Origin of the sequence: Paraburkholderia kirstenboschensis, from assembly GCF_032806925.1 — a bacterium.
GTDB lineage: Bacteria > Pseudomonadota > Gammaproteobacteria > Burkholderiales > Burkholderiaceae > Paraburkholderia > Paraburkholderia kirstenboschensis.
In genome coordinates this window covers 2767400-2998085 of sequence record NZ_CP136512.1, presented here as the reverse complement: position 1 = coordinate 2998085, position 230686 = coordinate 2767400, and the positions used below count along the sequence as shown (strand labels likewise).

The 230686-nt window shown below is 61.3% G+C and carries 200 protein-coding genes, 7 pseudogenes and 1 riboswitch (2 of these 208 cut by a window edge); of the genes and pseudogenes, 122 read left to right on the top strand and 85 right to left on the bottom strand.

Annotated features, from left to right (window positions below; genetic code table 11):
- Positions 1 to 250 carry the 5' portion of a LuxR C-terminal-related transcriptional regulator gene (locus RW095_RS22405; protein ID WP_317018439.1) on the bottom strand. It extends 2450 nt beyond the left edge of the window, so 250 of the gene's 2700 nt are visible here — the first part of the coding sequence; the start codon lies at positions 248 to 250; the stop codon falls past the left edge of the window.
- Between the two features lie 311 nt (positions 251 to 561).
- Here RW095_RS22405 and RW095_RS22400 point away from each other — a divergent pair, with 311 nt between their 5' ends.
- The 7 genes and pseudogenes from RW095_RS22400 (at position 562) to RW095_RS22370 (ending at position 7839) form a co-directional block, all read left to right on the top strand.
- A complete protein-coding gene (locus tag RW095_RS22400; RefSeq protein WP_317018438.1) occupies positions 562 to 1605 on the top strand; it encodes a DUF1254 domain-containing protein in 1044 nt (347 codons plus the stop codon).
- Between the two features lie 80 nt (positions 1606 to 1685).
- Complete coding sequence (locus RW095_RS22395; protein WP_317018436.1) at positions 1686 to 3128, top strand: DUF1214 domain-containing protein; 1443 nt, start codon at positions 1686 to 1688, stop codon at positions 3126 to 3128.
- Between the two features lie 358 nt (positions 3129 to 3486).
- A pseudogene (locus tag RW095_RS22390) lies at positions 3487 to 3633 on the top strand (SDR family NAD(P)-dependent oxidoreductase); the annotation flags it as partial.
- A gap of 188 nt (positions 3634 to 3821) precedes the next feature.
- Positions 3822 to 5003 (top strand): lipid-transfer protein, encoded by a 1182-nt coding sequence (locus RW095_RS22385; protein WP_317018434.1) that lies wholly within the window; start codon positions 3822 to 3824, stop codon positions 5001 to 5003.
- Between the two features lie 13 nt (positions 5004 to 5016).
- Positions 5017 to 6216, top strand: a complete 1200-nt coding sequence (locus tag RW095_RS22380; protein ID WP_317018433.1) for an acyl-CoA dehydrogenase family protein — start codon at positions 5017 to 5019, stop codon at positions 6214 to 6216.
- Between the two features lie 14 nt (positions 6217 to 6230).
- Positions 6231 to 7394, top strand: a complete 1164-nt coding sequence (locus RW095_RS22375; protein WP_317018431.1) for an acyl-CoA dehydrogenase family protein — start codon at positions 6231 to 6233, stop codon at positions 7392 to 7394.
- Positions 7381 to 7839 carry a MaoC family dehydratase gene (locus RW095_RS22370; RefSeq protein WP_317018430.1) on the top strand — a complete coding sequence of 153 codons (459 nt, stop codon included), beginning with the start codon at positions 7381 to 7383 and terminating at the stop codon, positions 7837 to 7839. Before RW095_RS22375 ends, RW095_RS22370 begins: the two co-directional genes overlap by 14 nt.
- Before the next feature lie 29 nt (positions 7840 to 7868).
- Here RW095_RS22370 and RW095_RS22365 read toward each other — a convergent pair whose 3' ends face one another.
- Positions 7869 to 10547 carry a LuxR C-terminal-related transcriptional regulator gene (locus tag RW095_RS22365; RefSeq protein ID WP_317018429.1) on the bottom strand — a complete coding sequence of 893 codons (2679 nt, stop codon included), beginning with the start codon at positions 10545 to 10547 and terminating at the stop codon, positions 7869 to 7871.
- 250 nt (positions 10548 to 10797) lie between these two features.
- On the opposite strand from RW095_RS22365, the gene RW095_RS22360 reads away from it, so the two are divergent.
- Positions 10798 to 12216, top strand: coding sequence for an MFS transporter (locus RW095_RS22360; RefSeq protein ID WP_317018427.1), 1419 nt, complete (start codon positions 10798 to 10800; stop codon positions 12214 to 12216).
- A gap of 66 nt (positions 12217 to 12282) precedes the next feature.
- Here the strand turns inward: RW095_RS22360 and ampC are convergent, their stop codons facing one another.
- The 4 genes from ampC to betI form a co-directional block, all read right to left on the bottom strand.
- A complete protein-coding gene (ampC, locus tag RW095_RS22355) occupies positions 12283 to 13455 on the bottom strand; it encodes a class C beta-lactamase (RefSeq protein WP_317018426.1) in 1173 nt (390 codons plus the stop codon).
- Between the two features lie 157 nt (positions 13456 to 13612).
- Complete coding sequence (gene betA / locus RW095_RS22350) at positions 13613 to 15298, bottom strand: choline dehydrogenase (RefSeq protein ID WP_317018425.1); 1686 nt, start codon at positions 15296 to 15298, stop codon at positions 13613 to 13615.
- Positions 15299 to 15309: 11 nt separating this feature from the next.
- A complete protein-coding gene (gene betB, locus RW095_RS22345; RefSeq protein WP_317018423.1) occupies positions 15310 to 16779 on the bottom strand; it encodes a betaine-aldehyde dehydrogenase in 1470 nt (489 codons plus the stop codon).
- Positions 16780 to 16830: 51 nt separating this feature from the next.
- Positions 16831 to 17418 carry a transcriptional regulator BetI gene (gene betI / locus RW095_RS22340; RefSeq protein WP_317018421.1) on the bottom strand — a complete coding sequence of 196 codons (588 nt, stop codon included), beginning with the start codon at positions 17416 to 17418 and terminating at the stop codon, positions 16831 to 16833.
- Between the two features lie 241 nt (positions 17419 to 17659).
- Here betI and fdhA point away from each other — a divergent pair, with 241 nt between their 5' ends.
- Positions 17660 to 18859 (top strand): formaldehyde dehydrogenase, glutathione-independent, encoded by a 1200-nt coding sequence (gene fdhA, locus RW095_RS22335; protein ID WP_317018420.1) that lies wholly within the window; start codon positions 17660 to 17662, stop codon positions 18857 to 18859.
- A gap of 97 nt (positions 18860 to 18956) precedes the next feature.
- Here fdhA and RW095_RS22330 read toward each other — a convergent pair whose 3' ends face one another.
- Entirely contained in the window at positions 18957 to 19952 is a 996-nt protein-coding gene (locus RW095_RS22330) for a GlxA family transcriptional regulator (RefSeq protein WP_317018419.1), read from the bottom strand.
- 532 nt (positions 19953 to 20484) lie between these two features.
- Between RW095_RS22330 and RW095_RS22325 the strand changes: the two genes are divergently transcribed.
- The 10 genes from RW095_RS22325 (at position 20485) to RW095_RS22280 (ending at position 32990) form a co-directional block, all read left to right on the top strand.
- Positions 20485 to 21759: a serine hydroxymethyltransferase gene (locus RW095_RS22325; protein ID WP_317018418.1), complete on the top strand. Its 1275-nt coding sequence runs from the start codon at positions 20485 to 20487 to the stop codon at positions 21757 to 21759.
- A gap of 18 nt (positions 21760 to 21777) precedes the next feature.
- Positions 21778 to 22749, top strand: a complete 972-nt coding sequence (locus RW095_RS22320) for a dipeptidase (RefSeq protein WP_317018416.1) — start codon at positions 21778 to 21780, stop codon at positions 22747 to 22749.
- A gap of 53 nt (positions 22750 to 22802) precedes the next feature.
- A complete protein-coding gene (locus RW095_RS22315) occupies positions 22803 to 23339 on the top strand; it encodes a DUF5943 domain-containing protein (RefSeq protein WP_317018415.1) in 537 nt (178 codons plus the stop codon).
- Between the two features lie 34 nt (positions 23340 to 23373).
- On the top strand, positions 23374 to 25437 hold the full coding sequence (locus RW095_RS22310) for an NADH:flavin oxidoreductase (RefSeq protein WP_317018413.1): 2064 nt from the start codon (positions 23374 to 23376) through the stop codon (positions 25435 to 25437).
- 2 nt (positions 25438 to 25439) lie between these two features.
- A complete protein-coding gene (locus tag RW095_RS22305; protein WP_317018411.1) occupies positions 25440 to 27353 on the top strand; it encodes a (Fe-S)-binding protein in 1914 nt (637 codons plus the stop codon).
- A gap of 4 nt (positions 27354 to 27357) precedes the next feature.
- The gene (locus RW095_RS22300; RefSeq protein ID WP_317018410.1) at positions 27358 to 28527 is read left to right on the top strand and encodes an electron transfer flavoprotein subunit alpha/FixB family protein; all 1170 of its coding nucleotides are present in this window, start codon (positions 27358 to 27360) and stop codon (positions 28525 to 28527) included.
- Positions 28524 to 29300 carry an electron transfer flavoprotein subunit beta/FixA family protein gene (locus RW095_RS22295; RefSeq protein ID WP_317018408.1) on the top strand — a complete coding sequence of 259 codons (777 nt, stop codon included), beginning with the start codon at positions 28524 to 28526 and terminating at the stop codon, positions 29298 to 29300. Before RW095_RS22300 ends, RW095_RS22295 begins: the two co-directional genes overlap by 4 nt.
- Positions 29301 to 29373: 73 nt before the next feature.
- Positions 29374 to 30678 carry an aromatic ring-hydroxylating oxygenase subunit alpha gene (locus RW095_RS22290; protein WP_317018407.1) on the top strand — a complete coding sequence of 435 codons (1305 nt, stop codon included), beginning with the start codon at positions 29374 to 29376 and terminating at the stop codon, positions 30676 to 30678.
- Positions 30679 to 30711: 33 nt separating this feature from the next.
- Positions 30712 to 31965, top strand: coding sequence for a hybrid-cluster NAD(P)-dependent oxidoreductase (locus RW095_RS22285; protein WP_317018405.1), 1254 nt, complete (start codon positions 30712 to 30714; stop codon positions 31963 to 31965).
- A 167-nt stretch (positions 31966 to 32132) separates the two neighbouring features.
- Positions 32133 to 32990: a glycine betaine ABC transporter substrate-binding protein gene (locus tag RW095_RS22280; protein ID WP_317018403.1), complete on the top strand. Its 858-nt coding sequence runs from the start codon at positions 32133 to 32135 to the stop codon at positions 32988 to 32990.
- A 70-nt stretch (positions 32991 to 33060) separates the two neighbouring features.
- On the opposite strand, the gene purU is transcribed toward RW095_RS22280, so the two are convergent.
- Entirely contained in the window at positions 33061 to 33936 is an 876-nt protein-coding gene (purU, locus tag RW095_RS22275) for a formyltetrahydrofolate deformylase (protein WP_317018402.1), read from the bottom strand.
- Positions 33937 to 34061: 125 nt separating this feature from the next.
- Entirely contained in the window at positions 34062 to 34976 is a 915-nt protein-coding gene (locus tag RW095_RS22270) for a choline sulfate utilization transcriptional regulator (protein WP_317018400.1), read from the bottom strand.
- 833 nt (positions 34977 to 35809) lie between these two features.
- Here RW095_RS22270 and RW095_RS22265 point away from each other — a divergent pair.
- On the top strand, positions 35810 to 36124 hold the full coding sequence (locus tag RW095_RS22265) for a hypothetical protein (protein ID WP_317018399.1): 315 nt from the start codon (positions 35810 to 35812) through the stop codon (positions 36122 to 36124).
- Between the two features lie 52 nt (positions 36125 to 36176).
- Here the strand turns inward: RW095_RS22265 and RW095_RS22260 are convergent, their stop codons facing one another.
- Positions 36177 to 36866 (bottom strand): hypothetical protein, encoded by a 690-nt coding sequence (locus RW095_RS22260; RefSeq protein WP_317018397.1) that lies wholly within the window; start codon positions 36864 to 36866, stop codon positions 36177 to 36179.
- An 858-nt stretch (positions 36867 to 37724) separates the two neighbouring features.
- Between RW095_RS22260 and RW095_RS22255 the strand changes: the two genes are divergently transcribed.
- From RW095_RS22255 to RW095_RS22230, 6 genes are all read left to right on the top strand, one after another.
- Positions 37725 to 38201: a hypothetical protein gene (locus tag RW095_RS22255; RefSeq protein WP_317018396.1), complete on the top strand. Its 477-nt coding sequence runs from the start codon at positions 37725 to 37727 to the stop codon at positions 38199 to 38201.
- Between the two features lie 2 nt (positions 38202 to 38203).
- Positions 38204 to 38812, top strand: coding sequence for an HK97 family phage prohead protease (locus tag RW095_RS22250; RefSeq protein ID WP_317018395.1), 609 nt, complete (start codon positions 38204 to 38206; stop codon positions 38810 to 38812).
- Between the two features lie 15 nt (positions 38813 to 38827).
- Entirely contained in the window at positions 38828 to 39004 is a 177-nt protein-coding gene (locus tag RW095_RS22245) for a hypothetical protein (protein WP_317018393.1), read from the top strand.
- The gene (locus RW095_RS22240) at positions 38997 to 39185 is read left to right on the top strand and encodes a hypothetical protein (RefSeq protein WP_317018392.1); all 189 of its coding nucleotides are present in this window, start codon (positions 38997 to 38999) and stop codon (positions 39183 to 39185) included. The genes RW095_RS22245 and RW095_RS22240 overlap by 8 nt, the downstream gene beginning before the upstream one ends.
- A gap of 2200 nt (positions 39186 to 41385) precedes the next feature.
- On the top strand, positions 41386 to 41760 hold the full coding sequence (locus RW095_RS22235) for an HNH endonuclease (RefSeq protein WP_317019930.1): 375 nt from the start codon (positions 41386 to 41388) through the stop codon (positions 41758 to 41760).
- Positions 41761 to 41887: 127 nt separating this feature from the next.
- Positions 41888 to 42685 carry a hypothetical protein gene (locus RW095_RS22230; RefSeq protein WP_317018390.1) on the top strand — a complete coding sequence of 266 codons (798 nt, stop codon included), beginning with the start codon at positions 41888 to 41890 and terminating at the stop codon, positions 42683 to 42685.
- On the opposite strand, the gene RW095_RS22225 is transcribed toward RW095_RS22230, so the two are convergent.
- A complete protein-coding gene (locus tag RW095_RS22225; protein ID WP_317018389.1) occupies positions 42672 to 43223 on the bottom strand; it encodes a hypothetical protein in 552 nt (183 codons plus the stop codon). The two genes, RW095_RS22230 and RW095_RS22225, sit on opposite strands and share 14 nt — an antisense overlap.
- A 530-nt stretch (positions 43224 to 43753) precedes the next feature.
- On the opposite strand from RW095_RS22225, the gene RW095_RS22220 reads away from it, so the two are divergent.
- Positions 43754 to 44161 (top strand): surface-adhesin E family protein, encoded by a 408-nt coding sequence (locus RW095_RS22220; protein WP_317018387.1) that lies wholly within the window; start codon positions 43754 to 43756, stop codon positions 44159 to 44161.
- 1273 nt (positions 44162 to 45434) lie between these two features.
- On the opposite strand, the gene RW095_RS22215 is transcribed toward RW095_RS22220, so the two are convergent.
- Both RW095_RS22215 and RW095_RS22210 read right to left on the bottom strand, forming a co-directional pair.
- A complete protein-coding gene (locus tag RW095_RS22215; RefSeq protein ID WP_317018386.1) occupies positions 45435 to 46823 on the bottom strand; it encodes a site-specific integrase in 1389 nt (462 codons plus the stop codon).
- Between the two features lie 135 nt (positions 46824 to 46958).
- On the bottom strand, positions 46959 to 47084 hold the full coding sequence (locus tag RW095_RS22210; RefSeq protein ID WP_317018384.1) for a hypothetical protein: 126 nt from the start codon (positions 47082 to 47084) through the stop codon (positions 46959 to 46961).
- A 10-nt stretch (positions 47085 to 47094) separates the two neighbouring features.
- On the opposite strand from RW095_RS22210, the gene betC reads away from it, so the two are divergent.
- The 14 genes from betC to RW095_RS22140 all read left to right on the top strand — a co-directional run bounded on the left by betC (position 47095) and on the right by RW095_RS22140 (position 67890).
- Complete coding sequence (gene betC / locus RW095_RS22205) at positions 47095 to 48633, top strand: choline-sulfatase (protein ID WP_317018383.1); 1539 nt, start codon at positions 47095 to 47097, stop codon at positions 48631 to 48633.
- Between the two features lie 46 nt (positions 48634 to 48679).
- Positions 48680 to 49633 (top strand): choline ABC transporter substrate-binding protein, encoded by a 954-nt coding sequence (locus RW095_RS22200; protein ID WP_317018382.1) that lies wholly within the window; start codon positions 48680 to 48682, stop codon positions 49631 to 49633.
- A 288-nt stretch (positions 49634 to 49921) separates the two neighbouring features.
- Positions 49922 to 51070 (top strand): porin, encoded by a 1149-nt coding sequence (locus tag RW095_RS22195; protein ID WP_317018381.1) that lies wholly within the window; start codon positions 49922 to 49924, stop codon positions 51068 to 51070.
- A 257-nt stretch (positions 51071 to 51327) separates the two neighbouring features.
- The gene (locus RW095_RS22190) at positions 51328 to 52245 is read left to right on the top strand and encodes a LysR substrate-binding domain-containing protein (protein WP_317018380.1); all 918 of its coding nucleotides are present in this window, start codon (positions 51328 to 51330) and stop codon (positions 52243 to 52245) included.
- Positions 52246 to 52355: 110 nt separating this feature from the next.
- Positions 52356 to 53102, top strand: a complete 747-nt coding sequence (locus RW095_RS22185; RefSeq protein ID WP_317018378.1) for a GntR family transcriptional regulator — start codon at positions 52356 to 52358, stop codon at positions 53100 to 53102.
- A gap of 125 nt (positions 53103 to 53227) precedes the next feature.
- Complete coding sequence (locus tag RW095_RS22180; protein ID WP_317018377.1) at positions 53228 to 54838, top strand: gamma-glutamyltransferase family protein; 1611 nt, start codon at positions 53228 to 53230, stop codon at positions 54836 to 54838.
- Between the two features lie 112 nt (positions 54839 to 54950).
- The gene (gene oxlT, locus RW095_RS22175; RefSeq protein WP_317018376.1) at positions 54951 to 56255 is read left to right on the top strand and encodes an oxalate/formate MFS antiporter; all 1305 of its coding nucleotides are present in this window, start codon (positions 54951 to 54953) and stop codon (positions 56253 to 56255) included.
- A gap of 52 nt (positions 56256 to 56307) precedes the next feature.
- Positions 56308 to 57084: an ABC transporter ATP-binding protein gene (locus tag RW095_RS22170; protein ID WP_128584464.1), complete on the top strand. Its 777-nt coding sequence runs from the start codon at positions 56308 to 56310 to the stop codon at positions 57082 to 57084.
- Positions 57081 to 57935, top strand: a complete 855-nt coding sequence (locus tag RW095_RS22165; protein WP_317018374.1) for an ABC transporter permease — start codon at positions 57081 to 57083, stop codon at positions 57933 to 57935. Before RW095_RS22170 ends, RW095_RS22165 begins: the two co-directional genes overlap by 4 nt.
- A gap of 40 nt (positions 57936 to 57975) precedes the next feature.
- Positions 57976 to 58956, top strand: a complete 981-nt coding sequence (locus RW095_RS22160; protein WP_317018372.1) for an ABC transporter substrate-binding protein — start codon at positions 57976 to 57978, stop codon at positions 58954 to 58956.
- 19 nt (positions 58957 to 58975) lie between these two features.
- Positions 58976 to 60325 carry an amidase gene (locus tag RW095_RS22155; RefSeq protein WP_317018371.1) on the top strand — a complete coding sequence of 450 codons (1350 nt, stop codon included), beginning with the start codon at positions 58976 to 58978 and terminating at the stop codon, positions 60323 to 60325.
- A 102-nt stretch (positions 60326 to 60427) separates the two neighbouring features.
- The gene (locus RW095_RS22150) at positions 60428 to 63097 is read left to right on the top strand and encodes an excinuclease ABC subunit UvrA (protein ID WP_317018370.1); all 2670 of its coding nucleotides are present in this window, start codon (positions 60428 to 60430) and stop codon (positions 63095 to 63097) included.
- A gap of 462 nt (positions 63098 to 63559) precedes the next feature.
- Entirely contained in the window at positions 63560 to 64870 is a 1311-nt protein-coding gene (gene clcA / locus RW095_RS22145) for a H(+)/Cl(-) exchange transporter ClcA (RefSeq protein ID WP_317018369.1), read from the top strand.
- 221 nt (positions 64871 to 65091) lie between these two features.
- Positions 65092 to 67890 (top strand): MGH1-like glycoside hydrolase domain-containing protein, encoded by a 2799-nt coding sequence (locus tag RW095_RS22140; protein ID WP_317018368.1) that lies wholly within the window; start codon positions 65092 to 65094, stop codon positions 67888 to 67890.
- Positions 67891 to 67906: 16 nt separating this feature from the next.
- Here the strand turns inward: RW095_RS22140 and RW095_RS22135 are convergent, their stop codons facing one another.
- Genes RW095_RS22135 through RW095_RS22125 form a run of 3 tightly spaced genes read right to left on the bottom strand, consistent with a single transcriptional unit; the run spans position 67907 to position 69931 of the window.
- Positions 67907 to 68695, bottom strand: a complete 789-nt coding sequence (locus RW095_RS22135; protein ID WP_317018367.1) for a hypothetical protein — start codon at positions 68693 to 68695, stop codon at positions 67907 to 67909.
- A gap of 11 nt (positions 68696 to 68706) precedes the next feature.
- Complete coding sequence (locus RW095_RS22130; RefSeq protein WP_317018366.1) at positions 68707 to 69588, bottom strand: DUF2092 domain-containing protein; 882 nt, start codon at positions 69586 to 69588, stop codon at positions 68707 to 68709.
- A gap of 46 nt (positions 69589 to 69634) precedes the next feature.
- Positions 69635 to 69931: a hypothetical protein gene (locus tag RW095_RS22125; RefSeq protein ID WP_317018365.1), complete on the bottom strand. Its 297-nt coding sequence runs from the start codon at positions 69929 to 69931 to the stop codon at positions 69635 to 69637.
- An 853-nt stretch (positions 69932 to 70784) separates the two neighbouring features.
- Between RW095_RS22125 and RW095_RS22120 the strand changes: the two genes are divergently transcribed.
- The 14 genes from RW095_RS22120 (at position 70785) to iolB (ending at position 87778) form a co-directional block, all read left to right on the top strand.
- A complete protein-coding gene (locus tag RW095_RS22120; protein WP_317018364.1) occupies positions 70785 to 71930 on the top strand; it encodes a sensor histidine kinase in 1146 nt (381 codons plus the stop codon).
- 5 nt (positions 71931 to 71935) lie between these two features.
- Positions 71936 to 72571 (top strand): response regulator transcription factor, encoded by a 636-nt coding sequence (locus RW095_RS22115; protein ID WP_317018363.1) that lies wholly within the window; start codon positions 71936 to 71938, stop codon positions 72569 to 72571.
- 168 nt (positions 72572 to 72739) lie between these two features.
- Positions 72740 to 73129 carry a response regulator transcription factor gene (locus RW095_RS22110; protein ID WP_317018361.1) on the top strand — a complete coding sequence of 130 codons (390 nt, stop codon included), beginning with the start codon at positions 72740 to 72742 and terminating at the stop codon, positions 73127 to 73129.
- 153 nt (positions 73130 to 73282) lie between these two features.
- Positions 73283 to 73858 (top strand): lipid-binding SYLF domain-containing protein, encoded by a 576-nt coding sequence (locus RW095_RS22105; protein WP_317018360.1) that lies wholly within the window; start codon positions 73283 to 73285, stop codon positions 73856 to 73858.
- 232 nt (positions 73859 to 74090) lie between these two features.
- Complete coding sequence (locus RW095_RS22100) at positions 74091 to 74489, top strand: hypothetical protein (RefSeq protein WP_317018358.1); 399 nt, start codon at positions 74091 to 74093, stop codon at positions 74487 to 74489.
- 17 nt (positions 74490 to 74506) lie between these two features.
- Positions 74507 to 75751, top strand: a complete 1245-nt coding sequence (locus tag RW095_RS22095; RefSeq protein ID WP_317018357.1) for an efflux RND transporter periplasmic adaptor subunit — start codon at positions 74507 to 74509, stop codon at positions 75749 to 75751.
- Between the two features lie 13 nt (positions 75752 to 75764).
- Positions 75765 to 78998, top strand: coding sequence for an efflux RND transporter permease subunit (locus RW095_RS22090; RefSeq protein WP_317018355.1), 3234 nt, complete (start codon positions 75765 to 75767; stop codon positions 78996 to 78998).
- A 1-nt stretch (position 78999) separates the two neighbouring features.
- Positions 79000 to 80499: an efflux transporter outer membrane subunit gene (locus RW095_RS22085; protein WP_317018354.1), complete on the top strand. Its 1500-nt coding sequence runs from the start codon at positions 79000 to 79002 to the stop codon at positions 80497 to 80499.
- Positions 80496 to 81761 (top strand): paraquat-inducible protein A, encoded by a 1266-nt coding sequence (locus RW095_RS22080; RefSeq protein ID WP_317018352.1) that lies wholly within the window; start codon positions 80496 to 80498, stop codon positions 81759 to 81761. Before RW095_RS22085 ends, RW095_RS22080 begins: the two co-directional genes overlap by 4 nt.
- On the top strand, positions 81754 to 83379 hold the full coding sequence (locus tag RW095_RS22075; protein ID WP_317018351.1) for a PqiB family protein: 1626 nt from the start codon (positions 81754 to 81756) through the stop codon (positions 83377 to 83379). The genes RW095_RS22080 and RW095_RS22075 overlap by 8 nt, the downstream gene beginning before the upstream one ends.
- Complete coding sequence (locus RW095_RS22070) at positions 83376 to 83969, top strand: PqiC family protein (protein WP_317018350.1); 594 nt, start codon at positions 83376 to 83378, stop codon at positions 83967 to 83969. Before RW095_RS22075 ends, RW095_RS22070 begins: the two co-directional genes overlap by 4 nt.
- 375 nt (positions 83970 to 84344) lie before the next feature.
- Positions 84345 to 85403 carry a mannonate dehydratase gene (uxuA, locus tag RW095_RS22065; RefSeq protein WP_317018348.1) on the top strand — a complete coding sequence of 353 codons (1059 nt, stop codon included), beginning with the start codon at positions 84345 to 84347 and terminating at the stop codon, positions 85401 to 85403.
- Positions 85390 to 86883 carry a mannitol dehydrogenase family protein gene (locus RW095_RS22060; RefSeq protein ID WP_317018347.1) on the top strand — a complete coding sequence of 498 codons (1494 nt, stop codon included), beginning with the start codon at positions 85390 to 85392 and terminating at the stop codon, positions 86881 to 86883. The genes uxuA and RW095_RS22060 overlap by 14 nt, the downstream gene beginning before the upstream one ends.
- Before the next feature lie 64 nt (positions 86884 to 86947).
- Positions 86948 to 87778 carry a 5-deoxy-glucuronate isomerase gene (gene iolB / locus RW095_RS22055; RefSeq protein WP_317018345.1) on the top strand — a complete coding sequence of 277 codons (831 nt, stop codon included), beginning with the start codon at positions 86948 to 86950 and terminating at the stop codon, positions 87776 to 87778.
- A 29-nt stretch (positions 87779 to 87807) separates the two neighbouring features.
- On the opposite strand, the gene RW095_RS22050 is transcribed toward iolB, so the two are convergent.
- A complete protein-coding gene (locus tag RW095_RS22050) occupies positions 87808 to 88794 on the bottom strand; it encodes a LysR substrate-binding domain-containing protein (protein WP_317019929.1) in 987 nt (328 codons plus the stop codon).
- A gap of 185 nt (positions 88795 to 88979) precedes the next feature.
- Between RW095_RS22050 and RW095_RS22045 the strand changes: the two genes are divergently transcribed.
- Together RW095_RS22045 and RW095_RS22040 are read left to right on the top strand one after the other, a co-directional pair.
- Positions 88980 to 90146 (top strand): M24 family metallopeptidase, encoded by a 1167-nt coding sequence (locus RW095_RS22045; protein WP_317018344.1) that lies wholly within the window; start codon positions 88980 to 88982, stop codon positions 90144 to 90146.
- An 88-nt stretch (positions 90147 to 90234) separates the two neighbouring features.
- Positions 90235 to 91617: an MFS transporter gene (locus RW095_RS22040; RefSeq protein WP_317018342.1), complete on the top strand. Its 1383-nt coding sequence runs from the start codon at positions 90235 to 90237 to the stop codon at positions 91615 to 91617.
- A 198-nt stretch (positions 91618 to 91815) separates the two neighbouring features.
- Here RW095_RS22040 and RW095_RS22035 read toward each other — a convergent pair whose 3' ends face one another.
- Together RW095_RS22035 and RW095_RS22030 are read right to left on the bottom strand one after the other, a co-directional pair.
- Positions 91816 to 92409: a hypothetical protein gene (locus tag RW095_RS22035; protein WP_317018341.1), complete on the bottom strand. Its 594-nt coding sequence runs from the start codon at positions 92407 to 92409 to the stop codon at positions 91816 to 91818.
- Between the two features lie 76 nt (positions 92410 to 92485).
- Positions 92486 to 93796 (bottom strand): MFS transporter, encoded by a 1311-nt coding sequence (locus RW095_RS22030; RefSeq protein WP_317018339.1) that lies wholly within the window; start codon positions 93794 to 93796, stop codon positions 92486 to 92488.
- A 220-nt stretch (positions 93797 to 94016) separates the two neighbouring features.
- Here RW095_RS22030 and RW095_RS22025 point away from each other — a divergent pair, with 220 nt between their 5' ends.
- The 18 genes and pseudogenes from RW095_RS22025 (at position 94017) to RW095_RS21940 (ending at position 110968) form a co-directional block, all read left to right on the top strand.
- Positions 94017 to 94862, top strand: coding sequence for a phytanoyl-CoA dioxygenase family protein (locus tag RW095_RS22025; RefSeq protein WP_317018337.1), 846 nt, complete (start codon positions 94017 to 94019; stop codon positions 94860 to 94862).
- A 1-nt stretch (position 94863) separates the two neighbouring features.
- Positions 94864 to 96303 carry an aldehyde dehydrogenase family protein gene (locus RW095_RS22020; protein WP_317018336.1) on the top strand — a complete coding sequence of 480 codons (1440 nt, stop codon included), beginning with the start codon at positions 94864 to 94866 and terminating at the stop codon, positions 96301 to 96303.
- An 89-nt stretch (positions 96304 to 96392) separates the two neighbouring features.
- Positions 96393 to 97307 (top strand): LysR family transcriptional regulator, encoded by a 915-nt coding sequence (locus tag RW095_RS22015; RefSeq protein ID WP_128597326.1) that lies wholly within the window; start codon positions 96393 to 96395, stop codon positions 97305 to 97307.
- A 25-nt stretch (positions 97308 to 97332) separates the two neighbouring features.
- Positions 97333 to 98280 carry a D-2-hydroxyacid dehydrogenase gene (locus RW095_RS22010; RefSeq protein WP_317018334.1) on the top strand — a complete coding sequence of 316 codons (948 nt, stop codon included), beginning with the start codon at positions 97333 to 97335 and terminating at the stop codon, positions 98278 to 98280.
- 182 nt (positions 98281 to 98462) lie between these two features.
- Complete coding sequence (locus tag RW095_RS22005; RefSeq protein ID WP_317018333.1) at positions 98463 to 99626, top strand: CaiB/BaiF CoA transferase family protein; 1164 nt, start codon at positions 98463 to 98465, stop codon at positions 99624 to 99626.
- A gap of 32 nt (positions 99627 to 99658) precedes the next feature.
- Positions 99659 to 100591, top strand: coding sequence for an HpcH/HpaI aldolase/citrate lyase family protein (locus RW095_RS22000; RefSeq protein ID WP_317018331.1), 933 nt, complete (start codon positions 99659 to 99661; stop codon positions 100589 to 100591).
- A gap of 534 nt (positions 100592 to 101125) precedes the next feature.
- Complete coding sequence (locus tag RW095_RS21995; protein ID WP_317018330.1) at positions 101126 to 102532, top strand: class I SAM-dependent methyltransferase; 1407 nt, start codon at positions 101126 to 101128, stop codon at positions 102530 to 102532.
- A 1-nt stretch (position 102533) separates the two neighbouring features.
- Entirely contained in the window at positions 102534 to 103871 is a 1338-nt protein-coding gene (locus tag RW095_RS21990) for a sensor histidine kinase (RefSeq protein ID WP_317018329.1), read from the top strand.
- Between the two features lie 7 nt (positions 103872 to 103878).
- Positions 103879 to 104283 carry a response regulator gene (locus RW095_RS21985; RefSeq protein ID WP_317018328.1) on the top strand — a complete coding sequence of 135 codons (405 nt, stop codon included), beginning with the start codon at positions 103879 to 103881 and terminating at the stop codon, positions 104281 to 104283.
- A 181-nt stretch (positions 104284 to 104464) separates the two neighbouring features.
- Positions 104465 to 105502 (top strand): response regulator, encoded by a 1038-nt coding sequence (locus tag RW095_RS21980; protein ID WP_317018327.1) that lies wholly within the window; start codon positions 104465 to 104467, stop codon positions 105500 to 105502.
- Positions 105503 to 105543: 41 nt separating this feature from the next.
- Positions 105544 to 105864, top strand: coding sequence for a hypothetical protein (locus RW095_RS21975; RefSeq protein ID WP_317018326.1), 321 nt, complete (start codon positions 105544 to 105546; stop codon positions 105862 to 105864).
- 147 nt (positions 105865 to 106011) lie between these two features.
- A pseudogene (locus tag RW095_RS21970) lies at positions 106012 to 106428 on the top strand (alpha-hydroxy acid oxidase); the annotation flags it as partial.
- On the top strand, positions 106425 to 107087 hold the full coding sequence (locus RW095_RS21965) for an IclR family transcriptional regulator (RefSeq protein ID WP_317018325.1): 663 nt from the start codon (positions 106425 to 106427) through the stop codon (positions 107085 to 107087). The pseudogene RW095_RS21970 and the gene RW095_RS21965, both read left to right, overlap by 4 nt.
- Positions 107060 to 107647 carry a hypothetical protein gene (locus RW095_RS21960; RefSeq protein WP_317018324.1) on the top strand — a complete coding sequence of 196 codons (588 nt, stop codon included), beginning with the start codon at positions 107060 to 107062 and terminating at the stop codon, positions 107645 to 107647. Before RW095_RS21965 ends, RW095_RS21960 begins: the two co-directional genes overlap by 28 nt.
- An 855-nt stretch (positions 107648 to 108502) precedes the next feature.
- Positions 108503 to 108916, top strand: a complete 414-nt coding sequence (locus tag RW095_RS21955) for a hypothetical protein (protein WP_317018322.1) — start codon at positions 108503 to 108505, stop codon at positions 108914 to 108916.
- A 103-nt stretch (positions 108917 to 109019) separates the two neighbouring features.
- Positions 109020 to 109640 carry a GNAT family N-acetyltransferase gene (locus tag RW095_RS21950; RefSeq protein WP_317018321.1) on the top strand — a complete coding sequence of 207 codons (621 nt, stop codon included), beginning with the start codon at positions 109020 to 109022 and terminating at the stop codon, positions 109638 to 109640.
- On the top strand, positions 109637 to 110056 hold the full coding sequence (locus tag RW095_RS21945; RefSeq protein WP_317018319.1) for a hypothetical protein: 420 nt from the start codon (positions 109637 to 109639) through the stop codon (positions 110054 to 110056). The genes RW095_RS21950 and RW095_RS21945 overlap by 4 nt, the downstream gene beginning before the upstream one ends.
- 138 nt (positions 110057 to 110194) lie before the next feature.
- On the top strand, positions 110195 to 110968 hold the full coding sequence (locus tag RW095_RS21940; RefSeq protein WP_317018318.1) for a PTS sugar transporter subunit IIA: 774 nt from the start codon (positions 110195 to 110197) through the stop codon (positions 110966 to 110968).
- Between the two features lie 145 nt (positions 110969 to 111113).
- Here RW095_RS21940 and dapA read toward each other — a convergent pair whose 3' ends face one another.
- From dapA to RW095_RS21920, 4 genes are all read right to left on the bottom strand, one after another.
- The gene (gene dapA / locus RW095_RS21935) at positions 111114 to 112028 is read right to left on the bottom strand and encodes a 4-hydroxy-tetrahydrodipicolinate synthase (protein ID WP_317018316.1); all 915 of its coding nucleotides are present in this window, start codon (positions 112026 to 112028) and stop codon (positions 111114 to 111116) included.
- A 1-nt stretch (position 112029) separates the two neighbouring features.
- Entirely contained in the window at positions 112030 to 112371 is a 342-nt protein-coding gene (locus RW095_RS21930; RefSeq protein ID WP_317018315.1) for a hypothetical protein, read from the bottom strand.
- 171 nt (positions 112372 to 112542) lie between these two features.
- A complete protein-coding gene (locus RW095_RS21925) occupies positions 112543 to 113676 on the bottom strand; it encodes a porin (RefSeq protein WP_317018313.1) in 1134 nt (377 codons plus the stop codon).
- 209 nt (positions 113677 to 113885) lie between these two features.
- Positions 113886 to 114512, bottom strand: coding sequence for a GNAT family N-acetyltransferase (locus RW095_RS21920; RefSeq protein ID WP_317018312.1), 627 nt, complete (start codon positions 114510 to 114512; stop codon positions 113886 to 113888).
- Between the two features lie 134 nt (positions 114513 to 114646).
- Here RW095_RS21920 and RW095_RS21915 point away from each other — a divergent pair, with 134 nt between their 5' ends.
- The 3 genes from RW095_RS21915 (at position 114647) to RW095_RS21905 (ending at position 115805) form a co-directional block, all read left to right on the top strand.
- On the top strand, positions 114647 to 115219 hold the full coding sequence (locus RW095_RS21915) for an alpha/beta fold hydrolase (protein ID WP_317018311.1): 573 nt from the start codon (positions 114647 to 114649) through the stop codon (positions 115217 to 115219).
- A 68-nt stretch (positions 115220 to 115287) separates the two neighbouring features.
- On the top strand, positions 115288 to 115473 hold the full coding sequence (locus RW095_RS21910) for an NAD(P)-binding protein (RefSeq protein ID WP_317018309.1): 186 nt from the start codon (positions 115288 to 115290) through the stop codon (positions 115471 to 115473).
- Between the two features lie 47 nt (positions 115474 to 115520).
- Complete coding sequence (locus tag RW095_RS21905) at positions 115521 to 115805, top strand: hypothetical protein (protein ID WP_317018308.1); 285 nt, start codon at positions 115521 to 115523, stop codon at positions 115803 to 115805.
- Between the two features lie 33 nt (positions 115806 to 115838).
- Here the strand turns inward: RW095_RS21905 and RW095_RS21900 are convergent, their stop codons facing one another.
- Positions 115839 to 116141, bottom strand: coding sequence for a hypothetical protein (locus RW095_RS21900; protein WP_317018306.1), 303 nt, complete (start codon positions 116139 to 116141; stop codon positions 115839 to 115841).
- Positions 116142 to 116154: 13 nt separating this feature from the next.
- On the opposite strand from RW095_RS21900, the gene RW095_RS21895 reads away from it, so the two are divergent.
- The gene (locus RW095_RS21895) at positions 116155 to 117135 is read left to right on the top strand and encodes a zinc metalloprotease (RefSeq protein ID WP_317018305.1); all 981 of its coding nucleotides are present in this window, start codon (positions 116155 to 116157) and stop codon (positions 117133 to 117135) included.
- 403 nt (positions 117136 to 117538) lie between these two features.
- Here RW095_RS21895 and RW095_RS21890 read toward each other — a convergent pair whose 3' ends face one another.
- Positions 117539 to 117808, bottom strand: coding sequence for a DUF2254 family protein (locus RW095_RS21890; protein ID WP_317018303.1), 270 nt, complete (start codon positions 117806 to 117808; stop codon positions 117539 to 117541).
- An 802-nt stretch (positions 117809 to 118610) separates the two neighbouring features.
- Here RW095_RS21890 and RW095_RS21885 point away from each other — a divergent pair.
- A pseudogene (locus RW095_RS21885) lies at positions 118611 to 118753 on the top strand (adenosine-specific kinase); the annotation flags it as partial.
- A 46-nt stretch (positions 118754 to 118799) separates the two neighbouring features.
- Here RW095_RS21885 and RW095_RS21880 read toward each other — a convergent pair.
- Positions 118800 to 121556, bottom strand: coding sequence for a UPF0182 family membrane protein (locus RW095_RS21880; protein WP_317018302.1), 2757 nt, complete (start codon positions 121554 to 121556; stop codon positions 118800 to 118802).
- A gap of 331 nt (positions 121557 to 121887) precedes the next feature.
- On the opposite strand from RW095_RS21880, the gene parS reads away from it, so the two are divergent.
- The 5 genes and pseudogenes from parS to RW095_RS21855 all read left to right on the top strand — a co-directional run.
- The gene (gene parS / locus RW095_RS21875) at positions 121888 to 122328 is read left to right on the top strand and encodes a type II RES/Xre toxin-antitoxin system antitoxin (RefSeq protein WP_317018301.1); all 441 of its coding nucleotides are present in this window, start codon (positions 121888 to 121890) and stop codon (positions 122326 to 122328) included.
- Positions 122328 to 122801, top strand: coding sequence for an RES family NAD+ phosphorylase (locus RW095_RS21870; protein ID WP_317019928.1), 474 nt, complete (start codon positions 122328 to 122330; stop codon positions 122799 to 122801). The genes parS and RW095_RS21870 overlap by 1 nt, the downstream gene beginning before the upstream one ends.
- 317 nt (positions 122802 to 123118) lie before the next feature.
- Positions 123119 to 124555, top strand: coding sequence for an ISNCY family transposase (locus RW095_RS21865; RefSeq protein ID WP_317016276.1), 1437 nt, complete (start codon positions 123119 to 123121; stop codon positions 124553 to 124555).
- A gap of 251 nt (positions 124556 to 124806) precedes the next feature.
- A complete protein-coding gene (locus RW095_RS21860) occupies positions 124807 to 126243 on the top strand; it encodes an ISNCY family transposase (protein ID WP_317016276.1) in 1437 nt (478 codons plus the stop codon).
- Positions 126244 to 126536: 293 nt separating this feature from the next.
- Positions 126537 to 126892: pseudogene (locus RW095_RS21855) on the top strand (ISNCY family transposase); the annotation flags it as partial.
- A gap of 39 nt (positions 126893 to 126931) precedes the next feature.
- Here RW095_RS21855 and RW095_RS21850 read toward each other — a convergent pair.
- The 9 genes from RW095_RS21850 to RW095_RS21810 form a co-directional block, all read right to left on the bottom strand.
- Positions 126932 to 127558 (bottom strand): DAK2 domain-containing protein, encoded by a 627-nt coding sequence (locus RW095_RS21850; RefSeq protein ID WP_317018299.1) that lies wholly within the window; start codon positions 127556 to 127558, stop codon positions 126932 to 126934.
- Positions 127559 to 127569: 11 nt separating this feature from the next.
- Positions 127570 to 128580, bottom strand: coding sequence for a dihydroxyacetone kinase subunit DhaK (locus tag RW095_RS21845; RefSeq protein WP_317018298.1), 1011 nt, complete (start codon positions 128578 to 128580; stop codon positions 127570 to 127572).
- 48 nt (positions 128581 to 128628) lie between these two features.
- Positions 128629 to 129630 carry an ABC transporter permease gene (locus RW095_RS21840; RefSeq protein ID WP_317018297.1) on the bottom strand — a complete coding sequence of 334 codons (1002 nt, stop codon included), beginning with the start codon at positions 129628 to 129630 and terminating at the stop codon, positions 128629 to 128631.
- Positions 129627 to 131162 carry a sugar ABC transporter ATP-binding protein gene (locus RW095_RS21835; protein ID WP_317018296.1) on the bottom strand — a complete coding sequence of 512 codons (1536 nt, stop codon included), beginning with the start codon at positions 131160 to 131162 and terminating at the stop codon, positions 129627 to 129629. The genes RW095_RS21840 and RW095_RS21835 overlap by 4 nt, the downstream gene beginning before the upstream one ends.
- A 60-nt stretch (positions 131163 to 131222) precedes the next feature.
- Complete coding sequence (locus RW095_RS21830; RefSeq protein WP_317018295.1) at positions 131223 to 132320, bottom strand: substrate-binding domain-containing protein; 1098 nt, start codon at positions 132318 to 132320, stop codon at positions 131223 to 131225.
- A 65-nt stretch (positions 132321 to 132385) separates the two neighbouring features.
- Positions 132386 to 133057 carry a class II aldolase/adducin family protein gene (locus RW095_RS21825; protein ID WP_317018293.1) on the bottom strand — a complete coding sequence of 224 codons (672 nt, stop codon included), beginning with the start codon at positions 133055 to 133057 and terminating at the stop codon, positions 132386 to 132388.
- Positions 133054 to 134133, bottom strand: a complete 1080-nt coding sequence (gene mtnA / locus RW095_RS21820; RefSeq protein ID WP_317018292.1) for an S-methyl-5-thioribose-1-phosphate isomerase — start codon at positions 134131 to 134133, stop codon at positions 133054 to 133056. Before mtnA ends, RW095_RS21825 begins: the two co-directional genes overlap by 4 nt.
- Before the next feature lie 17 nt (positions 134134 to 134150).
- Positions 134151 to 135419, bottom strand: coding sequence for an S-methyl-5-thioribose kinase (gene mtnK / locus RW095_RS21815; protein ID WP_317018290.1), 1269 nt, complete (start codon positions 135417 to 135419; stop codon positions 134151 to 134153).
- Between the two features lie 50 nt (positions 135420 to 135469).
- Positions 135470 to 136165 carry a GntR family transcriptional regulator gene (locus tag RW095_RS21810; protein ID WP_236597472.1) on the bottom strand — a complete coding sequence of 232 codons (696 nt, stop codon included), beginning with the start codon at positions 136163 to 136165 and terminating at the stop codon, positions 135470 to 135472.
- A 364-nt stretch (positions 136166 to 136529) separates the two neighbouring features.
- Between RW095_RS21810 and RW095_RS21805 the strand changes: the two genes are divergently transcribed.
- Positions 136530 to 137288 carry a Crp/Fnr family transcriptional regulator gene (locus RW095_RS21805; RefSeq protein WP_317018288.1) on the top strand — a complete coding sequence of 253 codons (759 nt, stop codon included), beginning with the start codon at positions 136530 to 136532 and terminating at the stop codon, positions 137286 to 137288.
- Here the strand turns inward: RW095_RS21805 and RW095_RS21800 are convergent.
- Genes RW095_RS21800 through RW095_RS21785 form a run of 4 tightly spaced genes read right to left on the bottom strand, consistent with a single transcriptional unit; the run spans position 137263 to position 141450 of the window.
- Positions 137263 to 137919: an aspartate/glutamate racemase family protein gene (locus RW095_RS21800; RefSeq protein WP_317018286.1), complete on the bottom strand. Its 657-nt coding sequence runs from the start codon at positions 137917 to 137919 to the stop codon at positions 137263 to 137265. The genes RW095_RS21805 and RW095_RS21800 overlap by 26 nt on opposite strands.
- Positions 137920 to 137950: 31 nt before the next feature.
- Positions 137951 to 139468 carry a sugar ABC transporter ATP-binding protein gene (locus tag RW095_RS21795; protein ID WP_317018285.1) on the bottom strand — a complete coding sequence of 506 codons (1518 nt, stop codon included), beginning with the start codon at positions 139466 to 139468 and terminating at the stop codon, positions 137951 to 137953.
- Complete coding sequence (locus tag RW095_RS21790; protein WP_317018284.1) at positions 139468 to 140409, bottom strand: sugar-binding protein; 942 nt, start codon at positions 140407 to 140409, stop codon at positions 139468 to 139470. The genes RW095_RS21795 and RW095_RS21790 overlap by 1 nt, the downstream gene beginning before the upstream one ends.
- A 39-nt stretch (positions 140410 to 140448) precedes the next feature.
- Positions 140449 to 141450, bottom strand: a complete 1002-nt coding sequence (locus RW095_RS21785) for an ABC transporter permease (RefSeq protein WP_317018282.1) — start codon at positions 141448 to 141450, stop codon at positions 140449 to 140451.
- Between the two features lie 245 nt (positions 141451 to 141695).
- On the opposite strand from RW095_RS21785, the gene RW095_RS21780 reads away from it, so the two are divergent.
- Together RW095_RS21780 and RW095_RS21775 are read left to right on the top strand one after the other, a co-directional pair.
- Complete coding sequence (locus tag RW095_RS21780) at positions 141696 to 142595, top strand: NAD-dependent epimerase/dehydratase family protein (RefSeq protein ID WP_317018281.1); 900 nt, start codon at positions 141696 to 141698, stop codon at positions 142593 to 142595.
- Between the two features lie 330 nt (positions 142596 to 142925).
- On the top strand, positions 142926 to 143642 hold the full coding sequence (locus tag RW095_RS21775; protein ID WP_317018280.1) for a transposase: 717 nt from the start codon (positions 142926 to 142928) through the stop codon (positions 143640 to 143642).
- A gap of 239 nt (positions 143643 to 143881) precedes the next feature.
- Here the strand turns inward: RW095_RS21775 and RW095_RS21770 are convergent.
- Together RW095_RS21770 and RW095_RS21765 are read right to left on the bottom strand one after the other, a co-directional pair.
- A pseudogene (locus RW095_RS21770) lies at positions 143882 to 144094 on the bottom strand (nitroreductase family protein); the annotation flags it as partial.
- Between the two features lie 12 nt (positions 144095 to 144106).
- Positions 144107 to 145114, bottom strand: a complete 1008-nt coding sequence (locus RW095_RS21765; protein ID WP_317018279.1) for a zinc-binding alcohol dehydrogenase family protein — start codon at positions 145112 to 145114, stop codon at positions 144107 to 144109.
- A gap of 131 nt (positions 145115 to 145245) precedes the next feature.
- Between RW095_RS21765 and RW095_RS21760 the strand changes: the two genes are divergently transcribed.
- On the top strand, positions 145246 to 146166 hold the full coding sequence (locus RW095_RS21760) for a LysR family transcriptional regulator (protein WP_317018278.1): 921 nt from the start codon (positions 145246 to 145248) through the stop codon (positions 146164 to 146166).
- Positions 146167 to 146221: 55 nt separating this feature from the next.
- Here the strand turns inward: RW095_RS21760 and RW095_RS21755 are convergent, their stop codons facing one another.
- The 6 genes from RW095_RS21755 to RW095_RS21730 all read right to left on the bottom strand — a co-directional run bounded on the left by RW095_RS21755 (position 146222) and on the right by RW095_RS21730 (position 153424).
- Complete coding sequence (locus RW095_RS21755) at positions 146222 to 146524, bottom strand: VF_A0006 family four-cysteine protein (protein ID WP_317018276.1); 303 nt, start codon at positions 146522 to 146524, stop codon at positions 146222 to 146224.
- Positions 146525 to 146694: 170 nt separating this feature from the next.
- Positions 146695 to 148023 carry an NAD(P)/FAD-dependent oxidoreductase gene (locus tag RW095_RS21750; protein ID WP_317018275.1) on the bottom strand — a complete coding sequence of 443 codons (1329 nt, stop codon included), beginning with the start codon at positions 148021 to 148023 and terminating at the stop codon, positions 146695 to 146697.
- Between the two features lie 265 nt (positions 148024 to 148288).
- Positions 148289 to 149587, bottom strand: coding sequence for an MFS transporter (locus tag RW095_RS21745; protein ID WP_317018274.1), 1299 nt, complete (start codon positions 149585 to 149587; stop codon positions 148289 to 148291).
- Position 149588: 1 nt separating this feature from the next.
- The gene (locus RW095_RS21740) at positions 149589 to 150143 is read right to left on the bottom strand and encodes a GAF domain-containing protein (protein ID WP_317019927.1); all 555 of its coding nucleotides are present in this window, start codon (positions 150141 to 150143) and stop codon (positions 149589 to 149591) included.
- Positions 150144 to 150177: 34 nt separating this feature from the next.
- Entirely contained in the window at positions 150178 to 151590 is a 1413-nt protein-coding gene (locus tag RW095_RS21735; RefSeq protein WP_317018273.1) for an MFS transporter, read from the bottom strand.
- 49 nt (positions 151591 to 151639) lie between these two features.
- Positions 151640 to 153424: a gamma-glutamyltransferase family protein gene (locus tag RW095_RS21730; RefSeq protein WP_317018272.1), complete on the bottom strand. Its 1785-nt coding sequence runs from the start codon at positions 153422 to 153424 to the stop codon at positions 151640 to 151642.
- 221 nt (positions 153425 to 153645) lie between these two features.
- On the opposite strand from RW095_RS21730, the gene RW095_RS21725 reads away from it, so the two are divergent.
- Positions 153646 to 154323, top strand: a complete 678-nt coding sequence (locus RW095_RS21725; protein ID WP_317019926.1) for a FadR/GntR family transcriptional regulator — start codon at positions 153646 to 153648, stop codon at positions 154321 to 154323.
- A 67-nt stretch (positions 154324 to 154390) separates the two neighbouring features.
- Here the strand turns inward: RW095_RS21725 and RW095_RS21720 are convergent, their stop codons facing one another.
- The 3 genes from RW095_RS21720 to RW095_RS21710 all read right to left on the bottom strand — a co-directional run bounded on the left by RW095_RS21720 (position 154391) and on the right by RW095_RS21710 (position 158241).
- Positions 154391 to 155443 carry a serine hydrolase domain-containing protein gene (locus tag RW095_RS21720; protein ID WP_317018271.1) on the bottom strand — a complete coding sequence of 351 codons (1053 nt, stop codon included), beginning with the start codon at positions 155441 to 155443 and terminating at the stop codon, positions 154391 to 154393.
- Positions 155444 to 155513: 70 nt separating this feature from the next.
- Positions 155514 to 156803 carry an MFS transporter gene (locus RW095_RS21715; RefSeq protein WP_317018270.1) on the bottom strand — a complete coding sequence of 430 codons (1290 nt, stop codon included), beginning with the start codon at positions 156801 to 156803 and terminating at the stop codon, positions 155514 to 155516.
- The gene (locus tag RW095_RS21710) at positions 156793 to 158241 is read right to left on the bottom strand and encodes a M20 family metallopeptidase (protein WP_317018269.1); all 1449 of its coding nucleotides are present in this window, start codon (positions 158239 to 158241) and stop codon (positions 156793 to 156795) included. Before RW095_RS21710 ends, RW095_RS21715 begins: the two co-directional genes overlap by 11 nt.
- Before the next feature lie 178 nt (positions 158242 to 158419).
- Here RW095_RS21710 and RW095_RS21705 point away from each other — a divergent pair, with 178 nt between their 5' ends.
- Positions 158420 to 159343, top strand: coding sequence for a LysR family transcriptional regulator (locus RW095_RS21705; protein WP_317018268.1), 924 nt, complete (start codon positions 158420 to 158422; stop codon positions 159341 to 159343).
- Between the two features lie 39 nt (positions 159344 to 159382).
- Here the strand turns inward: RW095_RS21705 and RW095_RS21700 are convergent, their stop codons facing one another.
- The 6 genes from RW095_RS21700 to RW095_RS21675 form a co-directional block, all read right to left on the bottom strand.
- Positions 159383 to 160531 carry a DUF1501 domain-containing protein gene (locus tag RW095_RS21700; RefSeq protein ID WP_317018267.1) on the bottom strand — a complete coding sequence of 383 codons (1149 nt, stop codon included), beginning with the start codon at positions 160529 to 160531 and terminating at the stop codon, positions 159383 to 159385.
- 4 nt (positions 160532 to 160535) lie between these two features.
- Complete coding sequence (locus tag RW095_RS21695; protein ID WP_317018265.1) at positions 160536 to 162071, bottom strand: DUF1800 domain-containing protein; 1536 nt, start codon at positions 162069 to 162071, stop codon at positions 160536 to 160538.
- 71 nt (positions 162072 to 162142) lie between these two features.
- Entirely contained in the window at positions 162143 to 162652 is a 510-nt protein-coding gene (locus tag RW095_RS21690) for a periplasmic heavy metal sensor (protein WP_317018264.1), read from the bottom strand.
- Entirely contained in the window at positions 162649 to 163071 is a 423-nt protein-coding gene (locus RW095_RS21685) for a hypothetical protein (protein WP_317018262.1), read from the bottom strand. The genes RW095_RS21690 and RW095_RS21685 overlap by 4 nt, the downstream gene beginning before the upstream one ends.
- Positions 163068 to 163628 carry an RNA polymerase sigma factor gene (locus RW095_RS21680; RefSeq protein WP_317018261.1) on the bottom strand — a complete coding sequence of 187 codons (561 nt, stop codon included), beginning with the start codon at positions 163626 to 163628 and terminating at the stop codon, positions 163068 to 163070. The genes RW095_RS21685 and RW095_RS21680 overlap by 4 nt, the downstream gene beginning before the upstream one ends.
- Before the next feature lie 249 nt (positions 163629 to 163877).
- Positions 163878 to 164198, bottom strand: a complete 321-nt coding sequence (locus tag RW095_RS21675) for a hypothetical protein (RefSeq protein ID WP_317018259.1) — start codon at positions 164196 to 164198, stop codon at positions 163878 to 163880.
- A gap of 94 nt (positions 164199 to 164292) precedes the next feature.
- Here RW095_RS21675 and RW095_RS21670 point away from each other — a divergent pair.
- Positions 164293 to 165428 (top strand): IS3 family transposase gene (locus tag RW095_RS21670; protein WP_394364999.1). Its coding sequence is split into 2 segments (ribosomal slippage): positions 164293 to 164557 and positions 164557 to 165428, totalling 1137 coding nucleotides; the frame shifts between segments, so codons are not numbered across the junction.
- A 203-nt stretch (positions 165429 to 165631) separates the two neighbouring features.
- Here the strand turns inward: RW095_RS21670 and RW095_RS21665 are convergent.
- Positions 165632 to 166201: pseudogene (locus RW095_RS21665) on the bottom strand (helix-turn-helix domain-containing protein); the annotation flags it as partial.
- A gap of 15 nt (positions 166202 to 166216) precedes the next feature.
- Between RW095_RS21665 and RW095_RS21660 the strand changes: the two are divergent.
- The gene (locus tag RW095_RS21660; protein ID WP_317018258.1) at positions 166217 to 166693 is read left to right on the top strand and encodes a hypothetical protein; all 477 of its coding nucleotides are present in this window, start codon (positions 166217 to 166219) and stop codon (positions 166691 to 166693) included.
- Positions 166694 to 167025: 332 nt separating this feature from the next.
- Here RW095_RS21660 and RW095_RS21655 read toward each other — a convergent pair whose 3' ends face one another.
- Entirely contained in the window at positions 167026 to 167334 is a 309-nt protein-coding gene (locus RW095_RS21655) for a DUF4148 domain-containing protein (RefSeq protein ID WP_317018257.1), read from the bottom strand.
- 556 nt (positions 167335 to 167890) lie between these two features.
- Here RW095_RS21655 and RW095_RS21650 point away from each other — a divergent pair.
- Positions 167891 to 168028: a DUF3563 family protein gene (locus RW095_RS21650; protein ID WP_128587860.1), complete on the top strand. Its 138-nt coding sequence runs from the start codon at positions 167891 to 167893 to the stop codon at positions 168026 to 168028.
- 154 nt (positions 168029 to 168182) lie between these two features.
- Positions 168183 to 168992 (top strand): alpha/beta fold hydrolase, encoded by an 810-nt coding sequence (locus RW095_RS21645; RefSeq protein ID WP_317018256.1) that lies wholly within the window; start codon positions 168183 to 168185, stop codon positions 168990 to 168992.
- Positions 168993 to 169044: 52 nt separating this feature from the next.
- Here the strand turns inward: RW095_RS21645 and RW095_RS21640 are convergent, their stop codons facing one another.
- Complete coding sequence (locus tag RW095_RS21640; protein ID WP_317018255.1) at positions 169045 to 169692, bottom strand: cysteine hydrolase; 648 nt, start codon at positions 169690 to 169692, stop codon at positions 169045 to 169047.
- Between the two features lie 729 nt (positions 169693 to 170421).
- Here RW095_RS21640 and RW095_RS21635 point away from each other — a divergent pair.
- The 4 genes from RW095_RS21635 (at position 170422) to RW095_RS21620 (ending at position 174180) form a co-directional block, all read left to right on the top strand.
- Entirely contained in the window at positions 170422 to 171111 is a 690-nt protein-coding gene (locus RW095_RS21635) for a phosphatase PAP2 family protein (RefSeq protein ID WP_317018253.1), read from the top strand.
- Positions 171112 to 171686: 575 nt separating this feature from the next.
- Complete coding sequence (locus RW095_RS21630) at positions 171687 to 172493, top strand: DUF4118 domain-containing protein (protein ID WP_317018252.1); 807 nt, start codon at positions 171687 to 171689, stop codon at positions 172491 to 172493.
- Positions 172490 to 173377 carry an alpha/beta hydrolase gene (locus RW095_RS21625; protein WP_317018251.1) on the top strand — a complete coding sequence of 296 codons (888 nt, stop codon included), beginning with the start codon at positions 172490 to 172492 and terminating at the stop codon, positions 173375 to 173377. Before RW095_RS21630 ends, RW095_RS21625 begins: the two co-directional genes overlap by 4 nt.
- On the top strand, positions 173374 to 174180 hold the full coding sequence (locus tag RW095_RS21620) for a MipA/OmpV family protein (protein WP_317018250.1): 807 nt from the start codon (positions 173374 to 173376) through the stop codon (positions 174178 to 174180). Before RW095_RS21625 ends, RW095_RS21620 begins: the two co-directional genes overlap by 4 nt.
- A gap of 347 nt (positions 174181 to 174527) precedes the next feature.
- On the opposite strand, the gene RW095_RS21615 is transcribed toward RW095_RS21620, so the two are convergent.
- The 4 genes and pseudogenes from RW095_RS21615 to RW095_RS21600 all read right to left on the bottom strand — a co-directional run.
- On the bottom strand, positions 174528 to 174923 hold the full coding sequence (locus tag RW095_RS21615) for a cupin domain-containing protein (RefSeq protein WP_317018248.1): 396 nt from the start codon (positions 174921 to 174923) through the stop codon (positions 174528 to 174530).
- A gap of 44 nt (positions 174924 to 174967) precedes the next feature.
- Positions 174968 to 175447, bottom strand: coding sequence for a carboxymuconolactone decarboxylase family protein (locus tag RW095_RS21610; RefSeq protein ID WP_317018247.1), 480 nt, complete (start codon positions 175445 to 175447; stop codon positions 174968 to 174970).
- Positions 175448 to 175590: 143 nt separating this feature from the next.
- Positions 175591 to 176589 (bottom strand): bestrophin family protein, encoded by a 999-nt coding sequence (locus RW095_RS21605; protein WP_317018246.1) that lies wholly within the window; start codon positions 176587 to 176589, stop codon positions 175591 to 175593.
- A 162-nt stretch (positions 176590 to 176751) separates the two neighbouring features.
- A pseudogene (locus RW095_RS21600) lies at positions 176752 to 177102 on the bottom strand (YbhB/YbcL family Raf kinase inhibitor-like protein); the annotation flags it as partial.
- An 822-nt stretch (positions 177103 to 177924) separates the two neighbouring features.
- Here RW095_RS21600 and RW095_RS21595 point away from each other — a divergent pair.
- Complete coding sequence (locus RW095_RS21595; protein WP_317018244.1) at positions 177925 to 178803, top strand: ATP-grasp fold amidoligase family protein; 879 nt, start codon at positions 177925 to 177927, stop codon at positions 178801 to 178803.
- Between the two features lie 54 nt (positions 178804 to 178857).
- On the opposite strand, the gene RW095_RS21590 is transcribed toward RW095_RS21595, so the two are convergent.
- Entirely contained in the window at positions 178858 to 179667 is an 810-nt protein-coding gene (locus RW095_RS21590; RefSeq protein ID WP_317018243.1) for a hypothetical protein, read from the bottom strand.
- A 496-nt stretch (positions 179668 to 180163) separates the two neighbouring features.
- Here RW095_RS21590 and RW095_RS21585 point away from each other — a divergent pair, with 496 nt between their 5' ends.
- The 3 genes from RW095_RS21585 to RW095_RS21575 all read left to right on the top strand — a co-directional run bounded on the left by RW095_RS21585 (position 180164) and on the right by RW095_RS21575 (position 183437).
- A complete protein-coding gene (locus tag RW095_RS21585) occupies positions 180164 to 181165 on the top strand; it encodes a sulfonate ABC transporter substrate-binding protein (RefSeq protein ID WP_317018241.1) in 1002 nt (333 codons plus the stop codon).
- Between the two features lie 191 nt (positions 181166 to 181356).
- Positions 181357 to 182763: a selenium-binding protein SBP56-related protein gene (locus RW095_RS21580; RefSeq protein WP_317018240.1), complete on the top strand. Its 1407-nt coding sequence runs from the start codon at positions 181357 to 181359 to the stop codon at positions 182761 to 182763.
- Positions 182760 to 183437, top strand: coding sequence for a hypothetical protein (locus RW095_RS21575; RefSeq protein WP_317018239.1), 678 nt, complete (start codon positions 182760 to 182762; stop codon positions 183435 to 183437). The genes RW095_RS21580 and RW095_RS21575 overlap by 4 nt, the downstream gene beginning before the upstream one ends.
- A 103-nt stretch (positions 183438 to 183540) precedes the next feature.
- On the opposite strand, the gene RW095_RS21570 is transcribed toward RW095_RS21575, so the two are convergent.
- Positions 183541 to 183774, bottom strand: a complete 234-nt coding sequence (locus tag RW095_RS21570) for a DUF2795 domain-containing protein (RefSeq protein WP_128586449.1) — start codon at positions 183772 to 183774, stop codon at positions 183541 to 183543.
- Between the two features lie 146 nt (positions 183775 to 183920).
- On the opposite strand from RW095_RS21570, the gene RW095_RS21565 reads away from it, so the two are divergent.
- A complete protein-coding gene (locus RW095_RS21565) occupies positions 183921 to 185969 on the top strand; it encodes a hypothetical protein (RefSeq protein WP_317018237.1) in 2049 nt (682 codons plus the stop codon).
- Between the two features lie 254 nt (positions 185970 to 186223).
- On the opposite strand, the gene RW095_RS21560 is transcribed toward RW095_RS21565, so the two are convergent.
- The 6 genes from RW095_RS21560 to tssF all read right to left on the bottom strand — a co-directional run bounded on the left by RW095_RS21560 (position 186224) and on the right by tssF (position 196048).
- Positions 186224 to 186478, bottom strand: coding sequence for a PAAR domain-containing protein (locus RW095_RS21560; RefSeq protein WP_317018235.1), 255 nt, complete (start codon positions 186476 to 186478; stop codon positions 186224 to 186226).
- Positions 186479 to 186502: 24 nt separating this feature from the next.
- Positions 186503 to 187417, bottom strand: coding sequence for a hypothetical protein (locus RW095_RS21555; protein ID WP_317018234.1), 915 nt, complete (start codon positions 187415 to 187417; stop codon positions 186503 to 186505).
- Between the two features lie 431 nt (positions 187418 to 187848).
- Positions 187849 to 188478 carry a hypothetical protein gene (locus RW095_RS21550; RefSeq protein ID WP_317018232.1) on the bottom strand — a complete coding sequence of 210 codons (630 nt, stop codon included), beginning with the start codon at positions 188476 to 188478 and terminating at the stop codon, positions 187849 to 187851.
- A 2-nt stretch (positions 188479 to 188480) separates the two neighbouring features.
- Positions 188481 to 190712, bottom strand: a complete 2232-nt coding sequence (locus tag RW095_RS21545; RefSeq protein WP_317018231.1) for a peptidase M23 — start codon at positions 190710 to 190712, stop codon at positions 188481 to 188483.
- A 40-nt stretch (positions 190713 to 190752) separates the two neighbouring features.
- Complete coding sequence (locus RW095_RS21540) at positions 190753 to 192909, bottom strand: type VI secretion system Vgr family protein (RefSeq protein ID WP_317018229.1); 2157 nt, start codon at positions 192907 to 192909, stop codon at positions 190753 to 190755.
- Between the two features lie 178 nt (positions 192910 to 193087).
- The gene (gene tssF, locus RW095_RS41550) at positions 193088 to 196048 is read right to left on the bottom strand and encodes a type VI secretion system baseplate subunit TssF (RefSeq protein WP_394365113.1); all 2961 of its coding nucleotides are present in this window, start codon (positions 196046 to 196048) and stop codon (positions 193088 to 193090) included.
- A gap of 789 nt (positions 196049 to 196837) precedes the next feature.
- Between tssF and RW095_RS21525 the strand changes: the two genes are divergently transcribed.
- The 3 genes from RW095_RS21525 (at position 196838) to RW095_RS21515 (ending at position 200245) form a co-directional block, all read left to right on the top strand.
- Positions 196838 to 199042 (top strand): VTT domain-containing protein, encoded by a 2205-nt coding sequence (locus tag RW095_RS21525; protein ID WP_317018228.1) that lies wholly within the window; start codon positions 196838 to 196840, stop codon positions 199040 to 199042.
- Positions 199039 to 199815 (top strand): endonuclease/exonuclease/phosphatase family protein, encoded by a 777-nt coding sequence (locus RW095_RS21520; protein ID WP_317018226.1) that lies wholly within the window; start codon positions 199039 to 199041, stop codon positions 199813 to 199815. Before RW095_RS21525 ends, RW095_RS21520 begins: the two co-directional genes overlap by 4 nt.
- 121 nt (positions 199816 to 199936) lie before the next feature.
- Complete coding sequence (locus RW095_RS21515; protein ID WP_317018225.1) at positions 199937 to 200245, top strand: hypothetical protein; 309 nt, start codon at positions 199937 to 199939, stop codon at positions 200243 to 200245.
- A gap of 20 nt (positions 200246 to 200265) precedes the next feature.
- Here the strand turns inward: RW095_RS21515 and RW095_RS21510 are convergent, their stop codons facing one another.
- The 3 genes from RW095_RS21510 to RW095_RS21500 all read right to left on the bottom strand — a co-directional run bounded on the left by RW095_RS21510 (position 200266) and on the right by RW095_RS21500 (position 205789).
- On the bottom strand, positions 200266 to 202554 hold the full coding sequence (locus tag RW095_RS21510) for a DNA-binding protein (RefSeq protein WP_317018224.1): 2289 nt from the start codon (positions 202552 to 202554) through the stop codon (positions 200266 to 200268).
- A 161-nt stretch (positions 202555 to 202715) separates the two neighbouring features.
- Positions 202716 to 204086 (bottom strand): PQQ-dependent sugar dehydrogenase, encoded by a 1371-nt coding sequence (locus tag RW095_RS21505; RefSeq protein ID WP_317018222.1) that lies wholly within the window; start codon positions 204084 to 204086, stop codon positions 202716 to 202718.
- Positions 204087 to 204124: 38 nt separating this feature from the next.
- Positions 204125 to 205789 carry an alpha-amylase family protein gene (locus RW095_RS21500; RefSeq protein WP_317018221.1) on the bottom strand — a complete coding sequence of 555 codons (1665 nt, stop codon included), beginning with the start codon at positions 205787 to 205789 and terminating at the stop codon, positions 204125 to 204127.
- A gap of 48 nt (positions 205790 to 205837) precedes the next feature.
- On the opposite strand from RW095_RS21500, the gene RW095_RS21495 reads away from it, so the two are divergent.
- The 5 genes from RW095_RS21495 (at position 205838) to RW095_RS21475 (ending at position 211530) form a co-directional block, all read left to right on the top strand.
- The gene (locus tag RW095_RS21495) at positions 205838 to 207412 is read left to right on the top strand and encodes an alpha-amylase family glycosyl hydrolase (protein ID WP_317018220.1); all 1575 of its coding nucleotides are present in this window, start codon (positions 205838 to 205840) and stop codon (positions 207410 to 207412) included.
- A gap of 278 nt (positions 207413 to 207690) precedes the next feature.
- Positions 207691 to 209109, top strand: a complete 1419-nt coding sequence (locus RW095_RS21490) for an ATP-binding protein (RefSeq protein WP_317018219.1) — start codon at positions 207691 to 207693, stop codon at positions 209107 to 209109.
- Between the two features lie 9 nt (positions 209110 to 209118).
- On the top strand, positions 209119 to 209487 hold the full coding sequence (locus RW095_RS21485) for a response regulator (protein WP_317018217.1): 369 nt from the start codon (positions 209119 to 209121) through the stop codon (positions 209485 to 209487).
- Positions 209480 to 210082, top strand: a complete 603-nt coding sequence (locus tag RW095_RS21480) for a chemotaxis protein CheC (RefSeq protein ID WP_317018215.1) — start codon at positions 209480 to 209482, stop codon at positions 210080 to 210082. The genes RW095_RS21485 and RW095_RS21480 overlap by 8 nt, the downstream gene beginning before the upstream one ends.
- A gap of 56 nt (positions 210083 to 210138) precedes the next feature.
- Positions 210139 to 211530, top strand: coding sequence for an HD domain-containing phosphohydrolase (locus RW095_RS21475; protein ID WP_317018214.1), 1392 nt, complete (start codon positions 210139 to 210141; stop codon positions 211528 to 211530).
- A 42-nt stretch (positions 211531 to 211572) separates the two neighbouring features.
- On the opposite strand, the gene RW095_RS21470 is transcribed toward RW095_RS21475, so the two are convergent.
- The gene (locus tag RW095_RS21470; protein ID WP_317018212.1) at positions 211573 to 212058 is read right to left on the bottom strand and encodes a hypothetical protein; all 486 of its coding nucleotides are present in this window, start codon (positions 212056 to 212058) and stop codon (positions 211573 to 211575) included.
- Positions 212058 to 212366, bottom strand: coding sequence for a DUF6566 family protein (locus RW095_RS21465; RefSeq protein WP_317018211.1), 309 nt, complete (start codon positions 212364 to 212366; stop codon positions 212058 to 212060). Before RW095_RS21465 ends, RW095_RS21470 begins: the two co-directional genes overlap by 1 nt.
- A 157-nt stretch (positions 212367 to 212523) precedes the next feature.
- On the opposite strand from RW095_RS21465, the gene RW095_RS21460 reads away from it, so the two are divergent.
- The gene (locus tag RW095_RS21460; RefSeq protein WP_317018209.1) at positions 212524 to 213444 is read left to right on the top strand and encodes a DUF72 domain-containing protein; all 921 of its coding nucleotides are present in this window, start codon (positions 212524 to 212526) and stop codon (positions 213442 to 213444) included.
- A gap of 53 nt (positions 213445 to 213497) precedes the next feature.
- Here RW095_RS21460 and RW095_RS21455 read toward each other — a convergent pair whose 3' ends face one another.
- Positions 213498 to 214160, bottom strand: coding sequence for a UdgX family uracil-DNA binding protein (locus RW095_RS21455; protein ID WP_317018208.1), 663 nt, complete (start codon positions 214158 to 214160; stop codon positions 213498 to 213500).
- 254 nt (positions 214161 to 214414) lie between these two features.
- Here RW095_RS21455 and RW095_RS21450 point away from each other — a divergent pair, with 254 nt between their 5' ends.
- Complete coding sequence (locus RW095_RS21450) at positions 214415 to 214585, top strand: hypothetical protein (RefSeq protein WP_006047080.1); 171 nt, start codon at positions 214415 to 214417, stop codon at positions 214583 to 214585.
- Here the strand turns inward: RW095_RS21450 and RW095_RS21445 are convergent.
- Entirely contained in the window at positions 214545 to 215699 is a 1155-nt protein-coding gene (locus tag RW095_RS21445) for a GNAT family N-acetyltransferase (protein ID WP_317018204.1), read from the bottom strand. The two genes, RW095_RS21450 and RW095_RS21445, sit on opposite strands and share 41 nt — an antisense overlap.
- Positions 215700 to 216036: 337 nt before the next feature.
- Between RW095_RS21445 and RW095_RS21440 the strand changes: the two genes are divergently transcribed.
- Together RW095_RS21440 and RW095_RS21435 are read left to right on the top strand one after the other, a co-directional pair.
- A complete protein-coding gene (locus tag RW095_RS21440) occupies positions 216037 to 217302 on the top strand; it encodes an acyl-CoA dehydrogenase family protein (protein WP_317018203.1) in 1266 nt (421 codons plus the stop codon).
- A 90-nt stretch (positions 217303 to 217392) separates the two neighbouring features.
- A complete protein-coding gene (locus RW095_RS21435; RefSeq protein ID WP_317018201.1) occupies positions 217393 to 217911 on the top strand; it encodes an SLATT domain-containing protein in 519 nt (172 codons plus the stop codon).
- A 10-nt stretch (positions 217912 to 217921) separates the two neighbouring features.
- On the opposite strand, the gene RW095_RS21430 is transcribed toward RW095_RS21435, so the two are convergent.
- The gene (locus tag RW095_RS21430; RefSeq protein ID WP_317018200.1) at positions 217922 to 218623 is read right to left on the bottom strand and encodes a YceH family protein; all 702 of its coding nucleotides are present in this window, start codon (positions 218621 to 218623) and stop codon (positions 217922 to 217924) included.
- A 206-nt stretch (positions 218624 to 218829) separates the two neighbouring features.
- On the opposite strand from RW095_RS21430, the gene RW095_RS21425 reads away from it, so the two are divergent.
- From RW095_RS21425 to RW095_RS21415, 3 genes are all read left to right on the top strand, one after another.
- A complete protein-coding gene (locus RW095_RS21425) occupies positions 218830 to 219402 on the top strand; it encodes a lipocalin family protein (RefSeq protein WP_317018199.1) in 573 nt (190 codons plus the stop codon).
- Positions 219403 to 219458: 56 nt separating this feature from the next.
- Positions 219459 to 219551, top strand: a riboswitch (glycine riboswitch).
- A gap of 169 nt (positions 219552 to 219720) precedes the next feature.
- Positions 219721 to 220932: a D-amino acid dehydrogenase gene (locus RW095_RS21420; RefSeq protein WP_317018197.1), complete on the top strand. Its 1212-nt coding sequence runs from the start codon at positions 219721 to 219723 to the stop codon at positions 220930 to 220932.
- Positions 220933 to 220997: 65 nt separating this feature from the next.
- Positions 220998 to 221276 carry a BON domain-containing protein gene (locus tag RW095_RS21415; RefSeq protein WP_317018196.1) on the top strand — a complete coding sequence of 93 codons (279 nt, stop codon included), beginning with the start codon at positions 220998 to 221000 and terminating at the stop codon, positions 221274 to 221276.
- Between the two features lie 21 nt (positions 221277 to 221297).
- Here the strand turns inward: RW095_RS21415 and RW095_RS21410 are convergent, their stop codons facing one another.
- Positions 221298 to 222455 carry an acetate/propionate family kinase gene (locus tag RW095_RS21410; RefSeq protein ID WP_317018195.1) on the bottom strand — a complete coding sequence of 386 codons (1158 nt, stop codon included), beginning with the start codon at positions 222453 to 222455 and terminating at the stop codon, positions 221298 to 221300.
- A gap of 12 nt (positions 222456 to 222467) precedes the next feature.
- Entirely contained in the window at positions 222468 to 224861 is a 2394-nt protein-coding gene (locus tag RW095_RS21405; RefSeq protein WP_317018194.1) for a phosphoketolase family protein, read from the bottom strand.
- A gap of 362 nt (positions 224862 to 225223) precedes the next feature.
- On the opposite strand from RW095_RS21405, the gene RW095_RS21400 reads away from it, so the two are divergent.
- Entirely contained in the window at positions 225224 to 225349 is a 126-nt protein-coding gene (locus tag RW095_RS21400; protein ID WP_317018193.1) for a hypothetical protein, read from the top strand.
- A 91-nt stretch (positions 225350 to 225440) separates the two neighbouring features.
- Positions 225441 to 225977 (top strand): ankyrin repeat domain-containing protein, encoded by a 537-nt coding sequence (locus tag RW095_RS21395; RefSeq protein ID WP_317018191.1) that lies wholly within the window; start codon positions 225441 to 225443, stop codon positions 225975 to 225977.
- A 93-nt stretch (positions 225978 to 226070) separates the two neighbouring features.
- Here the strand turns inward: RW095_RS21395 and RW095_RS21390 are convergent, their stop codons facing one another.
- The 4 genes from RW095_RS21390 to RW095_RS21375 all read right to left on the bottom strand — a co-directional run bounded on the left by RW095_RS21390 (position 226071) and on the right by RW095_RS21375 (position 230155).
- Positions 226071 to 226772 (bottom strand): HAD family hydrolase, encoded by a 702-nt coding sequence (locus RW095_RS21390; RefSeq protein ID WP_317018189.1) that lies wholly within the window; start codon positions 226770 to 226772, stop codon positions 226071 to 226073.
- A gap of 49 nt (positions 226773 to 226821) precedes the next feature.
- Positions 226822 to 227859: a phosphogluconate dehydrogenase (NAD(+)-dependent, decarboxylating) gene (gene gnd, locus RW095_RS21385; protein WP_317018188.1), complete on the bottom strand. Its 1038-nt coding sequence runs from the start codon at positions 227857 to 227859 to the stop codon at positions 226822 to 226824.
- 268 nt (positions 227860 to 228127) lie between these two features.
- Positions 228128 to 229471 (bottom strand): sugar efflux transporter, encoded by a 1344-nt coding sequence (locus tag RW095_RS21380; RefSeq protein WP_317018186.1) that lies wholly within the window; start codon positions 229469 to 229471, stop codon positions 228128 to 228130.
- 183 nt (positions 229472 to 229654) lie between these two features.
- Positions 229655 to 230155, bottom strand: coding sequence for a hypothetical protein (locus RW095_RS21375; protein ID WP_317018185.1), 501 nt, complete (start codon positions 230153 to 230155; stop codon positions 229655 to 229657).
- A 325-nt stretch (positions 230156 to 230480) separates the two neighbouring features.
- Between RW095_RS21375 and RW095_RS21370 the strand changes: the two genes are divergently transcribed.
- A protein-coding gene (locus RW095_RS21370) for a thioredoxin family protein (RefSeq protein WP_128596873.1) crosses the window boundary here: on the top strand, positions 230481 to 230686 show its 5' portion. 115 nt of this gene lie beyond the right edge of the window; 206 of the gene's 321 nt are visible here — the first part of the coding sequence; the start codon lies at positions 230481 to 230483; its stop codon lies beyond the right edge, outside the window.

Sequence of the window (230686 nt, the reverse complement as noted above, 5' to 3'; positions counted from 1 at the left end):
AGAAGTCCGCGAATCCTTTGTCGTCGGTTGTCAGGGAGAGCCACGCGACGCGCGCGTCGACTTGTATGCACCGCTGACGCCACTGCGCCAGCAACGTGGTCTTGCCGTAGCCCGCGCTTCCCGTGATCAGCGCCAGCTTGCGTTGCTGGACCTGCGCAAGCTGCGCTAGAAGATCGGCGCGCGCGACGTGTTGCGCGCCGATGCGCGGTGGTGCGAACCGTGTCTCGATCAACAGTTTGGGGAATGGCATTGTCGGAACGTCGCAGGAGACAAGTGGCGTTAAGGCGTGGGGCAGGCGGGGTAGTGGGATAGCGGGACGGCCGGCTTCGCCTTGCGCGCCGCAAGCTTATGAGCGGAGCACCCCGTCAGGATGTGGCGAGTGTACGGCTCTGGCCGGTATCACCCATCCCCCTCGTTTGGAGGGGGGGGATTCGCTATCCCGCGCATTATCCCGGCGGGGTATGCCTACACAAAAAGGAGGGGGCGGCGTGCACGCTGACGGCACTAGACTCCAGATCCTGCTGGCTTGATCAGGCAACCAGTGTCACGTGAGGAAAAGCCATGAACCAGCGTATGAACCTGCTGTGTACTGTCGCGCTTTGGACGATCTTGGGCGCGATCGTGCCTTCCGCGGCGCACGCGGGTCCCGCTGTGCCGGGCGTGCTCGCCGTCACTGTCGACAACTTCGAGCGGGCCGAGTCCGATATGTATTTCGGCGCGCTAGCGAAGCATGGAGCCTTCGGCAAACTCTTCCATTACCGTGAACTGATGCCGGTCGAGCGGCAGGCGGTTGTGCGCGCGAACCGCGATACCCTTTATTCGGTAGGCGTTTTCGATCTCGATGCAGGCCCCGTGACAATCACGCTGCCCGACGCAGGGAATCGCTTTCGCTCGGTCGCGGCTATCAGCGAGGACAACTATGTGCCCATGGTCGCGTACGGCAGCGGACCCTACACGTTCACGCGCACGCAGATCGGCACGCGCTACCTGCTGATCGGCGTGCGAACGCTGGCCGATGTGCGGGATCCCGCGGACATGCAGGCGGTACATGCGTTGCAGGACGGCACCAAAGTGCAACAGGCCACGCCGGGCAAATTCGAGGTGCCGCACTGGGACGAAGCCAGCCAGAAGCGCGTCCGCGATGCGTTGGTCACGCTGGGGGCGACGCTGCCCGACCTCAACGGAGCGTTCGGCATGCGCGGCGAGGTCTCGCCGGTGCGTCACCTTATCGGTACGGCCATCGCGATGGGCGGCAATCCGGACAAGGACACGGTCTACCTCAACGACACGCCGTCACACAACGACGGGAATACCGTCAATCGACTAAGAGTAGCGGACGTTCCCGTCGACGGATTCTGGTCGATCAGTGTTTACAACGAGAAAGGCTTCTTCGAGCCGAATGGGCAGAGCGCTTACACGGTCAATAACGTCGTAGCAAAAAAGGACGCCGACGGCGCGATTTCCGTGCAATTCGGCGGCTGTGACGGCAAGGTGCCGAACTGCCTGCCTATCACGCCCAACTGGAACTACATGGTCCGCATGTATCGTCCACGTGCCGAGGTCCTGGATGGCCGCTGGAAGTTTCCGGAGGCGCAGGCGCGCTGACAAGACGCTCAGATTGTCCGCGCGCGTCGGCAATCTTGATGGCACTTCAATCGTTCGTGACTGCATTGCGAGGAAATCCGATGAATCGAACATTGCGGGCATGGCATGTATGCGGGGTGTTCGGCCTTGGCAGTTTGCTGCTCCAACCCGCCATCGCGCAGGTTGCAGATACAACGGGTTCGGCCGCGATAATCGCCCAGGCGCCCGTCGACGACCCGCATAGCCGCGACGCCTTCGACGCCGCCGTCTGGGGCATGCCCATCGTCAGCGTCGACGCCATGCGCGACGCGTACTTGCGCGACGCCGGGGCGCACTACAACGATATCGTCTACTGGTCGCGGCCGGCAGACTGGAAGAACCAGACAACCACACCCAATTCGTCGTCGCTTTACGTCTACTTCAACTACAACCTCAAGGACGGCCCGGTGGTTATAGATATCCCGGCGGCGGAGGGCATCGGCGTATTCGGCAGCGTGCTGAACAGCTGGCAAGTGCCGCTGGCCGATGTGGGGCGGGAAGGCGAAGACATGGGAAATGGCGCACGCTACCTGTTGCTGCCGCCCGGTTTCGAGGGCGAGCTGCCGGCGGGTTACGTTGCTCTGCAGTCGGACACGTACAACGGTTATGCGCTGATTCGCGTGACACCCGGCACATTGTTGCCGGACGACCTCCGCAAGGCGAACGCCTTTATCCATAAGATGCATGTGTCGAGTCTCGCCAACGCATCCGGCAACGCGCCACAGCGCCTCATCGAGATGGACGGCAAGGTGTTCGACGGGATTGTCCAGTTCGACAACACGTATTTCGTTCGTCTCGCGCGCATGGTAAGCGAGGAGCCGGCGCTGCCGCGTGACGCCGGTGCATACGTGCGACTGCGCGCGCTCGGCATCGAGCCGGGCAAACCATTCGTGCCGGACGCAGCCATGCGCGCGCGTATGCACGCCGCCGCGCTGGAGGCGCGAGCTAGCTTTCGCCAGACGCTTCAGTCCGGCGCACGTCCCTGGTGGCCCGGTTTGCAGTGGGGCATCGTCTCGCCGGTCCCCGTGGCCGTCAAAACGCATTTCACTTTCGACGATGGTCAAGGCGTGGACACCCGACTGCGCGGCGCGCTCTTTTTCCTTGCCTACGCACCACCGCAAAAGCTCGGCAAGGCGACTTTCTATCTGACGAGTTGGCGGGACCAGCAGGGCGAATTGCTCGACGGATCGACTCACTATCGTCTGCGCGTGCCGCCGCATGTACCTGCGTGGCAGTTCTGGGCGGTCAACGTCTACGACAGCGAGACAAGCGGATTCATTCGTCATGCGCCGCGCGTTGGCATTGATTCCTACGACAAGGGTCTGCAGCGCAACCCGGACGGATCGATCGACATCTATTTCGGACCGGTGCCGCCGGCGGGCAAAACGGAGAACTGGATTTATACCGCGCCCGGCAAGCCGTGGTTTGCCGCCTTCCGGCTGTATGGACCAGAGCCGGCGATTTTCGACCGATCCTGGACCATGGCAGATATCACGAGACAGTAGGCTCGATTGAAGAAACGGGATCGTGAGTAATGCAGGAACCGTCGTCACAACCGGTGAAGCGTTTCTAACACGGGCTGCTTCTTGAAGTGCAATGACCGGACACGGCCATGTCACAGATTCTTTCGCGCCGTGATCCGGCTCGATGGCGAGCGGCTCACGTCTCGCTCCTATGTCGATCATTCCCGCGAGACATTCGACGCAGCGCTTCACACGTGCGAGAAGAGAGCTACCGATCTTTTCGCCATGGCCTCGAGTCGGACCGCAACTGGAACTGCTAGCGTCGCTCGACCGGACGACGCTCGACATGCACGTCGCGTGGTTTCGATCGGGTGAACACGTCAACGGAAGATGAGCATGCGTGTACTGCACGGCAACCTTCGATCTAAACGGCAAGACGGCTCTCGTTACGGGCGGTTCCCGCGGGCTCGGCCTGCAGATCGCCGAAGCGCTCGGCGAGCAGGGCGCGCGCGTCATGTTGTCGGCCCGCAAAGTCGACGAACTGGAAGAAATACTCGCCGCGGGTGGCGGCGTAAGCGCGGTATGAGCGTTCAATAAAGTTCGCCTATGCGCAAGTTGGCGGCGTTCTCGACCCCTAAAAAAGGAAGGGGCGTCCACCGGCGCACGGCCCCTATCATCAATCGTCATCAGTTCGCCAATGTGGCGCAAACAATGCGAAACGAAACAGGAGCAGTTATGACGCGCAAAGTGGTAGTGGCCGGAGTGGGAATGGTTCCCTTCACCAAACCCGGCGCCAGCGAGACCTACGATCTGATGGGCGCGGCCGCGGCACGGCTCGCGCTCGACGACGCAGGCGTCGCATACGAGGCGATCCAGCAGGCGTATGCAGGTTTCGTCTATGGCGATTCGACCGCGGGCCAGCGCGCGCTGTATCACGTTGGCATGACGGGCCTGCCCATCATCAACGTCAACAACAATTGCTCGACGGGGTCAACGGGGCTCTACCTCGCTCGCCAGGCGATCGAGTCCGGCGCGCTGGACGTCGTGCTCGTCGTCGGCTTCGAGCAGATGAACGCCGGCGCGCTGAACAGCTGTTTCACCGACCGCCCGCTGCCGCTCGACCTGTTCTTCGATCAGTGCGACCGTCTGGGCGTGCCGCCCGAAGTGCCGCCGGCGCTGCGTATCTTTGGCGGAGCGGGCATGGAGCACATGAAGCGCTTCGGCACGCCGCTCGAATCGTTTGCGAAAATTCGCGCGAAGGCGAGCCGCCATGCGTCCAACAATCCGCTCGCGGTATTTCGCCAGGTTCTCAGCCCCGAAGATGTGCTTGCCGACAAGGTAATGTGGCCTGGCGTGATGACCCGTCTGATGGCTTGTCCGCCGACCTGCGGCGCGGCGGCGGCGGTGTTGTGCAGCGAAGAATACGCACAGAAGCATAAGCTGGACTCCCGCGTGTGGATCGCCGCCCAGGCATTGACCACGGATCGCCCGATCGCACTCGAAGGCGACGATCTGCGATACGTGGCTGGTTACGGTCTTGCAAAAGAGGCCGCTGAGAAGGTGTATGAAGCGGCTGGCGTCGGCGCGGAAGACGTCGACGTAGTCGAACTGCACGACTGTTTCGCGCACAACGAACTCATCATGTACGAAGCACTGGGCCTGTGCCCGGAGGGAGAAGCCGCGAAATTCATCGACGACGGCGACAACACCTACGGTGGCCGCTATGTCGTCAATCCGTCCGGTGGCCTGTTGTCAAAAGGACATCCGATCGGCGCTACCGGCCTCGCGCAATGTACGGAGCTCGTCAAGCAACTGCGCGGCGACGCCGACAAGCGCCAGGTCGAGGGCGCCCGCGTCGCGTTGCAACATAACGTCGGGCTCGGCGGTGCGTGTGTCGTCACGATGTACCGCATCTAACCCGGAGACGTCGATGGACTTCCAGTCGGACCCAGGGCAGGACGCGTTTCGCGAGGAAGTGCGGGCGTTCCTGCGTGAGCATCTGCCCGCCGAGCTTCGCGGCAATGCGATAGGCGAGGTGCGCTCGGTACGCGAGCGCATCAAGCGCTGGCAAGGCATCCTGAACGCGCGCGGATGGGGCGGCCCGTATTGGGCGCGTGAACATGGCGGCACGGGTTGGACGGTGTTACAGCGCCTCGCATTCGACGAAGAATGCGCCGCCGCCGGCGCTCCGACGCAAGACTTCCTTGCGCAGAAGCTGTTGGGTCCCGCGCTCAACGCGTTCGCGTCGCAGGGGCAGAGGGACGAGCACGTGACACGCATCCTGAGCGGCGAGCGTCTTTGGTGCCAGGGCTTTTCGGAGCCGGGTGCAGGTTCGGATCTCGCGTCGCTGCATACGAGCGCGGAGCACAGTGGCGGTCACTACGTCGTGAACGGTCAGAAGATCTGGACGAGCTATGCACACGAAGCGGACTGGATCTTTCTGCTCGTGCGCACGGACAGCACGGTCAGGAAGCAGGCCGGCATCAGCTTTCTGCTCGCCGACATGAAGACGCCGGGCATTACGGTGCGGCCGATTCGCAGTATCGACGGCTGTCATCATCTGAATGAGGTCTTTTTCGACAACGTGCATGTGCCTGTGGGCAATCTCGTGGGCGCAGAGGGCGACGGCTGGAAGATCACCAAATTCCTGCTGAACAACGAACATGCGGGGGCTGCGGACTTGCCGCTTCTGCGCAAGTGCGTGAGCCGGCTGAGAGCGCTGGCGGTGAGCCAGCGTGTCGAAGGGCGGCGCCTGATCGACGATCGCGGATTTGCATTGAAGCTCGCGCGCCTCGAAGCGGAGGTCGACGCCATCGTCATGATGGTGCAGCGCGTCGCGGCAATGGAGCAGGACCACAGCCCCGCTGCGCACGCGCTCGGTTCGATGCTCAAGGTGCGCGGTACAGAGCTGCAGCAGAAGATCACCGGGCACCTCGTGGAAGCGCTCGGCGGCGATGGCGCAGTGGCTTATGCAGAGCCGCACGATACGACCGGCGGCGCTCCGTTGCCGCGCGAGAACATCGGTCGCGGCATTGCCACGGAGATGTTCTTCCGCCGTGCGTCAACCATCTACGGCGGCGCAAGCGAGGTTCAGCGCGGCATCATCGCCAAAACGCTGTTTCAACTCTGAGAGCGCAACCGGTCATGAATTTCAATCTCAACTCAGAGCAGCAGATGCTGCAGGACAGCGTGCGCCGCTTCGTCGCGCGGGACTATAGCTTCGAGGCACGCAACGCGGCGCTTGCGGCCGGCTTGGCTTGCAGCGAGTCGCACTGGCGTGCATTTGCCGACAACGGCTGGCTCGCGGCGGCACTACCGGAAGCTTATGGCGGCTCCGACGGCACGGTGATCGAGACGGTCTTGATAGCACAGGAATTCGGCCGCGCGCTGGTTGTCGAGCCCTACATGGGCTGCGCGGTGCTGGGCGCGCAGACCATCGTCGCGGCCGGCACGCACGCGCAACGCGAGCATCTGTTGCCGCTTGTCGCCGACGGCACGCGGAAAGTTGCGCTCGCCCATGGCGAGGGGCAGGCAAGCGGCAACGTGGCGTCGGTCGAAGCGCGCGCCGAGCGGTCGGGCGAGGGCTACCGGTTATTCGGCAACAAAACGCTCGTGCCGGGAGGCGCCGAGGCGCACACGTTCATCGTGTCGGCGGTGACACCGGACGCCGACGGCCTCACGCTGTTTGTGGTCGATGCGAACATGCCCGGACTGCAGCGCCACGTGCTGCCGCTTCACGACGGCAGCCGGGCCGCCGAACTCACATTGGACGGCGTAGCCGTGACGCGCGCGGCGGTTCTGGGCGAGCACGGTCAGGGCCTGCCCGCCGTACAGCATGCGCTCGCGCACGGCACCGCTACGCTGTGCGCCGAACTGGTTGGCGGAATGGAGCAGGCCATCGCCATGACCGCGGATTATTTCAAGGTTCGCAAGCAGTTCGGCGTGCCGCTTGGCAGCTTTCAGGCCTTGCAGCATCGCCTCGCCGACATGGCAGCCGAGCTCGAAGTGGCGCGCTCGATGTTGTACGCGCTGCTCGCGTCGATCGCGAACGATACAGCGGAGCAATGCGACTACGTCGTTTCGCAGACGGCGTCGCTCACGAGCGCGGCCGCGAAGTATGTGTGCGGCCAGGCGATCCAGTTGCATGGCGGCATCGGCATGACCGAGGAGTACCAGGTTGGCCACTACTACAAACGCGCGACCGTTGCCGAAGCGCTACTCGGCGGCGGCGACACGCATGACGCACGATGCGCGCAATACTTGCAGCGAACCCTGGTTCACGGAGACACACGGAATGACAGAGTTTGAAAAGATTGCGGATCTCCACGCTATGTTGGGCGAGGCGATCGGCACGAGCGACTGGCTGCTGATCGACCAGGCGCGTGTGGACCGGTTCGCTGATGCGACTGGCGACCATCAATGGATTCACGTGGATGTGGAGCGCGCGAAAGATGGCCCGTTCGGTAACACGATCGCGCATGGCTTTCTGACACTCAGCCTGCTGCCCGCGTTTCTCGCGACAGCGTTCAGTATCGCCGATGTGCGCAGCGGCCTGAACTATGGCCTCGACAAGGTGCGCTTCATTGCGCCGGTGCCGGTGGGCAGCCGCCTGCGCGCGCATTTCCGCCTGATCGGCTTCGAGCCGATCAGCAATGGAGGCGCTCAGGTCAAGTTCGAGATGACCGTCGAATGCGAGGGGGTGGGTAAGCCCGCATGCATCGCGGAGTCGATCATGCGCCTCTTTCCGCAATAGCCGGCTCTAGTGCCTCGAAGGCGTCGGCTTTACTCGATGAAGCCGTTCTTGCGTGCCCACAGCATCGCGTCGTAGCGGCTGGAAACACCGAGCTTTGCGAAGACATTGCGTAGATTCCACTTAACGGTTTCGAGCGTGATGTTAAGCGCAAGTGCAATCCGTTTGTTCGACATCGCGTGCGCGACCAGTGCGAGTATTTCCAGTTCACGCTGGGTCAACGTGGGCTGCGCCCGGTCGCTGTTGCCGCGACGCTTGGCCGCCGGCTGATTGTCTATGGTGCGAATGTCCGAGAACCGCTCCAGCAAAGCGGCCACGTAGTTCGACTGCGCCCCGTCGAGCCATTTCTCTGCGAGTACACGCTCGAAGAGAGCGGCAGCGGCGGTTCCTTCGTCAATGAAGGTGCGCACGAGCCCTAAGCGGGCACCCGCTTCGACAGCTTCAGCGAGAACCGGTTTCGCCTCTTCGGTCCGCCCGAGTTCCACCAGAAGGGTTACCGATAAAAGGTTGGCGAGCGCGTGCAACCGGCCGCGCCCTAAAGCCTTTGCGCGCTCCCGTACGAAAAGCAACGCGTCGAGCGCCGACTCGGGCTGCGTCGCGCGCAGCACGCGGGCCCGCGTGAGCGCGGCAACGGCCGGAATTTCCGCCTTGACGCCTTGATCCGTGTAGTGAGCTTGGGCAAGCTCGTCGAGCAACGCGCCGAGTTCGGCGGCGCGAGCGCTGTTGTTCTTCAGCAGCAGTATCCGAATCTGTTCCGCCAGCATGTGGGCGACGGCGCGGGACTGCTGAAGGTTCCGCAGATGGGCGGTCTGCTGTTCGAGAAACGCCAGCGCGACATCGGCGCTCACCTGCAGCAGGTCGAGCCGTGCGCGGCAAAGCGATGCGCGTATCGTGATATCGGGCCCCGATGCTCGCAGCAGGCCGGGGCGATTTGCGATGGTCTCGCGTGCGTCGTCGATGCGGTCGAGTTCGTAATAAGCATCGACCAGCACGCTCGCGCAAATGTTCGCGCCGATCGAATGACGTCCGGCGGCATTGACCGAGCGTGCAAGCAGCGGCGTGCCGAGACGCTCGGCCTCGCGCACGTCGCCCTCGCCAAGCAACGCGGCAACACGGGCGGATTCGACGACGAGCGCCATGTCGTTATCCCGGTCCGCAGGCGATACGGCGCGCAAATCGAGTTGGCGTCGTGCGTCCGCGTATCGCCCGCAGGCCGCATAGGCGACGCACAATTCCGCGACCAGCAGATAGCGCAGAAACGGGTTCTGGATGACCATATCGCGGAGTGGCTCGAGCAGTTCAAGCATCCGCGGCGTGTCGTCGTTCTGGAACGCAATGGCTGCGTAGATCAACGGAATGCAATTCGTGAGTTCGGCGTCTTCGGACATGCCGCCGGACTCCAGGTGCGCGAGCCATTCCGTCGCCTTGGCGGTGCGGGTGGTTAGCGCTATCGTCAGACAGGCAATAAAGAGTAGACGTCGGTGCCGTACAAGCGTTGCTTCCGGAAGACGCTCCAGAAGATGCAGCATCGGACTGAGGTATTCGAGGCTCCATGTCACGGGCTCCGCGCGCTCGATGACCTCGGCTGCGAACTCGTGGTCACCGCCCACACTGGCGTGGCGCAACGCCTCGGCGAGATAGCCGTGATCGGCGAACCAGTTGCTTGCGCACAGATGCAAGGCCAGTGCGCCGGCTGGATCGGCTGAGGTGAGCCGTGCAGCAAGAAACTCGCCCAACAAAGGGTGAAAGCGATACCAGGCAAGGCGCTCATCCGAATCGATCCGGCTGATCAGCAGGTTTTCGTCCTCCATGCGCTTTAGCAGATCACCTGCGTTCGGATTGCGCGTGACGTGCCTTGCGAGCGGCGCGCTGAAGCGGCGAAACAGTGACAACGCCTCGGCGAACGCCACAAGTCCGGGAGGCAGATTCGCCATGACCTCTTCGCTCAGGTAGGTCTGCAGATCGCCATGACGCCAGGCGAGATCGCGCAGCGTGCCGAGCGATTGCGGTCGGTTCTTCAGCATGACGACGATAAGCTGCACGCAAGACGGCCAGCCGCCCGTGACATCGTGAATCAGACGTAGATCGTCAGCGGGCAGCTTGTCCTTTCCCAGGTTCTCTTCGACGAAGATTCGGGTTTCGGCCATGACGAACGGCAAAGACGCGCTATCCAGTTCCGCGAACTGATTCATCATTCGCAGCCGGCTCAGCGCGAACGGCGGCGCGCTGCGCGATGCGATCACCAGGTGGAGTGTGCCCGGCGCCTGGTCGAGGAGCTTCTGCATGAACCGGTGTACGAGCGCTGCATCGACAAAATGATAGTCGTCAATGAAGACGTAGATTTCTTTGGCCAGATCGAGCACGCCATCCACCAGCAACGCCACCAGAGCGTCCGCGCCGGCAGGGCTTGCATCCTCGAACAACAGATCCGGCCCGGCGCGCAGCCCCACGCGCTGCATGGCCATGAATAATGCGGAGCAGAACCCGGTGTAGCTGTTCTCGTCGGCACTGAGCGATAACCATGCGACTTCCGCGCCCGCCTTTACGCAGGTCTCGCGCCATTGGGCGAGCAGGGTGGTCTTGCCATAGCCAGCGCTGGCCGTAACGAGCGCGAGCGTAGCGTGCGGCGCGCGCTGGAGTTGCGTCAGGAGATCGGTGCGCCGTATGGTCTTCGAACCAATACGCGGTGGTGCGAACCTCGTGGATGCCACTGGTTTGGGGAATGCGGTTCTCAAGTCGTTGCCAGGTCGGTGCCCAAGGAAACTAACTTAACACAACGCCTCGCCGGTCACGCTCGCCATCCGCGACAACGCAAACGTATCAGCGCGCGACACTCCTGAACGACGCCCCCGTTCCATCCCGATGACGTATTTCTTCTATGTAGCCGATTTATGTCGGCGTCTACTGAATGTGCTGATCGGAACATCACTCGCGGCCGCGCCGCAATCTTCAGGGGATGCTATGCCTACCGCTTCTCAGTCTCGCGCGAGCGCCGCCGCGCGACTCGAACGGCTGCCGTTCTCCGGTTATCACCGGACCATCTTCATCATTATCGCGATTGCGTTCTTCTTCGATTCGGTCGACCTGGGCACGATGACCTTCGTACTCGGTTCGATCAAGACAGAGTTCGGTTTGTCGACCGCGACCGCTGGCCTCGTCGCGAGTGCGAGCTTCTTCGGCATGGTGGGCGGTGCGGCGGTAGCCGGCTTGCTCGCCGATCGCTTTGGGCGCCGACCGGTGTTTCAATGGAGCATGGTGCTGTGGGGTCTCGCTTCCTATCTGTGCTCGACCGCACAGAGTGTCGAAGCGCTGATCTTCTATCGCGTGCTGCTGGGCTTCGGCATGGGCATGGAGTTCCCGATTGCGCAAACGCTCTTGTCGGAATTCGTTCCGGCTTCTTCGCGCGGCCGTCTGATTGCGCTGATGGACGGCTTCTGGCCGCTTGGCTTCATCACTGCAGGCGTGGTGTCGTACTTCGTGCTGCCGACCTTCGGCTGGCGCACGGAGTTCGCGTTGCTCGCGATTCCCGCCGTGTTCGTGCTCGTCGTGCGACGCATCGTGCCGGAATCGCCGCGTTGGCTCGAACATCGCGGACGTCTCGGCGATGCAGACACAGTCCTCGCCGACATCGAAGCAAAAGTCATGAAGTCCACGGGGCTGAGCCAATTGCGCGCGCCGGTCATGCTCGCCGAGCCGGTGGCGGCCAAAGGCGCCGGCGCATTTCGCGAGATATGGAGCGCGGCTTACCGGCGTCGCACGATCATGGTGTGGACGTTGTGGTTCTTCGCGTTGCTCGGCTTTTACGGTCTGACGTCATGGCTCGGCGCGCTGATGCAACAGGCCGGCTTCGCGGTGACGAAGTCGGTGTTGTATACAGTGCTGATCTCTCTCGGCGGTATTCCGGGCTTTATCTGCGCGGCCTGGCTCGTTGAACGCTGGGGACGCAAGCCGACCTGTATCGCGTCGCTCGCGGGCAGCGCGGTAATGGCCTATGTGTACGGGCAAACCGCGCTCCACGCGCAAACGCCCACGTTGCTGATCTGCGCGGGCCTTGCGATGCAGTTCTTTCTGTTTGCAATGTGGGCGGTGCTTTACACCTATACGCCGGAACTCTACGGCACCGGTGCGCGCGCCACGGGTTCGGGCTTCGCCTCGGCGATTGGCCGCGTCGGCTCGCTGATCGGGCCGTATGTGGTCGGCGTCGTGTTGCCGGTGTTCGGCCAGGGCGGCGTGTTCTCGCTCGGCGCGATGTGCTTCGTGGTAGCGGCAGCGGCCGTGTGGATACTCGGCATCGAAACACGTGGACTCGCGCTTGAGACGCTCGTGTCGGAAGCAGTGGAGAGCGACGCGCATGGTGTGCTCAGTCCGGCGCGCGAGTAGATGCGTTCGCCACGGTGCAGCGGTTGCCTGTCTGCTGCACCGTTGGCGCGATCGCTCCTCTCCGGCCTACGGTGCGCTCGCGGCGAGTGCCGACATGATCCGATACGCCGCGCTTACACGCTCCTCGATGGGGAAGTTCCTGTTGGCGAGCAACACGACGCCCACGCGTTTCTGCGGAACGAAGGCGACGTATGTGCCGAAACCATTCGTCGAACCGGTCTTGTTGATCCACACATTCTGCTGCGGCGGCAGCGGCGGATCGATCACAGCGGCCGGTGTCGGAGTGACCGCCATGGCGGGCGCGTTGCCTTCATGCAAGGTGGAGAGCGCGACAGGATACGCGTATTGCTCCCATATCAGGTCTTGTGTCAGCACGCCGGCCTTGAAGTAGCCAGTGTGCGTGGCCGTAATCGCGTGCTGAAGCTTGTTGTTCACGTCGATCAGGTTCATGTTCGCCTGAACGAAACGGACCATGTCGGCGGCGGTGGTTCTTACGCCATACGCTTCGTCGGCGAGAACGCCGCCTTTCATGCGGACCGGTGCGCCGTCCCTGGTGTAGCCCTGCGCGTAGTCGCGCATTTTCGCCGCGGGAACGTCGATATAGCTGCTCGTCATGCCGAGCGCGGGAAACATGTGCCGCTCGATCAGCGACGCAAAGTCCTGGCCCATGCTTTTCGCGGTAATCAGACCAAGCGTGCCAATGCCGGGATTCGCATACGTGCGGTAAGTGCCGGGCGCGTAGGCGGGCTTCCATGCGTTGAAGTACTGCAATAACTGCGCGTTGTCGTGAATATCGTCGGGCACCTGAAGCGGTAGGCCGCCGGGCGTGTGCGTGCCCAGGTTCAGAAGGCTCACCTTGCCGAACGCGCTGCCTTGCAATGACGGCAAATATTTCTCCGTCTCGTCCGACAGCTTCAGTTGACCGTCGAGTTGCGCATAGGCGGCGAGCGTCGCGGTAAACGTCTTGCTGACAGAACCGATTTCGAACAGCGTGCGTTGCGTGACAGGCTTGCCTGTCTGGAGCGACGCCACGCCGTAGTCGAACACATACGTTTTGCCGTTCGCGATCACCCCGACCGCCATGCCCGGCACATGGTATTTCGCCATCAGCGGCTCGATTGCCGAGTCCACTACAGTTTTGATCGCGCCTTCGGTGTCGTTGGCTGCATGGCTTGTCGGTGCGATCGCGCTCAGCGCGAAGACGGCGGTCGCCATCATGCACACGGCTTTTAGCTTCATATCCAGCGTTTCCTTGAATTGTTATCGACGGGTGTGCTGACGCAGCACTATCCGGCTTTCGCGGAGCGCTGACAATCGAGGATAACTTGCGAGAGGGTCAAGAAAAAGTTATGGGCGGGGAGAGTTCCCCGCCTGGGCAGACACCGAAATCCGGAAGTCAGAGGGTCGCTCGTTCGCGCTTCCTGGCAGGCGCGCCATTCGCAACGAAGTAAGGTGTGTCCACGTGCGCCAACGGCTCGCGCCCACGAATGCGGTCCGCGATCTTTTCGGCCAGCATGATGGTCGGCGCGTTCAGATTGCCCGTGGTGATGAGTGGCATGATCGACGCATCGACCACGCGCAGCGCTTCCATACCGTGCACGCGGCCCTCGTTGTCCACCACGGCCATGTCGTCGTAACCCATCTTGCACGAGCACGAAGGATGAAACGCTGTCTCGGCCCGCGCCCTCACGAAGGTGTCGAGTTGCGAGTCGGTGGTCAACTCGGCGCCCGGATTCAGCTCGCGTCCACGATAACGAGCCAGCGCCGGCTGCCGCAAGATCTCGCGCGTAATGCGGATGCCGTCGCGGAACTCGCGCCAGTCAAGCGGATCGGCCATGTAGTTGAAGAGAATGCTCGGGTGTGCGGCGGGATCGCGCGAGGTGAGCTTCACGCGGCCGCGGCTCGGCGAACGCATCGAGCCGACGTGCGCCTGGAAGCCATGCATTTTGATCGCATTCGAGCCGTTGTAATTGATCGCAACCGGCAGAAAGTGATACTGGATGTTGGGCCACAAATCGTCGTCGCGTGTACGGATAAAGCCGCCTGCTTCAAACTGATTGCTCGCGCCGATGCCCGTGCCGTTGAGCATCCATTCGAGTCCGATGGCCGGCTGGTTCCACCATTGCAGCGCAGGGTAGAGCGAGACGGGCTCCTTGCACTCGTACTGGATGTACATCTCCAGATGGTCCTGCAAGTTTTCGCCGACGCCCGGCAGATCGTGAACAACGGGTATGTCGAGTTCACCCAGCCACGTGGAGCGGCCCACCCCGGAGCGTTGCAACAATTGCGGCGATGCGATCGCGCCGCTGCATACCAGTACTTCGCGGCGCGCGTGGGCATTAACCGTCGCGCCGTTGTGCAGATACGCGACGCCAACCGCGCGTTTGCCGGAGAACAGCACGCGATCGCTCAGCGCATGCGTGACGATAGTCAGGTTCGCACGCCCCTTGGCGCGATCCAGATAGCCGCGCGCGGTGCTCGCGCGCCGGCCGTTGGGCGTGACCGTGCGATCCATCGGACCAAAGCCTTCTTGCTGATAGCCGTTCAGATCGTCGGTGCGCGGAAAGCCGGCCTCTACGCCGGCCTCGACCATCGCCGCGAAAAGCGGGTTATTGCCGGGCTTGCTGGTGGTCACGTGCACGGGACCGTCGCCGCCGTGATAGGCGTTCGGACCCGCGTCGCGTGTTTCGGCTTTGCGAAAATAGGGCAGGCAGTCCAGATAGGTCCAGTTTTCCAGACCGCGCCGCGTGGCCCAACCATCGTAGTCGAGCGCATTGCCGCGGATATAGCACATGCCGTTGATCAGCGACGACCCGCCAAGTCCCTTGCCGCGGCCGCACTCCATGCGACGGTTGTTCATGTGCGGCTCGGGGTCCGTCTCATACGCCCAGTTGTAGCGGCGCCCTTGCAACGGATAGGCGAGCGCGGCGGGCATCTGCGTGCGGAAATCGAAGCGGTAGTCGGGGCCGCCTGCTTCGAGCAGCAGCACCGTAACGTCGGCGTCTTCGGTGAGACGCGACGCCAGCACGTTGCCCGCCGAACCCGCGCCGACGACGATATAGTCGTATTCGTTCGAAGTCATGGCTGCGCTCCTCAAAATACCGGTTGATACGGACCGAGCTCGACCTGCACGGACTTGATGCGCGTGTAGTGCTCGAGCGTAGTGATGCCGTTCTCGCGGCCCACGCCCGATTGCTTGTAGCCGCCCACGGGCATTTCGGCGGGCGACTCGCCCCATGTGTTGATCCAGCAAATGCCGGCTTCGAGCCGATGAATCACGCGATGCGCGCGCGCCAGACTTTCGGTGACGACACCGGCGGCGAGCCCATAGGCGGTGCGGTTCGCGCGCTCGATGGCTTCGTCTTCGTCGTCGAATACCAGAATGCTCATGACCGGGCCGAAGATTTCCTCGCGCACGATGCGCATGTCGTCATGGCACCCGGTGAACACAGTTGGCTCGACGTATTGGCCCTGGCCGAAATGACCTTCGCTGAGGCGCTTGCCGCCTGCGATCAGCCGGGCGCCTTCCTGCACGCCGCTATCGATATAGCTGAGCACCTTGCGCAATTGCGCGGCGCTAACAAGCGGGCCGAAATTGGTGGAGGCGTCGCCAGGCGCACCCACGCGGATGCGCTTCACACGCTCCAGCACCAACGCTTCAAAGCGTTCGAGCACACTGCGTTGCACGAACACGCGCGTGCCGTTCGTGCAGACCTGGCCCGAGCTGAAGAAGTTGGCGCTCATTGCGATGTCGGCGGCACGTTCCAGATTCGCGTCGTCGAAAACGAGCAGTGGAGATTTGCCGCCGAGTTCCATCGTCACTTCTTTCAACGACGACGCGCCCGCCATCGACATCACCTTCTTGCCGGTTTCCACTCCGCCCGTGAACGAGATTTTCTCGATGTCCGGATGCGCGGCGAGCATCGCACCCACGCGGCCGTCGCCTTGCACGACATTGAACACGCCTGCCGGCACGCCGGCCTCGGTGTAAATCTCGGCGAGTTTCAAAGCCGACAGCGGCGTGACTTCGCTCGGCTTGAAGATCATCGCGTTGCCCGCGGCGAGCGCGGGCGCCGACTTCCAGCACGCGATCTGAATCGGATAATTCCATGCGCCAATGCCCGCGCATACGCCGAGCGGCTCGCGTCGCGTGTACACGAACGACGACGGCCGCAACGGAATCTGCTGACCTTCTATAGCGGTCGCAAGGCCCGCGTAGTACTCGATCACGTCCGCGCCGGTGACGATGTCCACGGCCTGCGTTTCCGCGATCGGCTTGCCTGTGTCGCGCGTTTCGAGTGCGGCAAGTTCGTCGTTACGCTCGCGCAGAATGTCGACCGCGCGACGCAGAATCCGTGAACGTTGCATGCCCGTGAGCGCGGCCCACTCGCGCTGACCGTCACGCGCGGATTGCACGGTGCGGTCCACGTCCGCGGCACTCGCCTGCTGGACGGTGGCGAGTGTTTCGCCGTTGGCGGGATCGACGGTGTCGAAAGTTTCTCCGCCGGTCGCGTCCGTATAGGCGCCGCCGATATAGAGACGTTGCGTTGCGAATACCGCCATGACTTGCTCCTTTGTAAAGATATCGCTGGTTCCTGCGTGGCAGATATACGCTTATTCGCGCGACGCCAGCACCAGGTCGATGTATTCGTTTGCCACACGTAGCGCCGCTTTGGTGTCGAACGGTTCGCCCGACAGCGCGCCGCGCAGCCACAGTCCGTCGATCAGCGCAGCGAGCCCGCTCGCCGCCCGCCGCGCGGCAGCGCGTGGCATCGCTTTCGCAAAATCGGCGCACAGGTTCGAGTTCAGGCGCCGCGTGTTCACGTATTGCAGCCGGCGCAGTTGCGGCTTGTGCATGCTCTCGGACCAGAACGCGAGCCACGTCTTCATGACGGGCGCGCTGGTTTGCTCGGCATCGAAGTTGGCGGCGACCACCGCTCGCAGCCTGGAACGCGGGTCGGCCTTTGCCGCGCGGCGCCGGCGTGACGTGGCCTGCCACAAATCGCGCAGCACGTGCCGCATGGTGGCTTCGAGCAAGCCGTCCTTGTCGCCGAAATAGTGGCTGACGATGCCGGTGGAAATGCTTGCGCGCTGGGCGACCGATGCCAGCGTGGCGCCCGCGAGACCGGTCTGGTCGATGGTGAGCAACGTGGCGTCGATCAATTGGGCGCGGCGAATCTCGCGCATTCCGAGCTTGGGCATGGTGATGGTGTGAAGATTGGACGACTCGCAGCGAGCTGCTTCTACCGCAGGTTCAGTCGGCGCATGGTAGTTTTTTTATATTGAACGGTCAATTAATAAAAACGTGCGGTTCCGGCAATGTCGGTTACAGCCAAACCCATGTCGCGTTCCATGCAGGTGATTGCTTGCAGCGGGCGCTACGCTCGTTGAACGGCGCGTGGCGCACAAGCCGCGCGTCCCTCACAAGACACGGAGACATTCAATGAGCAGCAATCGCGGCGTCGTATATCTCGGGCAGGGCAAGGTGGAAGTGCAATCGATCGACTATCCGAAGATGGTCGATCCACGTGGCCGCGCGATCGGCCATGGCGTGATCCTGAAGGTGGTCAGCACGAATATCTGCGGCTCCGACCAGCACATGGTGCGCGGCCGCACGACTGCGGAGGTGGGCCTCGTGCTCGGCCACGAGATTACCGGCGAGGTGATCGAAGTGGGTCGCGACGTCGAGACGCTGAGCATCGGCGATCTGGTCTCGGTACCGTTCAACGTGGCTTGCGGACGCTGCCCGACCTGCAAGTCGCAGCACACGGGCGTATGCCTGAACGTCAATCCGTCACGCGCGGGCGGCGCTTACGGATATGTGGACATGGGCGGCTGGATCGGCGGACAGGCCGAGTACGTGCTGGTGCCGTACGCCGACTTCAACCTGCTGAAATTCCCCGATCGCGCGCAGGCCATGTCGAAGATCCGCGACCTCACCTGTCTGTCCGACATTCTGCCGACCGGTTATCACGGCGCAGTCATGGCGGGCGTGAAGCCGGGTGCGACCGTCTACATTGCAGGCGCGGGGCCGGTCGGCATGGCGGCGGCCGCGTCGGCGCGTCTGCTGGGCGCGGCCTGCACGATTGTCGGCGACATGAACGAGGAGCGCCTCGCGCATGCGCGCAAGATGGGCTTCGAGACTGTCGACCTGTCGAAAGACGCGACGCTTGGCGAGCAGATCGAACAGATTCTCGGCAAGCCGGAAGTGGATTGCGCGGTGGACTGCGTAGGCTTCGAGGCGCACGGCCATGGAAGCAGCGGCTCGCACGAGGAAGCGCCGGCCACGGTACTGAACTCGCTGATGGAAATCACGCGCGCAGCAGGCGCGATCGGCATTCCGGGCCTCTACGTGACCGACGATCCGGGTGCCGTCGACGCGGCCGCTCGCAAGGGTAGTTTGAGCATCCGCTTCGGGCTCGGTTGGGCCAAGTCGCACTCGTTCCATACGGGCCAAACACCGGTGATGAGATACAACCACAACCTCATGCAGGCGATTTTGTGGGACCGCTTGCCGATTGCCGACATCGTCAACGTGACCGTGGTGTCGCTCGATCAGGCGCCTGATGGTTACCGTCAATTCGATGGCGGCGCACCTCGCAAATTCGTTATCGATCCGCACGGCTTGCTGAAGGCGGCGTGAGCATCGCAGAAAAAAATGAGAGGCTGCCAATAGAGAAACGCGTTGAACGGATCTCCGTTCAACGCGTTTTTATTTGACGCTGGCGAGTACTTGCTGCTCAGGCCGCCATGACCGGTGACGGAGACAGCGAAGGAGATTGCTTGCGACGTTCGCGCGTGGGCGCGGTGCCGAATGCATCGCGATAGCTTTTCGAAAAGTGGCAGGCGGACTGAAAACCGCAAGCCATTGTGATGTTCATGATCGACATATCGGTTTGCAACAGCAGTTCTCGCGCGCGCCGCAAACGCAGCGTCAGATAGTAATGCGTGGGCGTCATCCCGAGATGCTCGCGGAAAAGGCGCTGCAACTGCCGTTGCGACATGCCGGCGAGTCTTGCCAGTTCCTCGCGTGACAGCGGTTCCTCAATGTTGTTCTCCATCAGCGAGATCACTTCGAACAGCGACTTGTTGGCCGAACCGAGCCGCGCGACCAGCGGCATTTTTTGTTGCGCGCTCGTATCGCGCACATGTTCGACGATGAACTGCTCGGCGATCTGCGTCACACGCGCGGTGCCGACGCGCGGAGCGATCAGGTTCAGCATCATGTCGAGCGGCGCGACACCGCCTGTGCATGTCACACGGTCGCGATCGATCACGAACAGTTCTTTCAGAAAACGCGTATCGGGGAATTCTTCTTTGAGCGCCGACATGTTCTCCCAGTGAATCGCACAGGCGTAGCCCGCGAGCAACCCTGCACGCGCGAGCGCATATGTGCCCGTGCACAGGCTGCCGAGTACGCAGCCCATGCGGGCGAAGCGGCGCAATGCGGACAAGTGGGCCGGCGTGGTCGCGTGTTGCACGTCGATGCCGCCGATCACGAACACGATATCCGGCTGGCCGACGCATTCGACGGGACCCGTATCGACAGACAAGCCATTGCTTGCCGCCACCGGTCCGCCCTCGGGACTCACGATCGACCAGCGATAAAGCGTCTGTCCCGTCAGGTAGTTCGCCATGCGCAGCACTTCGATCGCGTTGGTGAACGCGATCATCGTGAAGTTCGGAACGGGCATGAAGGCGAAATGCGACAGTGACGCCGTGCGATCGGTGGACATGTGAGGAGTGATTCCTTGGAATCTATAGTGTCGCGTCGCCGTGGGCAGCGGCGACTCCTGCAATTTTGCTGACTAGCGCAACTACCATGCCATCAGGCTAAACCCTTGGTTGTCACCGTCGATGCCCGGCACGCTCGGAAAACAGCACCACAACGGCACCACAGCGGCACCACAGCGGCACTACCGACGCTAAAAACGCGCACCTTAACCGCGCACTGCGTTCAGCTGCAGTGCTGGATTCCATGCGCAACGAACGATCGTTCGACGTGTCGATGCCCGCGCGAGCGTCCTGACCCAGGGTACTCACCGACGCGCCCGTCACGACATTGGCAGACTCGCCCGGGCGACTTGTCGAAAAAGGTCGCTCATGGCGGAAAAGGCAAAGAACGCGTCTGAATTCATAAATTGACGCGCGATGCAAGCGTCAAGAATAGACGCAATGCAAGCCGGTAGCAGCAGGGCGCAAGCGCCGCACAAGCTAAGCCTCAGCGCGGCTTCCGGGCCTTCCTGTCAACGATTCCACGGACCTTCCATGTCGAACCCGAATCCTTTCTTCGAAGAATCGCTCGCCGCGCGCGATCAGGCGGTGCGCGGCGCTATTTTGAAAGAGCTCGAGCGCCAGCAGTCGCAAGTCGAACTGATCGCGTCGGAAAACATCGTGTCGCGCGCGGTGCTCGAAGCGCAAGGCTCGGTGCTGACCAACAAATATGCGGAAGGTTATCCGGGCAAGCGTTACTACGGCGGCTGCGAATACGTCGACGAAATCGAGACCCTCGCGCTCGAACGCATCAAGCAATTGTTCAACGCCAAATTCGCCAACGTGCAGCCGCATTCCGGCGCGCAGGCAAACGGTGCGGTCATGCTCGCGCTGGTGAAGCCAGGCGACACGGTGCTCGGCATGTCGCTCGACGCGGGCGGGCACCTCACGCATGGCGCCAAGCCGGCCATGTCGGGCAAGTGGTTCAACGCGGTGCAGTACGGCGTCAGCCGCGACACGCTGCTGATCGACTACGAGCAGATCGAGGACCTCGCGCAGCAGCATAAACCCGCGCTGCTGATCGCTGGCTTCTCGGCGTATCCGCGCGCGCTGGATTTCAAGCGGCTGCGCGCGATTGCCGACAGCGTCGGTGCGAAGCTGATGGTGGATATGGCGCACATCGCCGGGGTGATCGCGGCGGGACGTCACGCAAACCCCGTCGAGCATGCGCATGTAGTGACGTCCACCACGCACAAGACGTTGCGCGGTCCGCGCGGCGGCTTTGTGCTGACGAATGACGAAGACATCGCGAAGAAGATCAACTCCGCTGTGTTCCCAGGCTTGCAAGGCGGCCCGCTGATGCATGTGATCGCGGGCAAGGCCGTTGCGTTCGGCGAGGCGTTGCAGCCCGGCTTCAGGACCTACATCGACAACGTGCTTGCCAACGCACAGGCACTCGGCGAAGTGCTGAAGGCGGGCGGCGTGGATCTCGTGACGGGCGGCACCGACAACCATCTGCTGCTGGTCGATTTGCGGCCGAAGGGCCTCAAGGGCAATCAGGTCGAGCAGGCGCTGGAGCGCGCAGGCATCACGTGCAACAAGAACGGCATTCCCTTCGACACGGAGAAGCCGACGATCACCTCGGGCGTGCGCCTCGGCACACCGGCGGGCACGACGCGCGGCTTCGGCGTGAACGAGTTCCGCGACGTGGGCCAGTTGATCGTCGAAGTGCTCGATTCGCTGCGCGACCACCCCGAAGGCCATGCGGCCACCGAACAACGCGTGCGCCGCGAGATTTTCGCGCTGTGCGAGCGCTTCCCCATCTACTGAGAACACCTGGAGCACACGATGAGCAATCTGCACGAAAACAGCATCATCATCGACGGTCTGAACATTTCCAAGTTCGAGCGCTCGGTGTTCGAAGATATGCGCAAGGGTGGTGTGACCGCGGTGAACTGCACGGTGTCGGTGTGGGAGAGCTTCCAGAAAACGGTCGATAACATCGCCGAAATGAAGCAGCAGATCCGCGAGTATGGCGAGATCCTCACGCTCGTGCGCACGACCGACGACATCTTCCGCGCGAAGAAGGAGAACAAGACGGGCATCATTTTCGGCTTTCAGAACGCGCATGCATTCGAGGATAACCTCGGCTATATCGAGGCATTCAAAGATCTCGGTGTGAACGTGGTACAGCTTTGCTACAACACGCAGAACCTGGTCGGCACCGGTTGCTATGAGCGCGACGGCGGTCTGTCGGGTTATGGCCGTGAAGTGATCCAGGAGATGAATCGCGTCGGCATCATGGTCGATCTTTCCCATGTCGGCGGAAAAACTTCGTCGGAAGCGATCGCGGCGTCGAAAAAGCCGGTGTGCTATTCGCATTGCTGCCCGTCGGGGCTCAAAGAGCACCCGCGCAACAAGAGCGACGAACAACTGAAGGAGATCGCCGACGCCGGCGGTTTTGTCGGCGTGACCATGTTCGCGCCGTTCCTGAAGCGCGGTCCGGACGCGACCGTCGAAGACTATATCGAGGCAATCGAGTACGTGGTGAATCTGATCGGCGAAGATCAGGTCGGCATCGGCACGGACTTCACGCAAGGCTACAGCACGGAGTTCTTCGACTGGATCACGCACGACAAGGGCCGTTATCGCCAGTTGACGAACTTCGGCAAGGTCGTGAATCCGGAAGGCATCCGCACGATTGGCGAGTTCCCGAACCTGACCGCCGCGATGGAGCGCGCGGGCTGGAGCGAGACGCGCATCAAGAAGATCATGGGTGAAAACTGGGTTCGGGTATTCGGCGAAGTGTGGAAGGTCTGAGCGTCACGCGCGTAGAGCCTGAGATTCGCCCCATAAAACAAGGAGTCTTCCACATGCAACCCCAACTGCCCATCGACGTCGATGCCAACACCGGCGTCTGGACCACCGACGCGCTGCCGATGCTGTACGTGCCGCGCCATTTCTTCACGAACAACCATACCGCCGTTGAAGAAGCGCTCGGCATAGACACCTACGCCGAGATTCTCTACAAGGCGGGCTACAAGTCCGCGTACTTCTGGTGCGACAAGGAAGCCAGGCAGCACGGCATCGCCGGCATGGCCGTGTTCGAGCACTACCTGAAGCGGCTTTCGCAACGCGGCTGGGGCATCTTCACGATCACGGAAAGCGATCCTTCCACGTCGCATGCACGTATCGAGCTGCATCACTCGTCGTTCGTACTCGCGCAGCCGGGCAAGGTCGGAAAACTCTGCTACATGTTTGCCGGCTGGTTCGCGGGCGCAATGGACTGGGTCAACGACACGGCACCCGATTCGCAACGCAAGGGTCCGCCTTCGCAATCGAAAGAAGCGCGATGCGCGGCGGAAGGCCACGACCATTGCGTGTTCGAAGTGTCGCCGCTCGCGGCATAGCACTAGAAGTCATATTATTCCGAGGTCGATCGCGATGCGTTACCCGAACCTTTTCAAGCCTCTCACGCTGAACAAGCTGACTTTGCGCAACCGCATTGTCAGCACTGCGCATGCGGAGGTGTATGCGGAACCCGGCGGGCTGCCCGGCGACCGGTATATCCGTTACTACGAAGAAAAGGCCAAGGGTGGCGTGGGTCTCGCCGTATGCGGCGGTTCGAGCCCGGTCTCGATCGACAGTCCGCAAGGCTGGTGGAAGTCGGTGAATCTGTCGACCGACAAGATCATCGATCCGCTGTCGCGGCTCGCGGAAGCCATGCACACGCACGGCGCGAAGATCATGATTCAGGCCACGCACATGGGCCGTCGCTCGGCGTTTCATGGCGAGCACTGGCCGCATCTGATGTCGCCTTCGGGCGTGCGTGAGCCGGTGCATCGCGGCAACGCAAAGATCATTGAAGTGGAAGAGATTCGCCGCATTATCACTGACTTCGCGGCTGCCGCGAAACGCGTGAAAGATGCGGGCATGGACGGCGTTGAAATCTCGGCGGCGCACCAGCATCTGATCGACCAGTTCTGGAGCCCGCGCACCAATTTCCGTACCGACGAATGGGGCGGCTCGCTGGAAAACCGCCTGCGCTTCGGCGTTGAAGTATTAAAGGCCGTGCGTGAAGCAGTGGGCCCCGATTTCTGCGTGGGCTTGCGCATGTGCGGCGACGAGTTTCATGAAGACGGGCTCGATCACGAGCAACTGAAAGAGATCGCTCAGGCAATGAGCGAAAGCGGCCTGATCGATTATCTCGGCGTGATCGGCTCCGGTGCGGATACGCACAACACGCTCGCCAACTGCATGCCCCCGATGGCGCTGCCGCCCGAGCCTTTCGTGCATCTCGCAGCCGGCATCAAGTCGGTGGTGAAAGTCCCGGTCATGCACGCGCAAAGTATCCGCGACGCGGGCCAGGCCGAGCGTCTGCTCGCGAGCGGCATGGTCGATCTGGTCGGCATGACGCGCGCGCAGATTGCCGACCCGCATATGGTCATCAAGATTCGCGATGGCCGCGAGGACGAAATCAAGCAATGCGTGGGCGCGAACTATTGCATCGACCGTCAGTACAACGGGCTCGACGTGCTGTGCGTGCAGAACGCCGCGACCTCGCGCGAAGCGACCATGCCGCATGTGATCGCGCGCACGAACGGGCCGAAGCGCAAGGTCGTCGTGGTCGGCGCGGGTCCCGCGGGACTCGAAGCGGCGCGGGTCGCGAAGTCGCGCGGTCATGACGTGGTGCTGTTCGAGAAGAACGACTATGTGGGCGGCCAGATCATGCTCGCGGCAAAGGCGCCGCAGCGTGAGCAGATGGCGGGCATCGTCCGCTGGTTCGATATGGAGACGAAGCGCCTGGGCGTGGATCGCCGTCTCGGTGTCGCGGCCGACGATAAAACCATCATGGCCGAGAAACCGGACATCGTCGTGCTTGCCACAGGTGGCTCTTCCTTCACGTCGCAAGTCGCGGCATGGGGTGTCGACGAAGGTCTTGCGGTGAGTTCGTGGGACGTGCTCTCGGGCAAGGTCGAACCCGGCAAGAACGTACTCGTATACGACGGCGTCAGCACGCACGCCGGCGCCGGAGTCGCCGACTTCATCTCGAGCCGCGGCTCGAATGTGGAGATCGTCACGCCCGACGTGAAAGTGGCCGACGACGTAGGCGGCACCACGTTCCCGATTTTCTATCGACGCCTCTATGCGCAGGGCGTGGTCCACACACCGAATTACTGGCTCGACAAAGTGTACGAGGAAGACGGCAAGAAGATCGCCGTGATCCGCAACGAGTATACGGAGGAGCAGGAAGAGCGCGCGGTCGATCAGGTCGTGATCGAGAACGGCAGCACGCCGAACGACGAGTTGTACTGGAAGCTCAAGCCGGAGTCGCTCAATCGCGGGCAGGTCGACGTGCATAAGCTCTTTGCGTCCGAGCCGCAGCCGTCGCTTTCCGAAGAACTCGGCAATGGCCGCTTCCTGCTGTTTCGCGTCGGCGACTGCATCTCCATGCACAACATTCACGGCGCGATTTACGACGCGCTGCGCCTTTGCAAGGACTTCTGACGATGAGCCCCGTGTCTGTCATCACCGTGCTGTTGTGGTTGTCGATGGCGGGTCTGGCTTTCGCGCTCGCGAAGCGCGCCGCATATTGGCGCGTGGGTCGCGCAACGGCGGCGGGCGCGTACGGCTGGGCGAATCTGCTGTCGATTCCGAAACGCTACTTCGTCGATCTGCATCATGTGGTCGCGCGCGATCCGTACATTGCGAAAACGCACGTGGCGACTGCCGGCGGGGCGATCCTCGCGATGGCGCTCGTGTTCGTCAACTACGGTCTCGCGATCTACTCGCCGTGGCTCGACAAGCTGATCTTTCTGGCCGCGCTCGTGATGCTGGTCGGCGCAGTTTTCGTATGGCGTCGCCGGCATGGTGCGAAGGCGGTACCCGCGCGACTCTCGCGCGGACCCTGGGATCATCTGCCGTTGCTGCTTGGGTCGTTCGCGCTCGGTCTCGTGTTGTTCATCGCACTGCCGGCCGCGGCGATGTCGGGTGCGCTCGCGATCATCGTCGCGCTGCTGATCGCGGTGGGCGCGTTCACGATGACATTCGGCGCCGCGCGTGGTGGTCCAATGAAACATGCGCTCGCGGGTCTGTTGCATCTCGCGTTTCATCCGCGCCAGGAGCGCTTTGCCGAGCGTAACGATCGCGACGTGGTGCCGCCGACGGCATTGAAGGCGCCGCTGCTCGACGCGAAAGAATACGGCGTGGGCAAGCCCGTGGAGTTTCGCTGGAACCAGTTGCTCAGTTTCGACGCATGCGTGCAGTGCGGCAAATGCGAGGCAGCGTGTCCCGCATTCGCCGCCGGCCAACCGCTCAATCCGAAGAAGCTCATTCAGGATCTGGTGACGGGCATGGTGGGGGGCACGGACGCCGAATACGCAGGCAGTCCGACGCCGGGCATTCCGGTCGGCAAGCATGGCGGTGCGCCTGGCAAGCCGCTGATTTCCAGCCTGATCGAAGCAGAAACGCTGTGGTCGTGCACGACCTGCCGCGCTTGCGTGCAGGAGTGCCCGATGCTGATCGAGCACGTGGACGCCATCGTGGATATGCGCCGCAACCAGACGCTCGTCGAAGGCATGGTGCCGGGCAAGGGGCCGATCACGCTCGCGAATCTGCGCGAAACGGGCAGCTCGAATGGTTACGACATCGGCGCGCGTTATGACTGGGCGGTCGATTTGCAAGTGCAAGTAGCGCAGCCTGGGCGGCGCGTGGGTGTGCTGCTGATCGCGGGCGAAGGCGCATTCGACATGCGCTATCAACGCACGCTGCGCGCGCTCGTCAAGGTGCTCAACCGCGCGGGTGTCGACTATGCGGTGCTTGGCGGCGTCGAAACCGACACGGGCGACACGGCCCGGCGTCTCGGCGACGAAGCCACGTTCCAGCAACTCGCGAAGAAGTTGATCGGCACGCTCTCGCAGTACTCGTTCGGCAAGATCGTCACCTCCGACCCGCACGTGCTGCACAGCTTGCGCAACGAGTATCGCGCGTTGGGCGGCTTCTATGAAGTGCAGCATCACACCTCGCTGATCGATGAACTGGTTGCGAGCGGCAAGCTGTCGCCGCGTGCGCTCGCCGCCTACGCGGATAGCAAGATCACGTATCACGATCCGTGCTACCTGGGCCGCTACAACGGCGAGACCGAGGCGCCGCGCCGCGTGCTGAAGAGTATTGGCATCAAGGTTGTCGAAATGGAGCGCCACGGCATGCGTGGACGTTGCTGCGGTGGCGGCGGCGGTGCCCCGTTGACCGACATTCCGGGCAAGCGGCGCATTCCTGACATTCGTATCGACGACGCACGCGGCATCGGCGCCGAGATTGTCGCCGTGGGCTGCCCGAATTGCACCGCGATGCTCGAAGGCGTGGTCGGGCCGCGTCCTGAAGTGCTGGACGTCGCTGAACTGGTTGCAGCAGCGCTGGAGTAACGCGATGAACACAATCAAACGAATCGATCCGCGCCGACCGTTCACGATCACAGTAGACGGACTCAGACGCATCACCCTGGGCGCGACTGGCGTGGCGGGCGCAATGGATTTCACCGCCGCGGGCGCCGCGCATCGTGAACAGCCGAAGCCGCGCCGCACGAGCGGCACGCCGCAACATGTGATGCTGGTGGCGGCGCACGCGGACCGCGGCGCGCTCGACGATCACGCGCGCCAGACGCTCGCCGCTGCCGCATTGATCGCCGATGCCACCACCGAGGTCGTGCTGCTGGTATTCGGCGAATTCACGGGCGACGCCGCCGCACTCGGCGCTGACAAGCTGATCGAGTTGCCTGCGTTCGATCGACGCCATTTCGCGCCGGCCGACGAATTGAATGCGCTCGCCGCGTGCGTCGCGGCTTATGCGCCTGTGCACCTGTTCCTGCCCGACAACGCGATCGGCGACGGCGATCTTGGCCGTCGCTATGCGGCGGCGGCCAATGCAAGCGTCGCGACACACGTCGTCGAAATCGATGCGTCTCACGTGGCCGCTTATGTGCACGCGAACACCGCGTTCGCTTCATGTGCGCTGCCGGAAGTGATATTGCTTGCGTCGAATGCGGTCGATCCGAAGCTGCCGTTCGTCGGCGCAGGAGAGCGAGTCGCGTGGCGTTTCGATGGCGAACCTACTGCCACGAAGGGCATCGTGCGTGACCTCGGCATCGAGGACATGGACGCGGCGCAGCTCGCACTCGAAGAAGCCGACTTCATCGTCTCCGCGGGCAACGGCGTCAGCGATGTGCCTGCGTTCGAGCGTCTCGCGGCGACGCTCGGCGCGGCGATCGGTGCAAGCCGCGTTGCAGTCGACGACGGCAAGTTCACACGCGACAAGCAGATTGGCGCGACCGGCAAGACCGTTGAAGCGAGCGTGTATATCGCATTCGGCATATCCGGCGCCGTGCAGCATTTGCAAGGCATCAAGGATTGCCGGCATGTGATCGCGGTGAACCTCGACGCGAGCGCGCCCATTGCGAAGCGCGCGAACCTGACTGTGATCGCGGATGCGCAGGAAACTATCGCGGCACTCAATGACGCGGCTGCCGCGGCGCGCACGGCTCGCGGCACGAGTGCTGCATTACTGAATTCGAAGGCTGTAGCGGAAGGAGTGCTCGCATGAAAATCGCCGTACTGGTTTCCGTGGGCCGGCATCCGGTGAGCGGTGTCGCGCGCTATAGCCGTAACGACGCGGCCGCGCTGACGCTCGCTTTGACGCTTGCAAAGCAGCACGCTGCGACGCTCGACGTGCTGCATGCGGGCGACCCTGCGAATCCCGCGCTGCAGGAATATCTCGCGCTCGGCGCGCGCTCGGTCGAAGTGCTTGCCGTTCCCGACGCAGACGGATCGCAAGCCGATGGCGCAGCGCTGCTTGCCGCGCGTCTGTCCGGCTACGATCTCGTGCTGACCGGCACGCGCGCCGAAGGCGCTTTCGACAGCGGCATGCTGCCGTATCGGGTGGCGAATGCGCTGGACATTCCGCTCGTCGGCGCGGCTGTCGATATTGTCTTGAAGGACGGTTGCGCACAAGTCCGGCAATTCATGCCCAAGGGTTTGCGCCGCCGTGTCGAAGTGCAGTTGCCCGCACTGATCGCCGTGCATCCGATGGCAAACGCAACGCCGACCTATGCCTATGCACGGCTGCGCGAAGGGACCATTCACGCGCTCGCCTGTGGGGCAGCCGGCCACGCGACGGATATGGCCTGGACCATTCGCCCGGCGAGCGCCAAGCCCGTGCGTCTCGCCGCGGCCGAAAAGCGCTCGGGCCACGCCCGGATGCTCTCCGCAACCACGACGGAAAGCCGCGGCGGAAGCGTCGTAATTGAAGGGAGTTCCGTCGAAAAAGCACAAGTGATTCTGGCGTATTTGCGCGAGCATCAACTCGTGGATTACTGATTTCCGGTTCAGGCGAACAAGCGGCCAGGAGGGCCTGGCGCGGCGCCAGACGTGACACGCAACGGAGCACACAATGAAAGTTTCCGCAGACGTTCGCGCAATGATCGAACGCCGCAAAAAGAATTACACGCTGGAAGCGCCGTTCTACACGAGCGAGGAAATTTTCGCGCTCGACATGGACGCGATCTTCCGTCAACACTGGATTCAGGTCGCGGTTGAACCGGATGTGCCCGAACCGGGCGACTACATCACGGTGGAAATCGGCCACGATTCCGTTCTGATCGTACGCGACGACGACATGCAGGTGCGGGCGTTTCACAACGTGTGCCGTCATCGCGGCGCACGCCTGTGCAATACCGACAAGGGTTCGCTCGGCAATATCGTCTGCCCGTATCACAGCTGGACGTATAACCTGAACGGCGATCTGATGTTCGCCGAGCACATGGGCGACCAGTTCGACCGCTGCAAGCACAGCTTGAAGAGAGTCCACGTCGAGAACCTCGCGGGACTCATTTTTATCTGTCTCGCCGACAATCCGCCCGCTGACTTTTCCGTCATGCGCGCGGCAATGGAGCCGTACCTCGCGCCGCATCAGCTGGCCGGCTGCAAGATCGCCGCGTCGATCGACATTATCGAGGAAGGCAACTGGAAGCTTACGATGGAGAACAATCGCGAGTGCTATCACTGCGTCGCGAATCATCCTGAGCTGACCATTTCGCTTTACGAATACGGTTTCGGCTATCAGCGCACACCGGCTAACGAAGAAGGCATGGCCGCTTTCGAAGAGACGGTTGCGCGCCGCACCGCGCAATGGGAAGCAATGAAGCTGCCGTCGGCGGAAATCGACCGGCTCGCCGATCTCGTTACCGGTTTTCGCACGCAACGTCTGCCGCTTGATCGCGACGGCGAATCGCAGACCTTGGACGCGAAAGTGGCGTCAAAGAAATTGCTCGGCGGCTTTGAGCAGGCCGATCTTGGCGGTTTGTCTTTCTGGACGCAGCCGAATTCATGGCATCACTTCATGAGCGATCACATTGTGAGTTTCTCGGTGATTCCGCTTTCGGCCGGCAAAACGCTCGTGCGCACGAAATGGCTCGTGCACAAGGACGCACGCGAAGGTATCGACTACGACGTCAACAACCTGACGGCCGTATGGCGCGCAACCAACGATCAGGACCGCGCGCTCGTTGAATACTCGCAACGCGGCGCAACCAGCAGCGCCTATGAGCCGGGTCCGTATTCGCCGTTCACAGAGGGTCTCGTGGAGAAGTTCTGCGACTGGTACATCGGCCGTATTGCAGATTACAGCAATGCGCCGCAGACGCACGATGCCGAGCCGTCCGCATTCGGCGAAAAAGTCGTGTCCTTCAAGCGCTGAGCGCACGAGCGCAACCAGGAGCGGGAGAAAACAATGATGCGCGATCATGCGACGTTTCAGCTCGGCACCGAGCCGGCATCGCAATATGCAACAAGCCGTGTTACGCAGCCGCGCTTCTGGGACACGCTGCCCGCGCGATGGAACAGCGATGTCGACGACACACTGGTGTGCTGCCATGTGCGTCAGGAAACGCATGACGTGAAGAGTTTTTTCTTCCGCGCGCCGGGCGAACGGACCTTCGTGTTCGAGCCGGGACAGTTCATCACGCTAGAACTGGATATCGATGGCGAGTCGATCAACCGTTGCTATACGATCTCCTCGCCGCCTACGCGTCCGCACACCATCTCCATTACGGTGAAGCGTGTGCCGGGCGGCAAAGTGTCGAACTGGCTGCACGACAATCTGCAGGCGGGCGGCGAAGTTCGCGTGCTGGGGCCCGCGGGCGAATTCACGTGCGCCCGTCATCCCGCGCGCAAGCTGCTGTTTCTGTCGGCAGGTTCAGGCATTACGCCGCTGATGTCGATGAGTCGCGCGCATCATGAACTCGGCGAGGACAGCGACATTGTCTTCGTGCACAGCGCCCGCACGCCCGACGACATTATCTTCGCGCGCGAACTCGACCTGATCGCGTCAAATCACGCGCATTTTCGTACTGCATTCGTTTGCGAGCGCGTCGGCGCGCGCACAAACTGGCCAGGTGTGACGGGTTTTCTGACGTTGCCCTTACTCAAGCTGATTGCACCGGACTTTCTCGAACGCGAGATCTTCACTTGCGGGCCCGCGCCGTACATGCAAGCAGTACGCAACCTGCTGGACGAGGGCGGTTTCGACCGTGGCCATTATCATGAGGAAAGCTTTTCGTTCGGCACGCTCAGCGAACTCGCCGCGCAATTGACTACCGTGCATGTCGCGGAGGTGTTGCAAAACGCGGCCGAGCCTGCGACAGTCGAGAGCTTCGTGGAAGCCCGGGAACAGGCACCGGCTTTCGAGCCGGCTGCCGCGCCCGGTATGGCCGAAGTGGAAACGCGCTACAAAGTCAGCTTCACTAAAAGCAACCGTGAGATCGAATGCGGCAGCGGCCAGCATGTGCTGGATGCCGCGAAAAAAGCGGGTGTGCGCCTGCCAGCATCGTGCACACAGGGCATGTGCGGAACCTGCAAGGTGAAGCTGGTATCGGGCGAGGTGGCGATGAAGCACGCGGGCGGCATTCGTCAGCGGGAAATCGATCAAGGCATGGTGCTGCTCTGTTGCAGCAAGCCGCTCACCGATCTCGTCGTCGAGAAGTGACTGGCGCCAACGGTCAGGATGAAACTGTCGTGAGTCGCGGCAGCAAGCAGGTGAGCGAGGTCGCGTGCGGACAACTACGTGTCGCAAAACAACGTTACCGGGCAATTCTGGCTGGCGATTCTAAATGCTCATTGGGTTGTTTTTAGACGGCGAAAGGGAGAACGGCGATGAGACTGATCAAAAAGATACTGGTGTTGAGCACCCTGAGCGCGGCGCTGGCGGCAACCAGCGTGAGCGCCCCGGCGGATACGAAACCGACCATCAAGATCGGCTACGTGGAAGGCTGGGACGATAGCGTCGCGACATCCAACGTCGCCGCCCGCGTGATCGAAAAGCGCCTGGGTTACCAGGTACAACTCGTACCGGTTGCAGCGGGTGTGATGTGGCAAGGTGTGGCGCGGGGCGATCTCGACGCGACGCTGTCCGCGTGGCTGCCGGTCACGCACGGCGCGTACTGGAACAACTTTAAGGACAAAGTGGTCGATCTCGGTCCTAATTTCAACGACGCGAAGATCGGTCTTATCGTGCCCGACAATCTCGACGTGAAATCGGTCGGCGACCTGGAAGCGAAAAAGACGGAGTTCGGTTCGCGCATCGTCGGTATCGACGCAGGTGCCGGCGTGATGCAGAAGACCAGCGAGGCAATCAAGGCTTACGGACTCGACTACAAGCTGATGCCGAGCTCGGGCAGCGCGATGACCGCGGAACTGGCGCGATCGGAAGCGGCGAGCAAGCCGATCATCGTGACCGGCTGGAAGCCGCACTGGATGTTCGCGAAGTACAAGCTCAAGTTCCTTGAAGACCCGAAGAAAGTGTTCGGTGAGGCGGAGCACGTGGACAGCGTTGTAAATCCAGAACTGGAAAAGAAGGCGCCGCCCGTTGTCGCGTTCCTGAAGAAGTTTCAGTGGAAGCCGGGTGAGATCGACAGCGTGATGCTCGCCACGCAGAACGGCGAGAAGCCGACCGCCGCCGCAGACGCGTGGATTAGCGCACACGGAGAGCGGGTGGATAGCTGGGTCAAGTAGTCCCGCTTTGGCTGTCTATGCTTCAAGTTCAAGAAACGCCGCTTATTAAAGCGGCGTTTTTCTTTTGCGCTTATTGCAGCACGACAGTTCTATCGCCGTTGATAAACACCCGTCGTTCAGTAAACGCCTTGACCGCGCGAGCGAGCGTAATGCACTCGACGTCGCGTCCGGTGGCGAGCAGGCGCTCCGGACTGTACGAATGATCGACACGCTCGACAACCTGCTCGATGATCGGACCTTCGTCGAGATCGTCGGTCACAAAGTGCGCTGTCGCGCCGATCAGTTTGACGCCGCGCGCATGCGCCTGGTGATAGGGCTTCGCGCCCTTGAAGCCCGGCAAAAACGAATGGTGAATGTTGATCGCGCGCGCAGCGAGTGCACGGCTCGTCTCGCCCGAAAGAATCTGCATGTAGCGCGCGAGGATCATCAATTCGGCGCCGGACGTCTCGAACAGATCGAGCAAACGCGCTTCCTGCTGCGGTTTCGTATCGGCGGTGATCGGCAGATGGTGAAACGGCAACCCGTGTTGCTGCGCGAGCGGTTCGAGATCGCGGTGATTCGAGCCGATGCCGACAATGTCCATCTTGAGCTCGCCCATTCGCCACCGAAATAGCAGATCCGCGAGACAGTGCTCCAGCTTCGACACCATGATGAGTACTTTGGGACGAGTGCTAACGTCGTGCATTGCCCATGTCATACGGAAACGCTCGGCAATCGGCTCGAACTCGCGTTTGAGCGCCGCGATATTTCGCGTCTCGTTCGCATCCACGCCGTGAAAAACGCAGCGCACGAAGAAGCGCTCGCTGAGCTCGTCGTCGAAAACGGTGAGTTCGTCGATATAACAATGATGCCGGTCGAGAAAGCCGACAACGGCGGCAACCTGGCCCGCGGCGCTCGGACACGCGACGGTGAGAACCAGTTGATCAGGACGGGAATCGGCGGACATGCGCTCTCCACATAAACGAAGGGGGATGCCGCGGGGCGCGGCATGCATCGTCGCAGTAGAGCAAATTCACGCGCGGCGCGGATAGAAGCGAATCGCCGTGGCAATGGAACCGGAACGCCAGATAGTTATTCCGCGTCGAGCCCGCATTCGCCGAGCAGCCATTGGCGGAAGGCGTCGACTGCTGCCGTGGCCGCGCGCTGCGTGACCAGCATGTAACCGCGCTCGGTAACCACCGGAGTGTCGAACAGCTCGACGAGTTGGCCGGTCGCAAGCAGTTCGTGGATGAGCGGCGCCCAGCCGAGCGCCACGCCCTGGCCCATGATCGCCGCATGGGCGACGAGGGTGAAGCTGTTGAACGTGATGCCGCGATGCGCTGCGGGCGCAACGAGGCCGTGCGCCGCGAACCAGTCGGCCCACGACAGCCAGCGCGCGGGCTGCGTCGGTTCAAGGTGCAGAAGCGGCAGCGCGAGCAGATCGGACGGCGACATCAGCGGTGGATGTGCCGCGAGAAACGCCGGGCTGCACACCGGCGTCACACGCTCCGGAAAGAGTTTGACCACGCTGCGCGCGTTCCAGTCCGCATGTTCGTCGCCGAATGCAATCGCCACGTCAGCGTGATCGTGCGACGGATGGAACACACTCTGCGACGTGATGATCTTCACGTCGACATCGGGCATCAGCGCCTTGAATTGCGAAAGCCGCGGCATCAGCCAGTAAGTGGCGAAACCGAAATCGGTGGACAGCGTGAGCGTTTGCGGCGTTCGGCGCGCGCGGATTTCGGCGGTGGCATGACGGATGGTGTCGAGCGCAAGACGCACCGCACCGAAAAGCCGCTCGCCGTCTTCGGTGAGCCTGACACCCCGATGACCGCGCTCGAAAAGCGGCGCGCCCAGCGTCTCTTCGAGTTGCACGATGCGCTGGCTCACTGCCGGCTGCGTGGAGCCTAACTCTCGCGCGGCCGCGGTGAAACTCGCGAGACGCGCGGCGGATTCGAACATCGTCAATGCCTGCATTGGCGGCAAGCGGTCCTGCCTCGACATAACGCCCCCTTACCGCAACCTTTTAATAATCAATGACTTAGAGTGGTGTGGTAACGCCTCGTGACTGTACCACAGAGCGGCAAATATTGGGGGCCACGTTCGGGTAAAATCTGACGCCAACAACACAGCAAAGGGCGGGGCGCACCATGCAGAAAATTGTTCAGGACGTAACCTCGCCCGAGTGGTGGTTTTCAGTCGTGGTGGTGGCGCTGCTTGTCGGCGCCTTCACTTCATACTTGGTTCGGTTATTCGACGGAACGGGTAAGCGCTTAGCAAGCGTTTTAGCTGCCCGTTCAGCCGCTGCACTGTCTAAACGAGCGGAACGTGTCTCGTACTACACACGGAATCGTCACTTGATCCCGTTTCTCATCGCATCCACGCTGCGAATGTTTGTGATTGCTACAGGACTGTTCGTTGGCACATTGGCATTCTTGGTCGGGTCCGTTTTCGTTAGCCTCGCGCACCCCGCCGGGGTGCCGGGACTCACTTCTACAGGCAATAACCGCGCTGTACGGCGTCTCAGCGGTTGTGGCGATCTGGCTGGCGTTTACAGTGGTTAGACGCGGCGCGGAGCTTGTGCTTGTGTCGAAGGAGGTAGAGGCGGCACTTGAAAAGCAATCGTAGGCGCTTCAGGGGCCTTCTGCATTTCCCCAATAGCTCCCGCTGGCTAGCCGTTCTCCGGCCTCTCTCAGCTTGCCCTCGTTGCTCTTGATGTAGCGCTTCAAGGCTGATAGGCCCCGTTGCAGGAACTGACGACTAAACGCCAGCTTGCTCGGGCCATTGACCTAACAGCAGAGCGGCAACAATGATGCACCTAACGAGGATGACCACGAATGAACATGCTGGACGTAAGTAACCTTGGATATGACCGGGGCCGCGCCGTTGCCGCTCGCATTGAGGTACCGCAAGAGGGCAAGGAATACGAGGTACTAGGGGAACGCGTAGTAATCAAAGACTTCTTTGATGCTCGTACCGTAATGCTTGACCATGCGACCCGCGCCGAACTCTCCGGCGAGACTGACGTAGTGATTGGTATGTCTGAGTCCGCACTGGCCCGCCGACCTGGATGGACGGAGCATTACCGGCGAGCAGTCGCTAACGGCATCTGTACAGAGGTGGAGGACCGGTTATCGGTGGCCGGGTTCTGATAGACGGGCAGCGTTTGCTGACGAGAGGCGGGACAGGCTTGTCCCGTTTGCTTTATGCCTCCTCCGCAGCTATAGCCGCCGCGCGGCGCTCCCAATAGAGAGCTACTTGCCGTTTCATTCCCTCAGCCGTGTTTAGGTACGCGGTGAATGTCTCTCGGGTAGGCCCATGCTCTGCTAATTCAAATACCGACCGCTGTGCCCGCTCCCGCTCCAGTTGCTCCCTCTGAGCGGCCCATTGCGCCGCCTCCCCAGCCTTTATTGCTCGGAAAATCGCCGCGCCGTTTGCGGCCCTTACGTCCAGTCTGGCAAGCAACGTCTTTATCTCTTTGGGCCTCTTGCCTTTGCTCGCCTCAAACAACCCTATTGCCTTGCGATACTCCGCCGCCGCTTCGTCGGATAGCCTAGCCCACGTGTTAGCGCGCCGGGTTTCAACGCCCCGCAGGTTGCGCAGTCTTTTGTTGCGTGCCGCTAAGTGTGCCTCAAGTCCCGCGCGCGCCCGCTTACCTGCCTCCGCATACGCAAACTTGGTCCGCACTACCGCGCCCTCCGGGACTTGTCGTATGGGTAGGTGCTTATAGGTCTTGCGGGTAACCACGTTCGTAATCACAGCGGGAGCGACCCCGAACAGAGCCGCTAAGCCGTTGGTCCCAAATTTGGTGTGTCCCGGCATGTGGACAACGCGGATAACCAGCACGTCTTCGTCGGCGAGCTTCCTGTCGTTGGTGATTTCAAAAGTATCCATGCACGGGAGTGTATCGCGACCCAACGATTTACACAATTTTCCTTACCGCACGGGCGTTACACGGCGGTTTTCAACTCCAGATTTTCCGGGCGGCTAGCCTGCATTCTTCGCGAGCCTTACGTGACAGGCCGTACAGGCTTTTAAGCGGGTGCTGTAATTTTTGAGGTGCTGACAAGGAGAGAAAGCGCGGGAATTCTACAACGGAGACTAGGACGGCTCGCCGTGGATTTCTACCCCACAGACTTAGAGAAGCACGCACCTCCTGCCCGTGGAAATCTACGGGACAGACTAGTAGAGGTCTGATAAGCGGATGCTACATTACGGCGTACACAGACCCAGAGAAGCACCCGCCCCACAAAGTACATACGGCTTAAGACGCAAGCCGTGTTAAATGCGTCTACCGAAACTTAGGAAACCAAAATGTCATTTACCCGGAAGGGCCTGAAGCCACAAAACCCATATAGCGCGGCATCGCTCCGCGTCCTCAGCACTAAAGTAACCCCGGACTTGCAACGCCGAGTGCGAGAGCTTGCTGTAGCTGATGACTGTACCGCGAGCGTGATCGTTAAAAAAGCGGTCGAGCAATACATTAGAGAACACTATTGAATATGCGGCGATTACTTGCGCGGCTCCGCCGTAAGCGTAAGGCGGTAGCCGATACGCCTCCAGTTCATATTGTCGAATTTTGCGATACACGATACGCGGTGAGCTTTCCTCGCCAGCTTAGACCAACGCGGTACGACTCTGACTCAATAGCGTTCCTGACCGAACCCACTGATAAGCAAGACTGACCTGTACTGATAAACCGCGAAAGCCTAACGCGGATAAATTTAGGCATCCAAAATATAAGGAACAAGCATGAAGATCATTCAAAACCTAATCAACCCGGCACGGCTCCGCGATCAGACCATACATAAGCTGAAACCGCATGAGAACCTTATCCAGTACAGCGCGGAATCTGTGGTCCGAGCGGTAGCTATCTGGCGTGAGGCAAATAGGGCCGCCCTTAACTATTCCGGCCCAACGATGCAGGAGATTAAGCAAAAAATCGCGGCGGCGGACGCACGGGTAGCGACTGCGCAAGCGGCGGCCCGCGCGGCGGAATTGGCCCTTGTCAAAGAGTACGGGGTCATTGACGGTACCGCACCTGCGGACCCGACATTGCAAATTGATATTAGTCTCGTTAATGCTCGACGTGAGGCTATTGCATCGCTTAATCAAGCTCGTACGGCCCGCGAGATTCTTAACGGTGACCTCGTTGCATCTCAGAAGCACGAAGAAGCAAAGAAAGACGCTATCGCTATCCTAGGCGAGCTTATCGGCTTTTCGGCCTAAGTATGGCGCGCATTCTTAGAGGTTACATGACCACGGACGCGGTGGATTGTGTGGGAGATATCGTGCGGCCTGAGGGCGCTACGCTTAACGCAATGCCTCTCCCGCTATTGGCGGGGCATGACCATAAATTGCCGATAGGGAAGGTAGTTAAGGTCGAGAGGTCCGGTAACGGCCTTATGGCAACCGCCCATGTTATTCCCCAAGGTGAATCGCGCATTGCAGACGATTGGTGGGCAGCGCTAAGACACGGTGCGGCGGTCGGTCTGAGCATTGGCTTCCGTCCGACCAAGGCCACGCCAAACAGCCACGGCGGGAAAACCTTTGACGGTAGCAAGCTGCACGAGGTCTCTCTGGTACCTGTGCCAGCGAATTCGGAGTGTGTGGCGCGAATTGTCGAGGATACCGACAGCCAACCGGCTACGCCTCCGGCTAACGTGAAACCGCAACCGAGCGCGGTAAATACGGCCAAGCCCGCCACCAAGACCAACGATCCAGTTATCGAGCGAGCTAAGCGGGACCTTATCGCTCAGGGTCTTGGATTTTCCAACCACGCAGACCGAGTACGCAAGCTGGCTACAGTGGGTATTAAGTTTCAAAACCCGATCAACTAACTTAAAGGATTAAAAATGGATACGCCTAATCACATTATTCGCGCTGGCCTATTTCAGCGTGTACAGCACAACACGTTCGTAATCAATCTCAAGCGCGCCGAAATTGAGCGGATCGAGCAAGAGATTGTGGACCTAGAAAACAAAGTTAAAGCCGGAGAGACGGCACTTAAGGAATTTAACGAGAATGCTTAATCCTATTGTTGATAAGTCGGTAATCGCTAATCTTGATGATAAAGGGCTTGGTGAGGTCATCCGACAAGCAACACTGTCCAGCTATCAACACAAGGCGGTAGTGGCCCGTAACGATCAAATCATTGCAATGGCTCGCATGAAGATCATCCAAAAACAGATTGAAGACGCAGAGCGCGAATGATGCGCGCCGAACGTAACCGGGACCTCCCTCGCGGCATCCGGCTTGTGGGCGGAGAGTACGAAGTCCGGGGGCTGAAAGAGATCCCGGGACAGCATGTAAAGAGGTTGGACGGCTCATCTGGTCCCCGCCTGAAGCGCGTAAGACTCGCCCGCGTATCGTCGCTTGCCGCAGCTATCCGCCTTCGGGCGGAATTCATGGAGGCGCAGGGGGCACGCAATGTCAAATAACCGCGCACGCGTTGTCCGCATGGCGGAATCTGTGGGTGTACTGACGCGCAGGCGGGGCCGCAACGGGCAGACGGCCGCAAGGCCTATCAACGAGATTCGTATTGGCGTGCTAGAGGCTTTGTACGGACGGTCTCAAGGGATGGTCAAGTGCGACTCTCTCAATGAGTTGGACGACCGGCTTGAGCGCGGTGTGCGGGTACGCAAGGGTAAGTATGGCTATAGCCTGAGCATGGCCCAGTACCACCTTTGCGCCGGTAATAACGCGCGGGACGAGGCTAACCGCCTATGGTTGCTCCCTAGCAGGTCGATTAAGCGCGTTACTGCGGCACTTGCGGAGGGCAGAGCGCACTTCGAGCGGGCCGCGTTCTTTCAACAGCAACATATGGAGCGTGCGGTATGAGCTTAGCCGGATTACAGATTTGGTCTAGCTCCGGGGTGTTATCCTGGACTCCTCCGATAGATTGGGCCGTATCGTGGGCCGCGCCCAAGTTCAAGGGTTCAACGCGGGTGTCTCAGCGGACCTCAGCCAAGGCACGGCTTTTTATTCTTTCCAACCAGACTTCCTGTTTAAGCACACCAACCAGGTCACACCGCCTCCTATGTTCACAATTAACGCTGGCGGTATCTCCTGGGTGTACGACACGGACGGCGGGACTAGCTACAGGTACCCCGTAACGGGGTGGGTCTTTTACGGGGTGTTCTAGTGACAGCAGGATTCGGGCATGAACCAGCGAATGCGCCGCCAAGGTTCGTACAGTTATAAGCTTAAATATAAATACGTTTAATAGGAGTGCAGATGAAAAGACAGAGTAAGCTGTTTGAGTTAGGCGAGTCGATGCGTAAGGCTAGCATTGCCGCGTATGACGTTCATCGGTCTATCCAAAAACTGGCCAAGGTTGACCCGGCAAAGGCCCGAGAGTTTGAGCTTGCGGCTATCGAGGGTTTGCTAAGCCAGCTACGGGCATTCGTGGTTACGGACCAAGGTAGCGAAGTTGCGCCAGTCTAACGACAACAATCTGTGTCCGTCCTGTGGGGAGCGTTTTCGCTCCTCGCGGGGCTTCGATGCACATAGGATCGGGAGCTATGGCGTAAGACTCGCAGACGGTACCTATCAACCGGCCAACCGACGATGCAAGAGCGTGGGCGAAATGCTAGCCGATGGAATGCAGCGCAATAGGCGGGGTCTGTGGATCACCAAAGCCTTTGGAATGCCGCTCCATTCGTACCTAGAAGCCGCTCCATTAGCAGAGGGTATAGAGACGTAACCGGAAGGTACCCCGGGCCGTCCTAGCCTCACACGTGCGCGCTCACAACGAGCAAAATAGGCGAGTATGTGGTCCTGTTTGCGCTCCAAGGAGTCCGACATGACGGAAAGGCGAATCACAAAGGTAGATGCCGGATTGGCTGCGGCATATCGACGAGGCAGGCGCTGGCTTGACGTCGCTTTATTAGTACCCGTGCCGTGGCTTGTTTTGGACCTCTGGCGAGGTTGCGCAGATTGGTTCGGTCCGTCGGGTGCAATCACCTTGTTCATCGTTGCCTGCGTGCAGTTCAAGCAGGTGGCTAGGCTTCAAAACAAAATAATCAAGAATGGGGAGGCTGCGCCATTCTCAGAAGAATATAAGGCGTTGGATCAGAGGGTCTTTGTCGTGGGGGCTATTGGGACGGCGATATGGGCATACGGCGACAAGATAATAAATCTGATATTGCGGATGTGGCCATAGATTTACCAGCTTATCGCTAAGGCCTTTGTTTTTCGTCCGCGATTCCTAAGAATTCTTTGGACTTAAGGATAAAACGGATGGAACCTGTCGGCGCTGAGCCTTAACCCTTGCGCAATTCAACATACCCCCCGTACCTATACGGAATATTCCTTCCGTCAACCCCTTTTTTGACCAATTTTCGGAGAATTTTCATTGAACCACGTATTCGAATGCGTTAAGCACAAATGGCCTGAGCCAGGTTACACAGGTATGGAGTGGCGCTGTCCTAGCTGTGCCGTAACTAACGTGGCTAAACGCAATGGCAAGCCATTAACGACCAAACAGAAACAACGCTTAGCAGCTACTACCGCACCACGTATTGATGATCTTAGCGGCTACGCTTGGGGAAAGATACGAGAGCGAGTTAGACAACGAGACCAATACACATGCTGTATGTGTAAGCGGGTAGATACGCACGGTGTAGTAGACCACGTTAAGCCACTGGAGCAAGGTGGTTCTAATGATGATACTAACTTGCAATACCTGTGTAACCCGTGCCATGTGGATAAGACCAATAGAGACCGAGGCTTTAAGGTTAAACGTGCATTCGGACCAGATGGAATGCCGCTAGATGGTAGCTGGTAGTGCGTTCTAATCTCTCAAATCTGCGGTAAAACAGCACATTTGAAAAGCTGAATTCCTTTCTGGACGGGGCTTTCAGCGATTCTGCCTAATATATAGAAAGCATGACTCGTGGAGTGAATCGGGATACATGACGTACAATTTAAACGATGCGATTGCAGAGGCGGCAGACCGGGCTATTGATCCGGATAGAATCCAGTATCCTCACTTGTTTGTAATTAGAATAATTACCAATGAGGAGATACGCGAGCATCAGGCAACGTATAGCACAAGCGCTAATACTATTGAGCATCCTTACCAATACCTTGGTCGGTTAGCTGCTAGTATTAAGAAAGTAGTGCCGATAGAGGAGGCTCGTTACATACCGGTATCAGGCCAGTTTAAAGGAGTGTCTAGGACCAAGTTAAAGGTGGCTGGCTGGTTTAGTGTTAAGGGCTTTCGTCGGTCCACGGTAACCACGGTCGAGGCTGATACTTGGCTTGATACTAGTACAGGCGAAATACTTACTAAGAAATCGGCCCGTGAAAACGGTATTCGTATTCCTATGGCTAAGTCCATATCGGAGCGCATGTTAGATACTATCGGTCGAATCCAGCGATGCGCACCCGGTGAGCGAGAGTTTGTAACTTATGTTCTTAAGATGCGCAACCGTAGGGGCGGTCTTGTAGTTGATCTCGATACCGTAATTGAGTTTTGGATAGCTCACAAATATCCCGGTATTCGCTCTACGGATAAGTCACGCAAGCGGAGACGTTTAGGGGCTGTGCTGGAGGATCGCCGGGTTATGGCTAACAGTCAAACATTAGCAAGCGACTTGCAAGTACTCGGAAATCCGACCAAGCAAGAAATCATAGAAGAATCGGCCCGCGTCTTTGAGGTCATTAAGCCTAGGCCTAAGCAGGGTTGTAGTGCAATCATTTTCGGTTAGGAAAGCAGAGCGAGAAGTCGCGAGCGAAAATAAATTTGTCGCTACCAGCGGCGGCAATAAGGTTAAAGAATCGCAGGGTATCGGCGTTGGCAATTGTTATATCTGAATTTCCAACTAACGCAATCCTCGGGGCTAGTGGGATACACAACACGGTTGGTCGGTCTGGAACCAGAAACTCTCCGGCCCATGCTTCCGCCTTACAAACCCGCCATTGAGTATTGCTAAGTTGGGCGGACCTTTGGTCTAACTCGAATTGAATTCTTAAGCCTGTCATCTGGCGACTCGGGAAGCTCCCGTCATCGTCCGCATAAAGGTAATGTTTTGATTCCAGTATTTCCTTTTGATCTTTCGATAGCAATGCGCCGGGAAGTACGTCGCGGAGTCTAGGTGCGGGAACGGGACTTGATGAGTAGCGAGCACGTAATTCCCACAGCGCGTAGAAGCGCGTTATCACAGCGTGTTTTAGTGTCCACCAGCGAAGATCTTCGGCTAGTATTCGCTCTGCAAGAAATTGAAATTCTCGCTCGATATTTGCCATGTATCCAGCCTCGGCTCTTTGATCCCAGGCTCGGTCCGCGCAAAAGATAATGTGTTTTGAGTCAATGTCTGACAGTCTACGATTTTCGGTTTTGAGTATCGCCGATACCCTATCTCTTTCGTTATAGAACCTTTCTATGCTCATTCTCGGGAAAACGTGCTGGTTCCGCGTTAATTTATGCGGGTTTCCCTTTTGTGTTGGCTCGCCTTTGTGCCGCGTGAATTTCATGGTATCGCGTAGCGCATATGTATTGGGCCGGTATTCTTCTATCGGGCCGGCGAAACCCCGCAGTGGCAGCCTATCCCGTGTTTCGCCCTGGCGAAGCCGGGTCCAGCCTTAACGGTCGGCCGCCGATATGGTAACGGAATTGCACTAGCCCCGGCAGTCCTCTATCTTGGTCGGCCAACCACAGAGCCTCCGCAATCTCCTGGCGATCCATCAAGATTGTGCGCCTAGTGCCGATATACGGGATGGCGCTACGAATCGTTGTCCGCACGCCTGCGACTGAGATAGACCGATGAGAGAGAAGAATGAAGAAGGCAAAACAGGGGTTGGCGGCGCTGGCCGCAATGGCGAGCTTTGGCGCGGCGCATGCGGCAGATTGGGTAGACATGGGGTCAAATTCAGATGTCTCCTATTCTATCGATGCAAATTCGATGCGGGAGGTGCAGGACGGGGAAGTGCGAGGATGGGTCAAGGTGGAATACACATCGACCCAATACCTTAATGGCAAGCCGTTTGACACTGTCAAATACAACAATCGGTTCTTCTGCAAAACCCGCCGAGCCGCGAGCGGTTTCGCGGTCTTTTTGAATAGAGGGCAGGTCGCCTTACGTACCGACAAGTGGGGGGAGATTCGGGACGTGGTACCTGATTCAGACGGAGAGCGTTTCCTCGACGCTGCCTGCTACGCCGTGGCCACTGCCAAGGGCAATTAAGGGATTCCCGTGCCACCACGGGGATGGTTGTAATGCAACGTGAGTGTCTTGGGCTACTCGTCCCGCCTTAGAATCGCGGAAAGGCCGGGGAAATAAGCGCACGGGCTCGATTTACCTTTGGCTTTAACGTGACGCGCTATGCTTGAGGAGAATGGAATGGGGCAGAGAAAACCAAGGTTGATCTTCACAATGATGGTAACGCTCTGTACGGCATGGCCTGCTTTTGCTCAGGACGCCCCGCCGACAGATACCGACCTCAGAGCGTCGTATTGCATGGCGGTGATTCGTGCGGAACAGGCAAACACCAAAGCTATGTTCCCTCAAATTGAGACAGACCGCGCTAACGTTCCGCAACCGGTAATCAAAAGCTGGACGGAGGAGGCGGATAGGTTGAATCATCTTACCCTATATCTGCTTCCGCGAACTCAGTACGTCGACTCTACAGGCTTGTTGGCTGCAAAGTCTCGCGGTCGGCGAGACGCGCAAAAGGTCGAAAGTCCGGAAATGATGGCTTGTGCGGAACGGTGCGACGAGACGATGAGAAGGGGAACGCCGGAGGAATTGAAAGCATGTCTGCGCCCGTGCGATCCGGAGATGCTTCCCCGCGTGTGGGCGTGCAATGACCTTTCTTGGCTTCCCTTTTAAAGTTGTTTCAGGTCTATGGCGTAAGCAAGCAATTTTTCATCAGGGTTCGCGTAGGGGGTTCTCGTGTTCCGTACTGTGTTGGCCGTTGCGTTGTCCGTGGCTACGTCCTCCGCCTTTGCTGGCCTGGAGGAGTGCCACCATTTAGTAATAGACCCACACGCCCCGCCGCAAGCCCTCAAGGACTGCCTAGCCGCGCACATGCACGATGAACCTAGCGCCCGCAGCCGGTTATACGTGGCGTCCAAGGCTAAGCTCTATGAGTGTATGGACGAGGGCGGGTGCGCAGCGCGGGAGGTTGGGGACGCGGTAGACGGAGTTATCGACAACGCGCCCCGGTAGAGTTAGGGTGCGGCTTGGGCGGAGTCATAGCGCGGCGGCTACTCGTCACCGTATAGGACCGCAACGATGCCGGGGAAATACACATCGCACCGTTTGTCGTGCGAGCTTGCGCCCCGGTTCGGGCAATCAGTTAGCTCCGCTCCTAGGTCCGTCATTGGAAAGTCTGGACCAAGCCGCTCGACAAGCCGCGCTAGTTGATACCGGCCCCGCCGCTCACAGCGGGAGCACGCGATATCGAGACTGGACGCCTTGGCCGCAACGTCCGAGAGGGCCACGCTTCCATGCTTTCTCATTTTTGGGAGGCCAGTTCTAATCCGTGTATCTCGTATTTCTCCATAGCTTCCACCAATGGGCGAACAGGGTAAAACTCTCCGCCGTAGTCCTCCGCCGTATCGCCTGACGAGTGGCCCGTAAGCGCGTCATTTACCGCTTTAGGTACGCCATGCTCCCGCAATACCTCCTTAAACAGGTGCCGGAAGCTGTGGAACGTCTTACGGGTATCCGTTACGCCGTACTTGGTTCTTAGCGACTTGCTGAACGCTTTGCCGAACGCGGACGTAACGCGCCCGGTCCTATCGGGCACAAGCTCGGGAAAGATTGGGCCAGTTTGCTTGCTAACGTGATCCATGAAACCCATGCGGATTAGCTCGGCATGCACGGGAACCCGTCTCCGGCTATTGGTGTTCTTAAGCCGCTGCGTATCGTCATCGTCTGTTATGTACAGCATGTGTACTTTGTGGGTCTTACCGCTAGCGTCTCGATAGGTTTCGTGCTTAATGTCCTCTCGCCGTAGCTGGCCTATCTCCTCTCTACGCGCTCCGGTGTACAGCGCTAGTAGTGGTATCCAGCGGGCCGCTCCGCTTGCGGGCAAGCTATCTAGTATGCACTGTACGTCACTAACAGCAAACGGAATGCGGGCCTTACCTTTTTCCTTGCCCTCAACCCGGTAGTTGGCCGCTACGCAATGGCTTATCAACTCAGCACTAACGGCGGCGGATAGCAACGCCTTGAACATAGACAGGTACGTCCGCTGTGTTGCAAGGCTTGAGGTCTGCAATGAATTCAGCAACGCGGTTAAGTGCGTGCGCTGTATATCCGCCAGCTTTGCAGGACCCTTGACCTCCCGGAAGCGCTGGATAACCCGCAGCATTGTTGCCTTGGTCTCTTGCGTTGGCTGGCGTATCCGCTCCCACGCCGCGAACGCCTCATTGAGGCCCGCTCCAGGCGTCCCGGTTGCTTGCGTATGCGTCGGTATTGACGGGATAGCGTGAGCGCCATGGAGGACGCGCTGACGTGCGCTAGCCAAGATGATGGAAAGGTCTTCTTTGAACGCGTTCAGTGCGCTCCTTTGCTCCGCTATAAGCTTGTCTTGTTCGGTCGGTACAGCAAGCTCCGACTCATGCGGAGGATAAGCCTCTTCCTCTGCCCTTGAGGACCAGGGGGCGGGGTCAACATTTGGCCTAGGCTTGGGAGGGGCTACCGCGCCTGTACGAGCGCGCTCGAATAACTCGTCAACCTCTACACCGACACGGCGGGCCAGTATGCGCGCCTCCCGGAGGTCGGACGTACCTAACGCCCTCTGTACTTCCCGTTTGCCGTCCAGCTTTTCTACCAGTTCAATCGGCACGCGGCGGCGGTAGTAGTACCGTGCGCCTCGCCTGATAACGTGTTCGCTCATGCTTATGTCCCTGTACCACGTGGCGCACCCGCAGAGGCCGGAGATCCTTAACTGGCGCGGGTTTCCTTAGTTTATCAGGGTTACAGCGTGGGCACGTATAACGCCCCCTTATAGGCACATAACGAATTGCCGTCTTCACAGCGCCGAATTGACCGGCAATAGTGGTGTAGATGCCGCAAGCGGACCGCCACTGTCGCTTCGAGTCGTGTCTGCGATCGCACCGGCATAGGTAGTTGCACTGACATCCATGATTTTATTCAAGGCGCGCTCCATGCTTGACAGCAAAAAGAATATTCTCATTCTGATGGCCGATCAGATGACTCCATTTGCGCTCGCCGCTTATGGACATCCGCTTACCAGAACACCTAACCTCGACCGCCTTGCAAAAGAGGGCGTGGTATTCGATTCTGCATATTGCGCAAGCCCGCTGTGTGCGCCGTCGCGCTTTTCTTTTCTGTCCGGCAAACTTCCGTCTGCAATCGGCGCGTACGACAATGCCGCGGAATTTCCGTCGCAAACACTGACATTCGCACATTACCTTCGCGCTGAAGGATATCGCACGATTCTCTCGGGAAAAATGCATTTCTGCGGCGCGGATCAGTTGCACGGTTTCGAAGAGCGCCTCACCACCGACATTTACCCAGCCGACTTCGGCTGGACGCCGAACTGGGACGATTTCCAGGCGCGTCCAACGTGGTATCACAACATGAGTTCCGTTATCGAAGCCGGACCGTGCGTGCGCACGAACCAGCTCGACTTCGACGACGAAGTCACGTTCACGACGCGCCAGAAGCTCTTCGACATTGCCCGTGAGCGACACGCCGGAAAAGACGCGAGGCCTTTCTGCATGGTCGCCTCGCTGACACACCCTCATGACCCTTACGCAATTCCGCAAAAGTACTGGGACATGTATCAGGACGAAGATATCGACATGCCCGCGCATCGCGATTCATTCGAAGAAGCCGATCCTCACTCCAGACGCTTGCGTCACGTTTGCGAAACCGATCGCACGCCGCCGACCGACCAGCAGATCCGCAACGCACGCCGCGCCTATTACGGCGCGATTTCCTATGTCGACGATCAGTTCGGTGCGATTCTCGAAGCGCTCGAACAGGCGGGGCTGGCGGAGGACACGATCATCGTCGTCACTTCCGATCATGGCGAGATGCTCGGCGAGCGGGGCCTCTGGTACAAGATGACCTTTTTTGAAGGCGGCTGCCGCGTGCCGCTGATCGTGCACGCACCGCAGCAATTCGACGCGCATCGCGTGTACGCTTCCGTGTCGCATCTCGATCTGCTGCCCACGCTAGTCGAGCTGGCGCGCGGCGAACAACCGGCGGCATGGCCCGATTCGCTCGACGGACATAGTCTCGTGCCGCACCTTCGAGCGGAGCGGGGCGGTCATGATGAAGCACTCGGCGAATATCTTGCTGAAGGCGCTATTGCGCCGATCGTGATGCTGCGGCGCGGGCGCTTCAAGTTCATACACACGCCTGCCGACCCCGACCAGCTGTACGACGTCGAAGCCGATCCGCTCGAGCGTGAGAACCTCGCGCCGAAAGCCGAATACGCCGCCCAGATCGAAGCGTTGCGCAACGAGATTGCCACGCGCTGGGACCTTGCCGCGCTGCACGACGAAGTGCTGCAAAGCCAGCGTCGTCGCCGCTTTCATTTCGCCGCCACCACCCAGGGCACAGTTGCTTCATGGGACTGGCAACCCCGGGTCGACGCAAGTCAGCGTTATATGCGCAATCACATCGATCTGGACACGCTGGAGGCAATGGCGCGCTTCCCGGCGGTCGCGCACTGACTGGCCGCTACATGCTTACTTCTCACTCACTCACAGGAAAGCCGCGATGATGAACAAGCTATTCAAACAGGCGATGTCCGGCGTTGCGCTGCTATGCGCGGCAGCCAGTTTCGCCTCCGCCGCCGAGCCGCAATCGTGCATGCAGGTGAACATGGCGGGGCCGGGATGGACCGATATCGACGCGACCAATGCGATGACCGGCGTCGTGCTGAAGGCGCTCGGTTATAAACAGAAGGTCGCGAACCTTTCCGTGCCGATCACGTATCAAGGCCTGAAAAAAGGGCAAATCGACGTGTTTCTCGGCAACTGGATGCCCGCGCAAGCGCCGGTCGTCAAACCCTTCGAAGAAGAAAAGTCGATCGTGGTCGTTCATCCGAACCTGAGCAATGCGAAGTTCACGCTCGCAGTGCCCGACTACGTGGCGGCAGCAGGCGTTCACTCGTTCGCGGACCTCGCCAGGAATGCCGACAAGTTCGACAGCAGGATCTACGGCATCGAACCCGGCGCGCCGGCCAATCAGAACATCAAGAAGATGGTCGATGACAAAGCGTTCGGCCTCGACAACTGGAAGGTCGTCGAATCCAGCGAGACGGGCATGCTCACACAAGTCGAGCGTGCAGTACGCGAGAAGAAGTGGATCGTGTTTCTTGCGTGGGAGCCGCATGTGATGAACACGAAGTTCAAGCTGAGTTATCTCGACGGAGGCGATAAGTACTTCGGCCCGAACTACGGCGGCGCCACGGTCAACACCGTTGCGCGCAGCGGCTACGCAGAACAATGCCCTAACGTGGGTCGCCTTTTCAGGCAACTGACATTCAACGTCGACCTCGAAAACGGAGTGATCACCGAAGTACTCGAAAAGAAGACCGGTGTCGACGTAGCCGCGACCGAAGCGCTCAAGCGCCACCCCGAACTGCTCAAGTCATGGCTGGATGGCGTGAATACGGCGAGCGGTACGAATGGCTTGCAAGCCGTTCAGACGGCGCTTGGCGTGAAGTAGAAGAGGCAATTCCAATTGTGCGCTTGATTGAGCGCTTATAAGGTCGCAAGGCGACAGATTCATGTCGCATCCGATCGACTCGCCGTAAATCTGGAACCGTATTCTTGACGCGTCGACGCAGGCCTGGCGGAATTTTCATGCTGGACAAATAACAGCCAGGCCATATCGATCGGTCTCAACCAGTTTCGAACTGCCCGTCATGCGAGAAGTGCTGCGCGCCTGTTATCGGCCGCTGCAGGGATCGCTTTATCCAACGAATTGCGCAGGTACAGATCAGGGGAGAATTCAATGAAGAAGAAAAATGCCGTCAGTCTTTCGGGACTCGCTATTGCAGCAAGCGCCGTATGCGCGCCAACGGGTGTCCACGCGCAAAGCAGCGTCACGCTGTATGGCGTTCTGGACGCCGGCATCACGTACGTCAGCAACGCCGGTGGCTCCCACCAGGTCAAGTTCGACGACGGCATTTCGTACGGCAACCGTATCGGCTTCAAGGGCGTCGAAGATCTGGGCGGCGGCTTGCAGGCCATATTCGTCCTCGAGTCGGGTTTCCACTTGGGCAATGGACAGCTTGGATTTGGCGGTGCCGAATTCGGCCGCCAGGCGTATGTCGGCCTGAAGAACAACTGGGGCACGCTGTCGTTCGGTAACCAGCTCGACATGACCGAAGAATTCGCCTACCTGTACAACATATCGGCGTGGGCAAGCGGTTACGCGATTCACCAGGGCGACTTCGACCGGATGAACGGCGACCGGCTGCCGAACTCGATCAAGTATCTCTCCAACGATATTTCCGGTTTCTCTTTTGGCGGCATGTACTCGTTCGGCAATACGGCGGGCGACTTCCACCAGAAGAGCGCATGGAGCGTGGGCGCGCGCTATGAACACGGCGCGTTCAACATGGGCGCCGCGTACACGCAGTTGAACAATCCTTTTGGCATCTACGCATTCGATCCGTATGCGATGATCGGCACGCGTACTTTCCTGGGCAGGCCCACCGTCTCGGTCGATCCTGCAACCGGCGCAGTAACAGATCTGTACAGTTCCTCTGCATTCCCTGTCGACAAGCAAGGCGCCTTTGCAGTCGGCGCCGCATACACGATCGGCAATGTGATGTTGAGCGGCAACTTCACCTACACGACGATCAAGGGGGTCGGGCAAACGTCGCATATGCAGGTGTACGAGGGCGGCGCTTCGTACACTTTCACGCCGGCGTTGATGCTATACGGCGGTTATCAGCACACGCGATTTGAAGGGAGCCACTGGAATCAGGGATCGCTCGGGCTTCACTACCTGCTGTCCAAACGCACGGACGTGTATATCTCCGGCGATTATCTGCGCGCTTCCGATGGCGTGAACGCGGTAATCGGCTATAGCTTCACGCCGTCGTCAACCAGCACGCAGGCGGACGTGCGTATCGGCATGCGCCATTCTTTCTGAAGCACCGGCGGCGGGTTTCCGGCAGCGGGAATCCGCCGTGGCTATTGGTTTGCTTTATCGGTATTTGTCGCTTCTTCTTTATATCCGCTCTACAATCCCGTCCCGCGCATGAGTCGCAGTTCAGTCCGATGTGCCGTTATGGCATATACGGACCTTGCACTCCATGTCTTCCTTTCCGAATTGCAATGAGCGGTGCTGCCGCGATCCACGCATCGTGACGCACTGTATCAACATCTTGGCGGGACCGAGGATGCCGAATGCCGATAAAGCTTTCTTTTGAAGCGCTTGAAGTACTGGACGTAATAGACAGAACAGGTACATTCGCCGAGGCCGCCGAATTGCTGCACAGAGTACCGTCGGCGCTGACGTATCTCGTGCAGAAGATCGAAAGCGATCTGGGCGTCGAACTGTTCGACCGCAGCGGAAGACGCGCGAGACTCACGCAAGCCGGCCGGGTACTCGTGGAAGAAGGGCGTCAGTTGCTCAAAGCGGCGCGACAGCTCGAAATGAAAGCGCAGGGTATCCAGCGAGGTTGGGAATCGGAACTGAGCATCTGTCTGGATGAAATCCTGCCCTTCGGCTCGTTGTGGCCGTATGTTCGCAGCTTCTACGAGATGGAAACGATCACGCGGCTGCGCCTGTCCACCGAAGTGCTTGGCGGCGTCTGGGATGCGCTGATCACGGGGCGCGCGGATCTCGCCGTGGGCGCGGTCGGTGAGCCGCCTCACGCGGCGAATATCGCGGCGCGGCCGATCGGAGCGCTGCGGCATCTATTCGTGGTGGCGCCGGGTCATCCGCTCGCCGCGATACCCGAGCCGTTGGACCGCGGCACGATTGCCGGATTTCGCGGCGCAGTCATAAGCGACACGTCACGCGAGCTACAGCCTCAATCGGTGGCCACGTATGACGGCCAACCCGTCGTCGTCGTGCCCACGCTGGCGGCCAAGGTCGGCGCGCTGTGCGAAGGTATCGCGGTGGGCATGCTGCCTGAGCGCGTGGCCGAAGGCCTCATACGTGAAGGGAAACTCGTCGCGAGACGGATTGCCGGCGTGCGTGAGCACACGCGGTGCTATCTCGCGTGGCGCGAAGATAAAGGCGGACATGCGCTCGATTGGTGGGTCGGGCAGCTGGACAAGGGCGATCTGGTCGACAGGTTGTTCAATGCTCGCATGTAGTCGGTAACTTCGGATCAACAACGCCTCCGGCAGATTAAATTCTTGTTGACGGATGTTTTGACGGTGACCGATAGTCACTGCCGGAAGATCTGTTAATCCCAGGCTCGTGCGTGAAAGACACAACCCGCTCTCCCTCGTCGCGCGCTGACCATGTGTACTTCAGCGTGCGAGACGATATCTTCGACATGCGCCTGCTTCCGGGCGACCGTATGACCGAAGGCAGCATCGCCGATCGCTTCGGCGTTTCGCGCACACCGGCGCGCGAGGCGCTGCAACGTCTTCAAAGCGACGGTCTGATGCGCGGCTATGTGCGCGGCGGCTGGGAAGTCGTGCCGATCGACTTCAAGCGCTTCGAAGATCTGTACGAAATGCGCAAGCTCATAGAAACGTTTTCTGTGACCCGGCTCTTTGGCGCTGACGGCACTCTGTCCGCCACCGCGTCGCAGATGCTCGAGCGGCTCGACCGCATATGGAACGTCCCCCGCGCACAACGCGTTCGCGACGGCCGGGAGATGGTGGCGCTCGACGAGGCGTTCCACGAGGCGCTCGTCGTCGCCGCCGGCAATGCAGAGCTGAGCGCCGCAATGCAGCGCGTGACCGACCGCATCCGCGTGGTGCGGCGGCTCGACCTCGTATACGGCGATTGCATCGACGACACATATAACGAACACATTGCGATTCTCGCCGCCATCCGCGATCTTGCGGCTGACCGCGCAGTCGAGTTATTGGGGCGGCACATAGAAGGGAGCAGGGCGGAAGTGCGCACACTGACCACCGAGCGCCTGCAGCGCGCCCGCACCGCCTCGGAGCCTCACAGTGCGCCGTATGCACCACCGAGGTTGCGAGGCACCATTTAGCAACACGCATTGAGCGCCCCAATTTGTTAAGCGCCTTCTGCAATCGGCCTTTGCGCGGCGTGCGGGCGCTGGCACGGTATTCGCATATGCACGGGTATGTATACAAGCAAAAGCCCCGTGCACCGATGCCCTCCGAAATCCTGAACCCGGCCCGCGGAACCCGCGGCATGGCGGTCGCGCCTCATGCGCTTGCCGCGCAGAGCGCGCTCGCAATCTTGCGCGAAGGCGGCAACGCCGTCGAAGCGATGATCGCGGCCGCGGCGACGATCGCCGTCATCTATCCGCACATGAACAGTATTGGCGGGGACGGGTTCTGGCTGATCTCGCGTCCCGGCGCCGAGCCGGTCGGCATCGAGGCGTGCGGTGCGGCGGCGTTGGCGGCGAGCGTCGACGAGTACCGCTCACGAGGACTGTCGGCCATACCGACGCGCGGCCCGCTCGCAGCCAACACGGTGGCCGGCACGGTGTCCGGCTGGCATCGCGCGTATCGCTGGTCGGCTGAAACGCTCGGCGGCAGGCTGCCAGTCGCGCGGCTGCTCGAAGACGCGATCCATTACGCGAAGCACGGCGTGCCGGTCACGCGCAGCCAGTCGCAATGTGTAGAAAGCCGTCTCGCCGAACTGCGCCCGATCGCGGGTTTCGCTGAAACCTTCCTGCACGACGGTCGGGTGCCGGCTACGGGCGAACGCTTCGTCGCGCCACGTCTTGCCGCGACGCTCGAACATCTGGCACACGCAGGCTTCGACGACTTCTATCGCGGCGACCTTGCACGCAGCATCGCGAGCGATCTTCAGTCGGCCGGCTCGCTGCTGACTCTCGCAGATCTGCAACGACACGAGGCGCGTCTGCGAACGCCGCTCGCCCTTGAGCACTCGCTCGGCACGATCTACAACATGCCGCCGCCGACGCAAGGGCTCGTATCGTTGCTGATTCTAGGCATTCTCGATCGCGCGGTGACGAAAGAGATGGACCCGCTGGGTCCCGAGTTCGTGCACGTCTGCGCCGAAGCAACCAAGCTCGCGTTTGCGGTGCGCGATGCCGAGATCACCGATCCGGATCACATGCGCGTCGATCCGCGGGAACTGTTGAAGCCTGCCGCGCTCGACGCAATGGCCGCGCAAGTGTCGTCTACGCAAGCCGCGCCGTGGGGCGCCGGTCGCGGGCCCGGCGATACGGTGTGGCTCGGCGTGACCGACAGCAACGGTGTTGCGGTGAGCTTCATCCAGAGCATCTATCACGAGTTCGGCAGCGGCGTGGTGCTGGCGGGGACGGGCATCAACTGGCAGAACCGCGGGTGCAGTTTCTCGCTCGACGAGCGCGCGCGCAATCCGCTAATGCCGCTGCGCCGGCCTTTTCATACGCTGAACCCGGCGCTCGCGCGTTTCGCCGATGGCCGCACGATGGTCTACGGCAACATGGGCGGCGACGGTCAGCCGCAGTCGCAAAGCGCGGTGTTCTCGCGCATAGCGACGTTCGGCTGGAATCCCCAGGCCGCGATCGATGCGCCGCGCTGGCTGCTCGGCCGCACGTGGGGTCAATCGACCGACACGCTCAAGCTCGAAGCGCGTTTCGCACCGGACACCGTCGCGCGGCTCGCAGCGCTCGGCCACGAAGTCGAGACGATGCAAGCCTATGACGAAGCAATGGGACATGCCGGCGCAATCGTTCGGTATCCAGATGGATTGATCGAAGCGGGCTACGACCCGCGCAGTGACGGGGCAGCCGCGGGCTGGTAGACGCACACGCGCGCTATTTTTCAATCGGATTGCAGGTCCGGTCTTCCAGGCTCGGAGGACGCTGCACGTCTGCTGATCGCCGGCAGACATTCGCTCAGTAAATGGAGTCACCATGACCACACGTTTGCAATCTTCGTTGCCACCCATCGCGTCGACGGAAGCCGGCGCCGCTTCGTCGAGCGCGACCCACAACCGTTGGCTTCAGCTCGGGCTGGGTCTTGTCTGCATGATGGCGATTTCGAGTCCGCAATATGTATGGACGCTGATGACCAAACCGCTCGCCGCGAAACTCGGCGTTGCGCTGCCTGAACTACAGGTCACGTTTTCACTGCTCATCATATTGCAGACGTTTTTCTCGCCGTTTCAGGGCAAGCTGATCGACCGCTTCGGACCGCGCATGCTGATCTCGATAGGCACCGTCATGTCGGGCCTGAGCTGGGTGCTGGCCTCGCAGGTGCATAGCGCGCCGATGCTCTACCTCACTTATGGACTGGTCGGCGGTCTCGGCACCGGTATTGTGTATGTCGGCGTGGTGGGGCTGATGGTGCGCTGGTTCCCGACCAACCGTGGCTTCGCGGCGGGCGCGGTCGCGGCGGGCTACGGCATGGGTGCAATCGTCACCACGTTTCCAATCGCCACGTCGCTGCAGGCGCGCGGCATCGATGCGACGCTCTTGATGTTCGGCATTGCGTTCGCGGTGGTGGGCCTGCTCGCTTCGCAGGGTTTGCGCGTGCCGCCTGCGCACGATGCCGCGGTTCTCCCGGGCTCTGCTTCAACGCCTGGCGTCACGAATTTTCGCCCGTCGCAGACCTTGAAGACGCCGCTCTTCTGGCTCATGTTCGCGATGATGACCATGATGTCCACGTCCGGCCTCATGGTCACCTCGCAGATGGCCACCTTCGCCGCCGACTTCGGCGTGACCAAGGTACTCGTGTTCGGTATGGCGGCGTTGCCGCTGGCGTTGACGATCGACCGCTTCACGAACGGGCTCACGCGACCGTTGTTCGGCTGGGTGTCGGACAGGGTCGGGCGCGAGAACACGATGTTTTTCGCCTTCGCGCTCGAAGGCGTGGCCATGGCGCTATGGCTGCTCACGCGCGATAACGCAGTGCTGTTCGTGCTGCTGTCGGGCGTGGTGTTTTTCGGCTGGGGCGAGATCTTTTCGCTGTTTCCATCGACGCTTACGGACACTTTCGGCACACGGCACGCCACCGAGAACTACGGCTGGCTCTATATCTCGCAAGGGATCGGTTCGATCTTCGGCGGCCCGCTCGCGGCGTTGATGCATCAGCATGCGGGAAGCTGGGTGCCGGTGTTTTCGACCGCGATCACGCTCGACATCGTTACCGCGCTGCTCGCCATTGCTGCGCTCAAGCCGATGCGCCGGCGCTTTCTGGCGGCACAGCAGGCCGCGTGATTTCAATCGCGTTTGTCGCGATGCACTCCGAAAACGTCGTCGAGGAACAGACATGTCCGTTCAGCTTGCGTTACGCAATATCCGTAAATCGTTTTCGAACAAACTCGGTTCCGTCGACGTGCTCGGCGGTCTGACGTTCGATATTCATGAGCGCGATTTCGTCAGCATCATCGGGCCTTCGGGCTGCGGCAAAACTACGGTGTTCAACGTGATCGCCGGGCTGCTCGAAGCGGATAGCGGCGATATCGTCTATCGCGGGCAAAGCGTCGATGGCTTGCGCGGCAAGGTCGGCTACATGATGCAGCGCGACTTGCTGCTGCCGTGGCGCACCGTGCTGCAAAACGTGCTGATCGGGCCGGAGCTCTCGAAGATGCCGGCCGCGCAAGCACACGACATGGCGATGGAATACCTCAATACGTATGGGCTCGCCGGCTTCGAGAATGCGTATCCGCGCATGCTGTCGGGCGGCATGCGTCAGCGCGTGGCGCTGATCCGCACGCTCATTAACGATCCCGACATCATTCTGCTGGACGAGCCTTTCTCGGCGCTCGACTACCAGACGCGCCTGTATCTGGAAGGCGTGCTGATGGAGGCCGTAGAGACGTTTCACAAGACCGTGGTACTCGTCACGCACGACATCGACGAGGCGGTCGCTTTATCGAAGCGCGTCGTCGTACTTGGCGGCCGGCCTTCGCAGGTGAAGAAGATCTACGACATCGACATAGCCGCTCGCTCGCCGATCGGCGCACGCAGCGACCCCAACTTCGCCGGTTACTTTCACGCGTTATGCGGCGAGCTGGATATTCAGACCGAGGTGAAAGCAGCATGACGCAATCCGCTTCCATCGATAAACCGGCGCCGGAGCAACGCGCAGTGAAGCCTCGCGCGCGCTTCGTGCTCGACAGCGGCTGGGGCCGTTCGCTGTTGCAACTTGCGGCCGTAGTAGCGTTCTTTGCGATATGGGAAGGCGCGGCGCGGGTTGGCTGGGTATCGAATTTCCTCGTCGGCTCGCCGTCGAAGATTCTCGCGGCGCTCCTGCGCGACGTGCAATCGCATCAGCTTTTCATCGACACCGGCTATACGCTCTTCGAAGCGATTCTCGGCTTCGTGTTCGGCACGGCAGTCGGTTCGGTGTGTGGACTCGCGCTGTGGTATTCGCCGTTCGTCGCGCGGCTGATCGAGCCGTTCATCGTCGCGATCAATAGTGTGCCGAAGATCGCTTTTGCACCGATCGTGATTCTGTGGTTCGGCACCGGGCTCATCTCGAAGGTTGCGCTGGCCATTTCGCTTACCGCGATCGTCGCGCTGATTGCCGCCTATGAAGCGGCCAAGGACGCCGATCCCGACCTGCAGGCGTTGCTCGTCACGCTCGGCGCGAACAAGAACGACGTGTTCATGAAAGTGGTGGTGCCGTTCACGCTGCCCTACGTGATCTCCACGTTCCGCATCAACGTCGGCTTCGGTCTGGTGGGCGCAGTGGTGGGCGAGTTCATCTCATCGGAGAAAGGCCTCGGACACATGATCTTCACCGCGTCCAGCCTGTACGACCTCAACACCGTGTGGGAGGGGCTGTTCGTGCTAATGGCGATCGGCTTTGTCCTGTACTTCCTGATCGACATGCTCGAACGCAGGCTGCTGCCGTGGCGGCAGGCGTCGAATACCACCACCCTCAAGGTTTAACGCATTCCGGCAGTCCAACCACTTCAATACAGGACAGACGATGGCACTAACCGCAAGAAAGGCGCTCCTCGCGCTCACGACCGCTTTGGCACTGAGCGTTGCAGGCGTTTCAACACCGGCACTGGCCGCCGGAAAGAAAGTGACTATTTCACAGGCGTTCCAGTCGATGCTCTATCTGCCACTCTATGTGGCGATAGACGGCGGCTTCTTCGAGAAGGAGGGACTCGACGTCAACAAGCAGACGGCGGGCAGTCCGAGCGCGGCGCTTTCGGCCGTACTGTCCGGCAGCGCCGACTTCTCGCTACACGGGCCGGAGTGGACGGCCGTGGCCGCGGAGAAGGGCGCCGATGTCGATGTGATCGCTAATGTCGTGAACGGTGCGGCGGTGTGGATCGCCGTTGCTCCGGATGTGAAGTTCAGCGGCATCAAGGACGTGAAAGATCAGGTGATCGTGTCGGGGCAGATGCCTACCACCAGTACGTCGCTGTTCTTCAAGCTCTTGAAGGAGAACGGCATGTCGCAAAGCGACGTGAAGCTGGTTCAGGTGCCGCTCGGCTCGGAGATCGGACCGCTCGTTGCCGGCCAGGCGAAGATCGCGGTGATGTATGAGCCGGGTCTGGATCAGGCGGTCGCGAAGGGCATGAAAGTCGTGCTCGGCTTTCCGAAGCTCTATGGCGAATACGCGTTTTCGTCAATCTCCGCGAAGCGCAGCGTCGATCCGGATGCGGCCGCGCGGTTCGTGAAGGGGCTGCAAAACGCGCTGCTGTACATGCAAAGCCATTCTGCGGAAACGGCCGCCATCGCGCGCAAGGAATTTCCGACACTCGACGCCGCAGTGGTCGACGCAGCGGTGAAGCGTATGCTCGACGAAGGCGTGTATCCGAAGAACGTCGGCATCACGCCTAAAGCGCTGACTGTCGCGATGGACACGCAGATCGCGCTCGGCAACCTGAAGCAGCAGCCGAACTACGATAAGTTCATCGTTCAGAATTACATCCAGCCGGCGCTTGCCGCGAAATGACACCGTTTGCGACGCTTACATGACCATGTTCTCTGTTTCTTCCAACACTGCGCCGATTCCGCCCATCGGCCGGATTCGCGCTGAAGTCGCCTCCGGCGAGGCCGGGCTCGAGCAGTACGTCACGCAGGCTTACGATGCGGCGTGCAAATCGCAGGCGTCGTTGCATGCGTTCTGCTATTTGCCGGACGCCGCGCCCGTCAATGCCGTCGATGTGGCCTCGCCGCTGGCCGGCGTGCCGGTCGCGGTGAAGGACGTGATCGATACCGCCGACATGCCGACCGAATTCAACTCGCCCGCCTACAAGGGACGGCGCCCCGATCGGGATGCGTGGGTGGTCGCGCGTTTGCGTGCGGCGGGCGCGTCGATCATCGGCAAGACGGTGACGACCGAATTCGCGTGGCGTAAGCCGGGCGCGACCGTCAATCCCTGGAATGACGCGTTCACGCCGGGCGGTTCGTCGAGTGGCTCAGCGGCGGCGGTCGCGGCAGGGATCGTGCCGCTCGCACTCGGTACGCAGACGCAGGGGTCGGTGATACGGCCGGCGGCGTACTGCGGCGTCGTCGGCTTCAAGCCGACTTACGGTGCGATTGCGCGCACGGGCGTGTTGCCGCTGGCGTGGTCGCTGGACCACGTCGGCATGTTTGCGACACGCGTCGCGGATGTGGCTTACGCTTTGGCGCTCGTCACTGGCGAGGATGCCGACGATCCGCACGTCTCGCACGTTGGGCTCGCTGCGCAGGTGTCGGCGCGCGGCACGGGGTCGCGGCGCATCGGCGTGCTGTCGAAACAGGCCGGCGGGGAAATCGAGCCGGCGCAGCAGGCCGCGCTCGACAGGCTCGCGGCTCACCTGGCGCGAGACGGCGTCGAGATCGTCACGGTCGATCTGCCGGCCGAGATCTTTGAAACGCCTGCGCATGCGTTGAAACTGATGTCGGTTGAAGCGGCCATCACGCACGGCGAACTGGTCGATCGCACACCCGAACTCGTGAGCGAAGCAATGCGCGGTCTCGTCGAAGAAGGCCGCAAGCTGCCCGCGACCGCCTACGCGCGCATCAAGGCGGCGCAGATGCCAATGGCACACCGCTTTCACGACTGGCTGACCAACGCGATGGCGCTCGATGCGCTGCTGGTCGCGCCGGCCACTGGCGAACCGCCGCGCGGGCTCGACTATACGGGCGACGCGTCATTCTGTGCGCCTTGGACCTTTCTCGGCGTGCCCGCCGTGACCGTGCCCGTGGGATTTGGGCCGCAGGGCTTGCCTCTTGGCGCGCAACTGGTAGGCGCTGCTCACGGTGACGCCGGTTTGCTGATGCTGGCCGAGTGGGTCGAAGCGCGCACTGGGTGGCAAGCGGCGGTGGCGCAGCGGTAGATTGCGGACGGGCCCGCAGGGCCGCCAATTCGCCTCGGCCGCTTTGTGCGGGCACGCGTTGTGCGTCTTACTAAAGTTCCTGGCCCGTAGCTACCTACCAATATGGATGTAACCAGCCGCAAGCCCCGTTCGTCCTCGACATCCTCCCGCACAGACACGGGGTTCGTCAGCGTGCGGGGCGCGCGAGAACATAATCTGAAAAACGTCGACGTGCAGATCCCACGGGACGCGCTGGTCGTATTTACAGGTGTGTCGGGCTCGGGCAAGTCGTCGCTCGCATTCGGCACGCTGTACGCGGAGGCCCAGCGGCGCTACTTCGAATCGGTTGCGCCTTACGCGCGGCGTTTGATCGAGCAGGTCGGCGTGCCCGAAGTCGATGCGATCGAAGGGTTGCCGCCTGCCGTCGCGCTGCAACAGCAACGCGGCACACCGTCCGCGCGCTCGTCGGTAGGAAGCGTCACTACGCTGTCCACCCTCGTGCGCATGCTGTATTCGCGTACCGGAACTTACCCGCCCAAACAGCCCATGCTGTTCGCCGAGCACTTTTCGCCGAACACGGTGCAAGGCGCCTGTCCGACATGTCATGGGCTAGGGCGCGTGTATGAAGTCACCGAACATTCGATGGTGCCCGACGATTCGCTGAGCATCCGCGAGCGCGCGATTGCTGCGTGGCCACCCGCATGGCATGGACAGAACCTGCGCGACATCCTCGTCACACTGGGCTATGACGTCGACACGCCGTGGCGCGATCTGCCGAAGAAAGACCGCGACTGGATTCTCTTTACCGACGAGCAGCCGACCGTGCCCGTCTACGCCGGTCTCACGCCCAAGGAGACGCGCGCAGCGCTGAAACGGAAAGACGAGCCGAGCTACCAGGGGACGTTCACCGGCGCCCGCAGGTACGTCTTGCATACCTTTGCAAACACTCAAAGCGCGCTGATGAAAAAGCGCGTGTCTCAGTACATGGTCTCGCGCGACTGCCCGGAGTGCGGCGGAAAACGGCTCACGAAAGAAGCGCTATCGGTGAAATTCGCCGGACTCGATATCGCCGAATTTTCGCAGTTGCCTCTGGCGGGACTCGCCGCGCTTCTTGAACCGATCGCGCGCGGGGAGTGGCAGGAGCCGGTTGCGGCAACACAGGGCAAAGGCGATGTGCTCAGCAGGAGCGCTATGCGCGATGCCGTCGAGCGGCGCGTGGCCGCTGGCGGCTCGGCACACAAGGCCTCGCCAGACGTGCGACGCACACCAAACCTTTCGGGCGAGAAGCGCCTCGCCGCGCAGCGCATTGCGGCCGAACTTCAGGAACGGTTGACTACGCTCATCGACCTGGGCCTCGGTTATCTCGCCCTGGATCGCAGTACGCCGACGCTGTCTTCGGGTGAATTGCAGCGCTTGCGGCTCGCCACGCAATTGTCGTCGCAGCTCTTCGGAGTCGTGTATGTGCTCGATGAGCCATCGGCCGGCTTGCATCCCGCGGATGGCGAAGCGCTTTTCAGCGCGCTTCAGGCGCTGAAGGCAGCGGGCAATTCGCTCTTCGTCGTCGAGCACGATCTGCAGATGATGCGGCGCGCCGACTGGCTGGTCGACGTGGGTCCCGCTGCAGGCGAGGAGGGCGGTCACATTGTGTATAGCGGACCGCCCGACGGACTCGCGGCAGTTGAAGCGTCACAGACCCGCCGGCATCTGTTCGCCCCGCCGGCAAGCGTTGAGCGCACGCTGCGCGAGGCGAGAGGCTGGCTGCGGCTTGCCAATATCACGCGCAATAACCTGCATGGGCTGAACGTCGCGTTCGCGCTCGGCTGCCTGACGACGGTGACGGGCATATCCGGCTCGGGCAAATCGAGCCTTGTGAGTCAGGCGCTGCCGGAACTGGTCGCGAGCCGTCTGGGGAAAACAATCGAAAGCCCGGACGATGACGAACAGGACCCGCTGCTCGCCAACGGTAGCATGCCGACGAGCGGCCACATCGTCGACGGGATGGAATCGATCAGACGGCTCGTACGGGTCGACCAGAAGCCGATTGGACGCACGCCGCGTTCCAATCTGGCCACCTACACAGGCCTTTTCGATCAGGTGCGCAAGCTTTTCGCGGACACACCCGCCGCCCGCAAGCGGCGCTATAGCGCGGGCCGCTTTTCGTTCAATGTTGCGCAAGGCCGCTGCCCGACCTGCGAAGGCGAAGGGTTCGTCAGCGTCGAACTGCTTTTTCTGCCGAGCGTCTATGCGCCTTGCACGACATGCCACGGCACCCGTTATAACGAATCGACGCTGGAAATCACCTGGCGGGACAAGAACATTGCGGAAGTGCTGGGCCTTACCGTCGACGCCGCGTGCAGTTTCTTCGCCGACCAGGCTGGCGTGATGCGCTCGCTAACGGCGCTGCGCGACATTGGCCTCGGCTATCTGCGACTCGGCCAGCCGGCCACGGAGTTATCCGGTGGCGAAGCGCAGCGCATCAAGCTCGCGACCGAGCTGCAACGGGCACAACGCGGCGACACTTTATACATTCTGGACGAGCCTACGACTGGCCTCCATCCCGCCGACGTGGACCGGCTGATGGTGCAACTGCAAGGACTTGTCGATGCGGGCAACACCGTCGTGACGGTCGAGCACGATATGCGAGTGGCCGCACAAAGCGACTGGGTCATCGATGTAGGCCCGGGAGCAGGAGACGCTGGCGGAACGATCGTGGTGAGCGGAAGACCCGCTGAAGTGGCGCTCGAAGAGGGTAGCCGCACCGCTGCGTATATCAGGGAACAGCTGGCGGCGTGAATCAGGGGCGCGGCTATTCAAACGACTTTGTTCGAGGTTCACTGTGTCGTGAGAGTGAGCCGTTGCGCTGCGCCACGCTATGAACCCCGCGAACTTGTCACGTGCCAGCGTCGCCCCGACGAAGGCGGAGCGCTCACGCACCTGGGCAATCGCCTCGTCTGATACGACACCAAAGGTCAATTGCGTTTCAATCGAGCGACTACTTATATTGGCTTGACGTTCTGAAAGACACTGGCCAGATTGCAGTTGGCTCATCGGGCGCACTCTCCAATCGAGGTGTGCAGCCTGGTCGACGCAAGCCCTATGCCATGTTTGTCCACGATAACCGGTGCCAAAGCGCCAGCGACTCTCATTCAGGTGCGCAGCGTATCGGCAGAGACTTATAGGACTTTAAGCCATGCATCGGAACGTGTTCCTGTTCTCCGGCGCCTGCACGCCATCGTAGTCCGGGGTGTGGCCATCATGACCAGCCGCACCGCCCGGGAGAACCACGGCGGGCTGCTCGTGCTGGGGCTCCTGTCGCTCATCGTGGGAGCGGTGTCAGGGTCGCTAGGAGTGCTGTTTCGAAGCTCGCTCGGACAGGCCGACAGGTTTCGCACCTTGTTCCTCGCATGGGCGCAGGGCGGGAGCGTTATCGGCCTACTCATGGTGGTTCTCGCCACGGCGGGCTCGACAGCTTTTGCGGTTTGGCTCGTCCGTCGCTTCGCACCGCAGGCGAGCGGCAGCGGGATTCCTCATGTAGAAGCCGTCCTGCACGGAGAGCAGCCACCTGCTCACTTTGTACTCATCCCGGTGAAATTCGTCGGCGGTGTGCTGGCTATCGGTTGCGGTCTAGCCCTTGGCCGCGAGGGGCCAACTGTTCAGATGGGCGCCTCGATCGCTCATGCCATCGGGACGCTCTTTCGCCGGGACCCGGACGACTGCCGGGTTTTGCTGGCTGCCGGCGCCGGTGCCGGGCTGGCTGCTGCATTCAACTCGCCGATCGCAGGCGCGGTGTTCGTGCTTGAAGAACTGGTGAGAAGGTTCGAGACCCGTACGGCAATTTCGGCACTCGGCGCGTCCGCGGGCGCGATTGCGGTAGCGCGCCTGTTTTATCGCGATTCGCCTGATTTCCGCCTGATAGCGCCACCTTTCCCCGCTTTCGGAACGATGCCGATGTACCTGGCGCTCGGAGTGTTTGTGGGTGTGCTCGGGGTCGCCTACAGCCGGGCCATACTCGGCGCGCTTGCCGTCGCCGACCGATTGTCGCGTTGGCCCGCCGAAGCGCGAGCCCTGCTGGTGGGCGCCGCGGTAGGCGTGCTGGCGTGGATATCGCCCGATATGGTGGGTGGCGGCGACGCCATTACACAGCGTGCGCTGGAAGGCACTGGCTCCTTGGGCGCCATCGCGCTGATTTTTATAGTGCGCTTCGCACTTGGCGCGGTGTCGTACGCGGCCGGCACGCCGGGCGGACTGTTTGCGCCGATGCTCGTTCTCGGCGCGCAAGCCGGCCTCGGCTTCGGAAAACTTTGCGTCGGCTGGCTCCCTGGCGTCGCCGTGGATTCCACGGCATTCGCGGTCGTCGCTTTGGCTGCCTTTTTCACGGCCGTCGTGCGCGCGCCGATAACGGGCATCATCCTCGCCACGGAGATGACAGGAAGCTTCACGCTGCTTCTGCCGATGCTCACATCGTGCTTCGCCGCCATGATCGTTCCCGCCATGCTGCGTTCTCCGCCGATCTACGATTCGCTGCGTGATCGCATGCCGCAAGCGAAACGCGACCCGGCACGCTGACGCCGGATTCAAGCGTTCGTTGACCGCTTGCATCTGGCTCCGCAGCCGGGGTAAGCGCGGGCGAAAGCATGTTAGACCAAGGTTGAATATCGGCGTGGTTAGTGGTTGCGTAGTCTATCCGCTATCGGAACCGGCTTGATCATGCGCTTAGATTCGATCATGCAACACGTTCGCGTGCATTGCGTCGAGTCGAGTCCATCGACCCGTAACGGAGAACAGGCATGGATCCCGCAATCGTCGACGTAACGGAGCAAACGCGGCTGAACGACGCGCGCGAGAAGCAGGTTCCGTGGAAAAAGTGGGGCCCTTACGTGAGCGAGCGGCAGTGGGGGACGGTGCGGGAGGACTACAGCGAAAATGGCGACGCCTGGAACTACTTCACTCATGACCAGGCGCGCTCACGCGCGTACAAGTGGGGCGAGGACGGACTCGGCGGATTGTGTGACGACAAGCAACGATTGTGCTTCGCGTTGGCGTTGTGGAACGAGCAGGACCCGATTTTGAAGGAGCGTCTCTTCGGACTCACCAACAGCGAGGGCAACCATGGTGAGGACGTCAAGGAATACTACTTTTATATTGACAGTACGCCCACTCACTCGTACATGAAGTACCTCTATAAGTACCCCCAACGGGAGTACCCGTATCTGGACCTCGTCGAGAGCAATGCGAAACGGTCGCGGGAGGAGTTGGAATACGAACTGCTCGACACTGGGGTCTTCGATGACGACCGCTACTTCGATGTTTTCGTCGAATACGCCAAAGCGGACCCGGAAGACATCCTTGTCCGCATTTCGGTGCACAACCGGGCAGCGGAAGCGGCGCCGTTGCGGGTCTTGCCGACACTATGGTTTCGCAATACGTGGTCTTGGGGTGTGGACCCTCGCAAGCCCATGCTGTCCGATGCGGGGCCTGGCGCGATTCGGGCAGTGCACCCTGAGTTGGGAGAGTACTGGTTCTATTGCGATGGCGCGCCGGAGTCGATCTTCACCGAAAACGAGAGCAATGCCCAACGCCTGTGGGGTAAAGCCAACGCGTCTCCCTACGTCAAGGATGCTTTCCATGCCTATGTCGTCTCGGGACACTGCGACGCGGTGAATCCCGCCAGGTCAGGCACCAAGGCCGCGGCCCACTATGTCCTCGACGTCCCTTCCTGCGGCAGCAAGACCATCCGCCTGCGCCTTACATCGACCAGAGTCGACAATGCGTTCAGCGATTTCGAAAGCGTGTTCAATAGCCGGATTGCCGATGCTGACGAGTTCTATCAGCGGATTGCTCCCAGATCGCTGACCGAAGATCAGCGCCGCGTTCACCGTCAAGCGTTGGCGGGCATGTTGTGGAGCAAGCAGTACTACTTCTTCGACGTGCAACACTGGCTGCGCGAGCACGGCAGTCATCCATTGCTGGAGTCCGCGCGCCGCGAAGTGAGGAATACAGAATGGTTCCACATGTTGAATGCGGACATCATCTCCATGCCGGACAAATGGGAGTACCCGTGGTACGCGGCGTGGGACCTTGCCTTCCACACCGTCTCGCTCGCGCTGGTGGATTTCGATTTCGCCAAGGAGCAACTGCTGCTGATGCTGCGTAGCCTGTACGTCCACCCAAGCGGGCAGATTCCAGCCTACGAATGGAACTTCAGCGACGTCAATCCACCTGTGCACGCGGCTGCCACGCTCTGGCTTTACAAATACGAAAAAGGGCTTGGGCGGGCCGACCCGCGTTTCCTGGAGCGTTCGTTCCAGGGGTTGATGCTCAATTTCAACTGGTGGGTCAACCGTAAGGACCCGGCGGGGCGCAATGTCTTTGCCGGCGGTTTTCTGGGTCTGGACAATATCGGTGTATTCGACCGTAGCGCACAGCTTCCCACGGGTGGGACGCTGGAGCAGGCGGACGGGACAGCATGGATGGCGTTCTACTGTCAGTCCATGCTGGAGATGGCTATTATTCTGACCGACTACGACCCGATCTACGAGGAGGTCGCGTTCAAGTTCGTACAGCATTTCATGTGGATCGCCTATGCGATGGACCGAGTCGGCGAGCATGAGGACGAGATGTGGGACGAGCACGACGGGTTCTTCTACGATCTGCTGCGGCTCCCCGACGGCCAGACGATGCGTTTGAAGGTAAGGTCGATGGTGGGGCTGTTGCCGCTATGCGCGTCGTCCGTGTTCGAAGGGGATTCCGCCCACCGCTATCCGAAGCTGATGGCGCTGGTTGCACAGTTTCGGGAACGCTACCCTGAGCTGGTTGCTCATATCGCCCCTACCGACGCGGGCTTCATTGGTTATAAGGAACGAAGGCTTCTATCGATCCTCAACAGGCGGAAACTCGAACGCGTATTGGGCTACCTGCTCGACGAGAACGAGTTTCTGGGTCCGCACGGCATTCGTTCGCTGTCCCGGCACCACCTTGAGCATCCGTTCGTGCTTCACGTCGACGGACAGGAGTTCAAGGTGCAGTACCTTCCTGCCGAATCGAACACCGGTATGTTCGGCGGCAACTCCAATTGGCGCGGTCCAGTGTGGATGCCCGTCAATCTGCTGATAGTGCGGGCTCTGGTGCAGCTTCACAGTTTTTTCGGCGATGAATTCAAGATTCAATGCCCGACCGGTTCGGGGCCGCACATGACGCTTTTCGAGGTGGCGCAGGAAATTGTCCGCCGGCTGACCGGTACGTTTTTGCGCGATGCCAATGGACGACGGCCGGTCTACGGAGGGGCAACGAAGTTTCAGGATGATCCGCATTGGCGCGACCTGATCCTGTTTTACGAGTACTTCCACGGCGACAATGGTGCAGGCCTCGGGGCCAGCCACCAGACAGGGTGGACGGGTCTCGTCGCGCCTTTGCTCGACCTGTTTGAGCGTGTCGACGCCAAAACCGTGCTTGAGACCGACCGCTGGAGCGTGATGGCCCAGGTCGTAAAAGAGCAGGTGGGTGGCGAGGAGGTGGGCGAGAAGCGAAGAAGGGAACCTGCGCCGTCTATCTCGCGCACCTACCTATATCCGAAAGTGTCGCTCTGAGCGTTTTACGAGTGACTCACGGTGCGGGGACGACCCGATAGTAGACACCGTTTGCCCCATACGATGGCTGGAACCACGTATTGCCGCACAGGTAGTATGTGCCGCCTTGAACCTTGGGCGAGATACAGCCTGCAGGCAGCGCCGCGTAGACCGCACCCGGCGAAAACGTCGATGCAGCGACGGCAGCAGTGTTATATGCATTCGCGCTGCCTGCCGCAACGCCGGCGTTGTACGCGGTCGAAGTGGCGACGGCTGTGTTGACCGATCCGATTGCCGCGCCGGCCGCAACGCCGACCACCGCGCCCGCTGCTGCCGCTCCAGCCGTTGACCACCCGCCGCAGTTGTAGCAGCCAGAGCCATAGTTATTCACGACGACGGGCGGATGGTAAGCAGGATACCTCGCGCCATAGTAAGGGCTGTGATATGCCGTCGCACCCGATGCGCTCGTATAGGTCGTGTAACCGGATCCCGCCGCGTGATACGCCGTGCCGCCCGAGGCGCTGGTTGCACTGGTGCCCCAGCCATATGTGTGAGTCGCAGTCCCGCCGTACGGATTGGTCGCGGTTGTTTGACCCGAGCCTTCCTGGTGGGTTGCCGTGCCGCCGTAGCGCCCGGTCGCGGTCGTGCCTTGCCCATACGTATGAGTTTCGCTGCCTCCTGCGAAGTCGGTGCGGGTCGTCGAACCGGAACCCGCAATATGCGATGTCCTGCCGCCATACATGTTCGCGTGTGACCACGCGCTGGCAGGATCAGTCACAAGTGCGGGCGCGAGCGCGCACAGGACACGGATGACGACGGCCCTCATGATGCGTCTCCTCATTGGGTCTTCGGCTGCTTCATCCGGGGCGGCGGCGCCATTGCGGGCGCGTCGTTGAGGTCGGGCCGCGCAAACGCGATGTGCGGCGCGTCGCCCGCTTTGGTGAGCGCGAAGTCGTCGGCGGGAATGGCTGCATCTAGTCGCCAGTCGGATAGGTCCAGCACGTGACGCAGCCCGGCCGGATCGTCTAGGTAGACCGCGTCGATGCGACGGGGCAGTTTGTCCTGCGCACCGATCCACATCTGCACGAATACTCCCCCAGTGACATACGCGATCATGTCTGTCGTCGTATTGCCGACGACGTTAGATTGACCGATATAGAAAGCGACCTTCAATCCGTCCGCTATGTCTTTATAAGGATCCGCAACGATCACATCGGAAAACGGGAAATAGATCGCGGCGGAGTTGTATGCGGCCTCGAGCGTGCGGTCTATCGTTGGGGGCGCGTCGGCCACGGCGAGGAGGTTTTCCGTAGGCGCGAACGCCATCATGGACTTGCCGTCGTAATAGAACTCCGAGGGTAGCCCATCGCCTGATGTGACCACCTTGAGCTTGTCGGGCCGTTGCATGATCACCTCCGACCTTGTCGAATAGACAAGAGGGGGACCGACGCGGCTCGGACTTTCATATGAGACGACCGCCGTGAAGGTCATCGTGTTGGCGGCGGCAAGGCGGGCGCATGTTCCTTTGAGAAGACTGATTGCTCGTGGTTCGAGGCCTGGGTGAAACGTGACACGGGGAGGTTTTGTCCGCTTGGCCGCTGCTTTAACTGCCTGCTGTGCATGCTGTGTCTGTTGCGACTGCTGGGCCTCGACGCTCGCGTTCACGCACAGACCAAGCGCCGCGACCGCGACATAGCGTAAGATTTTTGTGAAGGGCATCGCGATCTCGGTGGGTAGTCCAGTCCGTTGGCGCACCGGCTTGCGATCACGGAATCATGCCGCATTCAAACATCTTGCTGGCAATTGGAGCGGCTACCTTGTCGAGGAACGCCGCGCGCATCTGTGGGTCGTTACGCAGGATCTGGAGTGCCTCCTGTTCCTTCTGCGACTTTGGATGGCCTTTTTTCTGGGCTCTTTCCTGCCATAACTGCTCGCAGGACGACTGTTGATATTTCTGAACAATATTGCCGGCAACCATATCCATCACCGGATATTGAGCGGATGCCGTGCCCGTCATGAGAAGCGCAAGTACGATCGCAAACTTTAGGAGACTGTGGTTCATGACATCGTCCTCACCGCAATAACAGCCGTATTGATTGCGCCCAACGGAACGCCGACGATCCAGCCGTGGGCGGCCCGGCTCCCGGTGACGCCCGCATGAACGCCGGCCTGACAGGCACAAAGCAGCCTCTCGCAACGCTGAAGCCGCGAACCCCAATGTGTTACCACGTTCAGACTACATGCATATTCGTGCGAGACCAATTGCCCTTTGGTCCTATTGCCGAAAATCGGCCAACGCAGTCAGACTTCTCTCAATTAATAGCTTTAAGAATTGATGAGCTCGACATTTACTATTGCGTGTATCAGGACTACGATAGTTTGGCGACTTAACATGCGCGTGTCGCATCGGCACTCGGGTGTAGTACCTTGTTTCAAGGCGCATTTTCCTCGACTTCCAAAGTCAGCTTTTGTATCAGTCCATCTCCTGGCGCGAGCCTTGAGGGCGAACCTTGGCCATGAGCATGGTTATGCCTGCGATCATTGTTCTTGAAACGGCCATCATTCTATGGTTATGGATGACGTTTGCCAGGCGACGGCGAATGGCGCCCACGGTTCCAAGTATTAATACGCCAGGTTTCGCGGATTATTTCGAGCACGCCATGACAGGTCCGAGGCGCATACACGCGGGAACGTCGGCGTTATCCGCAGGCAATGATTTGCACGACGCAGCCGCGCGAGCCGGTTCGTCAGGAGACACGCATGATGACATATACACGGAAAAAAATACGGTCGTGCAGGACGAAAGTCAACCCGCGTCATGTGGGGCGCGTCCGATGATGGAGAGAATTCCCGCAACGGCTTCGGCGCGATCTGCGCGGCGGCAGTCTCGCGACGGCGGTATTCGGCCCATGGGAATGAACGAGATTCCTGCGGATGCTCTGGCGAGCATAAGCGGTGACGCCTACGTGCGCGAGGCGCTCGCCCTCGTTCCCATTTCTATTCTGACGCTCGACGAGCAGGGTCGAATCTTGATGGCCAATCCAGAAACGGCCGTGCTCTTCGGATACAAATGCGACGCATTGATCGGCAGGCCCGTTGAACTACTTGTGCCCGACCTGCAACTCGATAATCTCGTTCTGCTGAGAGGAGGCGCATTTGCGCCGCCGGGCTTTCATGAGCGAACCGCATTGCATGAATTCTCTGCGCGCCGTAACAACGGCACCGAATTTCAGGCTGAGATCGGGCTCAAGGCGTTTCAGTTCGATGAGAACAACGTGACGCTCGCATTCATCATCGACAGAACCGAGCGCTACGAGCTTGAACGTCACCGTCGCGATCTCGCGCATCTGACGCGTGTTTCCACCATGGGTCAGCTTGCATCGTCGCTGGCGCATGAACTGAACCAGCCGCTTACCGCGATTCTCAGTAACGTGCAGGCCGCGCAGCGGTTTCTCGCAGCGGACCCCATCGATCTGGCCGAGGTGAGAGAGATTCTAAACGACATCGTGCAGGATGACTATCGCGCAAGCGAACTGATAAGGCGCATTCGCGCCGTCGTGAAGAAGGGCGATCTGGAGGTCGCATCGCTCGATCTCGCGAGCATCATTCGCGACGTGGTCCTGCTGGTGCGCAGCGATGCGATCGTGCGTGGCATCAAAGTGACACTCGACATCGAAGGGGACCTGCCGCCCGTGTGCGGCGACAAGGTCCAGTTGCAGCAGGTCATACTCAACCTTCTGCTCAACGCGTTCGACGCGATGAACGACGTACCGCCCACCGATCGCGTGGCAGCCGTGACGCTTGCGCGTGAGAGCGATCAGATGATCTGTATCGCTATTCGCGATCGCGGGCATGGACTGACCGCCGACAAGCTGGACAAAATCTTCAAGCCGTTCTTTACGTCAAAACCCCAGGGTCTCGGTTTGGGATTGTCGATAAGCCGCACTATCATCGGCATGCACCGTGGGCGGCTCTGGGCCGAAAACAACATCGAACGAGGCGCGACGTTTTTCGTCGCATTGCCTGTTGGCGATGCGGCGGGACAGGCTGAGTCGCGATAGAGACCATGACAGATTCCCCTTCCCTTGTATTCGTCGTCGATGACGACGAATCCGTGTGCCGCGCGCTCGTTCGACTGATCCAGTCAGCGGGCTATCGGGTGGAAACGTTCGGTTCCGCGCGAGAATTTCTCGACAGAATGCCCGCCGTTTCCTGCCCGGCATGTCTTGTGCTCGATATCCAGATGCCGGACGTCAGTGGACTCGAACTCGCGCGTGAACTCAATGCGGCCCTACCGATCATCTTTATCACGGGCCATGGCGACATTGCGATGGGTGTGGGCGCGATGAAGGCGGGAGCCACGGACTTTCTGCCCAAACCCGTATGCGATACCGATCTGCTGCGTGCAATCGAACAGGCACTCGAACGTGCGGAGCAAATGCGCGCGATCCGGCGCGAACTCGATTCACTTCACGATCGTGCGGACCGGTTGACTCCGCGGGAGCGTCAAGTCATGGCGCTTGTCGTGACGGGGCTGCTGAACAAACAGGTGGCGAGCGAACTCGGAACGGTCGAACAGACAATCAAGGCTCATCGGCGACGGGTAATGGCGAAGATGGAGGCCACATCGCTCGCCCAACTCATCCGTATCGCGGATAAGATCGGCCTGTCTGGCGCCGTGGGGGCGCACGCGCAGCGCTAGGCGGTTGTCGTCGGGTTTGAACGGCTCTGGCTCTGGCTGCTGAGACAACCACTGGCCGTTCTACCTCGACATAGCACCAAGGTCCACTATCGGCTTGTTCTCCTGGCTCGTAGTCTAGCGTCAGGGGGAACGCAGCCATCGTGCGTTCCCGGATACCGGGCCACATCAATGGGAAAAATCAAACCGCTCGTTGTCATCGTCGATGATGATGAATCGGTATGCCGCGCGATCAAACGACTCCTGCGCTCAGTCGGCATCGCTGCCGAAACGTTCGCGAGCGGCGACGCCTTTCTCAACACATTGTTGTCCATACCGTCATACCACCCGGACTGCGTCATTCTCGACGTGCAGATGCCGGGGATCAACGGGCTGGAGGTTCAGCGTCGTCTGTCCGGCAGCGGCGCACCCGTCATTTTCATCACCGCTCACGACGACATCAGCGTGCGCGAGCAGGCTTTCGCGAGCGGCGCCGTCGCCTATATTCGCAAGCCGTTCAGCGACGACCTGTTTGTGCGAACCGTGCGCGCCGCGCTGGAAAGCAGTCAGCCGCCGCCGTAGCGTGCGCGCGCAATGCACTCTGAACCGGTATTACCCCAAAGTTCAATTGTCATCGGAAGGGTCCGCTGTCAATACTAAGGATACCTGAGGCGCGGTGCAGGCCGCTCCGGGACCCGGTCTCGCAGTGATTTCTTTTGAATGGAGCGTCCGATCATGTTCAAACTTGTCCGCCTGGTTGCAATGATTCCAGTTCTGCTCGCAGTGGTCTCCTGTTCGAGCATGGACTCCTCCAGTTCCGCGTCTACGTCCGGAGCAGGGCGTCCTGAACTGGAGCAGAAAGCACGCGATGCGTATCGGACACTGGTTTCGACAACGCCCAAGGCGGGGGAGCTCGCAACCCAGGCAACCGCAGTCCTGATCTTCCCGGACATTGTGAAAGCAGGATTTCTCGTCGGAGCGCAGAGCGGAGACGGCGTTATGTTCGGGCCGGACGGCAAGGTGATCGGCTACTACAACGCCACTGCACTGTCATACGGCCTGCAGGCCGGGGTGCAGAGCTTTCATCAGGCGTTGTTCCTGATGAAACCGGCAGCGCTCAACTACCTGAACAGCAGTGACGGCTGGTCGGTCGGCATGGGGCCGAGTGTGGTTGTCGTCGACAAAGGCAAGGCGGACTCGCTGACAACGACCACGTTGCAATCCGATGTTTACGCATTCATTTATGGCCAGGAAGGCCTGATGGCGGGCCTTGGCATGCAAGGGCAGAAGATCACCAAGATTAGCCCCTGAATTCCTGCAGCAGGGGCAACAGATCACGCCCGCGTGAGCCTGTCGTGAGTCTGTCGTGAGTCGCTGCCGGAACGGATAGGAGGCATTTCGCCATGCAGCCCTTGATGCAGTCTTTAGTGGGCTTGTTGTGCCGGTGCGGGAACGCTCGATCTTTCAACCGGGCGGTAGGGACATGTATGCCCGAGCCGCGGATACACCGTTCAGTAGCATCCATGTATCGGGAAACCCGGCCATGAAAAAGAACCCCCTTCGTATCGCGCTCACAGTGATCTTCTGTTTCGCTTCGGCTGCACTATCCGCGGCTGAATTCGACGGCAATAAGCCGTTGCTGTGCGCCACCATCGACGCACACGCGTGCGACCCAGGGCAGGTCTGCGAGCGCGCGTTGCCGGCGGATCTCGGTGCGCCGCAATTCCTGCGCATCGACTTTGCAAAGAAGACCGTGAGCGGTCCTCAACGTACAACGCAGATCCGCTTCATGCAGACCGACCAGAACCAGATTCTCCTGCAAGGAACCGAATTCAGTTTCGGGTGGACGATGGTGCTTGACAGGGAAGACGGCTCGATAACGCTGACGCTTGTCAATCGTGAAGATGCCCTGGTGCTGTTCGGTGCTTGCACTGCCATGTAGCTGCGATGGATGATCCGATGAAACACACCCCGTTTGACGCATTCCCGCAACGGCAGACGACGCGCGGTCTGCGGTGCGTGCTCGTCTTCGCCACGCTGGCACTCTGCGCCGGGTGCCACAAGCCGGCTGCGCCGCCGCCGGCGGCGACGGCCGAAGTAACCGTGATGAAGGTCGAACCGCGCGACACGGCTGTCGATTTCGAATTCACCGCGCAGACGCAGAGCTCTCGCGAAGTCGAGATTCGCGCGCGCGTCGACGGTTTTCTCGACAAGCGCGTGTACACGGAGGGTCAACTGGTTCATACCGGGCAGACGCTCTTCCTGATGGACCCCAAGCCGTTCGAAGCCGCGCTGCAAACTGCCAAGGGCCAGCTCGCGCAGCAGCAGGCGAGGCTTTATGTGACCAAGGCCAACCTGGACCGCGTGATACCCCTTGCCGCGCAGAACGCTTTGAGCAAGAAGGATCTGGACGACGCGACCGGCAACGAAAAGAGCGCGCTAGCGGCCGTGGTCGCCGCCCAGGGGCAGGTGCAGACGGCAGAACTGAACCTCAGCTATACGACGATCAAATCGCCGCTCAACGGTTTGTCGAGCTTCGCGAGGCAACAGGACGGCAGCTACGTGACGGCCGGCTCCGGCGGCTTGCTGACCTATGTCTACCAGCTCGATCCGATGTGGGTGAACTTCAGCATCTCAGAGAACGAGTTGCTCAAAACCCGCGACGAGATTGCCAAGGGGCGTCTGAAGTTTCCGGGAGATAACGACTTCACCGTGACAGTTGTGTTGGCCGACGGCACCGAGTTTCCCGACAAAGGTCATATCAACTTTACGAACCCGGCCTTCAGCACGGAAACGGGCACGTTCCTCGTGCGCGCGTCGTTTGCGAATGCCAAGGGCATTCTGCGGCCCGGGCAATTCGTGCGAGCGCGCGTGTCTGGCGCAGTGCGGCCGAACGCGATACTCGTGCCGCAACGTTCTGTGTTGCAGGGTGCAAAGAGCCACTTCGTGTGGGTGGTCGATGACGAGTCGAAAGCGCATCAGCGGGTGGTGGAAGTCGGCGAATGGCACGGCGACGACTGGTTCGTCACGCAGGGATTGAAGCCGGGCGAGCGAATAGTAGTGGACGGTGCGCTCCGCGTTACAGCCGATACACCGTTGAAAATCGTGGCGTCGCCGGCGGCGGCCAACGCGGCAATCGGCGTACCCGCGGAGGAAAGCACCAGTTCGGACGCTCGTGCATCCAGCACGATCGCGACGAACTGAACAGGCGAGCGAAATGAATCTCTCCCATTTCTGCATCGACCGCCCGATCTTTGCATCGGTGATCTCGATTGTGATAACGCTGGGCGGCGCGGTGGCGATGTTGAGTCTGCCGATCGCACAGTACCCGGACATCACACCGCCGCAGATCACCATCTCCGCGACGTATCCGGGTGCCAGCGCCGATGTGGTTGCCAACAACGTCGCCGCGCCGATCGAGCAGCAGGTCAACGGCGCGGACAACATGATCTACATGAGCTCGTCGAGCTCATCGACGGGCAATCTGACGGTCAACGCATACTTTCAGATCGGCACCAACCCGGAACTCGCGCAGGTCGACGTGCAGAACCGCGTAAATCTGGCGTTGCCGCAATTGCCGCAATCGGTGCAGGCCCAAGGCATTCAGGTTCAGAAGAAGTCGTCAGCGTTCATGATGGTGATCGCCATCTACTCGCCGAGCGACCGTTACGACGCGACTTACATCGCCAACTACGCGAACATCTATGTGCTCGATGCGTTAAAGCGCATTTCGGGTGCCAACCAGTCGGCCATCTTCGGCACGCCGGACTACGCGATGCGAATATGGCTGAAACCCGACCGCATGGCACAACTGGGCATTACGGCCGGCGACGTGCAGAAAGCAGTCGCCAACCAGAACCAGCAATTCGCCGTCGGCCGGCTGGGGCAATCGCCGACCGGCAAGGCGGTCGAGCAGTCGTTCGCCGTGACGACGACCGGCCGCCTGAACGAACCGTCCGACTTCGACAACATCATCATTCGCGCTGCCAATGGCGATGCGGCGATCGTGCGTCTGAAGGACGTTGGCTACGCGTCGCTCGGTCAGAAAGACTATTCGATTCGCAGCCGCTTTCAGGGCAAACCGGCGACAGTCATGGCGGTGTACCAGCAGCCAGGCGCCAACGCTCTCGACGTGTCGAAGCAGGTGCGCGCGACGCTCGCGGAGATGAAGAAGACCTTCCCGGAAGGGCTCGAATACAGCATCGCGATGGACACGACCGAGTTCACTCGCGCGTCGATTTCGGATGTCGTTCACACGTTTTTCGAAGCACTGGTGCTGGTCGTGGTCGTCGTGTTCGCATTCCTGCAAAGCATGCGCGCAACGTTGATTCCGGTGCTGGCGGTGCCTGTATCGATTGTCGGCACGTTCATGGGCATGCTGGCACTCGGCTTCTCGATCAACATGTTAACGTTATTCGGCATGGTGCTCGCCATCGGCATCGTCGTGGACGACGCAATCGTCGTGATCGAGAACGTCGAGCGCAACATGAACGTGCACAAGCTGAATCCAAAAGACGCCGCCAAGCGCGCGATGGACGAAGTCTCCGGCCCGGTCATCGCGATCGTGCTCGTACTGTGCGCGGTGTTCGTGCCGGTGGCGTTCCTGAGCGGCATCACGGGCCAGCTGTACAAGCAGTTCGCAATCACCATTGCGATTTCGGTGGTGTTCTCGGGTCTCGTCGCACTGACGCTGTCGCCCGCGCTCGCCTCGTTGCTGCTCAAGCCCGGTCACCATGAGAAGCGCGGCTTCTTCAGGTGGTTCGACCGTAATTTCGAAAAGATGACGAACAGCTATTCGCGCGCAGTGAAGCTGGTCATCAAGCGGTTCGCCGTGGCGCTGCTGCTGTTTGCCGGAATGATCGCGCTCTCGGTCGTCATGATGCGCACGATACCGACTTCGTTTCTGCCGCCCGAGGACCAAGGCTACCTGCTCGGCGCGGTCATCATGCCGGACGCCGCCAGCCTCGATCGCACAGGCGACGTTTCGCAGCACGTCACTGACTATTTCATGAAGCAGGAGGCCGTGGGCAGTGTAACGGTCGTCGATGGTTACAGCCTGCTCGACAGCCAGAACAAGAACAACGCAAGCACGTTCTTCATCGGCTTCAAGAGTTTCGACGAGCGCTACAAGTGGTCCAACATTCGAACGCAGAACGCGCGGGCCGTGCTGATCGGCGCGTACGAAAATCTGTCGAAAGTGAAGGAAGGCATCATTCTTCCCGTCAATCCGCCGTCGATACCGGGGCTCGGCACTACGGGCGGGACCGAGATGTGGATTCAGAGCAAGGGCGACGGTACGACCGCGCAACTCGCGGACGTGGTGGACAAATTTCTGGAGAAGGCAAAGAAGCGGCCCGAACTGGCGCGCGTGACATCGACCTTCAATGCGTCGTCGCAGCAACTGCTCGTCGACGTCGACCGGGACAAGTCCGAAACGCTCGGCGTGCCGGTCGAAGAGGTGTACAGCGCGATGCAGACCATGTTCGGCTCGCTGTACGTATCCCAGTTCAACCGTTCGAGCCGGCTGTGGCAGGTGATTCTCCAGGCCGAGCCGTCCTACCGGTTGACACCGCAGGATCTGAACCAGCTTTATGTGCGCAGCAAGACCAACAGCATGGTGCCGCTCAAGTCGGTCGTGACGTCACGGTACGTGACCGGCCCTGATCTCATCACGCGTTTCAACAATTTTCCCGCGGTCAAGATCACCGCTAACGGCGCGCCGGGCTACAGCTCCGGACAGGTCATCTCGACGCTCGAGCAGGTCGCCGGCGAGGTCATGTCGTCGGACTACGGTGTCGGCTGGAGCGGTGAGGCCTATGAGTCGAGGCAGGCTGGCAGCACGTCGGGACTGGTGTTCGTATTCGGCCTGATCATGGTCTTCCTGATTCTCGCTGCGCAATACGAGAAATGGAGCCTGCCGGTTGGCGTGTTGATGGCCGTGCCTTTTGCGCTCTTCGGCGCGCTGCTCGCAATCCTGATGCGCGGACTCGAGAACGACGTCTATTTCCAGATTGGGTTGACGATGCTGGTCGCCCTTGCCGCGAAGAACGCGATCCTGATCTTCGAATTTGCGGTGCTCAACAGGGAGGCGGGCGAGTCCGTCTACGACTCCGCCGTCACGGCGGCGACCGAGCGGCTGCGGCCGATCGTCATGACGTCTCTCGCCTTTATCCTGGGCTGCGTCCCGCTTGCCATCGCCACCGGCGCCTCGGCCAACAGCCGGCATTCGATCGGCACCGGGGTGATCGGCGGCATGCTCGGCGCGACGGTGATCGCGGTGTTCTTCATCCCGATGTTCTTCTATGTACTGGAGACGATGTCGGAGAAGAGCGCCAGCAAGCAGGCACCCGGTTCGAGCGGCGGACCCACGGGCGGCGGGACGCCCCCCGTTGCGCAGCCCGGCCCGGGCACGCCGACCATCAAACCGTCTGCCCCGCGCGAGGACGACTGACATGCGCGGCTTCGCGTTCCTCCTGCGTCCGCTATCCACTTTGCTGCTGTTGGGGCTGGGGCTGGCATTGGGCGGTTGTTTGCTGGGCCCGGACTATGTGCGGCCCACGGTGCCGACGCCGGCAACCTTCCGCTTCGAACCCGGCGAGGCGGCCGATGTTGCCAATGCGATGTGGTGGGAGCAATTCCAGGACCCCGTGCTGAACGATCTGATTGCCGCGGCGCTGGCCGACAATAAGGACGTCAAAATCGCGGCGGCGCGCGTCGACCAGTTTCTGGGCCAGTTCGTCACGACACGTTCGGCGCTGTTTCCGCAGATCAGCGCGGGCTTTGAAGCTTCGCGTCAACGCGCATCGATTGCTGGCCTGCCGACGCTGCCGCCCGGCGTCAACCCGGTATTCAACGACTTCCGGGCGCCGTTGATCGCCTCGTGGGAAATCGACTTCTTCGGCAAGGTGAGGCGTCAGACCGAGTCCGCGCGCGCAAGCCTGCTCGCAACTGAAGAAGGCCGCCGCGCGACGATCCTGTCCCTGGTGGCATCGGTTGCTTCGGCATACATCAATTTGCGCGATCTGGACCAGCAGCTCGCGATCGCGAAGGCGACGACCGAAAGCCGCGCGGGTTCCGTGGCGGTATTTCAGGCACGCTTTTCAGGCGGCGATGTATCGCAGATGGAACTCGCGCAGAGCCAGTCGGAATACGAAGCATCGCTCGCAACAATCCCGCAGATCGAAACGCAAATCGCCCTTCAGGAAGACTCGTTGTCCGTACTGCTCGGTCAGAATCCCGGGCCGATTCTGCGCGGCCGCGAACTGACGGAACTGGAAGTGCCGCCCGTGCCTGCCGGCCTGCCGTCCGATCTGCTCACGCGCCGTCCTGATCTGCGGCAGGCCGAGCAGAACCTGATTGCCGCGAACGCATTGATCGGCGCCGCGCGAGCGCTTTACTTTCCGTCCATTTCACTCACGGGTCTGTTTGGGACGGAAAGCGGTCAGTTCTCGAAGCTCTTCACCGGACCGGCGCGAATCTGGTCCTATGCAGGCTCGCTGACCGTCCCGATCTTTACGGCGGGCAGCATCAGCGGTCAGGTGAGTCAGGCGGAGGCGCAGCAGCAACAGGCGTTGTTTCAGTATCAACAGGCCATTCAGACGGCTTTCCAGGAGGTCGAGGACGCGTTGATTTCGCTTCAGAAGTCGCGCGAGCAGCTGGTCGTGGAGGGCCGGCAGATCGATGCGCTGAAAACCTATTCAAGGCTCGCGCGACTGCGCTACGAGGGCGGCTACACGAGCTACATCGAAGTGCTGGACGCCGAGCGCAGTCTCTTCAATGCACAGCTGAGCTACACACAGACCAACGGCTTGGTATTCACGTCTCTGATCTCGCTCTACAAGGCGATGGGTGGCGGCTGGGTAATCGAAGCGGAGCGCATGACGGGACAGGTCATGCAGCATGGCGCCGCAGCACCCGGCACCGCAGAAGCCGCAGCGGAGCAGTCGCAATGAACGCCGGTCGCCTCATTGCATGTCACGAGTGCGACTTGCTGCAACGGGAAGCGAAGTTGACAGGCGAGGGCGTGTTGCGATGCTGCCGCTGCCGCGCCGAGCTGTTTCGCAGCCACCCGGACGGCCTGGATCGTGCGCTGGCTTACACGCTCACGGCAATTGTGCTGTTCGTCATAGGCAACGCGTTTCCGATCGTCGGCCTGTCTGTGAACGGCGATCTCGTTCAGACCACGTTGCTGGACGCGGTTCGCATTCTGTATCGCGACGGCATGTGGCCCATCGCGGGGCTCGTGTTCGCGACGACATTTCTGATGCCATTGCTGCAGATGTCCAGCATGGCGTACATCCTCTTGCCGCTGCGGCTCAATCGTCGGCCGTATCGCGCCGACATCGTCTTTCGTCTGCTCGGTCTGGCGCGGCCGTGGGGCATGACGGAGGTGCTGATCCTCGGCATGCTGGTTGCGCTCGTCAAGCTCGCGCATATTGCGAGCGTAGTGCCGGGCGTCGGGCTATGGACATTCGGCGCGTTGATGCTGCTACTCGCGGCCGCCAGTGCCGCCTTCGATCCGCACGAGCTCTGGCAGCGCGCGGACGACCGCTTCAGCGGCGCGTCGGCCCCGGACGTGCTCGACGCGCCGCCGGCACGCACGGCAAAGGCGAGCGGACTGATGACCTGCCACAGTTGCGGGTTGCTCACGAGAGCGGACGCGCGCCTGCACGAGGCCAGCTGTCCCCGCTGCGGCGCGCATTTGCACCATCGCAAGCCGGCGAGCTACACGCGGACGTGGGCATTCCTGATCGCTGCGATGGTCCTGTATATCCCGGCCAACATGTTGCCGGTGATGAACACCAGTTCGCTGTTCGGCTCGGAGAAAGACACGATTCTGAGCGGTGTCGTGTACCTGTGGACCTCCGGCTCGTGGCCCCTTGCCATCGTCGTGTTCATCGCGAGCATTGCTGTTCCGATGCTCAAGATCATCGCGATCATGTTTCTCGTCATCTCGACGCAGCGGCGCTCGCTTGCGATGTTGCAGCAGCGAACGCGCATCTACCGCGTGGTGGAACTGGTCGGGCGCTGGTCGATGCTCGATATCTACGTGATCACGATTCTTGTCGCACTCGTCCAGTTCAATGCGCTCGCGACTATCCAGGCGGGCCCCGCCGCGGTGGCTTTCGGCGCGGTGGTGGTGCTGACCATGTTCGCCGCGATGGCGTTCGATCCACGCCTGATCTGGGACGCCGCGGAGCCGGATCGTGAGTGACCCCGTCGACCGGCCGGGGGCATCCGGCGTTCCAGAGGCCGTCGCCACGCCCCGCTCGCGGTGGCGGATACAGATCATCTGGCTCGTTCCCCTGATTGCCGTTCTGATCGGCGGCTGGCTCGCGGCCAAGGCGATCGTCGAGCGGGGCCCGACGGTCACTATCAGCTTCGAGACCGGCGAGGGGCTCGAGGCGGGCAAAACCAAAATCAAGTTCAAGAACGTCGATATTGGTGTGGTCAAAAGCGTCGCATTGTCGAGCGACCATCGCCGCGTAATCGCCACGGCCGAACTGACCAGAGAGGCGTCACCGCTTCTGGTCGACGACACGCGTTTCTGGATGGTCCGCCCGCGTATTTCGGGTGGCACCGTGTCGGGTATCGGCACGTTGCTGACCGGATCTTTCATCGGTATGGACGTGGGGAACTCGACGAAGCCGCGCCACGACTACACGGGCCTCGAAATACCGCCCGTTTTCGCGAGCGGTGTACCAGGTCGCGAGTTCATATTGAAGGGCGCCGACATGGGCTCGCTCGATGTCGGCTCGCCCATTTACTACAGGCGGCTGCAGGTCGGACAGATCACTTCGTATCAGCTGGATCCGGACGGGAAGGGGGTGACGATGCATGTCTTCGTCAACTCCCCTTACGACAAATACGTCAGGGCCGATAGCCGTTTCTGGCAGGCGAGCGGCGTCGATGTGTCGCTCGATGCGACGGGCGTCAAGGTCAATACCGAGTCGCTGGTGGCGATTCTGATCGGCGGACTCGCATTCGAGACGCCGGACGATGCGGCCGATGACGCGGAAGCCGCGGCGAAGACCCAGTTCGTGCTCTTTCATGATCGTGCAGAAGCGATGAGGCGGCACGATCGCATTGTCGATACGTATGCGCTGGTCTTCAAGGAGTCGGTGCGGGGACTTGCGGTCGGTGCGCCCGTGGATTTTCTCGGCATCGTGGTGGGTGAAGTCGTGGCGATCAACACGCGCTACGACCCCGTGGCGAAGCAGTTCAGCATTCCGGTCGAGATACATCTTTTTCCCGAGCGATTCACGTCGCGCTATACGAAGGGCGACCAGGGGGCCGGAGGCAGACTCACGGCCGACCGTCAGAAACTCGCGCAAACGCTCGTCGATCATGGGTTGCGCGCACAGTTGCGCACCGGAAATCTTTTGACCGGGCAGCTCTATGTGGCAGTCGATTTTTTCCCGAACGCGCCCAAGGGGAAGTTGGACTGGAGCGCCAATCCGCCTGAATTGCCCACAGCGCCCGGTGGGCTGCAGTCACTGCAGGAATCGGTGACCAGCCTGCTCGCCAAGCTGAACCAGATTCCCTTCGGCGGGATCGGTAAGGGCGCGCAAAAGACGCTGACCGACGCGGATAGCCTCCTGAGGCAATTGAGGACCGACGTGGTGCCGCAGGCCCGAGACACACTTGCAGCGGCTCAGACAGCGTTGAACTCCGCGAATGGCGCGCTGCAGCCCGATTCCGCGCTCTCGCAGAGCACCTCCGACGCCATGACCGAGCTCGCGCGCACGGCGAGCGCGTTCCGTTCGCTCGCGGACTACCTGGAGCGCCATCCAGAAGCACTGATTCGCGGCAAGCAGGAGGATAAAAAGTGAAACGCCTCGCGCCGTGCCTTGCCGTTGCCCTGACGCTGGCCACGTTCGCCGGTTGCGCGGGCTCGCCCAAGGCCGACTTCTACACATTGAGCGCAGAGGCGCCCCGCGAGCGGGCGAGCGGCGGGGCGCCCGTGAGCGTCGTGGTCGGACCGGTGATCATGCCGGAGCTAGTCGACCGGCCTCAGATCGTGTTTCGCGACGGCACGAACCATGTGAACATCGACGAATTCGCGCGCTGGGCGGAGCCGTTGAAGAGTCAGATCCCGCGTGTGGTCGTCGCCGATCTTACTCGGCTGCTGAGCAACTCACGCGTGTCGACTTCCCTCGCCGTTGGCGAGCCGCCGGCGGCCTGGCGCGTGCGGCTCGACGTCCAGAGTTTCGACGTGTCGCTTGGCGATGCAGCGACTGTCGATGTGTTGTGGTCGGTATGGCCGCCCGGGAAAGCGCCGCCCGTGACGGGCCATACCATTGCGCGCGAGCCGTGCACGGGTGCGGGTCGCGATGCGGCGGTGGTGGCCTGGAGCCGGGCGCTCGCCACCGTTAGCGTCGCGATCGCCGCCGCAATCCGCCCGTCGCCGGCAGTCGACTGAAACGACGATCGCTGCGACCCACACGAACACGTTGGCGGGCACGAGCCACGCGGATAGCGGCAGCGCCTGTTCCGCGCCTTGCAACCAGCTTTGTGATCCAGACGCGCCTTGTCCGACAGCAGGCAAGCGGCAACCCGGCACACTCAAATGTATTCCAAAATCGTATAGATAAAGCGTTATTCTTCATTATAAAGGCATGACGATCGCCGCTAATATGCGAACTCCTGGCTGCGCCCCACGCGTGAACCAAACAGGCGCAAGGCGTCCACACGGCGTCTCGCCGCGAGGGGCAACCCGAAGCGCCGAGCCGGCCGATCATTGTGATGCGCTGCCTGCGTCGAAGGCGAGGCGAGCGTACGAGGAGGAGACCCGATCATGAAAATGACCTTCCGTTGGTATGGCGACGCAGACCCTGTGCCGCTCGCTTATATCCGCCAGATCCCCGGCATGGTAGGGGTGGTCTCGGCGGTCTATGACGTGCCCGTGGGCGATGTGTGGCCGGTCGATAGAATCCGGTCGCTGAAGGGAAAGATCGAGGCTCATGGCCTGACGCTGGAAGTGATCGAAAGCGTGCCGGTGCACGAGGACATCAAGCTCGGCAAGCCGACGCGCGACATGCTCATCGCCAACTATGGCGAGACGTTGCGTAACCTTGGCGCCTGCGGCGTGAAGGTGGTCTGCTACAACTTCATGCCGGTTTTCGACTGGACCCGCACCTCGCTCGACATGCAACTGCCCGATGGATCGACGACCCTCGCGTTCGACACGCAAGCGATCCGCGAGCTCGACGTCAGCCAGGGTATCCAGCTACCTGGCTGGGACGCGAGCTATCGGCCCGAACAATTGAAAGCCCTGCTGCGCGACTACGAAGCGCTAGACGAAGCCGGTCTGTGGGCCAATCTCGACTACTTCCTGCGCGCGATCATTCCGGTGGCGAAAGAAGCCGGCCTCAAGATGGCGATCCACCCCGACGATCCGCCGCGGCCGATTTTCGGCCTGCCGCGCATCGTGAAAAATCGCGCTGACCTGCAGCGCGTGCTGGCCATTGTCGACGATCCGGCCAACGGCCTGACGCTGTGTTCCGGTTCGCTGGGCGCGGACCAGCAGAACGATATTCCTGCACTCGTGCGCGAGTTCGGCGCGCGTGGCCGGATTCATTTCGCGCACCTGCGTAATGTGCAAACCAATGCCGCAGGCGACTTTCATGAGACCTCGCATCGTTCGGCCGATGGCTCGCTCGACATGGCGGAAATCGTCAAAGCCTATTTCGAAACCGGCTTTGAAGGCTATGCAAGGCCGGACCATGGGCGAATGATCTGGGGCGAAACGGGCCGCGCCGGCTATGGGCTGTTCGATCGCGCGCTGGGTGCGGTCTACCTGAACGGCATCTGGGAAGGCCTCGCCAAGCATCCGGCCGATCATGCGGCTGAGTAATGCCGCCGTGGCTTCGCTGGCGGCGCGCGCCGCTCGCAGAATCGTCGTTCCCACCTACGATCGCGCGAGCCTTGCACCGGGCATCGTCCATCTGGGCCTCGGGGCGTTTCATCGCGCGCACCAGGCCGTCTACACGGAGCACACGTTGCGCGCTGGCGATCACCGCTGGGGCATCGTCGGCGTGTCGTTGCGACGTGCGGACACGTCGGAGGCGCTCACTGCGCAGGATCATCTGTATACCGTGGATGTGCGCGACGGCACCGCGGATTCGTTCCAGGTGATCGGTGCACTGGTCGCTTCGCTGGTCGCACCGCAGTCGCCTGCCGCCGTGCTGGATGCGATGACCGATCCGCGCTGCCATATCGTCAGCCTGACGATCACCGAGAAAGGCTATTGCCGGAATCCGGCCAGCGGCGCATTGGAGTTCGATCATCCCGACATTGCCCATGATCTGCGCGAGGCCACCGCGGCGCGAAGTGCGATCGGCTTCGTCGTGCGCGCGCTGGCGTTGCGGCGCGCGGCCGGTTTGCGCCCGTTTACCGTGATGTCATGCGACAACCTGCCGTCCAACGGCGACACGATGCGCGCGTTGACGCTCGCGTTCGCGCGCGAAACGGACCCTGTGCTGGCCGACTGGATCGAGCGAGAGGGCGCGTTTCCCAACACGATGGTGGATCGGATCGTGCCGCTCACCACCGACGCCGATCGCACGCGCGTGGCGAAGCAACTCGGTGTCGACGATGCATGGCCGGTGATGACCGAGCCGTTCTCGCAATGGGTAATCGAAGACCGCTTCGCGGGTCCACGGCCGGCCTGGGAGCACGCAGGCGCAACGCTCGTGTGCGACGCGCGTCCCTATGAGCAGGCCAAATTGCGGATGCTGAACGGCTCGCATTCGGCGCTCGCGTACCTCGGCTCGCTGATCGGCTATGACACCGTTGATCAGGCGATCGGCGCGCCGGCCCTGCTGAACTTTGTCGAGAGCATGTTGCGCGACGAGGTGGAGCCGACGCTGTCGCGACCCGCTTTGGCTAGCTATCGCGCTGAACTGTTCGCGCGTTTTCGCAACACCGCGCTCGATCACCGCTTGCAGCAGATCGCGACCGACGGCTCTCAGAAACTGCCGCAGCGCTGGCTGGAAAGCGTGCGCGCCAACCTGAAAAGCGGCGCGCCGACCGAACGTCTGGCATTTGCGTTGGCCGGTTGGATCGCGTACCTGGGCGGTCAGGACGAGACAGGCCGCACCTACGCCATCGCGGACCCGCTCGCCGACACACTGACCGAAGCGGTCCGCTCGACCCTGCTCGCGAATGCCGTCGACGCGGTACGAACACTGTTCGAAATCGAGTCGATTTTTGGATGCGATCTGCGCGCACAGCCGCGCTTCGTCGCGCAGGTCGCCCGCCATCTGGCGGCGATTCGCGCACAAGGCGTCGTCAAAGCCATGGAAGCTTGTACCGCTTCACGGCCCAGCATGTAGCCGCAGCGAGCGCCGCGTCCGCCGCGTTCTGCAGAGTAGCAGCCCTAAATAACTGGAGGAAGACATGAGCGACCTGCTCGTCAAACCGTCAAAGCATGCCGAAGACGGCCAGATCATTCATATCACGCCGGCGAGCGCCGGCTGGAAATACGTCGGCTTCGATGTTTTCGAGTTGAACGCCGGCGCCAGGCTTACGCGGGAGACGGGCGATCGCGAAGTCGTGGTCGTGCTCGTCAAGGGACACGCGATAGTGGGTTGCGAAGGGCTCGCGAGCCGCGCGATCGGCGCACGGATGTCGCCGTTCGATGGCGCGCCGTGGTCCATGTATGTGCCGCCGCATACGCGCTACACGATCGAAGCCACCGATGACGTCGAGCTCGGCATCTGCTCCGCGCCCGCGAAGGGCGGCCTGCCGCCGCGCTTCATTGCACCCGACGAGGTCAAGCAGGAAACCCGTGGTACTGGTGCCAATCTGCGTCACGTGCGCCACATCCTGCCGGAAACCGAGCCGGCGGAAAGCTTGCTGGTGGTGGAATCGGTGACGCCCGCAGGCAACTGGTCCAGTTACCCGCCGCATCGACACGATACCGACGACGGGGAGCAGCAGACCTATCTCGAGGAAACTTATTACCACCGCGTCTCGCCGCCGCAGGGCTTCGCAATTCAGCGCGTCTATACCGACGACCGCAGTCTTGACGAAACGCTCGCGGCTTACGACAAGCATGTCGTGCTGGTGCCGCGCGGCTATCACCCGGTGGCCGCCGCGCACGGCTACAACCTCTACTACCTGAACGTGATGGCTGGTCCGCGCCGCACCTGGCACGTGCATAACGAGCCGGCTCATGAGTGGTTACTACAACCCGACGCAACGGTCGCCGCGGACGGCGCGCGCTGATCCGGTTGCCGTGGGTCAATCGCCGTGGGTCAATCGCCGCCGGCGTCGGGGCCTTGGATGTCGAATCCGGCGGCCTCGCGCAGCGCTTGCAGCATCGCCCGCGCGCCCGGCGAGAGCCTTTCGCCGCGCCGTGTGACGATGCCCGCCGGTCCGAGCTTCAGATCGAGCTCGAACGGCAGCGGTTCGAGCGCGCCCGCGATGCAATACGGCCGCACCGGCTCGCGCGCAAGCGGCGCGATCATATCGCTCATTTGCAGCAGACTCGTGATGACGGGCAGCGACGAACTCTCGACCACGTCCGTCGGCAACGCGAGCTGCCGTTCGAGAAAAAGTTGCGTGAGCTGATTGCGCATCACGTTGCCTTTCGGCGGCAAGATCCATGTTTGCGGCGCCAGTTCGTTCCAGGTCAATGTCTTGCGCCTGGCGAGCGGATGGCCAACGCGTGCGAACAGAGCGTGCTGTGCTTCTGCGAGCGGGGCATAGTTCAGTTCCACCAGATCGTCCGGATTGCGGATTCGCGCGACGATCATGTCCAGTTTGCCTTCCTGCAGACGCTGCACCAGCACCTCGCTGAACTCCATCTCGATGTTGACGCGAATCTGCGGAAAGCGCTTCTTGAGCAGCGCCACCGCTTTCGGCACGAGGTTGGTGGCCGCCGTGACCTCGGTGCCGATCATCGCCTGCCCGGTCAGGCCGGCTTTGAGCGCGGACACTTCGTCGTAGGCGTGCTGCAACTCCGCCAGCACGTTGCGCGCATGGCGGATCAGCACCTCGCCGTACCAGGTGGGCTCGACACCGCGCGGATGCCGTTCGAAGAGAGCCACACCCATCGTCTCTTCCAGTTCGCGCAGCAACTTGGTCGCCCCGGGCTGCGTCATGTGCGCGGCGTCGGCTGCGCGCAGCACCGAGCGATGAGTGTCGAGCTGAACGATCAGAGCTAGTTGACGTGTCTTCAGACGCGAGGGGTCGAAGCGGCTCGTCGCGACGCCGGTGTCCGGATGAGTAGCAGAGGTCACCATGTCATCTCCACGTATTCCATATCGATATAGATTATGAGTTATTTTTCATTTTAAAAGCATATCTATCGATTCTACTATGCACTAGACGCCCGGCATTCAGGCCGGCGCGGATTCTTTCACGGACCTCGAGACCGGCTGCATCGAGCAGCCGCGCATGCAGCCGCACAGGAGATGAAGAAGCAATGAACATCCGTACCACAGACATCCCGCCGGAAGGCATCACCACCGACGAATTCCTTGGCCGCGTCGCCAAGGTCCGCAGCGCACTCGACAAGGCGGGCCTCGTCGGCCTGCTCGCCTTCGGCGATTGTTGGCGCGGCGCGAACATCGGCTACTTCACCGAATTCCGTCCGCTCGACGGCGTATCGGACATCGCCAACGCGATCCTGCTGTTGCCCGTGGACGGCGACCCGGTCCTGTTCGTGTCGGATCAATGCTTCGACTACGCGACGAGCGTGACCGCCTTCGAGGTGCGCAGCCTGCGTGAAGTCACGCAACAGGTGCAGGCATTTTCGGCACGGCATCGCAGCGGCACGGTCGGCCTCGCCGGCGCCGCCTATATCCCTGCGGATCTGTTGAAGCGCCTGAACGCCGGTCTGGGCGAATTGCAGCTCGAGCCGACGATGGTGCTGGCCGAAATCAAGGCGATCAAGAGCGACGCCGAAGTCGCACTGATGCGCAAAGCCGCCGCCTTGACCGATTCGGCGATGGCCGCGATTCGCGATGCGCTCGCCGACGGCCGTCCCTACACCGAGCGTGAACTCGCTCTGATCGCTGACCGCGCGATGCTCGCGGGCGGAGCAGACCGGACCGCGTTCGATTCGATGGTGCAGTCCGGTCCGCGCTCGGCGTATAACCTGGCGCGCCCCACCGACCGCATCCTGCAACCGGGCGACCTGATCATGACCGACATCGGTGCGCGCTATCGTGGGTACGTGGCCGATGGCGGACGCGGTTTCACCTACGGTCCGGCGAATCCCGAGAAGATGGCGATCGTCGCGGCAGCGGCGCGCGCGGTCGAAGCGGGGCTTGCCGCCGCGCGTCCCGGCATGGCGGCCATGGAACTGAATGCGGTAATCCAGCAGGCGCTGGTGAAATCGAACTACGAGCAATACTCGAGCGAAGCGCGCGGCCATGGCACCGGTCACGGCACGGGCATGGACCCGGAAGAAGAAGCGCCGTGGATCGGGCCGGGCAACACCACCGTACTGCAGGAAAACATGGTCTTTACCTTGAAGGCGACGATCACGGTGCCGAACGTCGGCGGTTTGCGCACGGAACGTATCGTGCGGCTGACCTCGGGCGGAGTCGAAACGCTCGACCAGTTCCCGATGGAGCTGCACTGGTGAGCAAAGCTCATTTATCGTAACCCGCCGGCGGACCCGCGCCGCCAAACGCAGCGGCTTAAGACATAGATTCCCAGAGAAGGGAGGAGACATGAATACATCGCCCGTTTCATCCGGTAACGCGCCGGTTATCAGCCGTTCGGCCGTCAACCGTGTGCTGGTCGCTTCGGTGGTCGGGACCGCTATCGAGTGGTACGACTTTTTTCTCTATGCCACCGCTTCGGCGCTGGTGTTCGCCAAGCTGTTCTTCCCCTCGTTCGATCCGATGGTCGGCACCATCGCGGCGTTCGGAAGTTTTGCGGTCGGCTATCTCGCGCGGCCATTCGGCGCCGTGTTTTTCGGGCACTTTGGCGACCGCATCGGACGCAAGACGACGCTCGTCGCGACGCTGACGATCATGGGCGTCGGCACCTTCGTGATCGGCCTGCTGCCGACTTACGCTTCGATTGGCGTCTGGGCGCCGATCCTGCTGGTGGCGATGCGCTTCCTGCAAGGGCTCGGCGTCGGCGGTGAATGGGGCGGCGCGGTGCTGATGGTGGTCGAAACGGCGCCGGCCAGCAAGCGGGGCTTCTTCGGCGCGTTCCCGCAATTGGGCGTGCCGCTCGGGCTGATGCTCTCGACCGCGGTGTTCAAAGCCGTGTCGAGTCTGCCGTCGGACGCGTTCTATTCATGGGGATGGCGCTTGCCGTTCCTGCTGAGCGTCGCGCTTATCGGGATCGGCCTGTTTATCCGCCTGCGCGTCATGGAGTCGCCGGTATTCGAACAGGTCAAGGCGAGCAAGCAGGTCGTGAAGGCGCCGCTGATCGAATTGCTGCGCCGGCATCCGAAAGACCTGGTGCTCACGATCGGCACGCGCTTCGCGGTCGACATTACCTTCAACGTGATCAACGTGTTCGTGCTGGTCTATGGCACGACGCGGCTCGGCCTGCCGCGCGGACTGCTCCTGAACGCCATCATTCTCGGCTGCGCCTTCGCGCTGATCACGCTGCCACTGTTCGGCAAACTGTCGGATCTGATCGGACGCCGGACTGTCTTCATGTTCGGGGCGGTGTTCGTGGCGATCTACGGATTTGCATTCTTTCCGTTGCTCGAGACACGCAATCCGACTTTGATTCTCGTGGCGTACGTCTGCGGTATCGCGTTGAGCCAGGCGTCCGTGTACGGTGTGCAATCCACGTGGTTTGCGGAGCTGTTCGGTACGCGGGTGCGTTATACGGGTGCGTCGCTGCCGTATCAGATCGCCGGCATCATTACGTCAGGGCCGACGCCGTTGATCGCCACCTATCTGTTCGCCACGTACGGCCAGACGCTGCCCATTTCCATCTATATCGCGGCGACGGGATTGCTGAGCCTGGTGTGCGCGTTTTTCCTCGCTGAGACTTTCAAGCGGGATCTGTCCGCGGAGCCGGAAGATGAAGCGGCCGCGGCGAGTGCACATGTGCACGCGCACTCGCCGCATCCTCTGTCGCGCTGAGCGCAAATCGATCCTGCTGTGATGTCGTGCATGACCTCGCTGTATGACCTCGCTGTTTGGGGGGGCGCAGCGGGGCTGGCACAAGGCGGCCGTCGAGTCGTTAACGCGGTCCGAATGGATGTTTTGCAATGGCAATGGGCGGTCCACTGACGGCCACGCTGATTGCGTCGGCCGGTGAACTGCTGTCGCATCGGCAAGCTACGTGGGTTCGGACGGATTGCGTTCGCGCCACAATCCATGCGTTGGGACGAGAGGGGCAAGCCATGCGTAGCTCAATCTGATATCGCTGTCGGCCGGCATGCTGTAAATCCGATCTGTTACGGGGCATGCGTGACCATATACGGCTGAGAACCTGGCAAACTCATCCATTCGTTCTGTCGTGCTCTGTGATTGGATCAGCAGGATTGCGTGGCGAGCGAAGTAGCGCGATGCCTGTTGTCTTACGAAGGCGGCATCGCGGTGGAGCCGAGCTTCTGTTGCGCTTCTGGCATCGCGCACGCTAATGGATGTCAAGCCCGCGGCTGTGCGCGCCAGAATCCAGATCGCTCGAATGCCGTGGACGTTCCCGCATTCCAGGGGCACGCGAATCAAGCCCGTTACGCCAGTGAAATTCAAGTCGGTTTCCAGCACTTGTCTGGCCTTACAGGGGATATCCGCGCCGGCCAGCCATGCCGTTAGTTGAGCAGACGGTCGCTGTGAACCAGAGAGCGTCAGCCCTGTTTCACCTAGCAAACAGGGCTCGCCATACGCTTCATCGCAAGTTCGTACTGTCAGATAGTTCGGCAGCGTCATGCTGACTCCGGTTTACCCAGAACGACATTCGTTCCGTAGCGCTGCGCGTCTGGCTGGTAATGGTGCAAGCCTCGTTTCAACGATCAACCAGTCGTGACGGGAAGCAGAACACCATCGCGCTGCCGACTAGCATGCTTGCGGCAAGAATATAGAGGCCGATGCTCGTGGTGCCCGTGTTTTGTTTGATCCAACCGAGCATGTAGGGACTCACGAAGCCCGCCAGGTTTCCGACCGAATTGACGAGCGCAATGCCCGCGGCGGCTGCAACGCCGCCGAGCAACGCGGGCGGCAGGGTCCAGAACTGCGACACGACGGACAGGACACCCACAGTGCCGATCGTCAGTCCGCACACGGCCATCGCGGTGCTGTGCGGATACATCGCGACGAGCCCGAGGCCGATGGCCGCGACGACACCGGGCAACGCCAGATGCCAACGGCGCTCACGTGTCCGATCCGAATGCCATCCGACAACGAACATCGCAAGCACGGTCGCGGTATAGGGAATCGCAGTCAGCAAGCCGACCTGTAACGGGTCCGTGACGCCGGTGTCCTTGATGATAGTCGGCATCCAGAACAGAACGCCGTACTCTCCCATGAGGATGAAGGCATACATGACGCACAAGATCCACGTGCGCGGGTCGGTGAAGGCGCCACGCAGCGAATGCACCTGAGCGTCCGGGGTCTCGCGTTCGAGGTTAGCCGCCAGCAATTGCTTCTCCGCTTCTGTGAGCCATTTCGCGGAGCGTACATCGTTGCCTAGTACAAAAAACACTGCGATGCCGAGCAGTACCGACGGCGCCGCCTCGAGCAGGAACATCATTTGCCATCCGGACCATCCGCTGATATTGCTCGATGCATGCATGATCCAGCCGGAGAGCGGTCCGCCGAGCATGCCGGCGAGGGGAATGCCTGCGAGGAACAGCGCAATGATGCGTCCACGGCGCGAGGACGGATACCAGTACGTCAGATAGAGAAGGATGCCAGGCAGAAAACCGGCTTCAGCTACACCGAGAAAGAAACGCATCACATAGAAGGTGGCCGGCGTTTTAACGAACACCATTGCCGCCGAAATCAGGCCCCAGGTAATCATGATCCGAGCGATCCAGAGCCTGGCGCCAACCTTATGCATGACGATGTTGCTAGGCACTTCGAAAATCACATAGCCGAGAAAGAAGATACCCGCGCCAAGACCATAGACCGTTTCGCTGAACTTCAGTTGATCGAGCATCTGCAGCTTCGCGAAGCCGACGTTCACCCGGTCGAGATAGCCGGCTGTATAGCATATGAGCAGAAAGGGGATAAGGCGCCACGACACCTTTGAATAGACGCCGCGCTCGTCGAGCGTTGCTTCCGCATAGGGCATGGTAGCCGTCGGGTTGATTGACATGTCTCGCTCCATAATGGGTTGGCGGCTTTTTCGCTGCACTTTTGTCTGCTCAAGCCGGGCCTGTTCGCTTCCGGTCGGATGGGCACTCAAAGTATGCAAGAACGAGGAGGCAGGGTCATTCTCAACTTCGCAACGCCGTCATCGCAATTGGACAACCAAACCGGATACCCGCTGTTTTAGACTTGCTTCGCAGGCTGGTTTGGCTAAACAAGGAGACGAAATGGAACTGAGCAAGCAACAGATTGCGGATTACCACCGCGACGGATTTATCGTTATTCCCAATTGCTACAGCAGTGAGGAAGTGCAGGCCCTCCGCAACGACACCGAACGTTTGTGCGCGATCAAGGCCGATTCCATCTTCAGGGAAAGCTCGGGTGCGGTACGTTCGATCTTTCGGGTCCACGAAACTGACGGACCCGTTGCATCGCCGCAGTATCGGGCACTGTCACGCACACCGCGCCTTCTGCGTCCAGTCATGCAAACGCTTGGCAGCGAGGAGGTGTATATCGCCCATACGAAGGTGAACACCAAATCGGCGCTCGAAGGTACAGGATGGCTTTGGCATCAGGACTTCGGTTACTGGGTGCACGATGGTTATCCCGAGAACGACATGCTGACAGCCATGGTCATGCTCAGTGACACCCAGGAAATCCACGGCTCGCTGTACATGATCCCCGGCAGTCATAAACTGGGCCTCATCGACCATTACTACGACGACAGCCAGGCGGCCTACCAGCTGCCGCAGCGCGCGGTACAGCGTGATCGCATCAAAAAGATCCTCGAGACGTCCGGCGCGCCGGTGCCGATCGTCGGCAAAGCGGGCACGCTGGTGCTATTCCATTGCCTCACGATTCATGGCTCCGGCGTGAATATGTCAGCGGAGAACCGCTGGCAGGCGTACCTCACCTATAACCGCGTTGCGAACCGTCCACATGACGTGGAAAAGCCGCGCGGCGACTTCGTGCGGTCGACCAACTGGGCGCCGCTTCCCATGGAACGCGACGACGGGATTCTTCCCGCCGGCCAACGCCAGCAGCAACGCGAAGTCTCGGTACAGGGGAAATAACGTGACAACAGCTCATCATTTCATCGGCAATCAATGGGTGGCGCCTTCGAACGGCGACACAATAGCCGTGGTCAACCCGTCCACGGGGCTTGAATTCACACGCATCGCACGTGGCAACGCGGCTGACATCGATGCTGCCGTCAAGGCGGCGCGTAAAGCATTCGACACCACGTGGAGACGTATCGGTCCCGTCGAGCGTGGCCGCATTCTCGCGCGACTAGGCCAGCTCGTGCTCGACAATCATGAGACGCTCACGCGCATCGAATCGGAGGACACGGGCAAGCCGCTAAAGCAAGCCGGGGCCGACATCACTGTATGCGCGCGCTACATGGAATTCTATGCGGGTGCTTGCGACAAGCTGCATGGGGAGACGATTCCCTTTCTGCCGGGACATACGGTCTTGGCCGTTCGTGAGCCGCATGGCGTGACCGGCCATATCATTCCATGGAATTATCCCGCCGCGATGTTCGGACGCAGCGTCGCGGCTTCGCTCGCGGCAGGCAACGCGTGCGTGGTCAAGCCGGCCGAAGATGCCTGTCTCTCGTATCTCAAGCTGGCCGAACTGGCGGCCGAAGCCGGCCTGCCCGCGGGCGTGCTGAACGTCGTGACTGGCTACGGCCGTGAAGCCGGCGTCGCGCTCGCCGAACATCCTGGCATCGCACATATCTCCTTTACGGGTTCTCCCGCAACGGGCACCGCCGTCGCTCAGGCGGCGGCCAGGCACCATTGCCCGGTGACGCTGGAACTTGGCGGGAAGTCCCCGCAAATCGTTTTCGACGACGCCGATCTGGATGCCGCGCTGCCGATCATTCGCAACGCAATCGTGCAGAACAGCGGCCAGACCTGTTCCGCCGGTAGCCGCCTGCTCGTGCAGGCCTCGTTGTACGAAGAGCTTATCGAACGACTCGCGCGCAGCTTCGAAGCAGTTACGGCGGGCCCCGCGGAAGGGGACTACGACTGCGGGCCGTTGATCAACGCGACCCAGCTCGACCGGGTAAAGACGTTCCTTGCCAGGGCGGACGCCGACAACATCCGCTTTGCAGCGACAGCGAAGCTTGCACCGAATGCTGCTCAGGGAGGATATTTTCAGCCTCCGGTGTTGTTGCGTGATGTACCGCACAAGCACACCCTCGCCCAGGATGAGGTGTTCGGGCCGGTATTGGTCGCGATGCCGTTTTCGGATGAAGCCGAGGCTGTACATCTGGCGAACGACACGGCGTTCGGTCTGGTTGCCGGTATCTGGACGCGCGACGGTGGACGTCAGATGCGCCTCGCTCACGCGTTTCATGGGGGGCAGGTGTTCGTCAATTGCTACGGCGCGGGCGGGGGTATAGAGTTGCCGTTCGGCGGTGTCAAGCAAAGCGGCTATGGCCGTGAGAAAGGGTTGGAGGGCATGTTGAGCTTTACGACCTTGAAGACGATCACCCTCAACCACGGCTAAGGGAATGCGTTGGGTGTGCCAGGCGTGAGTATCGGAAGCCTGCCTTGCGCACTCAACTCACAACCCTGCCGGAGCAATCTGGACTTTGCATGCGGATTGACCTTGTTACGTTAAAAATATTTCTAACCGTTATTGAGGAACGCAATTTCGCGCGGGCCGCGGAGCGTCACTTCATCGCGACATCTGCCGTCAGTAAGCGGATCAGCGATCTCGAAGACGCGCTGGGCGTGCAATTGCTCGAACGCCGTAACATGGGTGTTCGCCCAACGCCCGCCGGGCTCGAACTCGTCACGCACGCGAAAGACATGATGCTGGTGATGGCTCGCATGCGTTCGCAGATGAGCGAATTCGGCGACGGTTCCAAGGGCGAAGTCCGGGTATTCGCCAACAGCACTGCGATCGTCGGTTTTCTTGGTCCGACCATTCGTACGTTCCTCGAAGCCTATCCGCAGATCGACGTTCATCTCGAAGAGTGGAGCAGCCCGTTCATCGTTCGTGCGCTGCGCGACGGCATCGCTGATCTGGGCGTGTTCTGGTCGGGCGTCTCGACGGCGGGACTGATCGTGCATCCGTTCCGACGTTCGAACCTCGTTGCCGTGGTGCCCTCGCAGCATCCGCTGGCCGACCGAACTGAAGTTTCCTTCGCCGAGACGCTGGACTACGACCAGATTGCTTTCCACGAAGGCAGCCTGATATTCCGAATGATGCAGTCGTGCGCCGCCGACTTGCAGCGCAAGTTGCGTATCCGTTTGCAGGTAACGAGCTTCGACGCGATGCGCACGATGGTGCGCTCCGGCATTGGCCTCGCGGTGATGTCGGACGTCACTGTGAACACGCCGGACGAGAGCTATGGCTACAAGGTCGTCCCGTTAAGCGATGAATGGACGAAGCTGGAAAGCCTGATCGGCTATCGTGACTTCAACGCATTGCCACGCTCCGCACAGAACTTTGTTCGCCATCTGCAATCCCCACACCCTGGTCTGACGCAAGGGCCGCAGACGTAACCGAACGTTGGAGATTTCCACTCTCATGAGTCATATCGTCTTTCTGGACAGTGCGACCTTGCCTGTGCCAGTATCCCGGCCACGGCCATCCGACCGCTGGACGGAGCGACTCAGCACCCGCGAGCATGAGCTTGTCGACGCGCTGGCAGACGCCGATATCGCCATCACCAATAAGGTTCCGCTTCGCTCGGACGCACTGAGGCAACTTCCGAAGCTCAAGTATATTTGCGTCGCGGCGAGCGGTTACGACAGCGTGGATATAGCCTATTGCCGTGAACACGATATTCAGGTCTCGAATGTTCCGGCGTATGCGGCATCGAGCGTGGCCGAGCATGTGATCGCCTGCATCTTCATGTTGCGAAGGCAAATGCTTTCGTACAACCAGTTGGCTGCTTCGTCCGCATGGACTTCATCGCCGGTGTTTTGTGTCCACGGCGCGCCCATCCGCGACATACGCGGCGCAACGCTCGGTCTGATCGGCCTGGGCGCGATCGGCAAGGAGGTCTTGCGGATGGCGACAGCCCTCGGCATGCGGGTACTGGTAAGCGAGCGTAAGGGCAACACCGAAGCGCGCCCGGGCTACACCTTATTCGACACCGTGATTGCCAACAGCGACGTGATCTCGTTGCATTGCCCTCTGTCCGCCGATACCAACGGTCTGATTGGAGAACGCGAGCTTTCGATGATGCGTCCCACTGCGGTGCTGATCAACACGGCGCGCGGTGCACTCGTCGACGAGCGTGCTCTCGAGGCGGCACTTTTCAGGCAATCCATCGCCGGCGCGGCGCTTGACGTGTTACAGCTTGAACCACCGCACGAGCAGCATCGTTTCGTCACCGGTCAGCCGGACAATCTGTTGCTGACACCTCATGTAGCGTGGGCGAGTACGTCCGCCGTCGAGACGCTCGCACGCGCGGTTTCCGCCAACGTGCAAAGCTTCCTGGAACAACGCACGCTCAATCGCGTGGCCTGAAACGTCGCAATACATTGAGCCGTTCGTCGGTTCAGCCGCGCAAGTCTTCAATTCCGAATACGGCATTCACAATTCGATGATTCACAGGCCGTATCGCCTGCGGGAAACTTTCTCAACGAATCGGGCGCGCGCAATCAGGCAGCCCGATAGACCGTACTCAACCAACTGAGAAAGCGTCGGATATGAACCTTCCCCTGGATAACATAACCGTGGTATCGCTTGAGCAGGCGATCGCCGCTCCGCTCGCGAGTCGGCATCTTGCCGATTGGGGCGCGCGTGTCATCAAGATCGAACGGCCCGGCAGCGGCGATTTTGCCCGCGGATACGACAAGGCGATGCACGGCATGTCGAGCCAGTTCGTGTGGGCGAATCGCTCAAAAGAAAGCCTGGCACTGGACGTGAAGTCAGAGTTCGGGCAAGAGGTACTGGAAGAACTGTTGCCACGCGCGGACGTGTTCATTCAAAATCTCGCGCCCGGCGCGGCGAAGCGGCTTGGCCTCGATGCGAAGTCACTCGTTGAGCGCTATCCGCGACTCATAGCCTGCGATATCTCCGGCTACGGTTCGACCGGACCGTATGCGAGTAAAAAAGCCTACGACTTGCTGGTTCAATGTGAAACGGGCTTCCTGTCGATCAACGGGACGCCAGATGAACAGGCAAAGTGCGGTTTGTCTATCGTCGATATCGCGACTGGCATGTATGCGCTGAATGGCATTCTGCTCGCGCTCTATCGCCGCGAGCGGACAGGCAAGGGTACCGCATTCGAAGTCTCGCTGTTCGACGCCATGGCCGAGTGGATGAGTTATCCAGCGTATTTCACGCGCGATAGCGGCAAGCCGGTCGAGCGCTCCGGTGCTCGTCACGCGACCATCGCGCCATATGGGCCATTTACCGCAGGCGACGGCAAGACAGTTTTCTTCGGAATCCAGAACGAACGCGAATGGCGGAGCTTCTGCGAGAAGGTACTGGGCGATGTGAAGATTCGCACTGACCCCCGCTTCGCGTCGAACCCGGACCGCGTGCGCAATCGTGACGCACTTGAAGCACTGATCACCGAGTCCTTCGCCAAATGGACGAGCGCCGAACTGGGGGACCTTCTCGAACGGGCCGCCATCGCCAATGGCCGCATGAATACGGTCGAAGACTTCCTCGCGCACCCGCAACTGCATGAGCGCGGCCGAGTGACGTCGATCGGAAGTCCGGAGGGGCCACTCGAAGTGTTCTTGCCGCCGATGATTATCGACGGACTGTCGCCGGCGATGAAAAGCGTGCCCGATGTGGGCGAGCATACCGACGACATCCTCGGGGAGCTGGGACTGCATCCGTCCCGCTTGCGCATCGCCTGACCCATCCCTTAACCGTACCAGGATCATAGTCCATGCGTGTAACAAGAACCTTCCTTGCGGTACCGGCGCATCAGCGTCGCATGGTCGAATCGGCTGCCCGCAGTTCGGCGGATGCGGTCTTTCTCGACCTGGAGGACGCCGTGCCGCAAGCTCAAAAGGAGACCGCACTCCTCGGCGCTGTGGCGGCGATTAACGAGCTGGATTGGGGACGCAAATCGGTAAGCGTGCGCGTCAATGTGCCGTCTAGCGCGACCATCGAAAGCGAGGTGGCAAGGCTGTTAACATCCGCACCGCGACTGGATACGCTGCTCGTTCCGAAGGTTGAATGTACTGCCGACGTGGACAGAGTTGCTGGATTGATCAAACTCCACAGCCAACGTCGGAGGACGCCGATCGGTCTGGAGGTGATGATAGAGACGGCTCTCGGGCTCGCTAACTGCGAGCAGATCGCCGCGCATTCGGAACTGATCGAGTCGCTGCATTTTGGCGTAGGCGACTTCTCAGCGTCGATCGGGGCAAAGGGTGTCGATATCGGGCTTTCGCATCCCGGGTACCGCCTGACCACGCGATCCGCGCAAGGCGACTACTCGAGCACGGCGCTCGACATGTGGGCCTATCCGATGATGCGCATCCTGGTTGCGGCGCGCGCTCACCGCCTCCGGGCAATCGACGGACCCTGCGGCGCTTTCCGTGATGCAGATCTGACGTCGGCATTGGCTGTCAAGGCTGCGACTATGGGGTTCGACGGAAAGCAGGTCATTCATCCTTGCCAGATCGAAACGACGCTCCGGGCCTTTGTTCCTACTGACGACGAGCTGCGCGAAGCTCAACGTGTCATCGCGGCAATGACTGAAGCAGAGCGTGAGGGACGTGGCGCCGTTCAGGTCGATGGCAAACTGGTTGACTATGCGAACATCCGGATGGCGCAACGTGTAGTTGCAATGGCGGCAAACGTAGAGTTGTAACGAATCAGGAGGGAAGCGGCCGCCGAAGAGGCGACGCTCCAACCAATGGCGGATGTACCCAAGCCTCTTTCATGCAGGCGGCATGACCGAACACGATAAGAAGCGCCGGGCGTACACGCCTTTGGCGCCGTTCGTCGCCGGCCTCCATGCAGCGTCACTGACAAAATGACCGTAGACGACAGCATTCTTTTTTATCAGTAGAATGTTGCAAGCGCAACGGGCCGGAATTGTCAGAAACCGACGTTCGGGCCAACCAGGCTAACCAGTGTCGTCAGAACCGTGACGCCATCAGCACGCGTGTCGTCGCAAGGTGACGCAAATAAGTCGAATGCAAAACTTGTATTCCGATGCACTCGGAGGAAGTGGTACGTCGCCAGAATCAATGGATTGCCGTCGCTACAACTGATACCGACGGCGACACATCGTCGCCTGGATCACGGACGCCATCGGCGCCCGGCTGGCCGACCTGCTGGCCGGGGTAGGGCGCCGGATATCAAAACTAACTTGTCGTGATACTTACCTGGCCGCAATATTGTGTATTCCAAAACGCAAATCGATCCGGTAGTGAGCTTCCGGAACTCGCAGGGCGAGCAGGTGCGAGGCACGATCATCAATCTCCAGCGAAATTCGCTGGTGATGGAGGTCTATAACCCGTACTCGATTGTGCAGGTCAGTGAGGTGCTGAGCGACCTGTCGGTCAAGATGGGCGTGGAACACGCCTATTCGGGCAAGGCGGTCGTGATCAGTATGGTCAATACCGGCCTCACAGCCATTGTCTCGGTAACGCTGATCGCGGAGTGGCGGGAACTGAGTGGCGGCGCGCTGGAAGCGCGCGCGGTGGGCGAAGAAGCGCGCCGGTTCGTGCAGGACTGGACCGGGCGTTTCCAGATCCGTCGTGACTACCAGATCGCGGTCAACCAGATCCGGGCTTTTCTCTCGGACATGTCGCGATGGGTCGAGCAGGCAGACCTGGGCGAGACCATGCCGAAGGAAGGCAATAGCCTGCGCGAGGACTTCTTCTTCGAACTGGCATCGCCGCTGATGGAAAAGACCAAGCTCTACTTCGACGAATTCGAAAGCGAGGCGCGGTTGGTCGACGAAGAACTGGCGCCGGCACACCGTGCGTTTGCTCAGGCTGCGCTACATCCGCTGCTGCTGCGCTCGCCCTTTGTCTTTCGCACGTTCACGAAGCCGCTGGGCTATGCCGGCGACTACCAGATGGTCAACCAGATGCTCGACGATCCCCGCCAGGGACCGAGCACGTATTTCCAGATCGTCAACGCTGCCTTCCTGCAGACGGCCGTCGCGCGTGCGCACCGCAATCGCGTCGATCTGCTGGTGGACTACCTGACCCGGCTAGCCAATGAAGCGCGCGCCGCGCAGCGGCCGTTCCGGGTGCTGAATGTGGGTTGCGGCCCCGCTCAGGAGATCCAGCGTTTCATTCACGAATACGACGAACCCCAGTGGCTGACGTTCGAACTGCTCGACTTCAGCCAGGAGACACTCGACTGGACGCGCGAACGCCTCGCGTCCATTTCACAGAAAATGGCCAGGCGCATGACCATTAGCTACACGCATGATTCTGTCCACCACCTGCTCAAGCGCCGGATCGATGCGCACTCACCGGACGTCCGCGAGTTCGACGCCGTGTATTGCGCCGGCCTCTTTGACTACCTGTCAGACAAGGTCTGCGCGAGGCTGAACCAGCATTTCGCCAGCCGCATCAGACAGGGCGGCCGCCTGCTGGTAACCAATGTCCATGCCGACAACCCGGAGCGCCTGAGCATGGAGCACGTGCTCGAGTGGTACCTGATCTATCGCAACGAGGCACAGATGGCCGACATCATGCCGGAGAACTGCGGCGAGCCGCGCCTCTACACGGACTCGACCGGGGTCAATGTATTCGCCGAGGTGGTGATCGGCCAGCAACAAGTAGCCTGAGATGACAACATCCGTTGGTGGGCTACAGTCGAACTATCGTGAAGAGTTGCGCGACTACCGGTTGCTGTGCAGCAAGGCTGGCGGCCTGACGGTGATCGTGCTGGTGCTGATGGGCGTTGCGCTGGACTATGTCGTGTATCCGGATGAGCAGAAGCGCTTTGCGATCATTCGGGTGCTGACCAGCGCAGCCATTGGCTTGGCATTGCTGTCGTTTTACACGAAAACGGGCAAACGCCACGTACAGGTCATCACCTTCTTGTGGCTGCTGCTGCCGCAAGCAATGATCTCCTGGATGATTTATGTCACGCAGGGCGAGCAGTCGCTGTTCTATGCCGGGCTTATGCTCACGATCTTTGCGGTCGGCATTCTGTTCCCTTCCGGCTACTGGCAGACGCTGGCTTTCGGGCTGGCCACGGTCGGGCTCTACTACATTGCCTGCGTGGCCCATCCGGATGGCATACACGACCCAAGCAAGTTTCTGTTCCAGCTAATCCTGATCTTCTTCTGCGCGTTGGCCAGCTCGGTTTATACCTATTTCAACGAGAAGGGCCGTTTCCAGCTTTTCCGGCTCAAGGACGAGGTGGCGAACAAAAACGACCAGCTCGCCCGTACCAACGAAAACCTTGCGCAGATCAAGGGCCAGTTGTTGCAGCAGGAGAAGATGGCTGCAATCGGTACGTTGTCGGCGGGGCTGCTTCACGAGGTCAACAACCCGGTGAACTTCTGCCTGATGGCGATCGAAATTGCCATGGAGGAACCGCAGGCCAAAAGCAGCCCGTCGCTGATGGAGTGCCTGGTTGATGTCAAGCAGGGCATGCAACGCATCCAGCATATCGTGTCGGACCTGAAAACTTTTGCCTACCGTAAGCCCGGCGCGGCGGCAGACGACGTGCCGTTCCTGTTCGAGAAGGCGCTTGACTCGTCGATCCGGCTGAGCGCGCATGAGCTACGCGGTGTGAGCCTCACGCGCGAGCTGTCCGACGACACCCTTGTGCTGGGCGACGAGGCCGCCATTATCGGCGTGCTCATCAACCTGTTCTCGAATGCTGCTTTGGCCATGCACAAGGCCGGCACCGTATCGCCGCGGATCCATGTTGCGGCCAAATGGCACGACGACCGGCTGCACGTCAATGTGCGCGACAACGGACCGGGAATCGCCGCAGAGAATCTGGCGCGAGTGTTCGAACCGTTCTTCACTACGCGCGAAGTCGGCCAGGGCCTTGGCCTTGGCCTGTCCATTAGCTATGCGGTGGTGGAGCGGCACGGCGGCACACTATTCGCGGAAAGCCAGTTGGGCGAGTGGACCGCGTTCAACTTCGACCTGCCGCGCGCCGAGTGATACCGAGATGAGAGATACCCAGCAAAGCCCGCACACTGTCGTCTATGTCGATGATGAGGATTTGGCCCGCAAGTACTTTGCGCGCGCGGCCGGCAGTGATTATGAAGTGCTGGTCGCCAGCGGCGCGGACGAGGCTATGTCGATCCTTCGGCGCGAAGGTGCGCGCGTGGCGGTGCTTGTGACCGACTTCCGCATGCCCGGCCGGCACGGCGATGCCCTGTTGCGGCAGGTCGCTCAGGAGTATCCGCATATCGTGCGGATCCTGGTGACAGCCTACGCGGACAACAACGCGTTGCCGGCAGCGGTCAATTCCGACGGGGTATATCGAATCCTGGAGAAGCCCCTAGGCGTGAGCACGGTCCGCGAGGTGCTGACATCAGCGACGACAGCCCCGGTGTCGCGGCCGACGTGATGCAGCGCTTGCGGGTCGACCCAGTTATCACGAAGGCCTGCGTAAGCGGCTTTGGCATGATTTTCTGCAACCGCGTCGTGCAGCCCTTGGCGGGTATCGGGATCACATCAGCAGTCGGCGCCGGTACGACCACGACGCTGGAATCTCCAAATTTGAAGGATCGAATGCACAGGAGTTACCAATGAGCAATACGATTGCCAACCAGACACCGCCCCCGGCGATTCTGTTCGTTGATGACGAAGCCACCGCGGTCAAGTACTTCGAGCGGGCCATCGGCGCGATCGCGCCGGTGGTGACGGGCGCCTCCGTGGAAGACGGCAAGGCAATGCTGGACGCCCACGCCTCCAGCCTGGCGGTGCTCGTGTCCGACCAGCGCATGCCGGGCGAACATGGCAACGAACTGCTGCGTTATGCGCGAGAACGCTATCCCCACATCGTCCGGATCCTGACGACGGCCTATTCGGAGTTGGACCAGACCGTCGAGGCCGTCAACCAGGGCCAGATACACCGCTATATCAAGAAGCCGTGGGACATCGCCGCGTTGCGCATGGAGATGAAGCAGGCGCTGGAGTTGTCGGGACTGCGCAAGGAACGCGACCAACTCGTGCGCGAGAAGCTTGGCGTACTGCAGACGCAGACGTTGGCCACCCGCATCGGCATAGTGCACACGCTGTGTGCGAGCCTGATTGGCCCCGGCCGTTTCCAGCCGGTGGAAACCTACCTGGCCGGCACCGAACTGGCTGGTACGCGCAATGCCGAGCCCGACTGGCGGCGTATGGACTACGCCGATCTGGTGCATGCCGAGAGTGAAGGCAGCGGCAACTTCGGCCACGCGGTCAGCACGCGCTTGATGCAGCTGCGTGCGCAGAATGCGGGGCGAAGCGTTGCTGATGCGTTGCAGGTGTTTGCTGAGGTCCTTGGCGCTACAGTGCGCGGCGATGGCGATGCGCTGGTCTGGACTTCGCCCGCAACGCTGAGCGAGTTCCTCACGCGTCCGGTGGGTCAGGCGGTATCCACCGAGCACGCTGCGTGGCTGGCCTGCGTGCTGTGGCTGGAAGAGGCGGGTGGTGCGCTACAGTTCATGCGGGAACGTGACGCTATCGTCTGCCGCGCCGGAACACAGGCTGCCAGTTTTGCGGCCGACCGCCTGGCAGTCTGGATCGAGCGGTTCCTCGAGCCGGCATTCGACCCGGCGAAGCAGGCGACCAGCGTTAAATAGGTCGCAACGGACGGTGCTCGGGCTGTACCGCTACAGGGTAAATGACCCGCTGCGCCTGGAGAAAAGACGTCGGCCCTAGGAGCGAGGAGGTAGGGTTGGTCCTCTTTGCGTTGCGCTGCAATGGTGGCTTCGATCAGATTGCCGGCATGACCCAGAGATTCGCCAGCAGCCTGCCTGACGAGTTCGACCAGATCCTGGCGGTCGAAAAGATCGGACACGGTTGGTGCGAAGCGGGAGATATCGAATACTTCCCCGCCGCGAACAGCAACGACGCACGGTCCCGCGCCGTTTTCCGTTTGACGCCGCACGCGGCCAACGAGCAGGGCGCCGTCGACATCGTCAGGCAGATAGCTGGAATATGAGGTCATGAAGGGATCCAATGTGCTTCAAGGTCGGCGAACTGACGCTCGAAGTGCCGCCGGGCTTGAGCGATCAGGTCGAGTCGGCGGGTGCGCAAGCGCTCTCTCCGAATCCTGTGTTCCCGGGCGAACTGTTGTTCGCCAACGATTATCATGGCGGCCGAGGATGCAATCGTCGCACGGGATCATGGCGTCGACGGAATCATCGTTTCCAATCACGGCGGGCGTCAACTGGACGGCACTGCCGCGCCGCTTCGCGTGCTCCCTCGCATCGTGAATGCAGTCGGGAGCGGCATCGCGGTGATGATCGACGGAGGCATCCGCCGCGGCACCGATGTATTGAAGGCGCTCGCGCTAGGCGCGGATTTCGTTTTCGTCGGCCGCCCGTTCAACTATGCCGCTTCGGTGGCCGGCAAGGCGGGCGTCGCGCATGCCATCGGGATTCTGTACGCGGAGGTGCAGCGCAACCTCGGTTTGCTGGGACTCCAACGCATCGACGAATTGAGTCCGGACGTGCTTATCAAGTTGCCGGGAAACTCGGCCGCAAGCGAAGGGCGCAGCCAATGAAGCCGGCAGTGAAGGACGACGAACAGATCGACCGCTCCGTCGCCGCAGTCGATCGGACGCTCTCGTTGCTCGAAGCATTTCTGGATCAGCCCGGCGCGCGGTCGCTGTCGGATCTGGAGCAGCGAACGGGGCTCTTCAAGAGTGTCATTCTCCGTTACATGCTTTCGCTCGAAGCGCGCGGCTTCGTGCACAAGGAGCAAAACGGCATGTACCGGTTGGGTTACAAGGCCGCTCAGCTCGGCCGCGCATTCGAAAGCAGCGTGGATCTGGTGACGACATTGCGGCCGGTCGTCGAGCGGCTCAGCGAGAAAACCGGCAGCAGTGCGTCAGTTTATGTGCGGGACGGAGAGTCGCGCCTTTGTCTGCTGCGCGCCGAGCCTGAACGCGATGTTCGCGTCGCGATCCGTGCCGGCACACGGCGTCCAATGGACAAGTCGGCGTCGAGTCTCGCTTTCAGGCGCTTCGAGCGTAAGACCGTGCAGGCATTTGCGACCGCGGGGGAGTGGGTATTTTTATTAGTGGTGTACCCGCAGGCCGAAATCTGGCCTTTCTTAGTAAGGGGGAAACGCATGAAGCAGGCTTACGCCGCGATCGGGCGGGCGGGCGATGCAGATGTTCCAAGTGGCTTTTCGTGTCGATCGAGGAAGGCTTCAAGATGATCGACGCCGCCCGACGGCAACTCATTACTGCCGTTCGCCTTTTCTCCGATGGCGGTGATCCCGTTTCCATGCACTCGCTGGCATCGAACGCATGGGAGGTCATCGAAGTGCTCTGCACTAGTGCAGGCGTCCAAAGCTTCTCCAAGCAGGCCCGCGAAAACCTGCCAGCCGGACACACGCTGAAGTACTACATCAACGAGCCGTGTCGAAACTTTTGCAAGCACGCCGAGCAAGACCCGAACCCCGATAGCTCGGTCGAACTGCGCGAGGCCAACGTTGCCGCCGTCCTGTTTCTGGCAGTTGAGGATTACATGCGGTTTCGGCAGGGCGGCCGTGTGGAGGTGCAGGTCTTTCAGCCATGGTTTGTCGCCGTCCTCCCGGAGAAGGTCACCGAAGATGATCCTGTGGCGCAATCAAAACTCGAAAGCGCCAAACTCGCGTTTCGCAGAATCGCCACACTTGCTTCGTCCGACAAGATCGAGATGGGGCGGCAGGTACTGGAGGCTGCGCGCAAAGATGCCGGACTTGCGGCCGACCCGAAAGCCGAGCCAAGCCTCTGACTCTCCACTAACCTCGACGTCTTCGGGTTGATTTATGGCATATGCATGAGAGGCCGCGCCGTGCGGCGTTCTCCGCGCTCGGTCATCCGGCACTTGCCGGCCAATAAGAGACATTCGGTTCCGGGGGCACGATTGTCAACATTGCACTTCAATTGCATGCCTCGGTCTGATTCGAAAACGCCACTAAATCCTTCGCCGCGCCCAAACTGATTGCCCGCGTCTAGGCGCAACTGCGGCGCGCAAACTTTGCCGGCGGCGCACCTGACAACTCATCGGTGATGCGTTTCGGCAATGTGCGTGTGTATTATCGCCACTTACGAAGTGACACGCGACGGCGAGATAGTCCATCTGACGCCGACCGAGTTCCGGCTGCTCAGTTCGCTCGTCAACGGTGATGGAAAAGCCTTCACCTACCGCGAGCTTCTCGTCGATGTAAGGGGGACCTGCGTTTGCAGACCGCGCACAGGATCTGGGTGTTTGCACGGTCAACCTGCGACAGAAGCTGAGACTCAATCTGACGGACTCGGAGCATCTGAGAACCGAGCTTCGGGCCGGATGCCGGCCGGCGGGGATCGAGCCGTCCTGATCAGTCGATCAAGCCCGGTTCGTCGGTCTTTTACGCGACATTTATACCCGATACTCCTATTTTTGCAGACCTTCTCAGCCTTATCGCTTAGTCTGTCCGAAGGCTTCGAGACTTGCGCAGTACGTAGTCATCTTCGGAGATCGCGAGAAAGATTTCCGACGACGACTGCCGATGAGCATGCGAGGCGAATGCGGCAGTTCATGTACATGCCCGCACGCCAGCCCATGCACATCCGTGCCGCCGAATTCCCGTAATTAAAGCTGACAGCCTTGAACTTCGATTCAACTCATGACGCGCAAGGCAAAAGCGAAGATACCAGTTCGCCCATGCCCGACCACCCATCTCCGTGTATCAATGCGCACAAGACGCAGCGAAAGTTTCGTATCGCTTTCGTGCTCGTTGCGATTCTGGCAGTGCTGGTTCCAACAACAGTCTTCGCATTGGTCGTCTACCAAACCCGTCAGGACGCGGCTTTGGGCCTGACCACAATATTCAGCTTCATGATGTATTCGCTGGTCAGCTGCAGGATTCGGGCGAGCGCGAAGCAGGCATTTAAGCATGCTCGTCGAGATGGCCATTTGCCGTTCCTGACGGGAAAAACCGTGCGGGTTGCGCGAGAATGTCCTCGTCGCTGGCTGGTCGTTCTACACATCGGGTTCGAGGGTTTCTCGTCCCTCGACTGAGGTCTGCTGACCTAAGGCCGCCTCGATTTTTTACGGGAAATTTTCTTGTGCGAGCACATGCGCATCGATAAGCTTTTCGTATCTGCACAATGGACAAAGCACCATGCCGCATGCTCTGACAAAAACACAGAACGGGGTGACGCTCATGCAGCCGGGTGTTGGCCGCCTGACTATCCGGCCGCTCGACGTCGAGGAAGACTCTGTTCACGGGGTCAACGCGCCTGAGCGTCACGCACGGTGCGCGACGCTCGACGAGTTCGCCCGCGAGTATTGCACCTCTCAGACGCGGGAGAAAAGCTGCGATGCCCCGGTTACGGCGAGCGTCTTCATAGCGCTATGCACGCGCCGGATTGCCGGAATGGTGATCGTGGCCTCGCCCGATGCGGACGCGCGCCGCGAACACTACCGGCGACCTGGTGTTGCCGTCGTGTGCGGAATTTCTGTCGAGCCAACCATGCGACATCACGGTATAGGTCGGGAGCTTCTCGCCTACGCGGGACGCTATGCCTGCGAGCAGGGACACATGCAACTGGCACTGGATGTGCCATACGGAGCCGATGGTCTGCTGAAGTATTGCCGGTCTCTGGGATTCAGTCTCGTGGACGTCATTTACGCCACCGCCCCGGATGGTGATCGCGCCGTATTCAGCCGTCCTACGATCCCTAGGCGGAAAAAATTCAGAGTCACTGGTTGTGCAACGGACCTCACGAGGCGCGCGTCGTGACGCCGTGCGAGAACGATCAGCGCAAGCAGCGGGAGCCCGCCTCAGAGCAGCAGTTGCGCGCGCTTCTGAGACTCAAGGCGCGTGCCACCGCGCGCATCTGGATCGTGACCATTCTGATTACCGAATTTCTGGCTGCCATCTTTAGCGTCGTGGCCCAGACGGTGAGCGAAGGGGAGACCAATCTGCCGGTCATGATCTTCACCTGTGCGACCAGTCTTCTGGTGGTGCGTTGGTTGCAACAGGATGCATATCGCGCATGGATATCCGCAAGGACGAATGGTTATCTCAAGCGCGACGCCTCTGGTGATTACTCGGTTGTCGATGTAAGGCCAGACTGTCCTCGTCGCTGGCTAGTCCTTCTGCACGCACAACTGAACGTGCAGTTACCACCACGCGTGGGTGAGCGTTCGAGATAACGGGCGACTGCACGCATAGGCATGCCGGCAAGGTAAGTTATGAAATTGATGTCACTTCTCACCGCTACCGCGAATTCCCGCCAGACTGAAAAGCGCGGAACTGACCGGGTATCTGCGAGCGATGCAGCACACAGTGTCATGATGCACGTAACACTCGAGGCCAGTCACGCGGCGCCTTTGCGCCAGGCATTATGCCGGGACTGCGGTGGCGACGGCTGGACGATGCGCATTGCACCTGTTCCGGGTACGGAGCGCGTCAGGCTGTCACTGTATCTACCCAAATCTCACGTCGAGCGCGCGATGTCGCGCATCGGCGAACATGTGCCATCCGCGGTGTTTGACCGGATCGTACACATGCCCTTCGCGCCGTCCGACGCGTGGCGCGATCTCGCGCGGGTCCGCGCGGGCGAGCAGATCGCGGCCAACCGATCCAACGGTCAGAGAGCAACGCTTTGCTCAATACCGTCGATCCGTGATTTGCTGACGCCCGAGCAGATCGTGCTCGACCTCGAGCTGCCCGGCCACGACGAACTGTTTCACTGGATCGGCGAACGGCTAAGCGGCATGACGGGCGTTGACGCAAGGCAGATCGCGCTCGAATTGCAGGAGCGTGAGAGGATGGGATCGACAGCGCTGGGAAACGGTTTCGCCGTGCCGCACTGCAGGCTGGATCATCTGCGCAGCGCCGTCGCGCTTTATGTACGTTCAGCCACCGCTTTAGAGCTGGATTCGCTTGACCACCTGCCCGTGGTGGACGCCGTTGTCTTGCTGGTGCCGAGCTGGGCAGCGTCGATGCATCTGTCACTGCTTGCTGAAGTGGCACAACTCTTCAATGACGGAGCGTTCCGTAGTCGCCTGCGAGACTGCAGGTCTGTCGCCGAAGCGCACGCCTGTATCAAGGCAGGCGAATAGTCTCGAAGCCGGAAAGCGCCGAGGCTTTGAACCTTGGCCAGTCGCCGCACTTCGTGAGAGTTGCGCGCTGAGGTGGTCGCGTTCGTCCCCCTTCTCACTTGCATGTCCGGCTTCGCTCACGAGCGAGGCCGGACGGCAAGCGCGATTACAAAGCATGCTCTCGGACTACAGCGTCAACATTGAGATTGCCAATTTCGTCGGCCTTCAGGCGCTGTAGCAACAGATGGGCGTCGCGCAGTCGCGCTTCAAGTTCAGCCTTCACGGGCATGATCGGCGCACGTACATCAGGCCTGATCACTCCTTCGTAAGCGAGCATGACTTTTATTGCCGATGGATTTGGTGCACCAAACACAGTGCGAATGACAGGCTGCAGATTGGCAAAGAGCTCGCGCGCCGCGGTACGCCGGCCAGACGCGAAGAGCCGGAGAATGCGCACGAACAACGGGGTGCACACGTGGGCGCTGGCGAGAATGCCGCCGGTGGCGCCGGCCTTCAGCGCGTCGTAAAAGGCCTCATCCGTGCCGCACAGCACATCAATGGGCAACTTGCGTAACTGGTCAAAGTGCTCAGGCGCGCATTCCTTGATGGCGACGATATGGCGGTGAGCCGTCAAATGTCTGACCGTTTCTGGCTCAATGGATACGCCGGTGCGGTGTGGCACGTTGTACAGCACCAGCGGACGTTCCGTACTTGCGGCAATCTTGTCGAAATGCCATTTCAGGCCGGCTTGATCGGGGCAGATGTACGCGGGTGCGGAGACGAGATAACCAGTAACGTTCAGCGACTCAAGACGCGTGATTTCGCGTTGGAACGCGCGCGTGTCCAGTCCGCCGACGCCGACGATGACGGGCAGCCGGCCGGCGGTCGTCTCGATGATCGTCTTCAGCACGACATCACGCTCGCTGTCGGTCAGCAAGGCGGCTTCGGCGGTCGTGCCGAGTGCCACGATGCCGCTCGCACCTTGAGCGACGTATGAATCGGCAAGCGTTCGCAGCGCGTCCAGGTCGACGTGGCCGGATCGAAACGGCGTCACCAGAGGAATCCAGATTCCGGAGATCATGTCATTTCGCCCGCGTGATGCTGCGTGTGCTGAGCGTACCAATCGTCCCTTCCGGCAGCGTCGAGATCAGCGTGTGCAGCGTGAAGTCAAGATCTTCCCGCGCGATGTCGAGCGTGACGCAGATTTCGTCGCGTTTCCTGGTGGTCGTAGCGCACATATAGACGCCTAGCGGCGAATGAATGAGTGTGGCGAGAAGCTCGTCGGCTTTCGGTCCGTCGAAGACAACCGGCAGCGTGGCGCGGCGCCCGCGCAGCGGAATAATCCTGGAGGACTGGAGGTGCTTTTCCGACCGCGATTGGTTGACCCTGTGATCCTGATACGAAACTGGCTGTGCCTGGCTCATGTTGTGTGATTAACCCGCTTGTGCGGTTTTGAAGGTACGACCATCCTATGTGCACGGATATAAAACTGGTGCAAAATTTTTGCCGGTTCATGCAGAGACAACCCGCGCGTAACACTTCAAAGCGACGTGAACGGCTAAGCGTGGGTCATAAATGCAAGAACGCTTCGCGCGTCAGAACCGCGTGCGAATCCCCACAGTGCCGACCACCTGATTGCCGGTCGAAGCCTGTGACAGACCGTTGATGTACGCGCCCGTGAATGCCGAGCCTTCTGCGCCGTATGCGTGCTGATAAACGCCTTCCGCGTACACGTCCGTGCGTTTGCTCAACGAGTAGTCCACCATGACCGTGACCTGATGCCATTTCGGATTCGCCGAGCCGTTGGCGGAGGAGAAGGCGCCTTGAGTGAAAGTGTAAGCACCGGCAAGCGAGAGCGACGGCGTCAACGCATAGTGCACGTTCGCTTCATAATTGTTGAAGTGGAGCGTGTTGAACGCCTGGGAGATGACCGAGTTCGCGCCGGGCTGCGTATTGTCTAATAGGGTGTGCGTCCACAGCAGGCCGACGCTCGCCGGACCGAAATTGTAGCTGCCGCCGGCACCCATGACCCGCTGCCGCGACGCCGGAAAATTGACGAAGTCGTTGTTCGACACGGCGCCCGTGGAAGACAGCGACCCGCTGTTCGACTGAAGGTAAGCGGCGGCGAGATTGATGGGGCCGTTGCTGTACGAAAGCCCGAGACTGTACGCACGATTGTTCGAAAAGCCGCCTGCTGCGTCGCTGAACCCATAGAGCGCCTCGCCTTGCAGCCCTTTGAAATTCGGGCTCACATACTTGACCGAATTATTGATGTAGAACGAGTCGTCGACGTTATCGTTGTCGAAAGGATGCGCGGCGAGATTGTTGCCGTCGCCATTGTTTGCCAGCGCGATGGGGCCAAGCATGTCGACCACAGCATCATATTGCCGACCCAGCGTGAGCGTGCCATAACTGTCGCCCTGCAGACCCACGTATGCCTGACGGCCGAACATGGTGCCGGAATAGGTATTGCGGCCATTCTGAATGTTGAATCCGTTTTCAAGGCGGAAGATCGCGTGGAGATTCGCGCCGAGATCTTCGCTGCCTTTGAGTCCCCACACCTCGTTCGACAACATGCTGCTTTGCATCTGCACCGCGCTGCCGGAACCCTGGTTGTTGGTGTAGACAATCCCTGTGTCGATCAGGCCGTACAGGGTAACGCTGCTTTGTGCGTGAGCGGCTGTTGCGAAGACGGAGAGGACGGCGACGCCAATAATATCGTTTTTCAATTTCACCTCAGGAGGTTATATGTCGATGCGACAGCGCTCGCCAGTGCGCGATGGCCACGCAAGGTGAAACGGACGGACTGCATCGCATTGATGGCAGAAACGCTGAAGCCCGCCGATTGTAGAAAGTGTGAAATAACGGTCGCGGAAAAAGTCAGGCAGCCGCTGCAAAAAGAACGTAAAAACGCACCGCGATTGCGATGCGCGGGAGTTCAGGCTTCGCGCCGAAGAAGCGTCGGTCTGGGTTCGAGCCGCGTCGTCCAGTTCGCAAGCGTGCGCTCCGCGACGGGTGCACGCGTTAGGACCACGCTGTCGTAGCTGCGCGGCTCGAAGCGCATTGTATCGATGATGCGAAAGCCCTGCGACCTATAGAACGCCACCAGATGTGACGCCTGCTGCGGCGTTTCCAGCGCAAGCTGCGCATAGCCTCGCGTTGCGGCCCAGTGGTCGGCGAATGCGAGCATAAGCGTGCCGATGCCTCTGCGCTGCCACTCGAGATCGATACCGAGCTGGTGCAGGCTGGCTACATCATGATGCCGGTACCATTCGCACGGCGAATTGGGTTCCGGCGCGCACAGGGTCATTGTCCCGACGATTTTCGTACCGCATACCGCGACCAGGCAATCGCCCGCTGCGGCGCGACGCCGCGTTGTCGCGATTGTCTGGCTCACACATTCGCAATTCAGCCCTGCGTTACCAAGCGAAGCGAACGCACGATGCAGCAGTGCCGTCATGGATACATATGAATCGCGCTTGATGTCGAACCGTCGCAACTGGATGCGACCGAAGCCGTGACAGACATGCTCAACGCGAACAGAAGCTACGCGACGCTGGTCCACTTTTTCTCCCTCATGGTCAACATGTACATGGGAGTCTAAAAAGCGTCGTAGAAAATTGTTGTAAAGATTTTGGCTCCTGGGTTAGATAGAGTTTCGACCTTCACGCTTGGGCCGCCGTCGATGAACGGCCGTTAATGGAAGTCGGGAAGGTCCGTTTTGGGTCCAAGCTGCGTCAGCCCGCTTGTCGATTGCATCGCCCGAAAGGGGCCAATGGTATGCCGCTGCATGAAAACCGGCAGTCGTCAGTGCGTGCTCCCACCCTCAGCGGACTTCCGGCACGTCGAGGCATCAATGGCTCTTCACAAAGTGCAGTGGACGTTCATCGGGCGATGTTCGCTGACGGGTCATCGGCCGTTGCCAACGTTCAGCTGTCGTCGCCAGTCGGCAGCTTCAAGGCGCTTTCCTGCCGTTCCCACATCGATTGCCGCGAACTGCAGGTCTCCATGAGTGAACGCGTGCCGCCATCGGATGACAAGGTCATTGATCCCCAAGCGAATGCTGTGCGATTGCATCGTGAAATCGCGCATAGCACGCTCGTCATCGCGCGTGGGGCGGGCCACATGGTGCATTACGCGGTCCCCGCTGAAATCGTCGAGGCGATCGACCTGATGAGCGCGGGACAGTCCGTGGGAACGGGCGATAGCAACGCCGCCATTGACGAGACGTCGGCGGCTGAGAGGTTGCCGGTCGCGCCGGCGGAAGCATAACCGGGAGTCGCGCGCGCCCACGCTTTCTTGTCCTGTGTGAACAGGGAGTCGTCTGCTGTGAGCAGCTTATGGAGCTTCGTTTGCGAATGACCAGTTCAATTGACTGTGTAATCGTCGGCGCGGGGCCCGCCGGCCTGACCGCCGCCTTATGTCTCGCTCGATATCGCCGCTCGGTGAAAGCGTTTGATCGGGCGAAAGCCGTGCGCGGCTCATCCCCGCTTGCGCGAAACCTTCCGGGTTTCCATCCGGCATAAGCGGCGAGGCCTGGCTGGCAAGTCTGCGCGAGCAGTTCGAACCCAATGTGTTGACGCCCGAGCCAGCTCGGGTCGAGACCATTAAAGCTGACGACAACGGATTCAGGATCGACTATCGCCCGCTGCCCGGCATCGAAGAAGGAGCGGTGCGCTCGGTGCATGCTAGCCGTGTGTTGCTGGCCGCAGGCATTCGGGATGGACTGCCATCGATACCCAACGCGGCGGAACTGACGCGTCGCGATCTCTTTGATGGAGCCGCTGTTCATCCCGTCATAGGCTGCAATGCTCGGACCGAGCCCATCCAGGTGTGGAGAAATTCGCCAATGAACTAGTCGTCCCGCCGCGAGCATTTGGTGTGCAAGCTCTCAAACTGGCAGGGCCATGGATTGTTTCCTCCAATCACCGCCGCGCGCGTTATGCGGCGTAATTAGTGACATCGTCGCGCTGACGACCAGAGACAAAAAGATGCCATCGGCACCAAGCCAGGACAAATTCCAGATCTTCAAATATCCGTTTTGTGACTTCAGACACGAACCAATTTCGTTGGGTGGACTGACTGTCCCTACAGAAAGCGTCACCGTCCAGAGCGTGATTTTTGGCACAGGTGAGAGCAAAATCAAAAAAAGCGGAAAACGGAACCTCCCCGTCCGACGGCAGATGTTCGCCAAGAGGAGACGCCAAATGAGCGTAATTGTCAGGAACAATCGCTGGCCGTCAAATCGCGTTCCCTATGAAATCGTGGGAGAGACGAAGGCGGCCGAATGGTTTAGGCAACTAAATGATTGCGTCGGGCATCAACTGCTCGTACCGAGGCTCGCTTCCGACGTCAGCTACGTTCGATATACGGTGGGCGGTTATTCAAAATCTGAGACGATAGGGTTCAAGGGTGGCATGCAGACGATAGGCGGCACCGATAAACACACGGTCATGCATGAGTTGCTTCATGCGCTTGGCTTTCAACATGAGCAACTGCACAAAGGATTCCCGTGGGACGATAACAATCCAAAGCGCACGGACAACGGTAAAAATCGTATGTTCTCGTACAAAGGGAAAATCAGCGGTTCGGGAAAAAATCTGGCTCTGTACAAACAAATAATGCTACTGGGAGCGAAAGGGAGTACGCAGGAAGAGCAAGAGAAATCGGGGTTGTTCTATGCCGATAATAATCTCGCGAGCCGATGTGTCATGGTGAACGATCCTACCATCGAACATTTTGGTCAGTACGATCTCCACTCGGTCATGAACTACGGCGACTTCCCCAAAGCAGTCAGACTCGCAGGCCTCGAACAGGCGGCCACGGTTATTTCCTCGGGGAAAAGTAACGTGTGCGACGTTCTTAGCAACCAGGACGTACTGGCGCTGGTGCACATGTATCCGCCGCCGCCTCCGCCGGTCCGGGTTCCTTATCGACCGTTTGAAGTCTCTTTTGAAGGCTCGGTGAACGACAGCCTCATGCTCAAGTTTTCGGTCCGGGCGGCGCATAATTCCAGCCAGGAAGAGCAGTTCACTGCGGATGCCGAAGGGACGGCGCTTGTGCGCGGCTTCGATCCGCGAAATGCCGAAATTCGAGTCCATCCGTGGCCATACTGGTCCCGGTTGAGCTTCGAGGCGCCTTCAGCACTACCCGGTGGGCGTTACATGTATTCGGTCCGTTTGCTATAGACCTCCTGTCTTCGGGCTTGCTGGCTGGGATTTTATCGATATGGCACATACGCTGGCCTGACGTGCATGCATCGGCGACTCTTAACTGATACGGGCCGCGCAGCATACGACCTACGCGGGACGATCAATATGATTCTCTACGAAGAAGCAACAGCTGCGGGGAAGAGCGGTATAGACCGAAAGCCCATTGTCCTGGATCGAATTGCCAGCGCTGTCGTAGCGGTAAAAAAGACGGGCGGCGGCGGAGAAGGGCGGCGGTGACGGAGTGCTCAGGGGCATCAGGGGCGCCAGAAGGCCTGTGCGATCGTCCGACCCCGACCGGTGCCGATGATGGGCCCGCGTTCGGGCGTGGTAGAAGATGACGAATGGGACCGCCGCAGCCATGCCGGGAGGCAGATGGTACTCACCGATTTCTAAGAAAGTGTGCGGCGCGTATAGCGTCACAGCGTTGCATGGCGCGACGACCAGCGCCTAAGGGGGAGGGGCCGAGCTGACCGTGCCTCACCACCTGGTGACTGCGAGGGTGTTGGGCACGACAAGAGGATGCAGAGCGACCAGCAGCGCTCTTACCCGATTGTGCCCAGATGGAAAATATGCGCATGGCACGACCGATCACATCGATGGCTGTACCGGGGTCGTTCACGGCCGGCGACAGTGCGCGCGACGCTGGCAACTGGCGCTCGACGTCGTCTTGGATGGGCCCGCTTTTTTGCGCGTGTTCCCTCCGGCGGTTAGCGGATAAAAGCCGACTTCTCGAGTAAAGATTGGCGAGGCAGATACCGATCGATCCGTAAGGGGCATTCCCGGGGACTCATTTTCTACTTCGCGACGTTGTAAAGGACTGATCTTGACCGCGTGCTGTCCGATTCGGTTGCCATATGTCGTCGGGCCACAATATTTCTCGACTACCGTCGGGGGCCGTGCGTCGGAGGCTGCGGAGCGAAGTGACGGCTTATTTCGCGTCCGGTAAAGCGATGCTGAGTATGGTTTGGCCCGCTATCGGGACGCTCCGAAGTCCAAGTTGATAATCATTTGGAAGGCCTCCTTGCCGCCCCCAAGTTAGAGGGCGGCAAAGGTCTACAGTTGCGGTGCGAACCACCAACCGACCTGTCAGGAGGCGCATACGAAGTATCGCGCATGATCTGCACTCGAACAATGCCGTGGTCCCTGTGATCGACGACCAGGATCGGGTGCTTTACTGCAAGCGGCTCGCCAACGATGTGCAGCTGATTATGCTGCGCTCGTGCCACACAGGGATGAGCTTCAAGGAGTAGTCGTGGAGGCTACGTCCAACTGGTACTTGCTTGTCGACGGACTAATCGCTGCGGGCCTTGCCTTGCTGTAGATTGTCAATTACGGGCGGCCACCGTAATTGACAATCTACACCGGTGACCGTGATACAGCGATTTCGCTTTCTTAATCACTTCATCTTAACTGACCGCAGCGCCAACGTGATAAAGCCGTGCCGGAGGTGTCCCACCCAGATCCTGATTGCGGAAACGCATCAGGGGCGCGGTATCCTGGGAGTGGTGGAGGGTTCCCGCCGGTTGGCGTGGAAAATGAGGAAAACGTTCAATGGCGCAAAGATTTGTTGCTCGCCATCGGTTACAAGGCATAGCAGTGCTGTATCCGCTCTGCATGCATAAACGCCTTTTGCATTCAGGTCACTTTTGATCGCCGCCGGAACGGCCGGCGCCGAGTGCTTCGAGCAATGGCCGCAGGTTATCCAGTTCTGCTCCGAAGCCGCTCCAGTCTCCTGCCTTCAGTCGCTCGATGGCGCGGTCATAATGGGCTAGCGCCTCGCGTGCGCGCGCGTTCGCTGTGCCCCCCGCTGGCGATGCCGTTTGCGAGGACTTCTTGAAAAGCGCCGCAAGAGCTTCACCCAGGCTGTCCTCCATTACCACACGGTCCCCGTAGGCGGCGATCACCCGCTTCAATTCAGGTAACTGCCCGGACGCCGCGCGCAAATAGAGTGGAGAAACGTAGAGGATCGAGTTCTCGATTGGCACGACCACAAGGTGACCGCGAATCACGCGTGAGCCCATCTGGTTCCACAGCGAGATCTGCTGCGAGATCTCGGTGTTTTGCTGAATACGCGCTTCGATCTGAAACGGCCCATAGACCAGCTTGTCCTTGGGAAACGTATAGACGATGAGTCTGCCATATCCGGACGGATCGCAGCGCGCCGCCAGCCATGCAATCATGTTCTCCCGCTGGCTCGGCACCATCGGCAGCATGAGGATGAATTCGGCGCGTGCGTCGCCGGGGAGTCGCATGATCGTGTAATACGGCGGCATAGTGCTGGCGGCGCTTCCGCCATCCATTCCGACCAGCTCCCGGGGAAACTGCCACAGATCCTCGCGATTGTAGAAGACCTCCGGCGCATCCATATGATAAGCGCGGTAGACCTGTGCCTGGATCAGGAACAGGTCTTCGGGGTAGCGGATATGCTGCCGAAGCTCCAGTGGCATCGCGTCCAAGGGCTTGAACAAACCGGGGAAGATGCGCTCGTATGTGCGCAGGAGCGGATCGTCGGGATCGCTGACGTAGAAATCGACCGTGCCGTTGTACGCGTCGACCACGACCTTGACCGCGTTGCGGATGTAATTGGCGCCGTCGCCGAAACCTGGCCGGGAGTAAGGAAACCACTGGCTGACGGTGTAGGTGTCCTGTATCCAGAAGAGGCGCCCATTGCTTGCGACGACATAGGGGTCATGATCAAGACTCAGGAACGGCGCGATCGTACGCACGCGGTCCTGAATGTTGCGGTGAAGAAGGATCCGGCTCTGATCTGTGATATAGCCGCTCAACAGGATGTTCGGGTCGTCGAGCTGCCAGGCGAAGAGACTACGTCGCGCCATGCTGCCGATGGTGACGCCGTCGCGCCCGCTATACGTCGTGTAAGCATTGTCCACCCCTTTTGGATAGTCGAATTCAGCTACATTGCCCGTCACGATGACGTAATCCTGCCGACCTTCACTGAAATAGAGACGTGGTTCGCGAATGGCCGGGCCGCCTTGGGAGGCGGGCGGAATATCCCGTAGATAAAAGGAGGGCAAGCCTTCGGTGGATTTCTCGGTGACCGGAGACATTACGACGCCGATGCCGTGAGTGAAGATAAGATGCTGGTTCACCCAGGTTTGGGCGTTCGGCGGAAGCATCGCAGGTTCCAGTTCACGCGCCGACAGCATCACCTGCCTGTAACCGGCGTCAAGCTGGTAGCGGTCGATGTCTACCGAGAGAAATTTGTAGTAAGTCCTGATCTCCTGCAATTGTGCGTAGGTGTCCATCAGCGGCTGCAGATCCCATAGCCGGATGTTGTCGATGGTCGCGCGATTGGTCTGCAGCGAGTCGAGAGTCAGTTCCTCCCCGGCCTTGAACGGTTGGACCGCAATCTGCGCGAGGCCGTAAGCCTGTCGCGTCAGCGCGATATTGTGCTCGATATAAGGAGTTTCCAGTCGCAGCTCGCTCGGCTTGACATAGAAGCGCTGAAACAGCGCCGGATAGACCACGGCGGACGCAAACGAACTGCCGAATACGAGCAGCGCAACAATGGCCGGCAGCCGGTAGCTCCGCCGGCGCATGTTGATCAAAAGGGCGACGGATGAGGTCGCGGCAAGGCCGACGAGCATCCACAGGACCGGCAACTCGACATGGACATCGGTATAACTGGCGCCGACTACGACACCGTTGTCGCCATAGAGCAGGAGGAAGCGGCCGAGCCACCATGACCAGGCCTTCACCGCAAAGAACAAGCCGAGCAGTGCCGAACCATGAGTGATGGCGGCGGGCGAGAGCGTCCGTGGTGGCCGCTCGAGTGCGATGTCGCCGCGCAACCCGTAGACAGCACCTGCTGCGATCGCGCTGCAGAATGTTAGCCGCAGCAGCAAGTTCTTAAGCGCAACGTACGCGGGGAGCGAGAAAAGATAAAAGCTGATGTCCCGCCCAAAAATCGGATCGCGCTCGCCAACAGGCACCTGGTAAATAAAGCGAAGCGCGATGTCCCAGCACGAGATTTCGCTGGCGGCGATAACCAGCCCAGATACGACCGCGACGCAGGCAATACTGGAGCGCCAGGGAATACGCGGCGCGATCAGTTCGACCACATCGCCAGTGAGTTCCGTCGCATCCGACGGGCCGGCTGCTTCCGCTCGCGAGGTATCGAGGCCCCTCGCGTAACGATGCGCCAGAATCCCAGACAGCCATACCGCACATGCGGAGACTGCGAACACGGCGGCAAAAATCAGCGCTCTCGCGGAAAGAATGGTCCAGAAAACGCCAACATAGCCGATTGAAGAGAACCACAGCCAGTCGACCAGGAAGCCGGTGATGCGTCCGACGACAATCAGGCCGGCGACGAGGGCCATCGCCGTGATTGCATACCGTCTCAGTCGCCCGCCGGACTTCACTCCTGACCGCATGGTCTCCTCCTGCCCTGGCCGTCGACTATGCCTGCTGCGATCGGATCAATCGCGCCCGGCCGATCTGCCGGGCGCGCGCCTGAACGGCCTGTCAACGCAGCCGGGAAAGTCCGCGCATAGCCATCCATAACTGGCGTAACGCAAGTTCGCGTGAAGCGGGTTCAGACCGGTTAAATGATTGTAGTTCGGCATGCCCATTGACACCCGCACCGCGCGCAAACGGCGCCTTCGTCCGCCGCGGGAGGCAGCGGACGCCGCATGTCGCGCCACAGCGGCAGACTGATAACGCCATTTTGGTGCAAAGTAGATGCCAAATGGCAGGAGGGTGATCATGAATCGTATCGGAAGGGTGTCAGCCGACTCACTGCTCGGCGGTCGCACTGTGTTCCCACGCGCGCCCCGGTGGGGTCTTGAGTGGGTGGATGTGGTCCGCCATGGGATTTCGTTTCAGGCGCTGGACGCGATGCTCAGATCGATCGGATTATCGCTAGCGGAATTGGCGCAGGCACTCGATATTCCTGAGCGGACTCTGGCACGTCGCAAGCGCGAAGGTGTCTTGAGTCGTGAAGAGTCAGCAAAGCTGCTGCGGCTTGCGCGCGTGGTCGCGCGCGCCGCGGAGGTTTTCGAGGCTCTTGACCCGGCACTTGCCTGGCTTAAGACTCCGATCGCTACGCTGGAGGGCGCGACGCCCCTCAGCCTCGTGGATACTGACATTGGCGCCGATAGTGTGATGGACACGCTGGGGCGCATCGAGCATGGCGTCTTTGCGTGATGCTGACGGTGTGGCGGGTAGTCACCCAGCGGTATGCGGATACCGCTTTCTCGGGAGAGGGCGCACGACTCTACGGTGGCAGGTGGAATCCCAAAGGTGTCGCGATGGTCTACACGGCGCAAACGCACTCGCTGGGGCTTCTGGAGATGCTGGTCCAGGATTCGCCGTCGCGTGCGCATTATGTGATGATTCCAGCGAGATTCCCCGAAACAATCGTGGAACGGATCGGTCCAGCCAGTTTGCCTGCCGACTGGCGGGACATCTCCGCGCGCGCTGAACTGCAGCAGGTCGGGACGGCGTGGTCGCAGACGCGCGCTAGTGCCGTGCTGGCTGCTCCGAGTGCAGTCGTTCCTGCTGAAACCAATTATCTGCTCAACCCCAATCACACGGATTTTGTCCATGTTGAAATCGGAGCCCGTGAGGAGTGGCTGACTGATCCGCGGTTACTGCGGCGTGCCGCGGCGCCGCTGTAGCAAGCGGCGCGCAAGTCGATGGGCGTGGCCGGGTATCAGTTGCTTCGACAGGTACCAGCATCACTGGAAACAAAGCTGCCGTAGATCGATCAGATTGAAGCAGCGCTTCGGGGAGGTCTGCGCTACGACACATGAGACGAACGCCACTTGCCGGCGCGAGCAAGTTGGGTTGCCCAGCCTAAACTTGACATAATATAAATTATCAACCAAATCGTTGTAGGAGCTTTTTAGTAATGTCCGGTTTGGGCTAATTAGAAATGTCCGGTTTGCCGCCCTCAGGCGCACGCTGTCCCGATGCGTTGACCCAGGGGGCAATCATGAATGGGCGTGGCCTGATCACGGCAACCATGCGCGAATTGGAACGAGTCAAGGTCATCGAGGCTGTCGTTGAAGGCCGTCTGCGGTGCTTTCAGGCAGCCGAGCGGCTGGATCTCTGTGAGCGTCAGATCAGCCGGCTGTGCCGGCGTTATGAGACCGAGGGTCCAGCCGGGCTGGTGTCGCGCAAGCGTGGCAAGCCGAGCAACCGCGAGTTGCCCATCAATCTGCGTGCACGGGCCATGGCACTCGTGCGTGAGCGCTACGCCGATTTCGGACCGACCCTCGCGTGCGAGAAGCTGGCCGAATGTCATGGCTTGGTGCTGGCGAAGGAAACTGTGCGGCGCTGGATGCGCGATGCCGGGCTGTGGGTGCCGCGCCGGCAACGGCCACCGAAGATCCACCAGCCGCGTGCCCGGCGCGCTTGCCTCGGCGAACTGGTGCAGATCGACGGCAGCGACCACCGCTGGTTCGAGGAGCGCGCGCCCGCCTGCACGCTGCTGGTGTATGTCGACGATGCGACCAGCCGCCTGATGGTGCTGCATTTCGCGGCCACGGAGTCGACCTTCAGCTATTTCGAGGCGACGCGCGCGTACCTCGAGCGCTACGGCAAGCCGGTGGCGTTCTACAGCGACCGGGCCAGCGTATTCCGGCCAACGTACAGCCGCAACGGCGCGCGGGGCGTCACGCAGTTCGGCCGCGCGATGTACGAGCTCAATATCGACACGTTCTGCGCGAACTCGAGCCCCGCCAAGGGGCGCGTCGAGCGCGCCAACCTGACGCTGCAGGACCGGCTCGTCAAGGAACTCAGGCTGCGCGGGATCAGCACACAGGAGGCCGCCAACGCCTGGGCGCCCGCCTTCATGGCCGCGTACAACGCGCGCTTTGCGAAGCCGCCCAGGAGCCCGTTCGATGCACACCGGCCGCTGCGCGCCGACGAGGATCTGGACGCGATCCTGACGTGGCGGGTGATGCGCAAGGTGTCGGAATCGTTGACGGTCCTGAATGACCTCATGATCTGGCTGCTCGACGATACGCCGGCCACCCGCCGGCTGATCGGCCGCTACATCGACGTATGGGAGTACCCGGACGGTCGCATCGAACTGCGGGCCGGTGGCGTGGCGCTGCCCTGTGTGCCGTACGACAAGCTCGCGGAGATCGACCAGGGGGCCGTCGTTGAGCACAAGCGGCTGGGTTATACGCTGCAGGTCGCGCAGGCCCTGCAGGCCCAACGCGATAATCGTCGTGTATCGGGCTCGCCGTCACGCACGAATCGCGGTGCGGCCGTACGCAAACTGACAGGCTCGCCGGGCACGAAGAAGCCGCGCGCATTCACGCAGACCGATCTGAATGAAACGATCCTGCAGCTCGCCACGCAACACACAAAACAGCCAAAGGCAGCATCAAAACCAGGCCGTCGGTCTGCAAGGGCACACTGAACGGACTGACACGCCCTGCCCGTTCATAAGCAGTCCTTCAACACTGTATGAGTTGAAACCCGTGAAAGACAGACTCCACACCAACCTCTGAGATCAGACATTTCTAATTAGCCCAGACCCCGACATTTAAAAAAAGCCTCGACAATCGTTGTAGGAGCTTTTTAGTAATGTCCGGTTTGGGCTAATTAGAAATGTCCGGTTTGCCGCCCTCAGGCGCACGCTGTCCCGATGCGTTGACCCAGGGGGCAATCATGAATGGGCGTGGCCTGATCACGGCAACCATGCGCGAATTGGAACGAGTCAAGGTCATCGAGGCTGTCGTTGAAGGCCGTCTGCGGTGCTTTCAGGCAGCCGAGCGGCTGGATCTCTGTGAGCGTCAGATCAGCCGGCTGTGCCGGCGTTATGAGACCGAGGGTCCAGCCGGGCTGGTGTCGCGCAAGCGTGGCAAGCCGAGCAACCGCGAGTTGCCCATCAATCTGCGTGCACGGGCCATGGCACTCGTGCGTGAGCGCTACGCCGATTTCGGACCGACCCTAGCGTGCGAGAAGCTGGCCGAATGTCATGGCCTGGTGCTGGCGAAGGAAACTGTGCGGCGCTGGATGCGCGATGCCGGGCTGTGGGTGCCGCGCCGGCAACGGCCACCGAAGATCCACCAGCCGCGTGCCCGGCGCGCTTGCCTCGGCGAACTGGTGCAGATCGACGGCAGCGACCACCGCTGGTTCGAGGAGCGCGCGCCCGCCTGCACGCTGCTGGTGTATGTCGACGATGCGACCAGCCGCCTGATGGTGCTGCATTTCGCGGCCACGGAGTCGACCTTCAGCTATTTCGAGGCGACGCGCGCGTACCTCGAGCGCTACGGCAAGCCGGTGGCGTTCTACAGCGACCGGGCCAGCGTATTCCGGCCAACGTACAGCCGCAACGGCGCGCGGGGCGTCACGCAGTTCGGCCGCGCGATGTACGAGCTGAATATCGACACGTTCTGCGCGAACTCGAGCCCCGCCAAGGGGCGCGTCGAGCGCGCCAACCTGACGCTGCAGGACCGGCTCGTCAAGGAACTCAGGCTGCGCGGGATCAGCACACAGGAGGCCGCCAACGCCTGGGCGCCCGCCTTCATGGCCGCGTACAACGCGCGCTTTGCGAAGCCGCCCAGGAGCCCGTTCGATGCACACCGGCCGCTGCGCGCCGACGAGGATCTGGACGCGATCCTGACGTGGCGGGTGATGCGCAAGGTGTCGGAATCGTTGACGGTCCTGAATGACCTCATGATCTGGCTGCTCGACGATACGCCGGCCACCCGCCGGCTGATCGGCCGCTACATCGACGTATGGGAGTACCCGGACGGTCGCATCGAACTGCGGGCCGGTGGCGTGGCGCTGCCCTGTGTGCCGTACGACAAGCTCGCGGAGATCGACCAGGGGGCCGTCGTTGAGCACAAGCGGCTGGGTTATACGCTGCAGGTCGCGCAGGCCCTGCAGGCCCAACGCGATAATCGTCGTGTATCGGGCTCGCCGTCACGCACGAATCGCGGTGCGGCCGTACGCAAACTGACAGGCTCGCCGGGCACGAAGAAGCCGCGCGCATTCACGCAGACCGATCTGAATGAAACGATCCTGCAGCTCGCCACGCAACACACAAAACAGCCAAAGGCAGCATCAAAACCAGGCCGTCGGTCTGCAAGGGCACACTGAACGGACTGACACGCCCTGCCCGTTCATAAGCAGTCCTTCAACACTGTATGAGTTGAAACCCGTGAAAGACAGACTCCACACCAACCTCTGAGATCAGACATTTCTAATTAGCCCAGACCCCGACATTTAAAAAAAGCCTCGACATCGTGTGTAGAAGCAAAGTAGTAATGTCGTACTAGGGCAAAGCTGAAACGTCGCATGTCATGCTGGCTGATCTTTGACGGGAGGCTCGCATGACGACATCCGGGACGATCACGATGACAATGCGCGAGGTTGACCGGCCCAAGACGATCCAGTCGCTGGCCGAATGCCATGGCGTGGTGCTGGCGAAGGAAACCGTCCGACGCTGGATGCGCGATGCGGGCCCGTGGATTCCGCGCAAGCAGCGGCCGCCGAAGCTTCACCAGCCGAGAAACCGCCGCGCCTGCATGGGCGGACTGCTCCAGATCGACGGCAGCGACCACCGCTGGTTCGAGGACCGCGCACCGGCCTGCACGCTGCTGGTGTTCATCGACGATGCACAGGCCGGCTGATGGCACTGCACTTCACGGCGACCGAATCGACCTTCAGCTACGTCGAGGAGATGCGCGCGTACCCTAAACAGCATGGCAAGCCGGTGGCGCTGTACACCGACATGGCCAGCGTCTTCCCTTGAACAGCAAACATTGAGGCCGCATGCCGAATCCCGCTATGCAGCAAACGCGCCGCGCAGCGCCTCCAGGAAACGCACGTATGCCGTTGCTCCGGGGTCCGCATGGCCGATGCTTCGTTCCTGCACCCACGCAGCACGGCCCTTTCGCGATTGGATCGAGGCCGTCGCAGTGACACCCTCCTGGGCCGTGACGATCATCGCATCGAGCAGCATGACGGCAGTGCCTTGCGATGCCTCCAGCGTATCGAGGCTCGGCAGCAGCGCATCGAGCACCGTCTTGTCGCCGAGCTGACTCTTGCCGCGCTCGACGATGCGACCCGCCACCGCCCGCCCAATCGCCAGTGCGTCGGCGCGCCCGACCCCTTGTGCGCCGGTCACCGCCTTGGCAGCGGCAAGCAGACCGCCGCCCACGAGCGCCGCGAACGTCGACGGATTCGCGGTCGAGAACGCCTTGCCGGCGGCCAGCAGCACATCGCTGAGCGATGCGTCGTCGGGCAATGCGGCAAGCGCCTTCACGACCGCAGCCGATCCCGCCCGAACCGTGATGCCGAGATCGCCATCGCCCAGGGCGGCGTCGAGCTCACGCAGTTCGTCGGCGTGAGCGGGAAGCGCATTCAGTGCGCGCGTCAGAAGCTCGCGCAGTTCGTTGTTGGATACAGTCATCGCATGCCTCTTCAGGATGCCGTGCCGTCACGGAAGAACGGCGACCTTGCCGGTGCTTCGAGCAGCGCCTGAAGTTCGTCGTCGAGCAGCATCACAGTGATGGATGCGCCCGCCATCTCGAGACTCGTCACATATTCGCCGACATACGAGCGCGCCACCTTCAACCCCCGATCCGCAACAAGTTGCGCCGAACGTCGATAAAGCAGATAGAGCTCTTCCAACGGCGTCGCGCCGAGCCCGTTGACGAGTAAGGCGACGCGTGAGCCATTCTCTGCATCGAGATCGTCCAGAATCTGACGCGTGATGCGTTCAGCAATTGCATCCGCGGATTCGAGCTTGCCGCGGTGGGTACCGGGCTCGCCATGAATACCTATGCCGATCTCCATCTCGCCTTCGGGTAGCGTGAAGGTGGGCTTGCCGGCGGCGGGCAGGATGGTCGGCGACAGGCCGACGCCCATGGTTCGACAATTGGCGTTTGCCTTGCCGCAGACACGCGCCACTTCCTCCAGCGAATCGCCGCGCTCCGCTGCGGCGCCCGCGCATTTGAAGGCGAACAGCATACCCGCGACGCCGCGCCGGTCGGCGGCGCGCTCCTTGGGCGCGGAGGCTACGTCGTCGGTCAGCACGACCGTCTGGATCTGAATGCCTTCCGGCTCCGCCAGGTCGGCCGCGAGATCGAAGTTCAGCACGTCGCCGCCGTAGTTCCCATACACGTAGAGCACACCGGCGCCCCCATTCACAGCCTTGGTCGCTTCCAGTATCTGCTCAGCCGACGGCGATGAAAAAACGTTGCCCACTGCGACGCCGCTGCACAAACCCTCCCCCACGTAGCCGAGAAAGCCGGGCAGATGACCCGAGCCGCCACCCGTCACGATGCCGACGCGCCCTTCTTTCGGCGCGTCCTTGCGTACCAGCGCCCGCTTGTCAGCCGTTGCGCTTTTGATCCACGCCGGATGGGCGATCAGCAGGCCTTCGATGATCTCATCGACGAAGACATCGGGTTCATTGATGATTTTTTTCATGTCGTGCTCCTCCGGTTCGGGGTGCTTTCACAGAATGCAAAAAGACGCTTACTGCTTGCGTCGCTGACTGAGCGCATCCAGCAGGACAGCCGCGAATATGACCCCGCCCTGTATGAACTGCGTCCAGAAGGGATTGACGCCGAGCAGCGACAATCCCACATTGATCACGCCGATGAGCACGACGCCGATAAACGTTCCCACTATCGACCCGCGTCCTCCGGCAAGCGACGTCCCGCCAATGACGATAGCGGCGATCACCTGCAACTCCAGCCCGTTGGCCGCGGAAGGCAATGCGGAATTGAGCCGCCCCGCAAGCACGATCCCGGCAATGGCGGCCGTCACACCGGCCAGCATGTAAGTGAGGAACACGACGCGATGCACCGGGATACCCGCGAGACGCGCTGCTTCCTGATTGCCGCCCACCGCGAACACCTGATGTCCGAACGTGGTCTTGCGCAACAACACGTGACCCATGGCGAAGATCAAGAGCATGACTATCATTGGCATGGGCAAGCCCGCGACCGTTTTCGCGCCGAACGCCGTGAAGGTATTCGGGAAATCGAACTTGGTGCGTCCATCCGAAATGGCGAGGGTCAAGCCGCGCGCCATGGCCATCATCGCCAGTGTGACGATGAAGGGCACGAGCCGCAGCCACGCAACGGCGAGACCGTTCAATGCGCCTGCCGCTGCGCCTACCGCGAGCGCCACGCAAAGCCCCGCCATGCCGAGGCCGATGGCTCCGGGACTCGACCCCGCCATCACAGTCGCGGCGACCATGCCGGTCAACGCGACGAGCGAACCGACCGAAAGATCGATCCCCGACGTAATGATGACGAAGGTTCCGCCCACCGCCGCAATGCCGACCACCGACACCTGCACCATGATGTTCGTCAGCGTACTGGTCGTCAGAAACTCGGGCGATGCAATCGACAACGCAATACAAATGATGACGAGCGCGGCGAACAGTGGGCCGATCCCGCTCCTCAATTGGCGAATCACGCGGCGCGACAGCGCCTCCGTATCCGCGCGGTTGGCTGCCGTGGAGGTCATGCGCCTGCTCCTGTTGTAGCCCATTGAATGACGGCTTCGGAATGCGCCTTGTCGCGCGGGATCTCCGTCACGATGCTGCCGCGATGCATCACGAGCACGCGATCCGACATGCCGAGCAGTTCCGGCAATTCCGAACTCACCATGACGACCGCCCCACCCGCCCGCGCCATGGACACCATATGCGCGTAGATTTCCGTCTTCGCCCCTACGTCTATGCCGCGCGTCGGCTCATCGAGCATGATCACGACGGGTTCGGTTGCGGTGGCGCGCCCGAGAATCACCTTTTGCTGGTTGCCGCCCGACAGTGTCCGCGTGACCTGCAAGACCGATGACGAACGCACGCCGAAACGCGTGCTGGCATCTTGCGCCAGCTTGCGCTTCCTGGCACGGCTAACGAATCCGCCGCGTGCCAGCACTTTAAGACTGGACAGTGCGATGTTTTCTTCGATGCTGGCATCGAGCACGAGCCCCTCGAGCTTGCGATCCTCTGACGTATACACGAGGCCGTGACGCACGCCTTCGGTCGGCGAATGATTCGCGATCTTCCTGCCTTTGACGAGTATCTCGCCACCCGTCGCGGGCATTGCGCCGAAGATCGTCTTGAGGAGTTCGGTGCGCCCCGCGCCCGCAATTCCCGCGATACCGACAATCTCCCCCGCCCGCACCTTGAAGCTTGCATTGCGCAGCAGCGGCGCGCTGACGAGATTACGGACTTCGAGCACGACATCGCCGTAATCGCGCGGCTCCCACGGGTAGAACGATTCCAGATTGCGCGCGACCATCGCCTGCACGAGTTCGGCTTCGGTCCATTGCGACATGGGACGCGCACCGACAGTGGCGCCATCGCGCATCACGACCGCCGAATCGGCCAGTTCGAACACTTCTTCCAGATGATGCGAAATAAAGATGATGCCCATGCCCGCAGTTCGCAGCCTGCGCACCACGGCATACAGATTGACGATGTCCTGACTTTGCAGCGCCGCGGTCGGCTCATCCATTACGAGGATGCGCGCATCGCGTGCAATGGCTTTCGCCACCTCGACCAGTTGACGCTTGTTGAGCGGCAGATCGCCGAGGCGCATCCACGGCGGCACATTGTCGAGACCCACACGCGCAAGCGCCTCCCGTGCGAGCTGATTGGCTTCGCGCTGCATGAGGAAACCCTTGCGCGCAGGCATGCGGCCGAGAAACAGATTCTCCGCCACCGTCATGTCGTTGATGAGCGAGAGTTCCTGATAGATGACGGCGACGCCGGCGTCGATGGCCGCATGGGTGCCGCGCGCAAGCGGCACCCCGTCGATTTCGATCGTGCCCTCGTCGGGCTCGTAGGCGCCCGACAGCGTTTTGACGAGTGACGACTTGCCTGCGCCGTTCTCGCCGACGATCGCCATCACATGCCCCGCCCGCAATTCGAGGCTCACGCCGCGCAAGGCCTTCACGCCCGGAAAACTTTTGACGATGCCATGCATGCGCAGCAGCGGCACGGGTGTATCAACGGGGGCGCGCTCCCGTTCTTCGGCTTGCACTGTCATGTCGCCTCATTCCGTTTGCAGGCTGCGCGCTATCCGATGCAACGCAGCCCGCGGCTTGTCTTACTGTTTGACTTCCTCGGACCACAACCCGTATTTCTTCGTCGCATCCGAATCGATATTCGACTTGTCGATTAGCAGAGTCGGCCAGGCATAGTTCGCCGGCACGTCTTTCTTCGCGCTGTAGTCAGCGACGAATTGCAGCGACTTGGCCGCCATCTGAATCGGGTTCTGCGAGATGGTCGCGTCCTGCTTGCCCGCGCGAATCGCCGACAGCGCCTGCGCTGTGCCGTCCGCGCCGATGACAAGAATGTGCTGCTTGTCGCCGAGCGGCTTATAGCGGCCCGCATTGTCGATGGCTTTTTCCGCGCCGACTGTGTTGTCGTCGTTTGCGCCGAAGACCGCGTCGATCTGGGGATACTTCTGCAGGATATTGGTCATCGCGTTGAGGGACTTTTCCTGATCGAACGCGCCTTCCTGACGAGCGACCACCTTGATGTCGGGATATTTGGCAATTTCGTCGCTGAAGCCTTTCTCGCGATCGGTGGCGGCCGTCGTGCCGACGAGTCCGATCAGATCGACCACGTTGCCTTTCGCGGAGCCGTAGCGCTTCGTCAACTGGTCGGCGATCCATTTGGCCGCCGTCTGACCTAGCGCGACGTTATCTGACGCGACGAAAGACGTGACCTTGCCGCCGTCCGAACCGCGATCCAGCGTGAACACTGGAATGTTCATCGAATTGGCTTTTTCGACGGCGGGAATAATGGCCTTGGAATCGATCGGATTGAGCACGAGCGCTGTGACGCCCTGGCTCAAAAGATTGATCGCGTCGTTCACCTGCTGTTGCGCGTCCCCATTCGCATTGGTTTGCACGAGATCGAAGCCCTGCTCTTTAGCGCCCTTCTCCACGCCCGCCTTAAGGCCGACGAAGAATGCATTATTGAGCGTAGAAACCGAGAATCCAACTTTTGTCTTGCCGCCCGACGCGTTGGCCACGGGCGCGCTGGCCGGCGCGCTCGCGGCCTGGCCCGAACTGGTGCTGGTCGAGCTGTTGTCGCTTTTGGAACAACCGGCAAGCGCGGCTGCCGCACACAGCAGCACCGCACAGGTCGGTTTACCCAATACGTCCCATCCGTCGAATCTTGCTGAACTCCAGGCCATAGCTGTCTCCGTTGTAGGATTTATTCACTGCGATGCTAACGATAATTTCCCTTGAAGCAAGCGCGCTAACGCCCTGCTTGCCTGGGCCTGCCATAAGTCTTGAACCTTTCCAGCACCTCGTCCATCTGCACATCCGACAAAAGCGGCGGCGGACCCAGCTGACACGCGAGCAGGTATTGCCGTGCCAGAACTTCCACTTCGTGCGCGAGCCACACGGCGCGGGCGAGATCGTCACCCAGCGCGACGACGCCGTGATGCGCAAGCAGGCACGCACGCCGGTCCTGCAACGCCTTGAGCGCATGATCCGAGAGCAACTGTGTGCCAAAGAGCGCATAGGGCGCGCAGCGAATCGAATCGCCGCCCGCTGCCGCAACCATGTAATGCAGCGCCGGAATGTCGCGTCCATGTATTGCCATGGCAGTGGCCGCGGTTGAATGCGTATGCACGACCGCATGCATCTCCTGCCGCGCACGAAGAATGTCGCGATGAATGCGCCATTCAGACGACGGGCGCTTCAAGCGCAGCACCTCGGCGTCGTCGTCCACGTCGAGCGATAGCCATACGATGCTTTCCTCGCGCAACTCGCGCGCCGGCACGCCGCTCGGCGTGATCAGAAAACCATCGCCCAGGCGCGCGCTGACGTTCCCGGAGGTGCCCTGATTGATGCCGAGCCGCTCCATCTCGAGCGCGGTCTCGACGATTCCCCGGCGCAGCGCGCGTTCCTGCGCCGCGCTCATGCCGCGTTCCCCGCCGCCGGAAAGAAGTTGCCGAGCGATCGTTCGAACGGCGCACTCGCGATGCCACGTTCGGTGATGAAAGCCGTGACCAATTCGTGCGGCGTTACATCGAATGCGGGATTGCGGGCCTTGATGCCGTGCGGGGCCGTGCGCTGCCCTGCGAAATGCGTGACCTCTTCGTCGCACCGCTCCTCGATCTCGATCTGCGCGCCGGTCGGTGTGCGAAAGTCGAGTGTCGAAGACGGGCATGCCACGTAGAACGGTATGCCGTAATGCTTCGCTGCAATCGCAAGCCCAAGCGTGCCTATCTTGTTGGCGAAGTCCCCATTGGCCGCCACGCGATCGGTGCCGACGATCACCACGTCGATGAGCCCTTGCGACATGATCGAAGCGGCTGCGCTGTCCATGATCAGCGTCACGTCGACGCCGGCCTGCTGCAATTCGAATGCAGTAAGACGCGCGCCTTGCAGCAGCGGCCGCGTTTCGTCCGCGAATACCTTGAACGTTATGCCCTCGCGATGCGCTGCATAAATCGGCGCGGTGGCGGTGCCGAGGCCAGTGGTCGCAAGCGCGCCAGCATTGCAATGTGTGAGCACGCCGCCGCCCGGTTTGATGAGCGGCATGCCATGGCGGCCGATGCCTTCGCACAGCGTCTGGTCTTCCGCATGAATCTGGCGGGCCTCTTCGACGAGAGCCTCGTAAAGCGCAGTCGAATCGCTCGCGCTGCAAGTGTGCGCACGTTGCAGCATGCGTCTGAGGCTCCAGCTTAGATTCACAGCAGTGGGACGCGCCGTATTGAGCCAGCGCGCCCGCCGTTCGAGTTCCGCCCGGAATTGGCCGAGCGGCAATGCACGCGCATCCTGAACGGCAACGCATAATCCATACGCCGCTGCCACGCCTATAGCGGGCGCACCACGCACGCGCAATTCGTGAATGGCCCGCCATACGGCGGCTGCATCGGCGACATGCTCCACCACGATCTCATGCGGCAGGCGGGTTTGATCGAGCAGCAGAAGATCGCCGTCACGCCATTCGATCGTAGGGGCCAGCGCGGGGAACAGGGACTGCGCAACCATGAAAGCTCCGTGTGCGGTTAAACGTGTGTCAGCGTCTCGCGCAAGATATCGCGCGCAAGCATGGCAACCTGCTCGATGTCGGTCAGCGTGTCGCGTTCCACGAGCAAGGCTTCCGCGCAACGCAGGCAACGCACTTCAATCAGCGCCCGCGCCTGCGCGTCCGGTATACGCGTGATTTCGGCGACCTTCGCCATGCCCACGATGCGGCGAATCATCTTGCAGCCCGCAAAGCCGAGGGTATCCGCAAGCAGGCGGCGCATGAAATGCGCGCGATAGCCTTCGGCCGCGCGCGACTCGGTCTGGCCGCCGATAAAGCGGCGCTCGCTGCGGCTTTCGTGATCGCGCCAGAGTGCCATGAACTGCTCGCTGAAGCCATTCCATATACCGATCGCCTGCGCGAGCAGCCATTCCTCGTAAGCCGCTGGGTCGCGCCCATCCACACGGCCATGCCAGTCGCGCGAAAAATAAGCCAGCAGCAGATTGGCCAGCAAGGCGCCGATGTCGAAGCTCATCGGCCCGTAAAAAGCGAACTCCGGATCGATGACAAACGTCTCTTCCTCATTGACCATGATCGAGCCGGTATGCAGATCGCCATGCAGCAAGGTCTCCGCGCGATTCATGAATGCCCATTTCATGTCGCCTGCGGCAATACGCAATGCTTCGTTCGTTCTCAGGCGTTCGAGCACGGAAAGCGGCAGTGCCAGGCTGTAGACATTGGAAGGATGGTCCTCGAAGGGAAAAGTGAATACGAGATCTTCGGTAATCCTGCACAACTCGACATTGACGGCTGCGCTCACGGCCTGCTTCTTGATGTCCGGCGCAAGAAAGAGATCCGAGCCGTAGAAAAGCGTATGTGCAAGATAAGTGGACAGATGAGCAGCGAGCTTCGGATAGGTAATGCCGTTAATGAGGCCTTGCCGCAGGATGCAATGCGAGGCAAGCCTTTGCATGACCATCAGGAAGCGCTTGCTGTCGGCGTGATACACCTTCGGCACATGCTGCGGACAGAGCGCGCCGAAGCGGCGCAAGGCCGCGACTTCGTGCTCCATGCGCTGGCACGACAGAGGCCACGCCTTGCCGACGAGCCGCAGAAAAGGCGGCGCCTGTTTGACCACGACGCTGCGCTGCGGCGCCTTCGCATTCGTTACGAAGTACACGTAATTCAGATTGCCGTCGCCTACTTCGGCGACGTCCAGATCGTCCGGCTCACCGAGCAGCGCGCGCACCTTGGGAATAGCGCCGAGATACGCTGCGAGCTCGCTTGCGGTAAAGGCTTCAAACTCCATCGGTGCCTCCTCCGATGTTGCTTCCGGCGCCCAGCGAACTAAAGACGTCTTTAGCGACGCTTGCGCACCAGATCGAACTTGAAGATGCTCGTGTTGTAGTAGTCGTTGCTATAACAAAGCGGCTCGCCGCTCTGATCGAAATCCACTTCGTCCAGCAGGAGAAACATGCCGAAGCCATCACCCAGTTCCGGCAGATCCCGAGGCGTGAGGATGGTCGGCTGTATCGACGTGTGCGTATGCGACAAGCGCCGGCCTGTGCGCGCGAACATGCCAAAGAGCGATTCGCCTAATTCACCTTGAGCTTCATCGAGAAGCGTCTTCGGGATCGTGTCTATGCAGTAAGCGGCAATTGCATCGTCGGCACGCCTCACCCGTTCGATGCGGATGCAAGTTTCGCCGGGCGCGATCCCAAGCTTCTCGGCGAGACTCTCCGACGCCGCAATGCTGTCCATCTGAATACGGCTCGTGGACGGCACCGCGCCGACGCTCCTTATCATGTCGGTCACAGACATCAGATCATCCAGACCGCCTTGCAGCTTGAGCGAAATTTGTCTGATGAAGGTACCGCGTCCCTGCACCCGGGAGAGCAGCCCGTGCGAGATCATCTGCGCCACCGCCTCACGCAAACTCGACCGGCCGACCCCCAGCAGCTCGCAGAGCTCCAGCTCCGTGGGGATCTGGTCACCGGGCTTGAGCTTGCGCTCACGAATCATGGTCAACAGCGACTCCTGGATCTTGTCGCTCATTGATCGCTCTACGCTTAGGCGCATGTTGCTCTCTCGCTCGTTACTGCACCAAATATACATCAGACATCTGATGTTTTTCTAGGGAATTTCCCTTGGTTTCGTGTCGCGCCGCGTGCGGCTTACGGCTATCCTCGCGCGTCGCTCGCGCAACACGCCAGTGCCGGCAACCCTATCGACGTTGGCTTTGCGACACGCTGCGTTGCGCCAAAGCGGTGTGTTGCAGCAAGCCCTCGCTAAAGTGTCTGACGCGTTGTCTCGAGCGCGTTTCCAGGCTCCATGTGTAGAATGAATCGCACCAAGGCAGCGCCACTACAAATGCCTGAGAAGGCGCCAAAGTTCGCAAGGCAACTTTAAGGAGACGACAATGTGGTTTGTCGGCAAGAGCGAATTGCTCTCTTTGATCCAATGTCATTGCCTCGACGAGGTCATGCCCGCCTTTAGCGACCATCGCACGCTACGCAAGAACGCCGTCATCTATCGGCCGGACGAATCGAGCGAGCATGTGTACCTGCTCAAGAGCGGCAGCGTAAGGCTTTACCGCCTCACCGAGGACGGTCAGGAAATCACACTTGCCTTCGTCAAGGCCGGCATGATTTTCGGCGATGGCGATGTGCTCAATGAGGAGAGCTACTCCCATCATGCGCAGGCGCTTGCGCCGAGCATGGTCTGCTATATCCGCAAGGCGGATTTCAAGGAACTGCTTGCGCGCTATGACGTCATCAATCAGTTCGTGCTGCGCAACCACTATCTGCGCTGGCAGGAAGCGCAGCAATTAATTGAGAATCTCTCGTTACACGACGTGAGAAAGCGGCTCGTCAACATACTCGTCATGTTTTCCGGGCAAGTGGGCACGCCCCTCGAACATCCGGAGCACGGCGATACCATTCTCATCGACTTGCCCATTGCGCAGGACAAGCTCGCGGAATTCATCGGCACGTCGCGCGAATCCGTCAACCGGCACTTTAGCGACCTCAAGGCCGAGGGCTTCGTCGACATGCACGAGCGCAAGATCGTGCTGACACCGGCCTTCATTACGCGGTACATCACGAAAGCGCCGAGCTTTGCGGCGCTGCCCGCGAACCCCGCTCCACATGTGTTCAGAGCGCCGCTAATGCGCGCTTGACCGAAGCTACGCCGCTTTGGGGACTCGACAGTACCGGCACTGAGAGCGAGCCGAGCGACGGCACGAGGCGCGCCATCGAGACTTGCGCGAGCACGATCACATCCACCTGTTCAGCGAGCTCGATAATCGTGCGCGTGAGGATGTCGTCGTGCTTCGCGGCCTGGCCCGCAAGCAGCGCTTCGAATGCACCTTGCGCGATGCATTCCGTGACCTGTATCTCAATGCGGCGCTCGGTGGCTTTTCTGCGGATGAGACGCACCGTGGGCTCCAGCGTCGTGGACACTGTCGCGACTACGCCGATCCGCGGTCCGAGCGCGCAGGCCTCCTCGGCCATCGCTTCGTCTACCTTAACGATTGGCGTGCGGATCATGCTGCGCAGGAGATCGGTCGCCTCGCCCACCGACGAGCAGGCATTGAGAATGATGTCCGCGCCGAGAGCTTCGGCGTTCGCCATATAGCTGTATAGACGGCGCGTCACTTCGGGCGTCAGGCGTCCCGCCGAACGCACATCGGCGAGCAGGCTGTCATCGACGATATTGACGATACGCGCATCGGCGAACTGCTCGGCGAATTGCGCCTTGAGTGGGTCGACCGTGACTGGGCCGGTATGTATAACGACGATCGTGGTCATGTTCGTATCCATTACTTCGTTTGATGGTTTGTCAAGCGGTGGCGAGCGCCATCACTTTTTCCTGGGACGCTTCCGCCCTGCTCAATTGCCCGCTAATGCGTCCTTCGCGCACAGTCAAGATGCGATCGCTTACGGCGAGCACTTCGAGAAGATCCGAAGAGATGACGATCACGCCAATGCCTTCTGCCGCGAGCCTCGCAATGAGCGCATGCACCTCCGCCTTCGCGCCTACATCGATGCCGCGCGTGGGTTCATCGACGATAAGCACTTTCGGGCTGCGCGCGACCCACTTGGCGATCACGATCTTCTGCTGATTGCCGCCGCTCAGGTTGACGACCTTCTGCTCGACGCCCGGCGTCTTGATGCCCAGCATGCGCACGAAACGCTGACAGCTCTCGCGTTCTCGCGCATGCTGCACGAACTGCAACGGCGAATAGCGCTCCAGATGAGTCAGGCTGAAATTCTCGCGCACGCTCATGCCGAGTACGAGCCCCTGGGCCTTGCGGTCTTCGGTAACGAAGCCTATGCCCGCCCTGATTGCATCGTGCGGATTGCGGATCGCCACCGGCTTGCCTTCGACCTTGACCGATCCCGAGCACGCACGCATCCCGAAGATCATTTCCATCATTTCGGTGCGGCCCGAACCGACGAGCCCGGCGATCCCGAGCACTTCGCCACGATGCAGCGTAAAGCTGATATCGCGGATACGGGGCTCCGCCTTCCTGACCGGTTTGAGCGACAGCGCCTGCACTTCGAGCACGGCATCGCGGCTCGCATGAGAATCCGGCTCTCCGTAGAGTTCGCTCAACTCGCGAGCGACCATCATGCGCACGAGTTTCTCCCGCGTCATTTCGGCAATGGGCGCCGTGCCGACCGTGCGGCCGTCGCGCAGCACGGTCACGCGATCTGCCAGTTCGAAAATCTCTTCGAGCCGATGCGAGATATAGACCACCGCAATGTTTCGTTCGCGCAAGCGCTTGACGATGGCCAGCAATATGCTCGTTTCATGATGACTGAGCGATGCTGTCGGCTCGTCCATGATGATGGCCTTGGACCGCGCACAGAGAGCCTTGGCAATTTCGATCATCTGCTGCTGGCCGACGCTCAATTCGCTCACGCGCGTAGCGGGATCGATATCCATGTCGATGGTGGCAAGCACCTCGCGCGCCTCACGATACATGCGCGGCCGGTCGATCAGTCCGAGCCGTGTGCGCGGTTCTCTCGCGAGAAAAATGTTTTCGCCGACAGTGAGATTGCCGACAACCGCAAGCTCCTGATAAATGATGTTCACGCCGAGCGCGCGAGCGTGATGGCTGTCGGCGAGCGCAACTTCCCGCCCTTCGATGAGAATGGTGCCGCCGGCGTCGGGCGCATAGATACCGGTGAGTATCTTCATCAACGTGCTTTTGCCCGCACCATTCTCTCCGGCAAGCGCGAGCACTTCGCCCGCGCGTATTTCCAGATTCACGCGATCGAGCGCCTTGACGCCAGGAAAGGTTCTGGAGATGTTACGCATCTCCAGGAAGGGCACGCCTGTCACGTGGCTCATCACTTCGTATAGCTGGTCATGTTGTCTTTCGTGACGACGGTCACGCCGGTGTCGATGTCCTTTGGCTGCGCTTCCTGGCCCTGGATCTGTGCGACAAGATGCTCGACAGCAAGTGAGCCCATTGTCACCGGACGCTGAACCATGATGCCCTGGATATAGCCGTCCTTGAGCCCTTTGAGCGTGTCGGGAAGATCGTCGAAGGCAAGCACTTCGAGCTTGCCCTTCATCGCGCCGAATTCCTTCGTGTTGAGCACCTTCGCGACCGCCGGCCCACCCACCTGGCTCACGCCGAAAATGCCTTTGAGTTCAGGATGAGCACGCAGCGTGGTTTCGACCACGGAGACGCCGCGTGCCAGATCGTCGTCGGTACCTTGCGTCTCGACAATCTTGATGCCCGGATATTTCGCCAGCCCTTTCTTGATGCCGGCAATACGTTCATTCAGATTGACCGCGCCCAGTTGGCCCGTAATGATCGCCACTTCACCCTGCCCATTGAGCGCCTTGCCCATCGTCTCCGCCATGGTCGCGCCCGCCTGTTCGTTGTTCGTGCCGATATACATGGAACGGCCGCTCCTCGGCGAATCCGAGTCATATGTCAGCACCTTGATGCCGCTTTGCGCTGCGCGCTTCATCACGCTCTCGACCGACTTCGGCTCGTTCACCGATATCGCAATGCCGTCGACATGCCTCGAAATCAGGTCTTCGATGATCTGTACCTGGGTCGAACCTTGTGTGTTTTGGGGCACCACCCATTGATACTTCACACCGGCTTTGTCGGCCGACGTTTTTGCACCCTTGTTGCAATCGTCGAAGAACGGCACCGCCACTTTGGGAATAACGGCGACGGAAATATCTTTTGCGTCTTTGGCATGAGCTGTTGCCCCAAGTGATGCGGCAAGTGCGACCAATGCGCTCGCGGTGAATCGTTGCGTGAGTTTCATGCATGTCTCCTGAGGTTATGTTTGCGGCATTCAGTGTTCTCAGCGTTCCTTGCGACGCACGCGCCAGATGTCGATGCTGACGGCAATGAGAATCACGCAGCCGGTAATGGCCTGCTGCGCATAGGTATCGATGTTGAGCAGCACGACGCCATTCGTGATGATTCCCGCGAGGGCCGCGCCGATGATCGCGCCCTCCACGCTGCCCGCCCCGCCTGACAGACTTGCGCCGCCGATGGCCGCCGCCGCGATGACATCGAGTTCCGCGCCGAAGCCAGAAGCCGGCTCGGCCGAAACGAAGCGCGAGAACGCAATGACGCCTGCCATCGATGCAATCAGTCCAGATAGCACATAGACGGTGAATTTCACGCGCGCGGTGCGCACGCCGGACAAGCGCGCGGCCACTTCGTTGCCGCCCGTCGCATAAACGTAACGGCCAAAGCGCGTCTGCCGCATGACGATGGAGAACATGGCCGTCATGGCAAGAAGAATGACAACCGGAAAGGGCACGAAACCAATGTAGCCCTGGCCGATGAAGGTGAAGCTGTCGGGTACGTCGGGCGTGACGGGCACGCCTTTAGTGATGATGTACATGAGGCCGCGCCCGATCGAGAGCGTGCCAAGCGTCGCGATGAAAGGCGGCAGCTGTATCCACGTGATCATGAAACCATTGAATGCGCCGACGGCGATTCCCACGCCGAGCCCCGCGCCAATGGCCAGCGGCGCGTTGTAACCGTGCTGGAAGGCGAGCGCGGTTACGAGCGACGACAAGCCCATGACCGATCCGACCGAGAGGTCGATGCCGCCCGTGATGATTACGAGCATCATGCCGATCGACATGAGCGCGATCAACGAGAAAGAGCGGAACACGCCCATCAGGTTGTTGGTCGTGAGGAAGTACGGTGAGAAAATGCTGATCAGCAGTCCCACCAGCAGCAGCACCGAGAGCACGTTCAGCTCCCGTATGCGCAAGCACGCCTTGATCCATTCCGCGGCACGCGTCGGCCCGGACTGGGGTTCCTTCTTCGACGATATTGCAGTCACCGATCGCTCCTCCTTTGCAGGCTCGGAACAGATCATAGGAGCCCCGGCGTGCGGAAATCTGTGACGCTCGTCATAGATCCGTATCGGGGTTGACCCGTAGATTGTCTGCAGATAGCGCGATGAACGCCCGCCTGCCTATGACGCGCGTCACAGCATTCGTGCGGGGCGCGGCGTTACGATGCGCGTGGTGTCACCAGCGGCGCATCGCAGCCGGGTGGCTTTATGAACTGCAAAGGAGACAAGGCATGACCAAGCGAGTGATAGTGACGGGCGGCAGCGGACTTGCCGGCAAATGGGTCGTCGAAGATCTGGTGGCACACGGCTACGAAGTGCTCAATGTGGACCGCGTGCCAATGGCCAAAGGCACGGCGCGGACCCTGATCACCGACATCACCGATGCGGGACAGGTGTTCAATGCATTTGCATCCACTACGACGGCCAGGGAATTCGACGACGACATCGAGCCGAAGCCGATTGACGCCATCGTGCATTTCGCCGCCATTCCGCGCATTCTCGTCACCACCGATAACGAGGTGTTCCGCATCAATGTGATGGGCACCTACAACGTGCTGGACGCGGCTGCGAAACTCGGCATAAAGAAGGTTATCGTGGCTTCGAGCGAGACGACCTACGGCGTGGTGTTCGCGCACCGGCATCGCGACCCGGTCTACTTTCCGCTTGACGAAGACTATCCCGTCGACCCGATGGACAGCTACGCCACGTCGAAAGTCATCAATGAAGTGACAGCAAAGGCGTTTCATGCGCGCACGGGCGCGGACATTTACTGCTTGCGCATCGGCAATGTGCTCGATCCCGTGGACTACCAGAAATTCCCGACATGGCTGAAGGACCCCGCCTTGAGAAAGCGCATTGCATGGAGTTATATCGACGGACGCGACCTGGCAACGGCCTGCCGTCTCGGCATCGAAAAGGATGGCCTGGGCTTCACGGTGATGAACGTAGCCGCAGACGACGTCTCCTCCGACCGCCCGGTCGCTGAATTGCTGAAGACTTACTACCCGAATGTGCCGGTCAGGAAACCGCTCGGTGAATTCGAGACCTTGCTCAGTAATGAAAAGCTGAAACGCTTGCTCGGATGGCAGCAGGCTTATCGGTGGCGCGAGCAGGTGTCCGGACAGTCGTAGGCGACTCACACTCGAACGAGGCGCAAACAACCCGCTTATCGACGACATCAGGCGCACTTTGCGCCTGATGTTTCGTTTGGATCCGGGCGCGATGCGCGAGGTACAGCAACGGGTCGGGCGGCGAGCACAGCACTGCTATTCAGCGACGGCATAAAACCAACGGTGGTCGCGCACGGCAAATCAACGAAATGAGGCTAAAACAAAGGCCTATTCGCGATGCGAACCCGCGCACACGCCCGATAGAATTTCGTCCATACCCGCTTTACGCACCGTCACACATTCGTTACCTGTCGGATCGCTTTCCCACATCGGATTTCCGGTTAATTCAGCATGACACGGCTCGCACGGCACTACGTTCCAGAACAACCGCAGCACGTTATTTTGCAGGGGCTCACGGGGCCCGCGTTCCTGGACGAAGGAGACTACCTGTACTTCCTCGCCTGCCTGGCAGACGCAGCGCGCGTTGCCGATCTGGCAGTCCACGCGTGGGTGCTCATGCCCGACGCGGTGCAGCTTCTCGTCACGCCTTCATATGAGTCGAGCGTGGCCATGGCGATGCAGGCGATCGGCCGTCGCTATGTCGAGACCTTCAACCGCCGCCATGGACGCCGCGGTACGGTGTGGCGTGGCGCATACCGGGCGACAGTGATCGAGCCGGACCGATATTTCCTGCTCGCGAGCCAGATCATCGATCATGCGCCGGTGCGCAATAACCTTGCAGCCGAGCCGGGAAAGTATCAGTGGTCGAGCTACTCGCACCACGTCGGGCTGCGTGTCGATAGTTTCATCAAGGACCATCCACTTTACCGCGCGCTCGGCAATACGCCGTTCGAGCGTCACGAGGCTTATCGGGATCTGGGCGCACAGCCTCCCGACCAACGCGAGGTCGATAACCTGATGCAGTCCACGCTCAATGGCTGGGTACTCGGCAGCGCCGAGTATTGCGAGTGGGCGGCGCGGACAGCCAACCGGCGTTTGATGCCACTGCTGCTGCGCGACCGGCCGCCAAAGGTTCGCACGACACGCGCTTTCGCGCACGTCGGCTAAACGAAAAAACCGCCAGGAAAACCTGGCTGGTTTGTTTGAGCGAGCTACGTCACGTGGGAGGGTTTCGATCCTCCCGGCCGCCGCCGCGCATTGCTGCGGTCAAACACGCGCTGTCGACCGACTGTCCCCGACCGACTTTGGCACAAGCTCCACTAAATGAACGTGAACAGCTGCTCGCGAGGCAAACGCGACTTCGGTAGCGCAGCGTTGAAATCCTGCTCGCTGCGGTAGCCGAAGGCCAGCGCAATCACGTGAGAGGAATTGAGCACTTTCGGCTCGTTATACGCGTAGGCTCCCGTTGTCGCCCTGGCAATACGGGCGCGTCCCTCCGGCGTCGAGGCGACAAGGAAGTGCCACGGCTGCGAGTTGACCGACGACGGACTTTGCTGAAGCAGCGTCAGCAACGCGTCGATCTTGGATGTCGTCGTTGAAGGGCAACGACTGGCTCGCGACGAGCGCCGGCCTCAGAAGCCTTCCAGCACGAGCTTTCCCCGCGTTTGTCCACTTTCGATAAGTGCATGAGCCCGGCGCAGGTTTTCAGCGTTGATGGTGCCGAGGTGCTCCCCTATCGTGGTGCGTAGGACGCCATCGTCAATCAGGGCCGACACGCGATTGAGGATCTCGTGCTGACGGATCATGTCGGGTGTTTCAAACAACGATCGCGTGAACATCAACTCCCAATGCAGCGACACGGCCTTTCGCTTGAGCGGCACTGCATCGAGCATCTGCGGGTCGTCGATCACGCCCAGGCGTCCTTGCGGCGCGATGGCCTCGACGATCTGCGGATAGTGGCTGTCCGTCTGTGTGAGGCTCGCGATCAGGCGTACGTCATCGAGTCCTATGGCACGCAGTCCTTCGAGCAGCGGCCGCGAATGGTCGATGACGTCGTGTGCGCCAAGCTCGCGGACCCACGACTGAGTCTCGGGTCGAGACGCGGTCCCGACCACTCGCAGTTTCGTCAGGCGGCTTGCAAGCTGAACGAGCATCGAACCAACGCCGCCCGCCGCGCCGATCACGAGCAGCGCGTCGCCCGCCCCAGCGCCCTCGACCGCACCGAGGCGGTCGAACAGCAGTTCCCACGCCGTCAGCGACGTGAGCGGCAATGCGGCAGCCTCCGCGTCCGTGAGCTTCGCCGGCTTGCGGCCCGCGATGCGCTCGTCGACGAGGCCGTACTCCGCATAACTGCCCGGCCGTGCAATCGAGCCCGCGTAGTACACGGCGTCGCCTGGCTTGAAGAGCGTGACGTCGGCGCCAATTGCCTCGACTGTCCCGACAGCATCCCAACCCAACACGCGCGGGTGATCGGTGGGCGATCGTTGCCGGACTTTGGTGTCGACCGGATTCACGGCAACGGCCCGGATTTTCACGAGCAGATCGCGAGGCCCCGGTGCTGGCTTGTCGAGATCGGTATCGTAAAGCGAACGCGGGTTTTCCGCGGGCAAGCCGTGCTCTTTGTAGACGATGGCTTTCATCACTGCATTCCCTCTATGTCGTTGGCGGCGCTCGGCGGATCGTACTGGGAGCGCGTGCAACGAATTTTCTTCGATGCGGGACCGGGGAAAAACCAGCACAATTGCGCAGCACTTTCACAGCAGGAATGAAAATGATTCGAATTGAAGATCTGGAGCTTTTCGTCCGCACTGCAGCTTTGGGAAGCTTCTCGAACGCAGCGCGCGAGGCGGATCTGCTGCCCGGCCAGGTCAGCGCGGCGGTACAGCGGCTCGAGCGGGAACTCGAGATCCGCCTGTTCGCTCGCACTACGCGCAGTCTGCGGCTCACGAAAGAAGGCGAGCAATACCTGCCCTACGCAACGGAAGTGCTTGCAATGCTGAAAGAAGGCCGCGAGCAATTGCACGGCGAGCAGGAGTCTTTGCAGGTTGCCGCACCATCGGACCTGGGGCGCAACGTGCTGTTGCCGTGGCTGACGGAGTTTCGCGACTCGCATCCGAAGCTTGTGCTGCGGCTGTCGTTGTCTGACCAGGTCACCGATGTTTTCCGTGACCCGGTCGATGTCGCGATCCGTTACGGCGTGGTCGAAAGTGCGAGTTACGTCGTACTGCCTCTCGCGCAGAACAACCGGCGAGTACTGGTTGCGTCGCCTGAGTATTTGCAGCGGCACGGACGCCCGCGCACGCTCGACGAACTCGTGATGCACGAGTGTCTGCCGTACGTGCTTGGGGGCAGAGTCTATGATCGCTGGGTGTTCCCGGCTAACGGCGTGCGCCGGCAGGTGGCCGTCAAAGGATCGTTGCTATGCGACGACGCCGAGATTGCGCGCCGTTGGTCGCTGGCCGGCAAGGGCATCGCATACAAATCGTGGCTCGATGTCTATCACGACGTCACAGCAGGCAGGCTGGAAGTGTTGATTCCCGATCAGCCCGGCGAATCATCGCCACTTAACATGGTGTGTCCGCACCGCCGGCAGTTCACGCCCGCCGTACGTTATCTTCACTCGGAACTCCGCGAGCGTACGGTGGCGATGACAGCCACGATGCGCGAGCACACCGCGTTTCGCGAGCCGTGATTGCGACCGAGCTACCAGGTACCGTTTTCCAGTATCGAATCGTGGTCCGCACAACTCACATTGGATTCTGGCGGCGGCAGGCGTGCAATATCTCGTTGACTGCAAATGCCCCTCTCACGGTCTGCACATTCTGCAAGACACATATGTGATAGGACTTTTCGCGCGGCAAAAGCAGTCCACTATTCCTGTAGAGTGCTACGCACGAATTTCTGATGACACGTGCCGCGTAGCTGCTCTGGCTATTCGCTAACGAATTCAGAATGCATTGATCGTATTCCCCATTCTCGCCGCCAAACGCCAGGGCTGATAGCGGCGCGGCGAGCGTCAGAGAGACGACCATGTAAGCGAGTTTGAGCATGGACGTGCGACAAACCAAAAACATAACCATGGCAATCGTAGCACGCTGCGTTTAGACGCAAATGCGTACCCAATCCAGCGGGCATCGCCCTCATCGTCGATCGACGTCCGCAAGCGTGGCGCGCGACGTCGCGCATCGGGGTGCCGCGAGCGCTCGCCCACGTATTCAACTTACATCATTTCGGGGCTGCTCAGTTTCGTCCCGTCGGAAAAGCGCGCGAGTCTATAGGGGCCAATGTCGAACTGCGGCGCCTCGTCCATTACCAGCCTGCTCACGAGTAAGCCCGCGCCCGGTCCTAGTCCGAAGCCGTGTCCGCTAAAGCCGGAGGCGATCACCAGACCCGGTTTCGCATCGACCTTCGAGATGACCGGGACCAGGTCCGGCGTCGTGTCGATTGCTCCCGCCCATGCGTGAGCGATCCGCAAGCCGGACAACTCGGGAAACACGCTAGCCACATTGTGCAGGCCGCGTTCGAGCCATTCGGCATCGGCGCGCGGGTCCAGCACCCGTGTTTGTTCAAACGGCGAGAGATCATCGTCGCGCCAGGTCGCGCTCGCTTCGGGTCCGTGGAAGAAGCTGGCACCGACGCGAATCTTTAGTTTCTTCTTCAGCTTACTGCGGAACATGGTGCGGAACTTCACCGAATGCCGCAGGTTTTGCGGCGCGAGTTCCACCCGTCCATAGCCGGGGACCGCGATGGTGTAGCCGCCGTCCAGCCTCCGCCTCAACGCGAAGTCAGGCCCGGAGAAACAGCCTTCGATGACCGCCGGCGCCTCAGCAGTGCGCAACGCCGTTCCTATTACGTTGATGGCGGGCAGATCGATACCATGATGCTGGCAGAACAATGCGCTCCAGGCGCCTCCCGCGAGCACCACGCTGTCGGCTGCGAGCCGGCCGCGCTCCGTCCAGACGCCGCAGACGCGCCCCGCACTCATGTCCAGACTGCGTGCTGCGCAGTTCTGGTAGATCCCGGCGCCAAGCCGTTGCGCGCCGCGTGCGATTGCAGGCGCGGCTTTCGATGGCTCGGCGCGGCCGTCCGTGACCGACCACAGACCTCCAGCCCACCTCGCACGTCCGGACGGAATACGCGCTGCCAGTTCGCGCGCACTGAGGATCTCACTGTTGAAGCCGATCTCCCGTGCGCGCGCAATCCACGACTCCCATTGCGCGACGTCCGATTGAAGCTCCGTGCCATACAGGATGCCCGCCTTACGAAAACCAATATCCTCGCGAAGTTCTCCGCTCAGTTCGCCCCAACGCCTGAGACTTTGCATTGCGAGCGGCAACTCATAGAGGTCGCGGTTTTGCTGACGCACCCAACCCCAATTGCGCCCCGACTGCTCGCAGCCGATGACGCCCTTTTCGAGCAAAACCACCTGGATGCCGCGTCGCGCCAGTTCATACGCGGTGCTGACGCCGACGATGCCGCCGCCTATTACCGCGACATCGCATCGCTCGGGGAAATCTTCGCTATTCGTGACTTCGTCGATCCTTAGCATTTCACAGCCGCCGGTTGCCGCCTCCTGGTTGGACTGCAGTAGAGACGTTCGGAAATGCGCCCGTGAGCGCGGTTCACCGTTTCACCATCCGCAGAGAGTAGCTACGATTTTGCTATCTTCCATCGCTTCGCTGATAGGACGATCCTGTCGCCTCTGAAGGGGATACGACGAAGATCCATCGCAACACGCATGACTAAGTTCGACGAGCGATGCTCACCGGCGCGGGTATCAGCGACCTCAATCTTTCGCGGTGAAACCCGCAGAGTCACGGCGTGGATGGCCGCTCGGTGTCGTACAAGCGGTCCGGGATAAACAGCGCGGTGACGCCGCTCAAGAAGAAAACCGCACCCACGACCAGAAAGCCGAAGCCGATGGAGAACTGGGTAGCGAGATAGCCGATAACAATCGGCGCTGCCCCCGCGCAGAAACGGCCAACGTTATAGGAACCACCAACAGCAGTGCCGCGGATGGAAGTGGCGAAGCTCTCGGACATGAAAGTGCCGATCGTGCCCAGCGGAACCCCATACAGAAAGCCGAAGAAAAGCATGAGAGCGGCAATGTTCTCGCGCGTATGCCAGAAGATGATGACCGGCAAAAAGAGCGCGGCGCCCGCGCAGCCCAGCACATACACGCCACGCCGGCTCCAGCGGTCGCCCAGCCAGCCGGCGAAGATCTTGCCGATGAAGGCGACCACGTAAGTGCCGATCATGTAGCCAGTCAGCGAGCTGAACTTGATATGCAGTTCTCTTTCCAGGTACGTGGGTAACCAGTTGTTCAAACCATAGAAGCCGGAAAGAATGAAAACCGAGGCGAGAGTCCACAGGATGAACAGCGTGCGCGTCTGTCGATTGCGGAAAATTACGGCGTAGCGGCCGTCGCGCAATCGCGCTCCGCTCGGGCCTTGAGTGCTGCTTTCACTCTGGCTTTTGCGATCGGCTGCACGGCTCGCCCGCCAGCTAGCCGGCTCGGGCACGGCAAACCTGATCGCCAGCGCGAACACCACGGGAACGGCCGACACGTAATACAGCGTGCGCCAGCCGTGGTGCGGCAAGATCCAGCTGCTCAGCGCGATCACCACGATGTAGCCGGCCGAAATACCGGTCTGCAACGCACCGAGAATGAGCGAGCGTCTTTCCGTGGGCACATATTCGGCAACCAGCGTGGTGACCAGCACCATGCAGCCGATACCCAACGAACCGATGAAGCGAACAATCGCGAACTGCAGAAAACTGTGAGTGAGCCCGAGCAGTCCCGCGCCGAGCGAAAATAGCGTCAGCGCCCACACGACCACCCTCACCCGGCCCACACGATCGCTTAGCCAGCCGCCCAGTATCCCGCCCGCGGCCATGCCTAACAACGTGAGGCTGCCCAACGCTCCCGCCTGGACATTGCTCAGCCCGAAATCGTCCTTGATTCGCGTGAGGGTCAAGCCGTACATCATCACATCGGCGCCATCGGCCATTAGCGCCAGATAGGAAAGGACGAAGACCAGCAGCCAACGGCCTTGCGATTCGACACCTGGTGTCGCCGGCGACGCTGTCACAGCACGCGGAGTTGTGGTCATGTCAGAGAGAGGTCGAACTGCCGGCAGATGCCGTATTGCCCGCCATGAGAGCGGGAGCGAGGAACGAACCGATCAGTAATCCGAGCGCTTCGTGCCCCTCCGTGTACCACCCTTCCCGATGTGTCAGGTTCATCGTGCCGATACACACGCCGTTGTACGCGACCGGAATGTTCAGTATCGATCCAAGGCCCATGCCGGTCATCACCGTATGATCGTCGAACGCTTCGCGAATGCCTTGGGGCGTTTCTGCGCGAAATGGCTCGAGGTCGTGCAGAACCCGTCTGGCCCACGGGGTGCCGCGTTTTTTCTTGCGCCCGCCAATTGGATACACGTCCGGCATGTTCGTATAAGCGCGCTCGACTTCCTCGCGCTCGGCGTCGTAAGACATGATCGTAAGCAGGCGAAAGCCGATTACGCTTGCCGCCACCTCATGAACCGCACGGAAAAGCGCCGCCGGCTGACCGTTGAGCCGCATGGCCCTGGCGAGATGTTCCAGATGCGAAATGTCCAGCGTTTGCGGGACGGGCGGCGCAGTGACGATCCGGTTGGCTTGCATGGTCTGTAGACGAAAAGTTGGCACGTCGCGGCATTCAGCCGCCTAGTTCCGTGGAACTGAGCGGGCCTCGAACATCCTGCGCGCGCCCGAACTCCTCGGCCTCGATATCTTCGAGCGAGCGGTTCCGGGTCTCGATACCCAGGCAGAAAACCACGCATGCCCCGACGAGCAGAACAGTCGTGGTCATCGCGAATACGCCCAGAAATCCGAACGCGGGGTAGACGAGGCCGACCAGAATGGGCGCGCTCACCGAGCCGATGCGGCCAAACGATGAGGACGATCCCGTACCCGTCGTGCGAACTGCAGTGGGAAAGACTTCGGGGGTGTACGCATAGACGCCCGCGAACGCGCCGTTCATGAAGAACGACAGGCATATGCCCGCAAGCATGATGCCGATTCCCGTGTGAGAGAACGCAAGCGCGATCGCCGCGATGCCGCCCAGCAGCATGTACGACGCGACCACCGCTTTGCGTCCGATGCGTTCATTGAGCCATGCGGCCGAGAAATAACCCGGGATCTGCGCCCCATAGATCGCGATGGAATAACCGAAGCTTTTCGTCATGGTGAGCCCCTCCTTGAGGAGCAGACTCGGAATCCACGAGAAGAACGAGTAGTACGCGAATGCTACCGAGAACCACATGAGCCAGCTTACCGCCGTGGTGCGCGCGAGTCGCGGCGACCACAACGTCAGCACGTTCTGCAATGCGCGACCCTTTGCCGGTGCCGACGCCGGCATCATGCGGACGGGAGCGACCGGCGCAAGGTGAATGCCTCGGCCGGTAAACCATGATTCGATCGTGCTGACGATGCCATTCGCTTCTTCGGTTCGACCCTGGCTCTCCAGCCATCGGGGCGACTCCGGCAGCGTCCTTCGCCACCAGAGCAGCATGACGACCGGCAACGACGTCACCACGGCCAGGTAGCGCCAGCCATCGGCAAAGTTTCTCACCACCACGAAGCCGAGAATCGACGAACTCAGATAGCCGAACGACATGAAGCCGACCAGCGCGCCGCAAAACATTCCCCTGTAGCGGCGCGGCACGAATTCCGCGAGGAATGGCGCGATCACCACCGTCTCCGCGCCGGAGCCGAAACCCGCGACGATACGTAATGCGAAGAACGTGTGCCAATCGGTCGCCGCAGCACTCGCGAGCGACGCGACACAGTAGATCGCCAGCGCCGACATCATGATGCGGCGGCGGCCGATCAGATCGGCGAATACCCCCGATAGAAAAGCGCCGAAGAAGTAACCGATATACGTACTGCTGGCAACGAGGCCTGTCTCGGCGCTCGTCAAATGCCACAGTTTGCTCACGACCGGCAACAGAAACGCAAGCGACGACGAATCGAGTCCGTCGAACAGATACCCCAGCCCGCCGATAAGCAGGAGTTTGCGATGAAAACCCGATAAAGGGAGTCGTTCGAGACGAGCGGCTACGGCAGACACGGCAAGGTTCTCCCTGAAGGATTGAGCGCGTTGATCGCGGGCGCGAAGTTCATCGCCCAACCGCATATGCCTGCATTTGACGAGGCGTCGCCGCGCCGCGCATCAGGCCATTTCTGATTCCCACTGCGCAGACCCGCCCCAATGCCCAAGGCTCGGCCACGGTCAGATCATGTCCACGCGCGCGCAATTCGGCGAGCGTGCTTTCCGGGAAACGGGCTTCGGCGGACATCTTGCCCAACTGCATCGCGCGCGGGTAGAACGAGCCGGGGAAGTGAGCGGTCTGGAACGACGGCGAATCTGCGGCGGCCTGGAAGTTCATGCCCGCGTGCACATGTTTCAGGAATAGCTGGAGCGACCATTGATCCTGCTGGTCGCCGCCGGGCGTGCCGAATGCCGCGTAGGGCTTGCCCGCGCGGGTGACGAGCGTCGGCGACAGCGTTGTGCGAGGACGGCGCCGAGGACCCAGCGACGAAGGCAGGCCGTCTTCCATCCAGAACATCTGCGCGCGCGTGGTGACGTTGAAGCCGAGTCCGGGCACCGCTGGCGACGCCTGCAACCAGCCGCCGGACGGCGTAGCCGATACCATGTTGCCCCACCGGTCGACGACATCGAGGTGAACGGTGTCGCCTCGCAACTCGGGCAACGGCGCGAAGGTCGGTTCGCCTTGCCCGAAACCGCCGAACTGTTCCTTCCCAGCGAGTGCCATGATGCGCGCGGCGCGGTGCTCGCTGTCGCCCAGCGTTCCCGGACGAAATTCGAGCGACGCACGCAGCGGGTCGATCAGCCGGCGACGTTCGTCGTTATAGGCGTCGCCGAGCAGCACGTCGAGCGGCACATGGGCAAACGCCGGGTCGCCGTAGAACACCTCGCGGTCGGCGAAAGCGAGCTTCGAGCACTCGATAACCGTGTGGACGAAATCCGGTCCCAGCGGATCCATGGCTGCCAGATCGAAGCCCTTGAGCAGCGCGAGTTGCTGCAGGAACATCGGCCCCTGCCCCCACGGACCGGTCTTGTGGACACGGAGGTCGCCGTAGTCGTAGGACACTGGGTCTTCATAGGAGGGTTGCCAGCGAGCGAGATCCTCGGCGTCGAGCAAGCCGCGATTGCGCTGGCCGGAAGTATCGAGAACGGCCGTCGATCGAAAGTACTGGTCGATGGCGTCTGCCACGAACCCGCGATAGAACACCTCGCGAGCCCGTTCGCACTGCTCGGCGCGATCACTGCGGCTAGTCGCTTCTCGCAGAATGCGCTTGTACGTGTTGGCAATCGCCGGATTGGTGAAGAGTTGATTCGGCGTGGGTGCGTCGCCATTGCGCAGCCACTGCTCGGCCGAAGTGGGCCATTCGGTGAGGAAGAAATCCTTGATCGCGAGGATCGACGAAGCCATGCGCGGCAGCACCGGATAGCCGTTCTCCGCATAGCCGATCGCATAGCTCAACACGTCTTCGAGCGGCAACTGGCCATAGTCGCGCAGCATGGCCATCCATGCGCCGAATGCCCCGGGTACCACCGCCGGCAATAGTCCGGTGCCCGGCACCACTTCCAGCCCCAACTCGCGCATGCGCTCGATGGTCATGCTCGCGGGCGTCACGCCCTGCCCGCAAAGCACACGAACACGGTCTTCACGTGCGCTGTAGAACACCACCGGCAATTCACCGCCGGGACCGTTCAGATGCGGCTCGACGATCTGGAGTACAAACCCCGCGGCCGCGGCGGCGTCGAACGCATTGCCGCCTTTTTCGAGCGCGGCCATGGCCGACGCGCTGGCCAGCCAATGCGTGGAAGCCACCATTCCGAACGTGCCAATCAGTTCCGGACGAGTTGTAAACGACATACGCTACTCCTCTTGCGATCGCTAGGACCGGCGCTGAACCAATCGATATAGGTACCAACTCGATTAACCAGCATGTGGATGACGCCACTCATTCCTCGATGCTAACCTGGAACATATCGTCGGAGAATCGAGCCAAAAAAACGTTCCATGAAAATTCCCGGCGTCAGTGCGCTGTCGATCTGTTATCTTTGATACCAATATTCATTGGTTCGGTAGACGGAATGGAAGAGACAGCATTGAACGCCCTGCTCGGGTATATCGCCAGCCATCAACTCAAAGACGGCGACGCCTTACCGCCCGAAAGGAAGCTGGCTGAAGAGCTTGGCGTCAGTCGAAGGGAACTGCGCTCGGTGCTTGCCTCACTGGAGGCGTCGGGACGGGTCTGGCGCGGGGTTGGGCGCGGCACCTACCTGGGAGCACGGCCGCTCAAGTTCGGTCCCACGCTGCGCGGCTTGCGTGCGGGCACGAGTCCAGCGGATATCGCCGAAATGAGGCTACTCTTCGAGCCCGCGCTGGCAGAACTCGCCGCGACCAAGGCCAGTTGGGACGATCTGCTCGAACTGGAGAAGTGCGCGCGTAAAAACGCGGCCGCGAACAGCGACGAGGCGTGGCAGCAATGGGATCACCGATTCCATTTGTTGATTAGCCAGGCCACCCGCAATCCGGCGCTCATTGCGCTCATGGAAGTGATCAACGGCATGCGCGTCAAGCCGGAGGTCCGAAAGAAAACCGTCAGCCAGGAGACGCGGCACTATTTCGCTCAACAACATCAGGCAATCGTCAACGCGATGAAAGCGCGTGATGGAGAAACGGCGGCCCGATGCATGCGCGAGCATCTGTCGAGTGTTCAGTCGCGGGCGTCCAGCAAGACGAGCGGCGCGGCGGATTCACCGGGTTGAATCTGCTTCGGGCAGGGAAGCAACACCTCCGTCTCGCTGACGCCGTAGCAAATTGAAGGCGGATGCGTCACCGCAACTGCGCGACCGCGTCGAACACGCGCCCAAAGAATTCGTCCGCATGCTCCGGATCGAGCCAGCGCACGATGACGGCGAGCCGCCGGGTCGGCTCGATCCACATGAACGAACTACCCGCGCCGACGCCAAAGTAGCTCGATGCCGGCACGCTCGGGAACATCTTCTGTCCGGTATTGAGCCAGACGAGATAGCCGTAGAACGGCGCGATCGGGCAAGGCGTTTGCATACGCGCGATCCATTCCTTCGACAGCACACGGCGTCCGGATACGGTACCTTCGTCGAGGAGCATCTGCGCGATCTTCAACTGATCGTTCGCGCTGATCGACATGCCGCCGCCCCAGTGTGTGCCGCCCGGCACCGACTGCACGCGGCGTCCGCCGACCTTCACCCACGCGTGGTCGTAGCCGACCCAATCCCAGGCGTCGCTTGCTCCAGAAGGACGGGCAATCGCCTCGCGGAACACTTCCGGCAGCGGCTCGCCGAACAGATGCAACAGCGCAAGCGAGAGCTGGTTGATGCGCACGTCGTTGTATTCCCAATACGTGCCCGGCTGCTGTAGCGGACGCGGATCGCCCTTCTTGCCGTTCGGCGGCTCACCGAACGTGACCGCGCGATAGTGATCCGCCTGATCGGGCAAACCGAAGCATGTGCCCTGCCATTCGCTCGTCTGTTGCAGCAGTTGCGTCCACGTTATGTTCGCGTTGTGATCGTCGTCGAAGCCGATCCCCGGCACGCGCACGCGCACGGGCTCGTCGAGATCGGGCAGCAGGCCGCGGTCGTGGGCCACGCCCGCGAGCAGCGCGAGATAGGTCTTTGCAATGCTGAACGTGAGGTCGGCGCGGTCCGGCTCGCCCCACGTCGCGAGCTTGCGTCCGTCGAGCGCAATCGCGCCCGATACCGGCCCCCGGTCATGCACTGGCCCGAGCAGCCGGTTCCACGGCGCCGGGTCTTTCACATGCACGCCCCAGTTGGCATCGACCTGGCGATGCCACGTCGATTCATGGCCGATGGAAAACTGGATGGCCTGCTGCAATGCTTCGTTCATGCGTATTTCCTGTGAGTTCTCTGAAAAGGCGTTGCACGTATGGCGATAACCGGCGATGAATCCCGCCCCGTCACCGCACATGCAGACGGCGGCGCGCCCACATCAGCGTGAAGAGACTGATTACAGCGGCGATCATCAGATACAAACCGGGCGCGAGATTGTTATGTGTGAAGGCGATCAGCGCCGCGACCACGACCGGCGTGAAGCCGCCGAAAATCGTCGTGCCGATGTTGTATGCGAAGGCCATGCCGGTTGTGCGCGTTTCAACTGGAAAGAGGTCCGCCATCAACGCGGGAATCGGCGCGAAGTACGTCGCCTTGAGAAGCGCGACCCAGATCACGCAGCCAAGCAGCATGGGCAGCGACGGATAGGCGTTCATCAACATGAAGGCCGGATACACGGTGACGAGAAACAGCACGCCGACCGGCAGCATGATGCGGATGCGCCCCAACTTGTCCGATAGATGTCCCACCACCGGCACCAGCGCCATCACGATAAAGCCCGCCACGAGCGTCGCAATGAATCCCGACGACGGCGAGAGCTTGAGCTGATGCGTCGCGTACGTCGGCATATAAAGCAGCATGTAATTCGCGGTCGTGGTGAGCACGAGCGAACCGATCGAAACGAGCACCAGTTCCTTCTGTGTCGCAAGCACCGCGCGCACGGGCGACGCGAGCTTTTCGGCGCGAGCGAACTCCGGTGTTTCGTCCATGCGCCGGCGAATGTAAAGGCCGATGGGGCCGATCAGCATGCCGAACAGGAACGGAATGCGCCAGCCCCACCCTTCGAGTTGCGGCGGCGTTAGCAGACCGGTCAGCAAGGCGCCGAACAGCGAGGCGAGCAAGGTGCTCGCGCCTTGGCTCGAGAACTGCCAGCTCGACATGAAGCCGCTGCGCGCCGGCGCATGCTCGACGAGAAACGCCGTCGAACTGCCGAATTCACCGCCAGCGGAAAAGCCTTGCAGCAGACGCGACAGGAAGATCAGGATCGGCGCGGCGATGCCGATGGTCGCATATGGCGGCATGACAGCGACGAGTCCTGTACCGAGCGTCATCAACCCGATCGAAAGCGTGAGCGAGGCCTTTCTGCCATGCCGGTCGCTATACGAACCGAGCACCAGCGCACCGACCGGACGCGCGAGATACGACAGCGCGAACGTGCCGAGCGTAAGTAACAGCGAAACGGTGCGGTCGTGCGTCGGAAAGAACAGCCGCGACAGCGTGGAGGCGAAGTAGCCGTATACGACGAGATCGTAGAACTCGAGCGCGTTGCCTATCGATGTCGCCACGATCAGGCGCGCGATGTTGTGCGACCGCGCGGCGTCGAGCGGTTCCTGGATGGCGACGGTGTCAGTGCTCATTGCGCAGTCCTCGATATAGTTGACGGGGCAGATTGGCGGCCGGATTCGCGTTGGGTTCGTCGCCCTCGCGCGCACCGAGATCCCAGAAGAGGCCCGCCATGATGCGCAGACCTTCCTCGACGACCGGCGCGAGCAGATGCTCGTCCGGCGCGTGCTGCGAACAGCCGGGATACGAATGCGGCACCCACAGCGTGGGCATGCCGAGCACGTCGGCGAACACGTCGTTCGGCAGCGTTCCGCCGAGGTTCGGCAGCAGCACCGGCTGCGCGCCGGTAGTCTGCGTAAGCGAGCGCAGCGCCCACCGCACCCAAGGGTTCTGCGGATCGACGCGCGTTGCGGGCGCGCCGCGTTCGACGTTCACCTCGACCGTGCGGAAACCGTGCGCGTCGAGATGGCGGCGCACGATGCCGGCAATATCGGTCCAGTCGGTGCCCACCACGAAGCGCAGCTGCATGTGAGCAAACGCGAACGGCGGAATCGCATTCACGGGCTTTTCGGGGTTGCCGGTGCGAAACGCGAGCACTTCCAGATTGTTCCAGCCGAACACGCGCTCGGCGGGCGTCAGGCCCGGCTCGCCGTAGTCGGTATCGACTTCAGGCTCGCCGGGGTTGCCGCCCACGGTGATGTCGGCCAGCGCGCGGCGCACCGCGTCCGGCACCGGCGGCGGACGAAGCCCTTCGATCGCGATGCGGCCGTTGGCATCGACCATCGACGCGATCGCGTTGGCGAGCACGATGCCCGGATTGCGCAGCAAGCCGCCCCAGTTGCCCGAGTGATGCGCGCCGTCGCGCAGCGTCACGTCGAGCCGGAAATTGATTACGCCGCGGGAGCCGAGAAAGAGCGTCGGGCGGTTGGCGGCGAGACGCGGCCCGTCGGAGGCGATCAGGACATCGGCGGCAAGTTCGTCGCGCAACCTGGTGCATAGCGCGTGCAAACCGGGCGACCCGACCTCCTCGCCGGTTTCGAACAACAGCTTCAGATTGAAGCCGAGCTTGCCGCCGCGGGCGTCCATCACGGCTTTCAGCGCGGCCAGGTTGATGCTGTGCTGGCCTTTGTTGTCGGCAGTGCCGCGACCGTACCAGCGCTCGCCATCAACGCTCACCTGCCACGGCGAGCGGCCGCCGGCCCATTGCGCGTCGTAGCCGCGCACCACGTCGCCGTGACCGTAGCTGAGCACGGTCGGCAGATCGTCGCCTTCATGACGATGGGCGATCAGAAACGGGCCCGCGCCTTCGTGCGGATTCTCCTCGATGCGGCACACGAAGCCCCATGCTTCGAGGCGCGGCGTCAGTTCGTCGGTGAGATAGGCGCGCAGCAGCGCGTCGCGCTCCGGCTCCTGGCTTTCCGTACGCAGCGCGACGCGGCGTTGCAGGTCGACGAGAAACTGGCCGGATCGGTAACCTTCGGTGGCTAGCTCAATGGCGGTGTGTCGGGTCAACTCGGTCTCCGTCGGGTGCGCTGGAAACTGCGTCGCGCCGCCGCGTCAGAGTGCGCGGCGCATGCGGGCAGCGGGTCAACACCCATGCTGTGGTGGCCGATATTTCTGCACAATTACAATATTTCTCACTCACCTTTGCCGGAACGGCAAAGGTCGCCACCGGGACTCAACGCATCCAATGGACCAGACAGCCTTGCGCTATTTCCTCGAAGTCGCGCGCAGCGGATCGCTCAGCAAGGCGTCCGAGCGGCTTTTCGTCGCCGTTTCGGCTCTGAGCCGGCAGATCGCGAGGCTCGAGGAGCAACTCGGAACGCCGCTCTTCGAGCGCCGTCCGCGCGGCATGGTACTGACCGATGCCGGGCGGCTGCTCGCCAACCACGCCCGCCGCAGTCAGCTGGAGGACGAGCGCGTCACCGACGAGATCCGCGGTTTTTCGGCCGGCGAACGCGCGACGATCCGCATCGCAAGTTCGGAGGGCGTTGCACCGGACTTCCTGCCGCTCGTGTTCGCGCAGTTCCTGAAGACACATCCCGGAGCGCATTTCCAGCTCGACGTCTCCGCGCCGTCGATAGCGACGCAGCGCGTGCGGGAAGGCACGCACGACGTCGCGGTATGCTTCAACATGGCGCCGGAGCGGGACGTGCAAGTGCACTACGCACAGCGCGCGCCGGTGTACGCGCTGATGCGGCAGAGTCATCCGCTCGCTGTGCGCGCGAGCGTCTCTCTGGCGGACCTGCTGCCCTGGCCGCTCGCCATGCCGAGCCAGACCCTGACGATACGGCGACTGTTCGATATCGCATGCAGTCTGGAAGGGCTGATCTTCGAGCCGGTGGTCGCCAGCAACTATCACGTTGCGTTGCAAAACTTCGTGCGCTACACCGACGCCATAACGTTGACTGGCTATCTGACGGTGCACAGCCGCCTCGTGTCCGACTCACTTGCGATGGTGCCGATTTCAAACCCCGAACTGCACCAGCGCACGCTGCAAATCCAGACGATGGCGGGCCGCACGCTTCCGCAGGCCGTGACCGCGTTCATCGCACTGCTGATGGAAGCGATCGAGTCGCCGGAGCATGTCGACGTGGGAGTCAGCCGAGGTTAGCGAGGCGCGAAAGCTATGTGCGCCGTTGAGCGTGCCGCACTATGCGTGCACGATACCCGTGAGCGGTCTCGTCGCGACGGTCTGACCGAACAGCGCGCGAGCCGTGCGCTGAGGATCGAGGCCGAGGCCTTCGCTCGCGACGCCGGCAATCAGCGAGTCGAGCGATGTAGTCGGTTTGAGGTCGCGCGCTTCGTAAAGATCGCGAGACGCGAGACCGGGCCAATCCGCGATGACCCGTCCGCCCGCGACCGCGCCGCCCAATACCATCGCCACCGAGCCCGTGCCGTGATCGGTGCCGCCTGTGCCGTTCGCGGCCGCGGTTCTGCCGAACTCGGTCGCCACGAGTACCGTGGTTTTGCGCCAGGCCGGGCCCATGTTGTCGCGCAGCGCCGCGAGCATCGTGTCGAGCGCTTTCAGCTGATTGGCAAGGCGCGCGTTCTGCGCGCTGTGCGTGTCCCAGCCGCCGGTTTCGATCATTGCGATACGCGGGCCGTCATCTCGCGACAGAAAACTGGCGGCCAGTTTGCCGAGGCTCGCGGGGTCCTGACGCGCGCCGGCGTCGCCTGCAAGGCCGCGCGCCGTCATTGCTGATTCCCACAGCGGGCGCAACTGCGCGTCCTGGTCGTATAGCTGAGAGACGCGCATGAGCAGATCGTCCGGCGCTTGCGGCAATGCCGACGGCGCGTAAGAAGTCACCTCGGCCTTGCCGCGCAGCGCCATGGGCACCGTCGGCGCGAACGCAATCGCGCTTTCGCGTGCCGCGGGCAATTGCGCGACGAGCCGGTTCAGCCAGCCGTCCTTCATCTGATAGGGCGAGGCGCCGCCCGTCTCAAGCACGTTTTGTCCGTCGAAATGTGAGCGGTCGCGATACGGCGATGCGACCGCGTGCACGAACAGCGCCTGACGGTCCGCGTACATGGCGCCGATTTGCATGAGTGCGGGATGCAGCGCAAAGGTGCCGTCCAGATGGCGCGCGTTGGACGCATCGATCGCAAGCGCGCCGCGCAACGTTGCATAGGCGGGCTCCGCGTATGGCACGACGATGTTCAGGCCATCGGCGGCGCCACGCTGAATCACGAACACGAAACGCCGATCCGTGACGACGCTCGCGAAAGCGATATGCGGCGAAACGAGAATCGCGCCCGCCCCGGCAGCAGCAACTTGCAGAAATTGACGGCGTGAATACATGGCGCTATCTCCGTTGAAAATCCGGCGAAACCAGCAAAAGCGCAATGGCCGTGGATGCGCTTTCGGCTCGCGCCACGGCCGCTGCGCTCGACGCGCTCAGCGATCCGGCGAGGAGGACCTGCCCCAGCGAGCGCGCGTCGAGCCGGTCGCCGACGCGGGCGGCGAAGCGCTGCGCCACTTCCACGCGGCGCACCAGTGCATCGGGCGCGGCCCAGCTTGCAGCAATATCGTCGTAACCGGCAGGCGAGCCTGGCCGCCACACTGGTTGGCCGAGTTGCGCAAGGATGGGCGCTGCCTGCAGATTGCCAAGGTCTTGCCAGCCGAGCCCGCGCATCGAGGAGATCGCCCAATCCCACGGCGTCTTGAACTTGACGGCTGCGGGCGACCACGCTTGCGGCATGTCGAGCAATGCGCGGTAGACGGAGGGCAGATCGCCGCCGCTGCGCTCGAACACGCTCGCAAGCCGCTCGCTCACGTCTGGCGGCGGATCGTCGGCAATGAAATGACGAGCCAGTTTCGAGCCGATGTGCTGCGCTGTCGCGGGCGCGCTTGCGAGGTTATGCAGGATTGCGAGCGCCTGCTGTTCGCCTCGCTGATCGTAGCGGCGGCCCATGATGGTTCGCGAGCCGGGCTCATGCAACGCCTCGCGGAACACGAAACTGCCCGGCGCCGAGGCCGCTTGTATCGGCGGGCTTGCCGGCATGCCTGCACTGGCTGAACTGCCGGCATTAACGGCATTAACCGGATTCCGGGGACTCGCAACGAGACTCCAACCGGTCAGCGCGCGGGCGAATTCAGTGACGTCGTCCTGGTTATAGCCACTGCGCACGCCTAGCGTATGCAGCTCCATGATTTCGCGTGCGAGATTTTCATTGAGGCCGCGCTTGCGCTCTGGATTGCGCTGCGCGGCCCGCATAGCCGCGACGCTGTCCGGCCCTACCGAGCTCGTCTGATCCAGAAACAGTTGCATGGCCGGATGACGTTCCACCGCGACCAGCATGTCCTCGAAACGGCCCAACACATGTGGGCGGATCGCTTCGGCTTCGAACGAGCCGGCGAGCGCCGCCACAGCGGGTTTTTCCGCCGACACCGCAAAGTGGTTAGCCCAGAAATGAACCAGCCGCTCTACAAAGGGCGTTTGTGTGGTCAGTGCGCTGGTCACTCGCGCATTCACGGACGATCGATAGTTGTCGCGTATTTCCGCGCGAATCGCTTTTCTTTCGGCTTCCTTATCTTTGCGCGTGTCGCTTTGCGATGCCGCTTGCTCACCTGTCTGAGCATTCGTTTGTGCGGGCATGCTCGCTCCGCCCGGATTGCGCTGAGTCTGCAAACGCAACTGCATGCGCTGCTGCTCCAGTTCGCCCGATATTGTCAGCGCATCCGGCTGGCTCGCCCACGCAGCCGGCTTCGGCTGATACTGATCTAACTGCGCGAGCAGCCAGGCTTTCGGATCGGCGGGCGCCGTGTCGTCGGGGCGCGCGCCCAGGCCGAAACGGTTCAGCGCAATCGCAGCGGCAGTGAGATTCGGTTGCGCAGCCATGCCATCCTCTTCGGCGTTAGATAAAGCTTGAACGTGCGGCGCGATAGATATCCGTCGCGCCCGTCTGATTTTTAGTCACCCGCAGATGCCGCACTCGCCGGTTTGGCGACATTGGCGGCGGACAGCGGCTCGCGCCACTGTCCGCGCACGCGCAGGCTGTCGGCGAGCTTGACCCGCTCTTCGGGCGCCAACCCCGCCGCGAAATCCGCCACACTGCTTTCAACTTGCGCGCGCAGATTGCTGTCGGCCGCGCGCGTGCGAGCGAGGGCGGCGTCGAGCGCCGGGCGATCCAGTTGCGGAGCGGCCAGCAGACGCAACACCTCGCGCCGCCCTTCACGTGCTTCGCGCGCGAACTGCCGTGCCTCGCGGCGCCCGTTCTTCAGGCTGTCGGCAAACTCTTTCTGCCGCTCGGTTGAAAGCGTCTGCGCGGCAAAGCGCAGCGCGCGCTGTTGCGCGGCGAGCGGTGTCGTGGCGCCGCGCGCCGCAAACCATTGATAGGCACCACCGGCAATCGCGCCCAGCAGGAACACATTGAGCACCAGCGAGGCCACGAGCACGATTTTCCATGAGCGGCTGTTCATTCGCCGCTCCAGTCGGCGGATGAACCACCGAAACTCGACGTCAGATAAGAGGACTCGTGCACGGGCGGCACCGTTTCGGTCAAGACGAAAAATGACACGGCCAAAGCGCCGGCCGCGCCGCCGAGCAAGCCGACGCCCGCGACCACCGCGCCTGACCACCACCATACGCGCCGCTGTAAAACGGGCCGCCGCCGCAGCGGCGCGCCGCCGATGATGCGCTGCTGCAACGCCGCGTCCGGCGGCGCAAGATGGTCGGCGGCGAGCCACGTGTCGAGCTCGGCCGCTTCAGCCAGGTACGCATCCGCTTGCGCGCGATGCGCGTCCGCCCACGCCTGCCCCGCTGCTCGCTCCTGTTGCGGCCAGCGGCGCGGATCGGCGCCATAGGCTTCGACGATCTGATGAAATCTTTCCGGCGTCATGACTTGTCCTTGCTAAGGCCGCTGCCGGCCAGTTGAGCGCGCAGATTGCGGCGCGCGCGGGCCAGCAGACTTTCCAGCGCATCGACGGTGACGCCCATTAGTGCGGCGGCGTCGGTGTTCGACATCTCCTGGTAATAGCTGAGCACCAGTGCCTCGCGTTGTCGCGCGGGCAAGGCGGCGAGTGCTTCGCGAACCCGCTCGTTGCGGGCGCGCGCTTCGAGCCGCGCATCCGGCGGCGCGGCGGGATCGACCTCGTCGGGCATGTCGTCGCGAGGATCTTCGCGCCGGCCGCGCAGGCGGTCATAGCAGAGATTGAGCGCGACGCGATGAATCCACGTGTCGAATTTCGCCTCGCCTTCGCGCCAGCGCGTGGCCTGTTTCCAGATTCGCACGAACACTTCCTGCGCGATGTCTTCCGCTTCCATGCGATCGCCCAGCATGCGCGTGGCTAGCGCGAGCAGACGCGGCAACTTGCGCGCAACCAGTGTGCGCACGGCGGCCGGATCGTGCCGGCCGACCTGCTTCAGCAGTTCCGCGTCGGGATCGCGTTCGCTCAAGAGGCCGCGCCCTGCCACATACATGCGATGCGTTTCACGTCGGTTTTATCCTCGTAGGTTCTTTGCCCTTGCATTATTTGATCGCGGGTGTTCACGCGCTTGTTCATGCGCTTGCTCAATATACGAGGACTGCGGGGCGATAGTAGACCGACCGCGCCGGGTAGACCACACAACCGCCGAGCGACGTCACGAGCAGCAATAAGAGCAGCGTTTTCATTGCAGCTTGCTTCCTGGAGTCACGCGAGACCTTCACGCCCAATGACCTTCGACCCAGCGCCAGTTCGGACCGCGCTGCACCCAGTGTCCTGGCACCCAGTGATAACCGGCGCGAACCGGCTGCCAATGACCCGGCGCCCACTCGTAACGACCGTGGTGCCAACGCCAGCGGCCTTGGTCCCAGACATAGCCCGTGCGGGGCGCGGGCATGACTTCGACGCGGGGCGGCGGTGGCGCGACAGGCGCGAGGATCACTGCCTGGGCAATGGCGGGTGCCGCCGTCAGCGCGGCAGCGCAGGTCGCCGCCACGGCGAGCATGTAGCGTCCGAAGTGAAACGGCTTTTTCGATGTCATGTCGGTTAGAGGTGGCCCCGGAGATCTGGACAGTCGGTTAGGTGGAATCGCTGGGTTCTGAAATGGGCATAATGCCTACAAAGGAAACCAGACGATGACGAAGAGAACCCGGCGCACGCACTCAGCGGCGTTCAAGGCGAAGGTGGCACTGGCAGCCGTACGCGGCGAGCGTACGCTGGCAGAATTGGCGCAGCAGTTTGAGGTTCATCCGAACCAGATCACAGAATGGAAGCGGCAGTTGCAAGAACGAGCGGCCGATGTGTTCGGCGCGGCGGGCGCGCCCGTCAATGAGCCGCCGGTGGACCTGAAGACGTTGCACGCGAAGATCGGCCAATTGGCGCTGGAGAATGATTTTTTGTCCGGCGCGCTCGGCAAGGCAGGCCTGCTGAGCGCAAAGAAATGATTGATCGTGCTCACCCCCTGCCGGTTTCCCGGCAGGTCAAGCTGGTCGGCATCAGCCGATCCAGTGCGTACTACGCGCCGAGCCCGGTCAGTGCCGCGGATCTGGCGCTCATGCGCCGCATCGACGAGTTGCACCTGGAGCACCCGTTTGCCGGCGCGCGCATGTTGATGCGCCTGCTCAAGCGAGAGGGCATAGTGGTCGGACGCAAGCACGTCGGCACGTTGATGCGCAAAATGGGCATCGAAGCGCTATATCGCAAGCCGAACTTGAGCCGCAAACATCTGGCTCACAAGATCTGGCCATACCTGCTGCGCAATCGGAAGATCGAGCGTAGCAACCAGGTGTACGCATTGGACACAACATACGTGCCTATGGCACACGGCTTCGTGTATCTCACTGCTGTGATCGATTGGGCCAGCCGCCGTGTTTTAGCGCACCGAGTCGCGATCACGATGGAAGCTGAACATGCGGTGGCAGCGCTTGAAGAAGCATTCGCGAAATATGGATTGCCTGAGATCGTCAACACCGATCAAGGCAGCCAATTCACCAGTACCGTCTTCACCGACGCGGTCCTCTCGCGCGGAATCGCCTTGTCGATGGATGGCAAGGGAAGTTGGCGGGACAACGTTTTTATCGAACGGCTGTGGCGCAGCGTGAAGTACGAAGAGATATATTTGAACGCCTATGAGTCCGTCGGCCAGGCACGGAAGTCCATCGCTAATTACCTGACGTGGTACAACCAGCAAAGGCCTCATTCAAGTCTATCGAACAAGACCCCGGATGAAGCTTACTTCGCGATGCTGCCCGCGATTAAATTGGCAGCGTGACCACCCAGCGTTCCACTTAAAAATCGAAAAAACTGTCCGAACGAACGGGGCCACCTCTGTTTCTCCCATTCACTCAGTACCGAAGCGCGGCACGGCTTCGTTTCTTCTTAAACGCCGCAGCGGGGAAAATCCGTCGGACGCTTCGAATACTCATAAGCCTCGCTGCGACAATCACCGCTGAGACGAGCCGAAACCGGTGCAACTCATGACCGTCCGTGCTGCTTGTCCAGCTCCGAGCGACGCCAGTCGGCGGGGGTCATGCCCAGATGTTGGGTGAAGGCGCGCCGGAACGCCGCGACGGATTGATAGCCGACGCGCTCGGCTACGAGTTCCGTGGAAACGCCTGGCTTTTTCAACTCATTGGCGGCCAATGCCATCCGGACATCTGTCAGGAGTTCATTGGGCGAGCGCCCCACCTTGTCCTGAAAGTGGCGAAGCAACGTCGCTCGCGACATGCTGCAAAGTTCGGACAGTTCAGACAGGGTCCACGGATAGGCCGGCTCGTTGAATATGGCCGCAAGCGCCGGAGCGAGGCGCGGATGTCCAGCGAGAGCCAGCAACCCTGTCGGCGCTTCGTCGGACTCGCCGGACATACGCAGCGCGAGCGCGAACAGCGCCGTCGACAGCGCGTTCAGCATTGCATAGCCTCCCAGCCCGTCCGCATTCGATTCCGCATGCATTAGCGCCATCAGACCTTTCAGTTGCGCAAGCGTCTCACCGTTGGACGCACCACCTGCGGCCGATGTCCGGACGACGAGCCGGGGAGGTTGCAGGCATCGGCGCCGGGTGTGTGGGCGATCGGCGAAGTCGCGGGCAGTCCGCAGTTCACGCATGTTTCGGTAGACGACTTCAGGTTAGTGCGCGACAACCTCGCGGGCGGACATCGAACGACAACCGACCGGCTGGTTCCGTACACGCTATTCACCGATCCGCCGCTCGCGCGCGTGGGCTTGAACGAAAGCGATGCGCTTCGTGACGGAATCGCGGTTCGCGTCGCGACACTCCCAATGAGCAATGTGCTGCGAACTGAAGCGACCGACGAAACTCAGGGATTCATGAAGGTACTCGTCGGCGCCAACGACGACCGTATCCTGGGATACTCGATGATCGGACCGGAAGCAGGAGAGGTAATGGCTTCGGTGCAGACGGCGATGATTGCAGAGCTTCCGTACCCGAAGCTACGCGATGCTGTCATCTCGCATCTGACGTTCGCCGAAGGTTTGGGGCCGCTTCTGTCGAAGGTACCTGCAAGGGTGGCTCAATAGCTGATCGGAGCCCGGGGCTGGACCGAGCGAGCCCGCCGAATTTGGCGGGCTCGCTCGTTATTTGCGCAGCCAGCCCGCCCGCGCCCGGACACGGTGAACGATCAGAGAAACGAGCGTCGCGGCGTGTCCGGGAACAACTTTCTTACCCGATTTGTTCGTCTAGCGCAGGGCGGATCATCGAGCAGACGTCCATAGCTTCGCCATTCCTGATGCGCATGGCCAACCCGTCAGTGGACGTACCGTATGAAGGTCCGCTCGATCTGAAGAGGTGATTGCCCGTCTGCCGTTCATAGCCTCGTCCGAGCGACCTGAACGCTATACCCGTTGGGTCCTCAACCCGACTGAGGCTGCCGGCACTCCGTCTGGAACCAGTAGTCAACCAGGCGCTGTGCCGCTTGGAGGTCGTCCGGATAGTACGGGTCATACCAGGGCGACGGGTCGTAACCCGCTTTCCTCAGGGCAGCGAGTTCGCTCTGGTGTTGCGCCATGGTCGGGGGAGCGTTTGTTCTCAGCGCTGTGAGGTCGCGGCACTCGGTGGGGGTAAGGTGCGGCCCGGTGTATGGCATGGGGGGAGCCGCGCAACCCGCGACCAGAATCGCCGTGGCGAAAAGCGTCGACCAGTTTGTCAGCAGTCTGCTCATGGTACGTGTCCTTCGGTGCAACCGCGCCAGAGGCGACGCCATGCCGCTGCGGCTGGCGTGTCTCCTCGGGTTGTTTCGTCTTTCGGGTGATGACTCCGTTATTCTGCCGGAGGATGAAGTTTCAACAGTTTCGCCGGCTATGTTGCTCTGCCATAACGCCTTGTGACTGGAGCGACAGAAGCGATGAGCAATCGGTACGCCTGGGTATCGACAAGCTGCGCTCACATTTCCCGTCGCCCGCGCGGCGGTTCGCACTGCACGCGGCCAGACTCGCAGAATCCAGATTGGCGAGCGCGACGCGCAACGAGCGAGTGTTCGTGTCATGCCGACTTTCGCATGAATTCCGTGTTGGGGACGCTACGACAGTTTCTCGCATTCGTCGCACCCAGCATTGTTCGAATCACCGCTATACAAGGCTTGCAGCGATATGGCATGGACTCTGCAATACACAGCGTCCAGCCGTAGCGCGAGCCACCGTCCATCGAACCGGATGCCGTTGCATCCCGCCCCGTTCGCGCTGGTACTCAATCGACCAGGTCGCCGACCGGAGGGCATCATGTTCATCTATCTGTTTCTCTTGCTGCAAGAGTTGCTCGACCGCGCTGAACACAGCCGTCGAGATGCGTACCTCGCATCTGCCGTCGACATGTGCGAGCTCGAACGTCGCATGCAGTCAATCGACATCGACGGCTGACTCCGATAAATGGACGCACTGTGCGCCTATCAGTTCGGATGACGGAGCAAATTTCCCGGCGTTTCGAGCATAGCCAGCTGCCGGCTTCGCACCGATAGTAGAGACTCCCCGGCACGGCATCCGTGCTCTCAACTCATCGAGTTCCAGGAACGACATGAATAGCGCCATCGCATCGCGAGTCTACTCATCTCCAACGACAGTAATCGCACTGCATTGCTCCGGCTCCGGAGCGACGCAATGGCGCAAGCTGGGCGAGGCGCTCGGCTCGCACCATGCGTTCGTCGCGCCCGAGCACTACGGGTGCGACAGCACCGGCCCGTGGAGCGGCGAGCGCGCGTTCACGCTTGCCGACGAGGCGGCGAGGACCATCGGCATCATCGACGCCGCTTGTGGCAAGGTGCATCTCGTCGGGCACTCGTATGGCGGTGGCGTGGCGTTGCGCGCGGCCGTCGAGCGGCCCGAGCGCATTGCGAGTCTGACGCTCTATGAACCGTCGGCATTTCATCTGCTGAAGGCGATGGGCACCTACGGAGTGGAAGCGCTGTCGGAAATCGTCGCGATTTCCAAGCGCACCGCCGACGGCGTGAACTGCGGCGACTATCGCGGTGCGGCCGCTTCGTTCGTCGACTACTGGAGCGGACGGGGCGCATGGGAAGCGCTGCGGCCCTCGGTGCAGGCGGCGCTCACGCGCTGGGCGCCGAAGGCGCCGCTCGACTTCCGCGCGCTCCTCGATGAACGCACGCCTGCCAGCGCGTACACGAGCCTGCGTGTGCCGGCGCTGATCATGCGCGGCGAGCATGCGCCCATCCCGACGCGGGCCATTGCCGAGCGGCTGCCCATGCTGCTGCCCGCCGCACGCCTTGCAATCGTCGAGGGCGCGGGACACATGGGGCCGCTCACGCACGCCGACAAAGTCAATGCGACGATCGCCCGGCATATCGCCGAATCAGAAGCGGCGCATTGATGAGGGAGTAAGCGACGGGGAGTCCGTCCGGGAGTTGCTGGTTCTCCGTGCGTCATTCCATTGAGGCGACAACCTCGTCGGTTGTCGCCACGCCGTGCGCGAGAAATGCGTAGTTGACCATCGCCGCTTTATATCCATCGCCCCAAACGGGGTGACGTGGTCCTGCAGTCGCATCGCTCACGACATGAACCTCGAATCCCTGTTCGAGCAGATCACGCAGATGCGATTCCACGCACATATTGGCAAGCATGCCTCCCAGTACCACCCTTCTCACTCCACGCTTGCGCAGTTGAAGGACGAGATCGTTGGTTTGCGGTCCGAAGACCTTGTGCGGGCTTACAACAACGGTCTCGCCGTCGTTGATGTAAGGCTTGAATTCGTCGAGCCAGTCAGCGCCTGATCCCTCGAAACCTTCGAGACACAATTGACCACTACGCGCAAACGTGCCGGTAGCGAATTCGTCGGACTCCAACGGTCCGTTGAATTTCCACAAGCGATCGGTCGGGAAAAAGTAATGTGGCGATATGAAGACGGGAAATCTCGCGGTCTTTGCCGCCTTGAAGATTCGCAGCATGTTTTCGACCGTCCTGTTCTCTGTCACGCTTGCTCCCACCGCGCCCCAATTCTTGCCCGACTTGCTCAGGACATCGACTTGCGGGTCGATGAACACCACGGCTGTCTCCGTACGATCAAAGGACACTTCGGACCTCCGAGATAATGCATGACGGCCCACCGGCCTTCTCCGACCAGAGCCTCCCGACCAGATTAGGAAACGAAGGGCCGGAAAGCAACGACGCTTTGATGCGGCATCCCGGTTTTGCACGCGAGCGCCGAGTGACGGGGCGCTCGATGCGTCCGCAGGTTGACCCCGCCTGCATGCTTTTAACAAGGCGATGATTAAGACTCAAACGCGGTCATTGGGATCTGGCATGCAGGTACAGTTTCCGCGACGCCTTCGCGCGTCTTTTCGAACGTGTGCAGGTAGTTGAGGTCTGCTGCCGACGACCAACGCCCGAGGCGAACCTGGCCGCGCTGGCTTCACAGTTACATCAACTTTGATCCTGAACGGTGATCGGTGATTGACACATACCGGTCCGCAGACAGCCGAATGCGGTATGAACCGCAGTGCATATTGTGGATGACACCGCATGTGAAGATGCATTGGCAAATTCACAACCAAGTTTGGGAAATGCGCCCTCAACATTAGGCATCCGCCACGTAAAGTGCCCCGGCACGTTCTAATACAATCGTGCCTCGCCGGGTCAAGGTCGGAAAGCTAGGTGGTTCTTCCCACATACCGGATTGATAACAAGGCATATAAATCGTGCACGTAACTGCGGGGGGCTGTGTCGCCCCTTGCGCAATGACGACATGGCCACCGGCTGACAAAGAACTTTGGTTACAACAAAAAGGCTAAGAGGGGTTGCCGATGAATGTCTTCGATACCGCAATCCAGACTTTTCTGACCGGCGTTGCTGCAGATCTGCCCATGCTGAACCACCCGATCAGAGTCGTTGCGGCTCTATACACATTCAAAGGTTTAGCGCTCGTAGCAGTGCTATGGTGGATCTGGTTCAAGCCCGGTCAGCGGGGTGAATGGGAACGTGAAATGGTCGTTGCGACGATCGCTAGCGCCCTGCTTGCGCTCGCAACGTTCAGACTTGTTGCCCATTTTCTACCGTTTCGGATACGCCCGGTCTATAACCCGGAGTTGCACCTGCATTTTCCATCGGATGATCTGGGTGCTGCCGTTTTGCCGACCTGGAGCTCGTTTCCGAGTGATCACGCCATGTTGTGGATGTCGGTCGCCACCGGCATCTTTCTCGTCTGGCGCGGCGTCGGCGTGCTTGCGCTACTGCACGCGGCGATCTTCATATGCCTGCCGCGCGTCTATCTCGGCTGGCACTATCCGACCGACATACTGGCGGGAGCGGCGTTCGGAGCGACCACCACGTGGACAATGACTCGAGACGCAGCCAGGACCCGTTTAGCAGTTCCGATCCTGCGATGGCTGCAAAAATCTCCGGGGCCAGCTTATACGTTGCTATTTGCTTTATGTTTTGAGCTGGTAACTCAATTCGAGGAATTACTGGCCCTCGGGCGGTTGCTTTTGAAGTAGCTCGAACAAAAGCCAGGTTGCCAATATCGTCGCCTGGGTAAACCCTCTCAATAGCGAGGACGAGCTTCTGCGCAAACATAAACGGTGGATGAATCCGAAAAAGCGCCCAGGTTCGCGCACACCGGCCCAATGCGCGTTACATCCGAAAGACGCGCGATTATGACCGCCGACGCCGGGGAACACGGTCCGTGCGGTCATCGGGGCATGGTCCGCGGCTCAACTTTTTGCATCCGAAGCCGTAAACCCACTAGGGTGCCGCAATAGACGCAGCGACGGGCGACACACAGCACGTTTGCCCGAATTTCGGAACGTACATGAATAAGCGCACTAAAAAGCGCCAGTTTGGACGTGCCCCAGGGAAACAAACTCCATTTTCTGCATGACAAGCTTGATGCCGTTAGCAATTGCGCTCCAACGGATCGAAACCGGGAGCAGCGTCTGAGAGATCTCGAATCAAACCACCGGGAAGCGCGAATGCTCTGCCCTGCAAATGGTGCAGGCTTTCGCGAGACACAGCCCTCTGAACAGAAACATCATTATTTCAACAGCGCAGCCGACGCGGCCCGTAATAGCATATGAAAGTCCGTAACGCCCGTTGCTGGGCACCCCAAGGGAAGCGGCGGTGGCTCGCCGCTGCTGCGGCGTTGGCCATCGCGAGCGCAGTACGAATGCTGCTGCATCCGTTGCTCGGGCCCGTCATGCCTGGAACCGCGTTCTGCATTGCGGCGGTGCTCGTTCAGTACCACTTCGGCCTTGCTCCGGCGCTGACCGTGATGCTGGCAGGCCTGGGCATCGCCGACTATCTGTTTGTCCCGCCGTACGTGAGCATCGCAGTCTTCGACCGGTCAGACCTGATATTGCTCGTGTCGTATCCAGTCGTCACGCTCGTGGTGATCACGTTGCTCGAAAAACTGCGCCGCGTACAGTTTCGCGCCGAACTTATCGCTGCGGTGGCGCAGTCGCGCTACGAAATGCTGCTTCGCCATGACAATGAGCGCGCGATCGCACGCCGTGCCATTGACGAAACGCATCGGCTGCTAAGGCATCTATCACACCATCACAAGACGTTCATTCTGATTCAGGCACTCGAACGTGAGCCGCTACGGCGCAACGGCGCCGGCACGACGTCCGCGCTGGCCGTCGCCGCGCACACGTTCGCCGGGTTGCCAGCGGATCTCGCGCCGGGGCCACGCCTGTCCGAGGTCGATCCTGACGATATCCGACGGCTCTCGAATGGGCTCTCGGCCGGTTCACATCGTGTGCGATTCGCCGCCGGTTCGAACCTTGCCGGAGGCGCTGCGCGCGTCGTCGACTGCATCTGCGAACAATTTACGACTCACGCGGGCGATTTCCTCGTGCTGCGCGTGGCGACCGACACATGAAATCATTAACGCAGTCCATCTTCCTCGAAGGCGGCGGACACGCGGTGCTATTGCTGCACGGCCTGTCGAGCTCGCCGCTCGAAATGCGCTATCTCGGGCGGTTCCTGCACGACGAGGGCTTCACGGTGTGTGCCCCAGTGCTCAATGGATACAGCGCGGGCACTGGCGGCGAGACAATGGAACACTGGCTTGACGCCGCAACCAGTGAATTCGATGCGCTCGCCGCACGATTCGATCGGGTCTCCATCTGTGGATTGTCGATCGGCGCGGCTCTCGCGCTCGCACTCGCTCATCGACGCCCGCAGGCGCAGGCGGTAGTGCTGCTGTCGCTCACGCTCGCCTACAACGGCTGGGCCATTCCCTGGTACCGCTTTCTCCTCGGATGGGCTTACTACACGCCCTTACGCTCGCGCTGGCACTACCGCGAGTCGGAACCCTATGGCCTGCGCAACGAAGCGCTGCGTGCGAAAATCGCGCGCTCAATGCAGCGCTCGAATTTCAGCGAGGTCGGTCCTTCGACGATTGCATTGCCCGCGTTGCATGAGGCGAGCCGCCTAGCATCGCTCGTCCGCTCGCAGATTCGCGGTATCCGCAACGATTGCCTCGTCATACACGCGATCGACGACGAAACGTCGAGCCCGCGTACCGCCCAATCCGCCGCATTGGCGCTTGGTTCGAGCTTTCTGCGCACCATCTATCTCGACAATTCGTACCACATGATCACATCGGACAACGAACGCGAGATCGTTGCACGCGAAACGGCATCGTTTCTGCGCGAGAGCGAAGCCGCTTCGGGATCTGGAGAACTGCGCAGCCCCGTTGTATCGAAAGCGCTCGCGCGCCGCTTGCGGCAGCTTGCTGCCATCGGCAAGGATGACGCATGAAAGCGCGGACGTTCACGCACCGAACCGTGGGCGCCGCAGCGCTCGCGATATCGTTGGCGGGCTTCCTGCCCGCTTCGACCGCGCGCGCAGCCGACGCAACAGCTGCCGCCGGTGACGGCAAATGGAAAGTGGCGCTCGGGCCGGGCGTCGTCGTGACGCCGGAGTCGCCCGGCTCGCGGCATACGAGGGTGTTCCCATTCCCTTCGCTCGATATCTCCTACGATGACCGGTTCTTCTCGCAGGGGCCGGACGTGCTGGGCGTCAATGCGCTGCGCGGTACGAACTATCACGTCGGCGCGGCGCTGAGTTTCGATTTCCAGTCACGCAACGAGAAGGACGATCCGCATCTGCACGGTCTGGGCAACGTGCATGGCGGCCCGAAACTCAAACTGTTCGCTGACTATACGGTCTGGATGTTCACGGGCTCCGTCGCCCTGTATCAGGACATTGCAGCGCACGGCCAAGGCAAAACCGTTCCGGTGGACCTGCTTGCGTCGGTGCCTGTTGGAAGCTGTCTTTTCTCTATTGGCCCGGGCTTTACGTGGGCCGATGCGCTATACACGCGGACGTTCTTCGGCGTGTCGAGCCAGCAAAGCGCGGCATCCGGACTGCCGGTCTACAGAACCGGTTCCGGCATTCGGGATGTTCATCTGAACGGCTACGTCAGCTACGACTTCTCAAAGCACTGGGTAGGCTCAGTCGCAGTCACTGTCGGGCGACTGCAGCACTATGCGGCGGCGAGCCCGATCACTGAGCGCCGCAGCGAACTCAATACTTTGGCGTCGGTCAACTACCGCTTCTAGGTTGTGCGGGGGTCGAAAAACAATGTGCGTGCCGCAAAGCCTATTTTGTTCCGATGCCGGCCTGAGAACGAAGCACACCGTCGCCCGCCCATGGGCGCTGCTTCGCCAGTAGATGCGCAATGATTCGAGTTGATGCGTGCTGAATTGCCTGGCCATGTGCATTGCAGCCGCATCATATGCAAATGACGACGGGAACGTTGCCCGATGCTCCGCCCGCGCGAGCGCCTGAACGATGCGCCTCAGTTCCTGTAGAACCGTCTCGTGGTACGCACATAGGACCGCGCATCGCCTTATGAAGCCGTCCGCGGCGGCTCTTTGCCGAGCACGCCGCGAGTACTACGTATGAGTTACTTCACCGGCACGAGAACAGGCGCGTTCTGCTCCTTCAACAACAGAACGAGAAACTTCGCTGGTTGCGTCGCGCTGGCGTTGCGGCCGACCGTATGCACGTCGTTCGGGCCTTCATAGAAGGTCTGTCCGGGTGTGAGCGTGACTTCCTTGCCGCCCTTCACAGCCATCACGATCGTGCCTTCCAGCACGTAGATGAAGCCGTGCGCGCGATGCACGTGCACCGGATCGGCGGCGCCCGGCGGATAGACGACCGTGAGCATCAGCGCTTCCTTGCCCGGATAATCCGCTAGCGGCTTCTCCATCAAGGGCGTGACAACAGCGTCGGGCGCGGCGTGAGCCGCTTGCGCGAGACACGCCGCCGCGATCATCGCAAGCTTTCTGAATTCAGGCATGATGTGCTCCGTGTTGCTGCAGATGAGCGGCTACGATTCGTCGCTCAGGCCAGATTGGCCTTTCCGAGTCCGAATGCCGCGTCCGACGATCCCGGCACAGTCCTGAACGCCACATTAACGCGGTTCCAGCCGTTGATCGCCATCACTTGAAACGTCAGGTTCGACAGTTCCTGGTCCGTGAACTGCGTGCGCACGTGTTCGAAAATGTCATCGGGCACGCCGTCTTCCGGCAACTTCGTCAAAATCTCCGTCCATGCGAGGGCTGCGCGTTCACGCGGAGAAAACAGCGTCGACTCGCGCCAGATCGCCACGTGATGCAGGCGCAATTCGCGCTCGCCGTGAATCTTCGCCTCCTTCACGTGCATGTCGACGCAAAAGCCGCAGCCGTTCATTTGCGATGCGCGCAGCGACACCAGTTCGCAGATCGACGTTTCGATACCGGTCTCTTTCACCGCGAGGCCGAACGCGACGAACTTCTTGAACAGTTCGGGCGATTGCTGCACATAGTTGATGCGTTGAGTCATGGTTGCTCCAGCGAGGATGAAACCAGTGCGCACGGGCCGCGCACCGGGGCCGGCGATATGCCGTAAGCAACCATCGTAGTCTTCGCGGCAGGCAATCGGAAGCTATGCTGCGCGCCTCACTCTGTTGTCCTTAAGACACCAATCTAGAGGGCGATGACCTGCGGCGCCGCATGCTCGACAGGCTCTCCGAGCATCCAGCGCAGATCGCGCTCCATCGCGGCGCACAGCGTGGAAATAGGGACGTCGTTCGCACTTCCCTCGAAGGGGTTCTCGGTGCTTTCGCCCACCTGCGCGAGCGACGTGTACATCCACGAAACCATTACGCTGCAAGGGACAACGAGCCAGATCATGTTGCCGTGCATGGGTCCGCTTGCGCCGCTATTGAGTTTGTCGAACTCCTGCAGCAGACCGAACGGAAACAGAAAGCAGAAAAACCGCACGAACAACGCGCTGATCGTCGCGTATTGGCGAGGGTAAGGGAAGTTTTTCAGGCGCTCGGCTTTCGCCTGAAGCGCGATGAAATCGCCAGTCACCCGCTGAAGTTCGAAATAGAACGACAGGTTCAGATGCTCACCGTGATGCAGTGACTTAAGGCAATCGCTTTGCATGCTCAATATGGCTGTCGTCGCCGAGGGCGATGCCAGCGCGCGCGCACTTTCCGAGCTGGAAAGATAGTTCGTCAGAACGTCTTCGATTGCTGTTTCCCATTCGGGGACATGATAGTGACGCCGGTACTCGAGATTGAAGCGCCGGGTCATGCTTTCCCAGATACGAGGGCTACGCAATTCGTATCGCAATGCGGTGAGCCACGCGAGATGCCGGCAGATCAGTTCGCGGCTGGTGTTTCGTTCAGAGGGAAACGCGCACGCCAGTTGCCCCCACTTGCGGCTCGCGCCGACAATCTCGGTCCAGACGTCCTGTGCCTCCATTGCACGGTTATACGTCTGCACGTTCTTGAAGCCCACGATGAAGGACGTCGCCGTACCCAGCAGTACGACGATAGTGAACGGCACCGAAAGCCACGTCATCGACGCGTACTTGTAGAGAATCACGGGCACCGAGCCGCAAATGACGAGTGCGTAGGTCTGCCTTCGTGTCCAGATGAGGAACTCGGTGAGGCGATATGATTTACCAAGGTGCATGTCGTGTGTGGGACGTTCGATTAAATAAGGTCTGCTCGAATGACGGCACTCTCACAAGACGTTTGATGCTGCGTCGTGTGACACTGACACAAGAATTTTTCGTTCGATGACCGAAGGCGCATGGCGGAAGACCGCATGACAATCTCCCGCCGAAGTCCACGGTTACTCCGCCGAACGGTGATACCGCGCGACAAAGCGCGCCTGCCCAATGACCTTGCCATGCATCTGGTAAGCGACGAGCGCCGGACTCGACGCCGCTTTCACATCGATGGCCGGCACAGTGAGCGCCGAAACCGTGACGACATATCGATGCGATTCGCCTTGTGGCGGGCACGGTCCACCGTATTTCGAGTCGCCGAAGTCGGTCAGGGTTTCGACAGCACCCGCCGGCAGCAGGCTTGCATTACCGGACGCGCCCTTTTCGATCGACGTCTGCGACGGCGCAATGTTGGCCACTGCCCAATGCGTCCAGCCGAGGCCGCCCGTGGGCGCATCGGGGTCGTGGATAGTGACTGACCGAATGCCGGGCATATCCCACTGGACTACTAACGATGCAAAGTGAGCGCGTAGAGATGGCCCGTCGTTATGGAAGCATGCATATCGGGCTGTTCAGTCCAACGTCGGATTTACTGCACGCAGCGCCTCCGTCGAGACGAATTGTAGGATCGGGCTTTAATTGCCAGTAGAGGGCTCGCGGCGATCACCATGTTGTCCGCAGGACAACAATGATCAGGCTATTGATATTTCTACTGACTCGTCCTGCCTTGCGACGAACTCAAAGCCGCGCGGCGGACATATTGAGCATGGTCTGCCTGCCGTGGCGGCTGAAGCGCAGTATCGGCGAACGGATGTGGCAGATTTTTGACCGAAGGCGACACCGCGAAATCTGCGATATGCTGAATTCGCGCCTCTGGAAGCTCGGATTGGGGAACCACAGAAGCCGGACCGCCCGCGCTGCCGAGCGCAACCCGACGGAAATACTTGTGGATCATTGATTGGACGCCGACCGCATTGTGCGAATCACACAACCAAATTAGCCGATATCTCTACGATTTGCGCCACTAGCTTTCGAGCGGCCTTCTCCGGGCTATGCTGAACCACCTCGCCGCTTTCGCTATTTCACAAAGTGGGCGGGCGTCTGAGTATGACAATTGGATGCCAGGACACCTGATCCATTGCTAACCGGTCCAGTCGCAAGCCTGGCGGCGCAATGGACTTATCGTGCGCGGCCTGCCCGAACGAAAACAGGCAGGTTCGCGCATGCGACCGGTTGCGGCCACTGACCGACCTATCGCGTTGGCTCATAACTGTGTGCCCTATATTCGGAGAGAGACCATGTGGCAGCCGTCCAGTGCGATTCTTCAATTGATGAAGGACAACGCAAAACAATTGCTTCCCGATGCGCTTTTCCTGAGCCTGCTGCATCGGAAGCATATCGGGCGCTTTCCGAAACTGTTCCGTCCCACGACATTCAACGAGAAAATCCTGCAGCGCAGCTTACGGCCAGACCCGCGATATGCCGCCCTGACCGATAAATTGGCCGTGAGAGACTATGTGAAGGCGAAAGTCGGCGAACGGCATCTGGTCCCACTGATCTCGTCGCCTGACGTTTTCACGCGGACGGTCTTCGATACGCTGCCCGACTCCTTTGTCATGAAGGCCAATCATGGCAGCAGTTTTGTTGAGATCGTGCAGGACAAGTCGAAAGTCAGTTTCGAGGAACTGCAGACCTTGGCAAATCGCTGGATGTCTACCGACTTCTACCGGATTGCAAGGGAACGTCATTATCGGCAAATCCGGCCACGTATTTTCTTCGAAGCACTTCTTCTTGACGAGCATCGCCAGATTCCAGCTGACTACAAGGTTCACTGCTTCGGCGGAAAATCCGGACGACCGATGATGTATATCGTCGTCATCTCGGATCGGTTCGGCACTAACACGCGTGGAGACGTGTTCGACGTTCATTGGAATCATCTTGACGTGGGCATCGGCCCGTATGCCCGCAGCGCGACGCCGCCGCCGCCTCCGGAGAATCTGAATTCCATACTGGGCATGGCCGCCGTGCTGGCCGAAGACTTCAACTATGTTCGTGTCGATCTGTATGCGCCGGGCAATGCGGTGTACTTTGGCGAACTCACTTTCACTCCAGGGGCTGGGGTGGTCCCCATGAGGCCCGATCGGGTCGATTTCGAGTGGGGCCGGCTTCTAACGTAACGCTTCCTTAGCCGATAAAACCACTCGCACGATCGATTCGGAATTCAATTCCACCTATTCGGGACTTTGATCGTCGAACGCGTTCCGAGCCTGGGTTACCGGAAGCCTGGCACGCTCGGACGGCGCGGAATTCCGGTGATGAGCCCACTCGCGCAGTCTATCCAGTGTGCCGCCCGAATGCGGATTGGCAAAATGAAACAGGACGGTTGACCTCACACTATGCGGCAGGCACGCCTGGTTCGCGTGGAGCGATCGCATTCCCCAGAAAAAATACATATTGCCGGGCTCCAGTGGCAAGACGCGTGCGCCGAGCGCACGCTGCACCGTCTCGCGCGCGAGTACCGAGCGCGTCAGTGAGTTCTGCACTAGTGCTTTTTCGGCCAGATTGATCACCGACGAAGACCGGACCCTGCGCAGGTTCGGATACATCACGAGGTCGCCGCGCGGTTCGTTCGGGCCGTTTGGAATGACCAGCGGCAACAGCGCGGTGACGACATAGGTGTCGTAGTGAAACAGGTTCGATGCCTTCAGTCCTAAATCACCCGACAGCACGCGAAGCGCGGCGACGATGTCGATGTCCGGTGCGGCTTTCCCTGTGCCGCGCCGGTACAGCCCGGCGAGTATGCGCCGCAGGTGCGGAGATTGCCCGAACGTCGCGAGGGGTGAGGCGTCGAGCCACGGGCGTCCGGCGTAAATGAAATGCTGACGCTGATGCTTGTCCAGTTCACGCTGCACATAGTCGCTCGCAATTGCAATGTCATCTGGCGAGAGGACATCCTGAAGTGCGCTGATGCCGACTGCATTCATCTCCCGGCTCAATGCGTCGAGCCTTTCGTCGGTCACCTGCTTCAATCTGGAGTCCAAAGCTTGATTCGGGGCACTTTCCATAGCTCCTCATGCGGTGTTGTCGCAGAATGGATGGTGGTTTCGTCCAGGGAATCGCCGGCTGCTGCCACAGTTTGTCATGGGCCGATTACCGCGTTATGTGCGGTGGACCATATGCCGTTGCATGACCGTCCTGATTCACCGCGACCTGCCCGCCTTATCGACAGCGCAGTCCTGAAGCAAATACTCGATGAAGCCCGACTGCGCCGCCGTCCCGAACCAATCGCCGCGCATCGTTTAACCCATCGCACGGCCGGCCTCTGGCGCCTTCAGTTCCAGTGCGGCCATTTCGCTGTCCGGATAAGCCTCGGGAATCTGCGAACGAGACAACAGCGTCGAGACCCCACACCGTGCAATTCGAAGCTCGCGTCTATTCCATCTCCCGTCATTTGCTTAAGGCGAAAGATCGGTTCGTCAACTTCGCACCCGCAGGTAGGATGGCTCGCCAGACGCATCTCTAACCTTCCCGACTGCCATGTCCACGATAACGACACGATCCAATCGCCGCGCATTTCTCAAGCTTTCCGCCGGCGCTGCCGCCGCTGCGGCAGCCGCAGTGGCCGCGCCGCTTTCTCTTGCACAAACACCGGCTCCGGGGGCACAAGCGGGCGCGCCGCGCGCTTTGCGGATCGGCAATCAGAAAGGCTATCTGAATCTGCTGAAGGGGCGCGGCACCCTCGAAAAACGGCTGGCGCCGCTAAACGTATCGGTGAGCTGGACTGAATTCGCCGCGGGCCCCGTGCAACTGGAAGCGCTAAACGTAGGCTCGATCGACTTCGGCGATGTCGGCGAAGCGCCGCCGATCTTCGCGCAGGCGGCCGGCGCGCCGCTCGCTTATGTGGCAGCGACGGTTCCGCGACCGCAATCCGAAGCCGTGCTGGTACCGCCGGGTTCGCAAATCCGTTCAATAGCGGATCTGAAGGGCAAGAAGATTGCGCTTAACCGCGGCAGCAATGTCCACTACTTTCTCGTCAAGCTGCTGCGTCAGCATGGCTTGCAGTACGCCGACGTGAACGTTGCTTTTCTCGCTCCCGCCGACGCACGCGCTGCGTTCGAGCGCGCGTCCATCGACGCATGGGTGATCTGGGACCCCTTCTTTGCCGCCGCGCAGAAGTCGCTCGGTGCGCGTGTGCTGGCGGATGCCAGCGGCGTCGTGGGCAATCGCGGTTATTACTTCTCGTCGCAGAGTTATGTAGCGAAGAATCCCGACGTGATACGGATCGTGATCGAGGAGATCGAAAAGGTGGATCAATGGGGCAGCCTGAACAAGGACCAACTGTCGAGCGAACTGGCACAGTTGTGGGGATTGCCGAAACCGGTCGTGGATGTCGTGGTGGCCCGTCAGCAATTCGGTACGGAGCGGATCACTCGCGCCATTCTCGGCGAGCAGCAGCAGATCGCGGATGCGTTTCTCGACCTGGGATTGATCCCCAAACACGTCGACGTGCTGAGGGCCGGCCCGCCGAACCTCGCGTAGAGAACCCAGCGCGGACGTCCGATGTCCGCCGACGAAGCACTTAAGGCGCTGCGACGCACAACGCTGGCGATGTCGGCGCCAGCAAGCTCCATGAAAGTTCCGGTTGCTCTCGGCGCCGCGGTGAACTACATCTAAAGCCGGAGCGCCTTCGGCGCTAAGCCCGCGCCCGATCAGACAGAGGAGAAGCCGTCATGGGTATGCGCCCCGATCCCACGTTCCACGCGTCGCCGAAACTTGCAATGGATGCGCCCGCCGAAGAATACGCGTACACGCTCCTGCTCAGCCCCGATTTTTCGCAGCCCGACGCGCTCGCCGTTATCGACGTCAAGCCCGGCTCGCCGACTTACAGCCAGGTGGTCCACACAGTGCCGGTGCCGAACAAGGGCGACGAATTCCATCATTTCGGCTGGAATGCGTGTTCTTCGGCGCTGTCGCCGCTGACCGGCCATGCCTTCCTGGAGCGGCGCTTTCTGATCATTCCGGGGATGCGCTCGTCGCGTATTTATATCGTCGATACGAAGCCGCATCCGACGCAGGCACGGATTCACAAGATCATCGAGCCCGAGGAAATCTTTCGCAAGACGGGTTACTCGCGTCCGCACACGGTTCATTGCGGCCCGGAGGGCATTTACGTCAGTACGCTCGGCGGCGCGGGGCCGGACGGCACCGACGGGCCGCCGGGCATCTTCATCATGGACTGCGAAACGCTCGACGTGCTCGGCCGCTGGGAAATCGACCGCGGGCCGCAGGAGAAACATTACGATTTCTGGTGGAATCTGCCGCGCGACTACATGGTGTCGAGCGAATGGGCGTTGCCACCGCAGTTCGAGAACGGCATCGTGCCCGAGGATCTTCTGTCGAACAAATACGGCCACGCAGTCCACTTCTGGGATCTGCGCGCCCGGCGCAATGTGCAGACCATAGACCTCGGCGCGAATCATCAGATGGCGCTCGAAGTGCGTCCCGCTCACGATCCAAGCCGCGAGTATGGCTTTATCGGCGTGGTGGTCGACACGACCAATCTCGAAGGCTCAATCTGGACATGGTGGCGCGAAGGCGGCCAGTTCCACATCGAGAAGACGGCGACCATTCCGCCGGAGCCGGCCGACGCGGCGTCGCTGCCGCCGTTGCTGCAGGGGTTCGGCGCGGTGCCGCCGCTCGTCACCGACATCGATCTTTCCATCGACGACAAATTTCTCTACGTCGCCTGCTGGGGCACCGGCGAAATGCGCCAGTACGACGTGACGGAGCCGCGCAAGCCGAAGCTCGCCGGTTCGGTTCATCTCGGCGGGATCGTGCGGCGCACGCCGCATCCGAATGGCGAGGCCTTTGCCGGCGGACCGCAGATGGTCGAGATCAGCCGCGACGGCAAGCGCGTGTACTGGACCAACTCGCTCTACTCGACGTGGGACAACCAGTTCTATCCGAACGGCGTGCCTGCGGCGCAGGTCATGGCGCACGCCGATCCTGGCGGCGGCCTGACGCTGGCCGACGATTTCTGGGTGAAGTTTCCCGATGGCTACCGCGCGCACCAGATACGCCTCGAAGGAGGAGACTGCTCGACGGATTCGTTCTGCTACCCGTCGGTGGGCACTTGAGCGGCGGCTGGTCGCAGACCGGCCTCTGGCTCGCGGTCGTCGCAAGCGGTTGCTATCACGGTGCCAATCCGGCGATGGGCTGGCCGCTTGCGGTGTCGAACGCCCTGATGCAACGGCGCTCGCATGCGCTCTTCACCGCTCTTTTCTATCTCGCGGCCGGACATGTGCTGGCGATCTTTGTGATGGTGATGCCGTTTGCCATGCTCGCCGCCGTATTCGCATGGCAGCGCGAAATCCAGACTGGCGCAAGCGTCCTCGTGCTAGGTTTCGGCGTTGTCCTGCTGATCTGGCGACGGCATCCGCGTGTGCTCGCCCGGATCGCGCCGTCGCGGCTCGCGCTGTGGTCCTTCGCGATAGCGATTGCGCACGGCGCTGGGCTGATGCTCGTGCCGATCTACCTGGGCCTTTGCCGCGCCGACGATGCCGACCGGGCGCACCAGGCTGCGCAGACATTGATGCAAGAGCGGTTCGGCATGGCGCTGCTGGTCTCCGGCGTGCATGCCGCCGCGATGGTGCTCGCCGGCGGACTGATCGCGTGGCTCGTGTATCGCTATCTAGGGCTCAAGTTCGTGTCGCGCAGCTGGTTCAACCTGGGCGCCGTGTGGGCGTTTAGTTTCATTCTCGTCGGCACCCTTGCACTGGTGCTCAATTCTGGCGATTTGCCTGGTTCATAACGACACTGGGCTTCGACAGCGGGAAGCCCGGTCAGGGCGTTCACGTCAATCGCGTGCGAAGCCAGCACGAGCCGCCGCGATCTGCTAAAGCATGTTAACAGCGCTACTCGACGTTCGATGCCTCCCGAACGACAGCCGAGACGCTGTCGAAATTGCGGTCGCCCATTCTCTTAAGGACGGCTAACACCTCGCCGTCGACGCCCTTGCGCTGCGCAAACTCGACCAGTTTGTCACGCGTAGTGGGAAACGCGGCGCCCTCGAGCGCGCGTGTAATTTCTTCCAGTGGCGGTTGGTCGGGGTGGCGGTGGTTCTGCGAACGAGCCGGATGCTGAGCCATATTCATCTCCTTGCCGGTTGAGAAAGCTGCTTCCATGTTTCGCATAACATGTGCCGCGCTCGTAACTCCGCATCAAGTTGCTTTGTAAGCTGCCGTTAATCTTGTTGACGTTCCAACACAGATTGACGAGAAGCTGAGAGACAACAATGCATTTCCTGCGCGCTTCGGGCGCTTTTACCGCCCTCCTCGCCCTGCTGCCGATCACGCTTGCCGGCTGCGGCGGCACCGTCAGCCAGCAGCCTTCGATCCGCGGCAGTGTCTATCTCGGGTCAGTTTCCGGCGCGACCGTCGCCGCCTATGCCGTCGACGCAAACGGGCACGCGGCAGCGACACCGCTCGCGACCATCGTCACGGACGCCGACGGCCGCTTCGTGTTGCCGCGCGCCTTGCACTGGCCGCTGCTCGTGCAATCGACCGGCGGCAGCTATACCGAGGAAGCGACCGGCGTGCGCGCATCGGTCGGACAAACCGTGCTGTCTGCGGTGTATCTCAGCGAGCCGTCGACGATGGTGATCACGCCGTATTCGACCGCGGTCGTCGTCGATGCGCAGACTGCCGGCGGATTCACGGCGTCCAATGTTGCGGCTGCGGCCACGCGAGTCTCCGCGTTCCTCGGCGGCATCGATCCGCAGCAGACGGCGCCCGCCTTCATGGCCACAGGCAGCACGGGCAGCACGGGCAGCACTGCCATCCCGGTCGCCGACGGCAACCGCATGGCGTTCGCGCTCGGCGCCGAATCGCAAAGCCGTGTCGATAACGACCTGAACGTGGCCGCGAGCGTGCAGAGCATCGTCGCGCAGTCCACGAACGGCGACACCCTCGCGGCCTGCCACGCGGGGGCGGGCAACGTCGCAGCGGACGGCTCGCTCACCGCTCCCGTGGACGACGCCTGCTACGTCACCACGGGCGCCGCGAACTTTGCGACGAACCCGCTGAACCGCTCGGGCGTAACCGCGCTCTCGATGCTTGGCACCACGCAGGCTTCAGACCACCAGACCGCTAGCGCGTCGGCGAGTGCGTGCGGCGACCGCGTGGCGTTGCTCAATGAAAACCTGTGGCTCTTCCAGGGACGCAAGAACAGTGTGCAGGCGTCGCTCGTCCCGGGCATGACGAGCACCAACTGGTCGACCTATCCGACCACGAGCACGTGGGGACCGCACACGGCCATCTATGGCGCAATCTCGGCGCCGCCGGCCTGCACGGACATCGACACCTTTAGGCGCGAACTCGTGATGGCAATCGAGAACTACTGGGTCGATCAGAACCTCAACTACTGCCACCATCACGTTCCCGGCTGGACGCCGCCGGAAAACACCGCAAGCATCGACTACCGCGATTCGTCGGCGGGCAGTACGAGCGGCGGCGCGGCCGACCCGCATTCGCCGAAAATGACCTGCACCGCGCAGCGCGGGGCGGACGGTTCGCAGAGTGTCCAGACGTCCACGGCGCAAACGCCGCCCGCCATCGGTTCGGCGCTGATGTGGAACGGCGCGGACTGTTCCAACTTCACGTCGTGGGTCTATAACTTCGCGGGACTCGCGACCCATCAGTTGTCGGGCGCGATCGGCGTGCAGGCGTGCAGCACGCCGTCTTCGGGCCTGGATCCGCTGACGGGCGTGCTGCTCGACATCAACCGAGGCAATCTCGCGACCATGGAGCAATACCTGCTGCCCGGCGATCTGCTCTATGTGACGCAAAAGGACACCGTAGGCAGCGGCACGTTCGCCGCCGACTACAAGCTCGCGCACGTCATCACATGGACGGGCAAGCGCTTCAGCGATCTGCAGGCCGGTGCCGATCGCGCGAAGTACGACCTGAGCCGCATCGGCCAGCCGGATTCGCGGCTTGGCGGCGACTTCCTGGCGCTGCTGGGCCCGACCGACACTGCGGCCAACCTGGGCCAGCCGGGACACGACCCGTGGATGATCATCGACAGCCATTACGCCGGTCCCGCGTATCGTCCGTTTCTCGGCTGGTATGCGGAGCGCCTGTCGCATGTGCGGCGCATTGTCGGTGCCGACGCGGTCGCAACTGATCCGCATCTCGAAGACTATGTGATCAAGCCATTGCCGCAGAGCAGGAAAGGCTGGTTGACGCTTGCCTCCAGGCGGGCGGGTGCGACGGCCACGAGCGGCTATCGGCTTATCTATCAGACGAGCGGCGCGCAGTCGTGCTACCAGGCTGGGACGCCTTGAGGCGGGAGGGGTTGGCGGGGCCTGTTCTGGAGTTCGTCGTGATAATGGCTTGCGGTGCGCCGTTATCGTGAATCACATGCGACGACCGCCGTAGAAGATTTCAAGGTGTGGCCTGCTGTAGGTGCGAGTCGCGCTTCGTTTCCGCCGATGTCGGCTGCGAGCATCAGGGCCGGTCTGGTCAACTTTGCGGCGCGGTTGATCGATTTCCGGGGGTTGGCGTATTGCGGTTTCATGAGAGTCTGAGTTCGGCACGTTCAGTCAAGTAGCCAGCCGTCGTCACCTTCGACCAATGTACCGCCGTGGCTGGTCGTATCGCCCTTGCGGGCGACGCTCGAACCGCCAAACGTGGTGGACGAGCCAGTAACGATGACAGCACCGCAACTTGTTAGATCGCCTATGCAAGCGACAGCTCGGCCGTTGACCGTAACACTGCTCGTGCCACTGATGACGGTGCCTATCCCATGCATGGGGCAGGAATGGCGATGACCTAGGAGGACGACGGGACGCATGGGAAATTCGATGTGCCTGTTGGATTAATGGCAATGAATTTTGTAAAGGACCGGATTACTGGCAATCTGCCACTCGCTTCCGATGCTTTCCAAAATGTATGAAAAATGTGTGCGATACTTTTTCCCATCGAAGCGGTAAATCACAACATCGCTTTCGCCCATATTTTCGCGGGCTTCGGTTTTTAGCTCAGGAAGTCCATTACACCAATTCTGTGTTTGATCGAATGAGCCATCATCAGCGTGCAGAAGCAGTACGGGAGATTCGGATGTCAGCCTGAATAACCACGACTGTGAATTAACCTGGCTGGACCTCGTATCAATGTTGCAATCAGCCCAAAGGAAATTCCCATGCCGGCTCGAACATGCGCTTATTAACGCGCCGTTTGCGCTGCATTGCTGTTTGATGCTTGCAATAACTGAGCGCGCGCCCGGGCCGAGCCGGAGCGCTGCTCTGTCGTCAATCGTTTTCCGTACCTTACATATCCGATCATGTACACTTTCTGCCGAACGCTTTGAATTTAGATATATCGGCTCCAGTTTTTTGATTACGTCTCGCAAGGTCGCCTTCAAACACGCCGTGTTCTTGCAAGACGCTAGTTTTGCATTCTGTGCCTGAACTATTTCAAATAGCGATCCCGGATCGCCGACAACCGCTATTGACGCATACTGAAAAAATACCGCTTTGAAAAGCAAAGACGGAACTGCAACGTCTGCACAGGCTCCTTTTGGATATCGCCTACGGGCTTCCGCTACCATACGTTGAGTCTCAATGTCAGTTTCGCCGGAATAATCGCCACAAGGCGCAAGCCAAGCTTGGGTAGAGATGTACGCCGGCGAGAACTGACTAAGAGATGGTATATCCAAATTGTTTGCTGGACGGGCATTAGGCAACCAAATCATGAAAAGGACAACGACCAATATTTTAATGATGAAGTTCATAGAACTGGTTTTGCATCGGTGAACATGAACAATCGGTATCATCTCTAAACCAAATCCCTTGAGCACACTATCGAGATACTAGAGCGCTACATGCCTTGGCTGACGTCAATCTTCCAACATTTTCACGGCATTCTATGCAAAGCGGCTTTGCGGGATGAGCAACCAACCTTATCCCGTTACAATCATCGACTTCCTTCGTTGCGCGACAGAGAACGAAGTCGATCCTGTCTCTTGCGAGTTGGCACGGAAGCAAATGCAGACAAGGGTTGTTAAGAAAATTAACTTGCGATTCATTACAGCAACTCCTTTATTCGACTCGTGTTTTTCTGTGGCACGGCGAAGTCTGCATCTGGGGGCAAGTCGGCAGGCGATTGAGCATGATCGCCCTTTAAAAGAATCGGTTGGCATGCTACCAATTCTGATATGAAACATTACCAACATATCGTCTTACCGGTTTGGCACGGATCGACCATTTTCGCGGGAAGCGTTTTTCTGCTCAGTAACACTGTCCGACCGGACGGTGAAATTTTCACAAGTTCGGCGACATAGGTATCTCGATCTTTTGGGTGAAAGCCAACAAGCCGCGTTGGGACAAGATGATTGTTCCTCACCTCATAGAAATAACGTGTGGACTGATAGCGTCCGGTGCCGCTAATCAGTGTCGAGTACGCATTAGGAATGAACTTGTCGCGTACTAGTTCCGGTGCTTCGCCGAGGTCGATCAAGGTGCCGGTCGGCAACATCTTCCAGTAATGCATTCCTGTTCCATCACGTCCTTTACCTGTCGACACGCCAATACCTACTGGGGATCCAGCGTCAAATCTGATGTTTGTGTCCAGTCTAAGCACGTATGCATTGCTTTCATATTTCGTTTGAACTGTCGTTTCCACTCCTTTGAGGAATACAGTCACTGTGATATTCCCGTCGTTATCGGATGCAGGACATGATTTAGCGGATAGGGTGCCACCGACAGATTCTGGAAGTCGTGCTTCAGCCGTTTGTCCATCGCTACACTCAACGGCAATTGACACCGGGCTGGTGAGCAGCAGGAATAAGAACATTGTTATATGGCATCGCATAAGATTTTTTTCGCTCGTTCTGTACGACTTCTCCGCGATTGGAACGTGGACTGATCGTAGTAGTTAACTTTTTGGGAAACCAAAATAGATTGTGAGGCAACACCGGAACTACCATTCTCCTCGTCGCAAACCCTGTTGATTCCATGCGTGACCCAGTACCATCCAGCGACATCAAGCGGATTTAACTCATTATCGGTGCTTCGCGCTGAAATCCTTTGTGGATCCGATATTATCGCCGGACGGATAGAGTGGTCTCTCGGAATGGACCACCACCCTTGCGCGTTCCACCACTTTTTATCAAAAGATTGTTGCAACAGCCATCCCCGAAACATCCAATAAGCAGCATATAACGCCCGGCCGGTGATCTGTAACGCACCCCGACCTCTAAACTTTATTCCGTCACCCGAATCGTATTCATTCCCTAATGTGTTGTGCAGACGTTCGTAACCTGCCCCTCGGACAAAATAGGAATACGAATCCGGTCCTTGATAGTAGGTCCCAGCGGCCTCATATTCTTTGCTCGCGCTACTATTTCCGTGCTCTACCATTGCCCCGTGCAAGTCACCGGTCTCATGAGCCACCTGACCAAGGAAATGGCTAATCCTGATTTTATTTCCAAGCATGTACTTGGCGGTGACCATATTTATGGATTTTTTAAAGCGCCGAATGTCATTCGGGATTGCATGAGGAATTATTTGCCTTAACTCGTCGCCTGATAGCCACCCACACTTTCGAAACGTCTGGATAAACCGCCCCGGATGAAAGTGGTAATGAACCTTGTCCAACGCAAGACCCTGGGCCTGTGCATCCTCCCAGAACGCGAGCGCGGCATGGTGCGCCTTAAACTGTGCATAACCTGCATCGCTCAACCCGGCGGGCGCTATGACATTCGCCGGCAGATCATTGGGATCGCCGCCTTTGACCCATGCCCATCGCGTATCGAAGTCCGCCCTTGACCACTCGGTGGGCATCTTCACCACGCAGTAACTCAGGCGTTCGCGGATAGAACCGTCAAGACTGCGTGCATAGGCGCGTGCAATGTGATCGCGCCGCTGCTGCGGCGTGGCGGCACCGCTGGTTGAGACGCTAACCGGATCGAGCATGTCAGTCAGCACATCGGAATCGCACCGGCTATTACCGTCGGCATCGTCGTCGATAATCGTCCATCCCAGCCAGTCGGGAAAATCGGCATCGCTGTAGACCCGGACGCCCCGGCCGTTCAGGTCGGCATAGACCGCCGTATGGTCGACCGGTGAGTGAATTTGCCGGATATGCGGCAGACGTCCCTGATAAAGGTCTGTCGCTGCCGGCGCATCCGGCCCAATCACCCGGCCAAAGCGCAGCATTTCATAGCCCGCGCTCGGGCAGCCAGGATAGCGCTTCGTCGCCCGTTCGTACAGGCCATAACCGTCTTCGGGGGTCGCAGAGCCGAGTACTGCGCCGCGGATAGTGCGCGTGGTCAGCGTAATCAGTCCCTGCGCTTCGCTCATGCTCACTATCGCAGGCGCCGTGGTGCGGGCGAGAACCGGTGTCTGCCATGCAGGATGGCCCGGCGTGGCCACCGATGGGTCGGTCGCATATAGAGGCGTATTGGCTGGTAGAACAACATGCGTGTCACCCCAAAGGCTGCTGGTACGCCCCTGTTCCGCAGCCAGCGGCCCCTGGTTGCGCCCCATCAGCGCTGCGACGCTGGCAGCATCAGCCACAATCTCGAAGTGGATACGATTGGGCTGCCCATAGATTGCGCCTGCGCTGCCGATGGCGTCCTTGCGATACACCTTCTGCCCATGCGCCAGTTCGACCGGATGGCCGTTGACCGTTCGAGTGGCCAGCGTGTGCAGATGCTGGTAGATCGAGTAGAACACGACGTTCACTCCGTCACCTATCTCGGTCGCGTGCTTCAGGATCACCACGCCGTTGCTTGTCCAACCTGCGTAATACAGCAGTGGATGGGCGGCGATCACCGCCGGATCGTCCTGATGTTGAGGAACGGGCTCACTGTTGCGGGCAAACACCACCTCGCCATCCGCAATGGCCCGCACCGGCTCAACGTGATTTCCCGTACCCGGCGCATCCAGGTGGATGCCACCGTGCCAGCCAAATTCACGGCTGACCGGGAACGCACCTTTGCCGCTGCGTTCGCCCAAGGTGGTAACCGGTTGCGTGGGGTCGTCTTCCTGCGCGTCGGCGCTCAGAAACGGCGGGCTGATCAGCATGATGGGGACTTCCTGAAATTCATATTCATCTCGATGTGTGTTATTCGGAGAGCGGCAGATGGTCCACATCGAGCAGACGGCCGAGTAGCGGAATACCTTGCAAATCGGATGCGCCGCCGCGACCCGATTCCTGGGTTACCGAACCCTTGAGCTTGATCGCTACGCCATCAAGCGTGATACCGCTGTTGTCGATGGTGACGGTGCCGCCCGGCCCCTTGATGACCACCCGGTCGCTGGACTGCAAGGTGTACAGCCGCGTCCTGCGCACAATGCTTTGCGCGGCCTGTAGCTGATGATGGCCCTGGACCGTATGCTCGACATGGCCACCTGTGCTGATGTGATAATCAGCCGCGATCTTCTCCGTGCGGCTATTACCGACGTTGCCGGTGTAGTCCTTGGCGACTGTCAATCTGAGATTACGGCCCACTGCAAGCGAGTCATCCTGAGTGATACGGTGCGCGCGGTCGTGACCGATCTCGACCTGCTCGTCATTGCCTACATGCTTCACGCGATCATGACTCACCGTAACGGTCTGGTCGTGCTCGACCGCATGCACCTCGTCGTTTTCCACCTCGGTACGGAGGTTTTTCTCCGCATGGATCCACAGTTCTTCCGCGCCTTTCTTGTCCTCGAAGCGGATCGCGTTGGCGGTGTGATAGCCGCCTCCTTTTGTGGAGCGCGATAGCGTCCCGCTCTGCGTCGCGTGATCCGGCAGCTTCCACGGCGGCATGCTCATCGCGTTGTACACGCGTCCGGTCACAATGGGTCTATCCGGGTCGCCGTTCTCAAAGTCCACGATAACTTCTGTCCCGACCCGCGGAATGTTGATGCCGCCAAAGTTACTGCCCGCCCACGGATACGACACGCGCACCCAGCACGACGAATTCTGGTCGTTGATAGCCGACCGATCCCAGTGAAACTTGAGCTTCACGCGCCCGTACTGATCGGTCCATATTTCACTGCCTTCATAGCCTGTCACGATTGCCGTCTGCGGACCCGTCGTGCGCGGTTTAGTCACCGTGCGGGGTGGCCGGAACATCGTGGTCGCCGGCTGTACTTCGAACGTCGTGCTGACCCGGTACTCGCCTCTTCCGCTCGCATCGCCAATTTCCTCCGCGTCGAGGCTCGAACGGATCACCAGATACTCGCGATTCGCCGCGTCCTGCGGATGACCCGCCAACGTGAAAGTCGTACCGCACACGACATTACGCAGGTTGCCCCGACCTTCGGCGCGCTCACCTCGTGAACGGATTTCCTGCATGCGAACCCGCGCGAGCTGCTCGCCCTGCTCCGCGTCCGTGTAGTCGCCCGGCCATTCATAGACCGTAAACTGGTTGTGCGCTGTCTTCTGCGGCAACGCGTTCTGCACGGCCAGATCGGCTCGCGGCTTCGTGAAGTCGAAATCGTCGGTCGTCCAGATTCCCGACTGGATACTTTCCGTGGTGTCGAAGTGGCTTACGTATTCCGTGTCGATTTTTCTGCCCGGCGGGTAGTACGGCAGTGTGTGATACGCCTCGCTTACCACGCGCTTGTGAGCGCCGAGGTTATCGACCAGCACCATCCGGTGTACGCCCTTCGAATGCTCGTAAAACCAGTAGATGCCGTGCTCTTCCATCAACCTCTGAATGAACGAAAAATCGGATTCACCGTATTGGACCTGATAGACGAGCTTCGGATACGTGCCCCCCAGGCGCTTGACATAGGAGTACATGTAGTTGCTCTTCAGCACCTCGTCGATGATCTCGATAACCGACCGGTTCTGGAAAATCCGGTAGTCCGTACGCCGCTCTGCCAGCACGATCCACGGCTTGAGGATCAGCCGGTAGCGGTACTGACGGTTCAGTTGCTCAACCAGACTCGCCGCGGTGACAATGCCGCTGATCTCGCGTTCGCCCCTGCCGATATTTGCGGCGTTTGTCGTGCCCGCCATGCCGGAAACGAAGGTACCCATGCCGTCCAGTTGCACGGTCACCGTGAGTTCCTTGCCGACCATCGCCTTCAGGTCCAGATTGGCTGCGATGCTGTCGGGCAGCAACGGATTGAGTGGCGTGACCAACCCCAGTTGGTACTCGTAAATCTTCGACAGCGCTTCCTCGCCCCTGATGGAGCGCAATTGAAGCGCAGGCGCGCCGTCGTCGAGCGTGGGCAACGCGGCGCCGCTGACCGTGAAGGTACGCGGGGTCCTAAAGTTCAGCATGAGCGCCTTCCTCCGCGTGATCCGGACCAGTCGCCATCCGCGCAACGGACTCGGTTATGCCGGGCGTGCGGCGCCCAACGCTTCGTCATGCATGTCTGCATCGATCGTTCTCCATGAATGCCGGTGTCCTGCCCGGATCGCGCCGGCTGGCCTGCCATGTGTTTCAACGTGGTTGTGCTCATGCGACTCCGCGCGTGCCCATACGCACAGGCCACGTCGCCACATGACCGCGCTGCACCGAGCGCAATCGCGTTTCAACGAACGAATGGGCCGAAGCGCCCCGCGCGAGAAAACGTTCGAGAATCAGGCCGAACAGGTAGGGACTCACGCCATGAAAGCCCGTTTCGTCAACCGTGATCTCGCACTCGGCGCCGCAACCAAAAACAGGTTGTCCGTTGCCCGGCAGCATGCGAGTGACCGTGCGCATCCTGACATCGACCAGACTTTCGATCTGCTGCCGGTAAACCTCGTCACCCGGAGCGAGGAACAGCCCCAGTAGATTGCGCAGGCTGGCGGCCGACGGGTCTTCCAGTGCCAGGTAACTGAAGCTCAACAGGCGAATCAGCCGCCAGGCGGTTTCCCGCTCCGCATACGGTGCGCGTGGCGCGCTCGGTGCGCGGATGAGACCCACAGCAAGAACAGAGGCAGACTGTTCAAGCGTCAGGTCGTCACGCCCGTCAGGAGCGATCAGGTTCGGGAGTTCGCGATTAGTCAGCAACGCGCTTAGCGCCAGGTAGTTCATGCGCTCGCCGTAGGGTTGCCCGTCGTGGTCAACCAGCGACACGAAAGTTTCCGTACCGACGTAAGGCGTGCGCGTGCCGTAGCGGCGACCTGACAGTTCCGTCGTCAAACGGCGGGCGCAACGCGTGGTGAAATAGCGTCCGTGGTTGCCTTCGTCGTTCGTCAGCGGCTGGTGCAGCGGCCGGAATTCGAGCGGTGCCGACGTCTCGCTGACCTGGCCGTACAGCGTCTGAACGGAAAACACTTCATAGTCCCGCGGCTTCAGTACGTCCGGGACCAGTTGAAATTCCGTGCCGGTTTCTGGTAGTTCGACGGGGTCGCACGTGCGGGGAAAGAGGTTGATGACGGGCGTGCAGAAGAGCGCGAAGTGTGAGACATCCACGCGTTCCGCCAGTGCTCCCGTGAACTGGTTCAGCAGCACGACGATTTCCGCCTCGCGCCCACGCACCTGACGCAGGCCCGCTTCGAGCCCCGTCAGCGTGAAGAAATAGAAACGCGACGGGCAAGCAGAAAACTCGTGCAGCAGATTGTGTCCATGAAACTTCGGCCAGACGAGCGGCAAGAGGCTCTGTCCGGGATCGAGTCCCTCGTGTATCACCGCGTCGCGGCTTACGGCGTGGAGCGGACTGCCGGGCGTACCGAAATTTCCGGGCTCTCCAGTGATGGATGCGACGCCCGCCACATGCAGCAGTTCGAACAGGTGGGATGCCACCCGCTCATCCCCGGCCAGATACACCGGCAGACGGTCGAGCCCCTGCAACTCTGCAATGCCGACTTCGCCGGTGGTACGCAGTCGCAACCGCAACGCGCCACGCACCTGTGTATGCCCCGGCACGTACCGGTCGAGCGCGGGAATGTCCGGGGGAATGCCGGTCAGCCGCGCGCTCACGATCTCCAGCGGATACAGCGCCACGTCCTGGCTGCTACGGAACTCGCACGACGTCTTCTCGCCATCGGGCACGCGGCTTGTGAACGTCGCACCGCGCGCAACCCGGATGCCCTCGGCGAGATTGCCCTCTGTGCCGTTCCGATAGAGGCGCGCCACAGCGATGGAAGGCGTCGGCGCCACGAAATTCGGATATACGCATTGCAGCAGCGGCTGGGTGAACTCGGGGAACCGGGCATCCAGTTTCATGCGCATGCGCGCGGCCGTGAAGCTGAATGCCTCGATCAACCGCTCGACGTACACATCCCCAATCTCGCCCGCCTGCATGCCCAAGCGCCTTGCGATTTTCGGATGCGCCTGCCCGAACTCGGCGGCAAGTTCGCGCATGTACAACAACTCTTCGTTGTAGTACCTCAGTAGTTGTTGGTCCGTGCCGGTATCCGGATGTTGATTGGATGGAGCGGCGCTCGTCGCCGGTTGCTTCAGGTAGTGCTCCGGTTCGAAGCGCATGCCGGTAATGGGTGCGCAGGTGGGCGCATGGCCAAGCCATCCGGACCAGCCGAGTCGTTGGGTTCCTCCCAGCACCGCAGGCGGTGCGCACTGCGGCTTGATACGTAATTCCAGCTCCCAGCGGGAACCGCGTCCGATGAATTCCATCACGCATGCGACCAGCTTCGGCAGGTCCACGCCCTGCGGCGTGAAGCGCAGGTAGGCGTCCATATCGAGCGGCCCGACGATAATGCGAAACTTGTGCTGGCGATCCGGCACCTGCTCGCCAAGCATCGCCCCCATGGCCAGCGTCGACGACTCCACGGGCTTTCCCAGGTAGCTGTGGTTCGCAGGCGCGGTTTCCATCCAGTGAAAGACGTATTCCTCAATCGCGACGGGCACCCCGAAGTAATGCTCAAGCGTTGCCTGGAGCCCGTCCGGATTGCGCGCTTCGCGCACCAGGTGCGCGGATGCCGCCAGACGCGCATGCGCAGGAAACGGCTGATGAGCAATTTCGTCGACATGGTGGCCCGTGAGGCTCGCGATATAGAACGAAAACGCTTCGTCATCCGGTCGATCAAGGCCTGCGGCAGCCTGGCCCGAGGCCCACGCCCGATACAGCAGCGTCAGATAGCGGTGATGAAAGATATCGAGAAAATTGACCAGCGTCGGATCGTGCCGGTTCTGCTCGCGCTCGCGTGCGATCTCGGTGACGTGAACCGGCAGCGGTCCGTTCGGCCCGAGCATGCCCAGACCCAGAAGCCGGATCTTCAGACGCCCATTGATCTCACGCGCGTCGGCGATCTCGCGCGGAGCGAACGCGAGGCTCGGCGCCTGCCCAAGACGGAACGGTTCGGCCTGTGGACGGCGTGCGGTGCCGACCGGATCGAGACGGGGATCGGCGCCGATACGGCGCAGCAGGGAGATAAACCCGTAGCGCCAGGGTTCGTCCAGCAGCCGGCCGACACTCTCAGCAGAAAGCGCCACCTCGGGCATGGCCGGGTTTGGAGCGCTGTAGGCCATCACACCTTGTCCCTCGCGCTCATAAGCAGACCGGAATAGCAGTAGGATTCCTTAGCAGCGAGTCCGCAAGCACTTGCCGTTTCCGCAGACGGTGTATCCCACGCTGAACGAGCGCAGCGGTGGATGACGCATGCTTCGTACGCGTAACGGCATCGACATTCGAGCGCGCTGGAGTGTGAGAATGTTTAGTGCATCTGCTCATGACGTGTCTCGCGTTTGTTCTTGGCGCGGCCAGGCGTTGCTACCGGCTGCCGAACGCGCATGCGTGGGATTGACTGGCCGTTACACGCTAGCAGTAACCGGCATAAGGCAAGTTCGACTCAAACGCTCGCTCATTGAAAACGACGCGTGGACGCAGCCGCTCACCTGTTTGCACACGCATTGCCGGCGAGGCGAATGACGAGTACGCCAGATCTGTTCGTCCCTGTTTGCGGCCCGATCAGTCTAGAACGGATCGGATTCGGTACGCATGCTGAAGGCGGGCAGCGCTGCTAATTCAGAAAATTCTGCGCGGCATCGTTTGGAGATCCGACGCCACGCGTGACTGATCCCCATCGATCAGCGCTAGACAATGACCCGCGAAGCATCGCGCACGACTCCCGCGCAAAAACGCCAGTCGCCTTACGACGAGAAATCACCGCTCACCGCCGCCAAAATTTCAAAGGCTACAAAGCACAACTACAAACCGCCGACCGGTTGACACGCGAAAACGGCTGACGACAGCACCTCTCCCCGCCATGGAATGCCAATTGCGTCCGCATATACCTATTGACAGTCGCATGGACCGCCATGAGTGAACCCGACCCGATAGAATCCGAACTGCTCGATGCGCCGTCGCGGGACACCGCCGACGCGCCGCCCGCCGTCCCGAACGGCGAGGTGATGGACACCCGTTCGACCTGCGAATGGATTCTGAAGGCGCACCGCGCGAGCGTGCTGATCGACGCCGCCTCCTACTATGCGGTGTTGCGCGAGATGATTCCGCGCGCGCGTCATTCGATTTTCATCCTCGGATGGGATATCGACAGCCGCATCGAACTCGTCCCCGGCGGCGTCAACGACGGCTTTCCGCCCAAGCTCTCCGAATTCCTGTGCGCCGTGCTCGACGCGAATCCGCAGTTGCGCATTTATCTGCTCGGCTGGGATTTCGCGATGCTGTATGCATTCGAGCGCGAATGGCTGCCGTCCTACAAGCCTGCGTGGCACGGGCACCGGCGCCTTTCGTTCCGGCTGGACGGGCGTCATCCGCTGGGTGCGTCGCATCACCAGAAAATCGTCGTGATCGACGACAGCCTCGCGTTCACCGGCGGCATCGACCTCACCGGTTCGCGCTGGGACACGCCCGAGCATCGGCTTGACGATCCGCTGCGCAAGAATCTCGGTAAGACGAGTTACGAGCCGATGCACGACGCGCAACTGATGTTTGACGGCCCCGCTGCCGCCGCCATCGCGCATCTGGCCCGCGAACGCTGGCGCCGCTCGCGCCGCAGCGGCAACGCCGGCCGGCCGTTCAACGGCAAGCCGCCGCCGCGCACCGATTTGTGGCCGTCGGGCATCGAACCCGATTTCACCGACGTCGACCTGGGTATTTCGCTCACCGAGCCTGCTTACGACGGCAGGCCCGCGATCCAGCAGGTGAAGGCGTTGCATCTGGCGACCGTGGCCGCCGCGCGCCGCAATATCTATATCGAGAATCAGTATTTCACGGCGAATTCGGTCGGCTCGGCGCTGCAAAAACGCATCGCGGAAAACAACGGCCCCGACCTTGCGGTGATCTGCCCTTACCGGCAAAGCGGCTGGCTCCAGGAAGCGACAATGGGCGTTCTGCGTGCCCGTCTGCACAAGCTGCTAAAAACCGCGGACTGCAACGGCCGCTATGCAATGTATGCGCCGGCCGTCGATGCCTCTAACGGTCGATTCATCAACGTCCACAGCAAGATCATGATCGCCGACGAGCGCTTGCTCGTGATCGGCAGTGCCAATCTGAACAATCGGTCGATGGTGCTCGACTCCGAGTGCTGCATCGTCATCGACGCCCGCGACAATCCCGTCAGACAAGCAGCGATAGCACGCATTCGCAACCGGCTGCTCGCCGAACACCTCGATTCGAGCGAAGCAGACGTGGAGCGGGCGCTCGTGCGCCATGGGCGTCTCAACGCGGCCATTGCGAGCCTCAAGGGACATTCCGCGCGCACGCTCGAACCGTTGACGCCGGAGGTGCCGCCCGAACTGCGCGACATCGCCGATCAGGTTCACGTTCTCGATCCCGAAGCGCCGATCGCGGCCAATGAACTGCTCGCGCAGTTCTTGCCCGAGCCGACGCGTCGTCCCGTTATTGCGAAGCTGCTGGTGCTCGGCGCGCTCGCGCTCGGCGTCGTCGCGCTGACCATTGCGTGGCGCTTCACGCCGTTCGGTCATGAGTTGAGCTTCGCCAAGCTGAGCGCCGACACTCAACGGCTCGCCGCAACGCATTTCGGTCCAATCGCGGTGGTCGCGATGTACGCAGTGGCCGCGCTGCTGTCGGTGCCCGTCACCTTGCTGATCGCCGTGACCGGGCTCGTGTTCGGCGCGATAGCCGGGGCCGCCTACGCGCTCGCCGGGACGCTGATTGCCGCGGCGGCGGGCTGGGCTGCGGGCGCCTGGCTGGGGCGCGACGCCGTGCGCGAACTGGCCGGCGAACGCCTGAATCAGCTGAGCGAACGGCTGCGCAGCAAGGGGCTGGTCGCAATGATCCTGCTCAGGCTCGTGCCGGTCGCGCCCTTTTCGATTGTGAATCTCGCGGCGGGCGCATCGCATATCCGCTTTTGGGATTTCATGGCGGGCACTGCGATCGGTATGGCGCCGGGCGTGGTGCTCGCGACATCGTTCGCCCGTCAACTGGTGACGGCGCTCACGCATCCAACGCCGCTTTCGTTGCTGCTGGTCGCCGCGATCGGCGTCGCGCTCGTCTCGATGTCGCTTGTCCTGCGGCGCGTGCTGTTGAGGCGGCAATGAGCGGCCGAGCGAACGATACCGTGACGCTCGACGAAGCGCAGCCCGCGCCGCGCGTGCGAACGGTGCCGGCCCATGCGAGCGATGCCGGCGAGCCGCTGCGCATCGCCACCTACAACATTCATGGGGCCGTGGGCACGGACGGCAAACGCTCGGCGGCCCGTATCGCGCAAGTGATCACAGCTCTTAAGGCCGACGTGGTCGCGTTGCAGGAAGTGCCGCTCGGCGGCGCGGCGAGCATCGACGTGCTACGCGAATTGCAGGACCTGACGGGCATGCACGCGGTGCCGGGGCCGACGCTCGACGGCCCGGACCGGCGCTTTGGCAACGCGGTGCTGACGAATCTCCCGGTGCGAGCCGTGCGCACGCTGGACCTGTCGTTCGGCAGCCGCGAAGCGCGCGGCGCGCTCGACGTCGACATAGAAACGGGCCATGGCGTGATGCGTATCGTCGCGACGCATCTGGGCCTGTCGGCGCGCGAACGCCGCGCGCAGGTGCGGCTGCTGCTGGAAGCGTTCGATACGCCCGATCTCCCCGTAATCCTGCTCGGCGATCTGAACGAATGGTTCGTTTGGGGATGGCCGCTGCGCGCGCTCCTCACGCGCTTTGGCCGGGTGGCTGCGCCGCGCACGTTTCCTTCGCGCTTTCCGACTTTTGCACTGGACCGCGTGTGGGTGCATCCGGCCGCGCGTCTCGTCGATATCGAGGTGGATCGGAGCGAGCCGGCGCGCGTCGCGTCGGATCATCTGCCGCTCGTCGCGCGCGTGCTGCGCTGAGCCACCGATACACGGGCATTCGCAACCGTGCAGGCCAAGGCTGATGGAACGGCGCGTGCTGCGTCTGCAGTACGCATTGCACGTAAATGCCGTTCGTGACGACCCAGCCAGGAGATGACCCATGACCGAGCAGCAAGACGCTTCTTCCTCTTCTTCGAACAGCGACCCCGCCACGCCGCCCTCGCCGTCCACGCCTTCGCAAGAGGGCTTGTCGGGGCCGGGACCGGCTCAGCCGCGAGCGGTCCCCACACCGGCGCCGGGCACGCCGCGCACGCCCGGCGGCAATCAGCTCAACGCAATCGACGAAGCCGATGCCGACAAGGTCGTGCCAAAGGACCCCAAAGAGACGCAACTGCGCGACACGACCTCGCCGCCGGGCGCGGGCAGCCACAGCATCGACGACGACGGATCGCCGCCCAAGCCGTTATAAGCACGCGACGCGCCGACGCGTCACGCTTCGATCTTCGATATGACCGCGGTTGCCGGATCGTACCGATAGCCCTTCTGTTCGAGGCGCTCGGCGAGCGTCGCGCTAATGAGCTTTTGCTGCGCGTCGCGCGAAACCAGATCGTGATCGGGTTTTAGCCGTTCAAGCTCGGACGACAGCCGTCGTAGCAGCGCGACCTCCGCCGCGCTGCGCGCGTCGAGAAAGGTCACTTTCTGATTTGTCGCGCTGAGCCGCTGCTTGAGTTCCTTTGCATGCGCGACCCACTGCTCGGCCAACGCGCGAAGTTCGCTGTACGCCTTCTCGTGGGCCTTCGCCTGACTGGACATCTGACGGCGTAGCGACGCTATTTCGTCGGCCATCACCGCTTCCTTCGATTCGGATTCCGGCGACGGGCTATCCGGCGACGGGCTATCCGGCGACGGGCTATCCGATGACAGACGCTGTTGCTGAGCATGTTCCAGTCGTTGCGCGTGTGCTGTTTCGAGCTCGGCAAGCTGGCGCTCGAGGTCTGCGGCGCGCTGTTCGGCCGCCTCGGCGCGGCTCGCCGCCGCCGCTGCCTGCTCTGCGAGCCGGCTCGTCTCCGCCGTCGCCGTCGCATTGGCTTCGCTCATGGCGACGAGCTGTTCGCGGGCGGCATCGAGTTCCTGCTGCACACGTTCGACCTCGGCGCGCTGGGCGGCCGCTTCGTCGCCGTGAGCCGAGTTCGCCTCGCGATGCGCCGCCAGTTCGGCGCGGGCCTGATCCAGTTCGATCTGCAACGCCGCAAGCTGCGCGAGGCTTTCGCTCGCCTGTAGCGCGGCGTCTTGCGCACGCGACGACGCCGCGCCAGATTCCTCCGCCCATCGCTCCACTTCTCGCGCGTGTGCCTGGCCAGCCTCACCCAGCGTGGCCGCCTCGTGGCGCGCGGCGTCGCGCTCTTCGATAAGACGCGCGATTTCCTGATCCTTGGCGACGGTAGCGTTGCTCAACGCTTCGCGCGCCTGGCGCTCTTCGTTCAAGGATGTTTCGGCGGCTTGCAGCCTGGCTTGCGCTGCCGACGCACGCTCCTCCACCTCTGCAATGCGTGCTTGCGCCGCCGATGCGTGTTCCTCGGCGCTTTCTTCGACATGGGTAACGCGCGCTTGTGCGGTCGACGCACGCTCTTCGGCCTCTGCGGCTCGCGCCGCCGCGCCGGCTGCCCGTTCATCTGCCTCCGCAATGCGCGCCTCTGCCGCCGAGGCGCGTTCCTCGGCCTGCGCGACGCCCGCTTGCGCCGCTAATGCGCGTTGCTCTGCCTCTGCAACGCGCGTTTCCGCTGTCGAAGCGCGCTCTTCGGCTTGCGCGAAACGCGCCTCTGCCGTGGCTGCCCGCTCGTCTGCCTGTGCAAGGAGCGCTTCTGCTGCCGACGCTCGTTCCTCCGCTTCCCTGATGCGCCGCTCGGCGTCCGCTGCCCGCTCCTCAGCCTGTGCGGCATGTGCCTGCGCAGTTGCAGCCCGCTCTTCGGCCTGGACGACACTCGCCTGCGCAGCCGAAGCCCGCTCCTCGGCCTGGGCGACGCCCGCTTGCGCCGCTAATGCGCGTTGCTCGGCCTCTGCAACACGCGCCTCCGCAGCCGAAGCCCGCTCCTCAGCCTGGACGACACTCGCCTGCGCAGTCGAAGCTCGCTCCTCAGCCTCTGCAACACGCGCCTCCGCAGTCGAAGCCCGCTCCTCAGCCTGGACGACACTCGCCTCGGCCGCCGCTTCGCGCTCCTCGGTCTGGGCCACGCGCGCTTCCGCCGCCGCACTGCGGTCCTCGAGCTCGGCGACGCGCTCCTCAGCGGCTTTCGCCCGGTCCCGCAACGCCGAGAGTTCGGTCGCGAGGCGATTCACCGCGTCTTCCGAAATGCTCAGCGCGTTCGTGAGCGTCGCGACGCACTCGCGCGCCAACTCGGCTTCGGCCAGCGTGTTCTGGTACTCGACTAGCGCCTCGTCGCGCTCCGCGGCAATCGCACCGGCGTGCTCACTTGCCACGGCAAGACGCTGATTGACGACGCGCTCGGCTTCCTCCCGGGCGCTGGCCCACACATTGCCCGCGGCGTTCAGCATGGTTTGCGAAACGTCGTCCGGCAAGCCGCTCGCCACAGGCGCGGCATCCGGCGCCGGCTGCCGCGCTGCACGCCAACGCTCGAGAGCCGCGGACACGGCGACGATCGAACCGCTGCGCACCTCTCCCCAGACCGCCAGCGCGGAAACCTTCTTGCCTTCGCCAACCATGCGGTCCGCAATGTGAGCCACCCGTTCGTCGGTGACGGTGTCTGTTTCCATGGACATGAACGCCTCGAAATTCAAAGTAAGCAGGCGGAGATCGAGCCTTCCGCGCCGTCGGTAGTGGGCGGTATTTTACCGGGCAATTCCGGGAGGCTTCGGCGGGACGTTCCGAGGCGGCCCGCTCCTCGAACGCGGCCCTGCCGTGTCGCATCCGCGCTCACGCGTCAGGTGCCGCTGTAAACGACTTTCCAGACGACGTTGCCCACATCGTCGGCGACATACAACGCGCCCGCCTTGTCGACAGCGACACCGACCGGCCGCCCCAATGCATGCCCGTCCGCGCTCAGAAAGCCGCTTAGAAAAGTCTCCGGCATCCCTGCTGGCCGGCCATCGGCGAACGGCACGAAAATGACCTTATAGCCGCTATGCTGCTTGCGATTCCATGACCCATGCTGGCCGACAAATGCGCCGCCCCAGTAATGCGGTGGAAAACTCTTGCCGGTATAGAACGCCAGTCCGAGCGACGCCGTGTGATTGCCGAGTGCATAGTCCGGCGCGAGCGCGCTGGCCACTTTGTCGGGGCGCTGTTCCTTCACACGCGTATCGACATGCTGCCCATAGTAGCTATAGGGAAATCCGTAGAAGCCGCCGTCTTTCACCGCGGTCATGTAGTCGGGCACGAGATCGTCGCCCAGTTCGTCGCGCTCGTTGACCGCGGCCCACAGTGCGCCGCTATCGGGTTGCCAGTCCATCCCGTTCGGATTGCGAAGGCCCGACGCGAACACGCGCGAGCGCCCGGTCGCAAGCGTGAATTCGAGGATGAGCGCGCGGCCCTCTTCCGCCTGAATGCCGTTCTCCGCGACGTTGCTGTTCGAGCCGACCGTGACATACAGGCGCTGTCCGTCGCGGCTCGCCACGACATTCTTGGTCCAATGATGATTGATCGGCCCCGCAGGCAGATCGGCCACCTTCTCAGGCGCCGCGGTGATTTGCGTGTCGCCCGCGTGGTACGGAAAGCGCAACAGCGCGTCGGTATCGGCAACGTAAAGAGAGTCGCCGACGAGCGCCATGCCGAACGGCGAGTGAAGCCCCGAGAGGAACACGGTGCGGCTCTGTGCGCTGTCGCCCTGGCCGCGCAGCAGCACGATCCGGTCGGCGCTCGGCACGCCCGCGCCCGCGCGTTTCATGACCTGCTTCATCACCTGTTTGCGAATCCAGCCGACGATGCCCTGATCCTCGTCGTGCTCAGCCGGCGCATTACTCTCGGCGACGAGCAGGTCGCCGTTCGGCAGCACATACACCCAGCGCGGATGGTCGAGTCCGCTCGCGAACGCCGTCACCTTGAAGCCTTCCGGCGCAACAGGCACGCTTTGGCTGTCGCGCGCCTGAACGGGCGCGATGTTCACCGTCGGCAGCAGCGACGTTTGTGGCGCGGGCAGTGGCGGATGCGGACCCAGACCGGTGTCGCCGATATCGGCCGTACCGGACGCGCACGCCGCGAGACTTAAAGTGAAAGTCAGCGAGAGACTCAGCGCGAGTATCCTCGCGACCCCGCTCTGGCGCGTTTTGCCAGATCCGGCGTGTTGCTTATTCATCGCATTCGCCTTGCATGTTGCGGACTCCGTGACTGTGTCTAGATTTCGCTGCGCTTTAGCAGATAGTCGAGCCCGCCGACCCGATACCATCGGTAGCCATACGGTTCGAGTACGACCGCGTGGCGGCCGTCGTCCTCCTCTTCGCTGTGGTCGTCGGAGAGAAGGTTGATGAGCCGGTTCTGGCCCGGCTCGTTGCAGCCGGAGCGGAATTTCACCGTGCAGGCCTCGGCGCAGAAGTTGTGCAGGCACAAAACCGAGTTGTTGCGCCAGTCGAAACGAAGCGCAAGTACGTCGCTGCGCGAGGTGCGCAGCACCTCGAAGTCGCCCCAACTGATTTCGGGCACCTCGCGGCGCATGCGGATCATGCGTTCCATCCAGTTCAGAAACGAATTGGGATCGCGCCGCTGGCTCGCCACATTGACGCGCTCAAAGCCGTAAGCGCCGCCGCTTATCACGCGGCAAGGCGGCTTTGCATGCTTGGTGAAACCGCCTTGCGGTTCCGTCGACCATTGCATTGCCGTGCGCGCGCATTCGCGCTCGGGTAGCCGCAGGTCGTCGCCCATGCCGATTTCGTCGCCATAGCGGAAAACCGGCGTGCCGGGCAAGGTCAGCATCAGGCTGTAGGCAAGCTCGAGCCGGCGCCTGTCGCCCGCGAGCATCGGCGCGAGCCTGCGGCGTATGCCGCGCTCGTAGAGTTGCATGTCGGGCTCGGGCGCGAACGCCGCAAACACGGCCTCGCGCTGTTCGGGCGTGAGGCGGCCGAGATCGAGCTCGTCGTGATTGCGCAGGAACACGCCCCACTGCGCGGTCGCCGGGCGCGGTCTGGTCGCCGTGAGCGCCTTTTTCAACGGTGCCGTGTCGCCGGTTGCCAGCGCGTAGAACGTGTTCTGATTGAGCTGGAAGTTGAACATCATCTGCAGGCGTTCGCCTTCGTCGCCGAAATACTCCAGATCGGTATCGGGCAGCACGTTGGCTTCCGCGAGAATGATCGCGTCGCCCTGACGCCATTGCAGGAACTCGCGAAACTCGCGCAACATGTCGTATTGCTCGACGGGCTCGCGCACTTTCGGGCCTTTCGTGGCAATGACGAAAGGCACGGCGTCCATGCGGAACCCCGACACGCCGAGCTGGATCCAGAAGCCCATGATCTTGAGCAATTCGGCTCGCACGTACGGATTCGCGGTATTCAGGTCCGGCTGGAATTCGTAGAAGCGATGGAAGTACCAGCGCTTCGCCTGCTTGTCGAAAGTCCACGTCGACTTCTGCACGCCGGGAAACACCACGCCGTCTTTCGCATTGGGCGGCTGCCTGTCGGACCAGACATACCAGTCGCGATACTGCGAATCAGGATCGCTGCGTGCTTCCCGGAACCAGGGGTGCTGATCGGACGTGTGATTGACCACAAGGTCGATCATCACGCGCAAGCCGCGCTCGCGGCACGCGTGCGTGAACTCGGAAAAGTCGCCGAGCGTGCCGTATTTCGGGTCCACGTTGTAATAGTCGGAGATGTCGTAGCCATTGTCGCGGCCCGGCGAGGGCTGGAAAGGCATCAGCCAGATCGTCGTGACACCCAACCCTTGCAGGTAGTCGAGCCGGCGCAGGAGGCCCTTGAAGTCGCCGACACCGTCGCCGTTCGCGTCCATGAACGTGCCTACCGAAAGGCAATAGACGATGGCGTTCTTGTACCAGAGATCGTTGAGCATGCGGTCTGTGTGTGGCACCAAAACAATCGATCGTTTAGGGGAATTGCAATGTCGGAACTCGCATGGTGGCAACGCGGGGTGATCTACCAGATCTATCCGCGCTCGTTTCAGGACAGCAACGGCGATGGCATCGGCGATCTCGCGGGTATTACTTCGCGTCTTCCGTATCTCGCCGAACTGGGCGTCGATGCAGTCTGGCTTTCGCCGATCTACCCGTCGCCCATGGCCGACTTCGGCTACGACGTCGCCGACTACTGCGATATCGACCCGATGTTCGGCACCCTCGGCGACTTCAAGCAATTCGTGGACCGGGCTCACGAGCTGGGTCTGAAGGTGCTGCTCGACTTCGTGCCGAACCATTCGTCGGACCGGCACCCATGGTTCGAGGAAAGCCGCTCGTCGCGCGACAATCCCAGGCGCGACTGGTATTTGTGGCGCGATCCCGCGCCCGATGGCGGGCCGCCGAACAACTGGCTTAGCCGCATGGGCGGCTCCGCGTGGGAATGGGACGAGCGCACCGGCCAGTACTACTACCACGCCTTTCTGCGCGAGCAGCCGGATCTGAACTGGCGCAACCCGCAGGTGCGCCGGGCGATGGACGACGTGTTGCGGTTCTGGCTGGATCGCGGCGTGGATGGCTTTCGCGTCGACGTGCTGTGGCTGCTGATCAAAGACGCGCGGTTCCGCGACAACCCGCCCAATCCGGCGTATGAGCCGGGCCAGCCGGATCATCATCGACAATTGCAGACTTACACCGAAGACCAGCCCGAAGTGCATGAGATCGTGCGCTCAATGCGCGCCACGCTCGACGAATACGGAGAGCGCGTATTGATCGGCGAAATCTATTTGCCCGTTTCACAGTTGGTCAGGTACTACGGCGCGAACGGCGATGGCGCGGACATGCCGTTCAACTTCCAGTTGCTGAATGCGGCGTGGAACGCGGGCGAGATCGCGCGCATGATCCGCGATTACGACAGCGCGTTGCCGGAACACGCGTGGCCCAACTGGGTGCTGGGCAACCACGACAATCCGCGCGTGGCGTCGCGCGTGGGAGCGGCGCAGGCACGCGTGGCGGCGGTGCTGCTGCTGACGCTGCGCGGCACGCCGACGCTTTATTACGGCGATGAAATCGGCATGACAGACGGGGTCATTCCGCCGGATCAGGTGCAGGACCCGGCCGAGATCCGGCAGCCCGGCATCGGCCAGGGACGCGATCCGGAGCGCACGCCGATGCAATGGGATGCAGCGCTGCCGGGTGCCGGTTTTACAAACGGCAGGTCATGGTTACCGATCTCGACAGACACCAGCGTGCGCGCCCAGGACAGCGACGCATCGAGCATGCTGTCGCTCTATCGCCGGCTGCTCAGGTTGCGGCGCAGCAACTCGGCGCTCGTGCAGGGCGCGATTGAAAACGTCGCCGCGTATGGCGATGTGCTCACTTATGAGCGGCATTATCGCGGTCAGCGGTTATTTATCGCGCTGAATATGGGTGCAGCAGATGCGGTCGTTCAGTCGCGTCCGGGCGTGGTGCTGTTTTCGACGCTCGCGGGCCGCGAGGGGCAGGCGCTTGCGGAAGGCGGTTATCGTCTTGCCGGTGCAGAGGCGTTGATCGCCGCTATCTGACCTTAACGACGACTCGCCCCGCGCGCGCCCTTTTTCGATGTGGCCGAAGCAACGTTGAAGCTTCAACCATCATCTCGACGCTAGTCCCCTGCGCCGCCCAGCGTGCGCTCGCCATCGCCAGCCTGCCATGCGCTTTGACTCAGGGTAAATACCGCTTAGTGCCGGCGCCTGACGCTCCGTTAATTCACTCATGGCAGCGACGCCGGTCTTCAGAGCATCAGCGCTCATGCGGCCCGCGATCACACGTTGCCGGCGTTGTCATTTCACGGGCCTTCGGGGTGAAAACCAATCTGTCGGAAGCTATTGTCGAGCGGGTGAATTGCGGTGTTTTTACGGTCGACCGCGAGTTGCGCATCGTCACATGGAATCGCTTCATGCAATCGCACAGCGGACGTTCAGCGCAGTCCGTGGTCGGCGAAAATCTGTTCGGCACTTTTCCGGAACTGCCGCGGCAGTGGCTTCAAAGAAAGATCGAAGGCGTGTTCGTATTGGGCACGCCCGCTTACTCGTCGTGGGAGCATCGGCCGTATCTGTTCCGTTTCGAGCATTCGCGTCCGATCACCGGCACGATCGACGCGATGCGCCAGAATTGCAGCTTCATTCCAATCGAGGACGAGCACGGCGAAGTGGTCGCGGTCGGCGTCGCGATTGTCGATACGACCGATGTCTGCATCGCGTACGGCGAGCTTCAGGATCGCGAGAAAGCGGTCACCAGCGCACTCGCCGAATTGACCGTGCGCAACGAACAGCTCACCTCGCTTAACGAAGCGCTGGAGCATGCGCACCAGCAATTGCTGCAATCGGAAAAACTGGCCGCGATCGGTCAACTTGCGGCGGGCGTCGCGCATGAGATCAACAATCCGGTCGGCTTCGTGCTGTCGAATCTGAACACGCTCGACGGCTACGTGAAGACGCTGATCCGTTATGCAGCGGACATCGAGCGCATGGTGAGCGAGGCCGCGCCCGCGCTGAAGAACGACATGCACGCAATCGCGGAACAGGCGGACCTCGAATATCTGCTCGGCGATGCGCCGACGCTCGTACAGGAGTCGAGAGACGGACTCGCACGCGTGCGCACCATCGTGGTCGATCTGCGCGACTTCTCGCGCATCGACAGCACGCATGTGTGGGAACGCGCCGACATTCACCGCTGTATCGAGTCGACGCTGAACATCGTCCATAACGAAGTGAAGTACTGCGCGCAACTCGTCCGCGAATATGCGCAGATACCGTTCGTGCACTGCATTCCCTCGCAGATCAGCCAGGTGGTGCTCAATCTCGTGGTGAACGCCGCGCAGGCCTACGGCAGCAATCACGAGCAGCACGGCGCCCCGCTCGACACGATCACGGTGCGCACCGGCATGGATTCGGCCGATCCGTCACGCGTGTGGTTCGAAGTCGCCGATGCGGGCTGCGGGATTCCGCCCGAACACCTGAAACGTATCTTCGACCCGTTCTTTACGACGAAGCCCGTTGGCCAGGGGACCGGTCTCGGTTTGTCGGTGACCTATGGAATCGTCAACGCGCATCGCGGCACGATCTCCGTCGCCAGCACCGTGGGCCAGGGCACGACGTTCCGCGTCACGCTGCCGGTCGATGGCTCCTTGCGCGAAGAAGCCGCCAATCCCGAGGCGCTTGCGCAAACCGCTCCGCCGGATGAAATCGCGCTGCCGACGCAGTTACCGGCAGCCACGTGAGGTGAACCCATGCCATTGCCCGTCCTCGTTGTCGACGATTCGACGCTCGCCCGCAAGCTATTGATCCGCTCGCTGCCCGAAGGCTGGGACATCGAAATTACCCAGGCATCCGATGGAGCGGCCGCGCTCGACCTTTATCGCGCCGGCAAGGCGGCGGTGATGTTTCTCGACCTGACCATGCCGGTAATGAACGGCTTCCAGGTGCTCGAAGCGGTCCAACATGAAGGACTCGACACATTCGTGATCGTCGTGTCGGCGGACGTGCAGTCCGGGGCTGTCGAGTGCGCAAAGGCGCTCGGCGCGATCGGCTTTGTTTCCAAGCCGGTATCGCCGGAGGCGATCCGGCCGATTCTCGCGGAGTACGGTCTCCATGAATGAACCGATTCTGAACGAAGACCAGCGCGACGCATTGCAGGAAATCTGCAACGTCGGCATGGGCAAGGCCGCCGCGGCGCTGGCAAAACTGCTCGGCGCATTCGTTACGCTTGCCGTGCCTGATATCCGGCTCGTCGGCGTCGAGCAGTTGCGCGTCTTGCTGGGCCCGCAGGCCGACGGCGAATTGCCGCCCGTGCGCCAGGCGTTCCAGTCCGACATATCCGGCGAAGCAATCGTGCTCGTCGGCAAAGACGGTCAGCGCGAACTGCAACAACTGATGGGGCATGACGTCGGCGACCCCGACGCCGAAGTAGAAGTGCTGTGCGACATCACGAACCTATTGGTCGGCGCATGTGTGCGAAGCGTCTTCGAGCAGTTGGGGTGGCATATCTGCTTCTCGCAACCCACTCTGTTGCCGCCTGCCGGGAAGAAACAGGGCGGACTGGTGCCGGGCGGCCGGTGGCAGATGGCCCTGTTGCTTGAGATTCACTTCACGATGGAGGGAGGCGGCTTCGGCGCGCGCATGGTGCTGCTGCTGCCGGATGCGGCCATTCGCGGAATGATGGAAGCGCTCGACCACTTTCTCGAGGCGCTGTAGTTCGGGCTAATGATGCAATGCGCGCTGCGACGCGAAAATAATCGATGAGGATGACCATGTCCGACCTTCAGGCAACCGGCAATTCGACGATTCCCGCCGACCCGCGCGTTGAATCTTCCAATGCGGGCAGCTCGCCCATTCCCACGCTCTTACTCGTGGACGACGAGCCCGGCGTGATTTCGTCGCTCAAACGCCTGCTGCGGCCGCTCAAATACGAGGTGCTCAGCGCGAACAGCGGCGCAGAGGCGCTTACCCTGCTCGAATCCGCGCACGTCGACGTGATCATTTCCGACATGCGCATGCCGAACATGGACGGCGCAGAGTTTCTGTCGCGCTCGCGGACCGTTGCGCCCGACACGATCCGCATTCTGCTTACTGGCTATTCCGAGGTCGAAGCGGTCGTGCGCGCTGTCAACGAAGGTCATGTTTATCACTATCTGCACAAGCCGTGGGACGACCAGGACCTGCTGCTCACGGTCCAGCGCGCGCTGGAACAACTCGCTCTGCAACGCAAGGCCGAGCGGCTAACCGCGCTGTTGCAGGAGCAGAACGAAAAGCTGTCGTCCTTCAACATGGAGCTTGAGCGCGAGGTGCATGCGCGCACTGAAGAGATCCGCCAGACGGTGATGTTTCTCGAAGGCGCCGAGCACGACCTGAAGAGCAACTTCCTAACCATGGTGAAGGTGTGCGCGAACATGGTCGAAATGCGCTGCGGCCTGCCCGGTCATTCGGCACGAATCGGGGAGACAGCGAGGCAGATCGGCGCCTCACTCGGCCTGAGCGACTACGCGTGCAACGAACTGCTAATGGCGGGGTTGCTGCACGGCATCGGCAAGCTGTTTCTGCCCGACGCGTTGCTAAAGACGCCGGTCGCGAAGCTGCAACCGCAGGAAGCGAAGCTCTACCAGCTTCATCCTCTGCATGGGCAGATGGCGCTTACGCCTGTATCGCAATTGAGCGCGGTGCAGACCATGATCCGCCACCAGTACGAGCGTTACGATGGACGCGGCACGCCCGATGGCCTCGTCGGCGGATTGATTCCGTTGGGCGCGCGCGTGCTCGCGTTGGCGCGCGATGCCGAAGACTTGCGCATCGGCGTCATTGCGCCGCAAAAGATGAACGACGCGCAAATCATTTCGACCGTGCGCGCGCAAACGGGTATTCGTTACGACCCGGCGATCGCGGAGAAGTACATCGCGTTGCTGACGCAGCATGCCGAATTGACGCCCGAAGGCGTGCCCGAGCGCGTGGATGCCTCGCATCTGAAAGAAGGGATGAAACTCGCCGACGACCTGCGCACGGCGCGCGGCACGCTGCTGATGACGAAAGGCAAAGTACTTTCCGCCGAGCAGGTCACGCAAATCCGGCGCTTTGAGATACACGAGGGCGAGCCGTTCGTGATTCTCGTCGAACGAGCGGCGGACGCCCGCAAGGCGCAAGCGGCGTGAGCGTACGCTCGTACGTTGCGGTGCGGTGCTGCGAGTTACACCTCATTCGTCGCGAGTTCCGCGGCACAGTGCGGCTGCTGCAAAGCCCGCGGCAAGCGCGGCGTACACGTAAAACATCGAGCTCCTGGATAGATGCGCTTCGAATCCGGGCGTGAGACGGCTCGGCACCGCGTGATAGTCGACGGCATAGGCAACGGCCGCCGTCGTCGCCGCGGCAGCTGCGACTTCCGCAATGCGAGGGCTGCGATTGACGTGGCATTGCCAGCGGTCGAGCAGTCCCTCGAACAGCACGCCCCAAAAGATGGCCGACGCCTGATGAATCGCGAGACCCGTGAGCGTAAAGCGCGCGCTCAAGCCGGTTTCGGTAAACGCGCGGCGCGGCCACAAGCAATGCGTGACCGCGTTGAGCGGCGCGTACGGCGTGCTGCCGTCGTTGCAGGCCCGTGCGGCTGCCGTCACGGCGGCGGCGGTGCCCGCCGCGGTGCCCGACACCGACGCGCGGCATACGAGATTGGCGAGGCGGTTCATCAGCTTTCTCCCGATCCGTGCGCGGAATCTTCAAGGCCGTGACCGGCGCTGCTTCGGTCGACGAGGTAGCAGCCGCGCTCAACGCCGTCGCGCAGTGCCTCGGCATGTGTCGTCCATTCCGGCGTAACCGGTTCGACGTCGGGTAATGCAAACGGCTTGCCGTCGACGGACGCCTCGATTTGCGCGACCCAAGCGCCCCGGTCGTTCTGCTTTGCACTGACAACAAGGTGCACGCCGCGATGCGTCACGCGCAGGGTGCCGTCGCTATGCGTCTCGAGGTCCGTGCTGCGCGAATCGGTGCCTTCCATGCGTGCCTCCGAATGTGATTGCCAGATACGTTCGTGCTACGCGGTGTTCCCACACGCGCTGCTCGATATGCATGCGCAGCAACGCATGTGCCGCACGATGGCACGGCCATTGCTCGCCCGTGATTCACCAGACCTCAAGCCCATTCGAGCCACTAACGTGAAAAGCACCACAGGCCAGATTCACATCGGCATTTCCGGCTGGCGCTATAAAGGATGGCGCGGCACCTTCTATCCGGAAGGACTGAAGCAGGCGACCGAATTGCAGTACGCGTCGGGCCTCATGCAGACGATCGAAATCAATGGCACGCACTACAGCTTGCAATCGCTCGACAGTTGGCAGCACTGGTACGAGGAAACACCGCCGGGTTTTATTTTCAGTGTGAAAGGCGCGCGCTATCTGACTCATCTTCTGCGGTTTCGCGACGAAACGGCGACCGTCGCGTGCGCGAATTTTTTCGCCCAAGGGCTGCTCGCTCTGAAAGACAAGCTCGGGCCGATACTGTGGCAGTTTCCGCCCTCGTTGCGTTTCGACCCGCAGCACATGGAGCGTTTCCTGACGCTGCTGCCGCGCGACACAGAAGCGGCGCTTTCGCTCGCGCAGCAGCACGATCAGCGAGTCAAGACACCGTATCTGGAAATCGACCGCAAGCGCAAATTGCGTCATGCGGTGGAAGTGCGTCATGAGAGCTTCGTCGACCCCGCGTTCATCAAGCTGCTTCGCCGTCATAAGGTCGCGCTGGTCGTGTCCGATTCGACCGAAGCATGGCCGCAGTTCGAAGACCTGAGCACGGGCTTCGTATATATCCGGCTGCATGGCACCGAAACCAGGTATTCGGGCGAATACTCGGATGCATCGCTCGAACGGTGGGCACGCAGAATCGAGTCGTGGAGCCGCGGCACGCAGCCAGCCGATGCTCGCCTCGCCGCACCGGATCTGCAGCCGCCTCGCGCGGCAACGCGCGACGTGTACTGCTATTTCGACAACGACGCAAAGACCAATGCGCCCTTCGACGCGCAACGGTTGATGGAGCGCCTGGGGCTGCACGCGCACCAGGGTGGCGGCATGAAGGCCGCATAACGTGCGGTGGCCTCATGACGACATGCTGGCGGCCAGACCATGTCAACGCGCGTCTACTTGTCCCGCTGTGAGAGTTTCCTGGCGTTCTGCAGCGCGGCGACAATCGCGGCGTATGCGCGATGCCGGGTCTCAGGATCGGGCGCACGCAACGCAAACGACGGGTGATACGTCGCGACCACCAGACGGTCGCCATGTTCGATCACTTTGCCGATCGCATCCTGCAAGCGCGATTTTGGATCTTCGAGCACGGCCCTCAGCGCGGTCGCGCCCAACGCGACAATCACATGAGCGCCCACGCTCTCCAGTTCCCGGTCGAGCCAGTAGCGGCATGCATCCACCTCGCGTTGCCCCGGTGTTTTGTGCATGCGGCGCTTGCCACGCGGCGTCCATTTGAAATGCTTGACCGCGTTGGTCACGTAGACGTCCTTCCTGCCGACGCCGGCCTCGACAAGCGCATCGTCGAGTAATGCTCCGGCCGGTCCGACGAAGGGCAAGCCTTGCAGATCTTCCTTATCGCCGGGCTGTTCGCCCACCATCATGATCGGCGCGCGGCGCGGGCCCGCGCCGGGCACAGCTTGCGTGGCGTTGGCCCAAAGCGGACAGCGGCGGCACTCGTCGAGCGTCGCCGGCTGCTGGTCGGGATCGACCTCGGGCCCGGCTGGTTGGTCGCCCTCCACCGCCGGGGTGCGTCGGGTCGTTCGCTTAGTCGTAACCATGGTTCATCGCGTCGCGCTTTCTGTGTGCGGCAGATACCGTGGCGGAGCAAACCGCATTCCGGTGCCGGTCGCGCGGTACGCCGCGGTCAGGCGCGCAATGTGCTTGGATATAGTCCCGCTGATTGCCTGGCGGCGGTGGCATTGGGCACGCCGGCCGCCGATTCGGGGCAATGCCAGCGGCTCATCGGCGCGCGCGGTAAATTCTGCACAGCAGGCAACCGTCGCCATCAGCCGAAACTACAAGGAGAAAAACGATGACTCTGCTTATCTACCTGGTTGGATGGATCATTTTCATTGGCGGCGTCGCGTGGGGATTGACGGCACTACATGTCGCGCAACACATTATCGCGATCGTGGCCGTGATTCTTTTCGGCATCGCCGTGATCACCGGCGCGACGCGAGCGCGGAATCGGGACCGGTCGTAGCGGTATCAGCCGGCCCGCTCGCGCGGGCCGCGAGGGCGCGGGCGAACCGGCGCGCTCGAATTGCCAGCATTCCCCAGTGCGAGTTGACGATCTGCGTGGTCCATGCCGTCGACGCTTCGCCGCGCGCCCAATAGGCCTTGAAGCGCTCCGCGCCGACGCCGAAGTCGAGATCGAAGCCGTTGTTGAACGCCCACTTCACGCATTCCTCGACCGCGATCAGACCGGGGCAGCATCTGCCGTAGTACGGATCGTAGCCGGCAAAAATCGCGCTTGCCCACGGATTGCCGAGGCTCACGATAATGCCCGCCACCGGCGCCTCGTTCAGCGTGACGACGATCAGGCGCGCCATCGACGGCACATCGGGCGAATAGATCAACCTGCCTAGAAAGCGCTCGAACTCGGGCGAGTCGAGCCACACGCTGCGTTTGCCGACGCGGTCGCTCCAACTACGCTTGCAGTTGAACATCCATTCGATGATCGACGCGGTCTCGCCCTCGTCGGCCGGATCGACGACGCGCACGGCAACGATGCCTTCTTTCGACAAACGCTTGACGAAACTGCCGGGCCGTTTGCCGAATAGCGTGCCAAGCGATCGGCAATACTCGTCCCACGTGCCCTGCCCGCGTAATCGCGCAGCCGACGCCTGGTGAGGCTCGGCGAACAGCACTCGGCGTTCGCGCGACACGAGCTTGTGAAGATCAAGCGTCTCGCGAACATACGGCATGTGAATGAAGTCCGCGCCACAGCGGCGGCGCGCCATGTTCCATGCGCCTTCTATCAACGCCGGGGCCGATGCGTCGTCGGCAACCAGCACGCTCGTGTAATCGCCGCCTTCGGGTCCGAGCGGCACGAGGTACGTCCATAACGCACGCTTGACTGTTTCGAGCGGCCAGATCATTACGAGCTGCCCGTCTTCGCGACAGACGATGCATTTGAGCATGCGTCCGTGCGGCTTCGACACATGCTGCCATGCGAGCCAGCAGTAACTGAACGACTGATAGTAGTAGCCTTGCGCACGCATCCACAGCGCGTCCCATTCTGGCTGTAGCGCGCGCATTTGCGCTTCGTCGGTGATGATGTCGTAGCGCCGCGTGCGATGCGTTGTCTCGTTCATGCGGTCTCACAGAAGGCCGGATACGGTTGCCGCTTTTGCACCAGTGTTGCTCCGCGAACGACGGGGCAGGCGCAAGCGGCCGCCCCGGGTTCAAGCAGGTATTGCGAGCATGCACCGCGCGCCTCGCAGCGTGTGTGCGGGGCCGCACGCTGTGCGGGTCGTGTGGGTCATGAAGAGTCGTGGCGGGCTACGCGGCCTATGCGGGCCTATGCGGGCCATGCGGCAGAGCCATTTCGCTCCTGCTGCTAAGAATCGGCCAAATGCTTCGTTGCTTGCGGCGCATCCGATGCCGTACCGTTGACGGATTGCGCATTGCGCGCCTCAATACGGAGAATCCATGCCCGCGCCGACATCGCATGACAACCCGGCCCCCGCAGCCGGCATCGCCGACGCCGCACAGCTTTTCGACGACAACGCGCTAACCCGCCGTTTCGCGCCTGTCTTCGCACGCATCGCGCAAGGCGCGGTGCATCGCGAACGCCATCGGGAGCTTGCCTACGAACCGGTGGAATGGCTGCGCGAAGCAGGCTATACGAAGCTGCGCGTGCCGAAACAATATGGCGGCGAAGGCGTGTCGCTAAGCGAATTTCTTGCGCTCGTCACGCGCCTTGGCGAAGCGGACTCGAACCTGCCGCAGATTCTGCGCGTGCACGGCGGCTTCATCGAATCGCTGCTGGAATATAGCGACGACGCGTTACGCGACCGTTGGCTCTCCCGCGTCGCGCAGGGGCAGATAATCGGCGGAGCGGTGGCCGAGCGCACGGCCGTCACGAACAACAGCGTGCGTCTGACGCAATCGGGCGGCGCGTGGTATCTCGACGGGGAGAAGTACTACACCACGGGCACGCTGTACGCGGACTGGGTGGATGTGACCGCGCACGACGGACAAAGCGACGTGCGCGTGCTGGTTGCCACCGCCACGCCGGGACTGGAACGTATCGACGACTGGGACGGCTTCGGCCAGCGTCTGACGGGCAGCGGCACAGCGCGCTTCAATCATGTGCCTGTCACGCGAGAGAACGTGTACCGGCGCTACGACGCGTCAGCGCCGCGCCGCAACAGTGTGCTCACCTCGTACTACCAGGCGCTGCACGTGGCGAACCTGGCTGGCATCAGCCGTGCCGCGCTGCGCGATGCAGTAGCCTTCACGCAAGGCAAGACGAGAACCTTCGGTATCCCAGGCGAATCGAGTCCGCGCGACAATCCGCTCGTGCATCGCGTGGTCGGCCGGCTTGCGAGTCTCGCCTATTCGACGCAGAGTGTTAGCGCGTCGCTCGCGCGGGCCATCGACGAAGTATTGGTCGCGCGACAGGAAGGACGCACAACCGAAGAGACCTATATTCGCCTCGACATTCAGACATTTCAGGCGCAGCAGATCGCCATCGAGCAGACCTTGCAGGCCGCCACGCTGCTCTTCGAAGTGGGCGGTGCATCCGCGACCAGTGAAACGCGGCGCTTCGACCGCTACTGGCGCAATGCGCGAGTGCTCGCGTCGCACAACCCGGCCATCATTCGCGAGGCCGCCATCGGCGACTTCTACCTGAATGGCAACGCGCACAACGAGCGCTTCGGCATTGCCCGGCCCACAGCCGAGGCCGCCTGACAGCCAGCGCGCCAAGCCGCGCTTTCATGTGGCACAGTAGCGTCAGTGCATGCGCGCGGCGCGCGGCACGCAACTGCCCTGACGAGCCCCATGAAGAACCTGCCAGCCTATGAGCCGCCAGTCGATGAACAGCAGCTTTTGCTGAAATGGATCCGGCGAGCGCGCGAATCGCAAATGAGCCACTATGACATGGCCGATCTGTTGTCCGCACGCGACCGCCAGGTCGGCTGGCTTGTCACCGTATTGGCAGCGTTCGTGGGCACGGCGGTGTTTGCATCGCTGAACACGAACGCGGTTTCGCTGGAGATCAGGATTCTGGTCGGCCTCGTGAGCGTGATCGCCGCGGTGTCGTCGGCGTTGCAAACGTATATGCGTTACGCGGAGCGTGCAGAAAAACATCGCGCGGCAGGCGCACGTTATGGCTCGGTACGACGGCGGCTCGAATCGGTTTTTGCGGGCGACGCCGACGCACGCGACGGCCACTATCTGACCGCGATTCGCGACGAACTCGACCGGCTTGCACAAGACTCGCCGAACGTGCCGCCGCGCAACTTTTACCGTACACAGCGAGCGTTATCCGCCGATCCGCGCCGCGGCACCGACACCTGAGCGGCCGGCCTCAAGCATCGAGATCGTTCGCGTCGATGCCTAGTTCGGCAGCCATGCGCCGCACCACAGCCTGAAGGCGGTTGACCTGATCGGCAAGCCGTTTCTGCTCGGCCTTCACCGCTTCGAACGTGGACAGCGGCACGGTTTCCTCGTCGCCGCCGCCCGGTTGCGCGAACTCGCTCAAGCTCACTTCACCGCACAGCAAGTGCATCCATCTATTCTCGCGCTCGCCTGGCGTGCGAGGCAGCTTGACGACACGCGGGGGATCGTTCGCGGCGAGTTCGTCGAGAAATGCCTCGACCGACGAGATATCGGCAAAGCCATGCAAGCGCGCGCTGTTCAGGCGCAATTCCGCCGCCGTCTGCGGGCCGCGCAGCAACAACGTGGTCAGTAAAGCTGCGGACTGGCTCGGCAGACCGAGCACGCGATTCATGTTGTGCTCGAAGCGCGGCACGCGGCTGCTGCTGCCTTCCATCACGAGGCTTAGGCGTTTCAGACCGTCGAGCGCGGTCAGCACTTCGGCGTCGGTCGCATTCATTACCGGCGAGCGGCCTGTCTTCTGATTGCAGCCCAACGTCAAAGCATTGAGCGACAGCGGATAACTGTCGGGCACCGTGTGCTGTTTTTCGACGAGCACGCCAAGCACGCGCCCCTCTAGCAAGGTCAATGCGCGAATGGCAGGACGGGACGGAGCGTCGGGAGTCGAATTCATTTGATGTAGCGGCATGTGCCGATGTGGTCGTGGATAACACGCCTTACCATCGCTCTGCGAGGTGGCACTTTTCTGGTAGTAGGCACTATGATAAACGGCCCGCGCCCTCACGGCGCATGAATCGCCGCAGCGGACCAGGGGCGCGCGACCCTGCGCTGGGCACGCGGTCTGCTCTCTCATCGTCTTTCTCGACACGGAGTGTTTCAATGCCGATGCGTTCACAGTCGGTCCTGCGCGTGAGCGCTATCTCCCTCGCGGTGGGCGCCGTGTGCCTGCTCGGCGCCTGTGCGCTGACTCCGGGCGGCAAGAGCGGCAACGCGCGCGTGCCCGAGCCCGCCAAACCGGTCGACCTCGGGCGCTATGTGGGCCGCTGGTACGAGTTCGCGCGCTACGAAAACCGCTTCGAAAAAGGCTGCGAGGCGGTGACCGCCGACTACGCCGCGGGTGAAGACGGCCTGATCGACGTGACCAACAGTTGCCGCAAGAACGGCGTTGAAGGGCCGCTCGACGTCTCGAAGGGTCGCGCCAAGGTGGTAGCCGGATCGGACAACGCGAAGCTGAAGGTGTCGTTCTTCGGCCCGTTCTTCGTCGGCAATTACTGGGTGCTGGATCGCGCCGACGACTACAGCTGGTCGATCGTCGGCGAACCTGGCGGGCGCTACCTGTGGGTTCTGACGCGTGAAGCCAAACCGGCCGCGAGCGTGAGAGATGGATTGATCGAGCGCGTGCGTGCGCTCGGCTACGACACGTCGATGTTGCGCGTCACGCACCACGGCTAGCCCGTTAGAAAACACTTGCCGGAAGAAATTTTGCCCGGTATCGTCGTGGCGTTCTGCAAAGCAGCGCGGGAGAGATCGTCCGTAGGCAGGGCGACGCCGACGGAGCAACCGCCCCGGAAACTCTCAGGCAAAAGGACCGCGCAGCAGGAACATCTGGAGAGCGGCGCCGCGCGCGCCCACCGAAGGGGATTCCCGCACACGGCCAGCGCTTTCGCGCAGCGCCGGGAAGAAACTCTCAGGTACATGGACAGATGGGGCATCGGCACCGGTTTCGCATGAAATCGAACCCGGTGATGCTCAACTACTCTGGACCATGTCATGTCACGAATCGCCATTATCGGCGCCGGCATTACCGGCGTTACGACCGCGCACGCCCTCGCGCAATGCGGCCACCACGTCACCGTGTTCGAACGTCACCGCTATGCGGCGATGGAAACCTCGTTCGCCAACGGAGGCCAGCTATCGGCCAGCAATGCAGAAGTGTGGAACAGCACGGCCACGGTTCTGAAAGGCCTGCGCTGGATGTTCACGCGCGACGCCCCGCTGCTGCTCAATCCCCTGCCCACATGGCACAAGTATTCGTGGATGGGCGAATTCCTGCGGCAGATTCCGCACTACCGTGCGAATACCGTCGAAACGGTGCGGCTTGCCATCGCCGCGCGCGAGCATCTCTTTTCGATCGCCGAGCAGGAAGGCATCGACTTCGATCTGGAACGGCGCGGCATTCTGCACATCTACAAGACGCGCAAGGAGTTCGACGCGGCGGCCAAGGTCAATGACCTGCTGCGCGAAGGCGGACTCGAGCGCAGTGCCGTGACGTCGAGCGAATTGCAGCGCATCGAGCCCACGCTGCACGGCGATTTCTACGGCGGCTTTTTCACGCCGTCCGATTCGACGGGCGACATCCACAAGTTCACGCGCGGTCTCGCCGATGCATGCGTGCGCCACGGCGTGCAGTTCCATTACGATGCAGAAATCACGTCGATCGAGCAATCCGCCGAAGGGCGCTTCTCGCTCACAGTGAACCTCGAAGGCGAGACGCAGCGCTTCGGGTTCGAGCGGATCGTCGTGTGCGCCGGCGTGAAAAGCCGCGATTTTGCGGCGATGCTCGGCGACCACGTGAACGTGTATCCGGTCAAGGGCTATTCGATCACCGTCTGTCTCGACGATCAAACGAGCAGGCAGCGTGCGCCGTGGGTCAGTCTGCTCGACGACAGCGCGAAGATCGTGACGAGCCGGCTCGGCGCGGACCGTTTTCGCGTCGCGGGCACGGCGGAGATCAACGGCTTCAATCGCGATATCCGCTCCGACCGGATTGCTCCGTTAGTGGACTGGACGCGACGGCATTTCCCGGAGGTGTCGACCGCGCGCGTGATTCCGTGGGCAGGCTTGCGGCCGATGCTGCCGAGCATGTTGCCCAAGGTCGGGCGCGGAAAACGGCGCGGCGTGTTCTATAACACGGGGCACGGCCACCTGGGCTGGACGCTCTCGGCCGCAACGGCGCAGGCCGTGGCGGGCGCGATGGAGTAGCCTCCCGCCATGAAGACGCGGCATCTGCTAGTGTTGTGCAATCCGCGTCTTGACCTTCAAAATTCATGGCTCTTTCGGGCTTTGCCAATCCTGACAGTGCCGCCCCCGACGGCGCGGACGGCTCGCGTCTGAGCGATGAGCAGATTGGCGAAGAAGCGACGCGGCGGCTTGCATGGGACGCCGCGGTTCCTGAACGTACGATCACGGTGGAAGTGCGCGACGGGCGCATCGTGCTGAGCGGCGAACTCGAACACGATGCGCAACGAATCGCGGCGCTCGAAGACGTGAGGCGCCTGTTCGGCGTCGCGGGTGTATGCGATCGACTCGTTGTGAAGCCCCCGTGAGCAGAGCACGATGCAACAGGCTCAAGCACGATCCGCACGCAGCAACGCGCGACAATGCCTCGCGATCTGCTTCTCTTCTTCGGTATGAAGCGCCCTCACCTTGCCCGATGCGTCGCCTTCATGAAGGCCCAGAAACGACAGCCCCTCGCAGATACGCTTACGCATCTGCACGCTGTGCTCGCCGATGCCGCCGGTGAACACCAGCAAATCTATGCCGCCCAGCAACGCCGCATATCCGCCAATGGTTTTGCGCACCGCGGTCGCGAACGCGTCGAGCGCCAGTGACGCATGCGCGTCGCCCGCCGCCGCGCGTTGTTCGAGCGCCTGCATGTCGCTCTCGCCATCGGCGTAACCGGCCAGGCCGCTGTGCCGGTTCAGAAGCGTTTCCAGCGCGTTTGCGTCGAGCCTTTCCACTCGCATCAGATATAACAGCACGCCCGGGTCGAGGTCGCCGCAACGGGTTCCCATTGGCACGCCGCCGGTCGGCGTCATGCCCATCGACGTATCGACCGAGCGGCCGTCGCGCAATGCGCACACGCTCGAACCGTTGCCGAGGTGGGCAAACACCGCCCGCGCCGGCAGCTTCGCGCCAAGCTGCGCGACGAGCGATTCGTACGAAAGCCCGTGAAATCCGTAGCGAATCACACCGGCGTCCGCATAGCGCCGCGGTAACGCGAGTTGCGCGGCACGTGGCGGCAGCGTCGCATGAAATGCAGTGTCGAAGCAGGCAAAGTGCTGCGCGCCGCCGAAAATCTTCTGCGCTTCATCGATCAGATCGAGCGCGGGCGGAATATGCAGAGGCGCGAAATGCACTGCATCCTGCAAGCGGCGGCGGACCTCGGGCGTAAGCCGCTGATGCGAGCGCAAGTGCGGCCCGCCGTGCACCACACGGTGGCCCACCGCCGTGGGTTGCTCATGACGTTGCTGGGCAAGCACGGTAGAAAGTTTCTGCAATGCGTCGGTTTGCGACTCCAGCACATGCTCCTGCTGGACCAGCACGCGCCCGTCGGGAGCCGCGATCCGCAAGCTGCCGTCGCGGCGGCCGATGCCTTGCGCGCTGCCTTCGAGCAACAGAGACTCGTCGTCGCCGGAATGCTCGAACAGCCCGAACTTCAGCGACGACGATCCGCTGTTCAGCACAAGAATGGTATGCGGCGAAGCGCCGTCCTGAGTGTTCATGACGGGCCTCGCTCAGTTTTTCCACGTCCAGTTGCGGATTTCTTCCTTGTCGATGCCCTCGGCATGCGCGTAATTAAGATGCTCGATAATCTGGCCGCGCAGCCATTCTTTCGCGTGATCGCCGACACCGCGCAGCTTCGGCACGCGGTCGATCACGTCGATAGCCAGCGAGAAACGGTCCACCTGATTGATGATCGCGAGTTCGAGCGGCGTGTTGATGTTGCCCTTCTCGTGATAACCGTGCACATGCAGATTCTCGTGGTTGGTCCGGTTATAGGTCAGCTTGTGAACCAGCGACGCATACGAATGGAAATTGAAAATCACCGGCTTGCTCGTCGTGAACAGCGAATCGAAGTCGCGGCTCGACAGTCCATGCGGATGTGCATGCTCGGGCATCAGCCGGAACAGATCGACCACATTGACGAAACGGATTTTCAGATCCGGGAAACGCTCCTTGAGAATCTCCACGGCGGCGAGCGCTTCCATTGTCGCGATGTCGCCCGCACAGCCGATCACCACGTCCGGCTCGGCACCCTGATCGGTCGACGCCCAGTCCCAGATGCCGATGCCCTTCGTGCAATGCGTAACGGCTGCATCCATGTCGAGATACTGCAGGTGCGGCTGCTTGTCGGCGACGGTCACGTTCACGTAGTCGCGCGAACGCAGGCAGTGATCGGCCACGCTCAGCAGGCAGTTCGCGTCGGGCGGCATGTAGATACGGACCACGTCAGGGCTCTTGTTCGTCACCACGTCGAGGAAACCGGGGTCCTGATGCGTAAAACCATTGTGATCCTGGCGCCACACGAGCGACGTGATCAGCAGATTGATCGACGGCACCGGCTGACGCCAGCCCAGCTCGCGTTTTGCTTTTTCGAGCCACTTCGCGTGCTGGTTGAACATCGAATCGATCACGTGCACGAAGGCTTCGTAAGTGGCGAACAGCCCATGTCGCCCGGTCAGCACGTAACCTTCGAACCAGCCTTCCAGCGTGTGTTCGCTGAGCATTTCCATCACGCGGCCGTCGGCCGAGAGCGCGCCGCCGTCCGCGTCGCCGGGTTCGCCCTCCGCGAGCCATGTCTTGCCCGATGCTTCGTAGATGGCAGTCAACTTGTTGCTTGCGGTTTCATCGGGGCCGAACACGCGGAAGTTGGTCATGTTGTTGCGCATGACATCGCGCAGAAACTCACCAAGCACCTGAGTCGGCGACGTGTATGCGGACGCGGGCTTTCTCACGTCGACCGCATAGTCGCGAAACGCGGGCATGTCGAGCATCTTGCACAGCACGCCGCCGTTCGCATGCGGATTGGCGCTGATGCGGCGCGCGCCCTTCGGCGCGAGTTCGCGCAATTCTTCGACGAGGCGGCCGCTAGCGTCGAACAGCGATTCAGGCTCATAACTGCGCAGCCAGCCTTCTACCAGTTTCAGGCTCTTGCTGTTCGTCACAGGATCGGCAATCGGCACCTGATGCGCGCGCCATGAACCTTCCACCTTGTGGCCGTCGACTTCCTTGGGACCGGTCCAGCCTTTGGGCGAGCGCAGCACGATCATCGGCCAGCGCGGCCGCGTCACGTCGTTGTTCTCGCGTGCCTGCTGCTGGATCGCGCGGATTTCGCCGACGCACTGTTCGAGCGTGGCCGCCATCTGCTGATGCATGACCTCGGGATCGTCCCCTTCGACGAAATACGGCTTGTGGCCGTATCCGGTCAACAGCGCTTCGAGTTCCTCGCGTGGAATCCGCGCGAGCACAGTCGGGTTCGCAATCTTGTACCCATTCAGATGCAGAACCGGCAGCACAGCGCCGTCGCGGATCGGATTGAGGAACTTGTTCGAATGCCACGAGGTGGCGAGCGGTCCGGTTTCGGCCTCGCCGTCGCCGACCATTACGGCGACGATCAGGTCGGGGTTATCGAATGCGGCGCCGTAGCCGTGCGACAGGCTGTAGCCCAGTTCGCCGCCTTCATGGATCGACCCAGGTGTTTCGGGCGTGCAATGCGAGCCGATGCCCCCGGGAAACGAAAACTGCCGAAAAAAGCGCCGCATGCCGGCTTCGTCTTCACTACGGTCCGGATAGATTTCCGAGTAGTGTCCTTCCAGATAACAATTGGCGAGCGTGGCAGGCGCGCCATGGCCTGGCCCCGAAATGAAGATCACATTCAGATCGAGCTTCTTGATGAGCCGGTTTAGATGCACGAGCAGGAAACTCTGCCCAGGGTCCGAGCCCCAGTGTCCAAGCAAACGATTTTTGATGTGCTCGGGCTTGAGCGGCTCGCGCAGCAACGGATTGTCGCGCAGATAGATCATGCCGGCGGACAGATAGTTGCACGCGCGCCAGTAACGATCCATGTTGCGCAGCGTATCGGGGTCCAGCGTTTGTGGCGGGGTGGGACGGGAGGTTGTCTCAGCCATGGCGTCACTCCTCGTAAGGACTGTCAGGCAGGTTGGCGGATGTTGCGAAGCTTCGCGGATGAGCGTCATGCGTTTGACATGACAGCCGCGTGTGCGTGGAGCGTTACATGGAGGATAGTTCGCCGTTGCGCGCCGGTCGTCAGCGGTGTGACCGGATACACGTACCATCGTTCGGGACACTCGGCGAAAAGCTTGATGCTGCTCAAGACCCACCCTCGCCGCGCGTCGCGCTGCAAGTCTTACGCCAGCCTTGCTGCACGCATTGAGCGAAACGCTTAAGCTGTGGATCGCGACTATGAGATCTCGTCGTACTCGTCACACTGCAGTGTTCATCTCCTGGTAGTTAACCATACACATTGATCATGCCGACACCCAACCGTTTGAAAGCGCCGCTCGTTCTTCTTGTCACGCTCGTGCTGCTGTGCGCGGGCGTGGCCGTTCTGGTTGGCGTGTTCGGGTTGCTGGTAAAACTTTTCGCCGCTGTTTAGCAACGCGCGGTGCACGCGGCGGCTGCACGATCTGTGTATGCTGCCGGTGTTTATGCGTCGAGGCGCACGGCTTTATTGCAAGGAGATTTCAATGACTAACCCAGCCGACCCGTCCCCTCCTTCCATGCAACCCATCGACCCGCAGCTGCTCGAAGTCGCGCAGCAGGTGTTCGATCTTGCGCGTGCTGGCGACGCCGCCATGCTCGCAGCGGTGATCGAAAAAGGCGTGCCGCCGAATCTGCGCAACGACAAGGGCGACAGTCTGCTGATGCTCGCAAGCTATCACGGACACGTGGATGCCGTGCGCACGCTGCTCGAACGCGGCGCGGACCCGAACCTGCGCAACAATAACGGGCAGACACCTCTTGCAGGCGCGGCCTTCAAGGGCTTCGACGCTGTGGTCGAAACCTTGCTCGCGCACGGGGCCGATGTGGAAGGCGCGTCGCCCGACGGACGCACTGCGCTGATGGTGGCCGCAATGTTCAACCGCACGGCGATCATGGACCTGCTGATCGCGCACGGAGCAAATCGCAATGCACGCGACGCCAGCGGAACTAGCGCGCTCGATGCGGCCGGCAAAATGGGCGCCGCCGATGCGCAAGCCAGGTTGAAAGCGCAAGACTCGTGACGCGCGCGATCCTGTGATCAGCGGCGCATCCCGGCATGCTCAGTGAGCAGACCGCAATGGCTGTCCGGTAGATGCGCAGCGCATTCGCAACGCCTAAGGCTTCCCGGCCAACAGCGTTTCCACATCCAGTTGCGCGAGATCGCCAATCCGCTCGATGCTCACGTCCGCGGGCGGATTGCTCGATATCTCCTTGGGGTCTAAAGCGTAATGACCCTGACGCGGAAATACCGTGGTCAACCTGCTGCCCCAAACTTTCTTCATTGCCGTGAGAATCCGCAACTTGTCGTCGACCATCACGTAGTGGCGCGCCGGGTAGCATTCCATTACCTGGTCGAGCATGAGCTCTTTGTGGATGTAGATCAGCACGCGGCCCTCGACCTCTTCCCACAAGCCCGAACGCGCGATCTTGCGCGGCTGGAACACAACGTCGCCATCCGACAGAATCACCGTGGGCCCGCGTTTCGCGACGTGCTGCAAGGCATCCAGCGCGCCTGGATAGAGCCGGTTCGCAAACGGATAGTCGATCAGGAACGACGACATCAGCAGGAGGCGCGTGTCCCGTGGATGCTCGGTGCGGTAACGCTGCAGCGCGCCGAGATAATCCGCGTAGCCGAGCTCGCCGCGCAATTGCTCGAAGATCTCCCAATAACGGGTACTGTTCTCAGTCCCGAACTCGCGCATCATGTGGGCGCGCAAATCCGATAGCACGTGATCGTTGTCGAGCAACGTGTTGTCGCAGTCGAACAGGAAAACAACGTCGTGCGGCGTGGTTTCAGTGGATCGTGTGGCTTGCATGTGCGGCTCCATGAGATCGGCTGTGCTGTGAGCCGGAGGGTCGGGACAATCAGCCCTGCTGGCTGCCCGACGGCGCAGCCGGTTTTTCAGCGTGACCGCCGAAGTCATGGCGCATTGCCGACAACACGCGGTTTGCGAAGTCCGCTTCGCCGCGCGAATTGAAACGGCCGAAGAGCGCCGCGCTCAGCACCGGCGCGGGCACGCCCTCGTCGACGGCCGCCGCCATCGTCCAGCGCCCTTCGCCCGAGTCGGATACGCGTCCTGCGTAGTTCCTCAGATCGGCGTCGCCGACGAGCGAGCCGGCGATCAGGTCGAGCAGCCACGAGCCGATCACGCTGCCGCGCCGCCACACTTCGGCGATATCCGCCAGGTTCAGATCGTACTGATAAAGCTCCGGACGACGCAGCGGCGAAGTCTCGGCATCCGCTTCGCGCGCATGCTTGCCGGCGTCGGCATGACGCAGGATATTCAGGCCCTCGGCGTAGGCGGCCATCAAGCCGTATTCAATGCCGTTATGAACCATCTTGACGAAGTGCCCCGCGCCTATCGGGCCGCAATGCAGGAAGCCCTGCTCGGCCGTGCTGCTGCCCTCGGGGCGTCCTGGCGTGGCGGGCGCTGCCGCTGCGCCTGGCGCAAGCGTCGAGAAAATCGGCTCGAGCCGTTGAACGACCTCCGCCTCGCCGCCGATCATCAGGCAGTAGCCGCGCTCGCGCCCGGCGACGCCGCCACTCGTGCCGACGTCCACATAGTGAAGCTTGCGCTCGGCCAACTGGGCGCCCCGGCGGATGTCGTCGTGGTAATAGGAATTGCCGCCGTCGATGACGATGTCGCCCGGTTCCAGCAACGGCAGGAGTTTGTCGAGCGTGCCGTCTACCACGGCGGCGGGTACCATCAGCCACACCGCTCGCGGCTTATCGAGTTTCGCCACGAGGTCTTCGAGCGACGCTGCGCCCATCACGCCTTCCTGCCCGAGCCGCTCGACGGCAGCGGGCTGTACGTCGTAGGCGATGCATTGTTGACCGCCCTTTGTCAGGCGCCGCACCATGTCGGCGCCCATCCGTCCCAATCCAATCATGCCTAGCTGCATTTCACCGCTCCCGAAAGTGCTTCGTGACGCTGCCTGGTTCAGTTAGATGTTCATGCTGCGATTGCTGCGATTGCTGTGAGTTCAGGCGATGCTGCGCTGGTTGCTTCGGCCGCGTTGACTGCGTTAACCGCTTAGCTGCTTTGGCGACAGCAACCGCGTCGTTCGTAAGAACGATACGCCTCATTGCAGAGGTTTTGTGCGGCGTAAAGTTCCTCTCGTTCAGCGAGATGCAAGCTTCGGCTGCGCGTGCGATGCATGCCACCGCAGATCAAGGCTCGCGACCGCCGCGCAGCGAGCGCTCCGATTGAAGCTTGCCGTATTGCGTACGAGCGAAACGCCGCACCGCTCGCCACATGATCGGATAGCGATAGCCGGGCACGGCAAACAACACGAGCGCGCACAGCGCCAGCAAGCCGCAGAAAAGGAAGGTTCCTCGATAGCTGAAAGCCTGCACCAGCAAACCGGACAACACGCCCGACAGAATCGAGCCGACCCGCGCCGCGTTGAAGAAAAGCGCCGTGGCGCGCCCCGGCGAATGCGGCATCAGATCCTGCACGTAGGTCATGCCGAGGCAGGAAGTCACGGCCACCACGAACGCGTTGAGAATCTGCATCGGTATCAGCACATGCACGTTTCCAGCGAGCGACATTGCGACGAAATACATAGCGTGAACCGCCGCGCATGCAGCCAGCCAGTTCGGCTTGTGCAAGCTGGAAGACTTCGCGCCGAGCGCGAGCATCATTGGAATTTCGGTCAGTGCGCCGAGGCCGAGCATCACCGACACGTCCAGATGCGTGCCGCTCAGACCATGCACGATGTAAAGCGGCAAGACGATCATCGTGGCGTTCGCGGCGAGCCCGAGCAAGGCCAGCGCCGCGACCGCGCGGCCGATATCGTTCGCCGATGCAACGCCCGGCAAGTCCTCGTGCGCGTCTTCGCCCGGCTCGATCAACGGCGGTACCGTGATCGACGCCGACGGCTCGGAGGCCGTGTCCTGAACCGTGTGATCGCCGAGATGCCCTTGCGGCTCGCGCATGCGCCAGACAATGGCGGCGCACGCGGCGAAGCTCGCCGCGGCGAACAGAAAGAGCCCGTAGAAACTCGTTGCCGCCAGCACCAGCGCGCCCACCGACGGCCCGAACACCCACGCCGCCGAGAGGATCGTGCGCAGCGTCGCGCTCGCAAACACGCGCTCGGCCGCGTCGGGTACTGGCAGCGCGGCGCGGCTGAACGAGAAAATCATCGAGATGGCCGAACCGCCGGCCCCTATGAAGACGATGCCGACGACGAGCAACAGCCGGTAATCGCGCACCACGCATAAACACAGGTAGCCGAGGGCGGCGAGCACCAGCGCCGCCAGCAGCAAAGGCCGATGCCGGCCGCTCGCGTCGCTCCAGCGGCCGGCGAAGGTGCTCGCAAGGACGCCGCTTGCCGCAATCAGCGTCATGAACACGCCGAGCCGGAACGGCGTCATACCGGCGCGCTCGACACCGAAGAGCGACAGATACGGAGCGGTGAACGACATGGCGACGCCCAGCATCAGCGTGGCGGCGGCGAGCGGCTTGAAGCCGGGGATGTGCAGCAGGCCAAAAAAACGTGAGGTTTTCAACACGGGCGGCTGTGGGCTCAGAGCAAGCAAGCCTGCAAGGCGCGGCGCGCGCGGCGGGCTTCGTGGCGGGAATGACGGGGCATTATCGGCCGCGCGTGAGGGCGCGTAAAGGCGCGGGGATGCATCCCAAATTCATGGCGGCGGGCGATATGCCGGATAGCGAGCGGACCGGACCGGCCAAGCACGCTACTTGCCGTCGTTCGCGCGCATCTGCTGCGCGAGCGCCTTGTAGTCATACGTCGGATAGAACTCGGTGCGATAGCCGCCCCACGCGGTCGTCTCAATCGCGCGATTGACCTCGCGCAACCGGCTCGCGGGCACACGCAGTGTGACCACCTGACCGATGCCCATCATCACGTACCACGACACCACTTCTATACCGGGCGGCGGGAAAGCCTTGAAGAAACCCTGTGCGCGCAATTGCTCGTTGATCTTCGGCAGCGGCCTGGATTCGTCGTGGCGCAAAAAGATCGTGAGCAGGAAAGTGTCGTCGGGCGCGTTGGCGGCGCGCGCGGCGGGGACCGCAGCCGGCGCCTCCTGCGACGCGGCCGAAGGCGCAGAAGTCACATCGGCGCTGTAGCCTGGCAGCGCGGCGCCGAGCGAGCATGCGAGCATCGCACATTTCACGCCGCGGCGTAGCCTTGCAGGGAGTCCGACGGACCGCTTGACGATCAATGCTGATGGCATGACATGCCTCCATGACGGTTGAACCTGCGCGTCCACGCGTTGGCGCTTCGTCTTACCGGCCATATGCGTGGTATTCGAGGCTCAGGTGCTAGCAATATCTACTCCCGCAGGCGCCCGCGCTGGCTCATGGTACGACATAGCCTCGCTTTTCGAGCGCGCGCCCAGCGTGTGCGTTCGTGTCGAATGCCCGCCCCGCCAACTCTCGAACCAATAGCTGGTACTCTTATCAAACCAGAGTGCGGCGCGTGTCCGCGGCAGCGGGCGCGCCTTTCCAACCCGCCTTTCCAACCCCAGAGCGCATATCTGAACCCGCAGCGGAGCATGCATGGCAATCCGGACACCCTATTCGATCAAAGCACCTTCAAGAGCCGATATCGACGCGCTGCCAGGCGCCACCGTCATCGAATTCGGCACGGACTGGTGTGGCTACTGCCAGGGTGCGCAGCCGTCGATTGCAAAGGCTTTTGAAGCGCATGCCGGTGTCAGGCACCTGAAGATCGAGGACGGTCCCGGCCGGCCGTTAGGCCGCTC

Bases quoted from the DNA above. Each gene is read 5' to 3' on its own strand.
- RW095_RS22400 (WP_317018438.1), top strand. From the start codon at position 562: ATGAACCAGCGTATGAACCTGCTGTGTACTGTCGCGCTTTGGACGATC.
- RW095_RS22395 (WP_317018436.1), top strand. From the start codon at position 1,686: ATGAATCGAACATTGCGGGCATGGCATGTATGCGGGGTGTTCGGCCTT.
- RW095_RS22385 (WP_317018434.1), top strand. From the start codon at position 3,822: ATGACGCGCAAAGTGGTAGTGGCCGGAGTGGGAATGGTTCCCTTCACC.
- RW095_RS22380 (WP_317018433.1), top strand. From the start codon at position 5,017: ATGGACTTCCAGTCGGACCCAGGGCAGGACGCGTTTCGCGAGGAAGTG.
- RW095_RS22375 (WP_317018431.1), top strand. From the start codon at position 6,231: ATGAATTTCAATCTCAACTCAGAGCAGCAGATGCTGCAGGACAGCGTG.
- RW095_RS22370 (WP_317018430.1), top strand. From the start codon at position 7,381: ATGACAGAGTTTGAAAAGATTGCGGATCTCCACGCTATGTTGGGCGAG.
- RW095_RS22360 (WP_317018427.1), top strand. From the start codon at position 10,798: ATGCCTACCGCTTCTCAGTCTCGCGCGAGCGCCGCCGCGCGACTCGAA.
- ampC (WP_317018426.1), bottom strand. From the start codon at position 13,455: ATGAAGCTAAAAGCCGTGTGCATGATGGCGACCGCCGTCTTCGCGCTG.
- betA (WP_317018425.1), bottom strand. From the start codon at position 15,298: ATGACTTCGAACGAATACGACTATATCGTCGTCGGCGCGGGTTCGGCG.
- betB (WP_317018423.1), bottom strand. From the start codon at position 16,779: ATGGCGGTATTCGCAACGCAACGTCTCTATATCGGCGGCGCCTATACG.
- betI (WP_317018421.1), bottom strand. From the start codon at position 17,418: ATGCCCAAGCTCGGAATGCGCGAGATTCGCCGCGCCCAATTGATCGAC.
- fdhA (WP_317018420.1), top strand. From the start codon at position 17,660: ATGAGCAGCAATCGCGGCGTCGTATATCTCGGGCAGGGCAAGGTGGAA.
- RW095_RS22330 (WP_317018419.1), bottom strand. From the start codon at position 19,952: ATGTCCACCGATCGCACGGCGTCACTGTCGCATTTCGCCTTCATGCCC.
- RW095_RS22325 (WP_317018418.1), top strand. From the start codon at position 20,485: ATGTCGAACCCGAATCCTTTCTTCGAAGAATCGCTCGCCGCGCGCGAT.
- RW095_RS22320 (WP_317018416.1), top strand. From the start codon at position 21,778: ATGAGCAATCTGCACGAAAACAGCATCATCATCGACGGTCTGAACATT.
- RW095_RS22315 (WP_317018415.1), top strand. From the start codon at position 22,803: ATGCAACCCCAACTGCCCATCGACGTCGATGCCAACACCGGCGTCTGG.
- RW095_RS22310 (WP_317018413.1), top strand. From the start codon at position 23,374: ATGCGTTACCCGAACCTTTTCAAGCCTCTCACGCTGAACAAGCTGACT.
- RW095_RS22305 (WP_317018411.1), top strand. From the start codon at position 25,440: ATGAGCCCCGTGTCTGTCATCACCGTGCTGTTGTGGTTGTCGATGGCG.
- RW095_RS22300 (WP_317018410.1), top strand. From the start codon at position 27,358: ATGAACACAATCAAACGAATCGATCCGCGCCGACCGTTCACGATCACA.
- RW095_RS22295 (WP_317018408.1), top strand. From the start codon at position 28,524: ATGAAAATCGCCGTACTGGTTTCCGTGGGCCGGCATCCGGTGAGCGGT.
- RW095_RS22290 (WP_317018407.1), top strand. From the start codon at position 29,374: ATGAAAGTTTCCGCAGACGTTCGCGCAATGATCGAACGCCGCAAAAAG.
- RW095_RS22285 (WP_317018405.1), top strand. From the start codon at position 30,712: ATGATGCGCGATCATGCGACGTTTCAGCTCGGCACCGAGCCGGCATCG.
- RW095_RS22280 (WP_317018403.1), top strand. From the start codon at position 32,133: ATGAGACTGATCAAAAAGATACTGGTGTTGAGCACCCTGAGCGCGGCG.
- purU (WP_317018402.1), bottom strand. From the start codon at position 33,936: ATGTCCGCCGATTCCCGTCCTGATCAACTGGTTCTCACCGTCGCGTGT.
- RW095_RS22270 (WP_317018400.1), bottom strand. From the start codon at position 34,976: ATGTCGAGGCAGGACCGCTTGCCGCCAATGCAGGCATTGACGATGTTC.
- RW095_RS22265 (WP_317018399.1), top strand. From the start codon at position 35,810: ATGAACATGCTGGACGTAAGTAACCTTGGATATGACCGGGGCCGCGCC.
- RW095_RS22260 (WP_317018397.1), bottom strand. From the start codon at position 36,866: ATGGATACTTTTGAAATCACCAACGACAGGAAGCTCGCCGACGAAGAC.
- RW095_RS22255 (WP_317018396.1), top strand. From the start codon at position 37,725: ATGAAGATCATTCAAAACCTAATCAACCCGGCACGGCTCCGCGATCAG.
- RW095_RS22250 (WP_317018395.1), top strand. From the start codon at position 38,204: ATGGCGCGCATTCTTAGAGGTTACATGACCACGGACGCGGTGGATTGT.
- RW095_RS22245 (WP_317018393.1), top strand. From the start codon at position 38,828: ATGGATACGCCTAATCACATTATTCGCGCTGGCCTATTTCAGCGTGTA.
- RW095_RS22240 (WP_317018392.1), top strand. From the start codon at position 38,997: ATGCTTAATCCTATTGTTGATAAGTCGGTAATCGCTAATCTTGATGAT.
- RW095_RS22235 (WP_317019930.1), top strand. From the start codon at position 41,386: ATGGAGTGGCGCTGTCCTAGCTGTGCCGTAACTAACGTGGCTAAACGC.
- RW095_RS22230 (WP_317018390.1), top strand. From the start codon at position 41,888: ATGACGTACAATTTAAACGATGCGATTGCAGAGGCGGCAGACCGGGCT.
- RW095_RS22225 (WP_317018389.1), bottom strand. From the start codon at position 43,223: ATGGCAAATATCGAGCGAGAATTTCAATTTCTTGCAGAGCGAATACTA.
- RW095_RS22220 (WP_317018387.1), top strand. From the start codon at position 43,754: ATGAAGAAGGCAAAACAGGGGTTGGCGGCGCTGGCCGCAATGGCGAGC.
- RW095_RS22215 (WP_317018386.1), bottom strand. From the start codon at position 46,823: ATGAGCGAACACGTTATCAGGCGAGGCGCACGGTACTACTACCGCCGC.
- betC (WP_317018383.1), top strand. From the start codon at position 47,095: ATGCTTGACAGCAAAAAGAATATTCTCATTCTGATGGCCGATCAGATG.
- RW095_RS22200 (WP_317018382.1), top strand. From the start codon at position 48,680: ATGATGAACAAGCTATTCAAACAGGCGATGTCCGGCGTTGCGCTGCTA.
- RW095_RS22195 (WP_317018381.1), top strand. From the start codon at position 49,922: ATGAAGAAGAAAAATGCCGTCAGTCTTTCGGGACTCGCTATTGCAGCA.
- RW095_RS22190 (WP_317018380.1), top strand. From the start codon at position 51,328: ATGCCGATAAAGCTTTCTTTTGAAGCGCTTGAAGTACTGGACGTAATA.
- RW095_RS22180 (WP_317018377.1), top strand. From the start codon at position 53,228: ATGCCCTCCGAAATCCTGAACCCGGCCCGCGGAACCCGCGGCATGGCG.
- oxlT (WP_317018376.1), top strand. From the start codon at position 54,951: ATGACCACACGTTTGCAATCTTCGTTGCCACCCATCGCGTCGACGGAA.
- RW095_RS22170 (WP_128584464.1), top strand. From the start codon at position 56,308: ATGTCCGTTCAGCTTGCGTTACGCAATATCCGTAAATCGTTTTCGAAC.
- RW095_RS22165 (WP_317018374.1), top strand. From the start codon at position 57,081: ATGACGCAATCCGCTTCCATCGATAAACCGGCGCCGGAGCAACGCGCA.
- RW095_RS22160 (WP_317018372.1), top strand. From the start codon at position 57,976: ATGGCACTAACCGCAAGAAAGGCGCTCCTCGCGCTCACGACCGCTTTG.
- RW095_RS22155 (WP_317018371.1), top strand. From the start codon at position 58,976: ATGACCATGTTCTCTGTTTCTTCCAACACTGCGCCGATTCCGCCCATC.
- RW095_RS22150 (WP_317018370.1), top strand. From the start codon at position 60,428: ATGGATGTAACCAGCCGCAAGCCCCGTTCGTCCTCGACATCCTCCCGC.
- clcA (WP_317018369.1), top strand. From the start codon at position 63,560: ATGACCAGCCGCACCGCCCGGGAGAACCACGGCGGGCTGCTCGTGCTG.
- RW095_RS22140 (WP_317018368.1), top strand. From the start codon at position 65,092: ATGGATCCCGCAATCGTCGACGTAACGGAGCAAACGCGGCTGAACGAC.
- RW095_RS22135 (WP_317018367.1), bottom strand. From the start codon at position 68,695: ATGAGGGCCGTCGTCATCCGTGTCCTGTGCGCGCTCGCGCCCGCACTT.
- RW095_RS22130 (WP_317018366.1), bottom strand. From the start codon at position 69,588: ATGCCCTTCACAAAAATCTTACGCTATGTCGCGGTCGCGGCGCTTGGT.
- RW095_RS22125 (WP_317018365.1), bottom strand. From the start codon at position 69,931: ATGAACCACAGTCTCCTAAAGTTTGCGATCGTACTTGCGCTTCTCATG.
- RW095_RS22120 (WP_317018364.1), top strand. From the start codon at position 70,785: ATGAACGAGATTCCTGCGGATGCTCTGGCGAGCATAAGCGGTGACGCC.
- RW095_RS22115 (WP_317018363.1), top strand. From the start codon at position 71,936: ATGACAGATTCCCCTTCCCTTGTATTCGTCGTCGATGACGACGAATCC.
- RW095_RS22110 (WP_317018361.1), top strand. From the start codon at position 72,740: ATGGGAAAAATCAAACCGCTCGTTGTCATCGTCGATGATGATGAATCG.
- RW095_RS22105 (WP_317018360.1), top strand. From the start codon at position 73,283: ATGTTCAAACTTGTCCGCCTGGTTGCAATGATTCCAGTTCTGCTCGCA.
- RW095_RS22100 (WP_317018358.1), top strand. From the start codon at position 74,091: ATGAAAAAGAACCCCCTTCGTATCGCGCTCACAGTGATCTTCTGTTTC.
- RW095_RS22095 (WP_317018357.1), top strand. From the start codon at position 74,507: ATGAAACACACCCCGTTTGACGCATTCCCGCAACGGCAGACGACGCGC.
- RW095_RS22090 (WP_317018355.1), top strand. From the start codon at position 75,765: ATGAATCTCTCCCATTTCTGCATCGACCGCCCGATCTTTGCATCGGTG.
- RW095_RS22085 (WP_317018354.1), top strand. From the start codon at position 79,000: ATGCGCGGCTTCGCGTTCCTCCTGCGTCCGCTATCCACTTTGCTGCTG.
- RW095_RS22080 (WP_317018352.1), top strand. From the start codon at position 80,496: ATGAACGCCGGTCGCCTCATTGCATGTCACGAGTGCGACTTGCTGCAA.
- uxuA (WP_317018348.1), top strand. From the start codon at position 84,345: ATGAAAATGACCTTCCGTTGGTATGGCGACGCAGACCCTGTGCCGCTC.
- RW095_RS22060 (WP_317018347.1), top strand. From the start codon at position 85,390: ATGCGGCTGAGTAATGCCGCCGTGGCTTCGCTGGCGGCGCGCGCCGCT.
- iolB (WP_317018345.1), top strand. From the start codon at position 86,948: ATGAGCGACCTGCTCGTCAAACCGTCAAAGCATGCCGAAGACGGCCAG.
- RW095_RS22045 (WP_317018344.1), top strand. From the start codon at position 88,980: ATGAACATCCGTACCACAGACATCCCGCCGGAAGGCATCACCACCGAC.
- RW095_RS22040 (WP_317018342.1), top strand. From the start codon at position 90,235: ATGAATACATCGCCCGTTTCATCCGGTAACGCGCCGGTTATCAGCCGT.
- RW095_RS22035 (WP_317018341.1), bottom strand. From the start codon at position 92,409: ATGACGCTGCCGAACTATCTGACAGTACGAACTTGCGATGAAGCGTAT.
- RW095_RS22030 (WP_317018339.1), bottom strand. From the start codon at position 93,796: ATGTCAATCAACCCGACGGCTACCATGCCCTATGCGGAAGCAACGCTC.
- RW095_RS22025 (WP_317018337.1), top strand. From the start codon at position 94,017: ATGGAACTGAGCAAGCAACAGATTGCGGATTACCACCGCGACGGATTT.
- RW095_RS22015 (WP_128597326.1), top strand. From the start codon at position 96,393: ATGCGGATTGACCTTGTTACGTTAAAAATATTTCTAACCGTTATTGAG.
- RW095_RS22010 (WP_317018334.1), top strand. From the start codon at position 97,333: ATGAGTCATATCGTCTTTCTGGACAGTGCGACCTTGCCTGTGCCAGTA.
- RW095_RS22005 (WP_317018333.1), top strand. From the start codon at position 98,463: ATGAACCTTCCCCTGGATAACATAACCGTGGTATCGCTTGAGCAGGCG.
- RW095_RS22000 (WP_317018331.1), top strand. From the start codon at position 99,659: ATGCGTGTAACAAGAACCTTCCTTGCGGTACCGGCGCATCAGCGTCGC.
- RW095_RS21990 (WP_317018329.1), top strand. From the start codon at position 102,534: ATGACAACATCCGTTGGTGGGCTACAGTCGAACTATCGTGAAGAGTTG.
- RW095_RS21985 (WP_317018328.1), top strand. From the start codon at position 103,879: ATGAGAGATACCCAGCAAAGCCCGCACACTGTCGTCTATGTCGATGAT.
- RW095_RS21980 (WP_317018327.1), top strand. From the start codon at position 104,465: ATGAGCAATACGATTGCCAACCAGACACCGCCCCCGGCGATTCTGTTC.
- RW095_RS21975 (WP_317018326.1), top strand. From the start codon at position 105,544: ATGACCCGCTGCGCCTGGAGAAAAGACGTCGGCCCTAGGAGCGAGGAG.
- RW095_RS21965 (WP_317018325.1), top strand. From the start codon at position 106,425: ATGAAGCCGGCAGTGAAGGACGACGAACAGATCGACCGCTCCGTCGCC.
- RW095_RS21950 (WP_317018321.1), top strand. From the start codon at position 109,020: ATGCCGCATGCTCTGACAAAAACACAGAACGGGGTGACGCTCATGCAG.
- RW095_RS21940 (WP_317018318.1), top strand. From the start codon at position 110,195: ATGATGCACGTAACACTCGAGGCCAGTCACGCGGCGCCTTTGCGCCAG.
- dapA (WP_317018316.1), bottom strand. From the start codon at position 112,028: ATGATCTCCGGAATCTGGATTCCTCTGGTGACGCCGTTTCGATCCGGC.
- RW095_RS21930 (WP_317018315.1), bottom strand. From the start codon at position 112,371: ATGAGCCAGGCACAGCCAGTTTCGTATCAGGATCACAGGGTCAACCAA.
- RW095_RS21915 (WP_317018311.1), top strand. From the start codon at position 114,647: ATGGAAGTCGGGAAGGTCCGTTTTGGGTCCAAGCTGCGTCAGCCCGCT.
- RW095_RS21910 (WP_317018309.1), top strand. From the start codon at position 115,288: ATGGAGCTTCGTTTGCGAATGACCAGTTCAATTGACTGTGTAATCGTC.
- RW095_RS21895 (WP_317018305.1), top strand. From the start codon at position 116,155: ATGAGCGTAATTGTCAGGAACAATCGCTGGCCGTCAAATCGCGTTCCC.
- RW095_RS21880 (WP_317018302.1), bottom strand. From the start codon at position 121,556: ATGCGGTCAGGAGTGAAGTCCGGCGGGCGACTGAGACGGTATGCAATC.
- parS (WP_317018301.1), top strand. From the start codon at position 121,888: ATGAATCGTATCGGAAGGGTGTCAGCCGACTCACTGCTCGGCGGTCGC.
- RW095_RS21870 (WP_317019928.1), top strand. From the start codon at position 122,328: ATGCTGACGGTGTGGCGGGTAGTCACCCAGCGGTATGCGGATACCGCT.
- RW095_RS21865 (WP_317016276.1), top strand. From the start codon at position 123,119: ATGAATGGGCGTGGCCTGATCACGGCAACCATGCGCGAATTGGAACGA.
- RW095_RS21860 (WP_317016276.1), top strand. From the start codon at position 124,807: ATGAATGGGCGTGGCCTGATCACGGCAACCATGCGCGAATTGGAACGA.
- RW095_RS21850 (WP_317018299.1), bottom strand. From the start codon at position 127,558: ATGACTGTATCCAACAACGAACTGCGCGAGCTTCTGACGCGCGCACTG.
- RW095_RS21845 (WP_317018298.1), bottom strand. From the start codon at position 128,580: ATGAAAAAAATCATCAATGAACCCGATGTCTTCGTCGATGAGATCATC.
- RW095_RS21840 (WP_317018297.1), bottom strand. From the start codon at position 129,630: ATGACCTCCACGGCAGCCAACCGCGCGGATACGGAGGCGCTGTCGCGC.
- RW095_RS21835 (WP_317018296.1), bottom strand. From the start codon at position 131,162: ATGACAGTGCAAGCCGAAGAACGGGAGCGCGCCCCCGTTGATACACCC.
- RW095_RS21830 (WP_317018295.1), bottom strand. From the start codon at position 132,320: ATGGCCTGGAGTTCAGCAAGATTCGACGGATGGGACGTATTGGGTAAA.
- RW095_RS21825 (WP_317018293.1), bottom strand. From the start codon at position 133,057: ATGAGCGCGGCGCAGGAACGCGCGCTGCGCCGGGGAATCGTCGAGACC.
- mtnA (WP_317018292.1), bottom strand. From the start codon at position 134,133: ATGGTTGCGCAGTCCCTGTTCCCCGCGCTGGCCCCTACGATCGAATGG.
- mtnK (WP_317018290.1), bottom strand. From the start codon at position 135,419: ATGGAGTTTGAAGCCTTTACCGCAAGCGAGCTCGCAGCGTATCTCGGC.
- RW095_RS21810 (WP_236597472.1), bottom strand. From the start codon at position 136,165: ATGAGCGACAAGATCCAGGAGTCGCTGTTGACCATGATTCGTGAGCGC.
- RW095_RS21805 (WP_317018288.1), top strand. From the start codon at position 136,530: ATGTGGTTTGTCGGCAAGAGCGAATTGCTCTCTTTGATCCAATGTCAT.
- RW095_RS21800 (WP_317018286.1), bottom strand. From the start codon at position 137,919: ATGACCACGATCGTCGTTATACATACCGGCCCAGTCACGGTCGACCCA.
- RW095_RS21795 (WP_317018285.1), bottom strand. From the start codon at position 139,468: ATGAGCCACGTGACAGGCGTGCCCTTCCTGGAGATGCGTAACATCTCC.
- RW095_RS21790 (WP_317018284.1), bottom strand. From the start codon at position 140,409: ATGAAACTCACGCAACGATTCACCGCGAGCGCATTGGTCGCACTTGCC.
- RW095_RS21780 (WP_317018281.1), top strand. From the start codon at position 141,696: ATGACCAAGCGAGTGATAGTGACGGGCGGCAGCGGACTTGCCGGCAAA.
- RW095_RS21775 (WP_317018280.1), top strand. From the start codon at position 142,926: ATGACACGGCTCGCACGGCACTACGTTCCAGAACAACCGCAGCACGTT.
- RW095_RS21765 (WP_317018279.1), bottom strand. From the start codon at position 145,114: ATGAAAGCCATCGTCTACAAAGAGCACGGCTTGCCCGCGGAAAACCCG.
- RW095_RS21760 (WP_317018278.1), top strand. From the start codon at position 145,246: ATGATTCGAATTGAAGATCTGGAGCTTTTCGTCCGCACTGCAGCTTTG.
- RW095_RS21755 (WP_317018276.1), bottom strand. From the start codon at position 146,524: ATGCTCAAACTCGCTTACATGGTCGTCTCTCTGACGCTCGCCGCGCCG.
- RW095_RS21750 (WP_317018275.1), bottom strand. From the start codon at position 148,023: ATGCTAAGGATCGACGAAGTCACGAATAGCGAAGATTTCCCCGAGCGA.
- RW095_RS21745 (WP_317018274.1), bottom strand. From the start codon at position 149,587: ATGACCACAACTCCGCGTGCTGTGACAGCGTCGCCGGCGACACCAGGT.
- RW095_RS21740 (WP_317019927.1), bottom strand. From the start codon at position 150,143: ATGCAAGCCAACCGGATCGTCACTGCGCCGCCCGTCCCGCAAACGCTG.
- RW095_RS21730 (WP_317018272.1), bottom strand. From the start codon at position 153,424: ATGTCGTTTACAACTCGTCCGGAACTGATTGGCACGTTCGGAATGGTG.
- RW095_RS21725 (WP_317019926.1), top strand. From the start codon at position 153,646: ATGGAAGAGACAGCATTGAACGCCCTGCTCGGGTATATCGCCAGCCAT.
- RW095_RS21720 (WP_317018271.1), bottom strand. From the start codon at position 155,443: ATGAACGAAGCATTGCAGCAGGCCATCCAGTTTTCCATCGGCCATGAA.
- RW095_RS21715 (WP_317018270.1), bottom strand. From the start codon at position 156,803: ATGAGCACTGACACCGTCGCCATCCAGGAACCGCTCGACGCCGCGCGG.
- RW095_RS21705 (WP_317018268.1), top strand. From the start codon at position 158,420: ATGGACCAGACAGCCTTGCGCTATTTCCTCGAAGTCGCGCGCAGCGGA.
- RW095_RS21700 (WP_317018267.1), bottom strand. From the start codon at position 160,531: ATGTATTCACGCCGTCAATTTCTGCAAGTTGCTGCTGCCGGGGCGGGC.
- RW095_RS21695 (WP_317018265.1), bottom strand. From the start codon at position 162,071: ATGGCTGCGCAACCGAATCTCACTGCCGCTGCGATTGCGCTGAACCGT.
- RW095_RS21690 (WP_317018264.1), bottom strand. From the start codon at position 162,652: ATGAACAGCCGCTCATGGAAAATCGTGCTCGTGGCCTCGCTGGTGCTC.
- RW095_RS21685 (WP_317018262.1), bottom strand. From the start codon at position 163,071: ATGACGCCGGAAAGATTTCATCAGATCGTCGAAGCCTATGGCGCCGAT.
- RW095_RS21675 (WP_317018259.1), bottom strand. From the start codon at position 164,198: ATGACATCGAAAAAGCCGTTTCACTTCGGACGCTACATGCTCGCCGTG.
- RW095_RS21655 (WP_317018257.1), bottom strand. From the start codon at position 167,334: ATGAGCAGACTGCTGACAAACTGGTCGACGCTTTTCGCCACGGCGATT.
- RW095_RS21650 (WP_128587860.1), top strand. From the start codon at position 167,891: ATGTTCATCTATCTGTTTCTCTTGCTGCAAGAGTTGCTCGACCGCGCT.
- RW095_RS21645 (WP_317018256.1), top strand. From the start codon at position 168,183: ATGAATAGCGCCATCGCATCGCGAGTCTACTCATCTCCAACGACAGTA.
- RW095_RS21635 (WP_317018253.1), top strand. From the start codon at position 170,422: ATGAATGTCTTCGATACCGCAATCCAGACTTTTCTGACCGGCGTTGCT.
- RW095_RS21630 (WP_317018252.1), top strand. From the start codon at position 171,687: ATGAAAGTCCGTAACGCCCGTTGCTGGGCACCCCAAGGGAAGCGGCGG.
- RW095_RS21625 (WP_317018251.1), top strand. From the start codon at position 172,490: ATGAAATCATTAACGCAGTCCATCTTCCTCGAAGGCGGCGGACACGCG.
- RW095_RS21620 (WP_317018250.1), top strand. From the start codon at position 173,374: ATGAAAGCGCGGACGTTCACGCACCGAACCGTGGGCGCCGCAGCGCTC.
- RW095_RS21615 (WP_317018248.1), bottom strand. From the start codon at position 174,923: ATGCCTGAATTCAGAAAGCTTGCGATGATCGCGGCGGCGTGTCTCGCG.
- RW095_RS21610 (WP_317018247.1), bottom strand. From the start codon at position 175,447: ATGACTCAACGCATCAACTATGTGCAGCAATCGCCCGAACTGTTCAAG.
- RW095_RS21605 (WP_317018246.1), bottom strand. From the start codon at position 176,589: ATGCACCTTGGTAAATCATATCGCCTCACCGAGTTCCTCATCTGGACA.
- RW095_RS21595 (WP_317018244.1), top strand. From the start codon at position 177,925: ATGTGGCAGCCGTCCAGTGCGATTCTTCAATTGATGAAGGACAACGCA.
- RW095_RS21585 (WP_317018241.1), top strand. From the start codon at position 180,164: ATGTCCACGATAACGACACGATCCAATCGCCGCGCATTTCTCAAGCTT.
- RW095_RS21580 (WP_317018240.1), top strand. From the start codon at position 181,357: ATGGGTATGCGCCCCGATCCCACGTTCCACGCGTCGCCGAAACTTGCA.
- RW095_RS21570 (WP_128586449.1), bottom strand. From the start codon at position 183,774: ATGGCTCAGCATCCGGCTCGTTCGCAGAACCACCGCCACCCCGACCAA.
- RW095_RS21565 (WP_317018237.1), top strand. From the start codon at position 183,921: ATGCATTTCCTGCGCGCTTCGGGCGCTTTTACCGCCCTCCTCGCCCTG.
- RW095_RS21560 (WP_317018235.1), bottom strand. From the start codon at position 186,478: ATGCGTCCCGTCGTCCTCCTAGGTCATCGCCATTCCTGCCCCATGCAT.
- RW095_RS21555 (WP_317018234.1), bottom strand. From the start codon at position 187,417: ATGAACTTCATCATTAAAATATTGGTCGTTGTCCTTTTCATGATTTGG.
- RW095_RS21550 (WP_317018232.1), bottom strand. From the start codon at position 188,478: ATGTTCTTATTCCTGCTGCTCACCAGCCCGGTGTCAATTGCCGTTGAG.
- RW095_RS21545 (WP_317018231.1), bottom strand. From the start codon at position 190,712: ATGCTGATCAGCCCGCCGTTTCTGAGCGCCGACGCGCAGGAAGACGAC.
- RW095_RS21540 (WP_317018229.1), bottom strand. From the start codon at position 192,909: ATGCTGAACTTTAGGACCCCGCGTACCTTCACGGTCAGCGGCGCCGCG.
- tssF (WP_394365113.1), bottom strand. From the start codon at position 196,048: ATGGCCTACAGCGCTCCAAACCCGGCCATGCCCGAGGTGGCGCTTTCT.
- RW095_RS21525 (WP_317018228.1), top strand. From the start codon at position 196,838: ATGAGTGAACCCGACCCGATAGAATCCGAACTGCTCGATGCGCCGTCG.
- RW095_RS21520 (WP_317018226.1), top strand. From the start codon at position 199,039: ATGAGCGGCCGAGCGAACGATACCGTGACGCTCGACGAAGCGCAGCCC.
- RW095_RS21515 (WP_317018225.1), top strand. From the start codon at position 199,937: ATGACCGAGCAGCAAGACGCTTCTTCCTCTTCTTCGAACAGCGACCCC.
- RW095_RS21510 (WP_317018224.1), bottom strand. From the start codon at position 202,554: ATGTCCATGGAAACAGACACCGTCACCGACGAACGGGTGGCTCACATT.
- RW095_RS21505 (WP_317018222.1), bottom strand. From the start codon at position 204,086: ATGAATAAGCAACACGCCGGATCTGGCAAAACGCGCCAGAGCGGGGTC.
- RW095_RS21500 (WP_317018221.1), bottom strand. From the start codon at position 205,789: ATGCTCAACGATCTCTGGTACAAGAACGCCATCGTCTATTGCCTTTCG.
- RW095_RS21495 (WP_317018220.1), top strand. From the start codon at position 205,838: ATGTCGGAACTCGCATGGTGGCAACGCGGGGTGATCTACCAGATCTAT.
- RW095_RS21485 (WP_317018217.1), top strand. From the start codon at position 209,119: ATGCCATTGCCCGTCCTCGTTGTCGACGATTCGACGCTCGCCCGCAAG.
- RW095_RS21480 (WP_317018215.1), top strand. From the start codon at position 209,480: ATGAATGAACCGATTCTGAACGAAGACCAGCGCGACGCATTGCAGGAA.
- RW095_RS21475 (WP_317018214.1), top strand. From the start codon at position 210,139: ATGTCCGACCTTCAGGCAACCGGCAATTCGACGATTCCCGCCGACCCG.
- RW095_RS21470 (WP_317018212.1), bottom strand. From the start codon at position 212,058: ATGAACCGCCTCGCCAATCTCGTATGCCGCGCGTCGGTGTCGGGCACC.
- RW095_RS21465 (WP_317018211.1), bottom strand. From the start codon at position 212,366: ATGGAAGGCACCGATTCGCGCAGCACGGACCTCGAGACGCATAGCGAC.
- RW095_RS21455 (WP_317018208.1), bottom strand. From the start codon at position 214,160: ATGGTTACGACTAAGCGAACGACCCGACGCACCCCGGCGGTGGAGGGC.
- RW095_RS21450 (WP_006047080.1), top strand. From the start codon at position 214,415: ATGACTCTGCTTATCTACCTGGTTGGATGGATCATTTTCATTGGCGGC.
- RW095_RS21445 (WP_317018204.1), bottom strand. From the start codon at position 215,699: ATGAACGAGACAACGCATCGCACGCGGCGCTACGACATCATCACCGAC.
- RW095_RS21440 (WP_317018203.1), top strand. From the start codon at position 216,037: ATGCCCGCGCCGACATCGCATGACAACCCGGCCCCCGCAGCCGGCATC.
- RW095_RS21435 (WP_317018201.1), top strand. From the start codon at position 217,393: ATGAAGAACCTGCCAGCCTATGAGCCGCCAGTCGATGAACAGCAGCTT.
- RW095_RS21430 (WP_317018200.1), bottom strand. From the start codon at position 218,623: ATGAATTCGACTCCCGACGCTCCGTCCCGTCCTGCCATTCGCGCATTG.
- RW095_RS21425 (WP_317018199.1), top strand. From the start codon at position 218,830: ATGCCGATGCGTTCACAGTCGGTCCTGCGCGTGAGCGCTATCTCCCTC.
- RW095_RS21420 (WP_317018197.1), top strand. From the start codon at position 219,721: ATGTCACGAATCGCCATTATCGGCGCCGGCATTACCGGCGTTACGACC.
- RW095_RS21415 (WP_317018196.1), top strand. From the start codon at position 220,998: ATGGCTCTTTCGGGCTTTGCCAATCCTGACAGTGCCGCCCCCGACGGC.
- RW095_RS21410 (WP_317018195.1), bottom strand. From the start codon at position 222,455: ATGAACACTCAGGACGGCGCTTCGCCGCATACCATTCTTGTGCTGAAC.
- RW095_RS21405 (WP_317018194.1), bottom strand. From the start codon at position 224,861: ATGGCTGAGACAACCTCCCGTCCCACCCCGCCACAAACGCTGGACCCC.
- RW095_RS21400 (WP_317018193.1), top strand. From the start codon at position 225,224: ATGCCGACACCCAACCGTTTGAAAGCGCCGCTCGTTCTTCTTGTCACG.
- RW095_RS21395 (WP_317018191.1), top strand. From the start codon at position 225,441: ATGACTAACCCAGCCGACCCGTCCCCTCCTTCCATGCAACCCATCGAC.
- RW095_RS21390 (WP_317018189.1), bottom strand. From the start codon at position 226,772: ATGCAAGCCACACGATCCACTGAAACCACGCCGCACGACGTTGTTTTC.
- gnd (WP_317018188.1), bottom strand. From the start codon at position 227,859: ATGCAGCTAGGCATGATTGGATTGGGACGGATGGGCGCCGACATGGTG.
- RW095_RS21375 (WP_317018185.1), bottom strand. From the start codon at position 230,155: ATGCCATCAGCATTGATCGTCAAGCGGTCCGTCGGACTCCCTGCAAGG.